Source organism: Gordonia jacobaea, assembly GCF_001186365.1.
Lineage (GTDB): Bacteria > Actinomycetota > Actinomycetes > Mycobacteriales > Mycobacteriaceae > Gordonia > Gordonia jacobaea.
Window position 1 is genome coordinate 460,437 of record NZ_LDTZ01000013.1, and the last position, 200,560, is coordinate 660,996.

142 protein-coding genes, 1 tRNA gene and 2 pseudogenes (1 of these 145 running past the window's edge) are annotated in these 200,560 nt (G+C 65.4%); 86 read left to right on the plus strand and 59 right to left on the minus strand.

Annotated features, from left to right (window positions below):
* A protein-coding gene (locus ABW18_RS02225) for a lipase family protein (protein ID WP_049697336.1) crosses the window boundary here: on the plus strand, window positions 1-411 show its final stretch. 783 nt of this gene lie to the left of the window's left edge; the window shows 411 of its 1,194 coding nt (coding positions 784-1,194); the start codon falls outside the window, past its left edge; the stop codon is at window positions 409-411.
* Between the two features lie 139 nt (window positions 412-550).
* On the opposite strand, the gene ABW18_RS02230 is transcribed toward ABW18_RS02225, so the two are convergent.
* Genes ABW18_RS02230 through ABW18_RS02240 form a run of 3 tightly spaced genes read right to left on the minus strand, consistent with a single transcriptional unit; the run spans window position 551 to window position 2,992 of the window.
* On the minus strand, window positions 551-1,522 hold the full coding sequence (locus ABW18_RS02230) for an ABC transporter substrate-binding protein (protein ID WP_049697525.1): 972 nt from the start codon (window positions 1,520-1,522) through the stop codon (window positions 551-553).
* Window positions 1,523-1,575: 53 nt separating this feature from the next.
* Entirely contained in the window at window positions 1,576-2,319 is a 744-nt protein-coding gene (locus tag ABW18_RS02235; protein ID WP_049697337.1) for a 2,3-dihydro-2,3-dihydroxybenzoate dehydrogenase, read from the minus strand.
* Complete coding sequence (locus ABW18_RS02240; protein WP_049697338.1) at window positions 2,312-2,992, minus strand: isochorismatase family protein; 681 nt, start codon at window positions 2,990-2,992, stop codon at window positions 2,312-2,314. Before ABW18_RS02240 ends, ABW18_RS02235 begins: the two co-directional genes overlap by 8 nt.
* A 23-nt stretch (window positions 2,993-3,015) precedes the next feature.
* Here ABW18_RS02240 and ABW18_RS02245 point away from each other — a divergent pair, with 23 nt between their 5' ends.
* Window positions 3,016-4,593: a (2,3-dihydroxybenzoyl)adenylate synthase gene (locus ABW18_RS02245; RefSeq protein WP_049697339.1), complete on the plus strand. Its 1,578-nt coding sequence runs from the start codon at window positions 3,016-3,018 to the stop codon at window positions 4,591-4,593.
* A 31-nt stretch (window positions 4,594-4,624) separates the two neighbouring features.
* Here the strand turns inward: ABW18_RS02245 and entS are convergent, their stop codons facing one another.
* From entS to ABW18_RS02265, 4 genes are read right to left on the minus strand one after another with little or no spacing between them, the layout of a single operon-like run.
* Window positions 4,625-5,938 carry an enterobactin transporter EntS gene (entS, locus tag ABW18_RS02250; protein ID WP_049697340.1) on the minus strand — a complete coding sequence of 438 codons (1,314 nt, stop codon included), beginning with the start codon at window positions 5,936-5,938 and terminating at the stop codon, window positions 4,625-4,627.
* On the minus strand, window positions 5,935-19,371 hold the full coding sequence (locus tag ABW18_RS02255; RefSeq protein ID WP_049697341.1) for a non-ribosomal peptide synthetase: 13,437 nt from the start codon (window positions 19,369-19,371) through the stop codon (window positions 5,935-5,937). The genes entS and ABW18_RS02255 overlap by 4 nt, the downstream gene beginning before the upstream one ends.
* Window positions 19,368-26,942, minus strand: a complete 7,575-nt coding sequence (locus ABW18_RS02260; RefSeq protein ID WP_049697342.1) for a non-ribosomal peptide synthetase — start codon at window positions 26,940-26,942, stop codon at window positions 19,368-19,370. The genes ABW18_RS02255 and ABW18_RS02260 overlap by 4 nt, the downstream gene beginning before the upstream one ends.
* Window positions 26,939-30,157, minus strand: a complete 3,219-nt coding sequence (locus tag ABW18_RS02265) for a non-ribosomal peptide synthetase (RefSeq protein ID WP_049697343.1) — start codon at window positions 30,155-30,157, stop codon at window positions 26,939-26,941. The genes ABW18_RS02260 and ABW18_RS02265 overlap by 4 nt, the downstream gene beginning before the upstream one ends.
* Before the next feature lie 196 nt (window positions 30,158-30,353).
* On the opposite strand from ABW18_RS02265, the gene ABW18_RS02270 reads away from it, so the two are divergent.
* The 3 genes from ABW18_RS02270 to ABW18_RS02280 are packed head-to-tail and all read left to right on the plus strand — an operon-like array spanning window position 30,354 to window position 33,440.
* Entirely contained in the window at window positions 30,354-30,629 is a 276-nt protein-coding gene (locus tag ABW18_RS02270; RefSeq protein ID WP_049697344.1) for a phosphopantetheine-binding protein, read from the plus strand.
* On the plus strand, window positions 30,626-32,155 hold the full coding sequence (locus tag ABW18_RS02275; RefSeq protein ID WP_049697345.1) for a tryptophan 7-halogenase: 1,530 nt from the start codon (window positions 30,626-30,628) through the stop codon (window positions 32,153-32,155). Before ABW18_RS02270 ends, ABW18_RS02275 begins: the two co-directional genes overlap by 4 nt.
* A gap of 16 nt (window positions 32,156-32,171) precedes the next feature.
* Window positions 32,172-33,440, plus strand: coding sequence for a cation:proton antiporter (locus ABW18_RS02280; protein WP_049697346.1), 1,269 nt, complete (start codon window positions 32,172-32,174; stop codon window positions 33,438-33,440).
* Here ABW18_RS02280 and ABW18_RS02285 read toward each other — a convergent pair.
* Complete coding sequence (locus ABW18_RS02285) at window positions 33,399-34,688, minus strand: isochorismate synthase (RefSeq protein ID WP_049697347.1); 1,290 nt, start codon at window positions 34,686-34,688, stop codon at window positions 33,399-33,401. The two genes, ABW18_RS02280 and ABW18_RS02285, sit on opposite strands and share 42 nt — an antisense overlap.
* 175 nt (window positions 34,689-34,863) lie before the next feature.
* Here ABW18_RS02285 and ABW18_RS02290 point away from each other — a divergent pair, with 175 nt between their 5' ends.
* On the plus strand, window positions 34,864-36,177 hold the full coding sequence (locus tag ABW18_RS02290; RefSeq protein ID WP_049697348.1) for a lysine N(6)-hydroxylase/L-ornithine N(5)-oxygenase family protein: 1,314 nt from the start codon (window positions 34,864-34,866) through the stop codon (window positions 36,175-36,177).
* Window positions 36,178-36,197: 20 nt separating this feature from the next.
* Complete coding sequence (locus ABW18_RS02295) at window positions 36,198-37,067, plus strand: siderophore-interacting protein (protein WP_049697526.1); 870 nt, start codon at window positions 36,198-36,200, stop codon at window positions 37,065-37,067.
* 57 nt (window positions 37,068-37,124) lie between these two features.
* Here ABW18_RS02295 and ABW18_RS02300 read toward each other — a convergent pair whose 3' ends face one another.
* Both ABW18_RS02300 and ABW18_RS02305 read right to left on the minus strand, forming a co-directional pair.
* The gene (locus ABW18_RS02300; RefSeq protein ID WP_049697349.1) at window positions 37,125-38,075 is read right to left on the minus strand and encodes an LLM class F420-dependent oxidoreductase; all 951 of its coding nucleotides are present in this window, start codon (window positions 38,073-38,075) and stop codon (window positions 37,125-37,127) included.
* 10 nt (window positions 38,076-38,085) lie between these two features.
* Window positions 38,086-39,120: a nucleoside hydrolase gene (locus tag ABW18_RS02305; protein ID WP_049697350.1), complete on the minus strand. Its 1,035-nt coding sequence runs from the start codon at window positions 39,118-39,120 to the stop codon at window positions 38,086-38,088.
* A gap of 45 nt (window positions 39,121-39,165) precedes the next feature.
* Here ABW18_RS02305 and ABW18_RS02310 point away from each other — a divergent pair, with 45 nt between their 5' ends.
* A complete protein-coding gene (locus ABW18_RS02310) occupies window positions 39,166-40,086 on the plus strand; it encodes a mechanosensitive ion channel family protein (protein WP_200903196.1) in 921 nt (306 codons plus the stop codon).
* Window positions 40,087-40,246: 160 nt separating this feature from the next.
* Here the strand turns inward: ABW18_RS02310 and ABW18_RS02315 are convergent, their stop codons facing one another.
* From ABW18_RS02315 to ABW18_RS23460, 3 genes and pseudogenes are all read right to left on the minus strand, one after another.
* A complete protein-coding gene (locus ABW18_RS02315) occupies window positions 40,247-42,148 on the minus strand; it encodes an HNH endonuclease signature motif containing protein (protein ID WP_053117316.1) in 1,902 nt (633 codons plus the stop codon).
* 288 nt (window positions 42,149-42,436) lie between these two features.
* The gene (locus ABW18_RS22230) at window positions 42,437-42,709 is read right to left on the minus strand and encodes a sigma factor-like helix-turn-helix DNA-binding protein (RefSeq protein ID WP_053117319.1); all 273 of its coding nucleotides are present in this window, start codon (window positions 42,707-42,709) and stop codon (window positions 42,437-42,439) included.
* 106 nt (window positions 42,710-42,815) lie between these two features.
* A pseudogene (locus ABW18_RS23460) lies at window positions 42,816-43,049 on the minus strand (sigma-70 family RNA polymerase sigma factor); the annotation flags it as partial.
* 84 nt (window positions 43,050-43,133) lie between these two features.
* Here ABW18_RS23460 and ABW18_RS02325 point away from each other — a divergent pair.
* Entirely contained in the window at window positions 43,134-43,568 is a 435-nt protein-coding gene (locus tag ABW18_RS02325; protein ID WP_049697352.1) for an ArsR/SmtB family transcription factor, read from the plus strand.
* On the plus strand, window positions 43,565-44,116 hold the full coding sequence (locus ABW18_RS02330) for an SRPBCC family protein (protein ID WP_049697353.1): 552 nt from the start codon (window positions 43,565-43,567) through the stop codon (window positions 44,114-44,116). The genes ABW18_RS02325 and ABW18_RS02330 overlap by 4 nt, the downstream gene beginning before the upstream one ends.
* A gap of 293 nt (window positions 44,117-44,409) precedes the next feature.
* Here the strand turns inward: ABW18_RS02330 and ABW18_RS02335 are convergent.
* Window positions 44,410-44,495 (minus strand) — tRNA-Leu (locus ABW18_RS02335).
* A gap of 98 nt (window positions 44,496-44,593) precedes the next feature.
* Here ABW18_RS02335 and ABW18_RS02340 point away from each other — a divergent pair.
* Window positions 44,594-45,952, plus strand: coding sequence for a M20/M25/M40 family metallo-hydrolase (locus ABW18_RS02340; protein ID WP_049697354.1), 1,359 nt, complete (start codon window positions 44,594-44,596; stop codon window positions 45,950-45,952).
* Window positions 45,953-45,995: 43 nt separating this feature from the next.
* Here the strand turns inward: ABW18_RS02340 and ABW18_RS02345 are convergent, their stop codons facing one another.
* On the minus strand, window positions 45,996-47,306 hold the full coding sequence (locus ABW18_RS02345) for a D-arabinono-1,4-lactone oxidase (protein ID WP_049697528.1): 1,311 nt from the start codon (window positions 47,304-47,306) through the stop codon (window positions 45,996-45,998).
* Window positions 47,303-48,589, minus strand: a complete 1,287-nt coding sequence (locus ABW18_RS02350; protein WP_049697355.1) for an alanine racemase — start codon at window positions 48,587-48,589, stop codon at window positions 47,303-47,305. Before ABW18_RS02350 ends, ABW18_RS02345 begins: the two co-directional genes overlap by 4 nt.
* A gap of 204 nt (window positions 48,590-48,793) precedes the next feature.
* On the opposite strand from ABW18_RS02350, the gene ABW18_RS02355 reads away from it, so the two are divergent.
* On the plus strand, window positions 48,794-49,339 hold the full coding sequence (locus ABW18_RS02355; RefSeq protein ID WP_049697356.1) for a YbhB/YbcL family Raf kinase inhibitor-like protein: 546 nt from the start codon (window positions 48,794-48,796) through the stop codon (window positions 49,337-49,339).
* Between the two features lie 8 nt (window positions 49,340-49,347).
* Here ABW18_RS02355 and ABW18_RS02360 read toward each other — a convergent pair whose 3' ends face one another.
* From ABW18_RS02360 to ABW18_RS02370, 3 genes are read right to left on the minus strand one after another with little or no spacing between them, the layout of a single operon-like run.
* Entirely contained in the window at window positions 49,348-50,451 is a 1,104-nt protein-coding gene (locus ABW18_RS02360; protein ID WP_049697357.1) for a quinone-dependent dihydroorotate dehydrogenase, read from the minus strand.
* Entirely contained in the window at window positions 50,445-50,750 is a 306-nt protein-coding gene (locus tag ABW18_RS02365) for a DUF5703 family protein (protein ID WP_049697358.1), read from the minus strand. The genes ABW18_RS02360 and ABW18_RS02365 overlap by 7 nt, the downstream gene beginning before the upstream one ends.
* The gene (locus tag ABW18_RS02370; protein WP_152929981.1) at window positions 50,750-51,868 is read right to left on the minus strand and encodes a YncE family protein; all 1,119 of its coding nucleotides are present in this window, start codon (window positions 51,866-51,868) and stop codon (window positions 50,750-50,752) included. The genes ABW18_RS02365 and ABW18_RS02370 overlap by 1 nt, the downstream gene beginning before the upstream one ends.
* Window positions 51,869-51,984: 116 nt before the next feature.
* Between ABW18_RS02370 and ABW18_RS02375 the strand changes: the two genes are divergently transcribed.
* From ABW18_RS02375 to ABW18_RS02400, 6 genes are all read left to right on the plus strand, one after another.
* The gene (locus ABW18_RS02375) at window positions 51,985-52,827 is read left to right on the plus strand and encodes an undecaprenyl-diphosphate phosphatase (RefSeq protein WP_049697529.1); all 843 of its coding nucleotides are present in this window, start codon (window positions 51,985-51,987) and stop codon (window positions 52,825-52,827) included.
* Between the two features lie 56 nt (window positions 52,828-52,883).
* Entirely contained in the window at window positions 52,884-53,666 is a 783-nt protein-coding gene (locus ABW18_RS02380) for an MSMEG_4193 family putative phosphomutase (protein WP_049697360.1), read from the plus strand.
* Window positions 53,667-53,691: 25 nt separating this feature from the next.
* A complete protein-coding gene (locus ABW18_RS02385; RefSeq protein WP_049697361.1) occupies window positions 53,692-54,390 on the plus strand; it encodes a DUF3090 domain-containing protein in 699 nt (232 codons plus the stop codon).
* A 5-nt stretch (window positions 54,391-54,395) separates the two neighbouring features.
* Window positions 54,396-55,253 (plus strand): SCO1664 family protein, encoded by an 858-nt coding sequence (locus ABW18_RS02390; RefSeq protein ID WP_049697362.1) that lies wholly within the window; start codon window positions 54,396-54,398, stop codon window positions 55,251-55,253.
* Window positions 55,254-55,325: 72 nt separating this feature from the next.
* Window positions 55,326-56,579, plus strand: a complete 1,254-nt coding sequence (gene mshC / locus ABW18_RS02395) for a cysteine--1-D-myo-inosityl 2-amino-2-deoxy-alpha-D-glucopyranoside ligase (RefSeq protein WP_049697363.1) — start codon at window positions 55,326-55,328, stop codon at window positions 56,577-56,579.
* A 48-nt stretch (window positions 56,580-56,627) separates the two neighbouring features.
* Window positions 56,628-56,936 carry a hypothetical protein gene (locus ABW18_RS02400; protein WP_005202917.1) on the plus strand — a complete coding sequence of 103 codons (309 nt, stop codon included), beginning with the start codon at window positions 56,628-56,630 and terminating at the stop codon, window positions 56,934-56,936.
* Between the two features lie 45 nt (window positions 56,937-56,981).
* On the opposite strand, the gene ABW18_RS02405 is transcribed toward ABW18_RS02400, so the two are convergent.
* Window positions 56,982-57,860, minus strand: a complete 879-nt coding sequence (locus ABW18_RS02405) for a PAC2 family protein (RefSeq protein ID WP_049697364.1) — start codon at window positions 57,858-57,860, stop codon at window positions 56,982-56,984.
* Window positions 57,861-57,911: 51 nt separating this feature from the next.
* On the opposite strand from ABW18_RS02405, the gene metH reads away from it, so the two are divergent.
* Window positions 57,912-61,496 (plus strand): methionine synthase, encoded by a 3,585-nt coding sequence (gene metH, locus ABW18_RS02410; protein ID WP_049697365.1) that lies wholly within the window; start codon window positions 57,912-57,914, stop codon window positions 61,494-61,496.
* A 9-nt stretch (window positions 61,497-61,505) separates the two neighbouring features.
* On the opposite strand, the gene ABW18_RS02415 is transcribed toward metH, so the two are convergent.
* Complete coding sequence (locus tag ABW18_RS02415; protein ID WP_049697366.1) at window positions 61,506-62,444, minus strand: manganese-dependent inorganic pyrophosphatase; 939 nt, start codon at window positions 62,442-62,444, stop codon at window positions 61,506-61,508.
* A gap of 152 nt (window positions 62,445-62,596) precedes the next feature.
* On the opposite strand from ABW18_RS02415, the gene ABW18_RS02420 reads away from it, so the two are divergent.
* The 4 genes from ABW18_RS02420 (at window position 62,597) to hisG (ending at window position 66,155) form a co-directional block, all read left to right on the plus strand.
* Entirely contained in the window at window positions 62,597-64,189 is a 1,593-nt protein-coding gene (locus tag ABW18_RS02420) for a membrane protein (protein WP_049697367.1), read from the plus strand.
* A gap of 51 nt (window positions 64,190-64,240) precedes the next feature.
* The gene (locus tag ABW18_RS02425; RefSeq protein ID WP_049697368.1) at window positions 64,241-64,915 is read left to right on the plus strand and encodes an HAD family hydrolase; all 675 of its coding nucleotides are present in this window, start codon (window positions 64,241-64,243) and stop codon (window positions 64,913-64,915) included.
* A gap of 38 nt (window positions 64,916-64,953) precedes the next feature.
* Window positions 64,954-65,235, plus strand: coding sequence for a phosphoribosyl-ATP diphosphatase (locus ABW18_RS02430; RefSeq protein WP_197494490.1), 282 nt, complete (start codon window positions 64,954-64,956; stop codon window positions 65,233-65,235).
* A gap of 74 nt (window positions 65,236-65,309) precedes the next feature.
* Entirely contained in the window at window positions 65,310-66,155 is an 846-nt protein-coding gene (gene hisG / locus ABW18_RS02435) for an ATP phosphoribosyltransferase (RefSeq protein WP_049697531.1), read from the plus strand.
* A gap of 25 nt (window positions 66,156-66,180) precedes the next feature.
* Here the strand turns inward: hisG and ABW18_RS02440 are convergent, their stop codons facing one another.
* On the minus strand, window positions 66,181-67,023 hold the full coding sequence (locus ABW18_RS02440; protein WP_049697369.1) for a thioesterase family protein: 843 nt from the start codon (window positions 67,021-67,023) through the stop codon (window positions 66,181-66,183).
* A gap of 288 nt (window positions 67,024-67,311) precedes the next feature.
* On the opposite strand from ABW18_RS02440, the gene ABW18_RS02445 reads away from it, so the two are divergent.
* Complete coding sequence (locus ABW18_RS02445) at window positions 67,312-68,853, plus strand: alpha/beta hydrolase family protein (RefSeq protein WP_331436636.1); 1,542 nt, start codon at window positions 67,312-67,314, stop codon at window positions 68,851-68,853.
* A gap of 39 nt (window positions 68,854-68,892) precedes the next feature.
* Here the strand turns inward: ABW18_RS02445 and ABW18_RS02450 are convergent, their stop codons facing one another.
* Window positions 68,893-69,840 carry a RecB family exonuclease gene (locus ABW18_RS02450; protein WP_049697371.1) on the minus strand — a complete coding sequence of 316 codons (948 nt, stop codon included), beginning with the start codon at window positions 69,838-69,840 and terminating at the stop codon, window positions 68,893-68,895.
* 119 nt (window positions 69,841-69,959) lie between these two features.
* On the opposite strand from ABW18_RS02450, the gene ABW18_RS02455 reads away from it, so the two are divergent.
* Together ABW18_RS02455 and arc are read left to right on the plus strand one after the other, a co-directional pair.
* Complete coding sequence (locus ABW18_RS02455) at window positions 69,960-70,790, plus strand: tRNA (adenine-N1)-methyltransferase (RefSeq protein WP_049697372.1); 831 nt, start codon at window positions 69,960-69,962, stop codon at window positions 70,788-70,790.
* A 189-nt stretch (window positions 70,791-70,979) separates the two neighbouring features.
* A complete protein-coding gene (arc, locus tag ABW18_RS02460; protein WP_049697373.1) occupies window positions 70,980-72,776 on the plus strand; it encodes a proteasome ATPase in 1,797 nt (598 codons plus the stop codon).
* 105 nt (window positions 72,777-72,881) lie between these two features.
* Here arc and glgP read toward each other — a convergent pair whose 3' ends face one another.
* Window positions 72,882-75,455, minus strand: coding sequence for an alpha-glucan family phosphorylase (gene glgP, locus ABW18_RS02465; RefSeq protein WP_049697532.1), 2,574 nt, complete (start codon window positions 75,453-75,455; stop codon window positions 72,882-72,884).
* A 91-nt stretch (window positions 75,456-75,546) separates the two neighbouring features.
* Here glgP and dop point away from each other — a divergent pair, with 91 nt between their 5' ends.
* The 11 genes from dop (at window position 75,547) to ABW18_RS02520 (ending at window position 87,700) form a co-directional block, all read left to right on the plus strand.
* Entirely contained in the window at window positions 75,547-77,046 is a 1,500-nt protein-coding gene (gene dop, locus ABW18_RS02470; RefSeq protein ID WP_049697374.1) for a depupylase/deamidase Dop, read from the plus strand.
* 208 nt (window positions 77,047-77,254) lie between these two features.
* A complete protein-coding gene (locus ABW18_RS02475; RefSeq protein WP_005202935.1) occupies window positions 77,255-77,446 on the plus strand; it encodes a ubiquitin-like protein Pup in 192 nt (63 codons plus the stop codon).
* Window positions 77,443-78,324 carry a proteasome subunit beta gene (gene prcB, locus ABW18_RS02480; protein ID WP_049697375.1) on the plus strand — a complete coding sequence of 294 codons (882 nt, stop codon included), beginning with the start codon at window positions 77,443-77,445 and terminating at the stop codon, window positions 78,322-78,324. Before ABW18_RS02475 ends, prcB begins: the two co-directional genes overlap by 4 nt.
* The gene (prcA, locus tag ABW18_RS02485) at window positions 78,321-79,121 is read left to right on the plus strand and encodes a proteasome subunit alpha (protein ID WP_049697376.1); all 801 of its coding nucleotides are present in this window, start codon (window positions 78,321-78,323) and stop codon (window positions 79,119-79,121) included. Before prcB ends, prcA begins: the two co-directional genes overlap by 4 nt.
* A 44-nt stretch (window positions 79,122-79,165) precedes the next feature.
* A complete protein-coding gene (gene pafA / locus ABW18_RS02490) occupies window positions 79,166-80,524 on the plus strand; it encodes a Pup--protein ligase (protein WP_049697377.1) in 1,359 nt (452 codons plus the stop codon).
* A gap of 16 nt (window positions 80,525-80,540) precedes the next feature.
* Complete coding sequence (locus tag ABW18_RS02495; protein ID WP_049697378.1) at window positions 80,541-81,527, plus strand: helix-turn-helix transcriptional regulator; 987 nt, start codon at window positions 80,541-80,543, stop codon at window positions 81,525-81,527.
* Complete coding sequence (locus ABW18_RS02500; protein ID WP_049697379.1) at window positions 81,527-82,492, plus strand: helix-turn-helix transcriptional regulator; 966 nt, start codon at window positions 81,527-81,529, stop codon at window positions 82,490-82,492. The genes ABW18_RS02495 and ABW18_RS02500 overlap by 1 nt, the downstream gene beginning before the upstream one ends.
* Before the next feature lie 46 nt (window positions 82,493-82,538).
* Window positions 82,539-82,811 (plus strand): Sec-independent protein translocase subunit TatA, encoded by a 273-nt coding sequence (gene tatA / locus ABW18_RS02505; RefSeq protein WP_049697380.1) that lies wholly within the window; start codon window positions 82,539-82,541, stop codon window positions 82,809-82,811.
* A gap of 20 nt (window positions 82,812-82,831) precedes the next feature.
* Window positions 82,832-83,803, plus strand: coding sequence for a twin-arginine translocase subunit TatC (tatC, locus tag ABW18_RS02510; protein WP_049697381.1), 972 nt, complete (start codon window positions 82,832-82,834; stop codon window positions 83,801-83,803).
* A 21-nt stretch (window positions 83,804-83,824) separates the two neighbouring features.
* Complete coding sequence (locus ABW18_RS02515; protein ID WP_049697382.1) at window positions 83,825-86,638, plus strand: DEAD/DEAH box helicase; 2,814 nt, start codon at window positions 83,825-83,827, stop codon at window positions 86,636-86,638.
* Between the two features lie 201 nt (window positions 86,639-86,839).
* A complete protein-coding gene (locus ABW18_RS02520; RefSeq protein WP_049697383.1) occupies window positions 86,840-87,700 on the plus strand; it encodes a DUF4333 domain-containing protein in 861 nt (286 codons plus the stop codon).
* Here the strand turns inward: ABW18_RS02520 and ABW18_RS02525 are convergent, their stop codons facing one another.
* Window positions 87,701-88,666, minus strand: a complete 966-nt coding sequence (locus ABW18_RS02525; RefSeq protein ID WP_200903205.1) for a 5'-3' exonuclease — start codon at window positions 88,664-88,666, stop codon at window positions 87,701-87,703.
* A gap of 13 nt (window positions 88,667-88,679) precedes the next feature.
* On the opposite strand from ABW18_RS02525, the gene ABW18_RS02530 reads away from it, so the two are divergent.
* Window positions 88,680-89,840: a M24 family metallopeptidase gene (locus tag ABW18_RS02530; protein ID WP_049697385.1), complete on the plus strand. Its 1,161-nt coding sequence runs from the start codon at window positions 88,680-88,682 to the stop codon at window positions 89,838-89,840.
* 27 nt (window positions 89,841-89,867) lie between these two features.
* On the opposite strand, the gene ABW18_RS02535 is transcribed toward ABW18_RS02530, so the two are convergent.
* Window positions 89,868-90,269 carry a pyridoxamine 5'-phosphate oxidase family protein gene (locus tag ABW18_RS02535; RefSeq protein ID WP_049697533.1) on the minus strand — a complete coding sequence of 134 codons (402 nt, stop codon included), beginning with the start codon at window positions 90,267-90,269 and terminating at the stop codon, window positions 89,868-89,870.
* Window positions 90,270-90,338: 69 nt separating this feature from the next.
* Between ABW18_RS02535 and ABW18_RS02540 the strand changes: the two genes are divergently transcribed.
* From ABW18_RS02540 to ABW18_RS02555, 4 genes are read left to right on the plus strand one after another with little or no spacing between them, the layout of a single operon-like run.
* Complete coding sequence (locus ABW18_RS02540) at window positions 90,339-91,115, plus strand: decaprenylphospho-beta-D-erythro-pentofuranosid-2-ulose 2-reductase (RefSeq protein WP_152929982.1); 777 nt, start codon at window positions 90,339-90,341, stop codon at window positions 91,113-91,115.
* Complete coding sequence (locus ABW18_RS02545) at window positions 91,112-92,350, plus strand: bifunctional cobalt-precorrin-7 (C(5))-methyltransferase/cobalt-precorrin-6B (C(15))-methyltransferase (RefSeq protein WP_049697386.1); 1,239 nt, start codon at window positions 91,112-91,114, stop codon at window positions 92,348-92,350. The genes ABW18_RS02540 and ABW18_RS02545 overlap by 4 nt, the downstream gene beginning before the upstream one ends.
* Window positions 92,347-93,135: a precorrin-4 C(11)-methyltransferase gene (cobM, locus tag ABW18_RS02550; protein ID WP_049697387.1), complete on the plus strand. Its 789-nt coding sequence runs from the start codon at window positions 92,347-92,349 to the stop codon at window positions 93,133-93,135. The genes ABW18_RS02545 and cobM overlap by 4 nt, the downstream gene beginning before the upstream one ends.
* On the plus strand, window positions 93,132-93,893 hold the full coding sequence (locus ABW18_RS02555) for a cobalt-precorrin-6A reductase (RefSeq protein WP_049697388.1): 762 nt from the start codon (window positions 93,132-93,134) through the stop codon (window positions 93,891-93,893). Before cobM ends, ABW18_RS02555 begins: the two co-directional genes overlap by 4 nt.
* Before the next feature lie 32 nt (window positions 93,894-93,925).
* On the opposite strand, the gene ABW18_RS02560 is transcribed toward ABW18_RS02555, so the two are convergent.
* The gene (locus ABW18_RS02560) at window positions 93,926-95,479 is read right to left on the minus strand and encodes a precorrin-2 C(20)-methyltransferase (protein ID WP_049697389.1); all 1,554 of its coding nucleotides are present in this window, start codon (window positions 95,477-95,479) and stop codon (window positions 93,926-93,928) included.
* A gap of 4 nt (window positions 95,480-95,483) precedes the next feature.
* Entirely contained in the window at window positions 95,484-96,107 is a 624-nt protein-coding gene (locus ABW18_RS02565; RefSeq protein ID WP_049697390.1) for a precorrin-8X methylmutase, read from the minus strand.
* Between the two features lie 79 nt (window positions 96,108-96,186).
* On the opposite strand from ABW18_RS02565, the gene ABW18_RS02570 reads away from it, so the two are divergent.
* The 11 genes from ABW18_RS02570 to ABW18_RS02620 all read left to right on the plus strand — a co-directional run bounded on the left by ABW18_RS02570 (window position 96,187) and on the right by ABW18_RS02620 (window position 128,698).
* On the plus strand, window positions 96,187-96,876 hold the full coding sequence (locus ABW18_RS02570) for a thioesterase II family protein (RefSeq protein WP_235434269.1): 690 nt from the start codon (window positions 96,187-96,189) through the stop codon (window positions 96,874-96,876).
* Between the two features lie 401 nt (window positions 96,877-97,277).
* A complete protein-coding gene (locus ABW18_RS02575) occupies window positions 97,278-99,011 on the plus strand; it encodes a fatty-acid--AMP ligase (RefSeq protein WP_049697392.1) in 1,734 nt (577 codons plus the stop codon).
* A 2-nt stretch (window positions 99,012-99,013) separates the two neighbouring features.
* Window positions 99,014-104,485 carry a type I polyketide synthase gene (locus tag ABW18_RS02580; RefSeq protein WP_049697393.1) on the plus strand — a complete coding sequence of 1,824 codons (5,472 nt, stop codon included), beginning with the start codon at window positions 99,014-99,016 and terminating at the stop codon, window positions 104,483-104,485.
* Window positions 104,485-109,254, plus strand: coding sequence for an SDR family NAD(P)-dependent oxidoreductase (locus ABW18_RS02585; RefSeq protein ID WP_049697394.1), 4,770 nt, complete (start codon window positions 104,485-104,487; stop codon window positions 109,252-109,254). Before ABW18_RS02580 ends, ABW18_RS02585 begins: the two co-directional genes overlap by 1 nt.
* 6 nt (window positions 109,255-109,260) lie before the next feature.
* Window positions 109,261-114,711 carry a type I polyketide synthase gene (locus ABW18_RS02590; protein ID WP_049697395.1) on the plus strand — a complete coding sequence of 1,817 codons (5,451 nt, stop codon included), beginning with the start codon at window positions 109,261-109,263 and terminating at the stop codon, window positions 114,709-114,711.
* Window positions 114,708-120,128 carry a type I polyketide synthase gene (locus tag ABW18_RS02595; RefSeq protein WP_049697396.1) on the plus strand — a complete coding sequence of 1,807 codons (5,421 nt, stop codon included), beginning with the start codon at window positions 114,708-114,710 and terminating at the stop codon, window positions 120,126-120,128. Before ABW18_RS02590 ends, ABW18_RS02595 begins: the two co-directional genes overlap by 4 nt.
* Window positions 120,125-124,603: a type I polyketide synthase gene (locus ABW18_RS02600; protein ID WP_083444279.1), complete on the plus strand. Its 4,479-nt coding sequence runs from the start codon at window positions 120,125-120,127 to the stop codon at window positions 124,601-124,603. Before ABW18_RS02595 ends, ABW18_RS02600 begins: the two co-directional genes overlap by 4 nt.
* Window positions 124,604-124,661: 58 nt before the next feature.
* Window positions 124,662-125,666 (plus strand): ATP-binding cassette domain-containing protein, encoded by a 1,005-nt coding sequence (locus ABW18_RS02605; RefSeq protein WP_270483021.1) that lies wholly within the window; start codon window positions 124,662-124,664, stop codon window positions 125,664-125,666.
* An 8-nt stretch (window positions 125,667-125,674) separates the two neighbouring features.
* Window positions 125,675-126,508 carry an ABC transporter permease gene (locus tag ABW18_RS02610; RefSeq protein WP_049697537.1) on the plus strand — a complete coding sequence of 278 codons (834 nt, stop codon included), beginning with the start codon at window positions 125,675-125,677 and terminating at the stop codon, window positions 126,506-126,508.
* Complete coding sequence (locus tag ABW18_RS02615) at window positions 126,505-127,344, plus strand: ABC transporter permease (protein WP_053117326.1); 840 nt, start codon at window positions 126,505-126,507, stop codon at window positions 127,342-127,344. Before ABW18_RS02610 ends, ABW18_RS02615 begins: the two co-directional genes overlap by 4 nt.
* A 100-nt stretch (window positions 127,345-127,444) precedes the next feature.
* A complete protein-coding gene (locus ABW18_RS02620) occupies window positions 127,445-128,698 on the plus strand; it encodes a phthiocerol/phthiodiolone dimycocerosyl transferase family protein (protein WP_049697397.1) in 1,254 nt (417 codons plus the stop codon).
* Between the two features lie 3 nt (window positions 128,699-128,701).
* Here the strand turns inward: ABW18_RS02620 and ABW18_RS02625 are convergent, their stop codons facing one another.
* Complete coding sequence (locus tag ABW18_RS02625) at window positions 128,702-129,520, minus strand: class I SAM-dependent methyltransferase (protein ID WP_049697398.1); 819 nt, start codon at window positions 129,518-129,520, stop codon at window positions 128,702-128,704.
* 179 nt (window positions 129,521-129,699) lie between these two features.
* Here ABW18_RS02625 and ABW18_RS02630 point away from each other — a divergent pair, with 179 nt between their 5' ends.
* The 4 genes from ABW18_RS02630 to ABW18_RS02645 all read left to right on the plus strand — a co-directional run bounded on the left by ABW18_RS02630 (window position 129,700) and on the right by ABW18_RS02645 (window position 133,524).
* Window positions 129,700-130,338 (plus strand): flavodoxin family protein, encoded by a 639-nt coding sequence (locus ABW18_RS02630; protein WP_049697539.1) that lies wholly within the window; start codon window positions 129,700-129,702, stop codon window positions 130,336-130,338.
* On the plus strand, window positions 130,338-130,838 hold the full coding sequence (locus ABW18_RS02635) for a DUF2505 domain-containing protein (RefSeq protein WP_049697399.1): 501 nt from the start codon (window positions 130,338-130,340) through the stop codon (window positions 130,836-130,838). The genes ABW18_RS02630 and ABW18_RS02635 overlap by 1 nt, the downstream gene beginning before the upstream one ends.
* Window positions 130,831-131,673: a nitroreductase family protein gene (locus tag ABW18_RS02640; RefSeq protein ID WP_083444281.1), complete on the plus strand. Its 843-nt coding sequence runs from the start codon at window positions 130,831-130,833 to the stop codon at window positions 131,671-131,673. Before ABW18_RS02635 ends, ABW18_RS02640 begins: the two co-directional genes overlap by 8 nt.
* Window positions 131,674-131,781: 108 nt before the next feature.
* Entirely contained in the window at window positions 131,782-133,524 is a 1,743-nt protein-coding gene (locus tag ABW18_RS02645) for a hypothetical protein (protein WP_049697400.1), read from the plus strand.
* 44 nt (window positions 133,525-133,568) lie between these two features.
* Here the strand turns inward: ABW18_RS02645 and ABW18_RS02650 are convergent, their stop codons facing one another.
* Window positions 133,569-134,357, minus strand: coding sequence for an SDR family NAD(P)-dependent oxidoreductase (locus ABW18_RS02650; protein WP_049697401.1), 789 nt, complete (start codon window positions 134,355-134,357; stop codon window positions 133,569-133,571).
* Window positions 134,358-134,449: 92 nt separating this feature from the next.
* On the opposite strand from ABW18_RS02650, the gene ABW18_RS02655 reads away from it, so the two are divergent.
* Window positions 134,450-135,940 carry a flavin-containing monooxygenase gene (locus tag ABW18_RS02655; RefSeq protein WP_049697402.1) on the plus strand — a complete coding sequence of 497 codons (1,491 nt, stop codon included), beginning with the start codon at window positions 134,450-134,452 and terminating at the stop codon, window positions 135,938-135,940.
* Window positions 135,941-135,943: 3 nt separating this feature from the next.
* On the opposite strand, the gene cobG is transcribed toward ABW18_RS02655, so the two are convergent.
* Window positions 135,944-137,155 carry a precorrin-3B synthase gene (gene cobG / locus ABW18_RS02660; RefSeq protein WP_083444282.1) on the minus strand — a complete coding sequence of 404 codons (1,212 nt, stop codon included), beginning with the start codon at window positions 137,153-137,155 and terminating at the stop codon, window positions 135,944-135,946.
* Between the two features lie 241 nt (window positions 137,156-137,396).
* Between cobG and cobN the strand changes: the two genes are divergently transcribed.
* Complete coding sequence (gene cobN / locus ABW18_RS02665) at window positions 137,397-141,026, plus strand: cobaltochelatase subunit CobN (protein ID WP_049697403.1); 3,630 nt, start codon at window positions 137,397-137,399, stop codon at window positions 141,024-141,026.
* A gap of 19 nt (window positions 141,027-141,045) precedes the next feature.
* Here cobN and ABW18_RS02670 read toward each other — a convergent pair whose 3' ends face one another.
* Complete coding sequence (locus ABW18_RS02670; protein ID WP_049697404.1) at window positions 141,046-141,912, minus strand: alpha/beta fold hydrolase; 867 nt, start codon at window positions 141,910-141,912, stop codon at window positions 141,046-141,048.
* Between the two features lie 66 nt (window positions 141,913-141,978).
* On the opposite strand from ABW18_RS02670, the gene ABW18_RS02675 reads away from it, so the two are divergent.
* From ABW18_RS02675 to ABW18_RS02695, 5 genes are all read left to right on the plus strand, one after another.
* Window positions 141,979-142,470, plus strand: coding sequence for a MarR family winged helix-turn-helix transcriptional regulator (locus ABW18_RS02675; RefSeq protein WP_053117329.1), 492 nt, complete (start codon window positions 141,979-141,981; stop codon window positions 142,468-142,470).
* A gap of 152 nt (window positions 142,471-142,622) precedes the next feature.
* The gene (locus ABW18_RS02680; RefSeq protein ID WP_049697405.1) at window positions 142,623-143,123 is read left to right on the plus strand and encodes an FxsA family protein; all 501 of its coding nucleotides are present in this window, start codon (window positions 142,623-142,625) and stop codon (window positions 143,121-143,123) included.
* A gap of 36 nt (window positions 143,124-143,159) precedes the next feature.
* Window positions 143,160-144,785, plus strand: coding sequence for an amidohydrolase (locus ABW18_RS02685; protein WP_049697406.1), 1,626 nt, complete (start codon window positions 143,160-143,162; stop codon window positions 144,783-144,785).
* Window positions 144,786-144,887: 102 nt separating this feature from the next.
* Entirely contained in the window at window positions 144,888-146,585 is a 1,698-nt protein-coding gene (gene lnt / locus ABW18_RS02690; protein WP_049697543.1) for an apolipoprotein N-acyltransferase, read from the plus strand.
* Complete coding sequence (locus tag ABW18_RS02695) at window positions 146,569-147,375, plus strand: polyprenol monophosphomannose synthase (RefSeq protein WP_005202981.1); 807 nt, start codon at window positions 146,569-146,571, stop codon at window positions 147,373-147,375. Before lnt ends, ABW18_RS02695 begins: the two co-directional genes overlap by 17 nt.
* Window positions 147,376-147,475: 100 nt before the next feature.
* Here the strand turns inward: ABW18_RS02695 and ABW18_RS02700 are convergent, their stop codons facing one another.
* Window positions 147,476-147,820 (minus strand): RNA polymerase-binding protein RbpA, encoded by a 345-nt coding sequence (locus ABW18_RS02700; protein ID WP_005173696.1) that lies wholly within the window; start codon window positions 147,818-147,820, stop codon window positions 147,476-147,478.
* A 143-nt stretch (window positions 147,821-147,963) separates the two neighbouring features.
* On the opposite strand from ABW18_RS02700, the gene ABW18_RS02705 reads away from it, so the two are divergent.
* Complete coding sequence (locus ABW18_RS02705; RefSeq protein ID WP_197494493.1) at window positions 147,964-148,323, plus strand: hypothetical protein; 360 nt, start codon at window positions 147,964-147,966, stop codon at window positions 148,321-148,323.
* Window positions 148,320-149,405, plus strand: coding sequence for a DUF475 domain-containing protein (locus ABW18_RS02710; RefSeq protein WP_049697407.1), 1,086 nt, complete (start codon window positions 148,320-148,322; stop codon window positions 149,403-149,405). The genes ABW18_RS02705 and ABW18_RS02710 overlap by 4 nt, the downstream gene beginning before the upstream one ends.
* Here ABW18_RS02710 and ABW18_RS02715 read toward each other — a convergent pair whose 3' ends face one another.
* Entirely contained in the window at window positions 149,406-150,041 is a 636-nt protein-coding gene (locus ABW18_RS02715; protein ID WP_235434270.1) for a hypothetical protein, read from the minus strand.
* A gap of 268 nt (window positions 150,042-150,309) precedes the next feature.
* Here ABW18_RS02715 and ABW18_RS02720 point away from each other — a divergent pair, with 268 nt between their 5' ends.
* Genes ABW18_RS02720 through ABW18_RS02735 form a run of 4 tightly spaced genes read left to right on the plus strand, consistent with a single transcriptional unit; the run spans window position 150,310 to window position 151,978 of the window.
* Complete coding sequence (locus tag ABW18_RS02720) at window positions 150,310-150,531, plus strand: DUF3263 domain-containing protein (protein WP_005202988.1); 222 nt, start codon at window positions 150,310-150,312, stop codon at window positions 150,529-150,531.
* Window positions 150,532-150,585: 54 nt separating this feature from the next.
* The gene (locus ABW18_RS02725) at window positions 150,586-150,894 is read left to right on the plus strand and encodes a hypothetical protein (protein ID WP_049697544.1); all 309 of its coding nucleotides are present in this window, start codon (window positions 150,586-150,588) and stop codon (window positions 150,892-150,894) included.
* Window positions 150,891-151,598, plus strand: coding sequence for a VOC family protein (locus ABW18_RS02730; protein WP_049697409.1), 708 nt, complete (start codon window positions 150,891-150,893; stop codon window positions 151,596-151,598). The genes ABW18_RS02725 and ABW18_RS02730 overlap by 4 nt, the downstream gene beginning before the upstream one ends.
* Window positions 151,595-151,978 carry a hypothetical protein gene (locus tag ABW18_RS02735; RefSeq protein ID WP_083444283.1) on the plus strand — a complete coding sequence of 128 codons (384 nt, stop codon included), beginning with the start codon at window positions 151,595-151,597 and terminating at the stop codon, window positions 151,976-151,978. Before ABW18_RS02730 ends, ABW18_RS02735 begins: the two co-directional genes overlap by 4 nt.
* A 1-nt stretch (window position 151,979) precedes the next feature.
* Here ABW18_RS02735 and ABW18_RS02740 read toward each other — a convergent pair whose 3' ends face one another.
* The 4 genes from ABW18_RS02740 to ABW18_RS02755 all read right to left on the minus strand — a co-directional run bounded on the left by ABW18_RS02740 (window position 151,980) and on the right by ABW18_RS02755 (window position 156,525).
* Window positions 151,980-153,176 carry an FAD-dependent oxidoreductase gene (locus ABW18_RS02740; RefSeq protein ID WP_083444284.1) on the minus strand — a complete coding sequence of 399 codons (1,197 nt, stop codon included), beginning with the start codon at window positions 153,174-153,176 and terminating at the stop codon, window positions 151,980-151,982.
* Window positions 153,173-154,090 (minus strand): DUF1295 domain-containing protein, encoded by a 918-nt coding sequence (locus ABW18_RS02745; RefSeq protein ID WP_049697411.1) that lies wholly within the window; start codon window positions 154,088-154,090, stop codon window positions 153,173-153,175. The genes ABW18_RS02740 and ABW18_RS02745 overlap by 4 nt, the downstream gene beginning before the upstream one ends.
* Before the next feature lie 13 nt (window positions 154,091-154,103).
* Window positions 154,104-155,378 carry an esterase/lipase family protein gene (locus ABW18_RS02750; protein WP_053117332.1) on the minus strand — a complete coding sequence of 425 codons (1,275 nt, stop codon included), beginning with the start codon at window positions 155,376-155,378 and terminating at the stop codon, window positions 154,104-154,106.
* Between the two features lie 73 nt (window positions 155,379-155,451).
* Window positions 155,452-156,525 (minus strand): ABC transporter permease, encoded by a 1,074-nt coding sequence (locus tag ABW18_RS02755; RefSeq protein ID WP_083444285.1) that lies wholly within the window; start codon window positions 156,523-156,525, stop codon window positions 155,452-155,454.
* Window positions 156,526-156,611: 86 nt separating this feature from the next.
* Here ABW18_RS02755 and ABW18_RS02760 point away from each other — a divergent pair, with 86 nt between their 5' ends.
* Window positions 156,612-157,247, plus strand: coding sequence for a TetR/AcrR family transcriptional regulator (locus ABW18_RS02760; RefSeq protein ID WP_049697413.1), 636 nt, complete (start codon window positions 156,612-156,614; stop codon window positions 157,245-157,247).
* Window positions 157,244-159,613 carry an ATP-binding cassette domain-containing protein gene (locus ABW18_RS02765; RefSeq protein ID WP_049697414.1) on the plus strand — a complete coding sequence of 790 codons (2,370 nt, stop codon included), beginning with the start codon at window positions 157,244-157,246 and terminating at the stop codon, window positions 159,611-159,613. The genes ABW18_RS02760 and ABW18_RS02765 overlap by 4 nt, the downstream gene beginning before the upstream one ends.
* Before the next feature lie 30 nt (window positions 159,614-159,643).
* Here the strand turns inward: ABW18_RS02765 and ABW18_RS02770 are convergent, their stop codons facing one another.
* From ABW18_RS02770 to ABW18_RS02780, 3 genes are read right to left on the minus strand one after another with little or no spacing between them, the layout of a single operon-like run.
* Complete coding sequence (locus ABW18_RS02770; protein WP_049697415.1) at window positions 159,644-162,247, minus strand: LuxR C-terminal-related transcriptional regulator; 2,604 nt, start codon at window positions 162,245-162,247, stop codon at window positions 159,644-159,646.
* A 60-nt stretch (window positions 162,248-162,307) separates the two neighbouring features.
* Window positions 162,308-163,414, minus strand: coding sequence for a catalase family protein (locus ABW18_RS02775; RefSeq protein ID WP_049697547.1), 1,107 nt, complete (start codon window positions 163,412-163,414; stop codon window positions 162,308-162,310).
* Window positions 163,415-163,435: 21 nt separating this feature from the next.
* Window positions 163,436-165,319: a peroxidase family protein gene (locus ABW18_RS02780; protein ID WP_152929984.1), complete on the minus strand. Its 1,884-nt coding sequence runs from the start codon at window positions 165,317-165,319 to the stop codon at window positions 163,436-163,438.
* A gap of 170 nt (window positions 165,320-165,489) precedes the next feature.
* On the opposite strand from ABW18_RS02780, the gene ABW18_RS02785 reads away from it, so the two are divergent.
* A complete protein-coding gene (locus tag ABW18_RS02785; RefSeq protein WP_049697416.1) occupies window positions 165,490-166,233 on the plus strand; it encodes a hypothetical protein in 744 nt (247 codons plus the stop codon).
* Here the strand turns inward: ABW18_RS02785 and ABW18_RS02790 are convergent, their stop codons facing one another.
* From ABW18_RS02790 to ABW18_RS02805, 4 genes are all read right to left on the minus strand, one after another.
* Window positions 166,234-166,767 (minus strand): FKBP-type peptidyl-prolyl cis-trans isomerase, encoded by a 534-nt coding sequence (locus ABW18_RS02790; RefSeq protein WP_162491221.1) that lies wholly within the window; start codon window positions 166,765-166,767, stop codon window positions 166,234-166,236. It abuts the gene before it with no gap.
* Between the two features lie 111 nt (window positions 166,768-166,878).
* The gene (phoA, locus tag ABW18_RS02795) at window positions 166,879-168,381 is read right to left on the minus strand and encodes an alkaline phosphatase (protein ID WP_152929985.1); all 1,503 of its coding nucleotides are present in this window, start codon (window positions 168,379-168,381) and stop codon (window positions 166,879-166,881) included.
* Window positions 168,382-168,507: 126 nt separating this feature from the next.
* Entirely contained in the window at window positions 168,508-168,861 is a 354-nt protein-coding gene (locus ABW18_RS02800) for a VOC family protein (RefSeq protein ID WP_005203020.1), read from the minus strand.
* 216 nt (window positions 168,862-169,077) lie between these two features.
* Window positions 169,078-171,315: an NADP-dependent isocitrate dehydrogenase gene (locus tag ABW18_RS02805; protein ID WP_049697419.1), complete on the minus strand. Its 2,238-nt coding sequence runs from the start codon at window positions 171,313-171,315 to the stop codon at window positions 169,078-169,080.
* A 257-nt stretch (window positions 171,316-171,572) separates the two neighbouring features.
* On the opposite strand from ABW18_RS02805, the gene ABW18_RS02810 reads away from it, so the two are divergent.
* The 3 genes from ABW18_RS02810 (at window position 171,573) to ABW18_RS02820 (ending at window position 177,420) form a co-directional block, all read left to right on the plus strand.
* Window positions 171,573-173,081, plus strand: coding sequence for a DUF3375 domain-containing protein (locus ABW18_RS02810; protein ID WP_049697549.1), 1,509 nt, complete (start codon window positions 171,573-171,575; stop codon window positions 173,079-173,081).
* Window positions 173,081-173,947 (plus strand): DUF4194 domain-containing protein, encoded by an 867-nt coding sequence (locus tag ABW18_RS02815; protein ID WP_049697420.1) that lies wholly within the window; start codon window positions 173,081-173,083, stop codon window positions 173,945-173,947. Before ABW18_RS02810 ends, ABW18_RS02815 begins: the two co-directional genes overlap by 1 nt.
* Window positions 173,948-174,102: 155 nt before the next feature.
* The gene (locus ABW18_RS02820; protein WP_049697550.1) at window positions 174,103-177,420 is read left to right on the plus strand and encodes an ATP-binding protein; all 3,318 of its coding nucleotides are present in this window, start codon (window positions 174,103-174,105) and stop codon (window positions 177,418-177,420) included.
* Window positions 177,421-177,500: 80 nt separating this feature from the next.
* On the opposite strand, the gene ABW18_RS02825 is transcribed toward ABW18_RS02820, so the two are convergent.
* The 9 genes from ABW18_RS02825 to ABW18_RS02865 form a co-directional block, all read right to left on the minus strand.
* Complete coding sequence (locus tag ABW18_RS02825) at window positions 177,501-178,352, minus strand: 3-hydroxybutyryl-CoA dehydrogenase (RefSeq protein ID WP_049697421.1); 852 nt, start codon at window positions 178,350-178,352, stop codon at window positions 177,501-177,503.
* Between the two features lie 119 nt (window positions 178,353-178,471).
* On the minus strand, window positions 178,472-180,838 hold the full coding sequence (locus ABW18_RS02830) for a lysylphosphatidylglycerol synthase transmembrane domain-containing protein (protein WP_049697422.1): 2,367 nt from the start codon (window positions 180,836-180,838) through the stop codon (window positions 178,472-178,474).
* Between the two features lie 105 nt (window positions 180,839-180,943).
* Entirely contained in the window at window positions 180,944-181,924 is a 981-nt protein-coding gene (locus ABW18_RS02835) for an acyl-CoA dehydrogenase family protein (protein ID WP_049697423.1), read from the minus strand.
* Window positions 181,921-182,697: a glycosyltransferase family 2 protein gene (locus ABW18_RS02840; protein WP_083444286.1), complete on the minus strand. Its 777-nt coding sequence runs from the start codon at window positions 182,695-182,697 to the stop codon at window positions 181,921-181,923. The genes ABW18_RS02835 and ABW18_RS02840 overlap by 4 nt, the downstream gene beginning before the upstream one ends.
* Before the next feature lie 101 nt (window positions 182,698-182,798).
* Window positions 182,799-183,407 (minus strand): methylated-DNA--[protein]-cysteine S-methyltransferase, encoded by a 609-nt coding sequence (locus ABW18_RS02845; RefSeq protein ID WP_049697424.1) that lies wholly within the window; start codon window positions 183,405-183,407, stop codon window positions 182,799-182,801.
* The gene (locus tag ABW18_RS02850; protein WP_049697552.1) at window positions 183,404-183,901 is read right to left on the minus strand and encodes an RNA polymerase sigma factor; all 498 of its coding nucleotides are present in this window, start codon (window positions 183,899-183,901) and stop codon (window positions 183,404-183,406) included. Before ABW18_RS02850 ends, ABW18_RS02845 begins: the two co-directional genes overlap by 4 nt.
* A 58-nt stretch (window positions 183,902-183,959) precedes the next feature.
* Window positions 183,960-184,487: a methylated-DNA--[protein]-cysteine S-methyltransferase gene (locus tag ABW18_RS02855; protein WP_049697425.1), complete on the minus strand. Its 528-nt coding sequence runs from the start codon at window positions 184,485-184,487 to the stop codon at window positions 183,960-183,962.
* A 118-nt stretch (window positions 184,488-184,605) separates the two neighbouring features.
* A complete protein-coding gene (locus tag ABW18_RS02860; RefSeq protein ID WP_049697426.1) occupies window positions 184,606-185,622 on the minus strand; it encodes a YihY/virulence factor BrkB family protein in 1,017 nt (338 codons plus the stop codon).
* 263 nt (window positions 185,623-185,885) lie between these two features.
* Window positions 185,886-186,512, minus strand: coding sequence for an LGFP repeat-containing protein (locus ABW18_RS02865; protein WP_049697427.1), 627 nt, complete (start codon window positions 186,510-186,512; stop codon window positions 185,886-185,888).
* A 591-nt stretch (window positions 186,513-187,103) separates the two neighbouring features.
* Between ABW18_RS02865 and ABW18_RS02875 the strand changes: the two genes are divergently transcribed.
* The 7 genes from ABW18_RS02875 to ABW18_RS02905 all read left to right on the plus strand — a co-directional run bounded on the left by ABW18_RS02875 (window position 187,104) and on the right by ABW18_RS02905 (window position 194,313).
* Entirely contained in the window at window positions 187,104-188,879 is a 1,776-nt protein-coding gene (locus tag ABW18_RS02875; protein ID WP_049697429.1) for an oleate hydratase, read from the plus strand.
* 92 nt (window positions 188,880-188,971) lie between these two features.
* A complete protein-coding gene (locus ABW18_RS02880; RefSeq protein WP_235434272.1) occupies window positions 188,972-189,856 on the plus strand; it encodes an enoyl-CoA hydratase-related protein in 885 nt (294 codons plus the stop codon).
* Between the two features lie 55 nt (window positions 189,857-189,911).
* A complete protein-coding gene (locus ABW18_RS02885; RefSeq protein WP_049697430.1) occupies window positions 189,912-190,340 on the plus strand; it encodes a type II toxin-antitoxin system Rv0910 family toxin in 429 nt (142 codons plus the stop codon).
* A gap of 116 nt (window positions 190,341-190,456) precedes the next feature.
* Window positions 190,457-191,809, plus strand: coding sequence for an NADP-specific glutamate dehydrogenase (gene gdhA, locus ABW18_RS02890; protein WP_049697431.1), 1,353 nt, complete (start codon window positions 190,457-190,459; stop codon window positions 191,807-191,809).
* 117 nt (window positions 191,810-191,926) lie between these two features.
* On the plus strand, window positions 191,927-192,391 hold the full coding sequence (locus tag ABW18_RS02895) for an SRPBCC family protein (protein WP_049697432.1): 465 nt from the start codon (window positions 191,927-191,929) through the stop codon (window positions 192,389-192,391).
* Between the two features lie 102 nt (window positions 192,392-192,493).
* On the plus strand, window positions 192,494-193,138 hold the full coding sequence (locus ABW18_RS02900) for a dihydrofolate reductase family protein (protein ID WP_049697433.1): 645 nt from the start codon (window positions 192,494-192,496) through the stop codon (window positions 193,136-193,138).
* An 86-nt stretch (window positions 193,139-193,224) separates the two neighbouring features.
* Complete coding sequence (locus tag ABW18_RS02905; RefSeq protein WP_049697434.1) at window positions 193,225-194,313, plus strand: glycoside hydrolase family protein; 1,089 nt, start codon at window positions 193,225-193,227, stop codon at window positions 194,311-194,313.
* Window positions 194,314-194,488: 175 nt separating this feature from the next.
* Here ABW18_RS02905 and ABW18_RS02910 read toward each other — a convergent pair whose 3' ends face one another.
* Both ABW18_RS02910 and ABW18_RS02915 read right to left on the minus strand, forming a co-directional pair.
* The gene (locus tag ABW18_RS02910; protein ID WP_053117339.1) at window positions 194,489-194,767 is read right to left on the minus strand and encodes a hypothetical protein; all 279 of its coding nucleotides are present in this window, start codon (window positions 194,765-194,767) and stop codon (window positions 194,489-194,491) included.
* Window positions 194,768-194,852: 85 nt separating this feature from the next.
* Window positions 194,853-195,218: a TraR/DksA family transcriptional regulator gene (locus ABW18_RS02915; RefSeq protein ID WP_049697435.1), complete on the minus strand. Its 366-nt coding sequence runs from the start codon at window positions 195,216-195,218 to the stop codon at window positions 194,853-194,855.
* Window positions 195,219-195,364: 146 nt separating this feature from the next.
* On the opposite strand from ABW18_RS02915, the gene ABW18_RS02920 reads away from it, so the two are divergent.
* Window positions 195,365-196,609 (plus strand): acyl-CoA dehydrogenase family protein, encoded by a 1,245-nt coding sequence (locus ABW18_RS02920; protein ID WP_049697436.1) that lies wholly within the window; start codon window positions 195,365-195,367, stop codon window positions 196,607-196,609.
* A 4-nt stretch (window positions 196,610-196,613) separates the two neighbouring features.
* On the opposite strand, the gene ABW18_RS02925 is transcribed toward ABW18_RS02920, so the two are convergent.
* Entirely contained in the window at window positions 196,614-197,156 is a 543-nt protein-coding gene (locus ABW18_RS02925; RefSeq protein WP_049697555.1) for a GNAT family N-acetyltransferase, read from the minus strand.
* 54 nt (window positions 197,157-197,210) lie between these two features.
* Window positions 197,211-197,741 (minus strand): LppP/LprE family lipoprotein, encoded by a 531-nt coding sequence (locus ABW18_RS02930; RefSeq protein ID WP_049697437.1) that lies wholly within the window; start codon window positions 197,739-197,741, stop codon window positions 197,211-197,213.
* Between the two features lie 186 nt (window positions 197,742-197,927).
* Between ABW18_RS02930 and ABW18_RS02935 the strand changes: the two genes are divergently transcribed.
* Together ABW18_RS02935 and ABW18_RS02940 are read left to right on the plus strand one after the other, a co-directional pair.
* On the plus strand, window positions 197,928-199,643 hold the full coding sequence (locus ABW18_RS02935) for an acyl-CoA dehydrogenase family protein (RefSeq protein WP_049697438.1): 1,716 nt from the start codon (window positions 197,928-197,930) through the stop codon (window positions 199,641-199,643).
* Between the two features lie 68 nt (window positions 199,644-199,711).
* Entirely contained in the window at window positions 199,712-200,104 is a 393-nt protein-coding gene (locus tag ABW18_RS02940) for a PPOX class F420-dependent oxidoreductase (protein WP_049697439.1), read from the plus strand.
* Between the two features lie 123 nt (window positions 200,105-200,227).
* On the opposite strand, the pseudogene ABW18_RS02945 reads toward ABW18_RS02940, so the two are convergent.
* Window positions 200,228-200,560: pseudogene (locus ABW18_RS02945) on the minus strand (amidohydrolase family protein); the annotation flags it as partial.

The window sequence follows — 200,560 nt, forward strand, 5'->3', positions numbered from 1 at the left end:
GGACTCAAGGTCGCGCGACCCGATGTGGACGTCGATTCCTATCTGACCCCGCAGGGGCGCAAGGTCGTGAAAGATGCGCAGACACTGTGCTACCCGAATCAGGGTCGCGCGACAAAGGGGATGACCGTCGGGCAACTCGTTGCGAAGCCGTTCAACGAGGGTCCGCTGATCCCGGCTTTGCGCTCGGTGACGTACGTCCCCGAAAAGGGTTATCCAGCACCGATTCTGCTCCAGCAGGGCGCACTCGATCCGGTGGCATTCGCGCCGCTGACACAGCGGTGGGTCGATCGCGCGAAGGCGAACGGCGTCAATGTCGATCTGCGGACCTACCAGGCCGGCCACGGCGTCGGTGTCTACGCGGAAACGAACGCGCTGGCATGGTCCGAAGGGCTCCGCTGGCCGACGGCCTGATCGCGGCGCGTCAGCGCTACAACGACCTACAACGACCTACAAAGACCTACAAAGACCTACAAAGACTGCGTCCCGCTCACCGAGGAATCGGTGAGCGGGACGCAGTCGTTGTGGTGGGTTTCTCTCCCCGGGGCAAACCTCAGAACTTGGCGGCCACGGGATCGAGGGTGTTGATCACGAATCCGACCGACGGTGCGCTGGGCACGCTGAAGGCAGGCTGCGTCTTGTCGTCGAGGAACACCACGGTGCCCTTCTGGACCGCGGGCAGCGATGACCAACCCGGAACACGCTCTGCGACAGCGGGATCGCCGCCCGGGGTGTAGACAACGAGCAGATCCGAGTCGAGCAGGTCGATTCGCTCGGCAGAGATGAGGGAGCGCGTCGAACCCTCCTTGTGCTCGGCGGCGACCTTCGGGTTCAGGGTGAATCCGAGCTGGGCGATCAGACCTGCGGCGGCATCGTCGGTGGTGTTGATCGCACCGACCTGGCCGGTCGGACCGACCTGTGCGAAGGTGAACGTCTTGCCAACGGCCGCGGGGTACTTCGCCTTGAAGTCGGAGATCTTCTTGTTCGTCGAGTCGACGAGTTCGGTTGCCTGCTGCTGCTTGCCGAAGATCTGCCCGGTGGTGGTGGCGATCTTCTCCCACGTATCGACCGTCGCGCCCTTGGTCAGGACGGGGATCGTCGGTGCGATCTCAGCCAGCTTGTCGTAGCGGCTCTTGTCGCCGACATAGCCTGCCAGGATCAGATCCGGTTGGTACTTGGCGATCTCGCCGACGCTGACCTGCGAGATGTCTGCAACCTGGATCACCTCGGAGTCGTGCTTGGGCGTCCACTCGAAGCTCGGGGTGCCCTGCGGAACGAACTCAGCGGTGATCGGGATATCCAGCGCCGCAAGGGTATCGGTCCAGTCGGTGATAAGGCTGACCACCTTGGTCGGCTTCTTGTCGATCGTGGTGCTGCCGAACTCGTGGTCGATCGTCACGGGGGCGAACGATTCCGATGACGACGACGATGCGTCGTCCTCTGAGGACGAGCATGCGGCCAGGAAACCGATGAGTCCTGCTGTCAGCAGAACCGCGAGTGCCCGCGTCGCGCGCGTTTTCTTCACTTCAATCCAATCGTCTGTGTCGGGTATGTCAGTTTCGGACGGTACATCGCACATCACATGTCCAACGTCGCACCTCCGTCGACGCGAAGGTCGTGCATGGTGATGTGGCGTGCGGCGTTCGACGCGAGGAATACCACCGTCGATGCAACATCTTCGGGACTTGCTATGCGTCCCAACGGTATTCCGAGTCGATAGGCGTCCGGTTCCCCGGCGAGTACCCGGTCGCGGTCAGCGTCGTCGGTCCACATTCCCCGCAGCATCGGCGTGTCGGTGGAACCGGGGGAGACAATGTTGACGCGGACACCGTACGGCGCGACCCGAAGTCCGAGACTGCGCGCGTACGACGTCGCGGCGGCCTTGGATGCGGCGTACGCGGCCAGCCCCGATCGCGGGGTGGCTCCCGCGTTGCTCGAGACGACCACGACGGATCCGCTCCGTCGCGCGGTGAGGTCGTCGAGTGAGACGTCGAGCAGATTGCGCACCCCGCCCGCGTTCACGGCCATGCAGGTATCCCAGTCGTCGGACATCACTCCGGCGGCCGAGACGACGATATCGACGGGGCCCGCCTGCGTCGCCGCCTTCCACGCATCGCCGACAGCCTGCCGATCGGTGACGTCGACACTACGAATACCGTTGTCGTGCACCAGATCCCACGCGTCCACCGAGGCCCCGTGCGCGCGCAGCAACGCGGTGACGGCTGCCCCGATACCCCCCGCGGCGCCGGTGACCACCGCGCGTGTTCCCGCGAGCGAACCGGGTTGAAGCAACACAGGATCAGGCAGCGCAGAATCAGGCATGGCTGCGCGCCCCGCGCGCGGGGGTGTCCGATTCCGACGTTGCGCCTTTCTGCAGCGCGTCGACAACGTCGTCGGTGGTGAGGACCCGTCCCGCACGCTTTCCGACGTATTCGCACGCCATCGTGTGCTCGTCGCGCGTGAAGTCGGCGACGGCGTCGGCAACGAAGAACGGTTCGACGTCCATCATGAACGCCTCGGTTGCGCTGATCATGCACCCCATGTGGGCGTACACCCCGATCACGATGAGCTGATCACGCCCGTGCCGTGCCAACAGGTGTCTCAGATCGGTGCGCTGAAATCCCGAGTACCGCCACTTGGTGACGGTGATGTCGCCCTGGCGAGGAGCCAGTGCGGGAATGATGTGCTCGTCACGGCCGGAATCGAGTCCACGGCCCCAGAAATCGGCCAGGATTCCTCGACGCGAGGGGTGTTGATCGCCGGGCTGCGCCGTGTAGACGACGGGTATGCCCGCGGCGGTGGCTGCCGCACGAATGGCGACCATGTTCGGGAGCGCGGTCGCCATCGGTTCGGCCTGCGTATCGTAGGCGTCGATGAAGTAGTTCTGCATATCGTGGATCAGCAGCGCGGCGCGCGAGGGTTCCAACTTCCAGTCGACGCGCTGCGGGAACGGTCCGTCGGGAATCTGGTACGGGGTGATCGTCGGGATAGCCACGCCATTAGGGTAGCCTCACCTTTATGCTCGTGTCTCCATGGCCCCCGGAACTGGAAGCGAAATATCGAGCCGACGGACTGTGGGTGGGGGAGACGTTCGACGACGTCCTGCGCTCTCGGGCCGACGACCCGGCGTCCGCCGACCATACCGCTGTCGTCGACATCCACCGCAGGCTCACCTACGTGGAGTTGAACGATCGCGTCAGCCGGATCGCGGCGGGCTTCGTCGAACTCGGGATTGCGCCAGATGACCGTGTGCTGGTGCAGATCCCGAACCGGGTCTGCTACGTCGAAGCCGTCTTCGCGCTGTTCCGACTCCGCGCGATCCCGGTGTTCACGCTTCCCGCTCATCGTGCAGGCGAACTCGTCGGTATCGCGCGCGCTGCCGGTGCCACCGCGATCATCTCGCCACGCGAGGACGCGGGATTCGACTATCGCGGACTCGCCGACACGATTGCGGCGCAAGTTGATTCGGTGACCCGGTGGATCGACGCCGACGACCTCGACGCGTTGTTGGCGCAACCGCTCGAGCACGACCGCGCGAACCCCGCCGAGCTCGCCTTCCTGCAGTTGTCGGGTGGAAGTACGGGCATCCCCAAGCTCATTCCGCGCACACACGACGACTATCTGTACAGCGTGCGTCGCAGTAATGAACTCTGCGGCGTCACCGCCGACACGGTCTATCTCGCGACGCTGCCCGTCGCACACAACTTCCCGATGAGTTCGCCAGGCATTCTCGGCGCGATGTGTGCCGGCGGGACGATCGCCCTCACCGCGTCGCCCGCGCCGTCCGTCGCATGGGAGATGGTGGCGCGCGAGGGCGTGACGATGACCGGCCTCGTGCCGCCCCTTGCGCGGCTGTGGACCGAAACCGCCGAGGCCGGAACATCTTTCGACCTCTCGTCTCTCGACGTCATCCAGGTCGGAGGTGCGCGCTGCCCGGACGAACTCGCACGCCGCATCGGCCCGGCACTCGGGGTGCGCTTGCAGCAGGTTTTCGGTATGGCCGAGGGCCTGGTCTGTTACACGCGGCTCGACGACCCGATCGACGTGATCACGACGACGCAGGGCCGTCCGATGTCGGCAGACGACCAGGTCAGGCTCGTCGACGAGGACGGCGTCGACGTCGGCGCCGGACCTGGCTTCCTGGAGACGCAGGGGCCGTACACGATTCGTTCGTATTGGCTGGACGCGAGCCCGTCGTCGTTCGCGACCGACGGGTGGTATCGCACAGGGGATGTCGTCGAGCTGACCGCAGAGGGCAACATCGTGGTGCGCGGTCGTGGCGGCGATCGTGTCAATCGCGGCGGCGAGAAGGTGTCCGCCGAGCAACTCGAAGAACAGTTGCTGACACACCCTGCGGTGCGCGACGCCATCGTGGTGGCGGTAGCCGACCCCTATCTCGGTGAGCGCACCTGCGCCTACCTGATCGCCGACGACGCCGACAATCCGCCTAACCTCGCGGGTATCCGACGCTTCGTCCGCGAGAACGGCCTTGCGGAGTGGAAGCTCCCCGACATCGTCAAGATCATCGACGAATTCCCCGAGACCGGCGTCGGCAAGGTGAGCCGCAAGAAGCTTCGCGAGATCCTCGCGGGCTGACCCTTCTGACCGATCAGGCCGCTCAGGCCGCTCAGGACAGCGTGCTCTCCACCGGGCGGTCGTTAAGTACTGCGACGACCGCCCGGAGCGCGAAGGCCGCGATGACCGACAGGACGAGCAGCGCGAGTCCGTAGTAGACGATGGCATCCGATGCGGTCCAGATCGTGCCGAAGACGCCTGCGACGAGCGCACCGATCGTCACGCCGCCGACCTCCTGGGCCATCCAGATGCCGTTCACCCGTCCGAGCAGCGGCCCGGGGGTGTGGTGCTGGATGAGGGAATACCGGAGCACTTCCTGCGTCGCCTCGAGATATCCGACGATGCACAGCAGGACGATCGCCAGCCACGCGACCGGTGCGAACCCGAAGAGCACCTGGACGAGCGCCGCGCCCGCGAGTGCGCCGAGCAACACGACACCCGGACGCCGTACCCCTGCCAACCATCCACTGGTGAGTGCGCCGAGCATCGCGCCACAGGCGACGGCCGCGTACAGCAGGCCGGTTGCTCTGGCGTCGCCGCCGAACCGCTCCGCCACGAGCGCGGGAAGGAGTGCCACGAGTCCCGCGCCCAGCATCGCCAGGACACCGACGATCATCACGCCGAGCACGACTCGTTGCGAGGTGAGGAACTCGACGAGTGATTGCGGCGAGTCGCTGTGTGCCGCGTCGGCGGCGTTGACCTGAGCTCCTCCGGACGACGACTCCGACTCTGCGCCAAGGGTTGCCGCAGTGGGAGGCATCGACGGGAGACCCAGCAGGATCAGCACCGTCAGGGTCGCCAGGATCGCGGCGATGGTGTAGGCCCACTCGACACCGGCAGCCGCGATGATCAATCCGGCGATGGCAGGCGAGATCGCGGTCCCGACCCGGACTGTCAGCGAACTGAGTGCGCCGACTGCAACGAGCTTGTCTCGCGGGATCAGCGTCGGCACCGCCGCCATCAACGCCGACGTCGAGAGCGAGCCGATCAGCCCGTCGACGCCCGCAAGAACGTACAGAGCCACCACCGACGTCGTGCCGAATACACCGAAAGCGTTCAGCGCGAGGCCTGCGAAGCTCAGTGCCGCGCCCGTGCGTCCCAGAAGAATCAGCTTCTTGCGATCGAACCGGTCGGCTAGAACACCACCGACCAGCATGCCAACGAACGTCGTGACGCCCGTGACGGCAGTCGCCGCGCCGACCTGCGCCGACGATCCGGTGAGGTCGTACATCTGGATCGGCACCGACACCATGAGGAGCCCGATGCCGATGATCGAGATGAGTCGGGCGCAGAAGATGCGGCGGAAGGCCGCGCTCTCGCGCAGGGGACTGATATCGATCAGGACCCCACGTACCTTGCCGCTCATCGACCACCTTCCGTCTCGCCGCAGTTCACGCTCGCCAATTCGGCGAGGGCGGCCAGCCATCGTTCTGCCAGACGCGCAATGGCATGTGCGTCGATCATTCCGGGCTGGTAGTTCCACGTTGCCGACAGTCGCGGCCCGTCAGGACCGTCGACCGTCGCGACGTCGACGATGAGTCCGTAACCGGCGGGCATCTCGTCGTCGGGTCCGATGTCGACCGACTCGGGCGCCATCGACCACCCATCGAACGCGAAATCACGGTATCGACCAACGTAATTGAACTCGATGGCCGCGCTGGGCAGGTCGATGATCTCCCGGCCGCTGCTTTCGTCGCCGCTCGCGGAACCGTACCGCAGCAGACCGTACCCGACGCCACCGTCCGGGATCGTCGCCCGTTGCGCCGCGAGATCTCTCGCCTGTGTCGCGGCGTCGTCGGTACCGCCGACCCGGATCGGGTGGACGGCCGTGAACCACCCGACGGTGCCGGTGAGATCGGCGCCCGGAACGAGATGTTCGACGCGGCCGTGCCCCTCGGAGTCGACGAGCGTCGGAGTGCTGATCGCCGCACCGAACGCGCCCAACAGCACCTCGTCGACGCCGACACCCAGCCGTGCGCCGACCGGACCCAGGATTTCCCGCGCGACATCGGTATCGACATCGACGCGATGTCGGAGCACGGTGCCCTGGCGATCACGAGTGGGATCGAGGGCACGCGAGAAGACGGCCAGCGGATCGACATCGGCGGCGATCTGACGCCAGAGGTCCGTCTCACCACTGCGGTCCAACTCCGCCAACTCGCGCGCCCACGCACCGAAGTCGGTCGATACCTGCGCGAGCGAGATGTCTTCCGGTGCAACACCTGCGGTCAGCTGCGTGTACGCGGCAATCAGTTCCGGGACGAGCACGCGCCACGACACGCCGTCGACGACGAGGTGATGGATGGCCACCAGCAGGCGGCCCGGTTCATCGCCCCGATCGCTCCACGCGGCCGCGACCATGCGTCCTGCCACGGGATCCAGGCGAGCGCGCACAGTGCGTGCGAGCTCGATCAGATCTCCCTCACTGCCGTCGACGACGAGCACCTCGGGCACGACGCCGGATTCGGTTGTGTCCTCGCGGATCTCGGGGATCTCGAAGTGCCACGGCGACGTGGTGGCGACGAGTCGTGCACGCAGCATGTGGTGGCGCGACACGAGAATGCTGAGCGCCTGTGTGAGCGCGTCGACGTCGAGACCCGCGGGAACCGTGAGCAGCGCTGATTGGTGGAAGCCACCGATGTGCTCGGGGTTGCCGCTCGTGAGTTCGTCGAGCCAGCCGACGATCGGTGTGGCAGGCACGACGCCCGCGGTCACCCGGGCGAGTTCCGGTGTGGCCCCGGCACGTTCGACCGTGTCTGCGAGTCCGACGATGGTGCGGTTGACCATCACGTCACGCGGACTGAGTGTGAAGCCCTCGGCGCGCAACCGGGCGACGAGCTGCATCGCCACGATGCTGTCGCCACCGAGCTCTGCGAAGTCGTCGTCGAGTCCCACCTGGTCGGCCGGCAATTCCAGCACGTCGGCCACGGCGTGACACACTCGCCGCTGCACGTCCGTTTCCGGCGGACGCACAGTGTGGTCGAAGGTCGGTTCCGGTAGCGCGCGGCGATCGATCTTGCCGTTCGGCAGGGTGGGCAGCGCGTCGAGCACGACGACGGTCGCGGGCACCATGTAGTCGGGCAGCATCGCGCGCACGGCAGCACGCAGGGTGGCGGGCTCCACCGGAGCCTGCTTCTCACCTGTCCAGTTCTGTTCTGGATAACGATCGGCTACGACATAGCCGACGAGCCTGCCGGCACGCGCGACGACGAGCGCCGTCGTCACACCCGGTACCGACGTCAGCGCCGACTCGACGTCACCGAGCTCGACACGGAAGCCGCGGATCTTCACCTGGTCGTCGGCACGGCCGCGGAAGTCGAGCTGGCCGTCTCGCGTCCAACGAACCGTGTCGCCCGTGCGATACATCCGCGACCCGTCTGCCGCGAACGGGTCGGCGACAAATCGTTCGGCGGTGAGGTCGCCGCGACCGAGGTAGCCGCGCGCCAATCCCGCTCCGGCGAGGTACAACTCACCGTCGACGCCGTCGGGAACCGGCATGAGTGCCGGGTCGAGGACGTACGCGCGCGCTCCGTCGACGGGTCGGCCGACCACCGGATGCTCGGCGTCGGCCGCGCGTGCGACGAGAGCGTCGACCGTCGCCTCGGTGGGTCCGTACAGGTTGTAGGCGTCGGTGCCGGTGAGTTCGCGATAGCGCTGCCACTGGGCGTCGGGAACCGCTTCGCCACCGAAACCGATGGCGCACAGGGATTCTTCGGCACCGTCGAGTTGACGCAGGTGTGACGGCGTCAGCTCGAGGAAATCCCAGCTTTCGGCACGCAACTGCGCGGCGAGCGCCTGCGCGTCGTGCTGGGTATCGGCGTCGACGATGCTCACCTCGTGGCCGTCGAGGAGCCACAGCTGTGGCTGCCACGAGGCGTCGAACGCCAGCGACCATGCGTGGCCGACGCGCAGGCGATCACGCCCGGCGCGGCGACGTGCGGGCTCGTGGAGCATGCGACGGTGACTTGCGAAGAGGTTCGCAAGACCGCGATGGGGCACCACGACCCCCTTCGGTGTGCCCGTCGACCCGGAGGTGAAGATGACGTAGGCGGGGTGATCGGGCAGCACGGTCGCTGTCCGCCTCAGCGCAGGCGCCGAATCGGCCTGTGTTGGAGCGAGAATCGGGTCGTCGAGGGTGTCGATCACGCGTCGCGGCGCCGCGACGCCGGTCATCGCGGCAACTCGCTCGCGCGGTGTACCCGGCTCGATCGGTAGGTATGCGGCACCCGCGACGAGTACGCCGAAGATCGCTTCGAGCGCGACCACACCACGAGGCAGCGACACGACCACGACGTCCTCGGGACCGATGCCCTCGGCCACGAGCCTGGCCGCGATTGTCTTCACGCGCAGGTCGAGCTCGCCGAACGTGCGAGTACCGTCGTGGCCCCGGAGCGCAGGTGCAGATCGATCGCGGGCCACCGCGGCGTCGAACAACTCGGGGAAGGTCGTCGCAGGAGCGGGCGGACGATGCAGGTCGCGCAGTTCCGTCGCGATACGGATGTCGAGCTCGCGTAGCGGCCGATCCCGTTGTGCCGCCATGAAGTCCAGGATCATGACGAGCCGTTGGGCCATCGATTCGACCGTCGCCCGATCGAACAGATCGGTGCTGTACTCGATCACTCCGCCCACCCGCGGCGTCACGCCGGTGGCGTCCTCGGTGAAGTCGAACGACAGATCGAACTTCGCCGTCGTCGGCAGTGGCGGCGCGATGCCTTCACCCTCGTGTGTTCCCGTGTTTCCGTCGGTTGGTGACTCGGGGAGTCGCCCGTCGACGTAGACCACCATCGTCTGGAACAGCGGGTTGAGCGCCGACGAGCGTGACTGCGCCACCGCTTCGACGACCTGCTCGAACGGGACGTCCTTGTTCTCGAACGCCGACAGGTCGGCCGCGCGGACCCTGGCGAGTAGCTCGGCCACCGTCGGGTCACCCGACACATCGGTGCGCAGCACGAGGGTGTTCAGGAAGAAGCCGACGAGTTGGTCGAGCCGTGCGTCGTCGCGCACGGTGACCGGCGATCCGAGCGGGATGTCGGTGCCTGCACCCAGTCGTGACAGCAGAACCGCCACGGACGCCTGGAACACCATGAACATCGACGTTCCCGTCGATGCGGCAAGCTCCTTGAGTGCCACGACCGTCTCGGGGCGAACGCCGACGAGGACTCCGTCGCCACGACCTGACGGTCGCGGAGGTCGGGCCCGGTCGTAGGGAAGGGACAGCTCCTCCGGCGAACCGTCGAGAGCGCGGCGCCAGAAGTCCAGCTCGCGTCGACCGCGGTCGTCGGCAAGCAGATCCCGCTGCCATGCGGCGAAGTCGGAGTACTGCAGTGCGAGATCGTCCCACTCGGGTGCAATCTGTTGTCCGCGTGCACGATACGCCGTATCGAGGTCGGCACGCAGCGGCGCTGCCGACCACTCGTCGGTGGCGATGTGATGGATCGTGACCACCGCGAACTCGGACGTTGTCGCCACCCGAATCGGTATCTCGGCGGCAAGGTCGAAGGCATGTGCCGCGTCCGCGTGCAACTCAGTGACGTCGGAGACCACGCGGACCGGAATCTGTGGTGCGACGACGACGTCGGGGCGGTCGTCCGGGTACCGCGTTCGGAGTATCTCGTGGCGGTCGACGACGTCGCGGACTGCTGCGCGCAACACTTCCGCGTCGATGGGTGTCGTCCCCTGGGGGCCGTCCGGACGCCAGAGCAGCGGCACGTTGTAGGTGCTGGTGGGTCCCGACACTCCCGCGAGCGTCAGCATCTGGGCCTGACCGAAGGAGAGCACCGGTTCGGCGTCGGCGCGACGACGCAAACTCGTTGTGTCCGAATGTGATTCCGGCGGCGTGGCTTCCCCGTTGGCGACGAGCCACTCGGCTAGTCGAGCGATGCTCGGCTCGTCGAAAACGGTCCGGACCCCGACGTCGTACCCGAGTGAACCGCGAATCAGGTTGACCAACTTGATGGCGGCGAGCGAGTGGCCGCCGAGGGTGAAGAAGCTCGCGTGGATATCGGTGACGTCGGTCCCGAGCACCGCCGAGAAGATCTCGGCGAGGTCGGATTCCAGCGACGTCCGCGGGCTGGTGCCCTGCGAACCGTCGACGGTCGGCGTCGGCAACGCACGGCGGTCGAGCTTGCCGGTCTGATTCAGCGGAAACGCATCGAGCACGACCAGCGGTGACGGAATCATGTAGTCCGGCAGCAACGTCGAGAGTTGACGTGTCACGGACTCGACGACGGACGACTCGTCCTGCGAGCCGGCGTCTTCCGAATCGCTTGCTGCGACGATCCAGCCGACGACCCGATCGGAGTCGACGGCGACCGCGGCGTCGGCGACCTGGGGCAGCGAACGCAGTGCCGCGTCGATCTCGCCGAGCTCGACGCGGTTTCCGCGCACCTTCACCTGGCTGTCGATACGGCCGAGGTATTCGAGGACGCCTGCTCGACGTCGGACCAGATCGCCTGTCCGGTAGACCCGCGCGCCCGGCTGGTCACCGGTTGGATCGGCGACGAAGGAGCCCGCGGTGCGAGCTGGGCGCCCGAGATATCCACGGGCGAGCGGTGTTCCGCGCACGTACAGTTCGCCTACCGCGCCGTCGGGTACACGCCGCAACGACGTGTCGAGGACGAGGAGGTCGGTACCGGCGATCGGACGTCCGATGGGTGCCGTGCGGGTGGACGCGTGTGGAACCGCGGTGTGATCGGTGACGACGACCGTGGTCTCGGTGGGACCGTAGGCATTGATCACTGCCAGCGACGGTGCCGCGGCGAGTACGTCGTCGACGAGCTCGGTGCGTAACGCCTCGCCGCCGACGATCATGTGACGCAGTGAGTCGAGGCCAGGAAGGTGGGGGACGAACAGCTCGAGCAGCGACGGCACGAAGACCGTCGTCGTCACGCCGTGGGCGCCGATGAGGTCGGCGAGTCGGCGGGGGTCGCGCTGTGCGCCCGGTTCTGCGACGAGAACGCGCGCGCCGACAGTGAACGGCAGCAACAACTCCCACACGGCACCGTCGAAACCGACCGGCGTCTTGGCGAGAACGGTGTCGGCTGGTCCGATACCGCCGCCCGGCATGGTCTGCGCGCGCCAGCGCAGCACGTTCACCACGCTGCGATGGGTGACCACCACGCCCTTCGGCCTGCCCGTCGAACCCGACGTGTAGATCACATATGCGGCGTCGTCGGCACGCACGTGAGGCAACGCAGCGTTCGTGGGTGACGTCACCGAGTCCGCAGAGGCCTCATCGAAGAGACCGTCGTCGACGCTGACGGTGGGGACGCTGACCGTGGGGACACTGACGGCGGTCGGTGCCGAGTTGCCGCTTCCGACGATGACGGCAGCGGGGCGCGCGTCGTCGAGGATCGTTGCGACTCGGTCGGCCGGTGTGTCGGTGTCGATCGGCAAATAGGCCGCACCGGCCCGCAGCACACCCTGCAGGGCCGTCAGTTGCGCCATGCTTCGTGGCACGAGAACGGCAACCACGTCGCCGGGGCGTACGCCGAGGTCGATGAGACGGCCAGCCAGGCGTTCGGTCGCCGCTGCGAGCTGGGCGTAGTCGACCGATCCACCATTGGTGTCGGACAACGCTATTCGCGACGAATGCCTGCGGGTGGCGTCGTCGATGAGATCTGCCACCGTATCGGCGTGATCGGCGAGCGCCTGCGCGCCGCGTTCGGCGTCGCGGATGGATGCCTCGTCATCGGGACCGAGAAGCTCGATCTGATCGACGACGACCTCGGGCGTCGCACTGACGACGCGCAGGATGCGGGCAAGGCGTGCGAGCAGGTCTTGAGCGGTTGCGGCGTCGAACATCGTCGTCGCGTACTCGAGGGCGAGCGTCAGTTCACCCGTCTCGGTGTTGTCGACGACGGTGAAGGCGAGATCGAACTTGGCCGATACGGACGTCAGGTGCTCGAACGTCGCCGGGACACCGAGGAAGCGATCGGGCATCGCGCCGAACGGCAGGTATCCGACGCTAACGCAGAACAATGGATTGCGTCCGGGAACGCGCTGCGGTGCAAGGTGTTCGACGATCTGCTGGAAGGGGATGTCCTGGTTGTCGAATGCAGCGAGATCAACTGCGCGGACACGGTCGATGAGTTCGTCGAAACGCGGGTGGCCGCCGACGTCGGTGCGCAACACCTGGGTGTCGACGAAGAAGCCGACGAGGTCGTCGAGCGCGGGATCGTTGCGGCCGGACACCGGCGAACCGAGCGGGATGTCGGTTCCGGCGCCCACCCGGTACAGCAGTGTGGCTACCGCCGCCTGGGCGACCATGAACATGCTGGCTCCACGATCGGCGGCGATACGCGCGAGAGTCGCACGGGTGTCGGCGTCGACGACGGTCGACTCCGTTGCCGCGGGCCCCGGCGCACCGGGACGCCGTGGACGGTCGCGGGGAAGTGCGAGCTCCTCGGGGAGGTCGGCGAGTGTGTCGGTCCAGAAGTCGAGCTGCTTCTGGCCGCGCTCGCTGATCCGATCACGTTGCCACAGTGCGTAATCGGCGTACTGGACGGGCAGCGCCGAGAACTCCGGTACTGCACCTGCGGCCCGCGCGGCGTAGGCAGCAGTGAGATCGGTGAGCAGCGGTCGGTCCGACCATTCGTCGGTGGCGATGTGGTGCATCGCGATGGTCAGGACGGCAACGGTCGACTCGTCGGGTGCAGCGACATGCGCCACCTGCACCCTGATCGGTGGCGCCGAACGCAGATCGAAAGCGCGCGTGAGGAACTCGCGTGTCACCTCTGTGACCTCGGCACCGGCGGTGCGCACCTCGACCACATCGGGGATCTCAGCGGAGTCGAGAACACGTTGGTACACCTCGCCGTCCGCCGTGGTCTCGAAGACGGTGCGCAAACTCTCGTGGCGTGCCAGTACATCTCTCATGGCGGCCGACAGCGCGTCGGTGTCGATGGATTCGTGCACGCGCACGACGTGGCCGTAGTGATACGAGATGTCGTCGGGATCCATCTCGTAGAGCACCCAGAGTCGTTCCTGTGCGGGCGAGAGCGGGATACGGTCCGGCCGAACACCGGTCGTGATGTCGGTGGTCGATCCGGTCAGTTCGGTGCGCAGCGCGATGTCGGCGGGAGTCCTGGCCTCGAAGAGGTCGCGGATCGCCAGTTCGGCGCCGAGTTCGGCGCGCAGGGTGGAGACGAGTCGCATCGCGGCCATGGAGTGACCGCCCAGTGCGAAGAAGTCGTCGTCGATTCCGACGGCACATCCCTCATCGGTGTCCGGGAGTCCGAGGACCTCGGCGAAGACCTCGCACAGCCGCCGTTCGAGCTCGGTGCGGGGTGCGCGTCGTGTTCCACCGACCTCGGGGGCGGGCAGCGCCTTCACGTCGAGCTTGCCGTTGACGGTCATCGGGAACTCGGTGACCGTGGCGAACAGGGTCGGGACCATGTAGTCGGGGAGCTTCGCGCTCAACTCGCGTCGCAAGTGCGCATAGTCGAGTTCCGCGTCTGCGTCGGCGGGAATCACGTATGCCACAAGACGTTTGACGTCGGGTGTCGCCGGATCGGCGGTCGCCACGACTGCCGACGACGCGATCTGCGGCAGCGCGGTCACCGCGGCGTCGATCTCGGCGAGTTCGACCCGATAGCCGCGGACCTTGACCTGATCGTCTGTGCGTCCGAGGAAGTCGAGATTGCCGTCGGGACGGATCTTCATCGCGTCGCCGGTGCGGTACAGGCGGCCTCCGTCGGAGAACGGGTCCGCGACGAACCGCTCTGCGGTCAGATCGGGCCGTCCGAGATATCCGCGCGCAAGGCCCGCGCCGCTGATGTACAACTCGCCCGGCACCCCCGCGGGCACCGGTCGCAGCCACGGGTCGAGCAGGTGTGCGGTGGTGTTCCAGATCGGGGTACCGACCGACGATGTCGGTGTCTCGTCGGTGCCGACCCCGAGGGTGTTGATCGTGTACTCGGTGGGGCCGTAGAGGTTGTAGCCGAGGGTGTGCGGGTGTTGACGAAGCGCGGTCCACACCGGTTCGGAGACTGCCTCACCACCGAGCAGGACAAGCGCGGGCACGTGGTCGCCTGCGAGGAGGCCGTCGGCGAACAACTGCGCGGCGTACGTGGGCGTCACGTTGATGACGTCGATGCGGTGGGTCGCGCAGTAGGCGACGAGCGCTGTCGAATCGGCACGGAGTTGCTCGTCGGCGACGTGGACCTCGTGGCCCTCGACGAGCCACAGCAGCTCTTCCCAGGACATGTCGAACGCGAAAGAGACCGTATGCGCGATGCGGAGTCGCCCGCTGACACCGGCCTCACGGGCGAGCGCGATCGCGGGTTCGAAGACCTTCTCGCGGTGGTTGAGCTGCATGTTGGTCAGGCCGCGGTAGGGCGTGATGACGCCCTTGGGTTTGCCCGTCGAACCCGACGTGTAGATCACGTACGCCGGTTGATCCGGGTCGACGTGGGGAGCCGTCCACGCCGGTGATGTGGGCTCGGGCAGGTCGTCGACCGCAAGTGTCGGCAGGCCGACGGTGTCGAATCGGTGCGCCACCGAGCTGTGGGTGAGGATCAGCAGCGGCGCTGCGTCGTCGATGATGCCGTGGAGTCTGCCGTCGGGGTGATCGAGTTCGAGGGGCAGATACGCTCCGCCGGCCCGCAGGATCGCAAACAGTGCGACGACGGTCTCAATGGAACGGGGGATCGCCAGTGCGACAACTGTTTCCGCTCCGACACCGTGGTCTGCGAGCACATGCGCGACACGGTCGACCTCGCCGTCGAGCTGTGCGTAGGTGAGACGCGAATCGCCGTAGATGAGTGCATCGGCGTCGGGGATCGTTGCGGCGCGCTCGGCGAGCAATCCCGACACCGTGGTGTCGGGGAGCCGATGGAGTGGACCGACGAGCGCAACGTCCGACTCGAGCGAGAGATCGAGGGAGGCAACCGTGGTGTCGAGGTCGCGACCGATCAACTCCAGTGCGTGGCGGAATCGTGTCACGAATCCGTCGGCGTAGCGATGGTCGATCAGGTCGTCTCGATACTCGAGTCGGAACCGAATCGATGCACCAGGTGTCACCACGAGCGCCAACGGGTAATGGGTGTGGTCCAGACTGCCCTCGCCGATGACGTCGTGCAGCGCCGACTGCTCGCGCTCCTCTTCTTCGGTTCGGAAGTTCTGCAGGACGTAGAGGACGTCGAACAGCACCGGATGCTCGGTCTCCTGCTGAAGGCGGGCCAATCCGATGTGGTCGTAGGCCATCAGCTCTACGCGGGCATCCTGACTGCGGCGCAGGAAGTCTCGCACCGACTCCTGCGGATGCAGCACCGTTCGCACGGGGACGGTGTTGAGGAACAGCCCGATCACGGTGTCGAGGCCGGCAACCTCTGTCGGACGGCCGGCGACGGTGGAACCGAACGCGACGTCGGTGACTCCGAGGACGCGCGACAACGTGAGGGTCAGGGCCCCCGAGATGACGGTGTTGAGTGTGACGCCCGCAGACCTCGCGTCAGCGCGGAGTGACTCCGACGCGGCGACACCGAGGTCGACCTCGATCCGACGCGGCGCACGAGGAGTAGACCCCACCGCCCGCGGCGCGACGAGTGCTGGCTCGGTGTAGCCGTCGAGATGTGCGTGCCATGCCGCGAGCGCGTCGGCGTCGGACGTGTCAGCGATCCAGGCGAGGTAGTCGCGCAGTGACGCTTCCGGTGTCGTCGCCTGTGCGCCTTCGAGGTGGGCGAGCAGCCGCGACACCACGAGTCCGCCAGACCAGCCGTCCCACAGTAGGAATCGACGGTTGACGACGATGCGGTCGTGCTCGCCGGGCAGGTGGATCAGCGTGATCCGCCAGAGGGGTGCGGTGCCGATCGGGATCTCGCGACCGCGGTCGGCGTCGAGGACCGCGTCGAGTTCGAAGTCGACGACGTCGGGCGACACCTCCGTGAGGTCGACCTCCGCGATGACGGGATCGACCGCGCTGCGGATGATCTGCACAGGGGAGCCGTCGACCTCGACGAATGCCGCCCGCAACTCGGGATTCTCGTCGAGCAGCGCACGTGCGGCGCGCCGCAGCGCCTCGGCGTCGATTCGGTGGCCGAGGTCGAGCCAGAACTGCGCGGTGTAGATGTCGTCGGATGCGTCGACCTGCGACTGGAAGAACAATCCCTCCTGTAGCGGTGTCAGCGGCCAGATGTCGTCGATGGTTCCGTGTTCGCGAGTGAGTCGCTCGACGGTCGCTTCGTCGAGTGCCACCAGACGTCGATCGGCGTCTGCGATCACCCGGTCGGTGATCGCCTGCGCCAGGGTGTCGGCGTGTGGGATGACTTCCGAATCGACGTCGACGATGACCGACCAGCCTGCGTGATCGGGAGAGTCGTTGCGCAACAGCCTGATCGAGACGGGGTGTGCGGTCGGCAGTCCGTGGTCGCCGACGAGCACGTCGGGTTCGACGATCTGCCCCGCAGCAGTGGCGCCGGCCAACGCCGCGCCGACCTGCGGCGAGAGATAGCGCAGCACATCGAGACCCGGTCGGTTGCCGAGAGTCGGGTTCAGGCCGGAAGGTAGCGAGGGATTCGCCAGGTCGATGCGTACCGGCTCGAGTGCCTGCAACGGGCCGACCGTGCGAGTGCCGACGGGTCGCAGGTCAACGGCAAGGTCGATCAGGAGTTCCCGCGGCGCATCGGCGCCGAAGACGTCTGCGATCGCACCTGCCAGTGCCGCAACGAGAGCGTGCTGGGTGGGATGTTCGACGTTCGGGTCGTCCACGTCGACGCGAGAGCGGTGTGTCGAGTGGTCGGTCCCGGATGCGCCGGATGCGCCGGATGCGCCGTCGATGCGCGGTAGCGACGCTCCCGGCGCGAGGGCTTCAAGATAGTGCGCCAACGCGCCGACATCGGCGGCTCGTCCTGCCAATCCCGTTGCCAGAGTGCTGAGTTCGGCGTCCGGTGCATCGACCTCGATGTGCCTACCCGCGGCGGCGTCGTCGAGCGCGGTCTGGAGGTCGGTGCGGAGGATCTCCGCGGACGTCGGATCGACAAGCGCGGCGTCGAACGCGCCGATGACCTCACCGGTCGCGGGCACGAAGGTCAACCCGTGCGCGGGTGCTTCGGTCGGCTCGCTGTCGGTGATCGAGACCGGAAAGGTGCTGTCATGCGTGGACGCTGTCGTCAAGGTCCACAGGATCGGTGCGGGCCGACTGACCGTGGTGCGCAACGCGGGATGCGCCGCGACCAGCGCAGAGGCGATGTCACCGACCGCGTCAGCGGTCACTGTTGAGGGAGCCCAGGCGCGAATGATGCGGGGCGGCAATGTATCCGGATCGATGTGGCCTTCGCGAAGTCGCGCCAACGCAGGTGTCAGCGATACTGCGCCCGCAGCTCCGTGCGTTTGCGTGTGAACCGAGCGCAGCGCATCGTTGAGCTGTCCGTCGGGAGTGAATGCGCGTAGGCGTTCGGAGGGAGCGGTGGCGAGCGCGCGCAGGAAAGCGGCGAAATCCTCGCCGAGACGATGCGCCTTTTCGGCTTCCTCGGCGACGGTGCGAACGACGACTTCGGCGGGCCTGTCCCGACGCCTGACCTGGATCTGGATCTCGACATCGGAGACAGGACCGGATGCGAGGGCATGCAGCGAGAGTGGATGGCCGCCCATCGTCTGCCGCGAGGTGTTCGCCATGACGTTCACGCCGAGACCGAACATGCGGTACGGGCCGTCAGATGGTGCCGATGAACCCGCGTCCCTGGCCTGCGCTGCGAGAGCACGGCCGAGATCCTCACCGCGAAAACGACTGTGGGCGACGAGCGCGAACACCGCGCGTTCGGTGCGGGCGGCGAGGTCGGCGAGGTTGTCGCGCGGGTGCGCGTCTACGCGCAGCGGCAGCACACTGGTCACCATCGACGGTGTTGTGCGTGCCCTACGGTCAAGGCGCCCGGTCACGGGTAGCGCGAGAACCAGGTCGGTGCGGCGGGTGCGCACATGGGCAAACGCCGCAACCGCGGCGATCAGCAGGACGGTCGGTCGTACCCCTGCATCGCGCGCCAGCGTGCGCAACGGGTCGAGAACCTCGAGGGGAATGTCGAAGCGTGACGCGATGATCCCGCGACCGGGCACCACATCGTCGTCGAGGAGTCGCACCGGCTGCGGCCGGTCGCCCATCCGCGCCAACCAGTAGTCGGCATCGGCGGTGAAGTCGGGACCGTCGCGATAGTCGTGCTCGGCGTCGAGCACCGGGAGCAGCCGCCAGTCCCTGGCTCGCGACGCAGTGCTGTTGCCAGAAGTCTCGGATGTCCCGGAAGCGCCAGATGCCCCGGAAACGCCGGATACGTCGTAATGCTCCTGCACCGCCTGGGTGAAGAAGCCGAGCCCCATGCCGTCGCAGACGAGGTGGTGAACCTTCACAAGCGCCAATGTCGGGTCGGGCTGGTCGATTCCGGAGTCGGTGTCGGTCCGGGCGGTGCGCAGGATCGTGCACTCGGTGAGTGGGCCGTGCGTGATGTCCATCGGCTGCGCGAGTTGTGCGGCCATCCAGTCGCGCGCTTCGGGGAGAGGTATGTCGAGGATGTCGACATCGAAGTCGGTAATGGGCAGGACCCGCTGCCGTACGTCACCGCCCTCTTCGACAAACACGGCGCGCATCGCTTCGGCCTTCTCGAGGACCGCGAGGATAGACGCCCGCAGACGTTCGACATCGGTTCGTGCGTCGACCTCGACGTAAAGTCCGGTCACGTACAGGGCTGGGTCGCCCGAGGCCTGCATCGACAGATAGATGTCACGCTGACCGGCGAGAACGGGCAGTGTCTGATCCTGCGAACTCGCATGCTGCGAAGTCGGATGTTGGGGGCTGACATGCTGCGAGGTCACTGGTTGACTCCGGATTCTGCTGGCGCCGCAAGCGAATCGAGCGCCGTGCACAGTGCAGCGGCGAGGTCGCGCACAGCGGCGTCGTCGAGGTGGTCGGGTAGATAGCTGAAAGTCGCGGCGACAACGGGACCCGACGACTCGTCACGACAGACGATGTCGATCTCGAGCGGGTAGGCGACACCGAGGGCCGGGTCGGGATCTGCGGCGAGTGCCGTCGATTCCACCGAGGGCTGCCAGGGCGAGCCCCCGCCGACGGTGAAGCGTCCGAGGTAGTTGAGCAGCACGGACGGTCGCGACATGGTGGCGAGTGCGGCCGACAACTGCGGGTTGAGGTAGCGCAGCATGCCGAATCCTGCACCGGCAGCGGGCATTGCGGTCCATGCTGTCTCAGCGTCGGCGATTGCGTCGGCGATGTCGCCGGTGGCCGATAGCCGGATCGGCGCGACGGTGGTGAACCAACCGACCGTATGCGACAGATCCGCGTCGACCCCGAACTCATGTGCATCGCGACCATGACGTTCGGTGTCGACGATGAGGTCCGCGGTGTCGAGAGCTCGTGTTGCGGCGACACGCAACGCCCCGAGGAGCAGCGACGTGATCCCCACACCGCGGCGGGTGGGTAGATCGGAGACGAGCGATGCCGAGGTCTCCGGAGACAACGTGACGACGTGGCGCCGCTGGTCGGCGACGGTGCCCGACGTGGCGAGCCGACCGGGCACCAGTTCGCCGCCCGGTGCCAGCACCTGCGCCCAATGGGCCGCCTCGTCGAGCAGTGCCGGGTCGGCGGCGCGTTCGGTCACGGCGGCGGCGAATGCGTGCAGGGGTGTCGGGGTCGGAATCGGTTGCGGCGCAACACCGGTGGCTGCCGTCTCCCAGAGGGTGTGGAGATCCTCGAGCAGGATGCGCCGGGAGACGCCGTCGACGGCGAGATGGTGAATGACCAGGATCAGTCGCCCCGCGATCGGATCGTCGGGTGAGCCGGTCGTCAACCAGGTCGCGCCAACCATGCGTCCTGCGCCGGGCGACAATCTGCCTGCCGCGGCGCTGGATTCGGCCGACACAGCTGCGGCGAGCGCGTCCGGATCGTCGAAGACGGATCTGTCGAGCGTGACGATTCGCAGGACGTCGTCGACGTCGACCGATCCCGGTGGCGCGCTCTGCATGTTCCAGAGCACACCGGCGACGATCTGCAACGAACTCCGAAGCGCCTCATGGGAATCGAGCAGTGCACGGAACATTGCGCGAAGCGTGTCGGCGTCGAGTTCCGCCGGGGTGTCGACGACGAGCGACTGGTTGAACCGGTCGATCGTGCCACCGATCTCACGGAGTCGATGGACGATCGGCAGCAGCGGAATGGGCGTCGGCGCGGTGGCCGCCGGGTCGTCCGTGCTCGTCGGCGCGGCAGACGACGTGTCGTCGATCCACTCGGCGACCGAGCCCAGTCCGGCGACCGTGCGGTGCGTGAAGACGTCCCTCGGCGTGAATCGGATGCCACGTCGCCGTGCGCGATTGACCAAGGTCGTCGAGACGATGCTGTCGCCGCCGAGCGCGAAGAAGTCGTCGTCGACGCTCGGCGGGTCGTCGAGTCCGAGAGTGTCGGCGAAGATGTCGGCGAGCGCGGTCTCGACCGCTGTCGTCGGTGCACGACCCTCCGCGACGCCGACCTCGGGCTCGGGAAGTGCTGCGGCATCGGTCTTTCCGTTGACCGTCAGCGGGATCGAGTCGACGATCAGCACGGCCGACGGGACCTCGTGCTCAGGGAGAGCGTTGCGCAGTGCCTCGTGGAGTGAGTCGGCGTGCAGCGAATCGGAAGCGATATTGTCCGCGACGGCGTAGGCCAGGATTCGGTCGGCACCGCTCGGTCCGGGCCGGGTTAGGACTGCGGCGTCGCGCACGCCGGGCAGACCCGCGAGGGCTGCCCGGATTTCCCCGAGTTCGATACGGAAACCACGGATCTTGACCTGTGTGTCCGCGCGCCCGAGATAGATGAGCGCACCCTGTCGGGTCTGTCGGAACAGGTCCCCGGTGCGATACAGCACCTGACCGGTGCCCGAGGGGTCGGCGACGAAACGGGTTGCATGCAGCGCCGGGCGCTGCAGGTAACCGGCGGCGACCTGGGGGCCGGCGAGGTACAGCTCACCCACGGCACCAACGGGTACCCGGCGCAGATATCCGTCGAGCAGATGGCCGGTGAAACCTGGCAGCAACGCCCCGACGTCGCTGCCCGTGGCGGTATCGATGGTCTCCTGATCGAGCACCAGATACGTTGCATGGACGGTGATTTCGGTGATGCCGTACATGTTCACCAACGTGGTCCGCGGATACCGCCGGCCGAACGATCGTAGGCGCGGCAGGTCGAGCGCCTCGCCACCGAAGATCACGTAACGCAGTGAATCTAATGCCGACCCGGAGCCAATTGTTTCGGGGGTCTCCTGGTGCTCGGGGATCTCCTGGTGCTCGGTGTCTGCGAGATCTGCGGCGTCGAGGGCGAAGAAGGCCGACGGCGTCTGGCTGAGCACGGTCACACCCCGCTCGCCGATGAGGGCGGCGAAGTCGGCGGGCGAGCGCGTGGTGGCGTGATCGGGCAGGACGAGGTGCGCTCCGGTCGAGAGCGGACCCCACAGCTCCCACACCGAGAAATCGAATGCGTAGGAGTGGAACATCGTCCACACGTCGTTCTCGTCGACGTCGAACAGTTCGGCCGTGGCATCGATCAATGCGGCGACGTTGCCGTGCGTGACGGTGACACCCTTGGGCTTTCCGGTCGACCCGGACGTGAAGATCACATAGGCCGGGTCAGCCGGGGTGAGTTCGGGATCGAAAACCGCTGTGTCAGAGAGGGAGTCATCTTCGCGCTGGAGGTAGTCGGCGTCGACGATGACCGTCGGCGCGGCGTCGGCGAGGGTCGACGAGATGCGTTCACTCGGGTACGCGGGATCGATCGGAACGTAGGCGGCGCCGCAGCGCAGTACTGCGATGATCGCGGCGACGAGGTCCGTCGAGCGTTCCAGGATCAGGGCAACCGAGTGGCCGCGTCGCACGCCGTCGCGGCGCAGGCGTGTAGCGATCGACGCGCTGAGTGCGTCGAGTTCGCGATAGGTGAGAGTGTGCGTTCCGCCGGACACGGCGGGACGGTCGGCGAAGGTGCGTGCGGTGGCGGCGAAGATGTCGACAAGGGATCGCCGAGGACGAACGACGTCGGGTGCGGGCAGTACGGGAAGCTCGGCGGACCGGCCGAGGCGCAGCTGCGCGACGTGACTGGTCGGGGCGTCGACGAGCGTGAGGAGTATGGATCTCACGCGCTCTGCGAGATCAGTGACGGTCGGTTCGTCGAAGAGTGCCGCGGCGTACTCCACGCGCAAGCGGATGCCCGCGGAGTCGGCGAGTTCGACGAACTCGAAGGTCAGGTCGAACTTGGCGGTTCGCGCTCGTGGGAAAACGGGTTCTGCACGCAACCCGGTGAATTCGGGGGCGATGATCGGGTCGCGGTACTGAACCATCGTCTGGAACACCGGATGTCGGCTCAGTGCTCGTTCGGGTGCGAGTGCGGTGACGATCTCGTCGAACGGCACATCCTGTGCGGCCAAGGCCGCGACGTCGGTCTCCCTGACGCGGCGCAACACCTCGAGGAGTGTCGGATCACCGGAGAGGTCGGTGCGCAGCGGCAGGGTGTTGACGAACATTCCGATCAGCGACTCGGCGGACGCCGATGACCGGCCGGCCACCGGGGTGCCGACCACGATGTCGTTGCCTGCTCCGGACGCGTTGAGCGCGAGCGCCACAGCGGCGTGCGCTGCCATGAACACGGTCGCGTCGAGTGCCCGTGCGGCAGAGCGGAGCCCGACGAGAACGTCGGCGTCGACGACCATCTCGACTTGGCCACCAACGGGATCCGGCTCGATGGGTCGGGGACGGTCGTAGGGGAGGTCGAGTTCGGCCGGTGCGTCGGCGAGTTGGTCTCGCCAATAGTCGAGTTGTCGGCGCACCAGTGACCGGGAATCGGCGACGGTGCCCAGCCGCTCGATCTCGACAAGCGTGTGATCGGCGTACTGGAGCTGTGGTGCGGCAACCTGCGTGCCGTTGTATCCGGCGGCGAGCTCGTTGAAAAGCGTTGCTGCCGACCATTCGTCCGCGGCGATGTGATGCACCGTGAGGAGCAGCACCGCCGACGCTTCGGAGGTGCGTAGGAGGTCGGCGCGCAGGGGCAGGTCCGCTGACAACTCGAATGGGCGCCCGACGAGTGAGTCGATCGTCGCGTCGAGGTTCGCGGGTTCGATGTGGTGTTCGTCGATCAGCACCCTCGCGCCGTCGACCCCATCGATGACCTGTGCGTCGTCGACGATCCTTGTGCGGAGCGTCTCGTGGCGTTCGACGATGCCGTCGAGTGCGCGTTGCAGGCGCGCAGCGTCGACTGGCCCGTCGAGCTGAACGGCGAACGGAATCGTGTACGCGGCATCGCCGATCCCGCTCTGGAAGGCGAGTCTGCGCTGTGCGGGCGACAGCGGAATCCGTTCGGGGCGTTGCGCGGGCACGCCTGCCGAGTTGTCGGTGACGCCGGTAGTCGTGATTTCAGCGCTGTCGGCCGCGAACAGCGCCGCGAGGTCGACGAGCCGCGGGTGGGCAAAGACCTCGGCGACACCGACGACACGTCCGGTCGCCACCCGCAGCCTCGTCAGCACACGCGTCGCCGACAGGGAGTGGCCACCGAGGTCGAAGAAGTTGTCGTCGACGCTCGGCCGTGCCGCGCCCGCGGCGTCGAAGCCGAGCACGTCGGCGACGGTGTCGACGACGAGGCGCTCGAGTTCGGTGCGCGGCTCGCGTCGGGAGACCGCGCGCGGCGAGGTCGGGGCGGGAAGGGCTCGACGGTCTGTCTTGCCGCCCGGTGTGCGGGGAAGAGAGTCGAGTCGGGTCCACGTGGCAGGGATCATGGCTGCGGGCAACGTATCGGCGAGTTCGGCCGGGACGGCGTCGGGTGCCTGAGCTCCGGCAACGTAGACGTCCAGACGTGCGTGTCCGTCGTGATCCTCACCGGTTACCGCCACGGCATCGTCGACTCCGCCGAGTGCGAGGACAGCTTGTTCGACCTCACCGAGTTCGACGCGGGTGCCACGGATCTTGACCTGCGAGTCGGCACGACCGAGGAGTTGCAGTCTGCCGTCGGCAGTGATCAGACCACGATCGCCGGTGCGATACATCCGGTCACCGCAACCTGCCGGGTTCGCGACGAATCGCGTTGCGGTCCAGTCGGAGTGCCCGTGGTAGCCCCGCGCCAGTTGGACGCCGGTCACGTAGACCTCGCCGGAACGGCCGGCCGACACCGGGTTCAGGTGACGGTCGAGCACGACGACACCAGCGCCCGGAACCTGCGTGCCGACGGTGATCGTGCCGACCGCGGCGGTGCGGATCGTCGCGGTGGTGACGTCCCCCGCGACCTCCGACGACCCGTACGAGTTCACGACTTCTTCTGCGGCGCCCGCGAGTTGAGCAGCAGTGCTGCCGGGAAGCGGCTCACCGGAGACAATCCACCGGCGTATCGACGCGACCGGCGCGGGACGCGCTGAGCTGTCGGGGAGCAGGTCGGCGATTGCCCTCGCCAGTGACGGCACGGCCGTGATCTGGTCGACCGCGTGACGGTCGATCAGCTCGGCGAGTGCCATCGCGTCGCGCGCGGACGCGTCGTCTGCGATGGCGACGGTGGCGCCCGCGGCGAGTGCGCCCAGGATCTCGGTGGTGCCGTCGATGAACGCGATGGCGCTCTTGGCCAGTACGACCGATCCGTCCCACCGCTGCGCGGCCCACGCGATGCGATTCGCCAGCGCAGCAGCGGTACCCACAACACCCTTCGGTGTTCCGGTCGAACCCGACGTATAGATCAGGTAGGCGGCCGACTCTGGATGTGCCGTGTACGGGGCGAGTTCGGGCGAAGTGACCGCGTCGGCGCGAATCTCGGCGAAGCTGTGCTCGTCGAGCACGAGCGCGGGTGCGGCGTCGTCGAGCATGAATCGGATGCGACCGGAAGGGTAGGTCGGGTCGATCGGCGCGACGACCGCGCCGAGCCGGGCAACGGCCAGGATCGCGACCACCATGTCGATGCCACGCGGCAATGCCACTGCGACAACGGATTCGGGTCCGATTCCGCGATCTCTGAGCACGTGAGAGGTTCGTCCTGCGAGCACATCCAGCTCGCGGTACCCGACGCGTCGATCACCCGAGACGAGGGCTGTTCGTCGTGCACAGCGTTGCGCGGTATCCGAGATCTGCTGGGCCACCGGAACATACGGCAGGGGAGCTGACGGCAGCGATGCTGACGGGAGCGATCCTGATGGCGGCGTCGTGGCCGGAGGGGTCACCGTGAGGCCACCCAGGAGCTTCTCACGCGAGTGCGCGAGCAGGGTCAGCCACGCGACGACCTCATCGAGTAGGTGCGGGTCTGCTCCGCGGCGTTCGAGCACCAGCCCGATGGAGGGGTCGTCTTCGACGAGAAGTGTTGCGGTGAAGTCGTTGTCGTCCTCGATGTGGGGCCGCACATCTCCCCGAGGGAAGCTCTCGAACACGACGAGTGACGAGATCGGGCTGCCGAGATCTACTGCCGACATGATGTCGGCGAGCGGCACGTGGTGGCTACCGAGGAGGGCGAGTTGCTCGCGCTGCAGTCGTGTCAGCGTGTCGCCGACGGTGTCCGATGGATCGATGCGCACCCGAACCGGGATCGTGTTGATGAGCATGCCGATCATCTCGTCGACCCCGGGCACCGACGGATCCCTACCGGAGACGACCGTCGCGAATACGACGTCGTCGCAGTCGTTTCGGTCGGCGAGCACGAGTGCCCAGGCGAGCTGGATGACGGTATTCAGTGTCGCCGAGGACTGCGTCGCGACGTCACGCAGCGCCGCCGATACCTCGGCGCTGAGGTGCGCGCGTAGTGGCACGGCGGGCGTCGTCGGCTCGACGATCTCGATGAGCGTCGACGCCTCGACATCTGCGAGTGCCCCGACCCACGGGCCGACGTCGCGGCCCCGTGAGGCAATCCAGCGTGCGTAGTCGCTGATCGGCCGTACGGGTGCGAGGGTGTCGCCCCGGTACGCGCGCACGATCTCGCTGAACATCAGGTGCAGCGACCACCCGTCCAAAGCAACATGGTGTGCGACGACGAACAGCCAGCGAGGGCGTCCGGACTCGGTCACGAGTGTAAAGCGCAGCGGCGGAGGCGAAGTCAGTGCGATGCCGGTCGTGCGGGCGTCCGCGCGCAGGGTGTCGAGTCCGTCGTCGAGCGTGGCGATGTCGACGACGGGGAGCTGTGTCTCGACTGTGGTGTGGACGCGGGCTACGGGTTCGCCGGTCCGTCGACGTGTGTACGAGGTCCGCAATGTTGCGTGTCGAGAGGTGACGGTGGTGATCGCCTCGCGCAGGCGGTCGACGTCGATTTCATGCGTGAGGACCGTCGTGAGATCAAGGTCGGCGAGGATCAGATACGGGTCGACGTCATCGGAGCCACGAGGGGCTGTCGATCGGTAGACGATCGCTTCCTGGAGGCCGGTGAGGGGTAGGACGTCTTCGAGCGCTGCGCTCACAGCAGGTCACCCTCCATCAGTTCGTTGAGTTCGTCGTCGTCGACCCCTGCGGTGGTTGCGGCCGCAGAGCTTGTCGGGAGCGGCTGGCCTGTCGGGTACGAGTTCTCAGCATGCGTAGCGGTTGCGTGGCTGCGTGCCACTGACGCCAGTCCCGCGACCGTGGGATGGTCGAAGATCTCCAGCGGTGTGATTTCCCAGCCGGCCGACGCCGCGGCGCTGACCACTCGCACGGCGACGATGCTGTCGCCCCCGAGTGTGAAGAAGTTGTCGTCCGCGCCGACTGCGGGAAGCCTGAGCACCGTCGCGAACACCTCGGCGAGCGCGGTCTCGACGGGACCCGACGGCGGCCGCGACCGAGCGGCCTGCGCCGCGTAGTCGGGCGCGGGCAGTGCTCGTCGGTCGATCTTGCCGTTGGGCGTGAGGGGAAACTCGTCGAGCACGACGAGTGCCGACGGCACCATGTAGTCGGGCAGGATGTCGGCGATGTCGCTCCGCCACGAGTGGGCCAGCGCGTCGTGCTCGGTGTGGTTGTCTGCGGCCGAGTGCGTGGTCACGTAGCCGACCAGTCGCCCGTCGACGGAGGTGACCACCGCGCCTGCGACGGCCGGGAGGGAAGTGAGCGCAGCCTCGATGTCGCCGAGCTCGACTCGGAACCCGCGCACCTTGACCTGATGGTCGGTGCGGCCGAGGCAGTCGAGTCGGCCATCCGGCCGGATGCGCGCCAGGTCTCCGGTGCGATACATGCGCGCGCCGTCGGTGAACGGGTCGGCGACGAATCGGGCCGCGGTCATGCCGGGCAGGCCGCGGTAGCCGCGAGCGAGTCCGTCTCCGCTGAGATAGAGCTCGCCGACGCGCCCGGCAGGAACCGGGTGCAGCGTCGAATCCAGCACGCGGACACCCGTGTTCGCGATCGGGGTGCCGATGGTGACGTCGGCTGCATCGTCGATCTCAGCCGTCGTCGACCAGATCGTCGTTTCGGTCGGTCCGTACATATTGCGCACCGACCGCGCGGAAGCGACGAGGTCGCGAGCGACGTCGGAGGGCAACTGCTCGCCGCCGACCAGTACGTCGACACCTGCCAGCGCGGGTCCGTGCCCCGCACCGAGGAAAGCCGACCACAACGACGGTGTGGCCTGGATGACGTCCGGTCGATGCCGGGAGATGAGTGCCGCGAGCCGCGCCGGATCGTGAATGTCGTCGTTGTCGGCCAAGACCACACATGCTCCCGCCGAGAGCGGTACGAGTGTCTCCAGGAGTGCGATGTCGAAGGAGATCGTCGTCACCGCCAGCAGTGACCTGCCGGGTCCGAGGCCGAGTCCGCCGACCATGTGGTCGGTGAAGTTCTGCAGGGCACGGTGCGGGATCACCACGCCCTTCGGCTTGCCGGTCGACCCCGACGTGTAGATGAGGTAGGCGGCAGAGTTGTCGACCGGGTCGTCCGACATGGTCTTGATCGGCCGCCCGTGCGGATCGGAAAGGCGCCGGATCTGAACATCGCGGTCTCCGGATGCCACGACGGTGGGTTCGGTGATGGGGGGTTCGGTGATGCGGGATTCGACGACGGCGGGTTCGATGATGGCGACAGGCGCGGCGTCGGCGATGCTGGCAGCTCTGCGGTCGGCGGGAAATCCCGGATCGAGTGGGAGAAAGGCTGCGCCACTGCGCATCACGGCGACCAACGCGACGATGAGGTCGATGCCGCGGGGGAGTGCGACAGCGATGACCGACTCGGGTGCGACTGGCCCCAGCCGTGCCACGAGTTCGTCTGCGCGACGATTGAGTTCGCCGAAATCGATCGCGTCGTCGCCGTATCGCACCGCGATCGCATCGGGTTCGGCGGCCGCGATGCGGGCACCGAGCGGGGTCGGGTCGATCGGTGCCGTCGCGCCGGACGGGAGAACGTCGACGCGTGCCCGCCCGGTGGCCGGCGCACCGGATTCTGGCACATCGGATACGTGCTCGACGATCCGCATGGCGCCGACGGGACGTGTTGGCTCACGCAGGAATTCGCCGACGAACGCCGCGAGTGAGTCGGCGATCCGCGCGGCGTGTGCTCGGCTGTAGATGGCGGCGTCGGCGTCGAGTGTGAGTTCCAGGTCGGAGCGGTCGGACTCCGTCGAGCCGAGGTCGAGTGCGGTGATCGAGAGATCGACGACCGGACCACGACGCAGCGAGCGGACCGTTGCGGTAATTGAGTCGGCTGAGTCGGCGTCTGCCGAACCCGCGGTCCCGGAATCGAAAGTGACTGTTGAGCCGAACGGTTTGACGTTCACTGTCGGTCCCACGACACCGTCGACGTCGCGGCGTCGTGCGTCGCGGACGATGTCCTCGCCTCGGTAACGCGCATGCGGCGCGATCCGGCGGATGCCTGCTGCGGCGTCGGCTGCGAGTTCGCCGGCGGTCGCTGCGGGGGCGACAGCGATACGCAGTGGGGTGACGTTGACCGTTGTGCACACGACATTGGCTGTGGGAGAACCGAATCGGTTCATCATCGGGAACCCGATCACGACGTCGGCGGCACCCGTGGCGCGTGCACAGAATGCCGCGACGGCGGCTACGAGGCGATCAGGCGACATCGCGGCCCCGCCTGCGCCGCGGACCAGGGCACGAGTCGTGTGCGTAGCGGCTGCGATGCGGTGGCCACGAGGCGTGTCGCCCAAGGTCAGGGGACCAGTGACGCCCGCGAGCTCGCGGGTCCAGAATTCTGCACTCGCACCGGCATCGGGTTCCGGCGGAAGGTCGACGACGCTCCCGAGGCGTCGGGTATCACCCGGATCCGCGTAGAGGCGACCGATGCGTCGAACGAGCAGACCGAGGCCGTAGGCGTCGATCACGATGTGGTGCGCGACGACGAGCATCGAGGTGCGCCCACCCGCGTGGAGGATCTCGACGACTGCGCACGGGCCGGATGCGGGATCTATCGCGATCTGGACCGCGGCCTGCGCATACACATCGATCGCGTCGGCATCGGCGCCGAGATCGCGGTCGGTGACCTCGATCGGTACGCCGAGCTCGACTGCCACATCGCCGTCCTGCTCGGAGAACACAGATCGCAGACCGTCGGCTTCGGCGACGGTCTGGCGAACAGCGGCTGAGAGGCGACTGGCATCGGGTCGAGGTTCGAAGTCGACGAGTTGACCGATCGTGAACACATCGGGGTTAGGGGCGACTCGCTGCGCGAACCACAAGCCCTGCTGCGCCGACGTGGCGCGCATCAACGCCCCACTCCGGGAGTGCGTAATGCGGCGATCTCGGGCAATCGACGACAGCAGCCAACCATGAAAAGTTAGCCTACCCTAGCCTAAACGGTAAGCGGGGGCGGGGCTGCGCTGTCGATGTTGGTAAGCCAATGCTTACCAGAGTTCGAGCTGCGATGCTCGCAATTCACCGCATGTCACGAGAGAGGACGGCATGGCCACAACGAATACGGTACTCACCCGAGAACGGATCATCGCCGACATTGCTGGCATCCTCGGTGTTGACGAGAGTGAAATCACCGATGACACAAACGTTCTCGACGTCGGTCTCGACTCGGTTCGGCTGATGTCACTGATCGAGCGCTGGCGCGCCGCAGGTGCTCACAAGGCAGATCTGGTGAGTATGGCCGCTGACCCGGTCGTCGGCTCCTGGATTCGTGAACTCACCGCGGACAGTGTTTCCGGTGCCAACGAGGGAGGGCTCCGGTGAGCGACGCCACTCGTAGCGGGCAACCGGTGAGCGAGACCGCCGACGTCGTTGTCGTCGGCGGCGGGCCGGGAGGTTCGACGGTCGCGACACTCTTGGCGCGCAGCGGCCACCGCGTGGTGCAGTTGGAGAAGGAGTCGTTTCCCCGGTATCAGATCGGCGAATCACTGCTTCCGTCAACGATTCACGGCGTATGCCGACTCCTCGGCGTCGACGAGAAGATCAAGAACGCGGGATTCATGCACAAACGCGGTGGCAGTTTCCGCTGGGGCAAGAATCCGGTGCCGTGGAACTTCTTGTTCGCCATCTCGCCGGAGTTTGCGGGTGAGGGGTCATACGCGTACCAGGTCGAGCGCATGAAGTTCGACCAGATCCTGCTCGAGAACGCTGCGGAGCAGGGAGTCGACGTGCGGCAGCGCAGCAGGGTCAACGGGACAATCACCGACGAGACCGGCCGGGTCACCGGCATCCGTTACGTCGACGCCGACCGGGTTGAGCACCAGATCGACGCCAAGTTCGTCGTCGATGCGTCGGGAAACACCACGCGGTTGTCGAAATATGCGGGCGGAGAACGGATTTACTCCGACTTCTTCCAGAACGTCGCGGTGTTCGGATACTTCGAGAACGGCAAGCGTTTCCCAGCGCCGGACAGCGGCAACATCCTGTGCGCGGCGTTCGACGAGGGGTGGATGTGGTACATCCCGCTATCGGACACGCTGACCAGTGTCGGTGCCGTGATCTCGCGCGACAAGGCAGAGCACGTTCTCAACGCACAGGAAGAGACGCTGCTGCACTACGTCGATCGCTGCGAGATCGTGAAGGACATGCTGTCCGACGCCACCCGCGTCACCGAGGGCACCTACGGCGAGATCCGAATCCGCAAGGACTATTCGTATGCCAATACCCAGTTCTGGGGAAACGGCATGGTTCTCGTCGGCGACGCCGCGTGCTTCATCGATCCGGTGTTCTCCACCGGGGTTCATCTCGCAACGTATTCGGGTGTGCTGGCGGCGCGATCGATCAACAGTGTGTTGGCGGGTGCGATGACCGAAGAGCGCGCGTTCACCGAGTTCGAGGGTCGGTACCGTCGCGAATACGCAGTCTTCTACGAGTTCTTGTCGGCCTTCTACGACATGGAGCAGTCAGAGGACTCGTACTTCTGGAAGGCACGCAAGGTCACCAATTTCGACCGCAACGACATGACCGCATTCGTGTCGCTGGTCGCGGGTGCCTACTCCGGCGAACAGGCCCTCACCGACCCGGAACAGATCATCGAGCGCTTCTCGGCGTCGACGGCCGCCCTCACCGAGGCCGCGGAGCGAACCGGTGGCATGGACACCGACTCGGGCCAGCGGATGGGACATCTCTTCGGTACGCAGGTCGTGCGTGACGTCATGGAGGAGATGAACGCGTTCCAGGCACGCGGGGCGGTTGGTACCGACGGAAGCGAACCGCCACTGCTCGACGGCGGACTCGTTCCGTCGGCCGATGGACTGAGCTGGGCCGAACCGGCTCCCGCGACCGTCTGATCGGCACGCACCTGCCATGCTGACAGCGTTGGCGCTGATCCTCGGGGCGGCACTCGTCTGCGGAGCGATCGCGCGTCGACTCGGATTCCCCTCGATGGCAGGCGAATTGGTCGCCGGTGTGCTGCTCGGCCCGTCGGTTCTCGGCATGGTGGCACCCCAGGTCACGGGAGTGGTCGTCGATGCAGACGGCGCGCCGACCACGGCGATATCCGCGGTCGGCACGCTCGCCGTGGTCTTACTCGTCGGACTTGCGGCAACCGAACTCGACGGGCCGTTCCTGCGCGGGAACGCCCGCACCATCGGCGTCGTCAGCGGAGTCTCTTTCGTGATCCCGCTCGTCGCCGGCATCGGAATCGGACTCGTGCTGCCTGCCGAGTACCTCGGTGACGGTTCGAACACAGGTGACGCCACGAGCACAACAGAATTCGCGGTTCTGCTCGGCGTCGCGATGTCGGTCAGCGCGATACCCGTGATCGCTCGGATCCTCGGCGACCTCCACCTATTGCAGACGAGACTCGGTCGGCTCATCCTTTCGGCGGGCACTCTCACCGACCTCGCCGCGTGGCTGGCGCTGGCTGCTGTCTCAGCCCTGGTCACCGTGGGGCTGCGCGGCTGGCACCTTCCGTTGACTCTGCTGGCAATGATCGGTTCGGTGGCCGTTGCGCTCGTCGCGCGGCCCGTGATCGGGCGTGTGCTGAGTCGGTTGGAATCCGGTGGCCACGACGCACAGTCGGCAGCCGTGATGGTGATCGCCATGGTCGCCGGTGCTGCGGCGACCGAAGCTCTGCACCTCGAAGCCGTCCTCGGGGCGCTGCTCGCCGGGATTGCCTGTGGTCGACGTCCCGAGCGCGTCGTGGCGCCGCTGCGGTTGGTCACCACCGCGGTGCTGGCGCCGGTGTTTCTTGCGTCGGCAGGTCTACACGTCGATCTGCGAGTTCTCGCCTCTCCGGGCGTGGCGGGAGTGGCAGTCGGTGTGATCACCGTCGCCGTCGTCGCCAAACTGCTTGGCGGATACCTCGGGGCTCGCCTCGCGCGTCTGTCGAGATGGGAGTCGATGGCGGTCGGAAGCGGGCTCAACGCTCGCGGGGTCGTCGAGATCATCATTGCGACAACAGGTTTGAGTCTCGGAGTGTTCAGCGAGGAGACCTACATGATTGTCGTCGTCATGGCGGTGGTCACGTCGGTGATGGCGGGGCCGATGGTCGCGGCCGCCGCGCGACGATGCCGGCAGGAGGCCGGTCAGTCAGATCTCGTCGGCGCCGAGAGCGCGCAGCACGGTACGTAGCTTGGCCGTGGTCTCCGCGACTTCCGCGTCGGGATCGGAGTCGGCGACGATACCGCCACCCGCCCAGGTCGCCAGAGTTCCTGTGCGCGAGTCGATTTCCGCACACCGGATAGCGACGAGCCACTCGCCGTCTCCTGGCGTGATCCCGTCGGCCCCGCGCAGCGCTCCCGAGCGCTCGTCAGTAGAGAGATTTCCGACGCACCAGCCGACTGCACCGCCGTAGAAACCACGGTCGCCTTCAGTCGCGAGGATGTACTCCCTGGCCGCGGCGGTCGGGGTTCCGCACACCGCAGGTGTCGGATGCACGGCGATTGCGAGATCGAGCGCCGTCGTCGACGGATCGGCGAGCTCGCCGACGATCGGCGTTCCCAGGTGCCACATCGACGACGTGCCCACGATGCTGGGCGCGTCGGGTACGTCGAGTCGCGTGCACAGCGGCGCGAGGGCGCTCCGCAGAGCATCGACGACGAAACGGTGCTCACCAAGGTCTTTGGCCGACGAGTTCAGCGTTGCTGCGCGCTCGGCGTCGACGATCGGGTCGTGATGGCGTGGAGTGGATCCGGCGAGCGGATGAGCGCTCACCTGACGACCGCGCCGTCGTATGAGTACCTCGGGGCTCGCGCCGACGAGATGCCGCCCGTGGTGGGCATCACCCGCGGGAGTGAGCTCCGTGCGGAAGATTCCCGAGTGCGGGTTCAGTGCGGCGAGGGCGGCCATGAACGACTCCGGTGTCAGCCTCGGGCTGGTGTCCAACAACAGCTTTCGTGCCAGCACCACCTTGGCCAGCGGATTGGTCGAGTCCGCGAGCACTGCCACCGCTGCAGCGACCCTGTCACGGTGTTCCTCGCGGAGCGGTTCTGCGGCGACCACACGGGCCTCGGCGACCGGGCCTGGTGCGTTGGTCGAGCCAACTGCGTTCGGGACGGGGATGTTCGGCACGGGAATGTTCGCGACGGCTGCGGCCCGAGAGCTCGTCGGCACGTCGAAGCGGATGTGTGCGGGCGCGGTCAGCGCGCTCGGTGCCTCGGTGTCGAATGCCAAAGCGCCGACAATCGCTGAGTGCTCGCCGCTCGCGAGTGACTCGGCTGCGCGTGCGGGATCATTGAACGAGGCGACAGCACCACTCGCAGAACAGCGGTAGTCGAGTCCGTAAAGCTCGAAATGATCGGCAGGCGTGGTTGATCCGTCGACGCGGGCGGGCTGAGCGTCGGGATCATCCACGCGCCCTGTCGAGGTCGAAAGAGTCATGATGCCGGTCGTCCTCCTCGTTCGATGCGGATTCGGCGTGCGCTGACGTGTGCTGATGGGTGCGGGTCCGGCCTCGCGGGGGGTACCTGAACCCGACCTAAGGATTAGGTTAGACTTACCTAGTCTTGCGTGCGGCGGTGGCCCACGGAAATCACGACGATCTAGGGAGTGGCGCGTGTGTAGTAAGCGGAACTCCGAACTCGATATCGCTGGCATCGGATTCGGACCGTCGAACTTGGCTTTGGCCATCGCGGTCGAGGAGCACAACGACAACAGCACGGCACGCGATGGTGAGATCCAGGCACGGTTCTTCGAGAAGAAGTCCCAGTTCGGGTGGCACCCCGGCATGCTCCTTCCCGGGGCGACGATGCAGGTGTCGTTCCTCAAAGATCTGGTGACGCAACGTAATACGTCGAGTTCGTACTCGTTCTTGAGCTACCTCGCCGAGCATGACCGGTTGGGCCACTTCATCAACCGTCAGGACTTCTTCCCGCTGCGTGTCGAATTCCACGACTATCTCCGGTGGGCGGCCGAACGCGTGTCGGTGCCGGTCGACTACGGCTCCGAGATCAGCTCGGTCACGTTCACCGACGGCGCATTCGACATCACCTCGGCGTCTGGCGAGAGCGTGCGGTCGCGCAATCTCGTGCTCGGCGGAGGGCTGCGGGCGAAGCTTCCGGCGGGTGTTGTCGCCGGCCGACGCGTCTTCCACAACCATCACGTGCTGCCCAACCTGGCCAAGCTACCGCCACTGACGCATCACCGGTTCGCCGTGATCGGCGCCGGTCAGAGCGCTGCAGAGGTTGCGGCTTTCCTGCATGAGACGACTGGCGCCGAGGTGCACGCCGTTTTCTCCAAGTTCGGCTACACGCCGGCCGACGACAGCCCCTATGCCAACCGCATCTTCGACGCCGAGGCCGTCGACGAGTACTTCTCGGCCGAACCGGCGTGGCGCGACCGTCTGCTCCAGTACCACCGCAGCACGAATTACTCGGCTGTCGATCCGGTACTGATCCAGGACCTCTACGGACGCGAGTACACCGAGCGCGTATCGGGCAATCGCCGCCTCTTCGTACACGGCGCCACCGAGGTCACCGACCTCGACGAGGCCGACGACGTCGCACGCCTGCGCATCGCGCATCGCACAACGGGCGAGGTAATCGATCTCGACTGCGACGCCGTCGTATTCGCAACCGGATTCGAGCCGACCCCTGTCGCGGACATGCTCGGCGATCTCGCTGCCCACTGTGCGGCCGATCAACACGGCCGACCCGTACTCGACCGTGCGTACCGACTGCAGACCTCCCCGGAGATCACGGGGCAGATCTTTGTACAGGGCAACTCAGAACACACACACGGACTCACGTCGACGCTACTGTCGAACGTGGCCATCCGATCGGGGGAGATCCTCGACGCCGTCGTGGGTCGCGGATCGAATCAACCGATGCCGGCGGCCGTACCCGTTGGCCATAGCGCTTCTGGCGCTTGAGTTTTCGAGAGGTGAGCAACGTGACCGGCATCGATGCCGTGCAGGGGCAGGATATTAGGCCTCACGCGACCGAGATCAAGTTGACCATGTACGACCTGCTGCCGCGCACGGTCGAGGTTGTCGAGACCATCGACTTGAGTCCGGACATGCGTCGAGTGCGGTTCTCCATCAGCGCACCGGAGAGCTTCATCGTGGTGCACATGGCACCCGACGACCACATCAAGCTGTTCTTCCCGGATCCCGAAAGTGGCGAGATAGTCATGCCCGGCGTCGGCGCCGAAGGTATGCGGCTGCCGACCGAGGGCAAGTTCCCGATCTATCGCGACTACACCATTCGGGCCTTCGACCGTGAGAGCGGCGTCCTCGACATCGATTTCGTGCTGCACGATCACGGCGTCGCCGGAAAATGGGCGGGAGGCGCGGTTGCGGGCGATCGACTCGGAATGCTCGGTCCGCGCGGCTCCCACATCTATCCGACCGGCTACGACTGGTACCTGCTCGGTGCCGACGACACCGCGCTACCCGCTCTCGCGCGCTGGCTGGAAGAGCTACCCGACGACAAGCAGGTCATCGCCTTCGCCGAGGTCACCGGACCCGAGACGGAGATCGACCTTCCTCAGCGCCCGAACGCCCGGGTGCACTTCGTCCACCGGGGCGCCGATCAGTCGGGCAGGGGCACGAACCTCCTGCGCGCGGTGGAGGAGTTAGACCTCCCCGAAGGCAACTTCTACAGCTGGTTCGCCGGAGAAGCGTTGTCGCTCAAGCCGATTCGACGCCATCTGCGACGCGAGCTCGGTCGGCCGAAGGACTGCGTCAAGGTCGACGGGTACTGGCGCACCGGAACCGTCAACCTCGACCACCACGTCGAGGACGACGAAACGTCGGAATAAGAGGGCCGCCGGAATAGACGCCGATGCTGTCGGCGGGATTCGTCCCGGCCCCTCCGCTCAACCGATGAGGGGCGCCAGGGTCTCGCCGAGGAGTGTCACGCGACCGGGGACATGCCCATTGGCCGGAGAGTTGACCGTCACGCCGTCGATTCCGCTCTCCAGCAGAGCGGAGAAGCGCGCGGCGACCTGTTCGGGACTACCGACGATGGTCGACGCTCGACGAACCTCTGCGGCCGGATTCCGTGCGAGGTACGCCTCGAATTCGGCCGTGGCTTGCTCCTCGGTGGGCGCAATGCAGGCCGAGGTCTGCGCGGTCACCGTGATCTCCGACCGATCGCGGCCGAGCCGATCGCAGTGGGCGGCAAGGACGTCGAGTTTCCGCGGCAGATCCTCGGGTGCGGCGATGAGGTTGGACTCGTCGGCGTACTGCGCGACCATCCGTAACGTCTTCTTCTCGCCACCACCGCCGATCATCACCGGGATGCGGCAAAGTGGCGCAGGAGAATTGATTGCCTCTTCGACGTGGTACCACTTGCCGTCGAGTGATGGCCGCTCGCCGCGCAACATCGGCAGGATGATCTGCAGTGCTTCTTCGAGCTTCTCGAATCGATCGGTGAAGGTACCGAATTCGAAGCCCAGCGACTGATGCTCGAACTCGAACCACCCGGCCCCGATCCCGAGTTGAGCACGACCACCCGACACGACGTCGAGCGCGGTGACGCTTTTCGCCAGCAGCGTCGGGTTCCGATAGGTATTGCCGGTGACCAGAGAGGACAGACGCACCCGCGAGGTGTGCTGGGCGAGTGCGGAGAGCAGTGTGTAGCACTCGATCATCGGCTCGTCCGGGGCGCCGAGGATGGGCAGTTGGTAGAAGTGGTCCATCACCAGAACGGTGTCGAACCCGGAGTTCTCCGCTTCGACGGCCTGCGCGGCGATGGTGGGGAAGAGCTGGTCGGGTGCTGTGTCGGGGTAGGTGAAGTTCGGGATCTGGTAGCCGAGTGTCGTCACCTCGTCGACGCTACGCCGAACCGCCGATCTGGCGGGCGAGCGAGGCGATCGTCTCGATGAGGTGATCGAACACGGCGTCGACGTCGGTTGCTGTTGCGATACGGGCATTCGGGGTTCCGCCCCACATGCCACGCTCGTCGGCGACGGTCATCCCACGGGTCAGGGCTCCGGTGAGCTCGACACCGACCTGGGCGGGCAGGGTGTCGGCGATCGCGGGGTCGAGTGCGACCATCGCGGCGAACGGATCATGCAGATGAGCCAGGTAGCCCTCGTCGTGAGCGTCGTGAAACTCCAGGTAGAAACGCATTGCGTCGACGAGGTGACGCACGATCGGATTGTCGGCAACCGATCGGATGCCGGCTTCGTCTGTCGGATCGGGATACTCGACAGGAGTGCTGCCCGCCGCGGCCGCGAGTCGAACCAGGTGGTCGGGGAGAAGTGCGACGGTCTCCGTGAGATCGAGCGGGCAGACGATCGGGGCAGGTGCGCCGTCGACGCCGAACGCGGCGAAGACCTCGGCTGCGGCCTCCGGGTCGACGGCGATATTCCACTCGGCGACGGGCGTGGTGTTGCCGTGGACATGGAAGGCGCCACCCATGATGACCAACCGCCGAAGTCGTCGTGGCAGGCTCGGGTCGCGTCGTATCGCGGTGGCAAGCGACGTGAGTGGCCCGGTGACCAGCCCGACCAATTCCCCGTCGTGCGCCTGCGCGGCGTCGAGCCAGGCGTCTGGTGCGTCGGTGTCGGCGACGACGAGATCAGATGTGGGCAACTCCGCGTATCCGACGCCCAGCGGTCCGTGTGTGTCCTCGGTGGTCATCAGTGGTGCGACGAGCGGACCGTCGGGTCCGCGATGTACCGGAATCTCGCCTCGCTCGCACAGCGACAGCCAGGCGAGGTTGTTGGCGGCGACGACGTCGACCGGCACGTTCCCTGCGGTACTCGCGATCCCCACGATGTCGACGTCGGTGCGGGCAAGCAGGTACAGCAGTGCGACCGAATCGTCGATACCGGTGTCGCAGTCGAAGAACAGTCGCTGGGTCACGACACAATTCTGATGGATTCGCAACGAATACGTACGGTCGGGTTCATGGCAACGTACACAACGGCTTTCGAATGGACGGAGACAAATCGGGAATGGCTGATCGAGAACCCGATCAGGATCGTCGGGTATGTGATCGTCGCGCTGGTGGCCCGGTTCGTGTGCAGCCGGCTCATCGACCGCGTCACACGACGTCGACCCGGAGAGGGTTCGATGCCGCTGCTCCTACGCCACCTGCGTGACCGCGCACCGTCTGGCGCCAGCAGGGCAGTGATCAACCAGAGGCGCTCGCAACGTGCCCGCACCATCGGATCGGTGCTGAAGTCCGTTGTGTCGATCGTGCTGCTCACCTGGGTGGTGCTGGCGATCCTGTCCGTACTCGGTGTCAATATCGCGCCGTTCATCGCCTCAGCCGGTGTGATCGGTCTGGCAATCGGATTCGGTGCTCAGAATCTCGTGCGCGACTTCGTGACGGGAATCTTCATGCTGCTCGAGGACCAGTACGGGGTCGGCGACATCGTCGATCTCGGCGAGGCAGTCGGGGAGGTCGAATCGGTCGGTCTTCGGATCACCACGGTGCGCGACGTCGACGGCACGCTCTGGTACGTCCGCAACGGCGAGATCGCGCGCGTCGGCAACATGAGCCAGGAGTACGCGGTAGCCCGCGTCGAATTGCCCGTCGCGCTCACGGCGGATGTCGACAGGGCGCAGGAAGTGGCACTCGCCGCTGCGCACGCGGCCGTGGAGTCGGATGCGCTTTCCGAGCACGTGACCGGCGAACCCGACATGCTCGGCGTGCAGGAACTCTCTGCCGATCAACTGATCCTGAGGATGACTGTCACCACAAAGCCCAACTCGCAGTGGAAGGTTCAGCGGACACTGCGCCGCGAGATCCTCCGTGCCTACGACGAACATGGCATCGAACTGCCGTATCCGCGGGGCCAACTCCTCGCCGCGTCGCCGAACTAGCGGCAGCAGGGGCGTGGCGTGCGAGGCTGGGCGACCGACCGAGCAACCACGCCTGCCCCGCCACCGGCGTGTGGTGGCGGGGTGTGGACGGGTTGCGGCACAACCGGATTCGACGGTTCGCCCAGGCTAGGGGTTGGCGCGTCGGTCAGGTGACCGTTGGTCAGGCTGCGTCGGCCAGCGGTGGGTCGGCGCCGCCGAGCCGGTTGGGGTCGCCTGGTGGAGCCGGACCGGTTGGCGCGTCCGGGTCTGTGGGCGGGTTGGGGTCTGTGGGCGGCTCGGGGTCGAGTTCGAGTGGCCTGGGGAGGTTCCATCGGATGTCGACCCGCCTGCTGAGGGGCGGGGTATCGCCGACAGGCATCCTGCCGACCAGCGCGCGCTCGATGCCGGTCAACGTCTGCTCATTCACGCTCGGCGCACCTGGCATCGACGGCGGCGACTCCATCCAGGCGCCCACTGCGTCCGCGACGATCTCGGCGTCCGCTGTACCCGGGCCCCGCGCGCCGATCTCGGTAACTGTCGCGTCGGTGCCCGTCCCGGTTGCGCGTGCCGCGGTTGCGGCTTGATTGCTGGAGTGTTCGGCGGTGAGGTAGTCGTGGAAGTCGGCTTTGACGTCGGCGATGCGGTTGATGCGTTCGGGATTCTCCGGCATACCGGGCTTGGCGTTGAGTCGCCACGAAACGCGTCCGGTGTCGGGGCCTTCGGTGATCATGCGGGTGGTGAATTGGCCGGGTTTCGAGCCGACCCGCCGGTTGTGTACATCGCAGGCGGGAACCAACTGGTCGATGTCGGTGAGTCCGCCGTCGGCCCAGTCTTTGGCTGCGTGATGCATCTGCACCCGTGAAGCGGGCTGGTTGCAGCCGGGGGCGGAACACATTTTCCCGCCGGGTGAAGCAAAGGAGGCGAGTCGTTGTCCCAGCGACGCGATTCGCTTCGACCGCCCCAGGTAGAGCGGCACGCTGGTGTGCTCACCGAACACCGCCAAATACTGGCTGGCACCGGCAGAGGCGGCCATCTCGATCACGTCTTGGATGGGCAGCAGTGTTCCAGACGTGGTTTGTGCGATCCCTGCCTGTGCTTCGAGTTCGTGCAGGCTGGTGGTGACGATCACCTGGATCGGTAACCCGCGGTGAGTGTTGCCCAACATCCCTGATTCGAGTACTTGCTGCAGGAGTGCGGAGAAGGCGTCGTGGTTGCGTTGCGCGGGTGAGCGTTCATCACGCAGGGCAGCTGCCGCGACCTGCTCGGCGTTAGCGGTGGTGATCGGACCGACAGGCGACTCCGGATCATCCGGGTTGTTCATGCCGGGTTTGGCCCACGAGTCGAGCACCGTATCGAGTCGGGCGCGGGCGATCGGATCGAGGTCGGCAGTCAACCGTGACATGAGTTGCGCGTTCTGTCGGTTCACCCACAGGCGACGTCGACGTTTGCGGTCCTTCGCGGTGGTCAGCGTGCCATCAGGATCGAGATGCGCCAACAATCGTGAACCCAAATTGGTGATTTCGGCGGGCGTGAACTGGACCGCGTAGCCGGCCATCTGTGCTTCGGCGGCAGCTTTCGTCTCGGCCGACACCTCACTAGGGATCGCCTCCAACACCTCCAACACCGCACGCACGTGCGCGCCCGCGACCCGACCCTCTACGACATAGCCGGCCAGGGTGGGACACGACGGTGGCAGTCGGTCGCCGCAGATCGTGGTGAACGACCCGGTCGCAGCGATCACCCGATGCCGCGCAGCCGGATCACCAATATGCAGACCATGCCCCATGAAATTGCGAACATCGCGGAAACCCAACGCGCGGGGCAGGTCCCGGTCGGAGGCCTCCACAATCAACCGATCGGTGACAGCGCCCGCAGTCCGCAACGCCAGGCGTTCGGCCTCCACGGTGGCTTCCACCAGCGCCGCGTCCGACACCAACGACACATCGACGGCAGCCAACTCATCCAGCACCGCGGCAAGACGTGACAGCTTCTCCGCCACCACCGCATCCGCCGACCCCACCGCAGCGGTAGCCAAAGCCGAAGGCGCACCACCGGCCCCAACGCCATTGCTGTTGCTGTTCACGTGCCGCCACCCCCGCCCCACGTCGCGTCGAATATGTGTTCTACATTACCCGACAATACCGACAGCGTCGAGGAATTCTCGAACAATTTTTCGACCTTGTGGACACGCGTCTCGCCGAGTCCCGACCACCCATTTTTCGGTCCAGCGTTGCGGCGTTGAACAACTCGAGGTGCCAAGGATGCTCGTGATCGCCGATAACGCGACGGCGGCACGGTTCTCCGTGGCGATAGTTGCCAAACATTTAGCGCCACAGCGTGGTAGTTCGTCGTCGGCGGCGGGACGTGATCGTTACAGCAAGCCGGCCCGGTCGACCTCGGCGAGATCGACCGTGTCGGCGCCCACGGGGCCCTCCGCCAGCCGGGCGCGTGCTCGTCGGAGACTGGTTACCGCCCCGCTCGAGCACTCGAGCAGGACCGAGACCTCCTTGGCAGTCCAGCCCAAGACGTCGCGCAAGATCACCGTCGCTCGCTGCATCGGCGTCAACCGTTGCAGAGCGGCCACGAACGCCAGTCGCAGCGATTTCGCGCTGCAGATGGACCGACAGTGGGTCGTTGTCATCATGCAGCACATGGCGATCGGCGATCGGCAGCACCCAATGGTCCTCAGGCAGTGCCGAGCCGATGTCGGGACCCGGCTCACGCGGCCCGCTCAGGTCCATCGAGCGGGTCCGTCGACGAAAGCCGCGCAGAGCGTCCAAACACACGTTGGTGGCGATCTTGTACAACCATGACTGGTTAGAGCCTTTGGCGGGGTCGAATCGATCGGCGTGCTGCCACGCCCGCATCATCGTCTCCTGCGCCGCGTTCTCAGCATCAAACGGAGACGCCAACATGCGATAGCAGTACCCGGTCAGCTCTCGGCGATACTGCTCGGACGCCTCACTCACCGCATCGGCCTGCACATCGCCACCCCATGGCAGTCGCCGCTCGCTGCCCCTTCCACAAAGACACCCGACATTTGGTAACTAGTCAGTTACCATTTATGAGTGTCCGTCTTCGTCGCAATCGCCGACCCGGTGCGTCGCGGGATCCTGCGGATCCTCGTCGACGGCCCGCAACGAGTCGTCGACATCCAACGGTTGCTCGCCGCCCGTCACCCGATCTCGCGGCCCGCGGTGAGTCGACACTTACGGGTGCTCGCCGAGGCCGGCCTGGTCGAGGCCGCCACGACGGGCCGGGAACGTCACTACCGACTCGACCCGACACCACTGCTCGAGGTGAGGAAGTTGTTGTCCGACCTCGGATCCGGGGACGCCGCGGACGCCTCCCGCGTGCCGATCGCGGAGTCGGCACTCGACGCCCTGAACACCGAGGTGTACCGAACCCGACGCGAAAGACGCAGGGCCGCAAGCCCAGACAGGTCCAGCCGACACACTGCCGAACCCGACGTCACATCCCACCAGATACAGGAGTCAGGATGACGAATGCACCCATACCCAGCGGCCGGCACCGCGTCCGCCGAGATGGCGACGTGGTCGAGTTCACCCGTACCTACCGCGCCGCCGTCGACGACGTGTGGGCCGCCGTGACCGAGTCCGATCGACTCGCCCGCTGGATCGGTTTCTTCGACGGCGACCCCGACGAGGGTCACGTCGCCTTCACGATGAACGCCGAGGGGGAGGAGAACATGACCCCGGTGCGCTACGACATTCGACGCTGCGAGCCGCCACATGTCCTTCAGGTGCACACGACCGACGATGCCGGTACGTGGGATCTGATCCTTGAGCTGGACGAGAACAGTGGCATCACGACGCTGAGGCTCAGTCAGATCGTCCACGACCCGGAGATCATCGAAAGCACCGGACCGGGGTGGGAGTACTACCTGGATCGTCTCTCAGCGGTAGTGACCGGAACGGACCCGGCCGACATCGACTTCGATGACTACTACCCGGCGCAACGGGAGTACTACCTCACGGTGCGGGACCGGGTGAACGCGAGCGCGAACCGGTCACCGGACTCCGGCTACTGACGTCGGCGGTGTCGACCCCCGCCGGTTGAGTAATGACCGGCGGTGCGGCGGGAAGCGGGCGCGAGTCTCTTGTCTGCGCCACAGCAATGCGCGACGGCGCCGACACGGAAAACATTCAGTCGCAGGCACTTGGACCGACCGTGCAGATCTTGTCGCCGGTCCTCCACGCTGGAGACTGGCTTGAGCATCTGTACTCGCGATCTCCCGACACGACCCAGCACGGCTCGATTGCCCCAGCCCGGCCGCCCAACGAAAAAAATCCCGGAGAGCAATGCTCTCCGGGATTCTCGCGGTGTCCGAGGGGGGACTTGAACCCCCACGCCCGTTAATAGGGCACTAGCACCTCAAGCTAGCGCGTCTGCCATTCCGCCACTCGGACTCGGTGCTTCGGTGTCTCGCGGATTTCTCCGTTCCGCACCGGGCCGGATAACACTAACCGAGGTTGCCCCCGTATCCCAAATCCCGTAGGAGTGAGGGGTGACTTCGGAGCCTGAGAACACCGCCGGGACCATCAAAGCCGTCGACGAAGTGGTCGATATCGTCAGCAAACTGATCCGCTTCGACACCTCCAATACGGGAGAGCCCGAGACGACGAAGGGCGAGGAGGACTGCGCCAAGTGGGTAGCGGGGATGCTCGAAGAGGTGGGGTACACCACTCAGTACGTCGAGTCGGGGCGACCGGGACGCGGAAACGTGTTCGCGCGGCTCGCCGGTCCGCCTGATTCCGACCGTGGTGCGCTCCTGGTGCACGCGCATCTCGACGTCGTGCCCGCAGAGCCTGCCGACTGGAGTGTCCACCCGTTTTCGGGGTCGGTGTCCGACGGCTACATCTGGGGCCGCGGCGCCGTCGACATGAAGGACATGGCGGGGATGGCGCTGGCACTGGCCCGCCAGTTCAAACGCGACGGCACCGTGCCGCCGCGTGAACTGGTCTTCGCCTTTCTTGCCGACGAAGAAGCCGGCGGGACGTGGGGTTCTCACTGGCTGGTGGAGCATCGGCCGGACCTGTTCGAGGGCATCACCGAGGCAGTCGGCGAGGTCGGCGGCTACTCACTGACCGTCGACCGCCCGGACGGCACGCAGCGTCGTCTCTATTTGGTGGAGACGGCCGAGAAGGGGCTCTCGTGGATGCGGCTCACCGCCGAAGCCACTGCGGGCCACGGCTCGTTCCTGCACTCCGACAATGCTGTCACCGAGATCGCCTCCGCGGTCGCGCGAATCGGAAACCACGAATTCCCTCTCGTGATCAGCGATTCGGTGGCCGAGTTCCTGCAGGCGGTGTCCGAGGAGACCGGTTGGGATCTCGGTCCCGACACACCCGACCTCGAGACCGCCCTGTTCAAACTGGGCAGCCTCGCCCGGATCCTCGGTGCCACACTGCGCGACACCGCCAATCCGACCATGCTCAAGGCCGGCTACAAGGCCAACGTCATCCCGCAGAAGGCCGAGGCCGTCGTCGATTGCCGCGTTCTTCCCGGGCGCCAGAAGGCATTCGAGGCTGAGATCGACGAGTTGATCGGCCCCAACGTCCGACGGGAATGGATCACCCACCTTGACTCCTACGAGACGACATTCGACGGTAACCTCGTCGACGCGATGAATGACGCGATCCTCGCCTACGACGAGGACGGTCGGACCGTCCCTTACATGATGTCGGGCGGCACCGACGCCAAGGCGTTCGCCAAGCTCGGAATCAGGTGCTTCGGCTTCGCGCCGCTGCGCCTGCCACCCGAGCTCGACTTCGCCGCGCTCTTCCACGGCGTCGACGAGCGTGTCCCGGTGGATTCGGTCCTGTTCGGCACGCAGGTGTTCGAGCACTTCCTGCATCACAGCTGAGCGGTCCCCCGACCTACGGTTCAGCTGCGACGCGTCAGCGCGATCAGTCGCCGAGCACTCGCCGCAGGTAGTCGTTGCCGAAGACGCGCGAGGGGTCGTACTTGTCCCGAACCGCGAGGAAATCGTCGAATTGCGGGTACACAGCGCGGAAGTACTCCGCGTCGCGAGTGTGTAGCTTGCCCCAGTGTGGCCTGCCGTGGTGGGCAACCATGATCTCCTCGACGTCGGCGAAGAACGCCGAGATGTCTGCGGGATCGTCACGGTGGTAGCGGTGGACCGCTATGTAGCCGGTGGTACGTCCCGACGCTGTCGAGAGCATCAGATCGTCGGCGGCGGCCGCGCGCACCTCCACCGGGAAGCTGACGCGGTATCCCTTGCGTGGGATGAGCTTCTCGATGTCGTTGAGTACCTCCGCCACAGCGGGCAGTTCGACCGCGTACTCCATCTCGCGGAAGCGCACATCGCGGATCGACGCGAAGACCTCTGCCGACGGTGCGACGTACGTGCGCTCCGAAAGCGCATGACTCGCAACCCGATTGAGCGTCGGAACAACTGCGGGAACCCGCCGTCCGAGTTCGCAGACAACCCCGTAGACCTTGTTGCTGATCAGGTCGTCGTCGATGTATCTACGCACCGAGCCCGGCCCACTTGGCGTCGCATCTGCGGGAAGCCTTGTATTGGTCTTGGCCAGCGCGCGACGAGTGTGCGGGAACCAGTAGAACTCGTGGTGGTCGAAGGATTCGACGCGGTCGAGAAAGCCGCCGACCGCATCGTCGAGGTCGAGAGGCTCGTCGTGAGCGCGGAGACTGAATGCGTCGACGCATTCGATGGTCAGCTCGACGATGACCCCAAGCGCACCCAATCCCAAAGCGACAGCGCGCAATTCGTCATCGTCGGCGGTGAGAGTGACGACGTCGCCGGTACCGGTGACGATCTTCGCGCCGACGATCTGCGTCGAGATCCCGCCGAAGTGCAGACCGGTTCCGTGTGTACCCGTCGACGTTGCCCCGGTGATCGTCTGGCGATCGATGTCGCCGAGATTGCGCATTCCGAGCCCGTAAGGGGCGAGCAGAGCAGGGATCTCGTGCAGCCGGGTGCCCGCACGCAACGTCACCCGTTTCCCGTCGACGCCGACCACCCCGCGCAGCGCGGACATGTCGAGCTGAATGCCCTCTGGCACGCCGATGGCGGTGAAGCTGTGCCCGGAGCCGATCGGCTTGATGCGTGTCCCGTCGGCCGCTGCTGTCGCGACGAGCTGCGCGACGGCGTCGACGCTGTCGGGTGTCGCGACTGCCGTTGTGGCCGACTGGTTTCCACTCCAATTGCGCCACTGCGTGCGCGTCTGTGTTGTCACAGGTAGCACTTTTCTTCCCCTCGGTAGGTCGGAACGAGATCGTCGACGCGTGCCTGTCCGTTCTGGTCACGTCCGATCAGAGCAACTGTCCTGGCGCGCTCGCACACCTCGCCGGACTTGGTGTGGCGGAACCACACTCGATCACCCGGCACCAGCGTCGACGCGGCGTCGCCGGTCAGCGGCGTCTGCACCTCGCCTGCGGCCTCGGTACCGACGTAGGACAAACCCGCGGGCCACACCGGACGCGGGAGCCTGTCGGGCGCGGGTGGGCCGGAGGCGATCCATCCGCCACCCGCGCACGTGATGATCTTCGGCGCGGGTCTGCGCGTCACGTCGAGACCGAACATCAACGCGGGAGCGGGCTGAAAGCGTCGGTATCCGTCGAACAGATGACCGCCGAAAAGTCCACTGCCCGCGGCGATGTCGGTGACTGACCCGTCGCGCGCGGTCTCTTCGAGCGAGCCGGTTCCGCCCGCGTTGACGATCTCGATGTCGGCGAGCTCGCGCAGCGAGGAGATGATCGCGCCCCGTCGTCGTCGCAATTCGAGCATCGACACGCGCTGCATCGCCCGGGTCGCCCTGTTCATCAACGGTTTGCCGTCGACGTCGTCGGCGACTCCCGCAACCTGAGCCTCGTACGACATCACGCCGACGAGCGCGAACCCCGGACGTGCGACGATCGCACGGGCCAGCGTCAGGGCGGCGTCTGCATCGTGCACAGGGGAGCGTCGGACACCGAGGTGGACGCGACCGCCGAACAGTCGCAACGAGGCGTCGAGGTCGATGGCCACGCGAACCGCCGAACGGTGTGCTGGCGAGACGACGGAGTCGATGACGTCGAGTTGCGCGACGTCGTCGACGAGAAGCGTGACGCGCGTCAGTGCGACGTCGTCGGCGAGGAGGTCGGCGAGAGCGGCACGTCGAACCGACGGATACCCGAGGAGCACGTCGTCGATGTTCGACTCGGTGGCCAACCACTGCGCCTCGGCGACATCGTAGGCAAGGAGTCCCGCAAACCCATCGCGCGCGACGACGTCGTCGATGATCGATCGGACTCGAAGCGACTTGCTGGCCAACCGAATCGGCACACCAGCCGCTCGGGCGGTCAGGTCGGCGATGTTGTGTTCGAGCGCGGCGAGATCCAGTGCGAGGGTCGGCGCGTCGAGTCCCGCATCACGCACCGCCGCGTCGATTCCCGCGTAATACCCGTCGGGGTCGGTCGACCACGGCTGTGACGACGCGACTGCGCCCGAGTGGGTTGTCGCGGCCTCGAGACGGCCCATATGTGCTGCTCCCAGAGGTGTTGTGGGGAGATCGGAGTGCCCGGCTCCCAAAGTTGACCAAGTGGTCAACTGAAAGTTACTACACAACTTCCGACGGCGGGACGTGAAAGTGCATCTCGGGCTCCGAGCGCTGCGGATTAGACTCGCGAACGAGTCCAAGCACGCTCGGCCATACCGGCCGTACTCGCGAGAGAAAGGTGTTCGATGACCTCGTACGACCCCTACGCAGACCTGCCGAACCTGCCGACGTTCACGCTGACGTCGGAGAGCGTGGCCGACGGCGCACCGCTGGCAACTCCGCAGGTCAGCGGAATCATGGGCGCGGGCGGCGCCGACGCCTCACCACAGCTCTCGTGGTCTGGATTTCCCTCGGAGACAAAGAGTTTCGCTGTGACGGTCTACGACCCCGACGCTCCGACTGCCGCAGGTTTTTGGCACTGGGCCGTCGCCGACATCCCTGCATCGGTGACGAGTCTCGCCGAGGATGCAGGCGATGAGAACGGGAGTGGTCTTCCCGCGGGAGCGGTCACCCTGGCCAACGACGCCTCGCTCAAGCGGTTCGTCGGAGCTGCGCCGCCGCCCGGACACGGCCCGCACCGGTACATGATCGTCGTGCACGCCGTCGACGTCGAGTCGCTCGAATTGCCCGAGAACGCGACGCCGGCGTACCTCGGATTCAACCTGTTCTCGCACGCGATCGGACGCGCGCGCATCATCGGGACGTACGAACAGCCCGCCGAGAACGTCTGACTCGACGATCAGCCGCGTGCCGCGCTGCCGACCGCCTCGGAGATGTTGTTCCATCCGGCGGCGCGCACGCGGGCTGCGAGTCCCTCATGGATCTCGCGTAGTCGCACCGGCCCCCCGTAGATGAAGCCGGTGTAGGTCTGCAACAGATCGGCGCCCGCGCAGATGCGCTCCCATGCCTGATCGGGCGTCTCGATACCGCCGACGCTGATCAGGGCGAGCTTGCCGCCGACGCGAGAGTACAAGCGGCGCAACACCTCCAGCGACCGATCGGCGAGCGGTGCGCCGGAAAGTCCGCCCGCACCCATCGCCTCGACCTCGTCTGCCGGAGTGGTGAGTCCGTCACGCGAGATCGTCGTATTCGTCGCGACGATGCCCGCCAGTCCGAGTTCGACGGCCAGATCGGCAACCGCGTCGATGTCGGCGTCGGCGAGGTCGGGGGCGATCTTGACGAGTACCGGTACCGACACCTCGTCGAGTACCGCGGCGAGGATCGGCCGCAGTGAGTCGACGGCCTGGAGGTCGCGAAGCCCCGGGGTGTTCGGCGAACTCACGTTGACCACCACGAAATCGGCGTGTGGGCCCAGTAGTCGAGCCGAGACCCGGTAGTTGTCCACGGCGCCGTCGAGCGGCACCACCTTGGTCTTGCCGATGTTGGCACCGATCGGACCGGGGATACCCCGCCCCTTGGCCGCCAGGAGATTGTCAGCCGCTGCCACCGCGCCGGGATTGTTGAATCCCATGCGGTTGATCAGCGCACGGTCGGCGGGGAGCCGGAACAGCCGCGGTGGCGGATTGCCCGGCTGGGCCTGGCCGGTGACGGTGCCGACCTCGGCGTACCCGAAGCCGAGAAGCCCCCACGCGTCGGCCGCTGCGGCCGACTTGTCGAAACCTGCTGCCAGTCCCAGGGGCGCCGGGAAGGTGACACCGAAGACCTCTTGGCGCAGCACCGGGTCGGGAACGGTGAATAGTCGCGCGAGGAGGGTCCGCGCGATGCCCAGCCTGCTGGTGGTGCGTATCGACGCCATGATGATCGAGTGGATGCGCTCGGGGGCGAGAAGGAACATCGCCTTGAGCGCGACCGGGTACAGGACCCGGTTGACGCGGGTCAGCATGCCTCGGCACTTCCGCCGAACTGCTCGCCACTTCGGCCCCGTGGCGGTTTTTTGCGTCGTAGCAACACTTTTCGGGTGCCATCGGTATACAGCCGAACTCGCGACAGTTCCCAGCCCCCGAACTCGGCTTCGAGTGACAGACGCATCGACGCCGTCACCCTGGTGATGTCCGGTGGAAGCTTGATCAACATCGTCTCGTAGTCCTCGGACGTCACTTCCCATCCGCGGGGATAGCGCGCACCGATACGTGCGCTGGTGCGGTGATGCTGGGGGAGCCGGTGATGACCGGGCGTCGACATCAGCGTCCCGCCTCGCCCGGCGCGGCAGTGGGGCTGCTCACAGGTGCCCCTTGGGTATACGGCGGACTGACGACCTGCACGCCGCCGTCGCGGGCCGACAGCACGTAAACGGTGCCGGACGCATCGTCGACGGTGAGGGCGTCGGGCTGGGCGACCGCGGCGAAGCGATGCTTCTCGACGGGTTCACCACCGGCAAGGTCATACGCCACCACCTCGTTGTTCGCCGTCGTCGACACCCAAAGGAGATTGCGGGTGTCGTCGTAGTCTACGGCGTACGGTCCGTTCGGCACGGGATAGCGGAATCGCATCACCAGCGGTGCTCCATAGAATCCGACGATCTCGTCGTCGCGTGTGTTTGCCACCAGGATTCGCCCGTAGTGGTCGACGGTCGCCTCGGTGGCGCCGTTGCCCGCGCGTAGCGCCGCACCGAACTCGCCGGTGGAGATGTTGACCGGGGTGACAGACGACTGCGCTTTGTCGAGCACGACGACCTGCTCGTCAGGGAGGTCGGCGCCGACGGGGGAGACGGTGATCTGATCCACACCGACGAATCCGCCGATATCGCGGCTCTGCTTGAATGCGGCGTCGAAGACCACGAGGTGACCGTTGGCCGTGCCCACCAGGATCTGTCCGGCCGTCGTGCGAGCCAGCGCGGTGGGCTCCGACACCGAGGTTCGCGCTGACGTCACGGCTCCGTCGGGAGCGATGCGCACCAGGGTTTCCGGCCCCGCACCGACGAATGCGCCGTCGCCGACCCCGATCAATCGTGTGAGCCGGGGTACCGCGACGGTGCTCGGCGGAGTGGTGATCGCCTCCGTCGACAATCGGAGCACTGAAGTCCCGTCTTTGCTCAGAACACCCAGCGAGTTGCCCGAATGAGCCAGCTGCGTGCTTCCCGGCGGCGTCGGCACAACCGTGCCCGCAGGCGTGGCGGCAGGTCCGGCGGGGGCGGCACTTGCGGTCGCGGGCGCCACCGTTTCCTTCTTGCCGCCGCCATCGTCCGACGATCCGCAGCCCGCCAGCACCATCGTCGCGACCACGATCGTTGCGATACCCCAGACCGGCGCCGAACGTCGGCGAGCAGAGTGAGCGGTATCGACAAGCCGGGGTGAGCGCATGCAACCATCTTGCGCGACGCACATCGGTCGCCCGCCGACAGGTCAGCGTGACCGTTCGCCGGATCACATCCGGTGTGCCGCTCGCGCGTCGCATACGACCGGTAGCATCGTCGCCCGTGACCGAGACCATGACCTGGGCCCAGGCGATCGTGCTGGGAATCATCCAGGGCCTCACCGAGTTTCTTCCGATCTCATCGTCGGCCCACCTGCGCATCGCCTCGGAACTGATGTTCGGTGGCGACGCCGGAGCGTCGTTCACCGCTGTGATCCAACTCGGAACCGAGGCTGCGGTTCTCGTGTTCTTCGCCCGCGACATCGGCCGCATCATCACCGCCTGGTTCCGCGGACTGTTCAACAAACACGAGCGCAACCTCGACTACCGGATCGGTTGGTACGTGATCTTCGCGACCATTCCGATCGGCATCATCGGCTTCTTGCTGAAGGACGAGATCCGCACCGCTGCGCGCAACCTGTGGATCACCGCGATCGTCCTGATCGTGTTCTCGGGAGTGTTCTGGCTCGCCGAACGCGTCGCAACACAGTCGCGGTCGATCGAGCAGCTCACCCTGCGCGACGGCCTCGTCATGGGTCTCGCGCAGTGCCTCGCCCTGGTGCCCGGCGTGTCACGCTCGGGTGCGACGGCAAGCGCAGGTCTGTTCCTCGGGCTCGAGCGCGAGGCCGCCTTCCGCTTCTCGTTTCTGCTCGCGATCCCCGCGGTACTCGCTTCCGGGCTGTTCAGTCTCCCCGACGCCTTCCACCCCTCGGGCGACGGTATGGAGGCCACGGGCGCACAACTCGCGGTGGCCACACTGATCTCCTTCGTCGTCGGCTACATCTCCATCGCCTGGCTGTTGCGCTTCGTCAGCGGACACTCGCTCAACTGGTTCGGCGTGTACCGCGTGGCCCTCGGCCTCGTCGTGATCGGTCTGCTTTCCGCCGGGGTCATCAGCGCGACCTGACCTGCGCCGTGTCGGCCGTCTGTGCCGCAGCGGGCGCGAGTGCCTATGGTTGAGGGATGACCGTGATCCTGGTTCGCCATGGCCGGTCGGTTGCCAATACCTCGGGCGTACTGGCCGGCCGCACGCCGGGCGTCGCCCTCGACGACAAGGGACGCTCGCAGGCGGCGGAACTGGTGAATCGACTCGGCTCGTGCGTCGAGCAGATCACCGCGGTGGCTCGCTCACCATTGCAACGGTGTGGTGAGACCGTTGCACCGTTGCTCGCAGCCATCACCGAGCAGACCGGTCGTCAGGTTCCCGAGGTGGTCGTCGACGATCTCGCAGAGGTCGACTACGGCAGTTGGACCAACCGACCGATCAAAGACCTCCTCGCCGAGCCCCTCTGGAAGGTGGTGCAGCAGCACCCGTCGGCTGCCGTCTTCCCTGAGGGTGAGGGCCTGTCTCAGGTTCAGGCCCGTGCCGTTGCCGCGATACGCAGGCTCGACCGCGAACTCGGGGGGCCGGACGGCTCCGGAGTCTGGGTCGCGTGCTCACACGGCGACGTGATCAAATCGGTGATCTCCGACGCGATGGGTGCCCACCTCGACACCTTCCAACGGATCGTCATCGAACCGGCGTCGATCAGCATCGTCCGCTACGGCGCGACACGCCCGTACGTGCAGACGGTCAACAACACCGCAGTGATCTCGATACCGTCGCCCCCGCCGAAGAAGAGCCACGACGCCCCCTCCCACGACGCCGGAGCCGAGGACGACGCGACCATCGGAGGCGAGACCGGCGTCGACGACAACCCCCTGCGACCGGCAACTTCTGCACAGGCTCCCGCCGGACGCGGATAATGAACACACGAGAAAAGGAGGTGTGATGTCTCGAGCGATCCATGTCTTCCGCAGCCCGGACCGGTTTGTCGCCGGTACCGTCGGACAACCGGGCGACCGGACGTTCTACCTCCAGGCTGTCCACGAGGCGCGCATCATCAGCGTGATGCTCGAAAAGCAACAGGTGCAGATCCTCGCCGATCGGATCGGCGCTCTGCTCGACGAGATCCATCGCAGGTTCGGCACCCCGATTCCACCGCCGTCCGACCGCGTCGGAGATCTCAGCCCCCTGGTGATGCCGGTCGACGCCGAGTTCCGGGTCGGAACCATGGGCCTCGGCTGGGATGCCGAGTCCGAGGCCGTCGTCGTGGAGCTGCTCGCCATCACCGAGGGTGAATTCGACGAGAGCGTCGTCCTCGACGACACCGACGAGGGTCCCGATGCCGTCCGCGTGTTCCTCACCACGCAGGCCGCGCGCGAGTTCGCCGCGCGATCGTCGCGGGTCATCTCCGCCGGGCGGCCGCCGTGCCCGCTGTGCGCCGAGCCTCTCGATCCCGCCGGTCACCTCTGTGTCCGCACAAACGGCTTCAAACGCGACGCAGAGCTGAGCAAATCGATCGAATTCGTCGACCCGGAGGTGTTCCGCGATCTGTCGCTCGGCGATGACTCGGGTCTCTACGACACAGACGACGAAGGTGACGAGTCAGGAGAAGGACCCGACGCCGACAGCCCGGGGCGGGATTGACACCGATGCAACCGGGGGAGGCCGCAGGCGAGCCCGGTACGGGCGGCATCACCTCAGATGATGCGCTCCGCGAGGGAGAACTGGTCATCGTCGGCCGAATCCCGACGGCGAGCAACGCGACCCTCGTCTGCGACGCAACACCGTCCACCGGCGGCAGCGTTCGGTGTGTCTACAAACCGATTCGTGGCGAAGTGCCGCTGTGGGACTTTCCCGACGGCACACTGGCCGGGCGCGAGGTGGCGTCGTACCTGATCTCCGAGGCACTCGGCTGGCACACGATCCCGACGACGGTGATGCGCGACGGTCCGCTCGGCCCCGGAATGGTCCAGCGCTGGATCGACACCCCCGATCCCGACTCCGGCGACCTCCCGGCGGCTCGCGTCGACCTCGTGGACCTGTGCCCGCCCGACACCGTCCCGGACAACTATCGGCCGATCCTGCGGGCGCTCGATCCACTTGGTGAGCAGGTCGTTCTCGTCCACGCCGACGATCCGCGCCTGCTGCGGATGGCGGTGCTCGACGTCATCCTCAACAACGCCGACCGCAAGGGCGGACACGTACTCGAAGGTCTCGACGGCAACGTCTACGGCGTCGACCACGGCATCTGCCTGCACACCGACGACAAACTGCGCACGGTGCTGTGGGGCTGGGCGGGTGATCAGATCCCCGGCCACCTGATCGCCGATATCGCGACGCTCGCCGAGGCCCTGGAGTCCGACGACTCGCAGCTGCGCGCGGCACTGGCCCCACACATCACCGACGACGAGATCGACGCACTCGCCCTGCGCGCCATCATCCTCGCCGAATCCGGCAGGCTTCCCATGCCGCCGCCTCACCGGCCCATTCCCTGGCCACCGTTCTGACGACCTATTCAGACAGCCCGTTCTGACAGCCCTGTTCGGACCCGTCTGAGAGCGGCCAATACAGTGGGACATATGCAATCGTGGCCCCAACCGGCTGTGCCCACCGTCGGCGGATCCGGACCCGCGCTCCGCCTGTACGACACCTCGAGCCGCACCGTCCGACCCGTCTCGCCCGGCGCGACCGCGACCATGTACGTCTGTGGCATCACGCCCTACGACGCAACGCATCTCGGTCACGCGGCCACCTACCTCACTTTCGACATCGTCAACCGGGTGCTGCGCGATCAGGGGCATGAGGTGCACTACGTGCAGAACATCACCGACGTCGACGACCCGCTGTTCGAGCGTGCGGCCCGCGACGGCGTCGACTGGCGTGCGCTGGGCTCCGAGCAGATTCAGCTCTTCCGCGACGACATGACCGCGCTGAGCGTCCTACCGCCGCGCGACTACATCGGTGCGATGGAATCCGTCGACGAGGTCATCGAGATGGTGGGCAAGCTCCTCGCCTCCGGCGCGGCGTACGTCGTCGACGATCCCGAGTTCCCCGACGTGTACTACCGCGCGGATGCCACCGAGCAGTTCGGCTACGAATCCGGGTACGACCGGGCGACGATGGAGCGGTTCTTCGCCGAACGGGGCGGCGACCCCGACCGTCAGGGCAAACGTGACCGCCTCGATCCCATCCTGTGGCGGGCGCGTCGCCCCGACGAGCCGTCGTGGGATTCGCCGTTCGGACCGGGACGTCCCGGCTGGCACGTCGAGTGTTCGGCGATCGCGCTGAACCGGCTCGGCGTCGAATTCGACATTCAGGGTGGCGGAAACGACCTGATCTTCCCTCATCACGAGTTCTCCGCAGCGCATGGCGAGGCGTATACGGGCGCTAGGCGCTTTGCGCGCCACTACGTGCACACCGGCATGGTCGGACTCGACGGCGAGAAGATGTCGAAGAGCCGTGGAAACCTCGTGTTCGTGTCGGTGCTGCGCCGTGCGGGTGAGGATCCCGCGGCGATTCGGCTGGCGCTGCTCGCCGAGCACTACCGCGCCGACCGCATGTGGAGCGATGCCGTTCTCGACGAGGGCCGCGCACGTCTTCACCGGTGGCAAACTGCCACGTCGGCACCGACCGGCCCGGACGCCGCACCCGTCATCGCCCGCGTTCGGGAGCATCTCGCCGACGACCTCGATACACCGAAGGCCCTTGCCGCCATCGACGGGTGGTGCCGAGATGTCGAGCAGGGAATCGGACAGTCGACGACCGCTCCCGGCGATGTCGCCACCGCCGTCCAAGCACTGCTCGGCGTCGAATTAGGCCACGCGACACGATGATCCGACGCGATTCGTACGCCGGCGGCGTAGCTTAGTAGAGTTCTCCGGGTGGCCCGCGTTCAGGAGATCCGACCCAACACCGAATCCGGCGTGTACACCGTGATCACACGGACCTCGACGTATCTGCTCGACTTCAACGACATGACTCTGCTGCGGGCTCCGGGAGTGGGAGGCACCGACAGCGAGGAGTGGGCGGTCAGCAGGCTGCGTCGCGACTCCGAAGACATCCCGCTCCTCGGTGTGAAGTCATGCCGAGTGGGCGAATCCGCACAGTTCTGGGTTCGCGCCGCCGACGACCCGGACGTACGCACCTGGCGTATCACGACGCCGGTCGTCTCCATCGAACGCATCGACTGACCGGCGAGCGAGCAGCCCGTCGGACAGCGACCCAGTCGCTGAAACTCAGCCTCCGAAAGGACCGGGTCGACGCCGCTTGAGGTACCGCTCGAATTCGGCGGCCAACGCGTCACCGTCGATCTTGGCCATCGCCTCGTCGGTATCGAGTTCCGCGTCACCGCGCTCCTCGAGGCCTCGGACGTAGTCGGCGATCTCCTCGTCGTCCTCGGTCATCTCGGTGACCGCCTGCTCCCACTCTTCGGCCTGCTCGGGCAGCGTGCCGAGCGGTACCTCGATGTCGAGGACCTCTTCGACCCTGTTGAGCAGCGCGACGGTCGCCTTGGGGTTCGGGGGCGTCGACACATAGTGCGGGACCGCAGCCCAGAACGACACCGCGGGCAGCCCCGCTTGCACGAACAGATCCTGCAGCACCCCGGTGATCCCCGTCGGGCCCTCGTAGCGGTTCTCGGCGAGGTTATAGCGCTCGGCCGCTTCGCTGCTGTAGGCGCTTCCGGTCACCGGGACCGGACGGGTATGGGGAGTGTCGGCGAGCAACGCACCGAGCATCACTGTCGTCTCCACACCCAGCTCGTGCGCGAGGTCGACGATCTCGGCGCAGAACGCGCGCCAGCGCATGTTGGGTTCGATTCCGCGCACCAGTACGATGTCACGGTCGGCTCCCTCGGGGCTGCAGTAGGAGATGGATGTCGTCGGCCAGTCGATTCGGCGGGTGACTCCGTCGATTTGCTTCACCGTGGGCCGATTGACCTGGAAGTCGTAATAGTCGTCGGCATCGATGTCGACGAGGGGGCGCGCGTCCCAGGTCAGCGCGAGATGCTCGACGGCACTGCTGGCCGCGTCTCCGGCGTCGTTCCAGCCCTCGAAGGCAGCCAGCAGGATCGGCCGGCGCAACCGGGGAAGGTTCGACAACTGCTCTGCGTTCACTGAACCAGCCTACGACCTGATCACAAGAGAGAGCGAACTACGCTGAGAACCATGTCCAACCCCTCCCGTACCGCCACCGACTTCGACACGACGTTCCTCACGGACATGTCGCGTCGAGTATTGATCGGCGATGGGGCGATGGGCACCATGTTGCAGGCCGCGGATTTGACGCTCGACGATTTCAACAACCTCGAGGGTTGCAACGAAATCCTCAACGACACCCGCCCCGACGTTCTCGCAGATATCCACCGCGCCTACTTCGAGGCGGGCGCCGACGCTGTCGAGACCAACACGTTCGGCTGCAACCTCTCGAATCTCGGCGACTACGACATCGCCGACCGCATCCGCGAACTCTCTTTCAAGGGCACCTCCATCGCCCGTGGCGTCGCCGACGAGATGGGGCCGTCGAGTGACGGCACCGGACGTTATGTTCTCGGATCGATCGGCCCCGGCACCAAGCTGCCGAGCCTCGGCCACACCACGTTCGAGGCCATCCGCGACGCCTACTTCGAATGTGTCGCAGGCATGCTCGACGGCGGCGCCGACGCAATCCTCGTGGAGACCTCGCAGGATCTGCTGCAGGTGAAGGCTGCCGTGCTGGCCGCCAAGCGGGCGATGGCCCAGCTTGGGCGTCGCATTCCGATCATCTCCCACGTCACGGTCGAGACCACGGGCACCATGCTGCTCGGTTCCGAGATCGGCGCGGCGCTCACCGCCATCGAGCCGCTGGGCGTCGACATGATCGGACTCAACTGCGCCACCGGGCCGGCCGAGATGAGTGAGCATCTGCGGTACCTGTCGCGGCACGCCACCATCCCGGTCTCCGTCATGCCCAACGCAGGACTCCCCGAACTCGGCCCCAACGGCGCCGTCTACCCGTTGCAGCCCGACGCGCTCGCGGAATCATTGGCGACGTTCGTCGGTGAATTCGGGCTCTCCTTCGTCGGCGGTTGCTGCGGCACCACGCCCGATCACATCCGTGAGGTCGCGGCCGCGGTCGGCGGCGTGACCAAAGCGAAGCGGACCCCGCAGCACGAGTCGGAGACGTCGTCGCTGTACACCGCGGTGCCCTTCGACCAGGACGCCAGCTTCCTGGTGATCGGCGAGCGCACCAACTCCAACGGTTCCAAGGCTTTCCGCGAGGCGATGCTCGCCGAGGACTATCAAAAGTGTCTCGACATCGCCAAGGATCAGACCCGCGACGGCGCGCACATGCTCGACCTCAACGTCGACTACGTCGGCCGCGACGGCGCAGCGGACATGACAGCGCTCGCCAGCCGTTTCGCGACGTCGTCGACGCTGCCGATCATGCTCGACTCCACCGAGCCGGAGGTGATCCGCGCAGGACTCGAGACGCTTGGCGGTCGGTGTGCGGTCAACTCCGTCAACTACGAGGACGGCGACGGACCCGATTCGCGATTCGCACGCATCATGCGGCTCGCCGTCGAACATGGTGCCGCTGTGGTGGCACTGACGATCGACGAAGAAGGTCAGGCGCGTACCGCGGACTGGAAAGTCCGTGTCGCAGAGCGGCTCATCGCCGATATCACCGACAACTGGGGCCTCGCCGAAGAGGACATCATCCTCGACACGCTGACGTTCCCGATCTCGACGGGTCAGGAGGAGGTCCGCAAGGACGGCATCGAGACCATCGAGGCCATCCGTCGGCTGCACGAGGCACATCCGGACGTGCACTTCACCCTGGGCATCTCCAACATCTCCTTCGGGCTGAATCCCGCTGCGCGCCAGGTGCTCAACTCGGTCTTCCTGCACGAATGCGTGCAGGCGGGTCTCGACACCGCGATCGTGCACGCGTCGAAGATCCTGCCGATGGCTCGCATCCCCGACGAGCAGCGCGACGTGGCGCTCGACCTGATCTACGACCGTCGACGCGACGGATACGATCCGCTGCAAAAGCTCATGGAGCTCTTCGAGGGCGTCTCGGCGGCGTCGGCCCGCGAAACCCGTGCGGCAGAACTGAACCGGCTTCCGCTGTTCGAGCGACTCGAGCGTCGCATCGTCGACGGGGAGCGCAACGGACTCGAGGCAGACCTCGACGAGGCGATGACGCAGAAGCCGCCGCTGGAGATCATCAACGAGACGCTCCTATCCGGCATGAAGACCGTCGGCGAGCTGTTCGGATCCGGCCAGATGCAGCTGCCATTCGTGTTGCAGTCTGCCGAGGTCATGAAAACCGCTGTGGCACATCTCGAGCCGCACATGGAGGCCACCGGCGAGGACGGCAAGGGACGCATCGTGCTCGCCACCGTGAAGGGCGACGTCCACGACATCGGCAAGAACCTCGTCGACATCATCCTGAGCAACAACGGCTACGAGGTCGTGAACATCGGTATCAAGCAACCGATTTCGACGATCCTCGAGGTGGCCGAGGACAAGCGTGCCGACGTGATCGGCATGTCGGGGCTGCTGGTGAAGTCGACCGTCGTCATGAAGGAGAACCTCGAGGAGATCAACGCTCGAGGGCTGGCGGACAACTATCCCGTCCTCCTCGGCGGAGCGGCGCTGACACGGTCGTACGTCGAGAACGATCTGTCGGAAGCCTACGAGGGCGACGTGCACTACGCGCGTGATGCCTTCGAGGGTCTGCGCCTGATGGACGACATCATGGCGCTCAAACGTGGTGGGGGATCGGTGCCCGAGAGCGCCGACTCGATCGCCGCAGCCCAGAAGGCCGCCGAGCGCAAGGCACGGCACGAACGATCGAAGCGCATCGCTGCCAAGCGCAAGGCCGCGGAGACTCCGATCGAGGTGCCCGCACGCTCGGATGTGGCCGCCGACAACGACGTTCCGACGCCACCGTTCTGGGGGACTCGGATCATCAAGGGCGTACCTGTCGCCGAGTACCGCCAACTGCTCGACGAGCGCGCTCTTTTCCTCGGCCAATGGGGTCTGCGCGGAGCGCGCGGCGGCGACGGGCCGTCGTACGAAGAGCTTGTCGAAACAGAAGGTCGTCCGCGGCTTCGCTACTGGATCGATCGGTTGTCGACCGAGGGCATCCTGCAGCACGCGGCCGTGGTGTACGGGTATTTCCCGGCGGTCAGCGAGGGCGACACCGTGCATGTGCTCACCGAGCCCCGCCCGGATGCCCCTGTGCGGTACAGCTTCTCGTTCCCACGCCAGCAGCGGCCGAAGTTCCTGTGCATCGCCGACTTCATCCGCTCGCGCGACGACGCCATCGCCACCGGACAAGTCGACGTGCTGCCGTTCCAACTCGTCACGATGGGCCAGCCGATCGCCGACTTCGCCAACAAGCTCTTCGCCGACGACGCGTACCGCGACTACCTCGAGGTCCACGGCATCGGAGTGCAGTTGACGGAGGCGTTGGCCGAGTACTGGCACCAGCGGGTGCGCAGCGAACTGACGGTGGGGGACAAGTCATTCGGGTCCGAGGATCCCGACGCGGCCCAGGGCTTCTTCGACCTTGAGTATCGCGGTGCGCGCTTCTCGTTCGGCTATGGCGCGTGCCCGAACCTCGAAGACCGCATCACGATGATGAAGTTGCTCGAACCGGAACGCATCGGCGTCGAACTGTCGGAGGAGTTGCAGCTTCATCCCGAGCAGTCGACGGACGCCTTTGTTCTGCACCACCCGGAGGCCAAGTACTTCAACGTCTGAGCATGCGCGTCACGTGGCGCGCAGTACCTCGGTCAGCTGCGGGACGATCTGCTTCTTCCTGGAGACGATCCCGGGCGCTTTGGCGTGGCCGTCGCGGACGGTGACGCCAAGCGCCTTCTCGACAGCCTCGACAGGCGAGCCCACGACGAGTAGGTCGGAGTCGACCTTCAGCACGTCGGTGAGCAACAGGAGGAACAGGTCGTATCCCTGTTGTCGCGCTTCGGCATCCATCGCGGCGAGGAACTCGTCGCGGCGTGCGAGCAGACTGTCGACGTCGACGGTGTTGATCTGTGCGACGCGGACTGTCGTCGACCCCATGGTGTAGCTCTTGGCGTCGCGGTCGATGAGTTCGGCCGCCGACGCGTCGCCGACGTCGGAGCCCGCGCGGAGTAGCTCGGTGCCATAGTCGTCGAGGTCGATTCCGGCGCGCTCGGCGAGTTCGGTTGCCGCAGCTCGATCGAGGTCGGTGGTCGTCGGCGAGTGCAGCAGAAGTGTGTCGGAGATGATCGCCGACACCATCAGTCCGGCGACGTCTCGTGGCGGTGTGAGGTCGTTCTCGCCGAACATCCGGTGCAGGATCGTGCACGTGCAGCCGACGGGCTCGGCGCGAAACCAGAGCGGAGCAGCGGTCTCGAAGTTGGCGATCCGGTGATGATCGACGACCTTGTGGATGGTCACGTCGGCGAGATCGGCGACACTCTGCTGACGTTCGTTGTGGTCGACGAGCATCACACCGTCTGCCTCGGGTCGTGCACGCTCGATCGCTCGCGGCGCCTCAACCCCGAAATGATCCAGCGCATAGCGGGTTTCGGGCCCCGGCGAACCGAGAGCCACCGCCTCGACGTCGAGTGTCGGATCGAGCGAGCGCTCGAGATGCGCCATCGCGATCGCCGACGCGATGGCATCGGTGTCGGGGTTGCGGTGTCCGAAGACGAAGACCTTCGACATGACTCCTCCGGGGCTGCTCGGTGATGTCGGTGCTCTCTGCCGACATTACGGTCACTCCGTCCCGAGCGAGCTCATCCGGGGTGAATCCACTGGCGTGAACCAGACAGTCTCTTTCCACCGACCTCCCAGCTTCGCCGGTCACAGTGGGGACCATGTCGTCGACTCTCACTTCCGCAAGCCCTCCCGCACGTCCACAGACACCTGTCTCCGGCGGAACCGTCGCACAGCCCGACCCGACCCCGCGCGACGCGGTGCCACGGTGGGTGCGATGGGGTGTGCTGTGGGCTGTGCTGGCGGTGGGTCTTGGTGTGCGGTGGTACTTCCTCGACCGCCAGACGATGGACTACCAGAACTTCTTGAGCCGCTGGTACGACACTCTCGACGAGCAGGGGTTCAGCGCGTTCCGTGAGCAGTTCGCCGACTACAACTATCCCTACCTCTATCTGATCTGGCTCCTCACCGTGCTGCACGTGCCGTCACTGATCGGCATCAAGGCGCTGTCGATCATCTTCGACGTCGCGCTGGCGAGCTTGGCGTACCGGATCGTCGCCCTGCGGACGGATCGATTCTGGTTGCCCGCGTTGGCGTTTGGTGTCGTGTTCCTCCTGCCGTCGGTGATCATGAACAGCGCCTGGTGGGGGCAGGCCGACGCCATCTACACCGCGTGCGTGGTGGCGGGGATCTACTTCCTGCTGCGCGCTCAAGGCAGCGATACTCGTCGGGGCGATACTTCCGGAGTCGATTCTGAGCGACAGGCGCACGTCGGGAATCGGCCTGCGTGGGATGTGCGTGCGTGGAATCCGTACGTGTCGAACTCCGTGGTCGCGTGTGTGTTCTTCGGCCTGGCGATCAGCTTCAAACTGCAGGCGATCTTCGTGTTGCCGGTGGTGTTGTGGTTGCTCGTTCGCCGTCGCATCCCCTGGTATGCCCTGCTGGCGATACCGGCCGTCTACGTGCTGCTCGACATTCCCGCGGTGGTGGCGGGCGCGTCGTGGTCGACAGCGCTCTCGGTGTACCTGAACCAGACCGACTCGTACAAGCAGCTCACGCTCGGCGCCGCGAACCTGTATCAGCTCATTCCGATCTCGGGAGACGCCACCTGGCTGGCACATCTCGGTATCGGGCTGGCCGCGCTGGTGATCGTGGTGTTCCTGGCCTGGTCGTTGTGGAAGAAGCCGGCCGTCACACCTGCCTCGATCCTCGTGATGGCAACGGCGAGTGCTGCCATCGTGCCGTTCCTCTTGCCCGCGATGCACGACCGATACTTCTACACCGTCGAGATTCTCAGCGTGATCGCCGCGTTCTACCTGCCGCTCTGGTTCATCGCGGTGCCGTTCCTGATCCAGGCGTCGGCGATCGGCGTCTACCACTCGTCACTGTCCGGCGATCAGGGCCACGGCATGACCAGGCAGTTCCACGGCAACAGCGGTGGTGCCGGACAGCCCTCCGGACAACCTGGGGGACAGCCGTCCGGACAACCCGCCGGGCAGTCACCTACCGGCCAACAAGCCGGTCCGGGCGGACCGGGCCGACCGGGCCGACCGGGTGGACGCGGCGAACAAAGCGGGCCAGGTCGACCGGATGGACATGGCGGAAGCGGTGGCTACACATCGGGCCGGGGTGATACCGCGCTGACGGTCTACGCCTCCCTGATGGCCGCGGCTGTGCTGGGACTGGTGATCAGCGTCGTCGACACCGTCAGACGCCCGGCCCCTCGCCCCGTGCACGACGACGCCGCCACGTGAGCCGAATCACCGGATTAGCTGCGCGTTGTCCGCATCGGCGATGATTCTCGGGTGACGACCTCGACAGAACCAGCCCGTCCGGCCGCGGTCCTCTGGGACATGGACGGCACGCTGCTCGACTCCGAGAAGCTGTGGGACATCGCCGTCGCCGAACTCTCCGAACGTCACGGCTACGCGATGACGCCGGAGCTACGGGAGTCGACGCTCGGCAACTCCATGACCGACGCGCTGACCAAGGTCTTCGACGCTTCCGGCGTGCCCGTCGACGAGCGTGACCATGCAGCCGACGAGCGATGGCTGCTCGATCGGGTGGCGCAACTGTTCGCAGTCGATCTGCCGTGGCGACCGGGCGCGTTCGAGGCGCTGACGACCATCGCCGCCGCCGGTATCCCCATGGCGCTGGTCACCAACACCGTGCGCGAGCTGACCGATCAGGCGCTCGACACGATCGGTCCGCACTTCTTCACGGTCACCGTGTGCGGCGATGAAGTGGAGCACGGCAAGCCGGCGCCGGATCCCTATCTGCGGGCGGCGGCACTACTCGGCGTCGAAGCCAGCCAGTGTGTCGCCGTAGAAGATTCGCCGACCGGAACGCAGTCGGCGGTCGCCGCCGGGTGCACGACGATCGTCGTGCCGTCGGCCGCCGACGTCCCGCAGGGTCCTCGACGCCGCTTTCGACGCAGCCTCGACGGTCTGACGATCCTCGATCTCGCACGGCACGACTAGTCGTTCGGCGATCCCGTGAGTCGATCCCATGTGCGCGCATGGGACAATCGACACCCGTGAAGACCTTCGATGAGTTGTTCGCGGAGCTGACCGACAAGGCGACCACGCGTCCCGCGGGCAGTGGCACCGTCGCCGCACTCGACTCCGGCGTGCACACACTGGGCAAGAAGATCATCGAAGAGGCCGGCGAGGTGTGGTTGGCCGCCGAATACGAATCCGACGAGTCGCTCGGCGAGGAGATCTCGCAGCTTCTCTACTGGTTGCAGGTGATGATGATCAAACGGGGCCTCTCACTCGAGGATGTCTACCGCCATCTGTAGGCCGTGACCGATTCGGTCCCGGCCCGCCCGACCTACAGACCACAGACGATTCATCGACATCCCCTGGAGTGACCATGCTGCGCGTTGCAGTCCCCAACAAAGGTGCCCTTTCCGAGTCCGCGGCCGCCGTGCTGGCCGAGGCCGGCTACCGAAAGCGATCCGACTCGAAGGATCTCACCGTCCTCGACATCAACAACGACGTCGAGTTCTTCTTTCTCCGACCCAAAGACGTCGCCATCTACGTCGGCGCGGGCACACTTGATCTCGGCATCACCGGGCGTGATCTCGCTCGTGACTCGGGTGCCCAGGTCGACGAAGAGCTCGCGATGGGCTTCGGGTCCTCGACCTTCCGCTATGCGGCTCCCGCAGGCCAGAAGTGGAGCGTCGACGATCTGGCAGGCAAGCGTATCGCGACGTCGTATCCGAACCTGGTGCGCGACGACCTCGCGTCGCGGGGGATGACGGCCGAGATCATCCGCCTCGACGGTGCGGTCGAGATCTCCATCCAGCTCGGGGTCGCCGACGCGATCGCCGACGTCGTCGGATCCGGACGGACTCTGCGACAGCACGGCCTCGAGGCGTTCGGCGAATCGCTCTGCGACTCCGAAGGTGTCCTGATCAGCCGTGCCGGCGTCGACCCCGACAAGCGCGCCACGCAGTTCATCAAGCGAGTGCAGGGCGTGGTGTTCGGACAGCAGTACGTGATGATCGATTACGACTGCCCTCGATCGCTGTTGGAGCAGGCGACCGCCATCACTCCCGGCCTCGAGTCGCCGACCGTCGCTCCGATGGCCGATCCGGAGTGGGCGGCCGTACGCGCAATGGTGCCGCGTCGCGATCACCAGAACCTGATGGACGAGCTCTCGGAGCTGGGTGCGCGCGCGATCCTCGCGTCGGACATCCGGTCCTGCCGCTTCTGACGTCTGGCGGAAACCCGAGAAACGCTCAGCGCGGAACGAGTAGCACCGTCTGGGCCGAGCGGCCCAAGAAGCCCCTGACGTCGTAGAGATCGGCGAATGTGGCGCCGTAGCCGTGGCTGCCCGCGGCCATGTCGGCATCGATGCCAAGCCACGGCGTCGACGGTTGGCCGACGAGGTGCACCGTGGTGTCGGTGTTCATCCAGGTCCACTCGTCGGGTCGCAGCGTCGTTCCGAGTCCGTTCGCCACGTCGATAACAGTGAAGACCGACTCCATATTCGACATGGTCTCGCCTTCCACCAGGTCGATCGAGGGCTTGATCCACACCGCGGGTGTCTGGCCGTGCAATCCCGGCGTCGCCGCGGTCTCCGTCGTCCCGATGAAGCCGACGGTGCCCCAGTCGACGCCGAGGTCGCTGTTTGCGGTGACACCACGAACCACGGGCAGTGTCTCCGGCGACGGCAGCGGTTCGCGCGGCGCGTGGGTGATCGCTGCCGAATCCGTTGTGCGCATGCGCCACCCGATACTCTGTGCCGCCAGGCGATATGTACCGTCGGGCTGCCTGACCTCCAGGTCGGCTTCGATCAGCGCAATCTGTCGTCCGGGGCGAACCGCCCTCGCGCGGACCCGATTGAGTCCCAAACCTATCGGCCCGAGGATCTCGGTCGTCACCCGGGTGAACTCTTGCGTGGGATTCGGCGCGCACCGTAGGAGACTGCGCATCAACAGACCCGCGGGAGGTCCTCCGTGCTGGATGTCGGAGGCCCACACACTCAGGGTTGCGGACGTGGGTGAGAAGTACTCGAAGTCGTCAGCGTCGTCGTCGGTGTTCGGGATGTCGTCGACGCGTTCGTAGTAGCAACTCTCCACGGCCCGACCCTAGATCACGTGAACCTCAAGCCCCCGATCAGGTCGGTGTCATCCGATCGGACGCTTTCATTCCTACGTTTAGACCAAATCGCTACAAGTCCACGTCGTCAGTGTGGTCAAACGACCACACTCGGGCATGTTCGCGACAGTTATTTTGACCATTGAGATCGCAATATTCGGTCACGAACATCCCTGCCGCCTCATCTGCAGCGGCACTGACACATGAGGTTGCCCGTGTACCGACTCCGGAAATCGGTCGGCAGTGCTGCCGTCGGTTGTGCGCTATGTGTGGGAACTGTTGTTCCCCTGGCCCTCTCGTCGACAACGGCACACGCCGGCGTACCGTCCGCGGAAGCAACTCAACACACCGTCGACGGCCTCGCCGCCTCCGGAGTCTTCCGTCCGTCCGAGCCCGACGACGGCACCGGTCCGGACTGGTTGAGTACGGCGATCGGAGCGCACAACGGCGATGTCCTGATCGTCATGACCCCTGGTACCGATGACGGCACCCTTTACCCGCGCCTCAAGGGCTTCCGAACCGGGGACAAACCGACGTACATCATCGACTACCCCGAGTCGATCGGGCCGATCATCGGCGGACGCTCCGACGCCGCGCTGCCGATCTTCGCCCCGACCTACGACCAATCACGCGATGTGGCGATCACGAAGAACCTCGCGACCATGCGAGCTTTCGCGACGCAGCAGGGTGCGAATCCCTTTGTCGTCTACACGGGCTACTCCCAAGGTGCCGAAGCCCTCGGCAACGCTGCCGAGCAGGCCGTCGCCGCCAATGAAGACGGGCCGTCGATCGATGTCGAGCGGTCCCACATCGTTCTCATCTCGGATCCGCGCAGCCCGTGGGGGCTGAAGGCCTGGGCCGCCGACCACGCGGCAGTGGCCGGGCTGATGGAGATGTTCGGTGCCGAGTCCAACGGGGCGCGTGACCCGGAGGCAACCGGCGACCTGCCCGTGACATCGGTGATCGTGGTGGGTGATCCCGTCGCCAACTTCCAATGGGCCTCGTCTCGGCCTGTGAGCTCGCTCCTGGTCAACGCAGCGGGATTCATCACGATCCACACCGGGCTAGGCGAACAGAACTACGGCAATCTCATCGATTACAGCCAGGAGCCGTCGGTCCTGCGCAGCGCCGACGGCAACACCACCTACCTCGTCTACACACCGAAACACCATCCGCTGACGGCGCTCGCTGTGCTGGTCAATAGTCGGCTCGGCATCGCCGTCGACGACGATGAGGTTGCCCGCTGGGATAGCGTCAACAACGCCTTTTATCCGCTCCAGGCTCCGGGCGTGCAGAACGCGGCCGTCGACGTCGTCGACCCGACCGCTGCTGCTCGCACGGCACCGACAGACGTGCCGAGTTCGGCGTCGCGCGCCGCCGTCGAGAACACCGAGACGCCGGTACCCGCGACGCTGTCTTCGGATACCGAGGAGTCCGTCGGCGAGCAACAGCTCGACGCGGTCCAGCCGTCGACACGCGGCCGCCACCGCGCGCCCGAGCAGGCAAAAACCCCTCCAAAGCTTCCGACCACGTCCCCTGCGGCCCCGACAGTGGGTTCCCCGCAGATCACCGACCCGACGTCGCAATCACCAGCAGGACCCCAAGCACCAGCAGGACCCCAATCACCAGCAGGACCGCAGTCACCGGCGGCTACGCCGACGCAGTCAGATGGACCTCGGCACGCGGCGCAGACACAGCCGGACGCGGCGAAAGCCGGGGCGTTCAAGGACGGTGCGGCGTCGGAAGGCGGCAGGCACGCGGTGACCGGGCAGGGTCGGCATGCAGCCGAGAACACCGAGAATGCCGCTTAGGCAACAGGATTCGGACGAGAAGGACTGACAGTCGCGCGATCAGGCGACGAATCCGGGCGGGGGACCGGGGTACTCGGGGATCTCGCCACCGAACTCGGGACACCGAGACTTGTGTTCGCACATCCGGCACAGGGCTGATCGTCGAGGCCGGAAGTCTCCGGAGGCGACCGCTTCGCGGATCGCCTGCCAGATGGCCGAGAGCGTACGACCGAACCGTTCGAGCTCGTCGTGGTCGGGTGTGTAGCTGAGCACCTGGCCGTCGGAGAGATACATCAGTTGGAGGCGGTGGGGAACCACACCCCTGATACGCAGGATCGCCAGCGCATAGAACTTCATCTGGAACAGTGCTTTGGCTTCATACCCTTCACCTGGTGCGCGGCCCGTTTTGTAGTCGACGATGCGGATCTCGCCGGTAGGCGCGACGTCGATTCTGTCTATGAAGCCACGCATCAGGACGTCGTCGCTTTCGATCTCCACGTGTTCTTCGACGGACTCGGGTGTGAACGCGGTGGGATTCTCGAGGCGGTAGTAGTTGCCGATCAGCTTGATGGCTTTTTCGACGAATTTGTCGTCGTCGCCGTCGAGTATGGCGCCCAATGAGGGGTCGGCTTCGCACATCGCCGCCCACGCGCCCTCGACGAGGAACTCGGCAGATTCGCGGGTTCGGAGCTCGGCGGGCAGATCGAACAGATTCTCCAGCGCCGCATGGACGACCGTGCCACGCGTCTGCGCCTGCGTCGGCGTCTCCGGGAACCTGTCGATTGCCCGATAGCGGTAGAGCAATGGGCATTGCTTGAAATCGGCGGCCCTCGACGGCGACAGGGCAAGCGGCCGCCCGACGAGTCCCCGCCCATGTCCCCGGCCACTCGTATCCGGACTCGGAGATGAGGATGTCTCGGGTGCCTTGGCCGGAGACGTCGCAGAATCGTCGGCCGTCCCGTCGTTCCGGACGATGGGGTCGGTGGAGGACCCAGAGTACGCAGTCATGCTCACATTTGGCAGGGTAGGTCGCGGCAGTGACATTGCTGCCGCCCGACATGCGCACCCTGACCTCGGATCTTTCCCATCGGTCACATGCGTCACAGCAGTCTCGAGAGGAAACACACATGGCGTCGAGTGGCGTGTTCGTCGTGGGCGATAGAGTCCAGCTCACCGACGCCAAGGGCCGGAAGTTCACGGTCAATCTCGAGTCCGGTAAACAGTTCCACACCCACCGTGGCGCCATCTCGCACGACGATCTGATCGGATCGCCCGAAGGCAGCATCGTCAAGGCCACCAGCGGCACCGAGTACCTCGCTCTGCGGCCGCTGCTCGTCGATTTCGTCCTGTCGATGCCGCGCGGAGCTCAGGTCATCTACCCCAAGGATTCCGCGCAGATCGTCAGCGAAGGCGACATCTTCCCGGGTGCTCGAGTTCTCGAGGCCGGCGCCGGATCCGGCGCCCTGACATGTTCGTTGCTGCGGGCCGTCGGGTCAGAAGGCGAAGTCGTGTCGTACGAGATTCGTGAGGATCATGCCGAGTACGCACGCCGCAATGTCGAGACGTTCTTCGGCGGGGCGCCCGACAATTGGTCGTTGACTGTCGCCGACCTCGTCGAGGTCGACACCAATGAGCGATTCGACCGCATCATCCTCGACATGCTTGCGCCGTGGGAAACCCTCGACGTCGTACGAACGGTATTGAAACCAGGCGGGGTTTTGACTGTGTATGTGGCAACGGTCACCCAGCTGTCGCGGGTCGTCGAAGCGCTCCGCGAACAGGAATGCTGGACCGAACCGCACGCGTGGGAATCGCTCGTCCGTGACTGGAGTGCCGTTGGCCTCGCCGTGCGACCCGAACACAAAATGCAAGGACACACGGCCTTTCTCATCACCGCACGACGCCTGGCGGACGGAGTCACAACCCTGCGTCCCCAGCGTCGACCGACAAAGGGATGAGTTCAGCTCAGAGGGTATGAACAAAGCGCGGCTTCGCCGGAGAAACACCGCGAATACGTTGCGAAGACTCACATTTAACACGCCGTCAACACCACGTATCGCGCGGTGCGCGGCGATATTTGCCGCCTCCCGGTAGCGTGGTGTTACGGCGCAACCCACTGGGGTAGTCGCCGGGGAGAGGAGTCAGCAATGACCGAATCTGATCGCCATGAAGCCTCCGGTGAGAATGTGGCAGACGAGACCGCAAGCCATGATCTCAATTCGTCCGGGGACCAATTCACTCCTGCTTACACGCCCCCGCTGCACGCAGAAGCCGGCCGCCCTTCCTTCGGGCGTCCAGCGGATGCCTCGGACCTCCAGGAGCGCGTCGACAATCTGACGACACGCAACGCCAAGCTCCTGGAAACCCTCAAGGAAGCGCGACAGCAACTCGTTGCCCTCCGCGAAGAGGTCGACCGTCTCGGGCAACCACCGAGTGGGTACGGCGTGCTCCTCGAGATCTACCCCGATCAGACCGTCGACGTCTTCACGTCGGGCCGCAAGATGCGTCTGACGTGCTCGCCCAACATCGACCTCGACTCGCTGAGCAAGGGGCAAACCCTGCGCCTCAACGAGGCACTGACCATCGTCGAGGCGTGCGAATTCGACTCGGTCGGCGAGATCAGCACGCTGCGCGAGGTTCTCGGCGACGGCCAACGCGCACTGGTCGTCGGCCATGCCGATGAGGAACGAGTCGTGTGGCTCGCCGAACCGCTGCTCGGCGATGTCGACGGTGAGGACGGCAAGCGTCGCAAGCTACGCCCCGGCGATTCGCTGCTGATCGACACCAAGGCCGGCTTCGCGTTCGAGCGGGTGCCCAAGGCCGAGGTCGAGGATCTCGTCCTCGAAGAGGTGCCGGACGTCGGTTACGAGGACATCGGTGGTCTCGGTCGGCAGATCGAGCAGATCCGCGACGCCGTCGAACTCCCGTTCCTGCACAAGGACCTCTTCCGCGACTACTCACTGCGTCCGCCGAAGGGTGTGCTGCTCTACGGCCCTCCCGGCTGCGGTAAGACGCTCATCGCGAAGGCAGTCGCCAACTCTCTTGCCAAGAAGATCGCGACCGCGCGTGGCGACGACGCCAAGGAAGCCAAGTCGTACTTCCTGAACATCAAGGGTCCGGAGCTCCTCAACAAGTTCGTCGGCGAGACCGAGCGACACATCCGCCTGATCTTCCAGCGCGCACGTGAGAAGGCATCGGAGGGCACTCCCGTCATCGTCTTCTTCGACGAGATGGACTCGATCTTCCGCACCCGCGGATCAGGTGTCTCGTCCGACGTCGAGACCACCGTCGTGCCGCAGTTGCTCAGCGAGATCGATGGTGTCGAGGGCCTCGAGAACGTCATCGTGATCGGCGCGTCCAACCGTGAAGACATGATCGACCCGGCGATCCTGCGCCCGGGACGTCTCGACGTGAAGATCAAGATCGAGCGTCCGGACGCCGAGTCGGCGATCGACATCTTCTCGAAGTACCTCGTCGAGCAGCTTCCGGTGCACGCAGACGATCTCAACGAGTTCGGCGGCGACCGCACCGCATGCGTCAACGCGATGATCGAAAAGGTCGTCGAGCGGATGTACGCCGAGAGCGACGAGAACCGGTTCTTGGAGGTCACCTACGCCAACGGCGACAAGGAGATCATGTACTTCAAGGACTTCAACTCCGGCGCGATGATCCAAAACGTCGTCGACCGTGCGAAGAAGTACGCGATCAAGTCGCAGTTGGAGACCGGCGCCCCCGGTCTGCGGGTGCAGCACCTCTTCGATTCGATCCTCGACGAGTTCGCCGAGAACGAGGATCTGCCCAACACCACCAATCCGGATGACTGGGCGCGTATCTCGGGCAAGAAGGGCGAGCGGATCGTCTACATCCGCACGTTGGTCACCGGCAAGAGTTCCGGCGCAAGCCGTGCCATCGACACCGAGACCAACACCGGTCAGTACCTGTAGATCTTCGGTTCCTGCAGGTCTTCAATACAGGCAACTGCGGCCGACCCGTTACGGGTCGGCCGCAGTTGTGTATGGCGCGATCTGTCTGGCCCAGGTGTATTCGGGTTACGAGGGCATCGCGGGCGGCTCGCCTGCCGACGCCGGGTAGCGCACCAAGCCCAGTTCGGCGTCGTCGGTGAGCAGCGGATGCCGCGGCAGCACACGCGCGGTGTAGCCGAGCACCCCCGATCGATACGGTGCGACGGCCGCTTGGTAACGAGTCCGGCCGGATGCGTCGGTCCCGGGCACCGGTTCCATCGGCGAGTGCACCGCGTCGTAGATGTCGCCGTCGTCGGTCACCCGACCGAGCACGGCCTGCACGGTCACCTCGTCCGGCGCCAGTTCTCCGAGCGAGACGTGCGCAGTGAGGTCGAGCTCGTCGTCCGGAGTCGTCGACTCGTCGATACCGGCGATCGCCACCGACTTCCACGACGACGCCAGCGTCGAACGGTACGAAGCCAGCGAGGTGGCCAACGCGTACCCGTCCGCGCACGCCTGCTGGTACGAAATCCCCGCCGGCACATAGAGTTCGAGGGTGTAGTCGCGGACCATGCGCGATGCGAGCACCTTGGGACCGAGCACGGCGAGAGTGTGGCGGACCATCTCCACCCACCGCGTCGGCACGCCGTCCTCGCGCGAGTAGTACAGCGGGACGACGGTCTCCTCGAGCAGCGAGTACAGAGCCTCGGCCTCGAGGTCGTCGCGGCGATTCTCGTCGTTCACGCCTTCGGCCGACGGAATCGCCCAACCGTTCTCGCCGTCGGCCATCTCGTCCCACCACCCGTCGAGGATCGACAGGTTGAGCCCGCCGTTGAGCGCCGACTTCATCCCCGACGTTCCGCACGCCTCCATGGGACGTACCGGATTGTTGAGCCACACGTCGCAGCCCGCGTAGATGTGTCGCGCCATCGAGATGTCGTAATCGGGGAGGAAGACGATGCGGTCGCGCAGTTCGGGATCCTCGGTGAACTTCACGATCTGCTGGATGAGCGCCTTGCCGCCGTCGTCGGCCGGATGCGCCTTACCCGCGACGACGAGCTGCACCGGCCGTTCCGGATCGGTGAGGATCCGGCGCATCCGGTCGGGGTCACGCAGCATCAGCGTCAGCCGCTTGTAGGTGGCCGCCCGTCGCGCGAAGCCGATGGTCAACGAGTTGGGGTCGAAAAGGTCTGCGGTCCAACCGAGTTCGGCGTCGGTGAAGTCGCGGTCGCGGCCACTCGCATAGGCGCGACGACGCACCTCGTCGACGAGGCCCGCTCGCAACTCCGAGCGGATCGCCCAGAGGTCTGCGGCGGGCAACGCCTCGTAGACCGCGGGCGCCGCGTCCTCGTTGCCCCCACTGACGTCCTGCCATTTGCGCGCAACCCACGTCGGTCCGTGCACGCCATTGGTGACCGCACCGATCGGCACCTCGTCGGCGTCGAATCCGGGCCACAGGTCGGAGAACATCTCGCGGCTGACCGCGCCGTGCAGTTGCGACACCCCATTGGATCGCTGCCCGAGGCGAAAACCCATGTGCGCCATGTTGAATACACCCGGATTCGACTCGTCGCCGAGTTCGAGAACCGTGTTCGCCGACAGCCCCGGCAACAGATGCGACGTTCCGTCGGGGCCCGGATCGAGGTAGAAGCGCACGAGATCGTCGGGGAAGCGGTCGATTCCGGCGGGGACGGGTGTGTGCGTCGTGAAGATCGTCGACGCTCGGACCACGGACTCCGCGGAATCGAAGTCGAGCCCAGCGGAGTCGACGAGCTCGCGGACCCGCTCGACGCCGAGGAACCCGGCATGGCCCTCGTTCATGTGAAAGACGGTGGGCTGTGCGCGTTCTGCGAGACGGACGTACTCACGCAGGGCTCGCACCCCTCCGATGCCGAGCAGGATCTCCTGCTTGATGCGGTGATCCTGATCGCCGCCGTAGAGACGGTCGGTGATGCCGCGCAGCTCGTCGTCGTTGGCAGCGATGTCGGAATCGAGGAGCAGCAATGGGATTCGACCGACGGTGGCAACCCACACCTGTGCATGCAGCGTGCGCCCGCCGGGCATGGAGATCTCGATGATCACCGGCTTCTCCGCGGCATCGGTCAGCAGCGTCAGCGGTAACGCGCCCGGATCGTTGACCGGATACCGCTCGATCTGCCAGCCGTCGTGGGACAGACTCTGCCGGAAGTAGCCGCACCGATAGAAGAGTCCGACGCCGATCAAGGGCAGACCGAGATCCGACGCCGCCTTGAGGTGGTCGCCTGCGAGGATGCCGAGACCGCCGGAGTAGATCGGCAGCACCTCGGAGATGCCGAACTCCATGGAGAAGTAGGCGATGCCCTCGGGCATGGGGTCTCCCGAGTCCGCCCGGTCGCCGTACCACTGGGGCGACGTGCAGTATTCGTCGAGGTCAGCACGTAGCGCGGTGAGTCGGGCGAGAAAGTCGGAGTCGGTCGACAACTCTGCGAGTCGCTCCGGCGATACCTCCGCGAGCAACCGCAGTGGATCGCCCGTCGCTTCCCACCGCTCGGGGTCGACGGTGGCGAACAGGTCCTGGGTCGGTGCGTGCCAGACCCATCGGAGATTGTGGGCGAGAACGGCGAGATCGGACAGGGGAGTGGGCAACGGAACCCGAACGGTGAACCGGCGGAATGCTTTCACGTGTAGAAGGTCCCATACGAGCGTCGCCGGTGCGACCGATGCGCGGTGGTGGGTCCGACCTTTCATCCGACCGACATCTAGTCTCAATACCATGCAGCGAATCATCGGCACCGAGGTTGAATACGGGATCTCCGCGCCAGGCGACCCGACCGCGAATCCGATCATGACGTCGACACAGGCAGTGCTCGCGTACGCCGCAGCAGCAGGGGTGCCGCGCGCCAAGCGGACCCGCTGGGACTACGAGGTCGAATCGCCGCTGCGCGATGCGCGCGGTTTCGATCTCGGGCGCGGCACCGGACCAGCCCCCATCATCGACGCCGACGAGATCGGCGCCGCGAACATGATCCTCACCAACGGGGCGCGTCTCTACGTCGACCATGCCCATCCCGAGTATTCGGCACCCGAGGTCACCGACCCGCTCGATGCCGTGATCTGGGACAAGGCGGGCGAGCGTGTGATGGAAGCTGCGGCGCGCCACGTCGCGAGTGTGCCCGGCGCACCTCGCCTGCAGTTGTACAAGAACAACATCGACGGAAAGGGTGCGTCGTACGGCACCCACGAGAACTACCTGATGAACCGCGACACGCCGTTCACCGCAGTCATCGGCGGTCTCACGACCTTCTTCGCGTCGCGACAGGTCATCACCGGCGCGGGTCGTGTCGGCATCGGGCAATCCGGCGACGAAGCCGGCTACCAGCTCTCGCAGCGGTCGGACTACATCGAGGTCGAGGTCGGACTCGAGACGACGCTCAAGCGCGGGATAATCAACACCCGCGACGAGCCGCACGCCGATCCCGAGCGCTACCGCAGACTCCACGTGATCATCGGCGACGCCAACCTCGCCGAAACCGCGACGTATCTCAAGGTCGGCACGACGTCGTTGGTGCTCGACCTGATCGAGGCCGGTGTCGACTTCTCCGATATCGAACTCGCGCGCCCGGTGTCGGCGGTGCACGCGATCAGCCATGATCCGACGCTGCAGGCGACGGTGGCGTTGACCGACGGCCGCGAGCTCACCGCACTCGCACTCCAGCGCGAGTATCTCGAGCGATGCACGAAGTTCCACGAACGTGAGAATTCCGACGACGCGCGGGCGATGGACGTGTTGCGCACCTGGGCCGACGTTCTCGATCGCCTCGAGCGCGACCCGATGGAATGCGCAGACATCCTCGACTGGCCCGCGAAGCTCCGCATCCTGGAAGGGTTCCGCCAGCGTGAGGGGCTCGGTTGGTCGGCGCCGCGACTGCAATTGATCGACCTGCAGTACTCCGACGTCCGACTCGACAAGGGCCTCTACAACCGTCTGGTGGCGCGCGGCTCGATGAAGCGACTCGTCGACGAGGCCGATGTGACGCGCGCGATCACCGAACCCCCGGAGAACACCCGGGCGTACTTCCGTGGCGAATGCCTGCGCCGCTTCGGCGCCGACGTCGCCGCAGCAAGCTGGGACTCGGTGATCTTCGACCTCGGAGGCGATTCGTTGGTACGGATTCCGACACTGGAACCCCTGCGCGGAAGCAGGGCACACGTCGGCAAACTCCTCGACTCCGTGCACTCGGCATCCGAGCTGGTCGATCAACTCACCACCTGATCGGTTCTCGACGCGTCTCGGTTTCAACCGCCCTTTCGCACACGTCACAGGTAGTGTGGATTCACGAGCTGGAAGTGTCTGCGCCGCACCGCGATGCAGCAGGAAGCGACGAGCGGGTGAAGTACTCCTCGTCGCCGACGGCGAAGAGCGGTGACCACGGGTGCAGGCATCGTCGAGGCGGAGCCTCGGCAGAAACGAGGGAGTGCACATGGCGCAGGAACAGACCACTCGCGGCGGCGGTGGAGACGACGGCGAACTCGGCTCCGACGGCAGTGCCGGCCAGGAACGACGCGAGAAGCTCGCCGAGGACACCGACGACCTCCTCGACGAGATCGATGACGTGCTCGAAGAGAATGCCGAAGACTTCGTGCGCGCGTACGTGCAGAAGGGCGGCCAGTGAGCGAGAGATTCGGTTCACTGTCCCCGTCCGGTCCCACCAGAAGTTCCCACCCCACGTTCGGTGCCGACATCTCGTCGTTCACCGACTTTCTGCGGGTCAACGCACCCGACCAGTTGCCACAGGCGAGGGCTGAACGCATGGGCACCTTCACCTCGGCCACCGACACCTCGGAGATCCCGCACGGCACCACGATCGTGGCCGTGAGCTTTCCCGGCGGTGTGGTGCTCGCGGGCGACCGACGCGCGACGATGGGCAACCTCATCGCGACTCGCGATGTGCAGAAGGTGTACGTCACAGATGAGTACTCGGCTGCCGGCATCGCGGGCACGGCGGGTATCGCAATCGAGATGGTCCGGCTCTTCACTGTCGAACTCGAGCACTACGAGAAGATCGAGGGTGTCCCACTCACTCTCGACGGCAAGGTCAGCAGACTCGCCTCTATGGTGCGCGGCAACCTCGGTGCGGCGATGCAGGGCCTGGCAGCCATCCCGCTGCTCGTCGGCTACGACATCGACCACGACAGCCCAACCGAACGAGGCCGCATCTTCTCCTTCGACGTCGCGGGCGACCGGCATGAGGAGTTCGGCGGGTATCAAGCGATCGGCTCCGGTTCGGTATTCGCGAAATCGTCGTTGAAGAAGCTCTACCGTTCCGATCTCGACGCCGACTCGGCGCTCGCGATCGCCGTCGAATCGCTCTACGACGCGGCCGACGACGATTCGGCGACCGGCGGCCCCGACATCGTCCGCAAGATCTTCCCGACCGCCGTCGTCGTGAGTGCCGAAGGCGCACAAGAGGTTCCACCCGCCGACATCGAGGCGGCGGCTCGGGCGATCATCGAGCGTCGAGCCGCAGAGCATGAGGAGGCGCCGCGATGACCTTCCCGTATTACGCAAGTGCCGAGCAGATCATGCGCGATCGCTCGGATCTCGCGCGCAAGGGAATCGCCCGCGGGCGCAGCGTGGTCATCCTGACCTACGCCGACGGCGTGCTCTTCGTCGCGGAGAATCCGTCGAACACCCTGCGTAAGACGAGTGAGATCTACGATCGAATCGGCTTCGCCGCGGTCGGCAAGTACAACGAGTTCGAGAGTCTGCGCAAGGCGGGTATCCAGCTCGCCGACATGCGTGGGTACTCCTACGACCGCGCCGACGTGTCGGCACTCTCGTTGGCCAATACGTACGCGAACGCGTTGGGTTCGGTCTTCACCGAACAGCCCAAGCCGTACGAGGTCGAGTTGTGCGTCGCCGAGGTGGCGCGCTTCGGAAAGCCGAAGCCCTCGCAGTTGTTCCGTATCAGCTACGACGGCTCGATCGCCGACGAGACCAGATTCATCGTCATGGGTGGCGCCACCGACGCCATCTCGGCGGCACTCAAGGACAGCTACGAGTCGGATCTTCAACTCGCAGACGCCCTGAAGATCGCGGTGGATGCGCTCTCGACTCCGACCGAGGCGTCGAACGGAACGCCAACTGCGGCACGCGAATTGAGCCCCGGTGATCTCGAGGTAGCGATCCTCGACCGCAATCGTCCGAGGCGTGCGTTCCGACGGTTGACCGCTGCCGCGGTGGCCGACCTGTTGCCCGCAGCGGCAGCGGAGCCGACCGAATCGACAGCGTCGGACGGCAGCGGCGACCCGAGCGGCGATGCCTCAACTGATTCGGGCGCGTCCTGATCGTGCAACCGGTCGACGCAGGATTCCGCGGGTAGGGTTGAAGAGTGCAACGTCGAATCATGGGCATCGAGACGGAATTCGGTGTCACCTGCACCTTCCACGGCCATCGCCGACTGAGTCCCGACGAGGTCGCGCGGTACCTGTTCCGACGGGTCGTGTCGTGGGGGCGCTCCTCGAATGTGTTCCTCCAGAATGGCGCACGGCTCTACCTCGATGTGGGTTCTCATCCCGAGTACGCAACGGCGGAGTGCGACAGCCTCATCCAGCTCATCAACCACGATCGAGCCGGTGAATTGGTTCTCGAGGATCTCCTCGTCGACGCCGAACAGCGGCTCGCCGACGAAGGTATCGGCGGCGACATCTACCTGTTCAAGAACAACACCGACTCGGCGGGCAACTCGTACGGCTGCCACGAGAACTATCTCGTCGTTCGAGCAGGGGAGTTCTCGCGCATCTCCGATGTGCTGCTGCCGTTCCTCGTGACCCGTCAGCTGATCTGCGGTGCGGGCAAGGTGCTCGCAACGCCCAAGGCGGCAACCTTCTGCCTCTCGCAGCGTGCCGAGCACATCTGGGAGGGCGTGTCGTCGGCGACGACACGGTCGCGTCCGATCATCAACACGCGCGACGAGCCCCACGCCGACGCCGAGAAGTACCGGCGGCTCCACGTCATCGTCGGCGACTCCAACATGTCGGAGATGACCACCCTGCTCAAGGTCGGCTCCGCGGCACTCGTGCTCGAGATGATCGAGGCAGGGGTCGCCTTCCGCGACTTCGCTCTCGACAACCCGATCAGGGCGATTCGTGAGGTCAGCCACGACACAACCGGCACGCGCCCGGTCCGCCTCGCGGGCGGGCGGCAGGCCACCGCACTGGAGATCCAGCGCGAGTACCACGCACGTGCGGTTGAGCATCTGGTCAATCGCGCACCGGACCCCGAGATGGACATGGTTGTCGACCTGTGGGGTCGCATGCTCGACGCCGTCGAGGCCGACGACTTCTCCAAGGTCGACACCGAGATCGACTGGGTCATCAAGCGCAAACTGTTCCAGCGCTATCAGGACAAGTACTCGATGGAGCTGTCGGATCCGAAGATCGCGCAACTCGACCTCGCCTACCACGACATCAAGCGCGGACGAGGAGTCTTCGACCTCCTCTCCCGCAAGGGTTTGGTCACGCGCGCGACGACGGACGAGGCGATCAAGACCGCTGTCAACGAGCCGCCGCAAACGACGAGAGCCAAGTTGCGCGGTGATTTCATCTCCGCCGCGCAGAAGGCGGGACGCGACTTCACCGTCGACTGGGTTCATCTCAAGCTCAACGATCAAGCTCAGCGCACGGTGCTGTGCAAGGACCCGTTCCGCAGCGTCGACGAGCGCGTCGATCGCTTGATCGCATCCATGTAGCCGTAAGCTGCATGGCGTGGTTACGTCGAAAGTCGAGCGTCAGATCAACCTGGTGATCTGTCTGCTCTCGACCAAGCAATACGTCACCGCCGAGTACATCCGCCGCAACGTCTCCGGTTACCACGACCAGGAGCGTTCCGCCGAGGCGTTCAATCGGATGTTCGAGCGTGACAAGAACGATCTGCGCGACCTCGGCGTGCCTCTGGTCACCGGCCCTTCTCCGGAGAGCGGGATCGAGGGGTACCGGATCGACCCGGACTCGTACTCGCTGCCCGACATCACGCTCGACGAGCAGGAGGCCGCGGCGATCGCGATGGCCGCGGCGCTCTGGGACAACTCCGACGTCTCGACTATCTCGCAGACCGCCGTCCTCAAGCTCCAGGCGGCGGGAATCGATGTGCGTGCCGACGACGAGATCGGTGTCGCAGCGGTGTCACAGAGGTCCCTCGGGGGTGAGCAGTCGCTCACACCGACACTGGCAGCGATCGACGCGGGCCAGGCCATCACGTTCACCTACCGCGCGGGCGCGACGTCGTCGGGGGAGCGCCGCACGCTCGAACCATGGGGAGTGGTGACGCACCGGGGTCGCTGGTATGTCGTCGGCCACGACCGCGGTCGCGAGGCAACACGAACCTTCCGACTGAGCAGGCTTTCTGACGTCACTGCCATCGGCCCGGCCGGGGTGGTACACCGTCCGGAGCACACCGATCTGCAGCAGATCGTCGCCGACGCCGTCGATGCAGCCACCGGTTCGGATGGTCGCGCGGCTCGTGTCTGGGTGGCTACCGACCGTGCGGCAGGGCTTCGACGCCTCGCGACGTCGAGCACCCCTGCCTCGTTCGACGGCGAGGAGGGCGACGACCTGGTCATCGAGATCATGTCGCTGAGCACGCTGGCCCGGATGATTCTGGCCGTCGGCCCCGACGCCGTCGTCCGAGAACCGGCCGAACTGCGCGACCTCGTGATCACGGGACTCGATCGGATCGCCGGGGTGAACGCCTGATGTCGACAGCACAATCGCAGCGCTTGAGTCGACTGCTTGCACTTGTCCCATATTTTTCGACGCGTGGCGGTATCTCCATGGAGAAGGCCGCGCGCGATCTGGGGGTCACGCCCACTCAACTACGCAAAGATCTCGAACAGCTCTTCGTCTGCGGACTGCCGGGTTACTACCCGGACGACCTCATCGAGCTCGAGTTCTCCGAGGGGTACGTCGATGTCGGGTTCACGGCGGGAATGGACCGTCCCCTTCGACTGACCGGCGCCGAGGCGAGCGTGCTGTTGGTTGCCCTGCAGGCGCTCGTCGACATGGCGGGAGTCCTCGACCAGCAGGCCGCGCGGCGTGCGATCGCCAAGATCGAACAAGCCGTCGGCAAGTCTCTTCCCGCCGTCGCGACGGTCACCGACGACGACGATGACGAGAAGAACCCGACCTACGCGACGGTGCGGCGTGCCGTGACCGAAGGCCGCGCACTCGACCTCACCTACTACTCGGCGACGCGCGATTCGGTCAGTCAGCGGGTCGTCGACCCGATACGCCTGCAGGGGCTGAACTCCAACACCTACCTCGAGGCCTGGTGTCGCGGCAGCGAGGGCGTGCGCCTGTTCCGCTTCGATCGGATCGAGGCCGCGCAGCTGCGCGACGAGCCTTCGACGCCGCCGGCATCCGTGGCGGGCACGCAGCAGTCGGTGATTCTCGGCGATGACCCTGACCACAGGTCGGTCGACATCGAGATAGATCCGGAGCAGGCTTGGGTTCTCGACTACTACCGCATCGATCCGCTCGACGACGTCGTCGCAGACCGCGACACCCACGAACCGATCAGGGGCCGACTCGCGTACGGCTCACCGGATTGGCTGACGCGTTTTCTGTTGGGGTTCGGCGGGACGGTGCGCGTCGTCGATGATCGGGATATCGACGGCGCTGTGACCAGCGCCGCACAGCAAGCTCGGGCGCGCTATCGCTGAATGGCGCGGTACGATGACGATGAAGACAAGCGGAAGGTAAATCCTGATGGGTGCAATGTCGTGGTGGCACTGGCTGATCGTGCTGGTGGTAGTGCTACTGCTGTTCGGCTCCAAGAAGCTTCCCGACGCGGCGCGCGGTCTCGGCCAGTCGCTGCGGATCTTCAAGAGCGAGGTACAGGAGATGCAGCGCGAGGGTGATTCGACTCCTCCCAAGACCACCGCGTCTCCCGACGAAGCGACACCGCAGCGCGAGCTCCCGTCGTCGGACGCGAGCACCACTGCGCCATCCACCCCGGATCACACCAAGAAGTCGGCGTAGCCGCTCACCGGGACACCTGAGTGCGGATTCCATTCGACCCGAGGTACCGCAAGCGCAAACTCAACCCCGACGGCACCATGCCGCTGGTGGAGCATCTGTTCGAGCTGCGTACCCGACTGCTCATCTCGATGGCCGCGATCGTCGTCACGACGATCATCGGCTTCGTCTGGTACTCCTACGGAATCTTCGGTCTCCCGACGCTCGGTGACCTGCTCCGTGAGCCGTACTGCTCGCTGCCTGCATCGTCACGAGCGACGCTGACCGCAGACGATTCCTGCCGCCTGCTCGCGACGGGGCCTTTCGACCAGTTCATGCTCCGCCTCAAGGTCGCATTGACCACGGGCATAGTGCTGGCCTGCCCGGTGTGGCTGTACCAGATCTGGCAGTTCGTCACTCCCGGACTGCTCGAGAAGGAACGCAAGTACGCGATCTCGTTCGTGTCGGCGGCCGCGGTGCTCTTCATCGCAGGCGCTGTGCTGGCGTATCTCGTCGTTGCGAAGGCATTCCACTTCCTGCTGACCGTCGGCAACAACGTGCAGGTGACCGCGCTGGCGGGCGATCAGTACTTCGGATTCATGATCCATCTGCTCATCATCTTCGGCGTGAGTTTCGAGCTGCCGTTGCTGATCGTCGCACTGAACACGGTTGGCGTGCTGCGGTACGAGCGCCTCAAGGCGTGGCGTCGCGGATTGATCTTTGCCCTCTTCGTGTTCGCAGCCATCGTGACCCCGGGCCAGGATCCGTTCACCATGCTGGCCCTGGCCCTCGCTTTGACTGTCCTGCTCGAGGTAGCGATTCAGTTCTCGCGATTCAACGACCGACGGCGCGACCGGAACACACCGGACTGGGCGTCGATTCCCGACGACCAGGCGAGCCCACTGCCCGACGTCTCGCCGCGACCGCAACCGTCGACCGTCGGAGCACCCTCGCCGGTCTCAGAGCAGGGACGCACCTCCGTGCGCGACGCCGCGACCTTCGACGATGTCCTCTGACCCCGATGTGTTCTGAGCCCGATGTCTGCTGACCACACGGAGTTCGACCGCTTCGCGGCGAGCCTCTCGTTCGAGCTCGACGACTTCCAACGGCTGGCGTGCCACGCGCTCGAAGACGGTCAAGGCGTGCTGGTGTGTGCACCGACCGGAGCCGGCAAGACGATCGTCGGCGAGTTCGCGGTGCATCTCGCACTAGCCGACGGAACGAAGTGTTTCTACACGACTCCGATCAAGGCGCTGAGTAATCAGAAGTACGCCGATCTCGTCGCTGTTCACGGCAGACAGAACGTCGGGCTCCTCACCGGCGACAGCTCGATCAACTCCGACGCTCCGGTCGTGGTGATGACCACCGAGGTCGTCCGCAACATGATCTATGCGAATTCACCTGCTCTACAGGGACTCTCGCATGTGGTGATGGACGAGGTGCACTTCCTTGCCGACCGTTTTCGTGGTGCGGTCTGGGAGGAGGTCATCCTCGGGCTCGATCCGTCGGTGCGGGTGGTGAGCTTGTCGGCGACGGTCAGCAACGCCGAAGAATTCGGCGACTGGATTCAGACTGTCCGAGGCGAGGTCACCGTCATCGTCGACGAACATCGACCGGTGCCTCTCCAGCAGCACATGCTCGTCGGCTCGCGCATGTTCGACCTGTTCGACCCCCACCGCGACGGTGGCAAGCCCCAGGTCAACCCCGAACTCAAACGCTATATCCGACACCGAATGCTCCTGGCAGACGACCGCGACAGCGGTCGCGGACACGATCGACGTTCCGGTCGCGGGCGACCACGCCAGACCCGCGGTAGAGGACCCGGCGCCCTCTCACGTCCGCAGCTCGTCGCTCGCCTCGATCGCGAAGGCTTGCTCCCCGCAATCGGATTCATCTTCTCGCGCGTGGGGTGCGACGCCGCCTTGGCCCAATGCCTTCGGTCGGGACTGTCGTTGCTGACACCCGAGGAGTCGAGTGCCGTCGACGAAGTCATCGACCGGCACCTCACCGAAATCGCGCCCGGTGATGCCGACGTGCTCGGAGTCGACGAGTGGCGGGCAGGTTTGCGGCGTGGGTTCGCCGCCCATCACGCGGGCCTCCTCCCGACGTTTCGTCACACGGTGGAAGAACTCTTTGTGCGAGGACTCGTGCGCATGGTGTTCGCCACCGAAACCCTCGCGCTGGGTATCAACATGCCCGCCCGCTCAGTGGTTCTCGAGCGCCTGGTCAAGTTCAACGGAGAGTCACACGTCGATCTGACTCCTGGTGAGTTCACCCAGCTCACCGGACGCGCCGGGCGCAGGGGCATAGACGTCGAGGGTCACGCCGTTGTCGTGTGGACGCCCGAGCTCGTTCCCGAACAGGTCGCAGGCCTCGCGGGGGCCCGCACGTTCCCGCTGCGCAGCTCATTCGCGCCCGAATACAACATGGCGGTCAACCTGATCGGTCGTCGAGGACTCGCGGGGTCACGTGAGTTACTCAACAGGTCGTTTGCGCAGTTCCAGGCCGACCGTTCCGTCGTCGGGCAATCCCGCAAGGTCGACGACATGTACCGCCGACTACGCAAACTCGACGTCGAGCTCGCCGGAGCCGCCGACAAACGCGGCATCGAGCCCGGGACGATCACCGCACTCGACGACGACCCGTCCGACGGCGCGGATGATGGGTCGGACTCGTACCGAGGCTTTCTCGGCTACGTCACGCTGCGTGAGGAGATCCGCAGACGGGAGCGGGATCTCAAATTCCGCAGCCGTGTGGCAACGCAGGAGTCGACGGTCGCCGACCTCGCCGGCCTCAAACGCGGACATGTCATCGGTGTGTCATCGGGGCGCCACCGCGGACTCGCCGTCGTGCTCGAGGCCGCGAGCCAACCGGCAGATCCCAAGCCGCTGGTACTGAGCGAGGACGCCTGGTGCGGCCGCGTGGGTACACGTGATTTCGTGAATCCGCCGGAGGTGCTCGGCCATATGCGGCTGCCCAAGAATCCCGACCGCAGGACCGGACGCGGTCGGCGCGATCTGGCATCGGCACTGCGGTCGACAGGGATCGAGATGCCACGGGGACGCCAGAAGAAGCGGGCGTTGGCGGCAGACGACACCGAGTTGGCCCGAATGCGCCACCAACTGCGGGCTCATCCCGCCCATCAGCTCGACAACGGCGACGACCTGTTCCGGCTCGCCGAGCAACGCAACCGGCTTGTTCGGGACATCGTGTCGGCGGAGCGCTCGATCAGCGAGCGAACATCAACACTCGGAGTGACCTTCGACAGGATCGTCGGCGTGCTCACCGAACTCGGTTACGTCGAGAGTGATCGCGGTGAGGTGGTGGTCACGCCCACCGGTCAGCTCTTGAGCCGGATCTACAGCGAGAGCGATCTCCTCGTGACCGAGTGCATTCGCGCCGGGATCTGGGACAGACTCGGACCGCCGCAACTCGCTGCGGTCGTCGCAGCGATGGTGTTCGAATCGCGCCGCGACAGTCACGCAGGTGCCGACGCGATGCCGGGAAACGTCGACCTGCGGACTGCGATAGCCGAGACCCTCGACATCTGGGGCCAGGTCACCGACGTCGAACGGCGTCACGGGGTGTCGCCGACACGCGAACCCGACACGGGGTTCTCCGTCGCCGTGTCGTTGTGGGCGTCGGGTCGGTCGCTGACGGAGTCGTTGGCCGCCGCGGGCGAACGCGGCACGCTGCTCTCACCCGGCGACTTCGTTCGATGGAACCGGCAGGTCGTTGATTTGCTGGAACAGATCCGCCTCGGTGTAGGCGACGACGCTCCGCTCGCCCGTTCGGCACGCGCAGCGGTCGGAGCGATCAGACGCGGCGTTGTCGCTGCCGAACTCGGTTGACGTAGCAGGAGTGCGTGGGCGGTTCGACGTGATCGGGAGTCGTCGACCGCCTGACCGACGAGTCCGATTCGCTGGGGTAACCTTCACTTCGCATATCGGTCGGCGACGACGGCGGGGGAGACGCGCGTCGCGCCGCGATACCGTGACCGTTCGACACTGCACACCGGTGCACCATCGCCGGGACGATCGAGAGAGAGACGCATGAGTCATCCGTACGATCCCAACAACGCCGGTGACCAGTCGTCCCCCGGGGGCCAGTCGCACGAGGCCGATCAGCAGGGGCAAGGCTCGGCGCAACCTCCTCAGTATGGTCAGCCACCGCAGTACGGGCAGCCGGGCCAGCCCCAATATGGACAACCGGCGCCGTACGGCCAGCAGCCCCAGTACGGGCAGCCCGGCCAGCCCCAATACGGACAACCAGGGCAGTATGGCCAGCCCCAGTACGGGCAACCAGTGCCGTACGGCCAGCAGCCCCAGTACGGGCAGCCCGGCCAGCCCCAATACGGGCAACCGGCGCAGTACGGGCAGCCGCAGCCGGGTCAGCCCCAGTACGCCCAACCCCAGTACGGTCAGCCGCCGCAGCAGGGCCAGTATGGCCAGCCAGCCCAGTACGGCCAGCCGGGACAGTACGCACAGCCGCAGCAGGGTCAGCCGGACTACGGTCAGGGTCAGCCGCAGCAGCCCGGCCAGCAGGCCGATCCGTTCTCGTCCATGGCGGCGTCAACAACGTCGGGATCGTCAAACCGTAAGCGCACAGTTATTTTCGGCGGCGTCGGCGCTGCGGTCGTGATCGCCGCGATCCTGCTCATCACCGCCTTCGCATGGCCGGGCTGGGCACCGAAGACGCTCGACCAGAACGCGGTTCAGGACGGCGTGAAGCAGGTCCTGACCAAGGACTACCAGGCGAGCGACGTCTCGAACGTCTCGTGCCCGTCGGGTCAGAGCGTGAAGAAGGGCAATTCTTTCAGCTGCTCGGTCACCGTCGGAGGCCAGAAACAACAGGTGAAGGTGACGATCCTCGACGATGACGGCAAGTACGAGGTGTCGCGTCCGACGAGCTGATCAGCGCGCCGCAAGCTCCCACCCGAGCGCGTCGGCGAGCCTGCCCACCGACGCACCGATACGCAGCTCGTCGATCAGGTCGGCGAGTCGCTCGGGGTCGGCGGGCGACGACGGCAGGTGATCGTCATCGATGCTCTCCACCGTGGGCGCATCGGTGCGCACCGTCACCACTGTCCGTGCGGCACGGAGGTAGTCCGTCGAATCACGCAGTGCCGACCGCACGCGCGGAGTGAGCGTCGACGACGGGTCGTCGGCTGCGGCCTCGAGCGCGTCGAGATCGCCGTAGGCGGTTATCAGCTTCGCGGCTGTCTTGTCGCCTATCCCTGCCACGCCGGGCAGCCCATCCGACGGGTCACCGCGCAGCATCGACATCTCCGCGTAGGCCGTGCCGGCGCGGTCGACGGGCACGCCGTATCGCTCGGAAACCTCCTCAGGTCCCATCAGCTCGGCTTTCGCCAGTCCGCGTCCGACGTAGAGCACGCGCACCGGAACCGGGTCATCGGCCACCACCTGAAGCAGATCCCGGTCGCCGCTGACCACGATCACGTCGTCGTCGGCTTCGATCGCGGCGAGTGTGCCGATCACGTCGTCGGCTTCGCACCCCGGTGCTCCCGATGTCGTCAGTCCCGCGGCGGCCAGCACGTCGAGGATCATGTCGACCTGTGGCGTGAGGGTGTCGGGAACCTCTTCGATGTCGGGTTCGTCTCGACTTCCGTCACCGGAATGCGGCGCCTCCTGCGCCACCCGATGGGCCTTGTACGACGGCAGCAAGTCAGTACGAAACGCCGGACGCCAATCGAGGTCGAGGCAGACGACGAGGCGGGTCGGATGGTGTTGGGACACCAGAGAAGCGATTGTGTCGACGAATCCACGGACCGCGTTCACGGGCCGTCCGTCGGCGGCGGTGAGCTTCTCGGGCAGTGCGTGAAACGAGCGGAACCACAGGCTTGCGCCGTCGAGCAACATCACTGATCCTGGCATGTCTCAACTCTGCCATCCGCGTAGGCTTCGACTCGTGACCGCCACTGCAGAAGAGCGTTTCGACGCCGAGGTGTACCGCCGTCGCCTCGCACGGGCCGCTGTGCTGACCGGCAAAGCCGGACTCGACGCCCTCATCGTTTCTCCAGGACCCGACCTGCGCTATCTCACCGGTTCTCGCGCCGACACCTTCGAGCGTCTGACGGCGCTGGTGATCCCGGCATCTGGAACCCCTCGACTGGTGATCGCTCGACTCGAGCTCGCCTCCGTGCGCGACTCCGCGGTCAGCGAACTCGACATCGACGTCGTCGACTGGGTCGACGGCGATGACGCACACGCGCTTGCCGTCGCCGGGTTGCCGACTCCCGCTGCCGTCGCGGTCTCCGAGTCGATGCCGGCGCTCCATCTCGTGCCGATCGCAGATCGTCTGGGAGCCACCCCGACCCTTGCGACGCCGGTGCTCCGTCAGATGCGAATGATCAAGGACGGCAACGAAGTCGACGCTCTCCGACGCGCAGGCGCCGCGATCGACCGGGTGCACGCACGCATGGGCGAGTGGCTGCGTCCGGGACGAACGGAAGCCGACGTCGCCGCCGATATCGCCGAGGCGATCGTCGCGGAGGGACACACGGAACCCGAATTCATCATTGTCGGGTCGGGTCCCAACGGCGCCGATCCGCACCATGAGCAGTCCGACCGGGTGATCCAACCCGATGACATCGTCGTGATCGACATCGGCGGACCGGTCGAACCGGGCTACAACTCCGATTCCACCCGCACATACTGTTTCGCCCAGCCGACCGACGAGAGGGCACGTGCGTACGCGGCGCTCGAGCTCGCCCAGCGGACCGCGGTCGCAGCGGTGCGGCCAGGAGTGAGCGCCGAGAAGGTCGACGCGGCGGCGCGTGAAGTACTCGTCGACGCGGGGTTCGGGGAGAACTTCATTCACCGCACCGGCCACGGCATCGGGCTCTCCGTTCACGAGGAGCCCTACATCGTCAGCGGCAACGACCTCGTCCTCGAGGCCGGGATGGCGTTCTCGATCGAACCTGGCGTCTACTTCCCAGGGCAGTGGGGCGCGCGGATCGAGGACATCGTCATCGTGACCGACGACGGCTGCGAACCGGTCAATGTCCGCCCGCACGAATTGCGGGTGCTGTAGACCCGGGCCCCGAGGGAAGGGTGACGATCAATCGAGAAGCGAGTGCGAACCGAGTACACGCTGCACGTCGATCTCGATGACGACGCGCTCGGGATTGGGCTTCGGCTCCCGATATCGCTGGGCGTAGCGCCGTTCGGCCTCCGCAACGCGGTCGCGATCGCGGTGAACAGTCGCGGGGCCTTCCAGCGTCAGCCACCGCGGACCGTCGACGTTGGTCACGGCGGCATAGCCACCGCGCTCGGCATTGCGCACCTTCTGGCTGCCCTCACGAGTGATCACCCGAGCAAGTCCACTGTCGGGGTCGTACGTGAACCCGACAGCAACGACGTGCGGGGTGCCGTCGGGTCGAAGCGTCGCGAGTGACGCAAGGTGTCGCTCGCCGAGGAAGTCGAGCGCAGCGGAACCGATGTTCTCCGGAGTGCGCGGCATGTCGCCAACGATAGTCACCGCGACGGCACCGCTGTCGGCTGCCCGCACGCCGGTGGAATACTGCGTGTCATGGCGCGGAGCAATTCACACGACGATCCGGGGACGGTCGTCCTCTTCGGTGGACGCAGCGAGATCGGGATCGCCCTCGCGAAACGACTGGTGGCAGGCAAGAGTGTTGTTCTCGCCGCGCGCCGCGCCGCCGACCTCGACGACGAAATCGCCGCTATGCGCGCGGCGGGCGCCAGCGACGTCAGCGCCGTCGAATTCGACGCCGACGCGACCGACACGCACTCGTCGCTCATCGAGGCGATCACAGCCGATCACGGGCCCATCGGCGCGGCGATCGTCGCGTTCGGCATTCTCGGCGATCAGCACCGCGCCGAAACCGACGTCGCGCACGCGCTGCAGATAGCCCAGACCGACTACGTCGGCCAGATCAGTGTGCTGACTCCGCTGGCCAACGCACTGCGGCGTCAGGCATCGGGCACCATGATCGTCTTCTCGTCGATCGCCGGAGTGCGGGTACGACGCGGCAACTACGTGTACGGGTCGACAAAGGCGGGACTCGACGGCTTCGCCAGTGGGTTGTCGGACGCACTCCATGGATCGGGCGTCCGATTGTTGCTCGCCCGCCCGGGTTTCGTGGTCGGCAACATGACAGCAGAACTCATGGCCTCCGGCACCAAGCCAGCGCCGATGTCGGTCGACGCCGAGCAGGTGGCCGACGCCGTGGCACGGGCGTACCACCGCGGTCGTTGGGAGGTGTGGATTCCCGGACCACTGCGCTTCGTCGGATTCGCGATGCAGTTCGTACCGCGCGCGATCTGGCGCAGGTTGCCCCGATGACGGTCGCGACGACGGATACCCCAGAATTCGTCGTCGTCGGGATCGGCGCCGACGGCTGGGCCGGACTGACCGATCGCGTGCGCGACGAATTACGCAGCGCCACAGTCGTATACGGATCAACACGCCAACTCGAACTCCTGCCCGAGCTCGACGCGACAACGGTGGCATGGCGTTCGCCGATGTCCGAGCACCTACAGCAGGTGCTGTCCGAGACTTCTGACTCCCCGGTTTCTGACACGACCGTGCACGTACTGGCGAGTGGCGACCCGATGTTCCACGGTGTCGGGTCGACGATCGTCAATGCCGTGGGGCGCGACCGGGTTCGGGTGCTCCCCACCGTGTCGTCGGCGAGCCTCGCCTGTGCCGAACTCGGGTGGGACCTGTCCCGCACACAGGTGATCAGCACGCTGCGCGACGACGCCGACGTCGTGGTGCCCGCGTTGACCGACGGCCGTCGGATCGTCGTGCTCAGCAGGGGAGCTCAGACACCCGCCGCGATCGCCGAGGTGCTGGTGCGCACCGGGTTCGGCTGGTCGACGATGACGGTTCTCGAACAACTCGGTGGCCCATCCCAACGGATCATCGAGTCGGTTGCGCGCTCGTACCGACCTCAACCCCACGACGCGCTCAACATCGTCGCCATCGACTGTGTCGGACCTCGGACGACGCGCCTACCGGGGCTACCCGACGACGCGTACGAGCATGACGGACAACTCACCAAGTCGGCGGTACGAGCGCTGACCGTCGCGGCCCTCGCGCCAGGTGGGCGAGGGCTCCTCTGGGATGTCGGATCCGGGTCGGGGAGCGTGGCCATCGAGTGGTTGCGCGCAGACTCCGACGGGTCCGCCATCGCCTTCGAGCACGACGACGCCCGTGCCGCACGCCTCGCACGCAACGCCGCCCGTCACGGTGTGGCGGGCGCGCTCACTGTGCGGGGCGCCGCGCCCGAATCACTGCGTGACGCACCGGATCCGGATGCAATCTTCATCGGGGGAGGACTCGACGACAAGGTCCTGACCGCTGCGTGGCGGGCGTTGCTTCCCGGTGGGCGGTTGGTCGCCAACGCTGTCGCGGTCCAGAGCCAGTCACTGCTCGTCGAATGGCACAGCCGACTCGGTGGACTTCTGCGACGATTCTCCATCGAGACCGTCGAGCCGCTCGGATCCATGACGACATGGCGTCCCGCACTGCCGATCGTGCAGTGGGTTGTCACACGAACGGACGACGAGTCGTGACCGTTTTCTTCATCGGCGCAGGCCCCGGCGCAGCCGATCTCATCACCCTGCGTGGGGCACGCGTCCTGGGCGAGTGCACCACCTGTCTCTACGCCGGATCACTTGTCCCGCAGGAACTCCTCGAACTCTGTCCGGCCGGCGCCACCCTGATCGACACGGCCCGGATGCCGCTCGACGAGATCATCGGGCACATCGTCGAGGCAGACGCGTCCGGTGCCGACGTCGCACGTCTGCATTCCGGCGATATTTCGCTGTATTCGGCGTTCACCGAGCAACACCGCGAGCTCCGACGCCTGGGGATCGGCGTCGAGATCGTGCCCGGCGTACCCGCGTTCGCCGCGGCCGCAGCTGCCCTCGACACCGAACTCACCGTGCCCGGGGTCGGTCAGAGTCTTCTCATCACCCGCGTGTCGACGCTGTCGACGGACATGCCGCCGGGTGAGGAACTCGCGCACCTGGCGCAGTCGGGTGTCACCCTCGCACTGCACCTCGCCGCGCACCGCGCGCCGCAGATCGTCGAGGCGCTCGCCGACCACTACGGGCCGCAATGCCCCACGGCTACAGTCGCATTCGCATCCCGCGACGATCAGGTGGTGATCAGATGCGCGTTGTCGGACCTGCCGCAACGGCTCGACGACCACGGAATCCGCCGCACCGCGGTCATTTTCGTCGGCAAGGTACTCGATCCGGCAACCTCGACCCCCACAGACAGCTACCTCTACTCGCACGCGCGGATGACCAAACTCCGCAGTGGCGGTCACGACGACAGACCGTCGACCACATGAGCGACGCACCGGCCGTGCTGGTGCTCGGGGGCACAGGCGAAGCCCGCGAGCTGGCTGCCCGACTCGTCGCCGAGCGCATTCCCGTGATCTCTTCACTCGCGGGTCGGGTCGGCGAGCCCCGACTGCCCGTCGGTGCCGTACGCGTAGGCGGCTTCGGGGGAGTGCCCGGCTTGCGGACATGGCTGCACGACAACGCTATTCGCGTCGTCGTGGATGCGACCCATCCCTTCGCGAGTGGCATCAGCGCCAACGCCGCAGCCGCGGCCGGCGACCTCGCTCTCCCTCTCGTCCGGCTATGTCGCGCACCGTGGTCACCGGATGTCGGGGATACCTGGGTTCAGGTTCCGGATATAGCAGGTGCTGCAAGGCATCTCGACGGGCGACGAGCACGCGTATTCCTGACCACCGGCAGGCAGGACGTCGACGCATTCGCCGAGAACTCCTCGGCATGGTTCCTCATCCGGGTCGTCGACCCTCCGCAGACCGCCATGCCCAGACACCACACCGTGATCCGGTCGCGCGGTCCCTACCATCTCGCCGACGAGATCGACCTGATGCGTGAGCACCGTATCGACGTGCTCGTCACGAAGAACAGCGGCGGTGACATGACGCGCGCAAAGCTCGATGCCGCAAGGACTCTCGGCATCGAGGTCGTGATGGTCGACCGTCCGAGCGAACCCGCGATGCCCACCGTCGAGGACGCAGCAGGCGCCGTCGAACTCGTCCGTGACCTGCTCACCGGCCAGACGCTGGGATGATCAGACACTGCGATAATCAGATGCCGTGATGATCAGACGCCGTGACCATCTGGCGTGTGATGACGGGGCGTGAACACCAGGCGACCACCACTGCGCTCGGCAACCGTCGTCGCAGATGATCCGATGATCAGCATCGTGCGCATGTCGACGATCGACGGATCGAACGCGCCAACGGTCGTCACCGACAGCGTCTGCTCGGGTCCGCCGACATCGCGCCCGACGATCAGGACGCGGTCGTCGGGAACCATCTCGCGCAGCAGGTCGTGAAGGCGTGGCACCTGCCATGTCCTGCTCTGCGATCCGGGGTTGTAGACGGCGATCACCAGATCGGCCTGAACTGCGTGCCTAATCCTGGCTTCGATCAGCTCCCACGGTTTGAGCCTGTCCGAGAGCGAGATCACCGCGAAGTCGTGCCCGAGTGGGGCGCCGGTGACCGCAGCGACCGCCGTTGCCGCGGTCACCCCCGGCACAACGCGGACGGGCACGTCGGCCCAACGCGGCTGAGCCGCTACCTCGGCCACCGCCGCCGCCATGGCAAACACGCCCGGGTCACCGGACGACACGACGGCCACGCGAGCACCCCGCGAAGCGAGGTCGAGCGCGAACTCCGCGCGTTCGGCCTCCACGCGGTTGTCGCTGGCATGCATCCGCTGTCCCGGCCGGGGCGTCACCCGCGCGAGATACGTTCGATAGCCGACGAAGTCGGTGGCCGACGCCAGTTCGGCGCGCACCTGCGGCGTGGTCTGTGTCGGCGCTCCCGGTCCGAGCCCGACCACGACGACCTCACCGGTCCCGGGCTCGGGAACGGACGCCTCGAAGCGCGGATTGTTCCGTCGGCCGGGAACGACGACCATCGAGAAGTACGGGACTTCCGACGGGTCGACGTCGGTGAGCGGCAGCACGCGCTGCGCCGGCGTCGAGGCCCTTTCCACATACCAGGCTTCGTCGAGCCGTCCGACTCGTTCGAGGGCCGTGCACACAGTCGAGAACGTGCGGCCCAGTTTGAGCACCGCGATGGCATCGGCGCCGGCGAACACCGCGGTCAACTCGTCGACCGGGAGTGTTCCCGGTACAACGGTCAGTATTTCTTCGCCTTCGACGAGCGGGATCCCCAGTGCAGACGACGCCCCACTCACAGACGTCACCCCGGGAATGATCTCTGCATCGAAGTCGTCGGCAAGGCGTTTGTGCATATGCATGTACGAGCTGAAGAACAGCGGGTCACCCTCGGCCAACAGACAGACATCCCGCCCGGCCCGCAGATGCGTCGCGAGTGTTTCGGCGCTCTCGGCATAGAAGTCGTTGAGGGCGCCGCGGTAGCCGCCGGGATGATCGGTTGCCTCGACCGTGATCGGGTACATCAGACGCTCTTCGATCTGATCGCCGCGCAGGTAAGGCTCGGCGACGCCCCGGGCAATACTGTTTCCATGGCGAGCGCTGTGATAGGCGATGACGTCGGCAGCGGCAATGATCCGCGCGGCTTTGACGGTGACCAACTCGCTGTCGCCCGGGCCGAGTCCTACGCCCCAGAGCTTTCCGTAGCGCGCCTCTTTCGCCGCACTTTCCTCGTTGCGTGGTGTCGTCACAGCGTCATTCCTGTGCACTCGCCAGTGCGTTGATCGCGGCGGCAACGATCGCCGAACCGCCTCGACGTCCGGCGACGGTGATGAAGTCGAGATCATCGCGGTTCGCCAGTGCCGCACAGGATTCCGCAGCTCCGATGAAACCGACGGGTGCGCCGACGATCGCCGCCGGGCGGGGCGCGCCCGCGTCGACGACGTCGAGAAGCGCGAACAACGCGGTCGGTGCGTTACCGATCGCGACGACCGCTCCGTCGAGTCGGTCCCGCCAATACTCGACGGCCGCAGCGGTCCGCGTGGTCGACAGTTGCTCGGCGAGTGCCGGCAGGCCCGGTTCTCCGAGATAGCACAGCACCTCGTTGTCCGCGGGCAATCGCTTGCGGGTCACTCCGCTGGCGACCATCGTCGAGTCACACAGAATGGGTGCACCCGCCTCGAGAGCAGATCGTGCCGCGGAGACGACGCCGGACGTCGCGATCACGTCCTTGGTCAAATCTGTTTCGCCACACGCGTGAATCATGCGTACGACAACCCCGGAGACGTCCGGGGCGAATCCGGCCAGATCGGCTTCGGCTCGGATGGTGGCAAAGGACTGCCGGTAGATCTCGGCGGCGTCGCGTAGGTAGTCGGGCATAATGGCTCAACCCTATCGGGGCCGTCGTCACGACCAACAGATCGGTTGCCCCCTGGCTCGACAGGATAGGGTGACCGGCGTGAGTGCGCCAACACTGTACATATTCCCGCATGCCGGCGGATCGGCCAGCTTCTACGTACCATTCGCGCGGACCTTCACGTCCGGTGTGAAACGAATCGCCGTGCAATACCCCGGCAAGAACGGAACTCACGACCTCGCGTCGTTCAGAGGGATACCTGAACTCGCCAACACGGTCGTCAGCAAGCTTCCTGCTGACCCCGACGCGCGCATAGCCCTGTTCGGACACAGCATGGGCGCCTTGGTGGCATTCGAGACCGCGCGCATCCTCGAGGCCGCCGGCCGCAGAGTCGAGGCGCTCTTCGTGTCGGCTTGCGCCGCGCCCGGCCGCAGCGGATACGACTACATTCCCGAATCCGATCGCGGCTTGCTTGACGCGGTGTCGGAAATGACAGGCGTCGACCCGGCACTCCTCGAGAGTGAGGAATTTCAGGCCCGAATTCTGCCGACACTGCGCGGTTTCAAAGCCATCACGGCATATCAATGCCCCCCGGATGCCACGCTGTCGTGCCCAATACACGTCTATTACGCCGACGACGACGAGGTCGCAACTACCGAAAAGGTCAGCCCCTGGCAGGAAAGGACAACCGCAGAGTTCACGATGCGGGAGTTTGCGGGCCATCACTTCTACCTCACGGACAACCTCTCCGAGGTGGTGGCCGACATCGAGCAGAAGCTGCCTGTCACCTGAGAATCTTGATAGGTAACTCACAGGTCGCCGACTGGAACAAATGACCCAGTTTGATTGGAACAAATGACCCAGTTCTGTTCGCACAGGTCACGCGCGACTCAAAGAACTGAGCTGTCCGAAGCATCAAGGCGCTGCTGATCGTTCGCAAAATTTGGTTGCATTTGGAAACTCAATTCACGCACTCCCCGGTGGCGTACAGACACTGCGGCTGCTAGCCTTCGTTCCACGTTCGTGAATCGAAGTATTATCGTTCTGGACGCTCTGGTTTTTTGGGGAAGACTCATCGACGACGAGGGGAAGCCGTCGCCTGAGTGTCATCGCACATTCTCTGTCGGGGGGAAAGCGAATGCATCGTGGATGTAACAAGTTCGGTTGATTTCACCGGGCCGGCAAAGCCAAATTTGTCGCAGCAAACGATCCCGTCCATTCTTCGGGGTAGGGCCGCTGCGCAACCTGACGACGTCGCTTTCAGTTTTATCGATTACGACATCGACCAGGCTGGATATGAAGAATCACTGACGTTTCGTGAGCTTTATCAGCGCGTTCGTGTCGTTGCCGCGGAATTGCTCAGGCATGGCAGTCCAGGTGATCGCGCAGCGATCCTCGCTCCACAGAGCCTCGACTACATCGTCGCTTTTCTTGGCGCGATGGAAGCAGGGTTCATCGTCGTACCGTTGTCCGTGCCGATGTTCGGTGCGCACCACGACGAACGGATCAGTTCTGCGCTATCCGACTGCACCCCGTCGGTCATCTTCGCCACAACCACCGTCATCGACGACGTACTCCCGTACGCACAGGAGATGGCGGGAGCCACACCGACGGTCATCGAGATCGATGCGCTCGATGCCGACGCGCCCGTCGACGATTACCCGGATAACGTGCGACAAAGCAAAACCGCAGTGCTGCAATATACTTCGGGCTCGACCAGCGCTCCACGCGGAGTGATGGTGTCGCACCGGAATGTCGTCACGAACCTCGACCAACTGATCAGCGACATGTTCGCTCATCACGGCGGCTGGCCCGATCCCGATACCGTGCTGGTGTCGTGGTTGCCCTTCTACCACGACATGGGCCTGCTATTGGGCATCTGCGGAGGCATTCTGTCTGGCCGACGCACCGTCGACATGAGCCCGATGGCGTTCTTGCAGAAGCCATCTCGCTGGATCACCACGATGGCCTCCTACGGTAAGACGTTCACCTCCGCACCCAACTTCGCGTACGAGCTCGCGGCGCGCAGGACCACCGACGACGATCTCGCGGGACGTGATCTGTCCGGCGTGACCGCGTTCATGTGTGGTGCCGAGCGCGTACACGCCAGTACCGTGCGTCGGTTCGTCGACAGATTCGAGCGAAATGCGCTGCCCAGCAACATTGTTCGTCCGGCATACGGTTTGGCCGAGGCGACGCTGTACGTGGCGGCTCTGACGCCGGGACGCACGTCAGAGGGCATCAACTTCGACTTCGAGAAGCTCGCCTCAGGCTGGGCACGCCGAAGCGGTGAGGGCCAAGACGGCTCGGAACTGATGAGCCACGGACCCGAGCGTTCGGTGACCTTCCGGATCGTCGATCCTGAGTCCCGCCAGGAGAATCCCGCCGACAAGGTCGGGGAGATATGGGTGCATGGCGACAACGTTCCCGCAGGTTACTGGCGCAATCCCGAGCTCACCGAGAAGGTGTTCGGGGGATGGATAGAAGATCCCGCGCCCACCACACCGGCCGGACCATGGCTGCGCACCGGTGATCTCGGAGTCCTGTCGGAGGGCGACCTGTTCATCACAGGCCGCATCAAGGATCTTCTGATCATCGACGGCCGCAACCACTACCCCGATGACATCGAAGGTACGGTCACCGAACTCACCCGCGGAAGGGTCGCGGCGGTGTCGGTCGACCGTGGATCGGCGGAGCAACTCGTGGTGGTCGCCGAGGTCAAAGATCGCGGCGCGCAGGTCGATTACGCGCAGTTGCGCAACGAGGTGACTTCGGCTGTGTCGAATCGGCATGGCGTCCGGGCCGCGGACGTCGTCTTCGTTGCACCCGGCTCCATTCCGATCACCACGAGCGGCAAGACGCGTCGGTCGTCGGTCGGCGACCATTACCGGGACGGCGTGTTCGTCGGATTGGACTCCGCGCAGTGACTATGCCTCGAGACGAGGCGGATCTGAGGGCATGGCTGGTCGACCAGCTCGTGCGTATGGGTTGTGAAGCCGACGACATCGACGTCGACACTGCATTCAACGACCTCGGCGTGGGATCGCGCGATGCGGTCGTCATGTCGGGCGAACTGTCCGAACTCGCGGGTCGACAGATCTCGCCCGTCGATTTCTGGGAGCATCCGACAATCGCCACGCTGGCAGCTTTCGTCGCCAATCCCGAAGCAGCACAAGCGAACACCGTCGACCTGCCACACTCACAGCCCACCGACGACGCCATCGCCGTCATCGGCATCGGCTGTCGGTTTCCCGGCGATGTCTTCGGTCCGGAGAAATACTGGGATTTCCTGTTCGACCACGGCAACGGTGTCAGCACCGTCCCCGAGGGACGATGGACACAGTTCGACGACGGCCGCAACGAGACGGCCAACGCTCTGCGGCGCACCACGCGGTGGGGCGGCTACCTGTCCGAGGTCGACGCCTTCGACGCCGAGTACTTCGACATCTCACCCAGCGAGGCCGACAAGATGGACCCGCAGCAGCGTCTGCTGCTCGAGGTCACCCAGGAGGCGCTCGACCACGCCGGCATCCCTGCCGGCGCGTTGCGTCACTCGCAGACCGGTGTTTTCGCGGGTTCGTGTGCCGGTGAATACGGTGCGTTGGCGACGAGCGACCTGAGTCAGGTCGACGCGTGGTCGGGGACCGGTGGAGCGTCGTCGATCATCTCCAACCGCCTGTCGTACCACTACGACCTCCGCGGTCCGTCGGTCACCATCGACACCGCATGCTCGTCGTCGCTCGTGGCCATCCATCTCGCATGCCAGAGTCTGCGTTCGGGCGAATCGACACTCGCGCTGGCCGCTGGCGTCAATGTGATGCTGTCGCCCGCGATCACCCGCAGCTTCGATACCGCGGAGGCGATGTCGCAGAGCGGACAGTGCCACTCGTTCGACGCAGCCGCCGACGGTTATGTGCGCGGTGAGGGTGCGGGCGTCGTGGTGCTGAAAGGGCTGTCCGACGCGATTCGCGACGGCGACAACGTGATCGCCGTCGTGCGCGGTTCTGCAGTCAATCAGGACGGCCATTCCAACGGTCTGATGGCGCCCAACCCATCGGCGCAGATGGCCGTGTTGCGCGGTGCGTACGCAGCCGCGGGCCTCACCACCCGCGACGTCGACTATGTCGAAACCCACGGCACCGGAACACTTCTAGGCGATCCCATCGAAGCACGGGCACTGGGTACCGTTCTCGGACGCGGCCGCAGCTCCGACGATCCGCTCCTCATCGGTGCGGTCAAGTCGAACATCGGTCACCTCGAGGCCGCGGCCGGTGTTGCCGGCTTCATCAAGGCTGTCCTGGCCGTCGACCGTGGCAACATCCCGGCGAATCTCGGTTTCTCCCAACCGAACCCGCACATCAACATGGACAACCTGCGCCTACGGGTCGTTGCCGAGCACACCGTGTGGCCCGAACGCGATCGGCCTCGACGCGCCGGGGTGTCCTCGTTCGGCTTCGGCGGCACCAACGCACACGTCGTGCTCGAACAGGCCCCGCCCGCGCATGCGACTGCCGATATGAACTCTGGGGCTACGAACTCTGGGGCAAGCACCGCTGCGGTGACGACACTCACCGTGACGGCGAAGACCGCCGATCGAGTGCGCGCACAGGCTGGCGCGCTGGCCGACTGGCTCGACGGTGCCGGTGCCGACGTCTCACTGGCCGACGTCGCCCACACCCTCGATCACCACCGCACGCGACACTCCGCGTTCGCCACGGTGGCCGCGCGCGACAACCAGCAGGCTGTCGTGGGTCTGCGCGCTCTCGCGGCGGGCGACACAGCACCGGGGCTCGTCGATGTTCACGGTGGACGCTGCAGACCCGGCACGGTCTTCGTGTACTCGGGGCAGGGATCGCAGTGGGCGGGTATGGCGCGCACACTGCTCGATTCGGAACCCGAGTTCGCGGCGGCCCTCGCCGACATCGAACCGGACTTCGTCGCACAGGTCGGCTTCTCGCTGGTCGACGTCGTCCGCGCAGGTGAACCGGTTGTCGGTATCAGCCGCATCCAGCCTGTCCTCACCGGTCTGCAGTTGGCACTCACCCGACTGTGGCGCTCGTACGGCGTCATCCCCGACGCCGTCATCGGACATTCGATGGGGGAGGTCGCGGCGGCCGTCGTGTCCGGTGCGCTGTCCGTAGCCGATGGTCTCAAGGTGATCGCAACCCGTTCGCGACTGATGTCCGCGCTGTCGGGCCAGGGCGCGATGGCCCTCGTAGAACTCGACGCCGACGCCGCGACAGCACTGGTGAACACATATCCGGACGTGACCGTCGCGGTGCACGCGTCGCCGCGACAGACGGTGATCGCCGGCCCACCCGACCAGGTCAACGCCGCGGTAGCCAAGGTTGCCGCAAGCGACAAGCTCGCCCGCCGCATCGAGGTCGACGTCGCCTCCCACCATCCGATCATCGACCCGGTTCTGCCGGATCTCCGCACCGAGTTGGCCGATCTCGCCCCGCGTCGACCAACCATTCCGCTGATCACCACAACCCTTGCCGAGGGCGAACCGCGGTTCGACGCAGACTACTGGTGCTCGAATCTCCGCAATCCGGTGCGGTTTTCGCAGGCGATCAGCGACGCAGGCGACACGCACGGCGTGTTCATCGAGGTCAGCCCGCACCCGATACTCACCTACGCGATCGACGACACACTCGCCGACGTTCATCACCACTCCGTCGCGACGTTGCTGCGCAACCAGGACGATGCCCTGACCTTCCACACCAACCTGAACGCGGCGCAGACCACGACGCCTCCGACGAGTTCGCACGGCGCCGAGCCGCATGTGCAGCTGCCTGCCACTGTCTGGCAGCACACGTCGCACTGGATCGAACTGCCCGAACGTACAACGGCGGCTGCGGTGGTGCCGACGAACGGCACACTGCTCGGCGAGCGTATCGACGTCGCCGACACCGCGGGCACGCATCTCTGGCGGGCAGATCTCACCGCGCACACCAAGCCGTATCCGGGTTCACACGAACTCAACGGTCTCGAGGTGGTGCCGGTCTCGGTACTGCTCGCCACCCTGGTCGACGCCGCTCGCAGCGTCGGCATCGAGCACATCGGCGAGGTTCGATTCCACTATCCGATCGCTCTCGACCGCCCCCGACTCGTCCAGGTCGTGGCCGCCGGCGACGTCGTGTCGATCTCGTCGCGCTCGGCGTCCGACACGTCGACGTGGGTGCGACACGCGACGGCCCGCGCGGTCGTCGAACCACCCGCGACACAGACATCCGAACTCAATGGCCTCGCGCCGATCACCGCCGCGCAGGGTCGTTCTACGGCGGAGTTCCTGCGCGAGTGGGGTGTGACAGGCCAACCCTTCGAGTGGACCTTCTCGGGTCTGCACGGATCGGCGGAGCGGTTGTCGGCCGAAGTCGACCTACCCGAGCCTTCCGTGGCCGCCGTACTCGACGCGGCCGCGCACCTCGCGCGCCTCGTCGACGACTCGAATCGTGACCTCATGGTGCCGTCCGCGACCGAGTTCGTCTGGCTGGCAGACGATGTCACCGATCCGAGCGCGACGATCGACATCCGACGAAACCGCACCGTGGAGGACGGGCTGGTCGTCGACGTCACCGCGACCGGCCCAGACGGCCCGCTTCTCGACATTCGCGGACTGCGGTTCGCGGCCGTCGACGGAACCGACGCGCCGACTCCCGATCTGCCGCCAGAATCGATGACACACGTACTCGAGTGGCAACCGATGGAGTTCGACGCCGATCGCGCTGCGACACCGAGCGGCTCGGTCGCGGTCGTCGGAGAGGGCAACGCGGTCGCAGCAGCCCTGCGCACCGCGGGCGTCGACGTCGTCGACGATGCGTCGACAGCACGCCATGTCGTCTACGTCGGCGGAGCATCGACGGGTGATCACGCCGCGGACGCGGTGCGTATGGGTTCGGAGGTCACCGACTGGGTGCGACGTCTCACTCAACGTGATAGCGCCACGACACTGTGGCTCGTGACCCGCGGTGTTCGCACACCAACCGCGGCAGGGGATCTCGCCCAGAGCGCGCTCTGGGGACTCGCGACAGTGATCGCCGAGGAGCAACCCGATATCTGGGGCGGGCTGATCGACCTACCGGCGGACGCAGACCTCACCGCCAACGCGTCGTCGCTCGCCGCGGCGATGGTCACACCGTTCAAGGCGATCAGATCGCTCATCGACGAGCAATTGTCCGTTCCCACAACGGTTCTGCTCGAGTCGGTTCTGCTCGAGTCTGGGCCCGTCCGGGAAGCGCTGCGGTGTCGTGCTGACGCCTCGTACCTCATCACCGGGGGCCTGGGTGCACTTGGTCTGGTGATCGCCGACTGGCTCGCCGGGCGTGGGGCACGGCGGATCATCCTCGCCGGTCGTAACGGACTACCACCCCGGCGGACGTGGGACGACGAGAACGTCGACTCGTCCACGCGCACACGCATCGACGGTGTTCGTGCACTGGAGGCACGGGGCGTCGCAGTGGAGCCCGTGGCACTGGACGTCGCCGACGCCTCGGCGCTGCGTGCCTTCCTCGAGCGCCGCGACGACGCGGGTGCTCCGCAGGTACGCGGCGTGATCCACGCTGCGGGTGTCACGGTGAACCGACTCCTCACAGATACCGACGCCGAAACGCTCCACACCGTCATGCGGCCCAAAATCGCGGGCGCACAAGCTCTGTCGGAGGTCTTCGAGGCTTCCGAACTGGACTTCTGCCATCTCACCGGAAGTGCGGGCGCCCTGTTCGGTATTCCGGGACAAGGCGGCTATGCCGCGGCGAATGCCTATCTCGACGCCTTCGCACGCTTCGCCAACCCATCACATGGGCGCACCCTCAGCATCGACTGGGTGGCGTGGGAGGGCCTCGGCTTCGCCGCCGATGCCGACCTCGTCGTCGCCGAGCTCGAACGCGTCGGGTCGCGTCCCGTCCGGGTCGGCGAGGCACTCGCGGCGTGGGAGTACATCGACCGATTCGACGTCGCGCAAGCCGTCGTCCTTCCGCGCGCTGACGCGTCGGTGTCGTACACCGCCGACGAGATCGACACGCACGCATGGGATCGGATGGACCGCGCCGAGATGTTGAGCACCCTGGAGAACGGATTGCGCGCGATTCTCGCCCACGAGCTACGACTTCCCGAGGCCGACCTCGAATCCGATGTTCCGTTCGCCGAGTTGGGTCTCAACTCGGTGATGGCGATGTCGATCCGCCGCGACGCGGAGAAGCTCGCCGGGATCGAACTCTCGGCCACGATGCTGTGGAACCATCCGACCGTTGCGGCGCTCGCCGCCCACCTCGCCGACAAGATCGCTCCGCAGGAGTCCGACGATGTCGACGACGAGTTCGACACCGAGTCCGACGGGCTGCTCGACAGCCTGTTCGACGACGTCGAGTCCTCACCGCTCGGAGCGGAGCCGGGGCTCTGATGGCGGCACACGACTTCGACGACAACAGCCTTCGGGAGTGGATGGTCGATCACCTCGTGGCCATGACCGGTTGTGCGCGCCACGAGGTCGACCCCGAGGCATCGATGGCCGATCTCGGTGTGGGATCGCGTGATTCGGTTGTTCTCTCGGGCGAACTCTCCGAACTCCTGCGGCGTCACGTCTCGCCGGTCGAGTTCTGGGAGCACCCGACGATCAACTCGCTCGTCCACTACCTGTTGCACGACGAGCCCATCGACGTCAGCGACCACACGGTGAGCGCAGACACGCTCGACGACCCGATCGCGGTGGTCGGCATGAGCTGTCGCTTACCCGGTGGCGTGCACGGCACTGCGCAGTTCTGGGACTTTCTCTCAACGGGCGGCGATGCTGTCGGTACGGTTCCCGCCGAACGCTGGGAACGCTTCGACGACGGCACCCCCGAAGTGCGCGGGGCTTTGGAGTCGACGACGCGGCACGGCGCCTTCCTCGACGACATCGCCGGATTCGACGCCGACTTCTTCGAGATCACCGCGCGCGAAGCCGCAAAGATGGACCCTCAGCAACGCCTGCTTCTCGAAACCGCCTGGGAGGCATTGGAGAATGCCGGAATCGCTCCGGGGACGCTGAAGCGGTCGCCGACGGGCGTCTTCGTCGGTGCGTGCGTCAGTGAGTACGGTTTCCTGGCCTCCACCGATCTTCCAGGCGTCGACGCGTGGAACAACCTCGGCGGAGCGCTGAGCATCATCGCCAATCGCCTGTCCTACTTCCTCGACCTGCGCGGGCCGTCGATGACCATCGACACGGCCTGCTCGTCGTCGCTGGTGGCGATCCACCTCGCATGTCAGAGCCTGCGTCTGCAGGATTGCAACGTCGCGCTGGCCGCGGGGGTCAATCTGCTTCTGTCGCCTGCGGTCTTCCACGGCTTCGATCAATCTGCCGCACTGTCGACCTCGGGTGCCTGCCACTCGTTCGACGCGGACGCCGACGGTTTCGTCCGCGGCGAGGGCGCGGGCGTGGTGGTACTCAAGCGCCTCGGCGACGCGCTCCGCGACGGTGATCGGGTACTCGCGGTCGTGCGCGGCTCCGCGGTCAACCAGGACGGACATTCCAACGGCCTGTTCGCGCCCAATCCCGCCGCCCAGATGGAGGTGCTACGCGCTGCGTACGCGAACGCCGGTATCGCGGCCCACGACGTCGACTTCGTCGAGACACACGGCACCGGAACACTTCTCGGCGATCCGATCGAAGCGCGTGCTCTCGGTACCGTTCTCGGGCGCGGCAGGCAGGCAGACAAACCACTCCTTCTCGGAGCGGTGAAGTCGAACCTCGGGCACCTCGAGGCCGCCGCAGGTGTCGCAGGATTCATCAAAACCGTGCTCGCGGTGCAACGCGGGACGATCCCGGCCAACCTCCACTATCGAAACCCCAACCCGCACATCCCGTTCGAGCAACTACGACTGCGGGTGGTCGATTCGGCGACCGCCTGGCCGACCACTGAGGGTCCGCGCCGGGCGGGAGTGTCGTCGTTCGGTTTCGGCGGCACCAACGCTCATGTCGTCCTCGAACAGGCACCGTCGGTACGTCGAGCAGCTGCAGCCGACGACGATCCTGTACAAGCCGTTGCGACACTTGTCATCTCGGGTAAGAGCCCCGCGCGGGTCTCGGCCCAGGCCGCTGCGATCGCCGAATGGATGGATTCCGACGGCGCGGGCGTTCCGCTCCCCGATATCGCCCACACGCTCAATCACCACCGGGCAGCACTACCGGTCTTCGGGTCGGTCACCGCCCGCGATCGTGCCGGGGCCATCGCAGGCCTGGTCGCTCTCGCGGCAGGGGAGAGCGCAGAAGGCGTCCGATTGCCCGCAAACGCTTCACCAGGACCGGGCACCGTCTTCGTTTACTCCGGTCAGGGATCGCAGTGGGTCTCGATGGCCGCTGCTCTGCTCACCGACGAACCGGCGTTCGCCGCGGCAATCGACGAACTCGACGATGATTTCGTCGCGGATGTGGGATTCTCCCTGCGCGATGTCATCAGCGAGCAGAAGGATCTGCACGGCGACGCCGAGGTGCAGCCAGTCCTGCTGGGCATCCAACTGGCGCTGACGAAACTGTGGGGCAGCTACGGGGTTCATCCCGACGCAGTCATCGGTCAGTCGATGGGCGAGGTCACCGCCGCAGTCGTCGCCGGTGCGCTGACGCAAGCCGAAGGGCTACGCGTCATTGCCGTTCGCTCGACATTGATGGCACGACTCGGCGGCCAGGGCGCTGTCGCGCTGCTGCGCGTGGGCGCCGACGAAGTCGAAGAGCTATTGACCACCCACACCGGTGTCGAGATCTCCGGACGCCTCGCGCCGCGTCAGACCGTCGTCGCCGGCCCGGTCGACGCGGTGGACGCCGTCGTCGCGCAGGTCTCGGAGACCGGTCGCTTCGCGCGACGGGTAAATATGGAGGTCGCGTCACACACGGCCCTCATGGATCCGATACTCGACGAACTGCGTTGCGCGCTCGAAGGACTCACACCCCGACAGCCCCGCATCGACTTCTTCTCGACCGTGACACCCGGAACCACTCCCACCGCAGACGCCGACTACTGGGTGGCCAACGTCCGACAGCCGGTATCCCTTGCTGAAGCGGTCGGCGCTGCGGCTCTCGAGAACGCGACATTCGTCGAGATCAGCCCGCATCCGATGCTGACCCAGGCGGTCGCCGAGACACTGGAGAATACCGACGCCCTACACAACGTGATCGGCACGCTGATCCGCGATGGTGACGACACCGTGTCGTTCCACACCGCGGTGAGCGCCGCGGCCACCACGAGGCCGCCAAGTACCCCGCATCCGCCGGAGCCACATCCGGTGTTGCCCGCAACGCCGTGGCAGCACGTCGAGTACTGGATGCCGACCCCGCAGCGGCACGCCGAGCAGGTGGCAACCTCGGCCCCGACAGGACCGGTCGACACCGCGATCCCGGCACAGTGGTGGCACGAACTCACGTGGCCGGAGCGACCCCTGACCCGGCAAACCCCAGACGCCTCATCTTCCGACGCCTCTACTGAGCGCTGGGTCGTGGTCGGGCGCGACGTCGGTGCTGCCCTCGCGGCGCGTCTCGGCGCCGACTCGGTGCGCATCGTCGACGAGAACGAGGTCGCGACGCTGACCGCTGCCGACGACCTGGCCGACGTCGACCGCGTGCTCTACGCACCCGCACCGCTGACGACAGACGAAATCTTCGGCGCCGCAGCGGGTTACCGCATCTTCGGCGTCTCCCGGTCGCTCGTCTCGGCACTGCACGGACTCGACTCACCGCCGCGACTTCACTTCCTGACGCGCAACGCGCAGCCGATCTCCGAAGGCGATCGCGCCGCCGCCGCTCAGGCTGTGCTGTGGGGTCTCGGACGGTCGCTGGCACTCGAGCATCCCGAGTTCTGGGGATCGGTCGTCGACATCGACGAATCGGTACCGCCCACGCTCGCAGCGGGCTACCTCATCGCCGAGACCACCGAGGCCGCGGTCGACGACCGCGAGGATCAGGTGGTGTATCGCGCCGGAATCCGCCGCGTGCCGCGACTCACGCGCGCCGCAGCGTTGCCGCTCCCGGATGACGACCGCCTGGCGTCCGAGGGCGCTCACCTCGTTGTCGGTGCCACCGGCAATATCGGACCACACCTGATCCGACAGTTGGCATCGATGGGTGCGGGCACTGTCGTGGCGGTGTCGCGCAATCCGGGCGACCGCCTCGACGGAGTGATCACCGAACTCGCGGCGCAGGGCACCACCGTGATTCCGATAGCGGCCGACGCCACCGATCGCGACGACATGGCAGCGCTGTTCGCACGCTTCGGCGCAGAGCTTCCGCGGCTCGACGGGGTGTACCTCGCCGCATTCGGCGGTGGCCCGGTGACGCTGACCGACATGTCCGACGACGACGTCTCCGCCATGTTCCGGCCCAAGCTCGACGCGCTCGCGGTGCTGCATAACATGACGGTGAGCACCGGTGTGGATCGTTTCGTCGTCTTCTCGTCCATCTCGGGCCTCACCGGATCGCGGTGGTTGTCGCATTACGCCGCGACCACCACCTTCCTCGACGCCTTTGCGCACGCCCGTCGTGCGGCCGGTCTTGCTGCGACGACCATCAATTGGGGGCTGTGGCAGTCGCTCGACGAGGTCCAGGACGAGATCGAACGTCAGGTGACGCGCGGCTCCGGTCTGCTCCCGATGGACGATCCGACCGCGATTCGTGCGCTGGTGTCTGCGACCGCTCCCGGCGCGCCGGTGCGCTCGACGGTGGTCGCGGCCGACTGGCCGACCCTTGCCGCGGCCTACCGCACCCGTGCGGTACTGCGCATCGTCGACGATCTCGTCGACGAGCCAGAGCTGCCGAGTTCCGACGGGCCGACCGAGTTGCGCGAGGCGCTCGCGGGTGCCGAACCGTCGCAGCGAAGGGAACTGCTCAGCGACCACGTCGCAGCACTGGTCGCCAAGGTGATGGGGTTGTCGTCGCCTCAAGAACTCGACGCCACCACCGGGTTCTTCCAGTTCGGGATGGACTCGTTGATGACGGTAACACTCCAGCGCGCGCTGAGTGAATCGCTCGGCGAGCAATTGCCCACGTCTGTGGTGTTCGACTATCCGACAGTCGAAGCACTGACCGGGTACCTCGCGTCGACGCTGCCCGAGATGGTCGACGCGACCGACGAAGCACCCGACGACTCCTTCGACGAACTCTCCGAAGACGAACTGTTGAAAGCACTTTCCGAAAGGCTGGGCTGAGCACCGATGACTCCCGAGGCCACCGATCGACGGGCGATCATCACCGATGCGCTCCGCAGGATCGACGATCTGACCAAGAAACTCGCCATCGCAGAAAAGAGCGAGACCGAACCCATTGCCGTCGTCGGCATGGGCTGTCGACTTCCCGGTGAAGTGAACAACCCGGACGACTACTGGGACTTGCTCACCGAAGGCCGCAGCGGCGTGGTCCGTGTTCCCGCCAACCGTTGGGACGCAGACCAATTCGCTACCGACGATCACACCGTGCCCGGCACGATCGTCACCAACCAGGGCGGCTTCCTCACGCACTGGGATCCGGACCAGTTCGACGCCGAGTTCTTCGGACTGACGCCCCGCGAAGCCGTCGGCATGGACCCGCAACAACGACTCCTCATGGAAGTTGCGTGGGAAGCAATCGAAGACGCCGGCCTGACGCCGAAAGCATTGCGCGGCACACAAACCGGTGTCTTCGTCGGCATGACGACCAACGACTACACACTGTCATTCGCGGGCAAGCTGGCACCGGCAGATCTCGATCCCTACATCCCGTTCGGCAACGCCGCCAACTTCGCGGCCGGACGCCTGTCGTACTTCTTGGGACTGAACGGACCCGCTGTCGTCACCGACACGGCCTGCTCGTCGTCGTTGGTCGCCATCCACCTCGCGTGCCAGAGCTTGCGGCGGCGCGAGGCCGACGCCGCGCTCGCCGCGGGCGTCAATCTCAACCTCTCCCCGGAGAACAGCATCGCCTGCTCGCGCTGGGGCATGCTCGCACCAGACGGCACATGCAAGACCTTCGACGCCGATGCCAACGGATACGTGCGTAGCGAGGGCTGCGGTGTGGTCGTGCTCAAGCGACTCGAGGACGCGACCCGCGACGGCGACAGGGTGCTCGCCGTCATTCGTGGTACGGGCGTCAACCAGGATGGCGCGAGCAGCGGGCAGACCGTTCCCAACGGTCCGGCGCAGCAAGCTCTGATGCGACGAGTGCTCGCCGCATCGCGACTCGAGCCCGCCGACATCGACTACGTCGAGGCGCACGGAACCGGCACACCGCTCGGCGACCCGATCGAACTCGACGCGCTCTACAACGTCTTCGGAGACCGTAAGGACTCGTCGCCGCTGATCATCGGATCGGTGAAGACCAACCTCGGACACCTCGAATCCGCCTCGGGTGTCGCAGGTTTCATCAAGACCGTGTTGGCCGTCGGCAAAGCGCACATCCCACGACAACTTCACTTCTCGAGCCTGAACCCCCATGCGTGTGCCGGCGCGTCGACCTTCACCGTCGCGGCCGAGCCCGTCGATTGGCCCGAGACGGATCACCCGCGCCGCGCGGGTGTGTCGTCCTTCGGGGTCAGCGGGACGAACGCGCACATCGTCGTCGAGCAGGCACCGCAGGTCGCAGGCGAAACGGCACTCACCCCCGAACCACTGGTCAGCACGCTCGTGGTTGCAGGCAAGACCGCGGAGCGCGTCGCGTCGACCGCTGCCGTACTTGCCGAGTGGCTTGCCGGCGCCGGGGCTGACACCCCGCTGTCAGCGGTGGCTGACACCCTGGCCAACCACCGAGCAACCTTCCCGGTCTTCGCGACGGTCACCGCGGCCGACCACACCAACGCCGTCGCGGGCCTGCGCGCGGTCGCGGGCGGGTACAAGTCACCGGGTGTTGTCGGCGTCCGCGACGCCGTGCGCACGCCCGGCACCGTGTTCGTCTACTCCGGACAGGGTTCCCAGTGGGCGGGTATGGGCAAGCGCCTTCTCGAACACGAGCCGGCCTTCGCCGCCGCAGTCGACGAGCTGGAGCCGGATTTCGTTGCACACGCCGGCTTCTCACTCCGCGAGACGATCGCGGCGGGTGAGTCGGTCACGGGTATCGACCGCATCCAGCCGGCACTCGTCGGTATCCATTTGGCACTCACCGCGCTCTGGCGCGCCAAAGGCGTCGAGCCCGCCGCGGTGATCGGCCACTCGATGGGCGAGGTCACCGCGGCAGTCGTGTCGGGAGCGTTGAGCGTCGGTGACGGACTCAAGGTGATCTCGACACGCTCCCGGCTGATGTCGGCGCTGTCGGGTCAGGGTGCGATGGCGCTGCTCGGACTCGACGCCCGGGCTGCCGAAGACCTCATCGCCGACTTCGACGACCTGACCGTAGCGGTGTATGCGGCGCCGGGGCAGACCGTCATCGCCGGCCCACCCGAACAGGTCGACGCCGCGATCGCCCGTGTCGCAGCCACCGACCGACTCGCGCGCCGAGTCGAGGTCGACGTCGCGTCGCATCACCCGATCATCGATCCGATCCTTCCTGACCTGCGCGTGGCACTCGCCGACATCTCGCCTCGCACGCCGACGATTCCGCTGCTCTCGACGGCGGATCCCTCCGGCGCGGTATCGCCACGGATGGACGCCGACTACTGGTGTGCCAACCTGCGCAATCCGGTGCGCTTCGATCCCGTGGTCGCCGCAGCCGGTGCACAGTACGGGACCTTTGTGGAAGTCAGCCCTCATCCCGTGCTGACGTACGCGCTCGACGACATCCTCCGCGCGGGCAAGAACAACGTCCTCGGCACGCTCTACCGCGACACCGACGATCTGGTCACGTTCGCCACGAGTCTCGCAGCGGTTCGCACCACCACACCGCCGTCTGTGCCCGCGGCCGGGCCGTTCGTTCGGCTGCCGCACACTCCGTGGCATCACTCGCGCTACTGGGTTCAGGTGCCCGAGACGGACGGAGCTGTCGCTCGCGCCGCATTGTCGAGTACCGAGGCACCGTCGGGTCCTGCCGGGCGGAATAGTGGCGGTGAAACCGAAAACGTCGGTGCCGGTGAGGTTTTCGACGACTGGTTCATGACACTCGCGTGGCGTGAACGTGCGCTGGACACCCTCGCCGACACCGATCAGAACTGGGTTGTCGTCTCCGACGATTCGTCGGCAGCTGACCTCGCCGCTCTCCTCGACGCAGGCACGGTCGTGGCACCCGATGCGTTGACCCCGGCGGCGCTCTCGCCCGCGACGCACGTGCTCTTCGCACCGCGACCAGTCGTCGCGGATTCAGCTCGCGCCGCACGTCGCATCTTCGGCGAGGCACGACGTACCGCCGCCGCGCTCGCTGCCGCCAACACCCCGCTACGTATGTACATCCTCACCCGCAATGCGGCTCCGGTCGCCGAAGGTGAGGCCGCAGATCCGGCGCAGGCCGTGCTGTGGGGATTCGGTCGCACGCTGGCGCTCGAACGGCCTGAACTCTTCGGCGGACTGCTGGATATCGATGCGACGGTGCCCGCAGAACTCGTCGCCCGTCATGTGGCGACGAATGCCGCCGCGAACGACGGCGAGGATCAGGTCGTCTACCGCGCGGGGCAGCGACTGGTGCCGCGGCTCGCACGCACCGACGTTCCCACCGGTATCACGCAACTGCCTGCAGACCGCACACAGCTGGTCGTCGGCGCCACCGGCAACGTCGGCCCCGATCTGGTGCGGCAACTCGCCGCACTCGGCGCCACAACCGTTGTCGCAGTGTCGCGCCGGGGAGGCTCTGCGCTGTCCGAGCTGACCGACGAACTCGCTGAACGTGGGACGACGCTCGTCTCGCACGCCGCGGATGCCGCCGATCCCGTTGCGATGGCCGAATTGTTCGCGCGCTTCGGCACCGATCTACCGCCGCTCGACGGCGTGTACGTCGCGGCCCTCGCCGGCGGGGCAGGCGAGTTGATCGACATGTCCGACGACGACGCGGCCGCCATGTTCCGGCCCAAGATCGATGCAGTGGACGTGCTGCACCGTCTGACGGTGAGCACGCCGGTCAATCGCTTCGTACTCTTCTCCTCGATCACGGGCCTGTTCGGTTCACGCTGGCTGGGGCACTACACCGCGGCGAACGCCTATGCCGACGCACTGGCGTACGCACGACACGCGATGGGTCTGGCGGCCACGGTCATCGACTGGGGCCTGTGGAAGTCGTGGGCCGACGCACAGCCCGAGACGGCGTCCGCAGGTCTCACACCGATGCCCAACGACGTCGCCATCGGCACACTCGGTCGCCTCCTCGACCCCTCCGCCGGTGTGCGCCCGATCGTCCTCGCCGCCGACTGGGAGCGGCTCGCCGAGTCGTATCGGATGCGTACTTCTTTCAAGGTCGTCGACGAGTTGCTGGGGGCCGACGAGGCCGCCGACCTCGCGGCGCTGCCTTCCGCGCGTCCGGGCACCGTGTTGGGGGAGTCCATCGACGGGGATACCAACGGGGCCGCTGCCATCTTCCAGGCACGCCTGGATCCCGACGATCTGCCCTACCCGGGTTCGCATCTCGTTCAAGGTGTGCAGGTCGTCCCGGCGTCGGTCCTCATCGCGACCGTCGCCGCAGCGGCACGCGAGAGTGGCGCGGCAGGAGTCGGTGATGTGCGGTTCCAGTACCCGGTCGTCGCCGACCGCCCGCGGGTCGTTCGGGTGCGAATCGGCACCGACGGCACCGTGACGGTGGCATCGACGACGTCTCCGAATGCCGCGGCCGACAGGTGGGTCACCCACGTCACCGCCACCACAATCGACACCCCGGTCGACCTGACGCCCGGCGCACTCACCGATCCGGCACCGTCAGGGTTCGACGCGGCGCAGGCCGAAGGACTTCAGGAACGCTGGGGAATCGACGGGCGTCCGTATCCCTGGTCGGTCGGTGACCACTCGGCAACCCCGGGCACCCTGACCGCCGAGGTCGGGACCACGTCCCTCGACTCCGCGGGGCAATCTGCGATCGCTTTCGTCGATGCGGCAATACATCTCGCGCGACTCCTCGACAGTTCACACGACGGCTTGATGTTCCCGTCGTCGGTCGACTCGGTCGCACTCGACGTCGAGTCCGCTGCGTCGGCTGGGCACGTCGAGCTGCGCCACCGTGCCGGTGACGCCGATGGTTTCAGCACCGACGTCGTCGTCAGCGCACCCGACGGCACCGTCACCGTTGCACTGCGCGGACTGAGGTTCGCCGGGGCAGCCGCGCCTGCACCCGACACCGCCGAGGCCCTGGTGCCCGCTGTCGACGCACCGGTCTGGGCGGAGCTCACCGAGGACGAGACCCGAGCGCAACTGCGAGATCGCCTGCGCGCCATACTCGCTCGCGAAATCGGCATGCCGACGGACGCACTGCGCATCGATCAACCGTTCCCCGAACTCGGCCTGGACTCGATGATGGCGATGACCGTGCTTCGCGACGCACGACAGCTCGTCGGCATGGATCTATCGGCGACGATGCTCTGGAACCACCCAACGGTCGAGGCAATGAGCGACCTCCTCACCGACCTGCTCGAGCCCGCACGACGCTCCGCAGCAACCGAACCCGAGCCGGACGACTCAGACGTCGACAGCGTGCTCGACAGCCTGTTCGACAGCGTGGAATCGCTGTCCGACGATCCCCTTGCCGGCGCGGAATCCGTGTCGGCATCCAGCGAGAGTGGTGACGCATGAAGACGACCTACAACCGTGTCGCGGCCATGAACCCCACCCAGCGCGGCGCGCTGGTGGAGCAGTTCGACAAGGCGGCCCGCATCTCTGGCGCCGAGCCCATCGCTGTCGTCGGAATCGGCTGCCGCCTTCCCGGCGACGTCCACGGTCCTGACGATTTCTGGAAGCTGCTGACCGAGGGTCGCGACGCGATCGTCGAGGTGCCCGCCGACCGCTGGGATGCCGACGAGTACTACGACCCCGACCCGAGTGTGCCCGGCCGAATGCCTTCGAAGTGGGGCGGGTTCCTCTCCGACATAGGCGGATTCGACGCTGACTACTTCGGCATCACCCCGCGCGAGGCCGAGGCGATGGACCCGCAGCAGCGTGTGCTCCTCGAGGTCGCGTGGGAAGCTCTGCAGAACGCGGGGTACTCGCCGGAAACGGTCAACGGTGTGCGCGCCAATGTGATGATGGGCGTCTATTACAACGAGTATCAGGCCAAGTCCGCCGGTAATCAGGACGCGATCGACGCCTACTCCGCGACCGGAAACGCGCACAGCGTGACTGTCGGTCGAGTCGCCTACCTCCTGGGTCTGCGTGGCCCCGCCGTCGCCGTCGACACTGCGTGCTCGTCGTCGTTGGTCTCGCTGCACCTGGCCTGCCAGAGCCTGCGCTCGCGCGAGACCGACCTCGGACTCGCAGGCGGCGTCAATCTCATCCAACAGCCCGAAACCCAGTTGGCACTTGGCAAGTGGGGAATGCTTTCGCCACGCGGCCGGTGCAATGCATTCGATGTCGCGGCCGACGGCTTCGTCCGTGGCGAGGGCGCGGGCGTCGTGGTGCTCAAGCGTCTCACCGACGCCGTGCGTGACGGCGACCGTGTCTTCGCGGTGATCCGTGGCTCCGCGACCAACCAGGACGGCCGGTCCAACGGGCTCACCGCACCGAATGCGCCCGCGCAGAAGGAGGTCATCGCACGCGCCTTGGCATCCGGCGATGTGCAGGCGTCGTCGGTCAATTTCATCGAAACCCACGGCACCGGAACAGCACTCGGCGACCCGATCGAGTTCGATGCCCTCGCCGCCGTCTACGGCAAGGGCAGCGCGCCGCTGGCTCTCGGCGCCGTGAAGTCCAACTTCGGACATCTCGAGGCCGCCGCGGGTATCGCGGGCTTCATCAAAGCGGTGCTGTCGGTCCACCACGCTCAGATCCCGCCGAATCTGCACTTCACACAATGGAATCCGGCCATCGACACGAAGGGCACACGATTCGTCGTGCCCACCGAGGCATCGCCGTGGCCGGTCGCCGACGCTCCGCGTCGTGCGGGGGTCTCGTCGTTTGGTCTCGGTGGTACCAACGCGCACATCGTGATCGAGCAGGGCCCCGAGCCCGTACGGTCGACGAGTTCGGAATCGACGGCCACCCCGGAGGCTGTGACGTTGTTCGTCACCGGCAAGACGGCCGACCGGGCGGAGACGTGGGCGCAGATCCTCGCCGACTGGCTCGAGAGCGATCCGGCCGTGTCGTTGGTCGACGTCGCCCACACGCTCGACCGCCAGCGCGGCCGCACCGACCTCGTCGGCAGTGTCTCTGCGCGCACCAGAACCGAAGCCGTCGCGGGTCTCCGCGCGCTGGCCGAGCGGTCACCGGCAGCGGGAGTCGTCGCACCGATCAAGCGGGCACGTGGCACCGGCACCGTCTTCTGCTACTCGGGACAGGGTGCGCAGTGGGCAGGCATGGGCCGACGCCTCCTCGCAGAAGAGCCTGCTTTCGCCGCGGCGATCGACGAGATCGAGCCGGATTTCGTTGCACAGGTGGGCTTTTCGCTGCGCGACACGCTCACCTCCGGCGACGCTGTCGTCGGAATCGACCGAATCCAGCCGGTTCTCGTCGGCGTGCAGTTGGCACTCACAGCACTGTGGCGCTCACGCGGTGTCGAGCCGGATGCGGTGATCGGCCACTCCATGGGCGAGGTCGCCGCCGCGATCGTCTCCGGGGGACTCAGCCGCGCCGATGGTCTCAAGGTCATCGCGACCCGCTCGAAGCTGATGGCAGTGCACCTCTCCGGCCAGGGCGCGATGGCATTGCTCGAAGCCGACGCCACCACCACCGAGGCCCTTCTACGCAACTACGACGACGTGTCGCTCGCGGTCTACGCTTCACCACGGCAAAGCGTCGTCGCAGGCCCGCCCGAGCAGATCGAGAAGGTCATCGCCGAGGTGCAGGGCCGCAACCTCTTGGCGCGACGCGTCGAGGTCGATGTCGCCTCGCACCACCGAACCGTCGACCCGATTCTCGTCGATCTGCGGTCGGCGCTGACCGATCTCACACCGACGACGCCGCGCATCCCGCTGCTGACCACGGTGGCCCGCGAGGGCGAGTCGACCGTGCTCGACGCCGACTACTGGGCACGTAACCTGCGCAATCCCGTGCGCTTCTCACAGGCGGTGACCCGGGCCGCAGAGTCGTACTCGACGTTCATCGAGATGAGCCCGCACCCGCTGCTCACCCACGCGATAGGCGACGCACTCTCGGTCGCGCGGCCGCGTGGCGATGTCGCGGTGTTCGGCAGCATCGTCCGCAACGAGGACGAGACCCTGGTCTTCCACGCGAATCTGGCAGCGGTGCAGGCGGGGTCGGAGACGACACAGCGAGTTGACGGTTCACTGGTCGACCTTCCGCCCAACCGCTGGCATCACACCCGCTACTGGATGGCGACCGCACCGTCGACGTCGAGTGCGGGCGCACACCCGTTCCTCGGTACCCACGTCGAACTCCCCGCTGCCGCAGGCCATCTGTGGCAGAGCGAGATCGGCGTCGAGAGCACAGTGTGGCTGGCCGACCACCGTGTGCACGGGCAGGCCATCATGCCTGCTGCGGGATTCACCGAGATGGTTCTCGCCGCTGGTTCCGAAGCACTCGGAGTGCCCGCACAACAACTTCAACTCGCTCAGGTCGAGGTGGAGCAGATGCTCCCGGTCGACGAAACCATCAGGGTCACCACTCAATTGACGCCAGTCGACGGGGGAGCGGTGCGGGTCGAGGTGCATTCGCGCGACGCAGAAGGCACCTGGCGACGCCACGCCGTCGGTCGTGTCTCGCCTGCCGACGATGCCGCAGCACCCACTGTCGTGCCGGTGACCGGATCGGTGATTCCTGCCGCCGACTTCTACACCGCGCTGCGCCGCACGGGCGCTCACCACGGACAGGGTTTTGCCGCACTCACACGAATCGTTCGTGCAGAAGGGGGCGCGTCGGAATCCCAGATCGTGCTCCCGGACGAGGCGAGCGCCCACCGTGGCTTCCGTGTCCACCCGGTACTCCTCGACGCCGCGCTCCAGGGCGTCGCCGCGGCGATGCCCGCAACCGCGCTGTCAGAATCTGCCGAAGCGACATACTTGCCCGTCGCGATAGGGAGTCTGCGCGTCCTCGGCCCCGTCGGGCGAACCGCGACGTGTTCGGCGCGGGTCGTCGATGCCGAGAACGGCGTCGACAAGATCGGTGATTTCGTCCTGAGCGACGACAACGGACGCCCGTTCCTCGCCGGATCGCAGGTCTACCTACGGCGGGTGCAGAGCCACACCGTTCCACTTCCGTTGGAGCAGAAGCTGTTCGACACCCAGTGGCAACCGGCGCCGCTGCCTGCCGACGCGTCGTCTGCGATTCCCGCCGGTAGTTGGCTGGTGCTCAGCTCGTTCTCGGCCGGACAGACCGCAGACGTGCTCGCCGCTGATTTCGCGCAGACGCTCGGCGACGTCGACCACCGCCGGGTCATCGCGGCCGACATGTTCGACGACGCCGCCGTGGCTGCTGCATTCGGCGAGGCGACCGGGGATCCCACTCATCCGCCCGCAGGCGTGATCGTGATGGTCGACAAGCAGGGGTTCGACGCCAGCGCGGCGTCAGCGACGAGGGCGCGCGATCTCGTGTGGTCCGTGACGTGTGCGGTGCGCACGGTGGTCAACGGGTGGCACGGCAACGCGCCACGGCTGTGGCTGGTGTCGCGGGACGGACTCGGTGTGGACCCCCGTGAGCCCGGCGACCCGGCGGTCGGCGGCTTGAAGGGACTCGTCCGCGTGCTCGCGTACGAACATCCCGATCTGCACACCACGCTCGTCGATCTCGACGATGCGGGCGACAGCATGAACGACCTGGTACGCGAGATCGCTGCAGGAGGAGCCGAGACGGCCGGCATCGACGATATCGTCGCGTGGCGCGACGGCATTCGGTACGCCGCGCGGCTCACGCGTACGGCGCTGGGCGTCGACTCCACGTCGACGACGGTCACCTCTGACGGCGCGTACATCCTCACCGGCGGGCTCGGCGGACTCGGTCTGGTCATGGCCCAGTGGCTGGTCGCCAACGGGGCAGGCAGGGTGATACTCAACGGCCGCAGCGCCGCCGACGACGCGCAGCAGACCGCACTCGTCGAACTCCAGGCGAACAGCGAGATCGTCTACGTGCAGGGCGATATCACCGATCCCGGCGTCGCAACGGTCCTCGTCGACGCCGCGGAGGCGACCGGAAAACCACTGCGTGGTGTCATGCACTGTGCCGCTGTGATCGACGATGCGCTCCTGGGCGCACTCGCTCCGGAGAGTCTCGACCGCGTGTGGGGTCCCAAGGTGCTCGGCGCCCTCGCGCTCAACGACGCATGTGCGCATCGCGAACTCGATTGGTGGGTGGTGTTCTCGTCCGTCGCGTCGCTGCTCGGCTCGCCCGGACAGGGGGCATACGCCGCTGCGAACGCGTGGACCGACGCGCTCGTCGCGTGGCGGCGCGCTTCGGGATTGCCTGCCACGTCGATCAATTGGGGCCAGTGGGCGCAGGTCGGTGTCGCGCAGACGCTGAACATGACCGCGATCGACCCCATCACGCCCGACGAGGGCATCGAGGCACTCGAAGTCATTCTCCGTCACGATGTCGCACAGGCGGGCGTGGTGCGACTGCGCCTCGACCGCGCCTCGGCGGCCTTCCCCGAGTTGAATAAGATCGGCTACTTCGCGCCACTCGTCTCCGAACTCGACGTCGACAACTCCGACGACGGTTGGGCGGGAGTCGAAGCGCTGCGTGATCTCGACGGCGACGCGGTGCTCGACGCCGTCACCGAGCGCCTGCGTACACGCGTGGCGACGATCATGGGGTACGCCGACAACTCGGCGATCGATCCGACGAGCCCACTCACCGAGTTGGGTATGGATTCGCTCATGGCGGTGCGCATCAGAAACACGGTCCGCGGTGACTTCGGCGTCGAACCGCCGGTTGCGTTGCTCCTGCAGGGCGCGACGCCGCGAGACCTGGCCGCCGACCTCATCCGACAACTCGGACTCGCTCAGGCGGAGAAGACAGACACGACCGGTGGGCTGCGGGAACGCGCCCAACAACGCGCGGCGGCCCGTCAGCGGGCGCAGCGACGCAGGACGGGGCAGCGAGTATGACGACAGCCGCATCGAGTACGGGGACAGGCACCTTCGGGGCGCAGCCGGGAAGTGTCGGCGTCGACACAACGAACTACCCGTCGGGCGCGATTGCGATCATCGGCATGGCAGGCCGGTTTCCCGGCGCCGATTCGGTCACCGAATTCTGGCGGGCCCTCAGCGCCGATCAGGAAGGCATCGTCTCGCTCGATGAAGGTGATCTTCGCGCAGCAGGCGTCAGCGACTCCACGCTGAAGAACAGCAACTATGTGCGCAGGGCTCCCGCGATGGACGGGATCGACGAGTTCGATGCCGAGTTCTTCGGCTTCACCCCGCACGCGGCGCGCACCCTCGACCCTCAGCATCGGCTGTTCTTGCAGACCACTTGGCACGCACTCGAGGACGCCGGCTACAACCCCGCCGACATCGATGTGAACGTCGGTGTGTTCGGCACCAGCTCGGCGAGCGGTTACCTGCTTCACAACCTGATGTCGCATCTCGACCCCGCCAAGGTCATCGGCGAAGGCGCCAGCTTCGAGATGATCAATCTCTCGCTGCAGAACGACAAGGACCACCTGGCGACCCGTGTCGCGCACCAGTTCAATCTGCGCGGCCCCGCGTTCGCCGTGCAGACCGCGTGCTCGTCGTCGTTGCTCGCGGTCCATCTCGCATGCCAGTCGATTCTCAACGGCGAGTGCGAGATGGCTCTTGCCGGCGGTTCGTCGATTCGCGTACCCAATCGGGTCGGGTATTTCTACGAGCCGGGATCGATGGCATCGCCCAGCGGATACTGCCGCCCATTCGACGTCCGGGCGGACGGGACGATCTTCGGTAGCGGTGTCGGCGCGGTGCTACTCAAACCACTCGAGGACGCAGTGGCCGACGGCGACCGCATCCACGCTGTGCTCCGCGGTTCCGCGGTCAACAACGACGGCGCGACGAAGATGAACTACGCCGCACCGAACGCGGCAGGGCAGGCCGAGGTCATCGCCGAGGCCCACGCGCTCGCCGAGGTCGACGCCGCGACGATCGGTTACGTCGAAACACACGGCACCGCAACGCCACTGGGCGATCCGGTCGAAGTCGAGGGGTTGCGTCAGGCTTTCGAACTCGCCGAGGAAGATCGCACCGAACCGTGTGTCCTCGGGTCGGTGAAGTCCAATATCGGCCATCTCGAAACCGCGGCAGGCATTGCCAGCCTCATCAAAGCCGTGCTGTGTCTGGAGAACAAGGCACTGCCGGGCACGCTGCACTACACAGCACCCAATCCCGAGCTACACCTCGAGCGGGGCCCCTTCGAGGTTCGCGGCCAGCACACCAAGTGGGAATCGAGCCGCCCGCGGCGCGCGGGTGTGAGCGCCTTCGGTGTCGGCGGAACCAATGTGCACGTCGTGCTCGAGGAAGCGCCGGCATCGGCGCCCGTCCCGGCGAGCAGCGGTCCTCACGTCGTCACGCTGTCGGCGCGAACCGCGGACTCGTTGGCGCTGGGCCGGCGCGCACTCGCCGACGACCTCGAACGGCGACCCGACCTCGACATCGCCGATGTCGCCCACACCCTTGCCGGCCGTCGTACAGAACGGTTCCGCCTGGCGGCAGTGGTCAACGATACGGCCGATGCGGTTGGCATCCTGCGAGCCGACGAGCACGACAATGCGTTCATTTCCGCGGCACCGGCTGTTGAAGGCAACGGTGAGCGCATCGCATTCCTGTTTCCAGGACAGGGCTCGCAACACGTCGGGATGGCGCGTGGTCTCATCGAATCCGAGCCCGTCTTCGCCGAGCACTTCACCGCTGCCGCAACTCTTTTCGACGCCGAGCTCGGCATCGACCTCCGCGCGGACATCATCGACGGTTCTCCGCGAACACTCGAACGCACCGACCGGACCCAGCCGGCATTGTTCGCCGTCGAGTACGCACTGGCCAAGCTCGCCCAGTCACGGGGAGTCGAGCCGTCGGCGCTCGCCGGACACAGCATCGGTGAGTACGCCGCCGCGACCATCGCCGGAGTCTTCGACCTACCGACGGCGGTCAAGGCCGTCGCGATGCGCGCACGGCTGATGAACGCGGCACCGCGCGGCGTGATGGTCGCGGTCCCACGCGGGCCGGCCGAGATCGCGGCACTCCTCGATGGCGAAGTCGACATCGCCACCGTGAACGACCCGGGCAGTTGCGTGGTCGCGGGCTCTGACAGCGCGATCGCCGCCTTCTCTGCGCGGCTGTCCGAACAGGGCATCGCAGCTCGCAGAGTCCGCACCTCACACGCATTCCACTCGCGGTTGATGGACGGCGTGGTCGCCGAGTTCACGAGCTTCCTCTCGCAGTTGACACTCAACGCGCCACAGATCCCGCTGATGTCCAACGTCACCGGCACGTGGATGTCGGCAAGCGAGGCCACCAATCCGGCCACGTGGGCAAGGCAGATCCGCGCGACGGTCAGGTTCGCCGACGAGGTCGACGCACTGCTGGCCGACCCCGCCCGGGTACTGGTAGAGGTCGGGCCCGGCGGCACCCTCACAAGCGCGGCGACGCGGCACCCGAGCTGGTCCGACGGACATCGCGCGGTGCGCCTCATGCGTCACCCCGCGCAGAATCGCGACGACGAGGCGGCATTCCTGCTCGGACTCGGCCAACTGTGGGCCGCAGGCGTCGACGTCGAACTCTCCGACACAGCCACACCACGTCAGCGACTGACGCTGCCGGGTTATCCGTTTGCACGCGAACGACACTGGGTCGAGCACAACGCCGCAGCGCGGTTCGCAGGCACGCACGGAATCGACGCGGAGAACACCGCTGCGGATTCCAAGGCCCCCTCCGCCACCGGACAGACACCGATGGAAGCGACACTCGCGCGGATCTGGGCACAGTGCCTCGGCGTCGGCAGTGTCGAACGGACCGCCAACTTCTTCGAGATCGGCGGCGACTCGCTGATCGCGATCAGCATCGCGATGAGCGCAGCCAACGAGGGCCTCGAGATCACGCCACAAGATCTGTACGAGAACCAGACGGTCGCCTCACTCGCGAAGAAGCTCACCGCCCGCTACGAGTCCGGCGGCCTCGGCCGAAAGGTCGACGCCGATCCGGAACATCTGCCGGTGCCGCCGACCGTCACGCGATTCCTCGAACGTGGCCTGGCCGAGCAGAACTCGTGGCGGGTTCCGCTGATCCTTCGACTCCGTTCAGATGTGTCAGCAGAGGTGGTCGGCACAGTCCTGACCAAGATCGTCAATCACCATGACGCGCTGCGGCTTCGACTCGTCGACGACAACGGATTGGTCGAGCAGCGGATCAGCGAACCCGTGGAAGCCCTCGACGTCGTGGTCGCCGAGATCGACGCGGGTATCGAGGCGGGGGAGGAGACCCAACGTCGCCAAGTGCGTGAACTTCTCGACGACGCGGTGGGACGCACGGCAGACGCCCTCGTCCCGCTGGTCGCCGCTTACGTCGCCACACCGGACGGCCCCCGATATCTGGCCCTCAGTGTGCACGGACTCGTCGCCGACAACGAGTCCCGCGAGATTCTGCTCACGGATCTGTTCACGGCATTCGGCCAGGTCCTCGCAGGCGAGGAAATCACCCTGGCTCCGGTTGCCACACCCTGGCGCGACTGGTCGCAGCTATCGGTCGAGCTCGCAGCACATCCGGCCGTCCTCGCGACCCGCGACTACTGGCTCGGTGCAACCGATTCCGCGAACATCCAACTGGTGCGGGACGGTTCATTCGCACGTCCGAGTCGCTCACACCTGACCCGAATCGCGACCGCGCTCGACGACAAGCAGACGACCGAACTCGACGACGCGCGTCGCAGGTTGACGTTCCCGCTCGAGCACTTCCTGCTCACCGCACTCGGCCGCACGGTCGCGCAGGTGACCGGCGACGGGACGTTGCTGGTGGATCTGGCCGGCAACGGACGGGCTGTTCTGCGGCCCGAACTCGATCCGCGACGCACGGTCGGCACCTTCGCCGCGATTCATCCGATCACGCTGCAGTGCAACGCAGTCAGCGGATACACGGCCCGCGAACGCCTCGAGACGATCCGTAAGACCGTGACCGACGTCCCACACCAGGGTGTCGGATATGGCGTGCTGCGTTACCTGTACGCACCAACCGCCCGCCGACTCGAGGCTGCACCGGAGGCGGATCTGCTCGTCACCTTTGCCGGAGCAATACCCGACCTACCCGCGGACGCGGCAAACGCGCCCATCTCGCTGGATTCCGATGCAGCGCTGGCGATTCGCGAGACCGTACCGGGAGCTGGGCATGCGATCGAGGTCCGCGTGTACCGTGCGGGCGGTTCGCTGCACATCGACTGGTGGTACGACCACCGTCGTGTCGACACCGAACGCGCTGCGCTGTTGGCCGACGTGTTCGGGCACACGCTCACCGATCTCGCCCGAGAGTCGATCATCGAAGACGAAACCGACTCGGCGAGTGACGAACTCGAACTCATCGATTTGTCGTCCGACTTCGACCTGGGAGAAGCCAGTGCACGACACTAACGCGCGGATCAGACGTCGCTCGGGCCGTCACCGGCGCCGGGACGAGTCCGACTACGCGGTGGTGGTCGAAGGGCTGCGCAAGCGCTTCGGCGACTTCGAGGCGTTGCGTGGAGTGAGCTTCTCGGTTGGTCGTGGTGAGGTCCTCGGCCTGCTCGGCCCCAACGGAGCGGGAAAGACCACGACAGTCGACATCCTGTCGACGCTGAGCACACCCGACTCCGGCATCGTTCGCGTCGCCGGGCACGATGTCGCCACCGATCCTGCGGCGGTCCGACGGTCGATCATGCTGACCGGTCAGCAGGTCGCGCTCGACGAGATGCTCACGGGCCGTGAGAATCTCGTCATGTTCGGACGACTCCAGGGCTTGCGCAAGCACGCAGCCAAGAGACGGGCCGACGAGTTGCTGGACCAATTCGATCTGCAGTACGCGTCGGATCGTCAACTCGGCACATACTCCGGCGGCATGCGCAGACGTATCGACATCGCGTGCGGACTCGTGGTGCGCCCAGAAGTCGTCTTCCTCGACGAGCCGACGACCGGCCTCGATCCCCGTAGCAGGCAGTCCGTGTGGGATCTGGTGGCCAAATTCAAGGGCGAGGGCATCGCAACCGTGTTGACCACCCAGTATCTGGAAGAAGCAGACACGCTGTCGGACAAGATCGTCGTCATCAACCGGGGCACCGTCATCGCCCAGGGCACCGCCGACGAACTCAAGGCGAGGACCGGTGCGACGTTCTGCGAAATCGTTCCGCGCTATCCCTCTGACATTCCGCACATCCTGCACGCACTCGGCCCGATGATGATGCCCCGCCAGAAGCAGAACATGCTGTCCGCGGAGACCGACCGGGTCTCGATGCCTGCGCCACGCGGCCCGCAGACGCTCGTCGAGGTCGTTCATCGGCTCTCACCAACGGGAATCCAACTGGCAGACATCGGCCTCCGACGCCCCTCACTCGACGAGGTGTTCTTCGCCCTCACCGGCAACACCGAGACAGCACACCAGCAACCCACCAACGGACAGAACACCGGCGGCCGTCGCCCCGACGAACGGCTGACGAGGTGACGGGAACGGTGCGTAACGGCGCCTATGCGCGGGACGCGTCGACCACCCGCGACGTGGAACCATCACGCCTGCAACAGTGGTGGGTGCTGACGTCGCGCTCGATTCTGCCGACACTGCGCAATGGCGAACTCGTCACCCAGATCGCGGCGTCGATCATGTTCACCGTCGGCTTCTACATCCCCCTCAAGAAGATCGGGATGTACGCGACGGATATGAGCAGCTATGCCCAATACCTGATGCCGCTCATCGCACTGCAGGCAGTCAGTTTCGCGGCGATCTCGGGCGCGTTCCGTTCCGCGTCGGATGCCGTCGCGGGCATCAACAGACGTTTTCGGGCGATGCCCATCTCGCGGTTCGTTCCGTTGGCATCCCGATTGACGGCGAGTATGTACCGCTGCACGGTCGCTCTCGTGATCTCGCTCATCTGCGGTTACGTCATCGGCTTCCGCTTCTACAACGGAGTGGGCGGCACTGTCGGATTCTGCCTGCTCGCACTCGCGATCGGACTGGTTCTCTCGCTGTTGGGGGAGGTGGTCGGTACCGTTGCCCGCAACCCGGACGCGACGACACACATGATGATGTTGCCGCAGTTGATCTTCGGATTGCTCTCGGTCGGTGTGCAATCGGCAGAAGCCTTCCCGTCGTGGATTCAGGGCTTCGTACGAAACCAGCCGATCTCTCAGTTCGTCTATGCGCTGCGAGCACTCGCGGGTGACTCGACCCCCTATGCCGGTGAGACCGGCTGGGCCACAATCGGACCTGCGATCGCCTGGATCGTGGGTCTGCTGGCGGTGTTGATGATGGCGTACGCGTTCACCTCGTCGGAGAAGGTGAAGAAATGACCTCGACCATCGAATTGGATTCCGTCACCACGCTGCCCGCCCGCGGCGATGACACGGCAGAGACGTCGCTGCGATCCCTCGTCCGCGACACCGCAACACTCACCGCGAGACTGCTGCGCCGGTGGACACGCGACCCGGCGACCACTGCGGAGACGGTGCTGGTGCCCGTCGCCTTTCTGGTGACGCTCAATATCGTGCTCGGCGACGGCATCCAACGATTCAGTGGACACAGCGCGCTCTACGGCAGCGTGCCGCTCGTCGCAATGGTCGCGGCCACTCAGGGTTCGACGGTGGGCGGCCTGGGAATCATGCGCGAGCGCGACGACGGTCTACTCGCCCGTTTGTGGGTGCTGCCGATCCATCGGGCAGCCGGATTCATCTCGCGATTCGCCGCGGAGGCCGCGCGAATCGTCTTGGCAACACTTGCTCTGATGATCACCGGCCTGATTCTGGGTATGCGTTTTCACGAGGGCGTACTCGCCGCGATCTGCTGGTTGTTCGTGCCCTGCATATTCGGGCTCGCGTTCTTCATGATGGTGGCGACGGTTGCGCTGTACTCGGCCAAAGCGATCGTCGTCGAGGCCACGGCCCTCATCTCCGGCCTGTTCATGTTCTTCTCCACCGGGTTCGTGCCACTCGACGCCTACCCGGAATGGATTCAACCGGCCGTGCAACACCAACCGCTCAGCTACACCATCGACGTGATGCGCGGACTCTCGCTGGGCGGTCCGGTGCTGACACCGCTGACGGGGCTGCTGATCTGGTCGGGCGCCATCATCGCCGTGTGCCTGATTCCCGCGGCAATCGGCTACCGCAAGGCGAGCATGCGCGACTAGCCGGACGCCGCGAGCACCAGACCTGCGCCCAGAGATATTGGGCCCACAGACAACGAGACGTGACCTTGCGCCCCACCACCGAGATGGCAGGAAAGACCGAATGAGTTCAGCTTCGACGATCAGAAAACTGGCCAAGAGCGAAGAAATGTTCGCCGCGACACACAACTTCGTCGGTCTCGGTGCGCACCTGTCAGGCCCGCTGGACGTCGACGCGCTGGCCGATGCTTTCGACACCCTGCTCGACGTTCATCCCGTCCTCGGTGGACATCTCGAGCAGACCGAGGACGGTCGCTGGGAGATCGTGGTCGACGACCTGATGCATCCGGGCATCATCGTCGTCGACAATTCAGATACCGAGATCACGCCCATCCACTTCGATCAGACCGAAACGCTGGTCCATCTGCGGGTGATCGTCGGAGACGACACGGTGCAGGCGACCCTCTATGTCCACCACGCCCTCGCCGATGGCCACCATCAGTTCAGTCTCATCGAAGAACTCTTCTCGTACTACACCGATCTCGTGACAACCGGTGACATCCGTCCCGGCAAGATCGAGCCCGCGCCTGCGTCGTTGGAGACGGTGTTGTCCGAACGCGGCATCACGAAACTCGCCCGCTCCGGACTCGAACGCTTCATGCCCGCATTGTTTGCGTACGACCTGCCTCCGTCACGGCGTTCGGCGTCCGCAGAACGCCCGCCCGCACCGATCCGCGTACCGATGGCGTGGTGTCAGCTCTCGGCTGAGCACACGGCCGCCATTACCGCGTACGCGCGCAATCACAAGATCAGCCTCAACGGGGTGCTGTCGGCGGCCATCCTGATGGCAGAGTGGCGATTACGAGGCGAGCGCGCGATCCCCGTGCCCTACATCTACCCGGTCGACCTTCGCTACATCCTCAGTCCACCGGTAACCGCGACTGCTGCGACCAATCCCGTGGGCGTCGGCACCTTCCTCGCCGAGATCGACCGCAGCACAGACGTTCTGAAACTGGCTCAGGCAATCGCCGACGCTTATCGCACCGACCTCGATGAGGGGGTCATCGCGCAGTCACTACTGCACTTCACACCGCAGTACGACGGCAATCCACCCGGACTTCCCGATGTGGTGATGATGACGGACAACGGCATCATTCCACCCATGCGTACGCCGAGCGACATCGAGTTGGTCGCGGTGCACGGCGAACTGCACTTCCAGGTGGCCGGCGGTATCGAGATGTACACGAGCAAGATCTTCGCCGGTCAGCTCATGGTGGAATACCACACCCACGGACCAGAACCGGAGCGTTCCATCGCGGCAGTCGAGCAGTTGCTCATCGAACTCGCCGACGCCGCCGTCGCAAGCAGCGTCGGCTGAGGATCAGAAAGCGAATCGATGGTATTGCAACGACTTTCGAGCAGCAGGCATCGCCCGCGTCACAGCTCCGGCGGTGCGAAACGAACCGCGCACCCGATCGAAGGTGGGTGCGTCGAACAGCGTGGTGTCGTCGACACTGCGCAGGCCAGGGACCTCGTCGAGCACGTCTGCGGGATCGTTGACCGCCCAGTGCAGCGTCGAACCGGAACGCCTGTTGAGCATGTGCATCTTCTGTGTCTTGATGGCCAACCAGTTGTAGAAGTCGATCTGGATCTCGCCGGAATCGAATCGGTCGACCACGCGTCGCAGCAACGCGGTGCCCTCGTCCTGGGTGAGGTACATGCTGATGCCCTCCGCGAGAAACAGCACCGGCTTGTCTGTCGGGATCTTCTCCAACCACGACGGGTCGGTGGCAGACGTCTTGATGAGCTCGTAGTCGGGGCGCGTCGGGTAGATCTGTTCACGGAGGGCGATCACGTCGGGAAAATCGCAGTCGAACCATCGCACCTCGGGGCCCGGATCGAGTCGGAACACCCGCGCGTCGAGACCACACCCGATGTGGATGACCGTCGCCTCGGGGTGTGCGGCGAGGAATTCGCGTGCCCACATGTCGTACAGGGCGGTCCGTACTGTGACGATCGGTGCCCACTTCGCCGTGACTTTCAGGTCACTCCAATCGAAGTCGAGTCTGCCGACCGCGTCCCGTGCGAACGTATCGCCGAGAACTGGCTCGTCGAACTGTGCATCGAGGGATTTCAGGTACAGGGTGGTGAGCATGGTCTTCGCGGCACCGGTGAGGTCTACTGCGGCCTTGTCGGTCATTCGCAACACACTAACGGGAGAATGCTCTCGGCGCCATCACGGCGGATCACATCAACTGGCCGTGCGAAGCGAATGCATAGTTCCTCGAATAGTCCACTCCGATTTCCTGCACGCATACGAAAGGGTTTCCGGTGATCGATACGCCAACCACCGAAGGGCGCAAAAGCCCCCGCGTGCTGATGCTCTATTACAGCTACTCGGGACAAACTCGTCGGCTACTCGACACCGCCGCAGCAGAATTCGCGACGCGCGGGTACGACGTGACGAACGCCCAGATCGGATTCACAGACGCTCGATATGCCCGTCGATTCGCTCGATTTCCCATGCGTAACGTCTGGCCGGACATGCTCAGCGTCCTGCCGGCACAAGTAGCCGGAAAGACCGGTGATATCTCGATTCCCCGAGAAGTGAGCGAAACCCCTTATGACCTGGTGTGCATCGGTTCTCCGACGTGGTGGAGCAAAGCGTCCATGCCGATACGCTCATTTCTGAAAACTGACGAAGCACGAAACCTCCTCGCGGGCACACCCTTCGCGACGTTTGTCGTCTGCCGCGACAGTTGGAAGGGCAATCTCGACGAGGTGCGCAAGCTCGGCCAATGGCAGGGCGGCCACTACATCGGAGGAATGCACGTCGAGTATCCCGGCGATCAGGTCCGTTCGATGTTGTCTCTCACCAGCTTTCTCGGCTCGGGGGAGTATCGCGAGTCGTACCGCGGCGTCCGGCTGCCACCGACCAACGTGCAGCCCGAGCACCTTGACGAGGTTCGCGTTTTCGCAGCGGGACTGGCAGATCGGCTGATGGGGGAGAAGGTCTGATGGCGCGTGAATTCGAGGTCGAGGTCTCGTCGTCGGCAACGCCGGAGCAGATTCTCGCAGCCTTCGGGCGCACCGAGTACTGGCACGACAGATTCGCGGAGTTCGACAACCACACGGTTCTCGACGATCTCACCGTGGACGGCGGCCGAACCGAGGTCGTCACGGTGCAAGACCTGGGCCACGATGCGCTGCCATCGCTGTTGACCAAGGTGTACCGTCGCGGCCTGACGATCCGTACGACCGAGACCTGGGTGACCGTCGAGAAGGACGTCGTCCGTGGGGAACTCGTGGTCGAGGTCACCGGCGCACCTGGGTCCGGCGGAGGTACGGCCGAGATCGCCCCCGACGGCGACGGCTCTCGCATGACATTCTCCGGTGTGGTCGCAGTGCCCGTTCCGCTCCTTGGCGGAAAGATCGAAAGCCATGTCGCACAGGAGTTCACACTCCACATACCGGTCATTCAAGAGTTCACGACCGAGTGGGTACGGACCCATGACTGACGCGAAACGACCGTCGGCCAGGACGCCGGAACCGATTCCGAGCACCGACGAGGCACTCGACCGACTGGCCATGCCACTCGACGCGGCAATGATGACGCAACGAGCGATTCGACGGGTGTTGCCCGATCCGGTCGACGACGCCGTCGTCCTCCGATGTATCGAGCTCGCGCTCCAGGCGCCGACCGGAAACAACGGGCAGCAATGGGAGTTCGTCGTCGTCAAGGATCGTGAGATCAAGCGACGATTGGCGAAGCGCTATCGACAGGCATGGAATCTGTACACCCGCTTCGCGCTTCGCTACCTGGTACGACAGGACCCGGCGACCGCACGCACGGTCAAGGCCGTGCAGTGGCAGGTCGACCATTTCGAGGAGATACCGGTACTGGTGATCGCGTGCCTACGGCTTGGCGTGAGAGAGGGACGGGTCACCGGACTCCGGATGCCGCACCCTGCAGAGTCGGGCTATTGGGGATCGATCTATCCCAGTGTGCAGAATCTGCTGCTCGCCGCCCGAGCGATGGGTCTCGGAGCGTCGCTCACCACGATGCCCCTGTGGAACCTGACGTCGGCACGTCGGATCCTGCAGTTGCCCGCCAACGTCACCCCGGTATGCGTCGTCCCTATCGGGTGGCCTCGCGGCCGCTACGGGCCGTCGACGCGCCGCCCGGTGGGAGAGGTCACGCACCTTGACGGTTACGGCGTGCGCACCTGGCTTCAGCCGCTCGACGCCACAACCGAACCCGACGAGTCGACCCGGCGGCCGACAGCAGACACGTCGACGGAAGACCCGGAGACAAGTAGCAAGATCACGAATGTTTCTGTCCCACAAGCGTAACGGCGACAGCGTCGATATCGATAAGGTACTGAACCCTTCTCGGCAGACGTGCCAAGTGACGCCGTCGCGACAGAGAGCCGACCCATGAGCAGAGGAACGACACCCACGATGTCCACCACCACGTCCACCACTTCGAGAGCCGGCCGCCGCGGCGCCGTCGTTGCCGCCGTCGCGGGCGCAGGTCTTGCGGTGACTTTGGGCGCGCAGCTCGCGGGTCCCGGGGCGCAGGCGCATGCGGCTGGTTCAGTAGCCAATATTCCAGCCAACGTGTACGAGACGCTGGCGAACATGCCCGCAGTGCAATACCAAGCACTGCAGCAGACGACGAAGGCGTTCAACGACTCCGGCAACTGGTGGCTCTATATCCCGACGAATGTCGTCGGATTCGATCAGCAGGACTACGAGAAGGTGGCTGCGATCAGCCTCCTTCTCATGCCGATCCCGAAAGTGGCTGCGGCTCAATCGGATCAGTTGTGGATGACATTGGCGACGTTCGCACCGATGACACCTAATTGCACCGGAGTGCCGGGGCCGTGCAGCGATCCCCTGTATTTTCTGCAGTACGGCCAGGTCCCGATGTGGCAGTTGCTGAGTCCTGAGGGCTACACGTTCCCAGAGATCCGCAACACGATCGATCCGGACAGCGAGTACTACACCGCGGCCGATGGTCAGCAGGTAGCCATCCAGCCGTGGTGGTCGGGTCAGACTGTCCACCTCGACTTCCTCGGGCCCGCAAAGGCGGTCTGGGAGACTCTCACCGACGATCCATCGGGGAAGATCGAACAGGGTCCGACGGCGCAGCAGTGGGCGCAGGCATACCGCGAGTTCGGTACTGCAGTCTTCAACGGCCTGAACCCGTTTGTCGACGGAACCTATTGTCTGCCCTGCCAATTGTTCGGCACCGCCGGCGCTCCCGGATCGCTACCCAAGTTCGCGTTGTTCGGGAAGTACTACACGGCGTTCAACCTCGGACAGAAGCTGACCGAACAGGACTGGAGCCTCAACCCACCGTCCGACTACGACCCAACCGACCCCACCCGCGAAGACTACGTGCCTGTCACCAACATCTGGACCAAGGCCGCCTGGGATCAGATCTTCACCGATGGCGTGACATCGACCCGCGATTCACTCGCGCTGATCCCACAGTTGCCGACGATCATCCCGCAGAATCTCGCGACGTTCGGCGACCAGCTCGATGAGTTCTCGAAGTTGTTGGCTCACAACATAGTGGCCAACATCGACGGCCTCGCCACCGCGGGTGGAGCGACGTTCGGTTCCGCCGAAGAACTGGCGGAGATGATCAAGGAGTCGTTCGTCAACGCGCTGCCGTCAGCGACCACAGGCGACAACGGCCGTACGTCGAGCACGCTACGCAGCGTGGTGCCGACGACCGCGGCGAAGACAGCTGTGACCCTGACCGCCGACGAGGCTCTTCGCGGAAGCAAACCGCTCGCATCCGACAGCAAGTCGGCGGATCAGGACATACCGACGTCGGGTCCCGGCGCGGAGCCATCTGCCGCTGCGCCGGAGCCTGGTTCGCCGTCAACCCAGTCGCCGACCACTGTCTCCCCGTCACCGACACCGTCTCCAACACCACTGCCGAGCACCACTCCCGACGAGACGACTTCGGCACCAGCGCATTCCACACCGGAGCACTCGACACCATCAGAATCGGAGCCGACAGAATCGTCGCCGGACGCGGGGCAGACGTCCTCCGCGCCGAGCGTAGGCAAGCATCGTGCCGATGACGGTTCCGGGTACACCGGCAAGCATCGCGCCACAACGGGAACGTCATCCGATAGCGGCGCGTCGACGAGTTCGGCCGGCGGTTCTACCGGCGCGGCGGCGTAACGGCTTTCGCCATGTCCCGGTTCGGAATGTCCCCGCTTGCAGTGTCACCGTTTGGAACGCTGACCCTCACTGATCGCGGTCACGATCTTGTCGCTTCCCGACAAGCGTGCCAGACGGGCCGCGGTGTCCGGGGCGAACGCCCCCACAAGGGTTGCCGCGCGCAGACTGACCGGTGCCACGGTGGTCTCCGCACGGTTTCGTTCGATTGCTCGCACCGTGGCGCGAGCAACTTGCGCCGTGGTGCGAGTACCCAAGCGGGGCAACGACACTGCCGAATCGGCGATCATGCCCGCGTCCCTGACCGGACCGGGGAAGATCGACGAGACACCGACGCCGTGAGGGCGCAGATCGTCACGCAAGCCGAGCGCGAATCCCCGAACACCGAATTTGGTTCCGTTGTAGAGCGCTGTGCCTGCCGACGCCGATTTGCCCGACAACGACGACATGAAGACCAGGTGTCCTCGTCGTCGTGGAATCATCTGTTCGGCAATCAATTTCGCGAGAATGACCGGGGCGCGCAAGTTGACGTCGATGGCCCTGTCGATCTCGTCGTTCGTGTATTCGGTGATCTCTCCCGACGCCGGCACCCCTGCGTTGGCGATCAGAATGTCGATGTGCCCCGCCTCGCGCACCAGTTCGGCGGGTCCGCCGGGAGTTGCCAGGTCGACCGCAATCGCATTGCCGCCCAATCGCTTTGCGAGCTCGGAGATCACAGCGTGCCTGCGTCCGGTGAGGATCAAGCGGCCTCCTTTTGCGGCCATCGCGTTGGCGAGCGCCTCGCCGATGCCGCCACTGGCTCCTGTGATGAGAACGTTCGCCCCGGAGATATCCATACTCACGAGAATAGAGCTTGACTATGACGAGACCACCGGAATCAGACCAAGGTCCCACGACGTCGACAACGCCGTCGGGGTACCGTGCCTCCATGAACGAAGCGCAGTACGACGTCATCATCGTCGGCGCCGGTTTCGGCGGAATCGGTAGCGCTATCGCACTCAAACGGTTGGGGTTCGAGAACATCGTCATTCTCGACCGTGAAGATGACCTGGGCGGAACCTGGCATGTCAACCGCTATCCAGGACTGGCGGTCGACGTCCCGTCGCCGACATTCTCGTTCTGGTTCGAGCCAAACCCGAACTGGTCCAAGCTCTACGCACCAGGACCGGAACTCAAGCGATACGCGGTCGATGTCGCAGACAAATACGATGTTCGACGCCACATGCGGTTCAACACAACGGTAAACGGTGCGAGGTGGGACGAGGACTCGTCGACCTGGCAGGTTGCGGTCGACGGCGGCGAAACGCTCACGACGCGTTTCCTCATCTGTGCAACAGGATTTCTGTCACAACCGGCAAAACCTGATATTCCCGGCCTCGACTCATTCGCCGGACATATCGTCTACACCTCGCGCTGGGACGACGACTACGATTTCGCGAGTAAGCGCGCAGCGATGATCGGGACCGGTTCGACTGCCGTGCAGGTGATTCCGGAACTCGCCAAGGAAGTCGGCGATTTGACGGTGTACCAACGGACGCCGATGTGGGTCATGCCCAAACTCGATCTTCCGATTCCGGCTCCTGTCCGTGGACTGTTCGCCAAGGTCCCGGCGACACAGCGCGCGGTGCGCTGGGTGACCGACGTGACCCAAGAGATGCTGATGCTCATCGCGATGTGGAAGTACCGCAGGTTTCGATCGCTCAACGAGAATGCGAAGAAGCTCGCAGCACTTTTCCGCTTTCTTCAGGTCCGCGACCGCGGGGTGCGCCAGGCATTGACGCCGACATACGACTACGGCTGTAAGCGGCCAACCGTGTCGAATCAGTATTACCGGGCGTTCGGCCAAGACAACGTGCATCTCGAGACGGCGGGAATCGACCACATCGAGCCTGACGGAATCGTGACGCGCGACGGACGCAAGACGACAATCGACGTACTACTGCTCGCAACCGGCTACGACGTGTGGGAGGGGAATCTCCCAGCCATCGAGGTGATCGGTCGAGATGGGCGGAACCTCGGAAAGTGGTGGCGCGACACAGCTTTTCAGGCTTACGAAGGTGTCTCGATCCCGTACTTCCCCAACTTCCTCAACTCGGCGGGACCGTACTCGTGGGTGGGGTTGTCGTGGTTCACCACTGTCGAGTGCCAGATGCGACACATCGCACGACTCTTCGGCGAGCTACAACGTCGAGACGCAACCACTTTCGAGGTCACCGAGGCAGCCAACACCAGGTTCTTCGACGACATGACCACCAGAATCGCCGATTCGGTGTTCGCGCTCGGAAACTGCGCGACGTCGAGGTCATATTGGTTCAACAGCAAGGGCGAGACGCCGCTGTTCCGTCCCACGTCGGTGAACGAGGCGGTAACTGCCCAGGACTCGTTCCCACTCGATGACTACGTGTTCGACCGGACCTGATCCTCACTCGTGTGTGCGTCGGTATCCGGCGCCGGTGGCCTCGACCCGCAGGTGAGGTTCGCGCGGTGATCCGCATCCGCGCTCGCACCCCACCCAGTGTTCACGCTCGACGACCGGAAGCCCCGATTCGACGCGTTCGCTCACGTCGGTGCGTACCTCGGCCAGGCCACTCGAGCAGCCGGGTGCGCCGGCACAGCTGCTGACCCGTGTCCACGGCGACGCGGCGTCGAAGATCAGTCCCATCGGAGCGAGAACCCGCACCACGGTCTCGGCGACGCCCTCACCGAGGTCGCAGACGAGGATTTCGCGGTCGGGGGTGAACACCACCGGCGCTTCGACGGCTGCGACGAACTCGGCGAGTCGAGCAGGCAGGCGCCCGAGTTCGACCACCGCTCCGAGCAGCACGCGACCGTCGTCCTGATCGAACCAACCCACCCGAGGCTCGTCGGCTGTCATGGCGACGGGGGAGCGGTCGAGCGGCGGGTCGAGTCGGCTCCGAGTCGCTGCGATCAGATCGAGGCGCGCGGACGCAGGGAGATCGGCTATGCGCCACGCACCGTCCGCCGCTTCGAGGAAATCCTGCGCGACGCTCAGCATCACCTGCGCAACGGCAGATTCCTGGGCGACCGAGCCTGCGATCTCGCCGTCGACGACGATGTCGAAACCGGTCGTTTCGTCGATGCGGATGCGCGCGATGGCACACACGTCGGTGCCGCCACCCACGATGTCGGTGTGCCCGTCGTCGAGGCCGAAGAGGAACCGTCCAGATAGTGCCGTGAGGCGCCGATCCGAGCGGAGCGCGTCGTCGAGCTCGTGCGCCAGAGGGCGTAGATCAGTGAGGCCACCAAGTCGCCCGGTGAAGGGACTGACCTCGATGTTGCGTACCTTTTCGTGACTGGTGCTCGGTACCAGGTCGGCGTCGACAAGGGCGTCGGCGACAGCGTCGACCTCTGTGATGCCGCGTATCTGCACATTGGCACGCCCCGTCAGATCGAGGAAACCGTCGCCGTACTGCGAGGCCACACCGGCGAGTACAGCTAGTTGCTCCGGCGTGATCGAACCTCCGAGCAGGCGAACACGCGCCAGTGCGCCGTCGGCCGCCGGATGCGGGGTGAAGACTCCAGGGCATCGATCAGACGCTGGTCGCCCCGACGGCAACTCACCAGTGAGCTCACGGGACTGGCCGTCTGCAGAAGAAGAGTCGGGGTCACGCACGGTATCCAGCGTAGGCGTCGGCGGTACACAGCGGCCGCACGCGGGACGTGTGCGGCTGTGTCGGAACGCACTGCACTAGGCTGAGCCGCACGAGGTGCGCGGAAGCCGGTGCGATTCCGGCGCGGTCGCGCCACTGTGACGCGAGAGCCAACGGGCTGCCGCGAAGCCAGACCTGCGACCTCGGACCTGTCTCGGCCCTGTCCCACCTGTCTCCGCGCGAGTCGGAGTCCGAGGAGTTGCGATGATCCTGCTGCTGTCCACGTCGGACACCGACCTCATCACCGCTGACGCCAGCGACGCGGAGTATCGCGTCGCGAATCCGTCGCGGATCCTGCTCGACGACGTTCCCGGCATGGTCGCCGACGCCGACCTCACCGTCGTACGCATACTCGGTGGGCGTCGCGCCTGGGAGGAGGGACTCGATGCCGTCCTCGCGGTCGGGAAGCCGGTGGTCGTCCTCTCCGGAGAACAGCAACCCGATCCCGACCTGATGGCGCTGTCGACGGTGCCCGCCGGTGTGGCCGCAGACGCCCACAACTATCTCGCCTTCGGCGGCGTGCCCAACATCACCAACCTCCACAACTTTCTGTCCGACACGGTGTTGCTGTCCGGGAACGGGTTCGAACCCCCCGAACAGACTCCCGGCTGGGGAGTTCTCGAGCGGCAGCCGACCAGTGCCGTTCCCGACACCGCGCCGGCGATAGGCGTCCTCTACTACCGAGCGCAGCATCTGGCGGGGAACACGCGGTACGTCGAAGCACTGTGCGCAGCAATCGAGGAACAGGGCGCGCGGCCGATTCCGATCTTCTGCGCTTCATTGCGTACCGCACCCGACGACCTCATCGAGTTGCTCGCCACCGCAGACGCACTGGTGGTCACCGTCCTCGCTGCCGGTGGTGCGACACCCGCCACGGCGTCGGCCGGCGGAGACGACGAGGCGTGGAACATCGAGCGCCTCGCCGCACTCGACATCCCGATCCTGCAGGGGCTGTGCCTCACCGGGCCACGAGCCGACTGGGAGGCCAACGACGACGGACTCTCGCCGCTCGATGTCGCCACGCAGGTGGCCGTTCCGGAGTTCGACGGCCGCATCATCACCGTGCCGTTCTCCTTCAAAGAGTTCGACGAAAACGGGCTGCCCTGGTACCAGCCAGACAGTGAGCGATGCGCTCGGGTCGCCGGAATCGCGGTGTCACACGCCCGTTTACGGCATATCTCGCCCGCGGATCGTCGGATTGCACTGATGTTGTCGGCGTACCCGACCAAGCACGCACGTATCGGTAACGCCGTCGGCCTCGACACACCACGCAGCCTCGTACGCCTGCTGCACGCCCTGCGCGCCGTGGGCTACGACATCGGCCCGGAATCGGGTCCGGACGCGATTCCCGGTCTGGCCGAGAATGACTCGGACGCACTGATTCACGCGGTCATCGACCGGGGCGGCCAGGACTCCGACTGGCTGACCGAGGAGGCCTTGGCTGCCAACCCGATTCGCGTCAGCGCCGCCGACTACGAGCGGTGGTTCGCGACGCTGCCGGATGAACTGCGGCACGACGTCGAACAGCACTGGGGGCCTGCGCCAGGCGACCTCTTCGTCGATCGATCGCAGAGCTCCGAAGGCGAAATCGTCGTCGCAGCACTGACATTCGGCAATGTGGCCATCATGGTGCAGCCGCCGCGAGGGTTCGGCGAGAATCCTGTCGCGATCTATCACGACCCCGACCTTCCGCCATCGCATCACTACCTCGCCTCCTATCGCTGGCTCGCGGGTAGGGCCGGTGCCGCACAGGACATCCCGGGCTTCGGTGCCGATGCGATCGTGCACATCGGCAAACACGGCAACCTCGAGTGGCTGCCGGGCAAGACACTGGGAATGTCGGCACAGTGCGGCACCGATGCCGCACTCGGCGACGTCCCGCTGATCTATCCGTTCCTGGTCAACGATCCGGGCGAGGGCACCCAGGCCAAGCGTCGAGCACACGCGGTACTCGTCGACCACCTGATCCCCCCGATGGCGCGGGCCGAATCCTACGGCGACATCGCGCGACTCGAACAGCTCCTCGACGAGCACGCGAACATCTCGACTCTCGATCCCGCGAAACTCCCCGCGATTCGCCAACAGATCTGGACGCTGCTGACCGCCGCGAAGATGGACCACGATCTCGGCCTCACCGAACGGCCCGACGAAGAGGTCTTCGACGACATGCTCCTGCACGTCGACGGCTGGCTGTGCGAGATCAAGGATGTTCAGATCCGCGACGGCCTCCACGTCCTCGGTGAACCACCCGTAGACGACGCCGAGGTCGATCTCGTTCTCGCGATGCTGCGGGCACGCCAACTATGGGGCGGCACAGAGGCTTTGCCCGGTTTGCGCGAAGCCCTCGGACTCGACGAAGGCGCAGACTCCGTGCGTACCGACGTCGACACCGTCGAAGCCACCGCCCGCGATCTCGTGGCAAGGTGCGCCAAAGGGGAGTGGTCGGCGTCGGCAGTCGAGGACGCGGCGGCAGGCCACCCCGCCGCTGTCGGCGACGTATTGCGCTTTGCCGCAACAGAAGTGGTCCCGCGGTTGCGGCAGACCGCTGGAGAGATCCCGCGAATTCTGCACGCACTCGACGGTGGCTTCATTCCCGCGGGCCCGAGCGGTTCGCCGCTACGCGGACTGATCAACGTGTTGCCGACGGGCCGCAACTTCTACTCCGTCGACCCCAAGGCAGTTCCTTCTCGGCTCGCGTGGGAGACCGGACGAGCGATGGCCGACAGCCTGCTGGAACGGTACCTGACCGATCACGGTGAATACCCTGCCTCCGTGGGACTTTCGGCGTGGGGCACCAGCGCCATGCGTACCTCGGGTGACGACGTCGCCGAGATCCTGGCACTGCTCGGCGTCATGCCGATCTGGGACGAGGCGTCGCGGCGGGTCCGCGATCTCGAACTGATCGACCTCGACGAACTCGGTCGCCCACGCATCGACGTCACCGTCAGGATCTCCGGATTCTTCCGGGACGCGTTCCCACACGTCGTGACCATGCTCGACGACGCCGTCGCACTCGCGGCGTCGGCCGACGAACCCGACGACCAGAACTTCGTCGCCGCACACGCCCGTGCGGCGCTGGCCGAGCACGGCGACCAACGTCGGGCGACGACCAGGATCTTCGGCTCCAAACCCGGAACCTACGGTGCGGGGCTGTTGCAACTCATCGATTCTCGCGACTGGCGCAGCGACGAGGACCTCGCACGGGTCTACACCGAATGGGGCGGCTACGCCTACGGACGCGAACTCGACGGCATCGCCGCAGTCGACGACATGCGCTCGGCGTATCGCAGGATCAAGGTGGCCGCGAAGAACACCGACACCCGCGAGCACGACATCGCCGACTCTGACGACTACTTCCAGTACCACGGTGGAATGGTGGCAACGGTCCGAGCGCTGACCGGCAAGTCCCCGGAGGCATACATCGGCGACTCGACGCGGCCCGACGCCGTCCGAACGCGCACGCTCTCCGAGGAGACCAGTCGGGTTTTCCGTGCACGGGTCGTCAATCCCCGGTGGATCTCCGCCATGCAGCGACACGGGTACAAGGGCGCCTTCGAGATGGCGGCCACCGTCGACTATCTCTTCGGGTACGACGCCACGACCGGCGTCGTCGCCGACTGGATGTACGAGAAGCTCACCGAGTCCTACGTACTCGACGAACGCAATCAGGAGTTCATGAATCAGTCGAATCCGTGGGCACTGCACGGCATCGCTGAGCGTCTCCTCGAAGCCGTCGACCGCGACATGTGGGAGGCGCCGCCCGCCGACATGCTCGACCAGTTGCGGGCGGTGTACCTGCAGGCCGAGGGCGAGATCGAGGGCCGGTCGGAATAGCCGCCGGCCGGGACCGGTGCTAGCACCCGGATTCGTCGAGCGCCGCCTCGAGCACGTCGCCGAAGACGTCCGGGTACATCGGCAGGCTGTGGTGTGTTGCATCGGCAACGATCTCGACCTGCGTACCCGGCCACGTGGAGTGGACGTTCTCAGCGATTCGAGCGACATCGTGCACCCGACTCTGCTTCGCGAGGATCACAGTGCGGCGCCTGACCTCCGGTCGCACGGACCGCAGACGCCGAGGTATGACGAGCTTCGTCGTCGGCATCGTCGCGCCGAGTGCGGCGACATCTGACCACTGCTCGTCGAGCGGTCTACATCCGGTTTCCCATTCGAGAAACCTGCGTTCACGGTTCTCGTTGGGAGACAAGAGAATAGGCAATGCATGGGCGAGGTACTCGGGGCGCATGCCACCGAAGACCGAGTTGGGTTCAACCAGGATCAGCCCGTCCGTCGGGAACCCACCACCGGCGAATGCGAGAGCGATCATCGCCCCATACGAGTGGCCGATCAACGTCGGTTCGTCGACACCGAGTGTCGCCACCGTGACGGCAAGCCAATCCAGGAGGTCGGGGACCGACGAGATCGGCGTGCTCGAAGGTATTGATGCACCGACCTGGCCTGGAATGTCGACTGCGTAGACACGGTGTCGCCGACTGAGTTGTCCGATCACCGAGTACCACTCCGTCAGCGTTGCCCCTGAACCCGAAAGCAGGACGAGTGGTCGACCTGAGTCGGGTCCCGAGGCGACGACGTGCGTGTTGCCGTAAGGCGACGCGAGATCGAACCGCCGGGTGCCCGGCGGCCAACGATTCACCAGCGCGTCGTAGGCCTCGGAGAATCGTCGGCCTATGGGAGAGGCCAGGAAGGTAGCGGTCTCGCTCATATTTACCTCGATAATCTAGTTACTTGCTCATCAAGCTATATCAAGCCGGCGCTAAGGTCGAGAACCGTGACTTCCCGTGAGCGCGCGGATGAGAGCGGACCGCGCTATCTGCTGATCCGCCAGTTGCGCACACTCATGACCGAGCTGGACATTCGAGGAGCGCGGTTCGCGAGAACGGTGGATCTTCATCCAACCGATCTGCGCGCGCTTATCGCGCTCCTCGACGCTGAACGCGACGGAGTGCCTGCGACCCCGGGCTGGCTGGGAAGGAAGCTCGGGGGAGTGAACTCGGCAACCATCACGTCGTTGCTCGACCGACTCGAACGTGCCGGCCTCGTCGAGCGCACCGGCGACCCGGGGGATAGGCGCAGAGTTCTGCTCTCCGTTACCGAGCGCGCACGTGACACGGGTCGAGAGTTCTTCGGGACACTCATCGACGACGCGCTGACAGCACTCGCCGAGTTCGACACCCACGAACTCGACGTCATCGGACGGTTCCTCGAAGCAATGCGCAGTGCGTCTGACCGGAGCACGGACGACGAGCAGGGCACTACGTAGCCGGTCCGGGTTGGGCCCTGAACGCAAGCGGTTACGTGGCCCCGGCGCGGGAGCAAAATCGGGTGCTCGTTCGTTGGACGGAGTGAATGGCATATATCCGGGGCGGCGTCGGGTGTCGAAACCCACCTGCATCGGACCAGAAAGGCACACCCATGCGCTTCCCGTACTTCCTCGTCTACCTGGTGATCGAGATCGCCGTGTTCGTGGCCATGGTCATGACACTCGGCTTCGCCTGGGCGGTTTTGATCACACTGCTGGCTTCCTTCGTCGGATTCGTCATCCTCCGTTGGCAGGGCCGCAAGGTGTTCGGTGAACTCCGCCGCGCCTCACGAAACGAAGTCGACGCACGAGCCCCGCTCGCCGACACCGCCGTGGTCGGCGCCTCGTCGATCCTGCTGATCGCGCCTGGCCTGGTCTCCACGGTTGTCGGAACCATCGCACTCCTTCCGCCGACGCGACGTGCCCTGCGTCCGGTGCTGGCTGCAGTCGGCGCGCGCACGATGATGTCGGCAATGGACCGGGCAGGCGCCTACGGCCAAGCCGGGGTCAGGCGAGGAACGGTCATCGACGGCACCGTCGTCGACGATCCGACCTACTCAACACCGAACTCCTCGACCTCGGCCGAGCAGCCGCAGCTCCCGCGGGGCCACTGACACACCAGGGTCCCCACAGGGGCACACTGAACAATCGTGGCAACCGAACTGCTCCTTGGTGGGACCGTCTATTCCTCCGCTATTCCTGACGCGACTGCCCTTGCGGTCACCGACGGCGTAGTGACCTGGGTGGGTACCGACGACGTGGGGAAGGCCCTGCACCCCGATGCTTCCGTGACCGATCTGGAAGGGCTTTTCGTCGCACCCGCATTCGTCGACTCACATGTGCATCTGACGTCGACCGGACTCGCGCTCACCGGGCTCACTCTCAACGATGCCGTGTCGCGCACCGATTGCCTTCGCATGATCGCGGACGCGGTATCGACCGTCGGCGAGGGCGACCTGATCTGGGGCCGGGGCTGGGACAGCTCGACATGGTCGGGCGCCGAGGCCTTCGACGGCCGGTTCCCGACAACTGCCGACATCGACGCGATCGTCGGCAACCGCCCGGTCTATCTGGCTCGAGTCGACGAACACTCCGCCGTGGCCTCGACGGCGCTGCGCCGCCTGGTCGTCGGCTTGGAGGACGCACAGGGCTATCACCCCGACGAGCCGCTGATCGCCGAGGCGCACCACCTCGTGCGAGGAGCCGCACGATCGTTGGTGAGCCCCGCGTCGCGCACCCGCGCACAACTGCGCGCACTCGACGCGGTCGCATCGATGGGGATCGTGGCCATCCACGAGAACGGCGGGCCGGAGATCAGCGGTCTCGACGACTTTCTCGCCATCGGCGGACTCGATCATCCCGTCGAGGTCCGACGCTATTGGGGGCAGGCGGCCGAGAACGCCGACCACGCGCGCGAACTCGTCGCGATCGCCGGCGCCGACGCGCTCGGCGGCGATCTCTTCATCGACGGTGCGATCGGCTCACGGACCGCATGGCTCCTCGAGCCCTATCACGACGCCCCCGACGTCACCGGTATCGACTACCTCTCGCCGGACACGGTTCTCGACCACCTACGCGCATGCACCGAGGCCGGGCTGCAAGCCGGCTTTCACGTGATCGGCGACGCGGCGACGGCGACAGTGGTTGACGCGCTCGACGCACTAGCGGCCGAGTTCGGCACGCCCGCGCTCGCGTCGCGCGCTCACCGCGTCGAGCATGCGGAGATGGTCGACGCCGCCCAGGCTCAGACCTTGGCCGCGTGTGGTGTCGTCGCGAGCATGCAACCGCAGTTCGACGCAGGGTGGGGCGCACCGGGCGGCCTCTACGCGCAGCGCCTCGGCAACGAACGTGCCTCCCGCATGAACGATTTCGCCACGCTCGCCAAAGCTGGCGTGGCACTGGCATTTTCGTCGGATTCACCCGTCACCGCGATGGATCCGTGGGCGACGATACGTGCGGCCGTCCACCACAATCAGCAACGGAACGCGATCTCGGCTCGCGGTGCGTTCGCAGCCTCGACGCGAGGAGGCTGGCGCGCGGGAGGAACCAATGACGGACTCACCGGCACATTGGCGGTCGGCGCACCGGCGAGCTACGCGGTCTGGGAGGTCGACGAACTCGTCGTTGCCGGATCGCACGAGAGCGTTCAGCGCTGGTCGCTGGACCCTCGGTCCCGTGTGCCCGCACTTCCCGACGTCTCGCCGGGCAGCCCGCTGCCGCGGTGTGTGCGGACTGTGCACCGTGGTCGTGACATCTACCGCGCCGAGGGTCACTGACCAGTGAGCGACCCAGTGGCCGACAACCCAGTAGCCGACAACCCAGTGGCCGACAACCCAGTGGACGACACGGCGAGGCGCCTCCACGACTCGGCGACTCCCATGGATTCATCCGACACCCGGGCAGACGCGCCCGAGCACTCGAATCGACCATGGTCGAGGCTGGCCGGTGGCCGCTGGACCCCATTTCTCGTGCGTGCGGCCCTGGCCATCGTGGCGGGCGTGGCAATGTGGTCGGCGTTCCCGCCGCGCAACTGGTGGTTCATGGCCGTCATCTCGATGGGCCTGCTGTTCCTCGCGCTTTCCGGACCCATCCGCGCCCGCGTCGGTGCACTCGTCGGATTCATCTATGGGCTGGCGTTCTACATCCCGCTGCTGCCGTGGATCGGGGTGTACGTCGGCCCACTTCCGTGGATCGCCTTGTCCGTCGTGCTTGCGGTGTTCTCGGCACTCTTCGGTGTGTGCGCTGTGTGGACCATGAGACTCCCGTGCCCACCGTTGTGGTTTGCGCTGTCGTGGGTCAGCGTCGAAGCTCTGCGTTCGTCTGTTCCGTTTGGCGGATTTCCTTGGGGGAGAGCGGCGTTCAGTCAGGTCGACGGTCCGCTGCTCCCGCTCGCGTCGATCCTCGGGGCGCCGGGAGTGTCGGCCGCCGTCGCGTTGCTCGGCGCGTCGATCGCCTGGCTTGTCGTCGTTCTCGTCACCCGAGTCGTCAACGGCGGCGGATCGGTCGCACGAGCCGCGGCGTTGGCGGTGGTGCTTGCCCTTGTCGGACCGATCGCCGCGATTGCCCTGACACCCGACACCCTCGACCGCAACGTCGCGTCGTCGTCGGTTCAGGTTGCGGCGGTGCAGGGGAACGTGCCCCGACTCGGCCTCGACTTCAACGCTCAGCGCAGAGCTGTCCTCGACAATCACGTTCGGGAGACAATGCGGCTTGCCGACGCGGTGCGCGCCGGAACCGCCGAACAGCCCGATTTCGTCGCGTGGCCCGAGAATGCGTCTGACATCTCGCCACTCACCAACGCCGACGCGGCACAGGAGATCACCGACGCATCCATCTCCGTTGGTGCGCCGATTCTCGTCGGGACTCTCGTCATGAACTCCGACGGTCGGCCCACGAACTCCGTCCTGGTGTGGGACGGCGCAAAGGGTCCCGTCGCGCGCTACGACAAGCACATCGTTCAGCCGTTCGGTGAGTATCTGCCCTGGCGATCGTTCTTCAGCATGTTCTCGTCGTACGCGTCCATGGCGGGCAACTTCCGTCCGGGCACCGGCCCGTCGGCGATCACCGTGCCCGGGCGCTCCGGGAACGTAGAGGTCGGTGTCTCCACCTGCTGGGAGATCGCATTCGACAGGTCGGCTCGGGCCGCCGTCGACGACGGCGCGCGCATTCTCTACGTCCCGACCAACAACGCCACCTTCGGCAGGACGGACATGACCTACCAGCAACTCGCGATGTCGCAGTTCCGCGCCGTCGAACACGGCAGGGCGGTCGTCGTCGCAGCGACCAGCGGAGTGAGCGCGATCATCGAACCCGACGGATCCATCTCTCACGAGTCGGGCGTGTTCACCCCGGCGGTGCTCTCAGATCGCTTACCGTTGCACTCGGCCAAGACCGTCGCGACCGTTCTCGGGGCGTGGCCACAGTGGATCATCGTCGTGGTGACGGTGGGTGGGCTTTTGGTCGTGCTGTCGCGTCGTTATAGGTTCACTCTCGGGCCTCGCAAGGTCGGCGTCGGTGGCACACCGGCAGCACAGGGTGATGTAAGGGAGTCGGAGGAGCGTGGTGACAACGGGTAGCGAAGGTGCGACCAGCCAAGACGAGGGCGGAATCGTCGCATCCGACGGCTCACGCGCACTGGTCGTCATCCCCACGTACAACGAGCGCGAGAACCTTCCCCGAATCGTGTCGAGGGTCCAGGCAGCCATGCCTGGCGTCCACGTGCTGGTCGTCGATGATTCCAGTCCCGACGGCACCGGCGATGTCGCAGACGAACTCGCCGCCGGCGACGACAGCGGCCGTATCCATGTGATGCACCGCGTGGAGAAGGACGGCCTCGGCAAGGCTTATCTCGCAGGTTTCGCATGGGGCCTGCACCGCGATTACGCGGTCATCGTCGAGATGGATGCCGACGGCAGCCACGCACCCGAGCAGCTATATCGCTTGTTCGACGCGGTGAACGAGGGCGCCGACCTCGCGATCGGGTCGCGCTACGTACCCGGCGGCAAACTCGTGAACTGGCCCAAGTATCGCGAAGTGCTCTCACGAGGTGCCAACACGTATGCGCGCCTGGCGCTCGGCGCCAACGTGCACGACATCACCGCCGGCTATCGCGCGTACCGCCGCAAAGTGCTCGAGACCATCGACCTCGATACGGTCGAGTCGGCGGGCTACTGCTTCCAGATCGACCTGGCGTGGCGCACGATCCAGGCCGGATACGACGTTCGTGAGGTTCCGATCACCTTCACCGAGCGCGAAGTCGGTTCGTCGAAGATGAGCGGTGGTGTGATGGCCGAGGCATTCACCAGCGTCGCGCGCTGGGGGATCGAGAACCGCCTGCACAAGATCGGGCTGCACAAGCGAGGCTGATGGCCCCAACGGTGCACAGCGACAACTGAAGCACGAAACACATCAGCCGGGTGGAGTCATGTGACTCCACCCGGCTGATGTCTGGTTCAGGACGCGAACGTCAGTTGGTGACTCCGCGACGACGCTGCTTGAGAAGATCGAGCCGCTCATTGAGCAGCACTTCGAGCTCCTCTTCGCTGCGGCGCTCGAGCAGCATGTCCCAGTGCGTGCGCGGGGGCTTGACCTTCTTCTCCTCGGGCTCTGCACCCTCGAGGATCGTGCCCTCCATGCCGTTCTTGCACGGCCACTTCGACGGCACCTCGGCGTCGTCGGCGAAGGGGACGTCGAAGATCTCTCCGTTGTCGGTCCGGTACTGGACGATTCGTCGCGGAGCGAGATCGTGATCACGATCGGTCTCATAGCTCACCGCGCCGAGGCGGCTGCCCCGAAGTACTCGATCTGCCATTTGGCGGTGTCCTCTCGTTTCTCGAGCGCTGTCGAACGCTCAACACTCCTATTCTACGCGCCGACGGCGCCACATCCGCACCACCGGTGACTCCCGGCCGTGTGCCGCCACCTGAACCTCGACGACCAGACTTGGGTACGGTCATGAGCGTGGAGCACACGACGAGCGGTACCACCCGATCACGGCGTCGCCCGTACGCCTGTGCCTGGTGCGGCCAGTCGATGGTCGACTCGGAGCATGGACGTCGGCGCAAGTACTGCAAGCGGTCGTGCCGTCAACGCGCCTACGAACAAAGAGCGCTCACCGAGGGCACTTCTATTCCCTCCGACGCCGTGATTCTGACTCAGGCCGAGGTGAGCGACTTCGGTGATCGACTCTTCGCGCTGCGCTGCGCTGCGGAGGACCTCGCGACGGCGGTGGACGAGAACGCTGACACGAGTACCGTCGCCGAGTTGGCGGAAGAAGTCGTGACCCTGGCCAAGGACGCCGAGCGACTGCGTTGATAGGTCGCATCTTCGGGCTGTCGATAGTCGTCACGGTCCTCGCGCTCGTCGTCGCGTTCGTCTACGGCGGGTGGGAGGCGGTGGCGCTCGCCGCGATACTCGGTGTTCTCGAGATCTCCCTGTCCTTCGACAACGCAGTCATCAACGCGACCGTGTTGGAACGGATGAGTGCGTTCTGGCAGCGCATGTTTCTCACCGTCGGCATGATCATCGCCGTATTCGGGATGCGCCTGCTCTTCCCACTCCTGATCGTCTGGGTGACGGCGGGCCTCAACCCTGTCGAGGCGTTCCGACTCGCGATGAACCCACCACCCGATGGCGCCGAGCAGTTCGCCGACGGAAGCCCGAGTTACGAGACGATCCTCACCGATGCACATCCACAGATCGCCGCGTTCGGCGGAATGTTCCTGTTCATGCTCTTCCTCAACTTCATCCTGAGCAATCGCGATCTGACGTGGTTGACGTGGCTCGAGCGTCCGCTGTCGAAGATCGGTCGACTCAGCGCGCTCCCGGTCGTCCTCGCCAGTGTGACCCTTGTGCTGGTCGCCGAGTTCCTCGCGCCCGACGAGATCCGCTCCACCGTCCTCATCGCCGGAATCCTCGGCATGGTCACGTACCTGATGGTCGACGGGTTGAGCGCACTCTTCCAATCCGATTCCGACCTGCGCGACAGTGGTCCGTCCGGCGCGGCGAAAGCGACGGGCAAGGCGGGATTCTTCCTCTTTCTCTACCTCGAGGTCCTCGACGCATCGTTTTCGTTCGACGGTGTCATCGGCGCGTTCGCGATCACCGCGGATCCGATCATCATCGCCTTGGGACTCGGATTCATCGGCGCGCTATTCGTGCGGTCGATCACGATCTACCTGGTCCGCACCGGAACGCTGGCCTCGTATCGCTATCTCGAGCACGGCGCCCACTGGGCTATCGGCGCTCTGGCCGTCATCCTGCTGCTGAGCATCGAGTTCCACATCAATGACGTCGTGACCGGACTCATCGGCGTCGTGTTCATCGGCGCCGCATTGTTCAGCAGCGTCGTCGCGAACCGCCGCGACCAACGCCGTGCACTTGCCGCACGTCGCTGATCACTTTTTCTTCTTGCCGCCTTGTGAGACGTCGTCGCCCTTTGCCGCGCGCAGCTTCTTTCCTCGGCGTTGGTACATCACGACGAAAATGGTGAGCAGGATGGCCACGACCACGGCGATCACGACACCCCACGCACTGGCCGCGCGGAATCCCGGCGCCCGGACATTGAGGATCTGTTTGCCCACTTGCGCCGCGTTGTTGTTGCCGAGATGGATGCTCAGTGTCAGCAGATTGGGGATCGCGACCACGACGCCGATCACCACGCACAGGATCGAGAGGAGGTTCTTCATCCGGCCCCGCAACGAGACCGCAAGCACGAGCATCGATATCGGGATGAACGTGCAGACGAACCCGATCGACAGCCCGCTGCCGATTCCGCGCCCCATCGATCCGTCGACGTTGCTGCCGATCTGCTCAGCCCACCAGCGCGGCAGGAACGCCGCGAGTATGAAGTAGATGACCACCGCGATGGCTATGGCGATCGCGACGAAGAGAAACTTGCGCGCCCCCTTGGCGAGACGGTCGGAGAATGTCGGCTGAGTCTGCGCCGACGTCGAACTGACGGTCACGTCTGTGTCGCGCCCCGGTTCGGGCGTCGACGAGACAGAAGCTTTGTTTGCCGAGTGCTCAGCCATGGTTCTCAGCATAGGGCGACGACACTCGGATCCGAGGGGGTCTCGACCCTCTGGCGCGTCCGATTACAACTCGTTACCTTGCGGTGGCCCAGCGTTTTTGCGCCGGATGGCGAAATGGGTGTCCATCGCGGCGGGCCGAGTGTAGAAAGGACGTTGACAGCGGTGGGCTCGCTTTCCAGATCAGGGACAACGGTAATTCACCGAAGCCGTTCCGCATCCTTCACATCCAACGATCGTCACAGGTCACAGCACAAGAGTGAGTACTTTTATGGATCCGACGCAGCGTCAGATGCTCGACTTCGAGCAGAATTGGTACGCACTCGGTGGGGGTTCGTCGCGCGAGATCAGCTCGCAGTTCGGGCTGTCCGACCGTGACTTCTTCACGCAGGTCCAGCACCTGCTGAATGCCGAACCACCGGCTACCCTTTCGAAGGGTCAACTCGCTCGGATGCGCGAGGTCGTCCGCAGCAGAATCTGGATGGCTCGCTGAGGTCGACGGCCCCCTTACGCATTCGTGGAGTCACGTCCGACGAAAGGAGTTGTGGTGCCGCCGTTCGCCGACGACGAACTCGACGAGTTCTACCGGCGTATCGAGGCTGGCACCCAGCAGCCCAGCCGTAAGCGTTCGTCGCCCACTCGGTCTTCTCGGACATCGAGGACGCCCGCCTGTCCGACACCGGAGAAGGACGCCTACCGTGACGTCCACGAGGTCGACGCCGCGGTGAGCCGCATCCGTGCGGCCGGACGCACGGCCCCGGTGCTGCGGTCCTACGAATGCATCTGCGGCTCATGGCATCTCACAAGCAGAGCAGTGGACATTCCGGACACACGGCGTAAGCGGAAACGGTCGTGACCCTCGTCGAACTGGCGGTGGACGATCTCACCGCAACCACCGACGCATACCGGCGCCTTCTGGCTCGCAACGACAGCGCAGCCGAGTACGCCACGTCGAACGCCACGCTGCGACTCGACCGCAGACACCTCGGGCACCGCGTACTGTTCGACGTCGCAGACGTGTCGTCGTGGCAGACGCTGCTGGAGCGACGCGGTCTGGCCACCCGCAACGACGCCACCGCTGTCCAAGTCGACGGCCTTCCGGTCGGGGTGACCGAGCACCGCGCCTCCGGAGCCGAGGCCGCACCGACCGCAAGCGACATCGAGGGCATTGACCACATCGTGTTCCAGGCCGCGGGCCGCGACCACGCGGTGGCCTTGTTCGGCTCGACCCTCGGCCTCGACTTCCGCCTCGACAGACCCGTCGCCGATGGCCTTCGGCAGCTGTTCTTTCGCGCGGACGACCTGATCGTCGAAGTTCTCGTCACACCCGATGGCGTTCCGAGATCGTCCCCGCCCCTCTCACTGTGGGGGATCGCTTGGGCGACAACCGATATCGAAGCAACGCAAGCCCGACTCACCGGCGCGGGTTTCACCGTGTCGCAGGTTCGCACGGGACGCAAACCCAATACGCGGGTCGCGACGGTGCGGTCTCCGGCTCTCGCCACGCGCACCTTGATCATCGAACCCACTCGATCAGTCGCAGCTAAGGAGTCGTCGTGAGCCAGACGAGCCGACCAGACGGGCCAAACCGGTTTCAACGGGTGGCCGGCGTGGTCAACAGGACAGTCGTCCTCCCACTCCTGCAGATTCCTCTACTCAATGGTGTGCTCGGTCGTGCGTTCACCGAGGTGTCGTACACGGGCCGCAAGACGGGCAAGCACGTCACCTTTCCGGTGAACTACGTCCGATCCGGCGACTCGGTCACGATCGGCGTCGCCATGCCCGACAAAAAGACCTGGTGGCGCAACTTCACCGGCGACGGCGCACCGATCACGCTGACCCTCGACGGCGAGCACCGAACGGGGCACGCCGTCGCGTCAAAGGACAGCAACGGATCGGTGCGGGTCAAGGTCTCCCTCGACCACAACGATTCGCACTGAGTCAGCTCCGCCGCACGTCATTGTTTCTCAGCGCGCCACCGCTCCGCCGCACGCTCCCGCTCCGCCGCACGCCACCGTAAATGCCGCACCTCACGATGAGCGGCTGTAACAGCGTGTCGACCGTCCAGCGCGGAAATCGGAAGCGAATTCCGTTGGGGGAGAAGACGTCCAATCCGTTGTCGCTTGGCCCGAAGACTGATCCCCACCGGTGCTCGGCCGGGTGATATCGGCGAGTCTCGCGGCCGCCGAGATGAGCGAGAACGTTGCGCGCCACCAGACGGTCGGCGCGGTTGCGAGCCGAGCCACGCAGCGGATCCGTATCGGCGACATCCCCGACGGCGAACACTCCCCGGTACCCGGGCACTCCGAGGTCGGCGTCGACGCGGACGAATCCTCGGTCGGTCAGCATGTCCGAAGGCAGCCAGGCTGTATTCGGTGACACTCGGCCGACGGCCCACACGATCGCATCCGCCTCGACCGCCGCTTGTCCGGTGAGCCAGGTGATCGAACCGGTGCCGATCTCCCCGAGATCGGCGTCGGTTGGCAGCACCGCCCGATGTCCACCGTGTCTGTCGACACCCAGGGACTCCAGTCGTCTGGCCACCTTGTGGCGCGTGCGGTCGTGGTGCCGGGGGAGTGGCAGCTCACCGGGATGGTAGAGAGCGACCTCCTTCTTTGGCCAGCGTCGACGCAGTTGGGCGGCCGAACTGCATGCTGCCGCACCCCCACCGACTACCGCTATGGTCCGAGCGTGCGACAGGCGCTCGTGCACGCCGTGTAGACCGATGTCGACGTCGTCGCCGTCTTCGAGGACTGGCTGGCGCCAGAATCCGTTGGCGACGCCCGTCGCGATGACGAGCGCGTCGTAGGTGACTGCCTCAACTGTTCCCGACGGCGTGCGCAAGCGCAGCGTTCGACGATCGTGATCGAGGTCGACGATCTCACCATGACGGATGTCCACCGTATCGAGTCGACGCATCCGACCGAACTCGACGCGATAGTCGCGAGCCCACCGCTCCGGGTAGGCGATCCGCAGCCCGACTTCCTGTCCGCTCACCAGTGCGGGCCGCATCGAGACTCCGACGACGCTGCTGCGGCGGGCGAGGTGCATCGCGGTGAGCACACCGGAATCGCCCATGCCTGCGACGACGACGCTTCGCGTCCCCCGCTTGTGGACGAGCGGCACTGCTGCACTCACCCGGGTCGCCCAACACCGTCGGTGGTCCGGGAACTGAGCCGGGGAAGCGGCAGAAATTTTGGCACACGATCGATGACGTCGGCGTAGGACGGACGTCGTTCAAGACTGCGCTCTTCCATCATCGGAATGCTCGCCCCGAGGAACATGGCGAGCATCGCGCCCGCACCCACCCACAGCCACCACGCGTCCGCGGGCGCAGCGGCAATACCGAACAGCAGGATCGACACCCAGAACATGAACTCGCCAAAATAGTTCGGGTGCCGCGACCACGCCCAGAGACCGATGTCGACGGTCTGACCGGGCTCGCTCGACCGCCGGAACAGTCTCAACTGTCGGTCGGCGATCGACTCGAGTGCGATCGCCGCGAGACCGACGACGAACGCGACAACGCTCAACCACATCAGCCCGGCGTCGGCCCTGGTGAGCGCGACGTACGCCGGGATCATCGCGAGAAACACCTGCAACGTGGGGATGAGGTGAATGGCGAAGAGATCGGCGACGAACGAGAACCTTCCGGCACGTCGCCGCAGCAACTCGTAGCGCCAATCCTCGTGGACCAGCCCGGGAAACGACCGCACCCAGTTCGCGGTCAGCCGCACCGCCCAGATCACGAGAACGATGCCGAGGAGGGCACAACGCCACTTCGCTTGGGAGCCACCATGTATGGCGTCGCCCGCGAACCACCAGTACAGGGCAAGAAATACCGGGACGACACTCCAGTAGGCGTCGTAGCAACTCGAATTGCCGACCGCCCGGCTCACCACGAAGATGACGAGCGTGGCGAGTACATCGGCAATGAGCGTGTCCGCCCAGAGTTGCCCGACGCTGGGTCCCCATGTCAACCACAGCAACGCCACCGCCAGGGCAACGACGTACGCGGCGGTGATCACCACCAACGACGCTCGTCTCCCCATAAGAGGGATGGTGTCAGGCGACGCCCCACTTCGCGGCGTTTTGGCTGCGACCGGGCGGCAGCGCGCGTCGGGGTCGCAGATGCTCCAGCAGCCAGCGGTAGACGTCGTCGTCGTTGAGGAGGGTGAAATGGCTCGCCCCACCCAGATGCAGTCCGTGCTCGGTAGTGAATCCGACGCTGCGAGCGCGACTTTCGCCGCGACCGCTGGGCGTCAGCACCAATCCGTCGCCGATGAACCTGCCCAGGGGATGGTTGGGATCGCGCGTCAACGATGCGGTGACGAACAAATGTCGCGCCTGTGGCAGCAGCGGTACCGCGGTGGCGGGATGCTGCCGGAAGGCATCCGGATCCCTCCCACTCCAGTCGTCGTCGACAAGACTTCCGTGAAAAAGGTCGCGCACTCCTGCGCTGCGTCGTCCGAGCAGGTTGCCGAACGGGGCGGTCACCGAAACCGACCTGAGCGCTCCGGCCGCAAAGTGCACAGTCCGAGCCAGCGGAGCCCCGAAATGCGGCGTCCCCAAACTCACTGTCTCCGTGACCAATCCGCACCAGTACGCGTCTTGGGTGGCGGCACTGTGGCAGGCGCTTCGGATGATCAACCCGCCCATCGAATGCCCGATCAGGGTCAGTCGCGACACAGGCACCGGCCATTGGAGCATCAGATCATTGAGTAATGCGGCGAGTTCGCGCCCGTTATCGCTGATGTGGCGTCCGGTGTTGAATCGCAGCCGCACCTCGGTCGCGCCGATATCGGTAGCGAGCCGCTCGCCATACGTCGGGCGGTTACCTCTGCGCCACGCGTGCTCGGACTCCATGAGGCCGTGCAGAAAGACGACGATGTGCCCGGCAGCCTCCGGAAAAGCCGCGCGGAGCGCTTCGGCCTCGACCGCCACCGGCATACCGTCGACACGGATCGACATCGGCTGGGCGAGCGGCGAGCGCTGGTCGGCGAGCGAGTCGCCGATCAGCCCGTCCAGAATGGCGAGCACCAGCGCGCCCCGTGAACCCTCCGATGGCGAGTGGCGCGGTTCCGGGAGTGTGGCACCCACCTCAGCGATGGCTTCTAACATTGCCGACAACGACTCGTAGGTCGTGTCGGCTACTGCGTCGTGGACCAGATGTGCCGATCGACTCGACGATCCGCCGAGTCGATCGGTCACCCCGAACACACGATCGGTTACCGCGCGATGCACTTTCGCGACACCGCGGATAGCTCCTGCTAGCTCACTGCACCCCAATTGCGCCAGCGCCGCCAGTTCGGTCGGGGCGACTTTGTCGGCTGTGGTCACAACCCACAGAGTACAACTGTTCACTCACTTGCGGGAGCCCTTGCAGCAACCGCCACCCGAGCACACAGGCAACTCAGGCGTCGACGGTCTCGCGGTAGCCGAACTCGACGACATCGACATCAGAGACGTGCTTACGGCGCTCACGCCTCAGGCCGAGGCCGTAGAGCGCCAGGCCACCGAGAAGCCAGCACCCGAGCACGATGAGCGGATGCGCAATGGCGTTGCCGTTGAAGAACACGACATCCCGCAGGAGCGATCCCGTTGCGCCCGGCGGCAGGAGCTGGCCGATCGCGCCCCACGGGGTGGGCAGTAGTTCAGGGGCGCTCGAGAGTCCGGACAGCGGGTTGCCCAGGAGTATCAGTGCAATGGCCGCGACGACCAGACCCGGACCCCCGAGCGCTTCCCGAAGGCCGAGCACCGCGAAGCACGTGGCCGCGATTCCGAGCATCGCCGCCAGCGACGTCAGCCAGTAGTTTCCGTCGAACGTCCCGACGAGGAACTGCAGAATCGCGATCAGCGCGAAGCCACCGACAACAGACACACCCAGCGCCGCGATGATCCGACCACCCGCCGAGCTGATCACGAGCATGATCACCATCGCACTGATCCAGCCCCCGAGAGCCAGGGGAAGAGCGCCTGCCGCCAATCCGGCACCGCGCGGGTCCTTCGCCGGGAAACTACGCACATCGACGACCTGAGTTTGTGCGTGAGTGGCGTCGGCGACACCTTGTCCCATCGTTTCGATCATCGTTGCCACCGTTGGACTCGCCGCAGAGGCGACGAGCACAGTGAGGTCTGCGCCGGGCTTGACGACCAGCGCGCCGTAAATCGCGCGCGTCTCGATCGCGTCGCGCGCAGCCACCTCGTCGGAGTATGCCGTGACGTCGAACGAGTCACCGGTGAGGCGATCGACCTGACTGACCACCTGCTCAGACCCGACGACCCCGATCGGGACGTGATGAGGCGCCGACCGCGCAGCGGGAAGCGCGAACATCGTGACCATCACCGACAACAGGACTGCGGTTCCGAGCACGACCGCAATCACTCTGACGGGCGCCGGTGGCCCCTTCTTTGCAGGGGTATCGGTCACGGGAATGTCGGGCGCACTCGTCGCACCGGGCGTCGTGGTGGTTTCATCGGCACTCATGGCGCCTCCCTCAAATTAGATACGGTTCGTTTCTTAGCAGAGTAGGACGATCCGATAAGATACGCAACGTATCGGAAGGAGATTATGTGACCAGACGTCGCCGTGGCACAGAACTCGAAGCAGACATCTTCGAGGCCGTCCGTGCCGAGATCACCGAACGCGGATACGCCGGCCTCACCTACGAGGGGGTCGCGGCTGCCGCCGGAACGAGCAAGACCGTCCTGTACCGACGCTGGGACACCAAGGTCGAGATGGTCATGGCAGCAATGGTCGACGTCGCCCGAGAGGTTCTGACCGTCCCGGACACCGGATCGCTCGCCGACGACCTCCGGATGGTCCTTGCCCGCATGCGGGTGCGGTTGGCCGAGGTGGGTCCCCGGACGATCCGCTCGCTGCTCGCGGATCTGCCCGAGGGTTCCACGGGTTCTGTCATCGGACTCATCACCACACATGTCGACGAGGTCATGGCTCCCGTGCTCGAGCGCGCTCGCCGACGGGGCGAGCTCGGTCCGCACCCGCTGCCGCCTCGCGCCGCGTCTCTCCCTTTCGATCTCGCCCGGCACGAGGTCTTCATCGCCGGCAACATGTCCGAGGACACCATCGACCAGATCATCTCGGTATGCGTGATCCCGCTCTGGACGACCTGGACAAATACTCCCGAGTCCGATACTCCCGAGACCGACCGCCACATGACTTCGTCGAGAGGGATGACCCACACATGAGTTCGTCAGCACCGCCGGCCGCCGCCGATCGTCACGACGAGATACGTGTCGTCGGCGCACGGGTCAACAATCTCAATGACGTGACAGTCGTCCTTCCCAAGCGGCGCCTCACCGTCTTCACCGGCGTCTCCGGTTCCGGCAAGAGTTCACTCGTCTTCGGCACGGTGGCCGCCGAGTCGCAAAGATTGATCAACGAGACCTACAGCGCATTCGTTCAGGGATTCATGCCTTCGTTGAATCGGCCGGATGTCGACGTCCTCGACGGACTGACGACCGCAATCATCGTCGACCAGGAGCGTCTCGGTACCGACCCGCGCTCGACCGTCGGAACGGCGACGGACGCGAACGCGATGCTCCGCATCCTCTTCAGCCGACTCGGGACTCCACACATCGGTTCGGCGCAGGCGTTCTCGTTCAACGTCGCGTCTGTCAGTGGCGGGGGCTCCGTCACGACGGAGAAAGCGGGCCGAAAAGTCAAGGAGCAACGGACTTTCGAGGTCGTCGGCGGAATGTGCCCTCGATGTGAGGGCAGGGGCTCGATCTCGTGTTTCGACCTGACTGCGCTCTACGACGGCTCCAAGTCCATCAACGAAGGCGCGATCACGATCCCCGGCTACAGCATGGATGGGTGGTACGGGCGCATCTTCCGCGGCTGCGGCTTCTTCGATCCGGACACACCGATCGACAAGTTCACTGCCCGCCAACTCGACGCCCTGCTGTACAAGGAACCGACACGCATCAAGATCGACGGCATCAACGTCACCTACGAGGGCCTCATCACCAAGATCGGAAAGTCGTTCCTGGCCAAGGACAAAGACGCGCTGCAACCCCACATCCGCGCGTTCGTCGACAGGGCGATCACCTTCTCGGTCTGTCCGGACTGCCAGGGGACTCGACTGTCGGAGAAGGCACGAAGTTCGACGATCGGTGGCGTCAGCATCGCCGATGCGTGCGCGATGCAGATCACCGATCTCGCCGACTGGGTCGGCTCGCTCGACGAGCCGACACTTGCACCGCTGCTCGAATCCCTGCGCGCCACGCTCGATTCGTTTGTCGACATCGGTCTCGGATACCTCTCGCTCGACCGTCCGTCCGGGACGCTGTCGGGTGGAGAGGCGCAGCGTACCAAGATGATTCGCCATCTCGGGTCGGCGCTGACCGACATCACCTACGTCTTCGACGAGCCGACGGTCGGGCTGCATCCACACGACATCGACCGTATGAATCGGCTTCTCCTGCAACTGCGGGACAAGGGCAATACGGTGCTGGTCGTCGAACACAAACCCGAGGTCATCGCCATCGCCGACCACATCGTCGACCTCGGACCACGCGCGGGGACCGGTGGGGGCAACGTCGTCTTCGAAGGCGGCGTCGACGACCTGCGCGCAAGCGACACGTTGACCGGACGCCACCTCGACGACCGCGCCACCCTCAAACCGCAGGTGCGAGAGCCCAATGGAGCGTTGGAGATTCGCGGCGCGAGTTCGCACAACCTGAAGGACGTCGACGTCGACTTCCCGCTCGGGGTGCTGTGTGTGGTCACCGGCGTGGCCGGCTCCGGGAAGAGCTCTCTTGTCGACGGATCGCTATCGGGCCGAGACGACGTGATCACCGTCGACCAATCCGCCATCAAGGGTTCGCGGCGCAGCAGCCCGGCGACGTACACGGGCCTCCTCGAGCCGATCCGGAAGGCTTTCGCGAAGGCAAACGGAGTGAAACCCGCTCTCTTCAGCGCCAATTCGGAGGGTGCGTGTCCGAACTGCAAGGGAGCGGGTGTCATCTACACCGATCTCGCGATCATGGCGGGAGTCGCCGTCACGTGCGAGGTGTGCGAGGGTAAGCGATTCCAGCCCGGTGTACTCGACTACACGTTCGGCGGTCGCGACATCTCCGAGGTCCTCCACATGTCGGTCGACGCGGCGCTCGAATTCTTCTCCGCAGGTGAATCGAAAGTGGCTGCGGCACAGAAGATCCTGGAACGGCTCGCCGACGTCGGACTCGGCTATCTCACGATAGGACAACCGCTCACGACGCTCTCCGGCGGGGAGAGGCAACGGCTGAAACTCGCGACACACCTCGGGGACAAGGGCGGGATCTTCGTCCTCGACGAGCCGACGTCAGGTCTGCATCTTGCCGACGTCGAGCAACTGCTGGGGCTCCTCGACGGCCTCGTCGACGGTGGTAGATCGGTGATCGTGATCGAGCATCACCAGGCGGTGATGGCTCATGCCGATTGGATCGTCGACCTCGGTCCGGGCGCCGGTCACGACGGCGGGCGAGTGGTGTTCGAGGGCACCCCGGCCGATCTCGTCTCAGCACGTTCGACGCTGACCGCACAGCATCTCGCCGACTACGTGAAGAACTGAACCGCCCGACTCACCCGGCGCTACGGTGTCTCATCCGCCCGGGGCGTCGTTGACGACTCCGGCCAACGAGTCGCGGTCGGCGACGTCGAGTTTGATGCAGGCGCGATAGATGTGACCCTCGACAGTCCGTACCGAGACGGTCAGGCGTTCGGCGATCTCGCGGTTGGTCAGGCCGCGACCGATGAGAACCGCGATCTCCCGCTCCCTGGCCGTGATCGGCAGCGGTCGTGCTGTCGCCCTGATGGCGGGAGTCGTCGCGCCATCGCACGCCTTCGACAGCGCGAGAACTCTCGCAGAGCAGGCGGTGGCGTCTCCACGCCGGCCGGCACGCTCGTACAACTGTGCCGCCTGCGCCGCAGCGTCGGCGGCCGACAGCAGCACTCCCGCATCCTCGAAATCATGTGATGCCGCTGCCAATTCGTCCGGATCGCCCGCTGCGTAGGCCGCTGCGTGGCGTGCGTAGACGTGGCCGAGCTCGCCTTGGATGAGTCCTGCGAGCTCCGCGAGGCGCGGAGCCGTGGTCTTGTCGCCGAAGCGAGTCGCGTGATGCAGGGACTCGGCCTCGAGTGCGAGTTGCCCGGAGTCGTGAGCGATTGCGGCCGCGCGATGCGCGTGATCGATTGCCGCGCGTTCGGCGCCCTGTGCAGCGCAGATCCAGGCTTGCGCGAGCACCCGCTGCGAGTCGTGGATCGCCAGGTGCGGACCCCGGTGCTCATCTGCGTCTCGTAGCACCCGTTCGGCTTCGTCGACGTCGTTGAGCGCCGCGTACGCCCGTACCAGAATCAACCGGCCGGGCAAACGCCACGGGAGTGGCTGCTTGGCGTTGAGAGCGGCGAGTGCCTGTTCGAACTCGCTGATCGCCTCACGAAACGAGCCGCTGTACGTCGCCGCAACACCTGCCGCGATCTTGGCGATCGCCCATCCGAGGAACTGACCCGAGGAGGAGAACTGCGTGTACTCGGTGGCGCGGTTTCGCGCCTCCTTGAGGTCGCCGACCATCGTGAGCGCCAGGACGTCGCAGTAGCGCACCATGACGCTGATCATCCCGTCCGTCGCCTTTTTCTTCGCACGGGTGCGCTCTGCGTAGGGGGCGTAGTCGCGCCCGCGCCCGGCAATCGACATGGCCAGCCCGGCACCGAAGGCCGCGAAATCGATGGCCTGTGACGGCGCGTTCGGACTCTCGAGAACGTGCTCGGCGAGCGCGATTCCCTCGTCGAGCCGGTTCTCGTGAACGGCCATCGCCGCGGCAACCGCGTCGACGACGAGTCGTAGCGACGGATGCTCGACCTTCTCGTTGAGCAGTTCGAGCATGCGATAACTCTCATCGACGTCGCCGAGCATCCAGAAGATCAGGCTCATGCGCGATACCGCCCACACCACGAGCTCGAACTCATTGAACGACTCGGGCTCGAACTCGGTGAATACAGCGTCGGCCTCGACGACTCGCCCCTGCCACATGATCGCGCGGGAGAGCAGCTCTCCCGCGGTCAGACTGCCGTCGTGCTCGAAGGCGACGCGGGCGAGCCGCTCACCGAGCGGGAGATTGGCCAGGAAGATCGCATCCTTGGCCGCTGCGATGAGCAGCGCTACGTCGACGTCACGGTGCGCGTCGACGCTCAACTGTGCGAGGCGGATACGCTCGGCGGCGGTGTCGGTTGCGTGGTCGCGCAATGCGTCGACGAGTTCGGCGCGTAGCCGTCGGGCCGCGACGGTGCTGATACGTCGCCGAACCACGTCTCCGTAGAGCGGGTGGGTGAATCGGACGTTGGTCGTGTCGCCGTCGCGAGTTGTCGTGATGAAACCCAGAGTCTCGGCGTCGTCGACCGGTTCCTCGCCGATCAGCCCGATCAGGAGATCGATGTCGATCGGCTCATACAGCGACAACACCTTGAGCGCATCGACAACGTGCGGACCAGCACGGTCGAGACGGTCGTCGAGCAGTGACACCAGGCCGGACGGAACCGCCGTCGCGCCCCGCAATTGCCAGACGCCCGACACCTCCGACAACGCACCGGATTCGACGGCCCCCTCGATCATATTTCGGAGGAACAGTGGATTTCCGCCGGACGAATCCCAGATGACGTCGGCGCTCAAGCCCTCCAACGATCCGCCGAGCACACGTTCGACCAGTTCAGCGCACTGTTCTTTCGTGAGGTTCTGCAGTTCGAGTCGGTGAAGGTAGCCGTCCTTCCACAACGAGGTCACCGCATCGGGCACAGGTTCGCCCGTGCGGACTGTGGCGATGATTCGTGCGCTGCGATCAATCGCGATCTGATGCAGCAGCGTCGCCGAAAGCTGATCGAGCATATGGGCGTCGTCTATCCCGATGACCGTTCCGGGCTCGGCAACGAGGGTCTCGCGCGCGGAGACCAACGCCGCTATGGGATCGCGCGACGCGGTAGGAGCTACCCACGGCGCGAAGGCTCCGAGCGGTATGGCACGCGACGACTCGGTACATGCAGCCCATCGGACAGGCCTACCGAGCGAATCGGTGACCATCCGGGCGAGCGTGGTTTTGCCGACGCCCGCGGGCCCGACAAGTACCACTCCACAGCGATCGCTTGGTCGCAAGAGCGCGGAGCGGATGAACTGTTGCTCGGCGGGCCGGCCGAGGAGTTGCCAGCGCCCTTCCATGGTTGAGCAGTATAGGGCGAATTGCCAGAAATTGAGTCGTGAAGGTTCGAGCAAGGAAACTCACTCGGGGAGTTCGTCCACGCTCGTCGGCTCACACATCGGGGCATTGTTCTTTTGATGCCGGAATCGACTCGACGCATCGTACACGTCGCGCTTGAGGCGGTTAATCGATCCGAGCGGGGTATGTACCTTCAGGCCACGCCAGGAATTGAACGACAGGACGTCGTCGCCGTATGCGCGTCGCTCCGGTGTGTAGGGATTCTGCGTCGGGAATCTGATCGTGGCAACTGTCCGGTGCGGTGACTCCTCCTCCGACCACGCCTTTGTCGCATCGTCGATCGGCATCCGGTCGACATTCGTGCACAGTTGCACCCGCAGTTCATATTCGGCCGGATGCGACTCGAAGAAATCGACGGTCATGTCTTGCAGCGCATTTACTCCGCGATAGTCGGGTGTCGGTTGACCGGCGAGCGCACGAACCTCGGCCGACGACGGCGCGTACAGCATCTTCGCGACATATTTGCCGTAGCGCAGCGGCGCTGACGTATAGAAGGTGTCCCCGAGAATATGCGTGTTCTCCCTGATGAAAACTCTCAGGGTGTCCGGAAACGGGCGCCCGATCTTTGTCAGAATCCTGGCGTCGACTGCGGCCAACAAGCGTTCGCCGAACCCGAGAACGGGATCGGAAACACGGGCGAGCAGCACCGCCGTCGGCATGCCCTTGAGGAGATACTCCTTCGCGTCCGCGAACAGGAACTCCCGATGGGTCACCATGATGAAGTCCTGGGTGACCGCGGTGTCGTCGGGCAGGGCACGGTCTGCGGTCGGATCGACGCCGACGACCTTGATCCCGAGGCCGCGCACGCCTCTCATCTGATCGGTACGTATGGCTCCCGACGTGCTCGATAAGCGGGCGATGATCGGGTAGGTCCGTGGTTCCGCGAACAGCCCCTGGGCGAGTTCTTCCGGCAGGTCGGCGTGCACCTCGAGTTCACCGCGTAGGACAGCGTGACTCTTGGCGTGGGCGTCTCGGATGCCGCGCTTGTACTTGGCGTACGCGTGCTCGTTGTTCGTGTGCAGGATCTGCACCATCTTCGCCACCACCTCCGCCTCACCAGGCGGGGTGTCCTCCATCTCCGGCTCCCACAACACGTACTCACGACTCATCGTCACGGTCCTCTCGGCGCATCAGGGTGCGGGCCAGGGTGCGAAAGGGTTGGTGGCATGTGCGAGCACCGGGGTGAGCGTGGGGAAGTGGCGGAGCAACACTGTGCGCATCGTGTTGTCGCGGATCCACGCCATGCCCGCTTCGGTGTAAACGTCGGCGGTGAAGTCCGTCGTCAGGAATCGATCAGCGGCGATCCTGCGTGATGCCATCAAGATGAACACCCGAAACGCGGTGTCGGAGAATCCGAAGCCTCGGGGTTTGCGTTCTGCGTAGAGACCGATCATGAGATCAACGTCATCGATGTCGCGGTACATCTGCTCGAGCTGCTTCGCCCACTCGGCGTTGTTCGTCAAATCTGCGAAGCTCTTGGCGGGCGGGAGCCGGAAATACCGCCGGAATTCGTTGTAGCGTGGCACGCCACGCTCTCGGCTTCGGAGGACATCGATAGTGGCGAGGTCAATCGACTCAGCGTCCGGCCGCGGGAGATCTCGGAGAGCTTCCGGGAAATTGTGGAGCGTCAAAGCTCCCGGAAATGCCCTTCCGAAGGAATACAGCAAATCGTCCATCGACCATTCCGCCATTCGCTGGTGCACGTTGTCGGCCAGAAGCTCTCCGAGCGGGTGAGTATGCCTGGTCTGGCCCGTGGCCAGGCTCCGTACATCGAGGTGGTCGGGTAGCAGGGGATGCATGCGATACACCGCCACGAATTCTTCGGTCAACGAGAACGGCACCCCGTCGAGATGAGTTCCGCCACCTGGAATCCCGAAGAGTATCTCGCTGTCGACAAGCCGCCCGAACTTCGAGGTGAACTTCTCACCCAGTAATCCGAACCAGTTCGCGTGCATGCCGGTCACGGTTGTGGGGTGCGCGATGATCGCAGGTGTCCAGTCGACAGTGTGGATCTTTGCCATCAGTGCCGAGTTGATCAGTCGCGCAACGTTATACAGCCGCTCTTGATCAGCTGTGAATTCAGGGTGTGCGACCGTGAGTCGTCGACATATCGCGTTGTGTTCCCGCAGGAACAACGACTGCATCAGCGCGAGTCCCAGCCACGAATTCGCCTTGGGTCCGTTCTTGTCCAGCAATTGCTCCGCTGCCAACGTGGGGAGTCCGTCGTCAGCGAGTTCGATGGTGGCGAGCAGATTGCCGTCGGCATCTCGGTGGCGGATCGCGGCCGCGTACTCCTCGGTGTCGCCGTAGATCTGCGACGCGTCCCACCAGTGCGTGTCACGGTTGGCGTACGTCGGCGGGGCGTCGGCCGGGCCGTCGAGTGTCGGCGTTCGTGGAACCTGCATCGGCCGGGAGTGCGGCCAGTGGTCGTCGGCGTCGAGCTCGATGAGCCACGGCTCGGGATCGGGAGGAGTGAGATGACTCACCCAGTCATGCACCTGAAACTGGATCCACGCGGCGGCGAGCAGGTTGAGCGTCTCAGCGGGCTGAAACTCGGTGCGCGCGAGCAGCTTCTCGCTGACGACGCGCGGACTCGGCTCACGAAATCTGTCCCCGAGCTCGGGCCAAGTCGCGTCAAGCGGCACGTTGCGACCGAATCGAGTGCCGACGGACCCCATGTCGGGGTGCGCGAGGTTGTCGAAGCGCCCGTCGATCGTGCGCTTGCGATGGTCCGACGCCGGTAACGGTGGGTCGAGGGGCGGGGCGGGATCGGGATCGGTGTCGACGAGGTTGAGTGCCCGGAGCTGGCTGCGGATGCCGACCAGCACCGCCAGCCCCAACGGTTTCGGTAGTCGCGACCAGCCGACCACCCGGTCGAGCTGCTCCGCGGTCACTGCGAGGACCCGCTCAACGGTACTTCTCTGATCGACCACCGATTCCTCTTCCGTACCCGTGTCGCCCGCCCTGACCGATGTGACGCGATCAGTATCCCCGACGGCGGCGTTCGGGTGCATGCGTACCGGACTACCTCATCGGGAAAACGCTGATTCGAGTACCCCGGTACTCGTGCGACCGCCATCCATGTCGCGAAGGCTGGAAACCCAGTCGGTTCACGCATGTCCGACGCAGGGTCAATCGGCACGATCAACGATGTCGTGCACTACGGGAGAATGGCAGGTGATTCGTGATCGTCCCGATCGGCATCACGCTCAACATCGAGACCGAACTCGACGACGCGGTGTCGGCGCTGGGGTGCCGCGTGGGCGACGCGCGGCACAGTCGATTCTGGTTCGCGGAGGCACGCCACGCATCGATCGACACCCCGACACCCCTCTACGACAACAGAGTGGCGATCAGGTTGCGCACGGGTGCCTTCGACGACCTCACGGTCACCATGCATCCCGAGCGAAGCGAGTGGCTGACAGGCGATTGGGCCAACTCGTTCGACCGTGACCAGTTCGAATATCGCATCTCAGATCAGTGGTGTGGTGGCGATCGAAGGCTCAGGGCGTCGGCACGTACCCGTCATCCGTCCGGGAGCATGTCCGAGGCGATCGAGAACGGCGCCGACCCCACCCACCTCCTCGACACGGCGCAACGACGCTTTCTGGTCGCGTGCGCGTCGTCGGGGCCGCCGATCGACCACCTCGTACTGCGTGGGCCGATCACGTCGCAGGTCTGGGATACGTCGGTGCGCGACGTCCGACAGGTTCGGGTGGCGAGGTGGCTGTCCGATGACATCGACGTCGTCGGGGTCTCCACGTGCATCGGTGTCCGCCCCGGCGAGTCGTCGCACGACCTCGCGGCGCGGGCCTCGGCGGTCGCGAGCGATCTCCGCGACAGCCTCCACGACGCCGGGTGTCACACCAGCCCGCTGACGAGCAAAACCGCTCTGGCGCTTCGTGTGCTCGCAGGGGCGACCCCGTGATTACCCGTCGACGGAGACGATCGTCAGCTCGAAGACCAGACTGTCACCCTTGTTGATGCCCGCCGCAGGATTGCCATTCGGGTATCCGTCCTCAGGGTTCATCGCGACCGCAACCGACGAACCCACCTTCTGACCCGCGATGGCCTTCTTGAAACCGACCACGACCCGGTCGAGCGGGAACTGAACGGGAGTACCCCCCGAGTAGCTGCTGTCGAAGGTCTTACCGTCACGGCCATCGACGCCGACGTAACAGACGCTGACGGTCGCCGTGTCGGGGACAACCTCGCCGCTGCCCTCCCGCAGGGTGTGAACCTGCGTCTGCTCGACCGCGAACGGAGTGGTCACCGTGACTGCCGGTGCCGTCGTCGAGGTCGAGGCGACGACGTCGACACTTCCCGTCGTGCCACGAAGGGTCCAGTCCGGCTTGGCATCCGCTGCCGGTGCCGCAGACGGGCAGGAGGGCGACGCCGCGGAAGTCGATGACGACGCGGCAGAGTCGGAACCGGAATCGGAGCCGCACGCGGCGAGTCCGATCGTCAGCGAGGCAACGGCTACGGGAAGTACGACACGGCGGATGTTCACGGGCGTCACGCTACCGAACGGCTTACCTCAGACCGTGAACCGCATCGAACCACATCGCCGACGTCACGAACCCTGGAGTCCCAGTGCGCGGGAGATGGTGAAGAACAGGTCCGTCTGATCGGTCAAGCCGACGACATTCGCCGCGCTGGGGCCGTATGCGGCGATCCGCACCTGCGTACCGGTGTGGCCCTGATCCATCGCGTCCAGATTGTCCGACGTTCCGTATGACACCGTGAGCGGCTGGCCGTCCTTGCCGGTCAACACGCGGGTCAGTCCGGGGTAGATGGCGTCCTTCTCCACCTGCAGGGGCAGCTTCGCGTCGTCGGCGGCCTTCTGTACGTCCTCGGCAGTCATCGACTCGACGATCTGGCTGCTGTGCGCGTGATCGGCGGTCACGATCACCAGCGTGTCGCGGTTGTCCTTGGCGTAGTCGAGCGCCACCTTCGTCGCTTCGTCGAGGTCGACGGTCTCGCCGATCTGACCGCACGGGTTTGCGGCGTGATCCTGCTTGTCGATCGACGCGCCTTCCACCTGCAGGAAGAAGCCCTTGTCGTTGCCCTTGAGGAGGTCGATGGACTTCTTCGTCATGTCGGCGAGCTTCGGCGTGGATGCGCCACGTTCGGGGTTGTCGGTGCACGTTGCGGCTGGTTCGAGGTAACCACCCTTGGTCGCGACGGGTCCGTTCCAGCGGACAGGCATGTTGCCGTCGGCGAAGAGTCCGAGGACCGGAGAGTCCTGGTTGGCCGTTGTGACGCCGTTGAGCTCGTCGGCGCTGCGCACCATGGTGTAGCCCCGTTCCTTCGCCTGCACCTCGAGCGTCTTGCCCTGGTATTCGCCCGCAGTAGCGGTTTGCTGGAACGACTTGGCGCCACCACCGAGCACGACGTCGGGTCGCGTTCCCAGCAACTGCTCGGTGATCGACCCCTTGCCACCCTTTTCCAGGGCGTCTGTCGGACACTTCTCGGATGTTTCCTCGGGCCCATAGCATTTGCGATTGGTGACGTGCGCGACCTGTACCGCGGGTGTGGCGTCCTGGATCTCAGCGGTGGTGACATCACCGGTCGCCTTGCCCGACTTCTTCGCCAGTTCGAGCAGCGTCTGCTGAGATCGGCCCTCGATGTCGACGGAGATTGCGCCGTTGTAGGTCTTCGTGCCCGTCGACCAGGCCGAACCGCTCGCGGCCGAATCGGTGACGAAGGTCGGCTTGCCGTCCTTGTCGAGCGAGTAGTGCGTGTACTGACCCGTCAGCGGCAAGGCGTCGAGTCCATTGAATGCGCCGCCCGCGCCCTGCGCGTAGTCGCGAGCAACGGTGATCTCGGAATCTCCCATGCCGTCACCGATCAGCAGGATGACGTTCTTGGCGCCGGAGTTTCGGATGGAGTCGGCGATGAGCGAACTGCGGTCATCGCCCGCCCTCGTAGCCCCGCCATGTTCCGAAAGCTTGCCCTTGGCAACGGGATTCAACAGCGGTCCGGCCGCATCGTTGCTTCCGTCACCGCCGCACGCCGCAATCACCGTCGTCGCACACACCAAAGCCGTGACCGCCATGTACCGATGTCGTCGCATCCGCATTCTCCCCATATCCGCCGTTTTACTGAACTCGGACATGGTCGTTGCGATATGTGAACAAAAGTTGTCGCGGGATCGACGCCGGTGCGGCCACCCGACCACGACTCGGGTGACCGCACCACCTCAGCGCTTGAGCGGGCTGTAGAAAACCAGTCCGTTGCCCTTGTTGTCGTAGACGACCGCACGACGCTCGTGCGCGTCGTCGTACGGGCCTTTGATGATGGCGCCACCGCTTTCCTCGACGGCCTTCGCGTCGCCGTCGACGTCGTCGGTCTTGATACCGACCACCACCTTGCCCGGTATGGGATGGTCGACGTCAGTTGCGAGCGCAAGTGTCAGCGATCCGCCGTCGAGGGCGGCGAAATGCGCCCCGTCACGAAACTTGAGCGCCATACCCAACGTCTCGCTGTAGAACTTGATGGAATCGTCGAGATCGTCGGTCGACAGAACGATCATGCGGACTTCGTGGTCACTCACGTTGGCCTCCTTTGGCCGAATCCAGCTTGCTCAGCGTGGGCCCCAACCCCGTATTCGACGCTAGTGCAACCGACAGCCAGACGAATGGGACTTTCGGTCCGCACCCGAGGGTTGCGCACAGGACGCACACAGACCCAGGAAATACAGGCAGACCCCAGAAATACGGGCGGCTCCCGACCTGAATCAGGTCGGGAGCCGGTGTCGTCTGACCGCGCGTCAGCTGCGAACGGAGTCGAGCGCCTCGTTGAACGTCGCGCTCGGTCGCATGACCGCAGCCAGCTTGTCCGAGTCGGGAGCGTAGTAACCGCCGATGTCGACCGCCTGGCCCTGCGCCTTGTTCAGCTCGGCCACGATCGCATCCTCGTTGTCGGCAAGCGTCTTCGCGAGCGGCGCGAAATGCTTGGCCAGTTCCTCGTCGTCGGTCTGCTTGGCCAGTTCCTCAGCCCAGTACATCGCGAGATAGAACTGGCTACCCCGGTTGTCGAGCTCGCCGGTTTTGCGCGACGGCCCCTTGTTGTTCTCCAGCAACCGGCCGGTCGCGGCGTCGAGCGTCTTGGCCAGCACCTCGGCCTTGGGGTTGTCGTTCTTCTTACCGAGGTCCTCGAGACTGACCGCGAGGGCGAGGAACTCACCGAGCGAATCCCACCGCAGGTGATTCTCCTCGAGAAGCTGCTTGACGTGCTTGGGCGCCGACCCTCCCGCGCCGGTTTCATACAGGCCGCCGCCGGCCATCAGCGGGACGATCGACAACATCTTGGCGCTGGTCCCGAGTTCGAGGATCGGGAAGAGGTCGGTCAGATAGTCACGCAGGATGTTGCCGGTTGCCGAGATCGTGTCGAGGCCGCGGATCAGACGTTCCATCGTGTAGCGGATGGCACGAACCTGCGACATGATCTGGATGTCGAGGCCCTCGGTGTCGTGATCCTTCAGGTAGGTATTGACCTTCTTGATCAGCTCGTTCTCGTGCGGGCGGTAGGGATCGAGCCAGAAGACCACCGGCATTCCCGACTCACGCGCACGGGTCACGGCCAGCTTCACCCAGTCGCGGATCGGGGCGTCGCGCACGATGCACATGCGCCAGATGTCGCCCTCTTCGACGTCCTGCGACAGCAGGATCTCACCGGTCTCGAGGTCGACGAAGTTCGCGACACCGTCTGCAGGGATCTCGAAGGTCTTGTCGTGCGAGCCGTACTCTTCGGCCTTCTGTGCCATGAGTCCGACGTTGGGCACCGTGCCCATCGTGGTGGGATCGAACTGTCCGTTGGTCTTACAGAAGTTGACCATCTCCTGGTAGATCCGCGAGAACGTCGACTCGGGGTTGACCGCCTTTGTGTCCTTGGGGCGGCCGTCCGCGCCATACATTTTGCCGCCTGCGCGGATCATCGCGGGCATCGAGGCGTCGACGATGACGTCGCTGGGGGAGTGGAAGTTCGAGATGCCGCGTGCGGAGTCGACCATCGCGAGTTCGGGTCGATGCTCGTGGCATTTGTGCAGGTCGTCGATGATCTCTTCCTTCTTCGACGCCGGCAGCGATTCGATCTTCGCGTAGAGATCAGACAAGCCGTTGTTCACGTTGACACCGAGCTCGTCGAACAGATCGCCGTGCTTGGCGAACGCTTCTTTGTAGAAGGTGCGCACCGCGTGGCCGAACACGATCGGGTGGCTGACCCGCATCATCGTCGCCTTCACGTGCAGCGAGAACATGACACCCGTCTTGTAGGCGTCTTCCATCTCATTCTCGTAGAACTCGATCAACGCCTTCTTGCTCATGTACATGCTGTCGATGACGTCGCCGTCGAGCAGCTTCACCTCCGGCTTGAGCACGATCGTCTCGCCGCTGTCGGTGACGAGTTCCATCTTGACCTTGCGGTCGCCCTGCACGGTGATCGACTTCTCGCCGTGGTAGAAATCGCCCTCCCGCATGTGTGCGACGTGGGTACGCGATGCCATCGACCAGTCACCCATCGAATGGGGGTGCTTCTGTGCGTACTCCTTGACGGCCCTGGGCGCACGACGATCCGAATTACCCTCACGCAGAACGGGATTCACGGCGCTACCGAGACACTTGGTGTAGCGGTCGCGAATCTCCTTCTCCTCTTCGGTCTTCGGATTGCCGGGATAGTCGGGGATGTTGAACCCCTTGGCCTGCAGCTCCTTGATCGCTGCGAGCAACTGCGGCACAGAGGCGCTGATGTTGGGGAGCTTGATGATGTTGGTGTCGGGCTCCTGGGTCAGGCGCCCCAGCTCTCCCAGGTGATCGCCGACCTTCTGCTCGTCGGTCAGGTAATCGGGGAACTCGGACAGGATGCGCGACGCAACGGAGATGTCGGACGTCTCGACGTTGATGTCTGCGGCATCGGCGAACGCCCGGATGACGGGCAGAAAGGAGTAGGTCGCCAGCATGGGCGCCTCGTCGGTCAGGGTGTAGATGATGGTCGGTTGCTTGTCGCTCATAACCTGCCTTCGCTCTCGAGTGCGGTCGCCCGACACAATGGGTCGTGTGTCTCAACCGCTGGCCACGCGCGGGTGTGCACGTCCAGCGTCAACCCTATTCGGTCGGCGAAACCCGTGCCGCATGTGCTCGCGAAATGAGCTGGGTCGCGTCGTGATCGCAGGGTGCCCTCGCCCACTGTGGTGCGCTCGCGACGACGCCGCGGGGCCATGGCAGACTCGACCGCGGTCCGTGAACGAGGTGCAACCGTGAGGTGACGATGGTGAACTCTGCCGTGGATGGGACTCTGACGCTGACCGACACGTTCGAGGCAAACCGCTCGATCCAGCGCTCTGCCGCCGTCCGACTGTTCGCGGCCTCGAACTCGGCCCTGTACGTCACGCTGATGGAACGCCATCTCGACTTCGGAACTCGCCACACCGAGTCGGAGCTCGCTATTCGCCTAGACCGCGACATCGCCGCACTCGGCACGTCAGACCAGCCCGCCGGGCTCGATCTCATCAAGTCGTGGGCCAAGCAGGGGTGGCTACACCGTGTGACCGACGCCGCGTCGCCGTCGGCACCCAACGTGTGCTTCCTGAGCACCGAGGCGCGCTCGGTGATCGCATACATGCGTCGATTGCGGCGCGAGGACAGCGTCGCGACCGGCGGGTCGATCATGGGCGTGGCCGCCGGTCTGCACCGGGTTGCCACGCAGGTGACCGACGATCCCGAACGAATCCGCGAGGACATCGAGAACCAGATCGACGAACTCGACGCCGAACTCGTCGAACTCAATGAGGGCCGCCGTCGACCATTCGACCTGCGGGGAGCCGAGGACGAGGCTCGGGCGATCGCGTATCAAATGGAACAGATCATCACCGACATCGGCCAATACGGCGCGATGCTCGATCGGATCACCACAGCGCTGCTCGACGACCCGCACGACTCCGACCTCGCCTACCGGGATCGGCAGCGTCAGATGTTCGACGACTATGAGTCGCTCCTCGAGTCGTCGCAGAGCGCGTCGTATCACGCCTTCACGCAGATGATTCAGGATCCGATGCAGCGCGCACGCCTCATCTCCGACATCGAGCTCGTCGTCGACAGGCTGCCGAGCATCGATACCGGTCTGCGGGCAGTGATGGAGAATTTCTTCCCGTTGGTCAGTGAGCAGATGGCCGAGGTCGGGCGGATCAGGCAGCGCTGTGCGCGTCGAATCCGACGGTTCGTCGCGTCGGGGACGCTCGAGCAGAGCCGTGGCGTCGCCCGACAGCTCAACGACGCGCTGGCGACAGCCAATGAGCTTCTCAAGGATTCGCTCGCCGACCGTCGTCTCGGCTACGAGTTGCCTGTCGCGACGCCGCAGGTGACGTCGATCGGTCGGCTCGCGTTCGAAATCCGCAATCCGGCACCGCCGGAGCAGGCACGTCCCGCAGACGGACGAACCAACCTGGCATCGTTCGCGTCGCTCGCGGGGCAGGTCGACACGGTGGAACTCGCCGACGTCGTGAACGACAAGCTGACATCGGGACCGCTGTCGTTGAGCGACGCGATCGCCGCGCTCGACGAGCCGTACCTCGCGCACGTCATCGTGTTGTGGTCGTGGGCCCTGCGCCAGCCTCGGGAAATGCCGCGCCAGCATGGGGCGGGGTCGTCGTTCGTGCGGTTCCGGTCGCTGGAGGGCGAGGATCGCGCGATCGAAGTGCCGACGTTGTTGTTCAGCGAGCCTATTCCTTCCCAGCACAGCGATACCGATTCGATTCTCAGCACGGAAGCCGACGCCTGATGACCAGCACCGACACCACGAACACTGACACCACCGACCCGAACACGCCCGGGGCAACGACGAACACCTCGGCCACCTCCGCGCCCGCCGACGAGTTCGCCGGATACGACGACCTGCCGACCGCGGCGACGCACGGAAGAATCGACGGACCACGCGCTCCTCGATTCGACGGCGATGTCTCGGCGATGCCCGATCGCGCATGCTGGGCATTGCAGAATCTCCTCACGCGCAGGCACGTCAGCGGCGACCGCAACCCGCAACTGTGGGCGTGGGTCACCGAGTATCAGGATCTGCTCCGTAGTCGGCTGTCAGAGCTCGACCTTCGACTGCGCCTCGTCGACGAGCTCCAGGTCGCGTTCGTCGAGCAGGCTGGATACGAGTCACGTTGGGGTAGAAAGATTCTCAAACGCGAGACCATCCAGACCTACGACGCGATTCTCGCGTTGCACCTCGCCAAGTTCTTGCGCTCGTCGCGTGAGGAGACAGCGATCATCACCCGTGAGGAGATCCACGAGATGTTCGCAGGCGTGACCAATACGATCGACCGTGATCTCGCGTTGTTCGACAAGCGGATCGAACGTGCGATAGACAAGCTCGAGGAACTCGACTTCTTGCGCCGACACCGCGACGATCCAGACACGTTCACCGTCAGCCCGGTGATCACCGCTGTCATGACCGCCTCGGTGATCACCGACCTGCAGCATCAGTTCGAGCAGTTCATCGGCGCCGGCGACACGGGCGACGATCTCGCGGTCGACGCCGATTCGGTAGGCGCAGAAGGCAGCTCGGCGCCGACCGGCCAGTCGGACTCCACCGACGAATACTCCACTGGCGAATACTCCGACGACGAAGGAGACCAGTGGTGAGTGATCTCGACAAGCTCGATCAGCGGGAAACAGCCGACCAGCAGGACACGGCCGCCCAGCAGGGCAAGGTCGATCAGCGGGACACCGCCGACCAGCGAAGCACCCCGGACCGGCGGGGAACGCTCCATCGCGGCGAGGGGGACGAGCAGTACTACCTGTCGCGGTTGCAGCTCATCAACTGGGGCGTCTTCGACGGCTATCACTCCATCGGGTTCAGCCCGGGCGGCGCGCTCATCACGGGTTCGTCGGGAAGTGGCAAATCGTCACTGCTGGACGCGATCTCGCTGGCCTTCCTGCCCGATCACCGCCGCAACTTCAATGCCTCGGGCGATACCACCGCGGCCGGCTCGTCCGGCGGTCGACGTACCGTCGGCAAGTACGTGCGCGGCGCGTGGGGCGAGCGTCGCGACGCAACGGGAGCGCACCGCGAGATCATGTATCTCCGCGGGAGCGGCCCCGCGTGGGCGGCGATCGCGGTCACCTACACCTCGACGTCGGGCACGGCTATCACCGGGCTTGTTCTGAAATGGCTTGGCGCGGGCAAACTCACCGATGCGCACAGCGCTTACTTCATCCACGACGGTGACGTCGACATCGTGGACGCCTGCAACGAGTGGGCCGCCAATGGCTACAGCGCTGCCCGGTTCCGCGATCGCGGTTGGCAGGGCGGTCCGGGAGAGGGCAAGTACCTGTCGACGCTGTATTCGTTGATCGGCATCCGCGGCTCCGATGCCGCACAGCAGTTGCTCGGAAAGGCCAAGTCGCTCAAGAGCGTCGGCGGACTCGCGCAGTTCGTCCGGGAGTTCATGCTCGACGAACCCACGAGTATCGCGGGCATCTCCGACGCTCTCGAGCAGATCGATCCACTGGTCGAGGCGCGTGAGCTCCTCGACGTATCCCGGCGCAAGCGCACCATTCTCGACAACGTCGAGGCGATGCAGGAGCGCTATGCGGCGGAGTCGGCGACGTTCACGGTGCTCGACACCATCGAGCCAGAAGTCGTCCGCTCGTACGTCACCAACCTGCGGCTGCACAACGCCGAACCCGAGATCGCCGACCTCGACGATCAGATCGCCCGGCTCGATTCCGACCTCGCCGCACTCAACTCGCAGCACGATCAACTCCGCCAGGATCACAGCCACCTACTCGGTCGGATCGCGACGTCGACGGGCGATCTCGCGCCGCTGCAAGAACAACTCTCGACGGCACAGAAGGCAAGCAACGAGGCATCGATCCGGCGCGCCACGTACGAACACAAGATCTCCGCGCTCGGATTCGACATTCCTGAAGACGGCGAAGCGTTCTGGGAGCTGCGTGAGCACCTGATGGAGGAGGCCACCCGACTCGACGGCCAACTCGAGGCCGGCAAGCCACATTTCGCCGAGACGCTCGCCACCGAGGTGGCAGCGCGATCCCAACGCGACGCTGCCCGTGACGAACTCGAGCGTGTACGCCACGCCGGTTCCGCGCTGCCCCGCGCCGAGCACGAGATGCGTCGAATCATCGCCAGCGCACTCCAACTCGACGAGTCCGAACTGCGGTATGTCGCCGAACTCGTCGAGCTCGAACCGTCTGCCGAGAGGTGGCGACTGGCCGTCGAGAAGGTCCTACGTAACGCCGGGCTGCGACTCCTGGTGCCGGACAAGCACTTTGCGGCCGCGCTCAAATTCGTCAACGAGCACGACATGCGCGGACGGATTCAACTCCACCACGCGGAGACGCGTCCCGCGCCGATGGTGGAGCCGGGCACGCTCGGGGCAACGCTACGGGCGGCCGAGCCCGACCACCCGTGCACCAACGAGGCGCTCACGATCCTCGCCAAACTCGGCAATTACGTGTGCGTCGATTCAACTGCCGACTTCGTCGAGCACACCAAGGCCGTCACCGACCGGGGTCTCCGCAAGGATTCGGCGAAACTCGCCATCAAGGACGACCGTCAGCAGTTGCGTCCGTCCCAATACATCTTCGTCGGAAACGTGAGCGCGAAAATCACTGCGCTGCAAGAAGAACTCGAACTCGAAAACGAGCTGTACGAACAGGCGCGAGCTCGCAGCGCCGAACTCGATCGGGAGCGCACCGCCAAGGAACAGCGACGCGACGCGTACCGACGAGTCTGTGAGCAGTTCGCCGGGTGGAACGAGATCGACCTCGACACCGCGGACGATCGCGTCGACGCGCTCACCGAACAGTACGAGCTGCTCATGGAGGAGAATCCCGACACCGAGGCACTGCAACGCAAGGCCGAGGACATCTGGGAGCAGGTCCGCGCCGCCATCTCACAGGCGGCACTTGTGCGTGACAAAATCGCCACTCACGACAAGCGTCGTACTCAGCTACTCGATCTGGTCGACCGGTTGAAGATCGAACCCGTGTCGGCCCACGCAGAGGCGACACTCGATCGCTTCCGTGAGGAGTCCGCGGCGGTGCTCGACGTACTCGCACCGGATCCGTTCCGCCAGGATCTACTCAAAGCCGTTGGGCGCGAGCGTGATCGGATGCGTGCAGACACTCGCCGCTCGCGCGACGAGTTGGGGCGAATCCTCGACGCCTACGACAAGGAGTTTCCCGACGCGATCCCCAACGACAGCGACGATTTCGACGAGCGTGTCCACGACTACGTCGCGCTGTGTCGCCGCATCGACGAACGCGAGTTGCCTGCCGCCTACGAACGGATGCGACGACTCATCACCGAGCAGGCACCGGGCGCGATCCTGAGCCTGCACATGGCGGCCGAAGCCGAGGAGCGCCGCATCGTCGAACAGATCGAGCGAGTCAACTCCGGACTCGGCTCGGTCGCCTTCAACCGCGGGACCCGCCTGCGGCTCTGCCCGGGCCGCAAAACGCTCGCAGCGGTTGCCGAACTGACCGACAAGGCGCGGCAGATCTCGTCGCGTACCGCCGCCGTCGGATTCGGCGACGAGGAGGCGATCCTCGAGCAGTACGCCGACATCCTGCTTCTCCGTGAACGACTCGCCGGTGCAACGCCCGAGGACCGTCAATGGACGCGAGATGCACTCGACGTGCGTAACCGATTCGACTTCTACTGCGAGGAACGCGACGCCGAGACCGGCGAGACCATCCGCACATACAGCAACGCGGGAGACAACTCCGGTGGTGAGCAGGAAAAGTTGATGGCGTTCTGTCTCGCCGGGGCGTTGAGCTTCAACCTGGCGAGTCCGCACGGCAAGGGAAACCGTCCCATCTTCGCGCAGTTGATGCTCGACGAGGCGTTCTCGAAGTCGGATCCCCAGTTCGCGCAGCAGGCTCTTGCGGCATTCCGCAAGTTCGGCTTCCAGTTGATCATCGTTGCGACGGTGCAGAACACCAGCACCATCCAGCCCTATATCGACAACGTCGTCATGGTGTCGAAGACCGAGGACGTCAACAGCCGTCCCATCGCCACCGCGATTTCGACGTCGATTCAGACGTTCTCGGATCTGCGCCGAACCAGTTCGAGCCGCCTGCCGGTGTGAGTGGTCGGGCGACCACCGACGAGAGAGCCTCGGCTGGCAGGCGCCAGCCGAGGCTCTCGTAAGTCAGATCGCGTGTCGCGTCAGGACGCGTAGTCGTAGAAGCCCTTGCCCGACTTCTTGCCCAGGTAACCGGCCTCGACCATGCGACGCAGCAGCGGCGGCGGCGCGTAATGGGGCTGACGGAACTCGTCGTACAGCGATTCCGCGACGTCGAGCACGACGTCGAGTCCGACGGTGTCGCTGAGCGTCAGCGGACCCATCGGGTGGCCGCAGCCGTTCACCATGCCGGTGTCGATGTCTTCCTTGGTGGCGTATCCGCTCTCGTACATCCGGATCGCGTCGACGAGGTAGGGGATGAGCAGGGCGTTGACGACGAACCCGCCGCGGTCGCCTGCCTGAATCGTCTTCTTGCCGAGGTGATCTCGTGCGTACTCGGTGACCGTCGCCACTGCTTCCGGCGAGGTCGCCAGGCTGGAGATGATCTCCACGAGCGGCATGACCGGCACCGGATTGAAGAAGTGCACACCGACGACGCGGCTGGGATCGGCGACGTCCTTGGCGATCCGGATGATCGGGATCGACGACGTGTTGGTCGCGAGAATCGCTGTGGGGGCGGTGATCTTGTCGAGCTCGGCGAAGAAGCCCACTTTGAGTGCTTCGATCTCGGGCAGCGCCTCGATCACGAGCTCACGGTCGGCGAAGTCGGAGACCGACGTGGTCAGCGAAAGACGCGCGAGCGCCTGTTCGGCGTCGTCGGCGCTGATCTTCGACTTCGAGACCGCACGGTTGATCGACTTCTCGATGCGTGCGCGGGCCGCGTCGGCGGCAGCCTGGTCGCGCTCGAGCACGAGTACGTCGTCACCCGCGCGGATCGCGATCTCGGCGATACCGGCACCCATCGTGCCGCCGCCGACTACTCCGAGCTGTGTCATGGAGCTCCTCCAGATTGTGAAACGTGGTCGCAGGTCAGCCTACTGCGCCACTCCCTGCCACCCGGATTCAGCGTCCGCCACTCATCGAACCCGGCGCACCTCACCACGACGCGAGGACGTCAGATCATGTTCTTCCTGGTGAGCCAGTGCATCACCGGCCATCCGATGAACACCGGAAGCCAGCAGGTCAGTACGCGGTAGAGGAGCACACCGGGGACAGCGACCGCCGAAGGGACGCCGAACGCAGCCAAGCCACCGATCAGTGCCGCCTCAACGGCACCGACACCACCCGGGGTCGGTGCTGCCGACGCCAAGGTCCCACCGACCATCGTGACCACGGTCACCGTGATGAACGAGACGTGTCCGCCGAACGCGTGCACGCTCGCCCAGAGCGCGAGCGCACCGCCGAGAGTCGTTGCACCGCAACCCAGTGTGATGATCGCGAGCCGTTTGGGTTCACGCGCCACCGCCCGCAGATCTGCGAATACCTCGATCAATCGCGGCCGCAGCGAGGTGCCGAGCCAATGGCGAAGCGTCGGGATGAACAGGAACAGACCAATCGCACCGAGCACGATTCCCGCGACGAGGTAGAGCACCGTCGCCGATGGAACGAAATGCGACAGGTTGGCCGACGTCCCCGCGATCGCAGTGAAGAACAACAGCAGCACCACGTGCACGATCACCTGCACGCTCTGTTGCAGCGCGACAGCCGTTGTCGCCCGAACACCCCCGAGGCCCGCCTTCTGCAGAAACCGCGTACTGAGCGCGAGCCCGCCGACGCCGGCCGGAGTTGTCGTCGCGGCGAATGTGTTGGCGAACTGCATGACTGTGAGCTTCCACATACTGGTGAGACCGTCGGCGCACGCCCATAGTGCAGCCGCCGCACCGACGTAGGTGAGCAGCGACGCCGCCAGACCGGCCGATGCCCAGGCCCAGTCGAGGGTGCGCAGCTCACTGAAGAAGGTCGGCACCGTACTGATGAACGGGTAGGCCACGTAGACCAGCGCCACCAGCAGGACCAACTGGATGATCTGGGAGCGACTGAACCTCGTGATCGTCTCGGCACGGATCTCGTCCGCGCCTGTCTGCGACCGGATCTCGTCGCGCGCCGACGACAGCACCTTCTTCGCGTCGCTCAACTGATCACGTATCCGCCTCGGCAATGCCGACGAGCTCAACCGACGCGATGCGATCAGGACCGCGTCGGCGCCAAATGCATTGATCGCCGCGGTAACGGCCGGCTCGGGACCGTAGAGATCGGTTGTAGTGGCGAGCAATTGAGCAATGTCGGACTGAAGCTGGACGTCGGTGGCACCGAACTCCGAGAAGTGAAAACCACCGAACACGATGCGGCCGTCAATCACGGTGATCTGCGTAGCTCGAAGGTCTCCGTGCGAGATCCGCTCCGAATGCAGTGTGTGCAACGCGGACCAGATATCGGCCACCGCGACGTCGTCGCTGCACCTGTCGAGCGGGGTCCCGCGGGGCGGTGTGCCCGCGTACATCGTCCAATCCAGATCGAGGGGCGCAACGGCTACCGTGCAGCTATTCGCCAGATCGAGGTCGTTGACGACGACCGTCATGAGACCGCGGTGCTCGACCATCCGATGCACGGAAAGCTGCAGGGGCGCGGTCTCCTCCGAGCGCAACCGGATCTTGCGCCAGAACTCTCGCAGCAGACCTGCACTGCGCTGATTGGGTCCATACAGGTCGACGATGATGTCCTTGTCCGCGTGGGCGACGAGTTCGAGCGGACCGCGACTGGCCGGGCGGACCACACGGAGCGCGGTCACGCGCACACCCCGTTGCTCGAGCATCCGTACCGCATCTTCGAGCGGCACGACCAGCGCGGGCGTGCCCGCAACCCACACGACGAGTGAGCCGACGAACCATCCGGTCGCGAGTCCCAAGACCGCGCGCGCTGGTACGACGGCGCTGACCACGAGGTGGATGGGGACGAAGGCAAGGAGCAGGATCCACCACCAGCGTCGCCAGCGCGCGGGTAGCCACGGTCCCGACACAGTCAGCACCGCGGCGAGCATCGCGATCCACCGCGGATCGTCGAGGAACTGCGACAGGAGCGAATCGAGTCGCTCGTTGCGATCGAAATGCCACGTCGGCGCGGCGATGCCGTTCTCGCTGACCGACAATGCGAGGAAACTGATCGCGGCCGCCGTCGCGTACGCCCAGAGCAGGCGCCATTGTCGGGCGGCAAGCAAGCCGACGAGGACCATGAACGGCAGTGCCAGAATCGCGAGGCCGTAAGCCAGATAGACCAGCCCGGCCTGGGTGGGGGTCAACACTCCGACGATGTCGGAGATCGACTTCTCCAATGCCACCCAGTCACCGCGGGTGATCAGCGAACTGACGATGACGACGATCAGCACGATGGCCGCGGTGATGAGACGAAGGATGTCCGACGTGCGCCGCGTCAGCGGTTGCAGCAGATCACCGGATACGGTGATCTCGCGTCCGTCGACATCCATCGGCTGTTCGTGTCTTCCCACGTTCTGGCACGCCAGCGGTCTGCCGGGCGCGTAGTAAGACCCCAACATATCCGGACATGTGCTTACAACCCGGGAGGCGACGGGTTACCGAGCCGCACGCGCTCTTTCGACAACCAGCGCACCGAGGCTCACGAGATCGGCGTCGGCGTGGGATTGCCTCACGTAGATCTGGAGGTCGGCGACGGCCTGCGCGTGCTCGGCGTCGTGGACCAGCGGACCGGGTCCCAGCGCGCGCCCAACCCGATCGATCACGGAGCTCGCCCGCTGTTCGGCCGACCAGCGAACCCTGAAAGCGCGCCTTCTGGCCGAGTCGATGTCCGACGGGCAGGCATCGACCTCCCGTGCAGCGGCGTCGAGCAGTGCGACAACCGTCGCGATCTCGGCCTCCACGGCGCCGAGGTGCATCAGCAGGATGTCGGACAGTCCACTGTGCGCCGACACCGCCTTGGCGTACAGCGCGTCGGCAACCTTCTGCGTCCCGCCGACCCAGCACGCCGCGACACCGATTCCTCCGTGCCAGAATCCGGCGCGATCGAGGTAGGCGCCTGGCTCGCCGACCGGTCGTCCGACGACGCCGTCGAGGACAACGGTTCCGGTCTCCGTGCGGTCCATGCCCGCGTTGGTCCAGTCGGCCGACTCTCTGCGGACACCCGCCGCGTCGAGTTCGACGGCGAACAGTCGACGCTCGCCGGACGCACATCCGCCGTCGACGACGTCGGCGGTGATCAGTGCGTGATCACACGACAAAACCCCCGAACACCACGGCTTCGCTCCCGTGAGAATCCACCCACCTCCGCGACGAAGCTCAGCGGTCACGCGCGGTGCGGGAGGCTCCGCGGCCCACACACCCCAGAACTCACCCGGCTCGGTGCCACGGCCGGTCAGCTCCCAGAGGATGGCATCGGCGTCGAGGTGTGCTTCCACCAGCCGTCCGACGGCGATGTCGATATGACAGAGCTCCCGTAGCGCTTCCCATCGCCTCCCGGTGTCGCCCGCGCCGGGAAGCGGGACGCACAGGCCATCGTCGAGGAGATGGCGTGCTCGCGCTGAGGCGTCGTCGATCATGCGAAGCCGCCCGTCGGAGAAGCGGCGGGCCGAGACGGGTCGGGCAGAGACGGGTCGGGGAAAGGTGCGGCGGGGCGCGATGCGGAATCGAGCGAGCGAAGGTGAGCGGCGAATCCGTGCTCTGCTCGACCACGAGCGCGGGTCGACGTGATCACCGGCGCGTGATGCGACGCCACGACCCGCGCACCGAAAGCGCGGACACGATGAACCAATTCGACGTCCTCTCCGTGCGGTAGCGGCGAGAACCCGCCCACCGCGTGATAAGTCGCGGCACGCATTCCGAGGTTCGCGCCGTGGATGTGACTGTGGCCCTCTTCGTTTCGATACGACTCGGTGTATCGACGCTCGACGTCTCGCGTCCATCCCGTCCATCCGTCGGGCGTCACGGTGCCGAGGAAGCAGTCGGCGCCCTGGTCGGCGAAGTGGAGTTGCTGTTGGAACCAGTGTGGCGGGACTCGGCTGTCGGCGTCGGTGCTGGCAAACCACGTCGCAGAGTCGTCGACGGCGCCGTGTCGCGCGAAGCCTTCTCGTCGTGCTGCGCCCACGGAGCCGAACGAACACGAGATCACTTGCACGCCAAGGGGTATGCGACGCGCGGTCGCGTCCGTGCAGTTGTCGAGGACTACCGTCACTGCCACTTCATGCGGCGTGTGGCGTGCCGCGACGAGGACACTCGTCACACAGTCGGCGACGAGATCTTCCTCATTGTGTGCCGGCACGACTACTGCAATCCGGTTGACGACGATCGAGACAGGGAGAGTAGAAGCACGCACATGGCCCCCAGGATGGTTCGGACTATCGTGATGCCCATTGGCTGAAGGCGTGGTTACCCAACTCTAGCCCGTATGTGCTCGAACGGTCATCTTCGGCGAGGTCACGCGGCACTTTCGAGCGCCAGCAGAGCCGATTTGACCTCCAGCCCACCGAGGTAGCCGCCGAGCGTCCCGTCGGTACGCAACACCCGGTGACAGGGAACGACAACGGGCAACGGATTGGTGGCGCAGGCCGTTCCGACGGCGCGGATCGCGGCAGGATTGCCCACCCGCTGAGCGAGTTGCTTGTACGTCGTGGTCTGTCCGTACCCGATCCGCGGCAGGTAGCGCTGCACTTGCTCCCGGAAACCCGACGACAAGCGATGATCGAGAACCAGTCCGAACTCCTGTCGGCGCCCGTCGAAGTACTCGTCGAGCTGGGCGGCGGCGTCGTCGAGCATTGCCGGCACTCGCAGAATTCGTGGTCCGACCTTGTCTGCCATATCTTCGAGCACGGCGTCGAACCCCTCGTTCTCGAACGCGACGCGCACGAGTCCTGTGTCTGTCGCCGCCAACAGCAGTGTCCCGATGGGGGTATCGACGGTCCGGTAGCCGACGTCGAGGAGTCCTTGTTGCACTGCACCGATTTCCAGTCGTGCGTGTAGGGCGGTGAGATCTCCGACGGAGACCGGAAAGTCGTCCATGTCGAGATCAGTTGTGTTGTCGTTCATAGTAATTCGTGTCCTCGTTGGTCGTCGGCATCGATGTACACGCGGCGCAGCGTTTTCATACCGTCGGCAGCAGCTCGCCGGACGGCATCGGGTGTGCTGCCGAGCAGTTCAGCGGTCTCGGCGTGGGGCAACCCGCCGATGTAGTGGTAGGCAATGGCGAATCGTTGACGGTCGGGGAGTCGGGCAACCGCATCCCACACCCCCGCACGATCGGAGGGCACAGCATGCGGGTCCGGCGTCTCCGGGATGGCATCGGTGGGGAACGCACGACGCTGTCGACCTCGGATGATGTCGATGGCCTTGCGTTGGGCGACTCGCACCAACCACGCCTCGACATTGGTGTCGTCGGCGAGGTCCGGCCATGCGCGCAGTGCCGCCAGAAACGTCTCTGACCAGGCGTCGTCGGCGTCGGGTCCGACACCGAGGCTGGCCCGGCAGACCCGTAACACCGTTGCGCCATGCGTCGACACAGCACGTTCGAAAGGTTCTTTCATGTCCATCACACGGTAAACGTCGCGGAACGTCAGAACGTGAGATCGGGTCCCGCGACGGTCAGAACAACCTCGATGCTCGGATCTCTGTCGGCTCCTCGAGCTCGAGAAGATGCCGCTTACGCTCCAGCCCGCCTGCGTAACCGGTCAACGAACCGTCGGCTCCGATCACCCGATGGCAAGGGATCACTATGCCAACAGGATTGCGTCCGACGGCCTGTCCGACCCGCTGAGCCTGCCGCGGCATTCCGATCTCTGCGGCCACCCGCCCGTAGGTCGTGGTGGTGCCATATGGGATGGCGCGCAACGCATCCCATACCGCTCGATGGAACGTATCGCCGTGAGTACTCACCGGAAGATCGAAGTCAGTTCGGTCACCCTCGAGGTACTCGAGAAGTTGCGATGCCGCGGCGTCGAGCAACGCATCGTCGTCGACGTGGCGGCCGAACTCCGCGTCGTCGGGGCGACGTCGCTGATCGGAGAAGTAGACCCCGGTGATCGCATCATCCGTCGCGACGATGGTCACCGCACCCAGGGAGGTCGTGACCAGGTCGTATCTCGCCGTACTCGTCGTGTGTGCATTCGTCATTTCCGTAATCCTTGTGTCACCGCACCGTGCTGTTCTTGCCCTGCAGTCGCACAAGTGGGGGCAAACGTGAGGCTCGCGTGTGGCGTCCGCGACCGGTGGACGTGCCACCGGTGAGTCGTCACGGGTCGTTGTCGTTGTGTCTGCTCGCGCCGCTTGCGTCAGGGTCGATCTCGGCAGTGGCCGGATTGTCGAAGGAGACCTCGATCTCCTCGAATCCCTTGCTGCGCTGCGCCTGCGCCTGCGCGGTGTACGCGGCCTCGTCACCTGGGGTCAGGACCACGTTGTCCGTGAATGGCGTCAAAAGCGAACGAGGATAAAGCTTGTCGACGCGGACCGCGTTGCTTTCCACGCAGAAGATGACGAGCACCGCCGCGACGTAGAGGAAGGCCAGCAGCCCCAGCACCACAGCGAACACACCGTTGGTCGCACTCGATCGCACGATCACTCGCTGAACGTAGACACTGCCGAACGTTTGCAGAGCCTGCCAGCACAGCGCTGCCGCGATCGCTCCGGGCAGTACGTCGCGCACACTCACCGAACGCGCAGTTCCGATGACGAACGCGATGGTGAAGACTGTCGCGTACAGGACCACCGACGCGATAATGGCGAGGGGCCTGCCCACCGAGCCGAGGTCGACCGCGGCGATTACGCCGTTCAAGACGGTCAGACCGATGATCGAGCCCCCGATCGTCAGCAGGAGCACAGCCCCTTTGAGACGCGCCTGTATCGGATTCGGCCGCTCATTTCTCGGGACATTCCAGATGATGTTCATCGCATTCTGAATTGCCACGGCCACCCCGAGTCCGCCGTAGATCGCGCCGATGACGCCGATGGCGACCGCCACACCGCTGCCGCTGATCGTGCCCGTCTCGCGCAGTTGCGACCCGATGACAGGTATTTGCGACAACGCGGAGTCAAGGATTCGTTGCTCTAGTTCCGGGTTGTCCCGCAGAACAATTCCCAGAATCGATGTGAAAACAAGGAGCAGCGGAAACAACGAGACGAAGCCGTAGTACGCGATCAGTGCTGCAAGGTATCCGCCCTGGTCGTCGAAGAACTTGTAGAGCACAGCGAGCGGGTATCCGGTCCTTGGATGCCGGTGTTGAAAGTTGTCGATTCGTTCGGGAATCGACAACCGTTCAGATCGTGACAACCGCTCGCCTCTCTCGCCTCCGAGTGGCGACGTTCCGAACTGGCCGCAACCCGCCCACCAGCGAATGCGACTGGCCGCGATTTCCGCCGTCTGGCCTTGTTGAATCCTATTCCGAAGCGTCCCATTCAGTCAGTGCGGCTCGCCGTGGCGACAAGCGCCAAACCCTGACAAAGACAGCCGACGACCCTTACCGCACCGAGTGCTGGTAAGGGTCGTCGTTGATCGTTAAAGCTGCTCCGACGCGACTACTGGGTCGGAACGACCTTGCCATTCACCGTGACCTCGACGGTGTTGGTCGACGAGTTCCAGGTGATCTTCCCGTGCTCGAACGTCGAGGTCTTGACGCCGCCTTCAGTGGTCTCGTCGCTGGTTGCCGTACCGAGCGGACCCTGCGATCCGCCCTTACCGTCAGCGGACGGGTTGCCCTCGGCATCACGCTTGACGTTCCACGCGTCGCGGATCTTGCCCCAGGTGATGTACGCCGGGGTTGCCTCTTCGCCGTTCTTTGCAGTGATGACACCGCCGGCGAACTGCTGGAACACGACGCCGTTCGAGCCGGTGCCCGATGCGTCTACCCCAGTGCTCGGTGCGCCCAGATCGGTCTTTTGCTGTTCGGTCGCCGCCTGATACTTCGCTGCGATCGGTCCACTCAACGTGACCGTGCTGCCGTCGGCAGCTTTGAGGTCAACGGATGCACCGGCAGCCGCCGATCCTGACATCCCCGACATTCCCGCCATGCCGGATTCGCTTGCCGACACCGACGACGACGCCGCCGAACCCGAATCGTTGTCGTCGCTACAACCGGCAGCGACGAGCGCGACTGCCGACGCCGCTGCAACGACACCGGCGATACGACGAGTGGTCTGCTTCATTGGTTCCCCTTCGGTTCGAGACTCTCGAGCACTACACGGTTCTCAAGACCGCATTCAGGACCGTAAGCACACCGGCGGCAGGGATCGACCAGAAATCGGCGACTGGTGCAGTGTTGCAACATCAGCCCGGCAAGGCCGACGTAGCGGACATCGATCGTGTCCCAATCGTGAGTTCCACGTCGAAGCAACCCCGCTATAGGGCCGCGGAATATGTCGGGACTATCGATAGTTGAAGGATTCGACGGTGCCGGATTCATTGCCCCGGGTCCCAACCTTCACCGCTTCGAGCGGATTATTCGCCGAGAGGCGCATTGACCGACACCGTCCATCCAGAAACCACCGACCGCACCGGTCGGTGGTTTCTTGTCTGTCGGGCTGTGGATGCCGGCCCACGATTTTCGGTGACCTGCCGTCGTGCTGTGGTGCACCTGTCCGCGCCGTGCGGAGGGGATGACAGGTCACACTGTCCGAAACCACAACAATTCATCTCGATCCGGAACACTGTCCGCAACCAGCCGACTAGCGTCGAAGTTGTTCGAGTTCGATCCTGACGCGGGCGCATGATGTCCGACGACGAAAGGCGAGACGCACGTGTACCGAAGTAACGGAAATTTCGAGGCATTCGGACGGCCGGAGAAGCCTGCAGATGTCGACGGCAAGAGTGCCTACTTTGTCGGTTCCGGACTCGCGTCCCTGGCCGGCGCGGCGTTCCTGATTCGTGATGCACAGTTGCCGGGCAACAAGATAACGATCTTCGAGGAGCTCGGACTTCCCGGCGGCAGCATGGATGGAATCCTCGACGAGCACAAGGGCTTCATCATCCGCGGTGGGCGCGAGATGGAGGCGCATTTCGAGGCCCTGTGGGATCTGTTCAAATCGATCCCGTCACTGGCCGTCGAGAACGCGTCGGTGCTCGACGAAATGTACTGGCTGCACAAGGACAATCCCAGCTCCAACCCGGCACGCGCAATCCACAACCGGGGCGAGAAGATCGACCAGATGAAAGACCTCACCCTGACGCGGGGTGCCGCTGAGGAACTCATGAAGCTGGTCCTCACGCGCGAAGAAGACTTGCAGGACAAGCGCATCGACGAGGTCTTCGGCAAGGAGTTCTTCGAATCGCACTTCTGGCTCTACTGGGCGACGATGTTCGCGTTCGAACCGTGGGCGAGCGCACTCGAAATGCGGCGCTACACCCTGCGTTTCATCCACCACATCTCCACGCTGGCCGACCTCACGTCGTTGCGCTTCACCCGCTACAACCAGTACGAGTCGCTCATCAAGCCGTTGGTCGCCTACCTCGAGGGCAACGGTGTCACCTTCGTGTACAACACGCAGGTCGACAACATCGAGCTCGACAGCTCCGGAAGCAGCAAGCTCGCCAAGCGAATCCTGCTCACCGAGAACGGCGAATCCAAGTCCATCGACCTGTCCGAGAACGACATCGTGTTCGTCACCAACGGGTCGATCACCGAGTCGTCGACGTACGGCGACAACGACACACCCGCACCCGTCGTCGCCGACAAGGGCGGCGCATGGTCACTGTGGAAGAACCTCGCCGCCCAGGATGCCTCGCTCGGTCACCCCGAGAAGTTCTGCGAGAACATCCCGGAGGCCAACTGGTCCATCTCGGCTACCGTCACGCTCACCGACGACAAGATCTGGCCCTACATCGAGAAGATCACCGGTCGCGATCCGCGCAACGGAAAGATCGTGACCGGCGGCCCCTGCAACATCGCGGACTCGAGTTGGCTTTACGGGTTCACCGTGAGTCGTCAGCCGCACTTCGAGGCGCAGGACCCACAAAAGGAGATCGTGGCCTGGATCTACGGCCTGTTTTCCGACAAGCCGGGCGATTACGTGAAGAAGACGATCAGGGAATGCACGGGAGCAGAACTCTGCGCTGAGTGGCTCTACCACCTCGGCGTTCCGGAGGATCAGATCGACGATCTGGCCCACAATTCGGCGTCGACGGTTCCGTGCAACATGCCCTACATCACGTCGTACTTCATGCCGCGCGCACTCGGCGACCGTCCGCTCGTCGTACCCGAGGGTTACAAGAACCTCTCGTTCATCGGCAATTTCTCCGAGACCGAGCGTGACACGGTCTTCACCACGGAGTACTCGGTGCGCACCGCCATGGAGGCCGTGTACACACATCTCAACGTCGACCGTGGCGTTCCCGAGGTCTTCGACTCGTCGTTCGACATCCGCGTGTTGCTCTCGTCGATCTACTACCTCAACGACCGAAAGCCGTTGAGCGAGATCAAGTTCCCCCTCATCGAGAAGCTGATCGGCAAGGCCGCGCTGAAGAAGATCGAAGGCACCTACATCGAGCAGTTGCTCCAGGACGCCAAACTGGTCTGACGGCACGCGAGGACGAGCACGCCGACGCCGCGACCCACCAGGTCGCGGCGTCGGCTTGTCTGCGTCAGCCATGATCCGCGTAGATTGACGGAATGCCGTCGTCGAAGGACTCCGCTGGTCCGTCTGAACCTGCTGGTCCGTCCCATCCCGCTGGTCCGTCCACAACCGTGCAGATCGATCGCGATGACGAGATCGTCATCCTGCGACTCAACCGGCCGGATCGGCTCAACGCCTTCACACATGAGATGGGCGAGGAGATCAAGGCAGCACTCGCCGTCACCGACGCCGACGATTCCGTGCGCGCCGTCGTGATCACCGGGAACGGCCGGGCATTCTGCGCGGGCGCCGACCTCGAGGCCGGTGCCGACACGTTCGTCCACGGCGAGACCACCCCCGGGGTCGTTCCGCCCGACTCCGGCGGGCAGACCGCGCTCCGAATCTTCGATTCTTTGAAGCCCGTGGTGGCGGCGATCAACGGCCCCGCGGCGGGTGTCGGTGTGACGATGACGCTGCCCGCCGACGCCCGCATCGCTTCCGACGACGCGAAGTTCGGCTTCGTGTTCACCCGTCGCGGCTTGGTGCCCGAGGCGTGCTCGTCATGGTTCCTGCCACGCCTCGTCGGTATCCCGACAGCGCTCAAATGGACGTACGGCGGCCAGATGGTCAGTGCCACAGAGGCATTGGACTCCGGCCTGGTCCAGCAGGTAGTCCCCAAGGATCAGGTTGTCGACACCGCGATCGCCGTGGCACGCGAGATGACCGCCGACAGCGCCCCCGTGTCGGTTGCTCTCACACGTCAGTTGATCTGGCGAATGGCCGGTGCGCCGAGTCCTCGCGACGCGCACGAGGCTGACTCGAAAGCGATCTTCGTCAGGGGTTCGATGCCCGACGTCGCCGAGGGCGTGACCGCGTTCCTGGAGAAGCGTCGAGCAGTGTTCACCGACAAGGTGTCGAGCGATCTGCCCGAGATCTTCTGATCGTCGACGAAACCCACCCACCAGTGAATCCCACCTCTTCGACCGAAAGGTACCCATGGCCGACGTCGACGTAAGTGTCGAGTCGAATCTCTCACCCGAACAGGCGTGGAATTTGGCGTCCGACCTCTCGCGGTTCCCCGAATGGATGACGATCTTCGGCGGTTGGCGCAGTGAACTGCCGGACCAGATCACCGTCGGAACCCACGTGTCGTCACTGATCAAAGTCAAAGGATTTCGCAACGTCATCCACTGGACGGTGACCGAATACTCTGAGCCGGAGACGATTTCACTCTCGGGGCACGGGATCGGCGGGGTCAGGATCGGTCTTCGAATGACAGTCACGAAGACGACGAACGGGTCGCGATTCCACCTCAATGCCACTCTCGACGGCGGCCTACTGAGCGGCCCCATCGGCCGCCTCGTCGCCAAGGTCATCACCTCCGACGTTCGCCGCTCCATCGAGAATCTCGCGGCGCTCCACTGATCGAGGAGAAGACGTTCGCTATGCCCGACATGAGAGATTTTTCTATCGGGCGATAGGCTCCATGATGGTGTCCGGCGGCCTGACCGGCCGTTTCGGCGAGCGCATGGAGGTGTGAGGTGTCGTTCTTCGACGAGAAGGTGCAGGATCTCTACGACGAGGTGGTGGCCCGCAACCCCGGCGAGGTCGAGTTCCACCAGGCGGTACGCGAGGTGTTCGACAGCCTCGGCGCCGTTCTCGTCAAACACCCGCACTACGCCGACGCGGGGATCATCGAGCGCCTCTGCGAGCCCGAACGCCAGATCATCTTCCGGGTTCCGTGGGTCGACGACACCGGAGCAGTTCGTATCAATCGAGGTTTCCGCGTCGAATTCAACTCCGCGCTCGGGCCGTACAAGGGTGGTCTACGGTTCCACCCGAGCGTGTACCTCGGAGTGATCAAGTTCCTCGGCTTCGAACAGATTTTCAAAAACGCGCTCACCGGTCTCCCTATCGGCGGGGGCAAGGGCGGATCGGATTTCGATCCGAAGGGTCGATCCGACGGCGAGATCATGCGGTTCTGCCAGTCGTTCATGACCGAGCTGTATCGCCATATCGGTGAGCACACCGACGTCCCGGCGGGTGACATCGGCGTCGGCGGTCGCGAAATCGGCTACCTCTTCGGCCAATACAAGCGCATCACCAACCGCTACGAGTCCGGCGTACTGACCGGCAAAGGACTGTCGTGGGGCGGCTCGCAGGTGCGGACCGAGGCCACCGGCTATGGCGTCGTCTTCTTCGTGCGCGAGATGCTCAACGCCAGAGGACAAGACCTTGACGGCAAGCGCGTCGTCGTCTCAGGCTCAGGCAACGTCGCGCTCTATGCGATCGAGAAGGTCCACCAGCTCGGCGGGCGAGTTGTCGCCTGCTCGGATTCCGGTGGCTACGTCGTCGACGACGACGACGGAATCAACCTCGAACTCCTCAAGGAGATCAAGGGTGTTCATCGCGGGCGTGTCTCCGACTACGCCGAGAAGCGTGGTGCACCAGCATATTTCGTGTCCTCGGGATCGATCTGGGATGTGCCGACAGACATCGCCATTCCCTGCGCCACCCAGAACGAACTGGATTCCGACGACGCCGCGAGCCTCATCGCGAACGGCTGCACCATCGTCGCCGAGGGCGCCAACATGCCATCCACCCCGGAGGCGATCAAAGCTCTTTCGTCGTCGGGCGTCCTGTTCGCTCCCGGCAAGGCCGCCAACGCCGGCGGTGTCGCAACGAGCGCACTCGAGATGCAGCAGAACGCTTCTCGCGACTCGTGGAGCTTCGAGCACACAGAGCTACGACTGGCACAGATCATGCGCGGCATCCACGAGAATTGCCTGAGCACCGCCGACGAGTACGGAGCGCCCGGTGACTACGTGCTCGGCGCAAACATCGCAGGTTTCACCCACGTCGCCGATGCGATGCTCGCGCTCGGGGTGATCTGAGGCGGCGCCCATCAGCGCGATTGCGGCTGATCGTCAAGCCTCTCGCGGACCGTCCACCGCGGTTGCTGTTTCGGCCGCATGGTTGCCAAGAGTCGACGCCTTCGGCACGGTGGAGGTATGAGCGAACACACGAGTGTCACGGTAGAACGAGTCATCGACGCACCGGCCGACCAGGTCTTCGACGTGCTCAGCAATCCTCGGCGCCACCCGGAACTCGACGGTTCGGGATTCGTCCGCAGCGTCGACCACGCCGATCGGATTCAGGAGGTCGGCGACGTATTCACCATGAACATGGAGGGCGCGCACATGGGTGGTGAGTACAAGACCGACAACAACGTCACCGGCTACGCCAAGGACAAGCTTCTGGCGTGGCAGACCGCACCCGCGGGTACCGAGCCTCCCGGGTGGGAGTGGGTGTGGGAGTTGGAAGCCCAGGGCCCCGACAAGACGCTCGTGCGTCACACCTACGACTGGTCGAAGGTCACCGACAAAGATCTCCTCAAGAAGGTCAGCTTTCCGCTGGTCACCGAAGAACAGCTCGAAGACACACTGGGGCGTTTGGCCGCGGCGGTCAGCGGCTGAGACCCAGGCGCGCCATCACCGATGAGTTCCGCGCTGGCGCATGGTCAGTCGTAGGGTGACTGCGATCAGCAGTCGCTGACGACGAGGACAAGGAGTCTGACGATGGCACGCAAGGCGCAGGTACGGGTCGACCTGATGAGCGTCTCGCTCGACGGCTACGCCGCAGGCGATCACATCACGCTGGACGAACCGATCGGCGGCGCCGGGGAACTGTTCAGCAACTTCGACGGACGCGTGATCGCCGGTGTCCAGAATGCGGACGCACCGATCAGTGCTGACCGCGTCTTCTCCAGCGTGTGGGGTCAGGGTGTCGGCGTGGAGATCATGGGCCGCGGCAAGTTCGGGCCACAACAGGGCGAGTGGCCCGACGACGGGTGGCGCGGGTGGTGGGAAGACGAGCCCCCGTTTCAGACTCCGGTGATCGTGTTGACCCACCACGAGCGCGAACCCATCACGTTCGACAACGGAACCGTCTTCCACTTTGTCGACGCCTCTCCTGCGAAAGCGCTCGAACTCGCCCTCGACCTCGCCGAGGGGCGCGACGTGCGCATCGGCGGAGGACCGTCGACCGTGAATCAGTTCCTCCGCGACGATCTCGTCGACTTCATGCACCTCTCCATCAACCCGATCGTGCTCGGCGGGGGAGTGTCGCTGTGGTCAGGACTCGGCGGGATTCACACACGCTTCGACATCGAGTCCGTCCCGACGTCGACCGGGCTGATCCATCAATTCTGGAATCGTAAATAGCGACCAGGAATCGTAAGCAAGGCCCAGTCTGCTTCTCGCTGGCTAGACTCATTCGATCAGCGTCGACGACCTGCGAGGTACGGGCTATGCGAGTGAAATCTGCAGCAACGCGAGCGTTGGTCGTCGCCGCGACGATGGCCTTGTTCGTTGGGTCGGTTCTGGTCGGGTCGTCGGCCGCCCGTGCCGATGTGATCGCACCCGCCGCCGGCTACGGCTTCGCTCAAGGTGCCCCGCAATTGACCATGAGTGCGGCTGATCTGAATCGCGAACTCGACGCTGTATCGAAGACGCGCGGCGAGTGGTTGCGCGTACTCATCAACTGGTCGGAGATCGAGAGTACGAAGGGCACGTACAACTGGGCGGTGACGGACCGGGTGATCAAGGCAGCGCGTGCTCACAAACTGAAAGTGCTGTCGTTGGTGTTGTCGACTCCGGCATGGGCGCGCCGCGGGGGTGCGTTGGCGGGGATGTACGCACCCCCGTCAAACCCCGCGAGCATTGCCCCATTCCTCAAGGCTTTCATCAAGCGCTACCCCGACGTGACGCGTCACGAGATCTGGAACGAGCCGAACCTGCCGGCCTTCTGGGGCTTGTATCCGGCGAATCCCACCGAGTACACGGCGTTGCTGAAGGCGTCGTATACCGCGATCAAAGCGGTACAGCCGTCGTCGACTGTCGTTGCCGCGGGCATGAGCCCTGGCGCCGGGGCGGTCGACTTCGTCACCAAGATGTACGCCGCGGGTGCCAAGAACTATTTCAACGCGACTGCCATGCACGCGTACGTGTTTCCGAAGGGCATTAACTCAAAGCCGAACGGCTGGAGCGAGACTCAGCAAGTCCGCTCGGTGATGACGTCGAATGGTGACGCCGGCAAGAAGATCTGGCTGACGGAGATGGGTGCTCCGACCCGACCGGCAGCGGGGACATCGGGCTCCAGCGACTTCGGTCTTGGCTCACTGGGATTCGGGGCCACCGACATGGTGACCCAACAGGAGCAGGCGACGCAGATCGTCGACGTTCTGCGGGCAGCCGGACAGTCGGGCTATTGCGGCCCCGCGTTCCTCTACTCGGTTCGGGACCAGGGAACGTCGTCGAATAATCGGGAAGACAACTTCGGTGCGCTGCTCACTAACGACTGGCAGCCGAAGATCACGGCGACGGTGCTGGCCAAATAGGTGCGATACCGCTCGGTGGTCGCACCAGTCCGCCTCGGCCTTCCCGTTTTCAGTCATTTCTGAACAGTCCCGGCGAGCCGACCTGGCCTTTTGCTGTCGGGCAGCTCCGAAATTGACTGAAAACGGGAGAGGTCCAGAACGTTTGCCGACAGAGGTCGGGTTGGCCCACGCCGTGTCAGACGTAGCCGCTGAAATCGGTGGCCGAGTTGCCTACCCCTGGCGTCGACGATCCGTACTCACCGACATACGCGGCTTTCCAGCGCGGCCAGTCGAGGAAGCGATCGCCTGCGTCGTCGCGGTAGCGCCGGTAGAGCCGTTTCTTGGTGAGCCACAGCGATCCTCGTGCAGCGCTGGCCGCGGCCCGTGCGGCTCGGCGGCCTCGGTCGACCTCGATGGCGCTCAACGCGGGTTGTGCCTTGTCGGAGAAGATCGAGCGCTTGGTAGTGCGTGCCATGGGATCTGTCCCCTCGCATGTTTGAGGCTGACTCTTGCAGATTGGTGCGGCTTTGGAAATGGGTGTCGGTCGTTTGAAGGGCGCCTCACCACCTGCGCGTCGAACCCTTTCTCGCACAGTCGATGCACTGGCGTGCGGCGGGCAGAACGTCGAGACGTTCGGGATCGATCGGCTCGCCGCACGTCTCGCATCGTCCGTACGAACCGTGCTCGACCCGCTCGACAGCGGAATCGATCTCGACCAGCCGGTCGCGGGAACGTTGGAGTTGAGCGACGAGTTGTCCGCGCTCGACGGCGAGCGTCGATCCCTCCGGGTCGTGCTCGTCGTCGGACGCCTCGTCGGAGGTCGCCTCGAGCACCGCAGTCAGCCGCGCAGACAGTGACTCGATCAAGTCCATCGTTCGGTCCCGCTCGGCGACGAGCGTCTCAATGGACTGGTTGTGCGAGTTCATGTCAGCCACACTCTACGTCTGGGCCATGCCACGTCTGGGACATGATACGTCCGGGTCGCTCACGGGTGCCCGCATCGGCGTCGAGTAAATATCCCCGTGAGCACAACGGGTGCCAGCGACACACGAACATGACAGCTTGACTTTCCATGACCACCTCATTGACGCAGGATCGTCCCAACCAGGTCGACGACCGTCCCACCGATTTCGACCCCACCTCCTTCGACGACGTCTACGCGACCATTGCCTCGGGTGCGGTCGAGCGCGAGCGGTCGCGCACTCTGGCGCACCCTGAGGTTGCTCTGCTGTGGGAGCGTCGCTTCGGTGCGCAACGGCTGCCCGTCGAACTCGGTGGCTCCGGCGCGTCGGTACGCGACCTATTCACCCAACTGATCGACCTCGCCACAGCAGACTCCAACATCACGCAGGCGCTGCGCGTGCACTTCTCGTTTGTCGAAGACCAACTCATCGCGCGTAACGAACGCCTGATCGCCGCTATCGCCGACGGCATCCTTGTCGGCAACGCGATCACCGAGCCCGGTGCCGGCGCCATCGACGGCTACCGCACCGTGTTGACCCGAACGGGCGACGAGTGGCGGTTGAACGGCGAAAAGTTCTACAGCACAGGCTCGTTGTACGCCGACCACATCCTCGTCGCTGCTGACCGTGACGGTGAACGGGTCAGCGTTCTCGTACCGGCAACACGGGAGGGTGTCAAGCGCATCGACGACTGGCGCGGGTTCGGCCAACGTCTCACCGCAAGCGGCACAACCGTTTTCACCGACGTTGTCGTCCACGACGATGAGATCCTCGGTCCCGGATACGGAGCAGCGGGCCCAACGTATGCCACCGCCTACCTTCAACTGTTCCAGTTGGCCGGACTCGCGGGTATCGCGCAGCGTGCCACCGACGACCTGATCGATTGGGTGTCCAAGCGCGAGCGCACGTTCACCCATTCGGTCGCCGATCGTCAGCGTGACGACCCGCTGGTTCAGGAGATCGTCGGACGCCTCTCTGCCACTGCGTTCTCGGCGCGATCGAGCGTCCTGGCCGTCGCGGATCTACTCGACGAGCTGCTCGCCAACGACCCCGAGGACGCCGAGGCGATCACCCGCGTCGAGCTTGCCGCGGGACAGGCGCAAGCGGCGATCGCAGCGCAGGTACTCGCGGCGACGAACGAACTCTTCGAGGTCGGCGGGGCATCGATCGTCGCGGAAGAGCTTGCGCTGGACAGGCATTGGCGCAACGCACGCACCCTTGCCGTGCACAACCCGATCAACCAGAAGCTGCGGTCGATCGGTGACTACCTGCTCAACGGAGCGGATCTCCCGTATGCCTGGAGTGCCGGTGTGCGCACCGATACCGCTGCGACCGCCGGAGACGCGAAGGGGTAACGCCTCATTTCGTGCGCAGGTCGATCATCAGGAGGACCTTGTCGTAGCGACGTTCCCCGGAGGCGACAAATCTCGGTAGGCGCCCGTACTCGGTGAAACCCAGGGATTCGTAGAGGGATAACGCCGCTATGTTGTCGCCGCGCGCATCCAAGGTGAGTACTTCGACGCCGGCTGCCCTGGCATCGTCGATCAGGGCAGCCGTCAGCGCGCGACCGATGCCCATGCCCTGGGCGCTCGGGCTGACGGCGATCTTCTCGATGTCGGCGTGCGGCCGATGCGTCGGGCGGGCATAGCGACTCCAATAGCCAAGGCCCACAAGCACATCGTCGACGTACGCAGCCTGTAGTGACGCGTCGCCGACTGCAACATGGCTGAGGATCTCGTCGATCAGCTCGGCCACCTCCGCTTCCGATGGCGGATCAACCCATCCGAGCGCGGCGCCGTCGCGGACCAGGCCGAGCAGGATCTGGCGAGCTTCGCGGGCAAACTGCTGCCGCGCCTGCGGATCTCCGGTTGAGTGCGCCGCGTCGACGATCTCGGTGTGCATGGTCGGCAGCATAGCCAACAGGCGCGGTGATTCTCGACGAGCGCGGCGTCGAACTCATTTTCCGGGAGGCGGGAGCTCACCGAAACGGAAGAACGAATCCCACAGTCCCACATAGGTTGACGAGACGGGACCGCCCGTCGGGTTGGCGTTCGCGTCGCCCGGATTCAGCCACTTGTAGGTAATCGTGACGCTGATCGGCGTCGAACCCGTCACGGACACGAAGCCGGTGGGCTTCCAAGCGGAGCCGAGGTACTTTCCGGGTCGGAACAGCAGTACAGCTACGGGTGATGAACCCGTGCCGCCCGATGTGTCGAACGCGGCCCACATCAGTGGCGGGCACCACGGGGTACGGTCATTCGACTTCGCCCGCAGGACCCAGTGCAGATCGTTTCGACCGAGTGGCGGACCTATCTGGCGGAGTCCGCGCTGCACTTCTGACGAAGCAACCGACAGACAGGCGCCACCGACGGAGGTACCGGCGGCATGGGCGCCCGGCGGGGCAGCTGCTGCGGGCGCCGCCGCGAGGGACGTCAGGAACGCGGATGCGGCGAGGAAACTCAGTACACGTGTGCGACGACGAGACATTGATGGCTCCAAGGTTCGAGTGGACGTTTCCCGGCCCTGTGGTGTCTTTCGGCTCGACGTCGTGCCGCGTTAGCCGCTATACCGTTCGATGCGGGGCAGACGCGCGATCGTTATCGAGTGGACCAGACCCATCGACGGTGCATGGTCGATCTGTGGCCGCAATGCCCGACTGGCTACGCTTGCCCCATGAGTCTGCTGCTGAACCCTGCCACCAACGACTACTCGCAGTTCGACGCCGAGACCCGCAGGTTGTTGCGCGCGACGATTGACTTCTTCGAGTCGTACGGCAAGGAGCGCCTGCTGCAGGCCGATCTGAACGCTGAGTGGGTCACCGACTTCCTTGAGTTCGAGAAGAAGGAAAAGCTGTTCGCGACGTTCCTCACGCCCGCCGCATATGCCGACGGCGACGAGAACCGACGCTGGGACGCCGCGCGCAATGCCGCCCTCAGCGAGATCTTCGGCTTCTACGGTCTGTCGTACTGGTACGCCGAGCAGGTCACCATTCTGGGTCTCGGGCCGATCTGGATGTCGAGCAACGAGGTCGCGAAAACCAAAGCGGCACAGCAGCTTCTCGACGGCGAGGTCATGGCCTTCGGGTTGTCGGAGCGAACACACGGTGCCGATGTGTACAGCACCGACATGGTGCTGACCGACGATGGCGCCGACGGGTTCACCGCGTCGGGCACCAAGTACTACATCGGCAACGGCAACGTCGCGGGCATGGTGTCGGTATTCGGCCGCCGCGCCGATATCGAGGGACCCGACGGCTACGTGTTCTTCGCCGTCGACAGCAGGCACGAGAACTACCGTCTCATCGACAACGTGGTGCACGGACAGATGTTCGTGTCGACCTTCGAACTCGAAAACTACCCGGTGAGCGCCGACGACATCCTGCACACCGGCCCCGAAGCATTCGCCGCCGCGTTGAACACGGTCAACGTCGGAAAATTCAATCTGTGTCACGGCTCGGTCGGGATGTGCACGCATTCGCTGTACGAGGCGATCGACCACGCCAACAACCGGATTCTCTACGGCAACCCGGTCACCGACTTCTCGCACGTCCAGGGCAATTTTGTCGACGCATTCGCGCGACTGTCGGCAATGAAACTGTTCAGCGACCGCGCCGTCGACTACTTCCGTTCTGCGAGCCTCGACGACCGCCGCTACCTGCTGTTCAACCCGGTGACGAAGTCGAAGGTGACCTCCGAGGGCGAAACCGTGATGACCCTGCTTCTCGACGCCATCGCCGCCAAGGGCTACGAGAAGAACACGTACTTCCACCAGGCCAACCGATTCATCGGGTGGCTGCCGCGGCTCGAGGGCACCGTGCACGTCAACGTCGGGCAGATCCTGAAGTTCATGCCCAACTACCTGTTCGAACCGGTCGAGTATCCAGAGATCGAGACGCGGCTCGACGCCACCGACGACGCTTTCTTTTTCGCGCAGGGTCCCGTCGGCGGTGCGGGAAAGGTGCGCTTCGGCGATTGGACCGCCCCGTATGCGGCGCGCACCGATGTGCCGAACGTCGCGGTTTTCTACGAGCAGGCGCAGGCACTGCAGAAGCTTTTGCAGACCGCTGCGCCCAGCGCGGAGCAGCAGAAGGACCTCGACTTCGTCCTCACCATCGGCCACCTGTTCTCGCTGGTCGTCTACGGACAACTGATCCTCGAACAAGCCGCGCTCATCGGACTCGACGCCGATCTGCTCAACCGGATCTTCGACTTCCAGATCCGCGACTTCTCCGGCTACGCCGTATCGCTGTACGGCAAGCCGACGGCCACACCCGAGCAGCAGGCGTGGGCACTCGACGCCGTCCGGCGACCCGTCGCCGATGCCGACTCTTTCGACCGGGTCTGGCAGCAGGTGAAGGACCTCGACGGCGCGTACGTGATGCCGGCCTGACAGCCGGCGATCAGTACAGTCGGCAGTGCGCGACGCCCAGCCGCGTCAACCACCCGAGGGAGCTGCGCATGGACTTACCTGATGACCTCGTCGAACTACTGCGTACACCTGCGCTCTGCTACGTCGCGACCGTGATGCCGGACGGATCACCGCAGTTGACACAGACCTGGGTCGACACCGATGGCCAGCACGTCGTGATCAACGTCGTCGCGGGCATGCAGAAGGCCCGCAATTTCGAAAGGGATCCACGAGTCGCTGTCGCGATCTCTGATCCCGCGAATCCGGCGCTGTTTACTCAAATTCGCGGTCGAGTGGTTGAGATGACCACCGACGGAGGCGTCGACTCGATCAACGAGTTGGCTCACAAGTACACCGGCAAGCCGTACGCCTGGTACGGCGGCCAGGAGCAGACCCGCATCATCGTCACCATCGAGGCCGACCGGATTTCGCGGGTGCCGTGACGGCTGTCCGGCCCCGCACCTCATCTGTGTCTATTCACCTTCGGCGGTGCAGAAGGTAAATCGCGACAGATGAGGTGCGGTGCAACCGATGAGTCCGTCGGTGTTGCGGCAGAGCCGAATTCGTCAACTCACGGCGGCCCGCAGCCGGGGGAGTTGCTGCAGCGGGTTGATGCGTTCGACCTCGTAGCGCTGATCTGTGGTGAATACCTTGCTCAATCCGGGAGCGGGATCGCCCGAGCCCTCGAGGAACACTGCTTGGCTGAACGGCCAGTCGGAGCCGAAGACGATATGCGAGCGCGGCGCGACCGCCAGCACAGATCGCATCGCAGCTTCCGACGCGCTGAGCGCGGTGTCGAAGTAGAAGGTGCGGATCAGTTGTTGCACGTCGAGGGCAGAGGGACGAGGCGCACCAGCGGGCCAATGGTTGCCAACGGGTGTTTCGGCAAGGACGCCGAT

Coding starts and splice junctions, on each gene's coding strand:
- ABW18_RS02370 (WP_152929981.1), bottom strand. CDS start 51,868: ATGCGCTCACCCCGGCTTGTCGATACCGCTCACTCTGCTCGCCGACGT.
- ABW18_RS02640 (WP_083444281.1), top strand. CDS start 130,831: ATGACTGACGCGAAACGACCGTCGGCCAGGACGCCGGAACCGATTCCG.
- ABW18_RS02545 (WP_049697386.1), top strand. CDS start 91,112: ATGACGGTCGCGACGACGGATACCCCAGAATTCGTCGTCGTCGGGATC.
- ABW18_RS02500 (WP_049697379.1), top strand. CDS start 81,527: ATGTCGACAGCACAATCGCAGCGCTTGAGTCGACTGCTTGCACTTGTC.
- ABW18_RS02565 (WP_049697390.1), bottom strand. CDS start 96,107: ATGCCCGACTACCTACGCGACGCCGCCGAGATCTACCGGCAGTCCTTT.
- ABW18_RS02770 (WP_049697415.1), bottom strand. CDS start 162,247: ATGGAAGGGCGCTGGCAACTCCTCGGCCGGCCCGCCGAGCAACAGTTC.
- ABW18_RS02585 (WP_049697394.1), top strand. CDS start 104,485: ATGGCGGCACACGACTTCGACGACAACAGCCTTCGGGAGTGGATGGTC.
- ABW18_RS02475 (WP_005202935.1), top strand. CDS start 77,255: ATGGCGCAGGAACAGACCACTCGCGGCGGCGGTGGAGACGACGGCGAA.
- ABW18_RS02515 (WP_049697382.1), top strand. CDS start 83,825: ATGTCTGCTGACCACACGGAGTTCGACCGCTTCGCGGCGAGCCTCTCG.
- ABW18_RS02635 (WP_049697399.1), top strand. CDS start 130,338: ATGGCGCGTGAATTCGAGGTCGAGGTCTCGTCGTCGGCAACGCCGGAG.
- ABW18_RS02590 (WP_049697395.1), top strand. CDS start 109,261: ATGACTCCCGAGGCCACCGATCGACGGGCGATCATCACCGATGCGCTC.
- ABW18_RS02265 (WP_049697343.1), bottom strand. CDS start 30,157: ATGCGCGCCACGTCGGCGCAGCAGGGCTTGTGGTTCGCGCAGCGAGTC.
- ABW18_RS02895 (WP_049697432.1), top strand. CDS start 191,927: ATGAGCGAACACACGAGTGTCACGGTAGAACGAGTCATCGACGCACCG.
- ABW18_RS02815 (WP_049697420.1), top strand. CDS start 173,081: ATGACCAGCACCGACACCACGAACACTGACACCACCGACCCGAACACG.
- ABW18_RS02280 (WP_049697346.1), top strand. CDS start 32,172: ATGCTGACAGCGTTGGCGCTGATCCTCGGGGCGGCACTCGTCTGCGGA.
- ABW18_RS02905 (WP_049697434.1), top strand. CDS start 193,225: ATGCGAGTGAAATCTGCAGCAACGCGAGCGTTGGTCGTCGCCGCGACG.
- ABW18_RS02775 (WP_049697547.1), bottom strand. CDS start 163,414: ATGAGTCGTGAGTACGTGTTGTGGGAGCCGGAGATGGAGGACACCCCG.
- ABW18_RS02355 (WP_049697356.1), top strand. CDS start 48,794: ATGACCTCGTACGACCCCTACGCAGACCTGCCGAACCTGCCGACGTTC.
- ABW18_RS02655 (WP_049697402.1), top strand. CDS start 134,450: ATGAACGAAGCGCAGTACGACGTCATCATCGTCGGCGCCGGTTTCGGC.
- ABW18_RS02270 (WP_049697344.1), top strand. CDS start 30,354: ATGGCCACAACGAATACGGTACTCACCCGAGAACGGATCATCGCCGAC.
- ABW18_RS02780 (WP_152929984.1), bottom strand. CDS start 165,319: ATGCACCCGAACGCCGCCGTCGGGGATACTGATCGCGTCACATCGGTC.
- ABW18_RS02350 (WP_049697355.1), bottom strand. CDS start 48,589: ATGGGCCGTCTCGAGGCCGCGACAACCCACTCGGGCGCAGTCGCGTCG.
- ABW18_RS02645 (WP_049697400.1), top strand. CDS start 131,782: ATGTCCACCACCACGTCCACCACTTCGAGAGCCGGCCGCCGCGGCGCC.
- ABW18_RS02765 (WP_049697414.1), top strand. CDS start 157,244: ATGAGTTCGTCAGCACCGCCGGCCGCCGCCGATCGTCACGACGAGATA.
- ABW18_RS02700 (WP_005173696.1), bottom strand. CDS start 147,820: ATGGCAGATCGAGTACTTCGGGGCAGCCGCCTCGGCGCGGTGAGCTAT.
- ABW18_RS02385 (WP_049697361.1), top strand. CDS start 53,692: ATGTCTCGAGCGATCCATGTCTTCCGCAGCCCGGACCGGTTTGTCGCC.
- ABW18_RS02705 (WP_197494493.1), top strand. CDS start 147,964: ATGAGCGTGGAGCACACGACGAGCGGTACCACCCGATCACGGCGTCGC.
- ABW18_RS02595 (WP_049697396.1), top strand. CDS start 114,708: ATGAAGACGACCTACAACCGTGTCGCGGCCATGAACCCCACCCAGCGC.
- cobN (WP_049697403.1), top strand. CDS start 137,397: ATGATCCTGCTGCTGTCCACGTCGGACACCGACCTCATCACCGCTGAC.
- ABW18_RS22230 (WP_053117319.1), bottom strand. CDS start 42,709: ATGATGACAACGACCCACTGTCGGTCCATCTGCAGCGCGAAATCGCTG.
- arc (WP_049697373.1), top strand. CDS start 70,980: ATGACCGAATCTGATCGCCATGAAGCCTCCGGTGAGAATGTGGCAGAC.
- metH (WP_049697365.1), top strand. CDS start 57,912: ATGTCCAACCCCTCCCGTACCGCCACCGACTTCGACACGACGTTCCTC.
- prcA (WP_049697376.1), top strand. CDS start 78,321: ATGACCTTCCCGTATTACGCAAGTGCCGAGCAGATCATGCGCGATCGC.
- ABW18_RS02555 (WP_049697388.1), top strand. CDS start 93,132: ATGAGCGACGCACCGGCCGTGCTGGTGCTCGGGGGCACAGGCGAAGCC.
- ABW18_RS02925 (WP_049697555.1), bottom strand. CDS start 197,156: ATGCACACCGAGATCGTCGACGCGGCGCACTCAACCGGAGATCCGCAG.
- ABW18_RS02235 (WP_049697337.1), bottom strand. CDS start 2,319: ATGCCTGATTCTGCGCTGCCTGATCCTGTGTTGCTTCAACCCGGTTCG.
- entS (WP_049697340.1), bottom strand. CDS start 5,938: ATGAGCGGCAAGGTACGTGGGGTCCTGATCGATATCAGTCCCCTGCGC.
- ABW18_RS02535 (WP_049697533.1), bottom strand. CDS start 90,269: ATGCCGCGCACTCCGGAGAACATCGGTTCCGCTGCGCTCGACTTCCTC.
- ABW18_RS02850 (WP_049697552.1), bottom strand. CDS start 183,901: ATGAAAGAACCTTTCGAACGTGCTGTGTCGACGCATGGCGCAACGGTG.
- ABW18_RS02755 (WP_083444285.1), bottom strand. CDS start 156,525: ATGAGTGCCGATGAAACCACCACGACGCCCGGTGCGACGAGTGCGCCC.
- ABW18_RS02940 (WP_049697439.1), top strand. CDS start 199,712: ATGGACTTACCTGATGACCTCGTCGAACTACTGCGTACACCTGCGCTC.
- ABW18_RS02420 (WP_049697367.1), top strand. CDS start 62,597: ATGTCGTCGACTCTCACTTCCGCAAGCCCTCCCGCACGTCCACAGACA.
- ABW18_RS02910 (WP_053117339.1), bottom strand. CDS start 194,767: ATGGCACGCACTACCAAGCGCTCGATCTTCTCCGACAAGGCACAACCC.
- ABW18_RS02525 (WP_200903205.1), bottom strand. CDS start 88,666: ATGTTGCTCGACGGCGCAAGCCTGTGGTTCCGCTCGTTTCACGCACTG.
- ABW18_RS02540 (WP_152929982.1), top strand. CDS start 90,339: ATGGCGCGGAGCAATTCACACGACGATCCGGGGACGGTCGTCCTCTTC.
- ABW18_RS02805 (WP_049697419.1), bottom strand. CDS start 171,315: ATGAGCGACAAGCAACCGACCATCATCTACACCCTGACCGACGAGGCG.
- phoA (WP_152929985.1), bottom strand. CDS start 168,381: ATGCGACGACATCGGTACATGGCGGTCACGGCTTTGGTGTGTGCGACG.
- ABW18_RS02600 (WP_083444279.1), top strand. CDS start 120,125: ATGACGACAGCCGCATCGAGTACGGGGACAGGCACCTTCGGGGCGCAG.
- ABW18_RS02580 (WP_049697393.1), top strand. CDS start 99,014: ATGCCTCGAGACGAGGCGGATCTGAGGGCATGGCTGGTCGACCAGCTC.
- ABW18_RS02880 (WP_235434272.1), top strand. CDS start 188,972: ATGCCGTCGTCGAAGGACTCCGCTGGTCCGTCTGAACCTGCTGGTCCG.
- ABW18_RS02930 (WP_049697437.1), bottom strand. CDS start 197,741: ATGTCTCGTCGTCGCACACGTGTACTGAGTTTCCTCGCCGCATCCGCG.
- ABW18_RS02825 (WP_049697421.1), bottom strand. CDS start 178,352: ATGACACAGCTCGGAGTAGTCGGCGGCGGCACGATGGGTGCCGGTATC.
- ABW18_RS02810 (WP_049697549.1), top strand. CDS start 171,573: ATGGTGAACTCTGCCGTGGATGGGACTCTGACGCTGACCGACACGTTC.
- ABW18_RS02670 (WP_049697404.1), bottom strand. CDS start 141,912: ATGAGCGAGACCGCTACCTTCCTGGCCTCTCCCATAGGCCGACGATTC.
- ABW18_RS02935 (WP_049697438.1), top strand. CDS start 197,928: ATGAGTCTGCTGCTGAACCCTGCCACCAACGACTACTCGCAGTTCGAC.
- ABW18_RS02310 (WP_200903196.1), top strand. CDS start 39,166: ATGGCAACGTACACAACGGCTTTCGAATGGACGGAGACAAATCGGGAA.
- ABW18_RS02530 (WP_049697385.1), top strand. CDS start 88,680: ATGTCTCAACTCTGCCATCCGCGTAGGCTTCGACTCGTGACCGCCACT.
- ABW18_RS02330 (WP_049697353.1), top strand. CDS start 43,565: ATGACGAATGCACCCATACCCAGCGGCCGGCACCGCGTCCGCCGAGAT.
- ABW18_RS02455 (WP_049697372.1), top strand. CDS start 69,960: ATGGCGTCGAGTGGCGTGTTCGTCGTGGGCGATAGAGTCCAGCTCACC.
- ABW18_RS02450 (WP_049697371.1), bottom strand. CDS start 69,840: ATGACTGCGTACTCTGGGTCCTCCACCGACCCCATCGTCCGGAACGAC.
- hisG (WP_049697531.1), top strand. CDS start 65,310: ATGCTGCGCGTTGCAGTCCCCAACAAAGGTGCCCTTTCCGAGTCCGCG.
- mshC (WP_049697363.1), top strand. CDS start 55,326: ATGCAATCGTGGCCCCAACCGGCTGTGCCCACCGTCGGCGGATCCGGA.
- ABW18_RS02855 (WP_049697425.1), bottom strand. CDS start 184,487: ATGACGAATGCACACACGACGAGTACGGCGAGATACGACCTGGTCACG.
- ABW18_RS02430 (WP_197494490.1), top strand. CDS start 64,954: ATGGGACAATCGACACCCGTGAAGACCTTCGATGAGTTGTTCGCGGAG.
- ABW18_RS02620 (WP_049697397.1), top strand. CDS start 127,445: ATGAGTTCAGCTTCGACGATCAGAAAACTGGCCAAGAGCGAAGAAATG.
- ABW18_RS02650 (WP_049697401.1), bottom strand. CDS start 134,357: ATGGATATCTCCGGGGCGAACGTTCTCATCACAGGAGCCAGTGGCGGC.
- ABW18_RS02720 (WP_005202988.1), top strand. CDS start 150,310: ATGGATCCGACGCAGCGTCAGATGCTCGACTTCGAGCAGAATTGGTAC.
- ABW18_RS02920 (WP_049697436.1), top strand. CDS start 195,365: ATGACCACCTCATTGACGCAGGATCGTCCCAACCAGGTCGACGACCGT.
- ABW18_RS02885 (WP_049697430.1), top strand. CDS start 189,912: ATGGCCGACGTCGACGTAAGTGTCGAGTCGAATCTCTCACCCGAACAG.
- ABW18_RS02390 (WP_049697362.1), top strand. CDS start 54,396: ATGCAACCGGGGGAGGCCGCAGGCGAGCCCGGTACGGGCGGCATCACC.
- ABW18_RS02415 (WP_049697366.1), bottom strand. CDS start 62,444: ATGTCGAAGGTCTTCGTCTTCGGACACCGCAACCCCGACACCGATGCC.
- ABW18_RS02680 (WP_049697405.1), top strand. CDS start 142,623: ATGCGCTTCCCGTACTTCCTCGTCTACCTGGTGATCGAGATCGCCGTG.
- ABW18_RS02845 (WP_049697424.1), bottom strand. CDS start 183,407: ATGAACGACAACACAACTGATCTCGACATGGACGACTTTCCGGTCTCC.
- ABW18_RS02715 (WP_235434270.1), bottom strand. CDS start 150,041: ATGGCTGAGCACTCGGCAAACAAAGCTTCTGTCTCGTCGACGCCCGAA.
- ABW18_RS02380 (WP_049697360.1), top strand. CDS start 52,884: ATGACCGTGATCCTGGTTCGCCATGGCCGGTCGGTTGCCAATACCTCG.
- ABW18_RS02615 (WP_053117326.1), top strand. CDS start 126,505: ATGACCTCGACCATCGAATTGGATTCCGTCACCACGCTGCCCGCCCGC.
- ABW18_RS02245 (WP_049697339.1), top strand. CDS start 3,016: ATGCTCGTGTCTCCATGGCCCCCGGAACTGGAAGCGAAATATCGAGCC.
- ABW18_RS02365 (WP_049697358.1), bottom strand. CDS start 50,750: ATGTCGACGCCCGGTCATCACCGGCTCCCCCAGCATCACCGCACCAGC.
- ABW18_RS02865 (WP_049697427.1), bottom strand. CDS start 186,512: ATGAAGCAGACCACTCGTCGTATCGCCGGTGTCGTTGCAGCGGCGTCG.
- ABW18_RS02915 (WP_049697435.1), bottom strand. CDS start 195,218: ATGAACTCGCACAACCAGTCCATTGAGACGCTCGTCGCCGAGCGGGAC.
- tatA (WP_049697380.1), top strand. CDS start 82,539: ATGGGTGCAATGTCGTGGTGGCACTGGCTGATCGTGCTGGTGGTAGTG.
- ABW18_RS02520 (WP_049697383.1), top strand. CDS start 86,840: ATGAGTCATCCGTACGATCCCAACAACGCCGGTGACCAGTCGTCCCCC.
- ABW18_RS02285 (WP_049697347.1), bottom strand. CDS start 34,688: ATGACTCTTTCGACCTCGACAGGGCGCGTGGATGATCCCGACGCTCAG.
- ABW18_RS02360 (WP_049697357.1), bottom strand. CDS start 50,451: ATGCTGACCCGCGTCAACCGGGTCCTGTACCCGGTCGCGCTCAAGGCG.
- lnt (WP_049697543.1), top strand. CDS start 144,888: ATGGATTCATCCGACACCCGGGCAGACGCGCCCGAGCACTCGAATCGA.
- ABW18_RS02745 (WP_049697411.1), bottom strand. CDS start 154,090: ATGGGGAGACGAGCGTCGTTGGTGGTGATCACCGCCGCGTACGTCGTT.
- ABW18_RS02630 (WP_049697539.1), top strand. CDS start 129,700: ATGCTCTATTACAGCTACTCGGGACAAACTCGTCGGCTACTCGACACC.
- ABW18_RS02835 (WP_049697423.1), bottom strand. CDS start 181,924: ATGATCGACGACGCCTCAGCGCGAGCACGCCATCTCCTCGACGATGGC.
- dop (WP_049697374.1), top strand. CDS start 75,547: ATGCAGCGAATCATCGGCACCGAGGTTGAATACGGGATCTCCGCGCCA.
- ABW18_RS02830 (WP_049697422.1), bottom strand. CDS start 180,838: ATGGATGTCGACGGACGCGAGATCACCGTATCCGGTGATCTGCTGCAA.
- ABW18_RS02900 (WP_049697433.1), top strand. CDS start 192,494: ATGGCACGCAAGGCGCAGGTACGGGTCGACCTGATGAGCGTCTCGCTC.
- ABW18_RS02625 (WP_049697398.1), bottom strand. CDS start 129,520: ATGACCGACAAGGCCGCAGTAGACCTCACCGGTGCCGCGAAGACCATG.